208 protein-coding genes, 2 tRNA genes, 2 rRNA genes, 2 pseudogenes and 2 riboswitches (2 of these 216 cut by a window edge) are annotated in these 226,429 nt (G+C 70.6%); of the genes and pseudogenes, 129 read left to right on the top strand and 85 right to left on the bottom strand.

Annotated features, from left to right (window positions below; all coding sequences use genetic code 11):
- The 3 genes from MRBLWS13_RS05705 to MRBLWS13_RS05695 all read right to left on the bottom strand — a co-directional run.
- A protein-coding gene (locus tag MRBLWS13_RS05705) for an MFS transporter (protein WP_349428057.1) crosses the window boundary here: on the bottom strand, nt 1-97 show its 5' end (the start). 1,190 nt of this gene lie to the left of the window's left edge; the window shows 97 of its 1,287 coding nt (coding positions 1-97); it begins with the start codon at nt 95-97; its stop codon lies beyond the left edge, outside the window.
- Nucleotides 94-681 carry a helix-turn-helix domain-containing protein gene (locus MRBLWS13_RS05700; RefSeq protein WP_349428056.1) on the bottom strand — a complete coding sequence of 196 codons (588 nt, stop codon included), beginning with the start codon at nt 679-681 and terminating at the stop codon, nt 94-96. Before MRBLWS13_RS05700 ends, MRBLWS13_RS05705 begins: the two co-directional genes overlap by 4 nt.
- A 61-nt stretch (nt 682-742) precedes the next feature.
- Complete coding sequence (locus tag MRBLWS13_RS05695) at nt 743-1,567, bottom strand: IclR family transcriptional regulator (RefSeq protein ID WP_349428055.1); 825 nt, start codon at nt 1,565-1,567, stop codon at nt 743-745.
- 61 nt (nt 1,568-1,628) lie between these two features.
- On the opposite strand from MRBLWS13_RS05695, the gene hutH reads away from it, so the two are divergent.
- The 3 genes from hutH to hutI are packed head-to-tail and all read left to right on the top strand — an operon-like array spanning nt 1,629 to nt 6,130.
- Nucleotides 1,629-3,215 (top strand): histidine ammonia-lyase, encoded by a 1,587-nt coding sequence (gene hutH / locus MRBLWS13_RS05690; protein WP_349428054.1) that lies wholly within the window; start codon nt 1,629-1,631, stop codon nt 3,213-3,215.
- Nucleotide 3,216: 1 nt separating this feature from the next.
- Nucleotides 3,217-4,911, top strand: coding sequence for a urocanate hydratase (hutU, locus tag MRBLWS13_RS05685; RefSeq protein ID WP_349428053.1), 1,695 nt, complete (start codon nt 3,217-3,219; stop codon nt 4,909-4,911).
- A 25-nt stretch (nt 4,912-4,936) separates the two neighbouring features.
- Nucleotides 4,937-6,130: an imidazolonepropionase gene (gene hutI, locus MRBLWS13_RS05680; RefSeq protein ID WP_349428052.1), complete on the top strand. Its 1,194-nt coding sequence runs from the start codon at nt 4,937-4,939 to the stop codon at nt 6,128-6,130.
- 133 nt (nt 6,131-6,263) lie between these two features.
- Here the strand turns inward: hutI and MRBLWS13_RS05675 are convergent, their stop codons facing one another.
- The 6 genes from MRBLWS13_RS05675 to MRBLWS13_RS05650 all read right to left on the bottom strand — a co-directional run bounded on the left by MRBLWS13_RS05675 (nt 6,264) and on the right by MRBLWS13_RS05650 (nt 11,143).
- Nucleotides 6,264-6,734 (bottom strand): histidine phosphatase family protein, encoded by a 471-nt coding sequence (locus MRBLWS13_RS05675; RefSeq protein ID WP_349428051.1) that lies wholly within the window; start codon nt 6,732-6,734, stop codon nt 6,264-6,266.
- On the bottom strand, nt 6,731-7,627 hold the full coding sequence (locus tag MRBLWS13_RS05670) for an agmatinase family protein (protein ID WP_349428050.1): 897 nt from the start codon (nt 7,625-7,627) through the stop codon (nt 6,731-6,733). Before MRBLWS13_RS05670 ends, MRBLWS13_RS05675 begins: the two co-directional genes overlap by 4 nt.
- Nucleotides 7,628-7,648: 21 nt before the next feature.
- Nucleotides 7,649-7,999 (bottom strand): gamma-glutamylcyclotransferase family protein, encoded by a 351-nt coding sequence (locus MRBLWS13_RS05665; RefSeq protein WP_349428049.1) that lies wholly within the window; start codon nt 7,997-7,999, stop codon nt 7,649-7,651.
- 121 nt (nt 8,000-8,120) lie between these two features.
- Nucleotides 8,121-9,392: a DUF445 domain-containing protein gene (locus MRBLWS13_RS05660; protein ID WP_349428048.1), complete on the bottom strand. Its 1,272-nt coding sequence runs from the start codon at nt 9,390-9,392 to the stop codon at nt 8,121-8,123.
- A 20-nt stretch (nt 9,393-9,412) separates the two neighbouring features.
- Nucleotides 9,413-9,829 carry a hypothetical protein gene (locus MRBLWS13_RS05655; RefSeq protein ID WP_349428047.1) on the bottom strand — a complete coding sequence of 139 codons (417 nt, stop codon included), beginning with the start codon at nt 9,827-9,829 and terminating at the stop codon, nt 9,413-9,415.
- A gap of 111 nt (nt 9,830-9,940) precedes the next feature.
- On the bottom strand, nt 9,941-11,143 hold the full coding sequence (locus MRBLWS13_RS05650) for an acyl-CoA dehydrogenase family protein (protein WP_349428046.1): 1,203 nt from the start codon (nt 11,141-11,143) through the stop codon (nt 9,941-9,943).
- Here MRBLWS13_RS05650 and MRBLWS13_RS05645 point away from each other — a divergent pair.
- Nucleotides 11,142-12,149, top strand: a complete 1,008-nt coding sequence (locus MRBLWS13_RS05645) for a TIGR00341 family protein (RefSeq protein WP_349428045.1) — start codon at nt 11,142-11,144, stop codon at nt 12,147-12,149. The genes MRBLWS13_RS05650 and MRBLWS13_RS05645 overlap by 2 nt on opposite strands.
- A 33-nt stretch (nt 12,150-12,182) precedes the next feature.
- Here the strand turns inward: MRBLWS13_RS05645 and MRBLWS13_RS05640 are convergent, their stop codons facing one another.
- Nucleotides 12,183-12,941: an alpha/beta hydrolase gene (locus MRBLWS13_RS05640; protein ID WP_349428044.1), complete on the bottom strand. Its 759-nt coding sequence runs from the start codon at nt 12,939-12,941 to the stop codon at nt 12,183-12,185.
- A 65-nt stretch (nt 12,942-13,006) separates the two neighbouring features.
- On the opposite strand from MRBLWS13_RS05640, the gene MRBLWS13_RS05635 reads away from it, so the two are divergent.
- Complete coding sequence (locus MRBLWS13_RS05635) at nt 13,007-13,411, top strand: pilus assembly protein CpaE (protein WP_349428043.1); 405 nt, start codon at nt 13,007-13,009, stop codon at nt 13,409-13,411.
- A gap of 16 nt (nt 13,412-13,427) precedes the next feature.
- Here MRBLWS13_RS05635 and MRBLWS13_RS05630 read toward each other — a convergent pair whose 3' ends face one another.
- The gene (locus tag MRBLWS13_RS05630) at nt 13,428-14,636 is read right to left on the bottom strand and encodes an MFS transporter (protein WP_349428042.1); all 1,209 of its coding nucleotides are present in this window, start codon (nt 14,634-14,636) and stop codon (nt 13,428-13,430) included.
- Between the two features lie 370 nt (nt 14,637-15,006).
- Between MRBLWS13_RS05630 and nrdH the strand changes: the two genes are divergently transcribed.
- From nrdH to MRBLWS13_RS05605, 5 genes are all read left to right on the top strand, one after another.
- Nucleotides 15,007-15,240: a glutaredoxin-like protein NrdH gene (gene nrdH, locus MRBLWS13_RS05625; protein WP_194413491.1), complete on the top strand. Its 234-nt coding sequence runs from the start codon at nt 15,007-15,009 to the stop codon at nt 15,238-15,240.
- A 69-nt stretch (nt 15,241-15,309) separates the two neighbouring features.
- Nucleotides 15,310-15,741, top strand: a complete 432-nt coding sequence (gene nrdI, locus MRBLWS13_RS05620; RefSeq protein ID WP_349428041.1) for a class Ib ribonucleoside-diphosphate reductase assembly flavoprotein NrdI — start codon at nt 15,310-15,312, stop codon at nt 15,739-15,741.
- Nucleotides 15,726-17,879, top strand: coding sequence for a class 1b ribonucleoside-diphosphate reductase subunit alpha (gene nrdE / locus MRBLWS13_RS05615; protein WP_349428040.1), 2,154 nt, complete (start codon nt 15,726-15,728; stop codon nt 17,877-17,879). The genes nrdI and nrdE overlap by 16 nt, the downstream gene beginning before the upstream one ends.
- A 36-nt stretch (nt 17,880-17,915) precedes the next feature.
- On the top strand, nt 17,916-18,893 hold the full coding sequence (gene nrdF, locus MRBLWS13_RS05610; RefSeq protein WP_349428039.1) for a class 1b ribonucleoside-diphosphate reductase subunit beta: 978 nt from the start codon (nt 17,916-17,918) through the stop codon (nt 18,891-18,893).
- Nucleotides 18,894-19,284: 391 nt separating this feature from the next.
- Nucleotides 19,285-19,974 (top strand): hypothetical protein, encoded by a 690-nt coding sequence (locus MRBLWS13_RS05605; protein WP_349428038.1) that lies wholly within the window; start codon nt 19,285-19,287, stop codon nt 19,972-19,974.
- 23 nt (nt 19,975-19,997) lie between these two features.
- Here the strand turns inward: MRBLWS13_RS05605 and MRBLWS13_RS05600 are convergent, their stop codons facing one another.
- Entirely contained in the window at nt 19,998-21,107 is a 1,110-nt protein-coding gene (locus MRBLWS13_RS05600) for a methyltransferase (RefSeq protein ID WP_349428037.1), read from the bottom strand.
- 83 nt (nt 21,108-21,190) lie between these two features.
- On the opposite strand from MRBLWS13_RS05600, the gene MRBLWS13_RS05595 reads away from it, so the two are divergent.
- Nucleotides 21,191-21,622 (top strand): helix-turn-helix domain-containing protein, encoded by a 432-nt coding sequence (locus tag MRBLWS13_RS05595; protein ID WP_349428036.1) that lies wholly within the window; start codon nt 21,191-21,193, stop codon nt 21,620-21,622.
- Between the two features lie 41 nt (nt 21,623-21,663).
- Nucleotides 21,664-22,128 carry a DUF3817 domain-containing protein gene (locus MRBLWS13_RS05590; protein ID WP_349428035.1) on the top strand — a complete coding sequence of 155 codons (465 nt, stop codon included), beginning with the start codon at nt 21,664-21,666 and terminating at the stop codon, nt 22,126-22,128.
- A gap of 28 nt (nt 22,129-22,156) precedes the next feature.
- Here MRBLWS13_RS05590 and MRBLWS13_RS05585 read toward each other — a convergent pair whose 3' ends face one another.
- Nucleotides 22,157-22,528, bottom strand: a complete 372-nt coding sequence (locus MRBLWS13_RS05585; protein WP_349428034.1) for a GNAT family N-acetyltransferase — start codon at nt 22,526-22,528, stop codon at nt 22,157-22,159.
- Nucleotides 22,529-22,720: 192 nt separating this feature from the next.
- On the opposite strand from MRBLWS13_RS05585, the gene MRBLWS13_RS05580 reads away from it, so the two are divergent.
- Nucleotides 22,721-25,282 (top strand): ATP-dependent Clp protease ATP-binding subunit, encoded by a 2,562-nt coding sequence (locus tag MRBLWS13_RS05580; RefSeq protein WP_349428033.1) that lies wholly within the window; start codon nt 22,721-22,723, stop codon nt 25,280-25,282.
- A gap of 98 nt (nt 25,283-25,380) precedes the next feature.
- Here MRBLWS13_RS05580 and MRBLWS13_RS05575 read toward each other — a convergent pair whose 3' ends face one another.
- Nucleotides 25,381-26,100 (bottom strand): DUF72 domain-containing protein, encoded by a 720-nt coding sequence (locus tag MRBLWS13_RS05575; protein WP_349428032.1) that lies wholly within the window; start codon nt 26,098-26,100, stop codon nt 25,381-25,383.
- Between the two features lie 113 nt (nt 26,101-26,213).
- Between MRBLWS13_RS05575 and MRBLWS13_RS05570 the strand changes: the two genes are divergently transcribed.
- The 5 genes and pseudogenes from MRBLWS13_RS05570 to MRBLWS13_RS05550 all read left to right on the top strand — a co-directional run bounded on the left by MRBLWS13_RS05570 (nt 26,214) and on the right by MRBLWS13_RS05550 (nt 30,826).
- Nucleotides 26,214-27,089, top strand: coding sequence for an LLM class flavin-dependent oxidoreductase (locus MRBLWS13_RS05570; protein WP_349428031.1), 876 nt, complete (start codon nt 26,214-26,216; stop codon nt 27,087-27,089).
- Nucleotides 27,086-27,850, top strand: coding sequence for an LLM class flavin-dependent oxidoreductase (locus MRBLWS13_RS05565; protein WP_349428030.1), 765 nt, complete (start codon nt 27,086-27,088; stop codon nt 27,848-27,850). The genes MRBLWS13_RS05570 and MRBLWS13_RS05565 overlap by 4 nt, the downstream gene beginning before the upstream one ends.
- A pseudogene (locus tag MRBLWS13_RS05560) lies at nt 27,847-28,249 on the top strand (hypothetical protein). Before MRBLWS13_RS05565 ends, MRBLWS13_RS05560 begins: the two are co-directional and overlap by 4 nt.
- On the top strand, nt 28,246-29,238 hold the full coding sequence (locus MRBLWS13_RS05555) for a DUF1731 domain-containing protein (protein ID WP_349428029.1): 993 nt from the start codon (nt 28,246-28,248) through the stop codon (nt 29,236-29,238). Before MRBLWS13_RS05560 ends, MRBLWS13_RS05555 begins: the two are co-directional and overlap by 4 nt.
- 52 nt (nt 29,239-29,290) lie before the next feature.
- Nucleotides 29,291-30,826 (top strand): ATP-dependent DNA ligase, encoded by a 1,536-nt coding sequence (locus tag MRBLWS13_RS05550; protein ID WP_349428028.1) that lies wholly within the window; start codon nt 29,291-29,293, stop codon nt 30,824-30,826.
- 18 nt (nt 30,827-30,844) lie between these two features.
- Here MRBLWS13_RS05550 and MRBLWS13_RS05545 read toward each other — a convergent pair whose 3' ends face one another.
- Nucleotides 30,845-31,501: a response regulator gene (locus MRBLWS13_RS05545; RefSeq protein WP_349428027.1), complete on the bottom strand. Its 657-nt coding sequence runs from the start codon at nt 31,499-31,501 to the stop codon at nt 30,845-30,847.
- Nucleotides 31,498-33,147: a sensor histidine kinase gene (locus tag MRBLWS13_RS05540; protein WP_349428026.1), complete on the bottom strand. Its 1,650-nt coding sequence runs from the start codon at nt 33,145-33,147 to the stop codon at nt 31,498-31,500. The genes MRBLWS13_RS05545 and MRBLWS13_RS05540 overlap by 4 nt, the downstream gene beginning before the upstream one ends.
- A 208-nt stretch (nt 33,148-33,355) precedes the next feature.
- Between MRBLWS13_RS05540 and MRBLWS13_RS05535 the strand changes: the two genes are divergently transcribed.
- The 3 genes from MRBLWS13_RS05535 to MRBLWS13_RS05525 are packed head-to-tail and all read left to right on the top strand — an operon-like array spanning nt 33,356 to nt 36,280.
- Nucleotides 33,356-34,888, top strand: a complete 1,533-nt coding sequence (locus tag MRBLWS13_RS05535) for a CitMHS family transporter (RefSeq protein WP_349428025.1) — start codon at nt 33,356-33,358, stop codon at nt 34,886-34,888.
- A gap of 58 nt (nt 34,889-34,946) precedes the next feature.
- Nucleotides 34,947-35,567, top strand: coding sequence for a hypothetical protein (locus tag MRBLWS13_RS05530; protein ID WP_349428024.1), 621 nt, complete (start codon nt 34,947-34,949; stop codon nt 35,565-35,567).
- Nucleotides 35,564-36,280, top strand: coding sequence for an NAD-dependent deacylase (locus MRBLWS13_RS05525; protein WP_349428023.1), 717 nt, complete (start codon nt 35,564-35,566; stop codon nt 36,278-36,280). The genes MRBLWS13_RS05530 and MRBLWS13_RS05525 overlap by 4 nt, the downstream gene beginning before the upstream one ends.
- Before the next feature lie 87 nt (nt 36,281-36,367).
- Here the strand turns inward: MRBLWS13_RS05525 and MRBLWS13_RS05520 are convergent, their stop codons facing one another.
- The 10 genes from MRBLWS13_RS05520 to MRBLWS13_RS05475 all read right to left on the bottom strand — a co-directional run bounded on the left by MRBLWS13_RS05520 (nt 36,368) and on the right by MRBLWS13_RS05475 (nt 48,212).
- A complete protein-coding gene (locus MRBLWS13_RS05520; protein ID WP_349428022.1) occupies nt 36,368-37,639 on the bottom strand; it encodes an ABC transporter permease in 1,272 nt (423 codons plus the stop codon).
- Entirely contained in the window at nt 37,636-38,463 is an 828-nt protein-coding gene (locus MRBLWS13_RS05515) for an ATP-binding cassette domain-containing protein (protein WP_349428021.1), read from the bottom strand. The genes MRBLWS13_RS05520 and MRBLWS13_RS05515 overlap by 4 nt, the downstream gene beginning before the upstream one ends.
- 94 nt (nt 38,464-38,557) lie before the next feature.
- A complete protein-coding gene (locus tag MRBLWS13_RS05510) occupies nt 38,558-39,637 on the bottom strand; it encodes a substrate-binding domain-containing protein (RefSeq protein WP_349428020.1) in 1,080 nt (359 codons plus the stop codon).
- A gap of 303 nt (nt 39,638-39,940) precedes the next feature.
- Nucleotides 39,941-41,188, bottom strand: a complete 1,248-nt coding sequence (locus MRBLWS13_RS05505; RefSeq protein ID WP_349428019.1) for a sugar ABC transporter permease — start codon at nt 41,186-41,188, stop codon at nt 39,941-39,943.
- Nucleotides 41,185-42,102 carry an ATP-binding cassette domain-containing protein gene (locus tag MRBLWS13_RS05500; protein ID WP_349428018.1) on the bottom strand — a complete coding sequence of 306 codons (918 nt, stop codon included), beginning with the start codon at nt 42,100-42,102 and terminating at the stop codon, nt 41,185-41,187. Before MRBLWS13_RS05500 ends, MRBLWS13_RS05505 begins: the two co-directional genes overlap by 4 nt.
- Before the next feature lie 59 nt (nt 42,103-42,161).
- Nucleotides 42,162-43,262 carry a substrate-binding domain-containing protein gene (locus tag MRBLWS13_RS05495; RefSeq protein WP_349428017.1) on the bottom strand — a complete coding sequence of 367 codons (1,101 nt, stop codon included), beginning with the start codon at nt 43,260-43,262 and terminating at the stop codon, nt 42,162-42,164.
- A 9-nt stretch (nt 43,263-43,271) separates the two neighbouring features.
- A complete protein-coding gene (locus MRBLWS13_RS05490) occupies nt 43,272-44,474 on the bottom strand; it encodes an ROK family transcriptional regulator (protein ID WP_349428016.1) in 1,203 nt (400 codons plus the stop codon).
- An 84-nt stretch (nt 44,475-44,558) separates the two neighbouring features.
- Nucleotides 44,559-45,788, bottom strand: a complete 1,230-nt coding sequence (locus MRBLWS13_RS05485; protein WP_349428015.1) for an NYN domain-containing protein — start codon at nt 45,786-45,788, stop codon at nt 44,559-44,561.
- A 1-nt stretch (nt 45,789) separates the two neighbouring features.
- The gene (locus MRBLWS13_RS05480) at nt 45,790-46,782 is read right to left on the bottom strand and encodes a Gfo/Idh/MocA family oxidoreductase (protein ID WP_349428014.1); all 993 of its coding nucleotides are present in this window, start codon (nt 46,780-46,782) and stop codon (nt 45,790-45,792) included.
- A gap of 41 nt (nt 46,783-46,823) precedes the next feature.
- Nucleotides 46,824-48,212, bottom strand: coding sequence for a PLP-dependent transferase (locus tag MRBLWS13_RS05475; RefSeq protein ID WP_349428013.1), 1,389 nt, complete (start codon nt 48,210-48,212; stop codon nt 46,824-46,826).
- Nucleotides 48,213-48,327: 115 nt separating this feature from the next.
- Between MRBLWS13_RS05475 and MRBLWS13_RS05470 the strand changes: the two genes are divergently transcribed.
- Nucleotides 48,328-49,179, top strand: a complete 852-nt coding sequence (locus MRBLWS13_RS05470; protein ID WP_349428012.1) for a sulfurtransferase — start codon at nt 48,328-48,330, stop codon at nt 49,177-49,179.
- A gap of 9 nt (nt 49,180-49,188) precedes the next feature.
- On the opposite strand, the gene MRBLWS13_RS05465 is transcribed toward MRBLWS13_RS05470, so the two are convergent.
- Nucleotides 49,189-50,130, bottom strand: coding sequence for an NADP-dependent oxidoreductase (locus MRBLWS13_RS05465; RefSeq protein ID WP_349428011.1), 942 nt, complete (start codon nt 50,128-50,130; stop codon nt 49,189-49,191).
- Between the two features lie 61 nt (nt 50,131-50,191).
- Nucleotides 50,192-54,205 (bottom strand): ATP-dependent RNA helicase HrpA, encoded by a 4,014-nt coding sequence (gene hrpA, locus MRBLWS13_RS05460; protein ID WP_349428010.1) that lies wholly within the window; start codon nt 54,203-54,205, stop codon nt 50,192-50,194.
- A 105-nt stretch (nt 54,206-54,310) separates the two neighbouring features.
- Between hrpA and MRBLWS13_RS05455 the strand changes: the two genes are divergently transcribed.
- The 8 genes from MRBLWS13_RS05455 to MRBLWS13_RS05420 all read left to right on the top strand — a co-directional run bounded on the left by MRBLWS13_RS05455 (nt 54,311) and on the right by MRBLWS13_RS05420 (nt 61,740).
- Complete coding sequence (locus MRBLWS13_RS05455; protein WP_349428009.1) at nt 54,311-55,132, top strand: CPBP family intramembrane glutamic endopeptidase; 822 nt, start codon at nt 54,311-54,313, stop codon at nt 55,130-55,132.
- The gene (locus MRBLWS13_RS05450) at nt 55,129-55,791 is read left to right on the top strand and encodes a hypothetical protein (protein ID WP_349428008.1); all 663 of its coding nucleotides are present in this window, start codon (nt 55,129-55,131) and stop codon (nt 55,789-55,791) included. Before MRBLWS13_RS05455 ends, MRBLWS13_RS05450 begins: the two co-directional genes overlap by 4 nt.
- On the top strand, nt 55,788-56,084 hold the full coding sequence (locus MRBLWS13_RS05445; RefSeq protein WP_194413531.1) for a transcriptional regulator: 297 nt from the start codon (nt 55,788-55,790) through the stop codon (nt 56,082-56,084). The genes MRBLWS13_RS05450 and MRBLWS13_RS05445 overlap by 4 nt, the downstream gene beginning before the upstream one ends.
- Nucleotides 56,081-57,016, top strand: coding sequence for an ABC transporter ATP-binding protein (locus MRBLWS13_RS05440; protein WP_349428007.1), 936 nt, complete (start codon nt 56,081-56,083; stop codon nt 57,014-57,016). The genes MRBLWS13_RS05445 and MRBLWS13_RS05440 overlap by 4 nt, the downstream gene beginning before the upstream one ends.
- The gene (locus MRBLWS13_RS05435) at nt 57,013-57,810 is read left to right on the top strand and encodes an ABC transporter permease (protein ID WP_349428006.1); all 798 of its coding nucleotides are present in this window, start codon (nt 57,013-57,015) and stop codon (nt 57,808-57,810) included. The genes MRBLWS13_RS05440 and MRBLWS13_RS05435 overlap by 4 nt, the downstream gene beginning before the upstream one ends.
- A gap of 609 nt (nt 57,811-58,419) precedes the next feature.
- Nucleotides 58,420-59,028 carry a metalloregulator ArsR/SmtB family transcription factor gene (locus tag MRBLWS13_RS05430; protein ID WP_349428005.1) on the top strand — a complete coding sequence of 203 codons (609 nt, stop codon included), beginning with the start codon at nt 58,420-58,422 and terminating at the stop codon, nt 59,026-59,028.
- Nucleotides 59,025-59,861 carry an aldo/keto reductase gene (locus tag MRBLWS13_RS05425; RefSeq protein ID WP_349428004.1) on the top strand — a complete coding sequence of 279 codons (837 nt, stop codon included), beginning with the start codon at nt 59,025-59,027 and terminating at the stop codon, nt 59,859-59,861. Before MRBLWS13_RS05430 ends, MRBLWS13_RS05425 begins: the two co-directional genes overlap by 4 nt.
- Before the next feature lie 28 nt (nt 59,862-59,889).
- Complete coding sequence (locus MRBLWS13_RS05420; RefSeq protein WP_349428003.1) at nt 59,890-61,740, top strand: DUF255 domain-containing protein; 1,851 nt, start codon at nt 59,890-59,892, stop codon at nt 61,738-61,740.
- A 13-nt stretch (nt 61,741-61,753) separates the two neighbouring features.
- Here the strand turns inward: MRBLWS13_RS05420 and MRBLWS13_RS05415 are convergent, their stop codons facing one another.
- Nucleotides 61,754-63,367 (bottom strand): glycosyltransferase family 39 protein, encoded by a 1,614-nt coding sequence (locus tag MRBLWS13_RS05415; RefSeq protein ID WP_349428002.1) that lies wholly within the window; start codon nt 63,365-63,367, stop codon nt 61,754-61,756.
- A gap of 22 nt (nt 63,368-63,389) precedes the next feature.
- Here MRBLWS13_RS05415 and rsmI point away from each other — a divergent pair, with 22 nt between their 5' ends.
- Nucleotides 63,390-64,208 carry a 16S rRNA (cytidine(1402)-2'-O)-methyltransferase gene (gene rsmI, locus MRBLWS13_RS05410; protein WP_349428001.1) on the top strand — a complete coding sequence of 273 codons (819 nt, stop codon included), beginning with the start codon at nt 63,390-63,392 and terminating at the stop codon, nt 64,206-64,208.
- A 64-nt stretch (nt 64,209-64,272) separates the two neighbouring features.
- On the opposite strand, the gene MRBLWS13_RS05405 is transcribed toward rsmI, so the two are convergent.
- The 5 genes from MRBLWS13_RS05405 to MRBLWS13_RS05385 form a co-directional block, all read right to left on the bottom strand.
- Entirely contained in the window at nt 64,273-64,737 is a 465-nt protein-coding gene (locus tag MRBLWS13_RS05405; RefSeq protein ID WP_349428000.1) for a glycosyl hydrolase 53 family protein, read from the bottom strand.
- A gap of 183 nt (nt 64,738-64,920) precedes the next feature.
- Nucleotides 64,921-65,832, bottom strand: a complete 912-nt coding sequence (locus tag MRBLWS13_RS05400) for a sugar ABC transporter permease (protein ID WP_349427999.1) — start codon at nt 65,830-65,832, stop codon at nt 64,921-64,923.
- Nucleotides 65,832-67,451: an ABC transporter permease subunit gene (locus MRBLWS13_RS05395; protein WP_349427998.1), complete on the bottom strand. Its 1,620-nt coding sequence runs from the start codon at nt 67,449-67,451 to the stop codon at nt 65,832-65,834. The genes MRBLWS13_RS05400 and MRBLWS13_RS05395 overlap by 1 nt, the downstream gene beginning before the upstream one ends.
- A 158-nt stretch (nt 67,452-67,609) precedes the next feature.
- Nucleotides 67,610-68,842, bottom strand: a complete 1,233-nt coding sequence (locus MRBLWS13_RS05390) for an extracellular solute-binding protein (protein WP_349427997.1) — start codon at nt 68,840-68,842, stop codon at nt 67,610-67,612.
- Between the two features lie 46 nt (nt 68,843-68,888).
- Nucleotides 68,889-70,907 (bottom strand): beta-galactosidase, encoded by a 2,019-nt coding sequence (locus MRBLWS13_RS05385; RefSeq protein WP_349427996.1) that lies wholly within the window; start codon nt 70,905-70,907, stop codon nt 68,889-68,891.
- A 204-nt stretch (nt 70,908-71,111) separates the two neighbouring features.
- On the opposite strand from MRBLWS13_RS05385, the gene MRBLWS13_RS05380 reads away from it, so the two are divergent.
- From MRBLWS13_RS05380 to MRBLWS13_RS05365, 4 genes are all read left to right on the top strand, one after another.
- Nucleotides 71,112-72,128: a LacI family DNA-binding transcriptional regulator gene (locus tag MRBLWS13_RS05380; protein ID WP_349427995.1), complete on the top strand. Its 1,017-nt coding sequence runs from the start codon at nt 71,112-71,114 to the stop codon at nt 72,126-72,128.
- Nucleotides 72,129-72,297: 169 nt separating this feature from the next.
- The gene (gene metG, locus MRBLWS13_RS05375) at nt 72,298-73,875 is read left to right on the top strand and encodes a methionine--tRNA ligase (protein ID WP_349427994.1); all 1,578 of its coding nucleotides are present in this window, start codon (nt 72,298-72,300) and stop codon (nt 73,873-73,875) included.
- Complete coding sequence (locus MRBLWS13_RS05370; protein ID WP_349427993.1) at nt 73,875-74,789, top strand: TatD family hydrolase; 915 nt, start codon at nt 73,875-73,877, stop codon at nt 74,787-74,789. Before metG ends, MRBLWS13_RS05370 begins: the two co-directional genes overlap by 1 nt.
- A gap of 19 nt (nt 74,790-74,808) precedes the next feature.
- Nucleotides 74,809-75,330, top strand: a complete 522-nt coding sequence (locus MRBLWS13_RS05365) for an NUDIX hydrolase (RefSeq protein ID WP_349427992.1) — start codon at nt 74,809-74,811, stop codon at nt 75,328-75,330.
- An 82-nt stretch (nt 75,331-75,412) separates the two neighbouring features.
- On the opposite strand, the gene MRBLWS13_RS05360 is transcribed toward MRBLWS13_RS05365, so the two are convergent.
- The gene (locus tag MRBLWS13_RS05360) at nt 75,413-76,717 is read right to left on the bottom strand and encodes an MFS transporter (protein WP_349427991.1); all 1,305 of its coding nucleotides are present in this window, start codon (nt 76,715-76,717) and stop codon (nt 75,413-75,415) included.
- Nucleotides 76,718-76,786: 69 nt separating this feature from the next.
- On the bottom strand, nt 76,787-78,250 hold the full coding sequence (locus MRBLWS13_RS05355) for a sugar porter family MFS transporter (protein ID WP_349427990.1): 1,464 nt from the start codon (nt 78,248-78,250) through the stop codon (nt 76,787-76,789).
- A gap of 169 nt (nt 78,251-78,419) precedes the next feature.
- Here MRBLWS13_RS05355 and rsmA point away from each other — a divergent pair, with 169 nt between their 5' ends.
- Both rsmA and MRBLWS13_RS05345 read left to right on the top strand, forming a co-directional pair.
- Nucleotides 78,420-79,280, top strand: coding sequence for a 16S rRNA (adenine(1518)-N(6)/adenine(1519)-N(6))-dimethyltransferase RsmA (rsmA, locus tag MRBLWS13_RS05350; RefSeq protein WP_349427989.1), 861 nt, complete (start codon nt 78,420-78,422; stop codon nt 79,278-79,280).
- A gap of 118 nt (nt 79,281-79,398) precedes the next feature.
- Nucleotides 79,399-80,319 (top strand): phosphodiesterase, encoded by a 921-nt coding sequence (locus MRBLWS13_RS05345; RefSeq protein ID WP_349427988.1) that lies wholly within the window; start codon nt 79,399-79,401, stop codon nt 80,317-80,319.
- On the opposite strand, the gene MRBLWS13_RS05340 is transcribed toward MRBLWS13_RS05345, so the two are convergent.
- Nucleotides 80,267-81,853 carry a stealth conserved region 3 domain-containing protein gene (locus tag MRBLWS13_RS05340; RefSeq protein WP_349427987.1) on the bottom strand — a complete coding sequence of 529 codons (1,587 nt, stop codon included), beginning with the start codon at nt 81,851-81,853 and terminating at the stop codon, nt 80,267-80,269. The genes MRBLWS13_RS05345 and MRBLWS13_RS05340 overlap by 53 nt on opposite strands.
- 192 nt (nt 81,854-82,045) lie before the next feature.
- Between MRBLWS13_RS05340 and MRBLWS13_RS05335 the strand changes: the two genes are divergently transcribed.
- The 4 genes from MRBLWS13_RS05335 (at nt 82,046) to MRBLWS13_RS05320 (ending at nt 87,343) form a co-directional block, all read left to right on the top strand.
- Complete coding sequence (locus MRBLWS13_RS05335; protein ID WP_349427986.1) at nt 82,046-83,113, top strand: aldo/keto reductase; 1,068 nt, start codon at nt 82,046-82,048, stop codon at nt 83,111-83,113.
- Nucleotides 83,110-84,033: a 4-(cytidine 5'-diphospho)-2-C-methyl-D-erythritol kinase gene (locus MRBLWS13_RS05330; RefSeq protein WP_349427985.1), complete on the top strand. Its 924-nt coding sequence runs from the start codon at nt 83,110-83,112 to the stop codon at nt 84,031-84,033. The genes MRBLWS13_RS05335 and MRBLWS13_RS05330 overlap by 4 nt, the downstream gene beginning before the upstream one ends.
- Before the next feature lie 65 nt (nt 84,034-84,098).
- The gene (locus MRBLWS13_RS05325) at nt 84,099-85,448 is read left to right on the top strand and encodes a GNAT family N-acetyltransferase (RefSeq protein ID WP_349427984.1); all 1,350 of its coding nucleotides are present in this window, start codon (nt 84,099-84,101) and stop codon (nt 85,446-85,448) included.
- A gap of 83 nt (nt 85,449-85,531) precedes the next feature.
- Nucleotides 85,532-87,343 carry an ABC-F family ATP-binding cassette domain-containing protein gene (locus MRBLWS13_RS05320; RefSeq protein WP_349427983.1) on the top strand — a complete coding sequence of 604 codons (1,812 nt, stop codon included), beginning with the start codon at nt 85,532-85,534 and terminating at the stop codon, nt 87,341-87,343.
- Nucleotides 87,344-87,353: 10 nt separating this feature from the next.
- On the opposite strand, the gene MRBLWS13_RS05315 is transcribed toward MRBLWS13_RS05320, so the two are convergent.
- Nucleotides 87,354-87,857: a MarR family transcriptional regulator gene (locus tag MRBLWS13_RS05315; RefSeq protein ID WP_349427982.1), complete on the bottom strand. Its 504-nt coding sequence runs from the start codon at nt 87,855-87,857 to the stop codon at nt 87,354-87,356.
- Between the two features lie 97 nt (nt 87,858-87,954).
- On the opposite strand from MRBLWS13_RS05315, the gene MRBLWS13_RS05310 reads away from it, so the two are divergent.
- From MRBLWS13_RS05310 to MRBLWS13_RS05275, 8 genes are all read left to right on the top strand, one after another.
- Nucleotides 87,955-88,026 (top strand) — tRNA-Gln (locus tag MRBLWS13_RS05310).
- Nucleotide 88,027: 1 nt separating this feature from the next.
- Nucleotides 88,028-89,497 (top strand): bifunctional UDP-N-acetylglucosamine diphosphorylase/glucosamine-1-phosphate N-acetyltransferase GlmU, encoded by a 1,470-nt coding sequence (gene glmU / locus MRBLWS13_RS05305; RefSeq protein ID WP_349427981.1) that lies wholly within the window; start codon nt 88,028-88,030, stop codon nt 89,495-89,497.
- Nucleotides 89,472-90,506 carry a ribose-phosphate diphosphokinase gene (locus MRBLWS13_RS05300; protein WP_349427980.1) on the top strand — a complete coding sequence of 345 codons (1,035 nt, stop codon included), beginning with the start codon at nt 89,472-89,474 and terminating at the stop codon, nt 90,504-90,506. The genes glmU and MRBLWS13_RS05300 overlap by 26 nt, the downstream gene beginning before the upstream one ends.
- 57 nt (nt 90,507-90,563) lie before the next feature.
- The gene (locus MRBLWS13_RS05295; RefSeq protein ID WP_349427979.1) at nt 90,564-93,380 is read left to right on the top strand and encodes an HAD-IC family P-type ATPase; all 2,817 of its coding nucleotides are present in this window, start codon (nt 90,564-90,566) and stop codon (nt 93,378-93,380) included.
- An 82-nt stretch (nt 93,381-93,462) separates the two neighbouring features.
- Nucleotides 93,463-93,921: an FMN-binding protein gene (locus tag MRBLWS13_RS05290; RefSeq protein WP_349427978.1), complete on the top strand. Its 459-nt coding sequence runs from the start codon at nt 93,463-93,465 to the stop codon at nt 93,919-93,921.
- A 3-nt stretch (nt 93,922-93,924) separates the two neighbouring features.
- Nucleotides 93,925-94,860 (top strand): FAD:protein FMN transferase, encoded by a 936-nt coding sequence (locus MRBLWS13_RS05285; RefSeq protein ID WP_349427977.1) that lies wholly within the window; start codon nt 93,925-93,927, stop codon nt 94,858-94,860.
- On the top strand, nt 94,857-95,411 hold the full coding sequence (locus MRBLWS13_RS05280) for an MOSC domain-containing protein (RefSeq protein WP_349427976.1): 555 nt from the start codon (nt 94,857-94,859) through the stop codon (nt 95,409-95,411). The genes MRBLWS13_RS05285 and MRBLWS13_RS05280 overlap by 4 nt, the downstream gene beginning before the upstream one ends.
- A 5-nt stretch (nt 95,412-95,416) precedes the next feature.
- Nucleotides 95,417-96,979, top strand: a complete 1,563-nt coding sequence (locus MRBLWS13_RS05275; protein ID WP_349427975.1) for a flavodoxin reductase — start codon at nt 95,417-95,419, stop codon at nt 96,977-96,979.
- Between the two features lie 151 nt (nt 96,980-97,130).
- On the opposite strand, the gene MRBLWS13_RS05270 is transcribed toward MRBLWS13_RS05275, so the two are convergent.
- Both MRBLWS13_RS05270 and MRBLWS13_RS05265 read right to left on the bottom strand, forming a co-directional pair.
- On the bottom strand, nt 97,131-98,525 hold the full coding sequence (locus MRBLWS13_RS05270; protein WP_349428995.1) for an ATP-binding protein: 1,395 nt from the start codon (nt 98,523-98,525) through the stop codon (nt 97,131-97,133).
- A gap of 200 nt (nt 98,526-98,725) precedes the next feature.
- Nucleotides 98,726-99,454 (bottom strand): response regulator transcription factor, encoded by a 729-nt coding sequence (locus MRBLWS13_RS05265; protein ID WP_308869607.1) that lies wholly within the window; start codon nt 99,452-99,454, stop codon nt 98,726-98,728.
- Between the two features lie 242 nt (nt 99,455-99,696).
- On the opposite strand from MRBLWS13_RS05265, the gene MRBLWS13_RS05260 reads away from it, so the two are divergent.
- Both MRBLWS13_RS05260 and MRBLWS13_RS05255 read left to right on the top strand, forming a co-directional pair.
- On the top strand, nt 99,697-101,169 hold the full coding sequence (locus tag MRBLWS13_RS05260; protein ID WP_349427974.1) for an ABC transporter permease: 1,473 nt from the start codon (nt 99,697-99,699) through the stop codon (nt 101,167-101,169).
- 65 nt (nt 101,170-101,234) lie between these two features.
- Complete coding sequence (locus tag MRBLWS13_RS05255) at nt 101,235-101,960, top strand: ABC transporter ATP-binding protein (RefSeq protein WP_349428994.1); 726 nt, start codon at nt 101,235-101,237, stop codon at nt 101,958-101,960.
- A 20-nt stretch (nt 101,961-101,980) separates the two neighbouring features.
- Here the strand turns inward: MRBLWS13_RS05255 and MRBLWS13_RS05250 are convergent, their stop codons facing one another.
- Complete coding sequence (locus tag MRBLWS13_RS05250) at nt 101,981-102,970, bottom strand: SDR family oxidoreductase (RefSeq protein WP_349427973.1); 990 nt, start codon at nt 102,968-102,970, stop codon at nt 101,981-101,983.
- Between MRBLWS13_RS05250 and MRBLWS13_RS05245 the strand changes: the two are divergent.
- A pseudogene (locus tag MRBLWS13_RS05245) lies at nt 102,960-103,508 on the top strand (FAD-binding protein); the annotation flags it as partial. The gene MRBLWS13_RS05250 and the pseudogene MRBLWS13_RS05245 sit on opposite strands and share 11 nt — an antisense overlap.
- 646 nt (nt 103,509-104,154) lie before the next feature.
- Complete coding sequence (locus MRBLWS13_RS05240; protein WP_349427972.1) at nt 104,155-104,415, top strand: BBE domain-containing protein; 261 nt, start codon at nt 104,155-104,157, stop codon at nt 104,413-104,415.
- A gap of 97 nt (nt 104,416-104,512) precedes the next feature.
- Here MRBLWS13_RS05240 and gndA read toward each other — a convergent pair whose 3' ends face one another.
- Nucleotides 104,513-105,916 carry an NADP-dependent phosphogluconate dehydrogenase gene (gene gndA / locus MRBLWS13_RS05235; protein ID WP_349428993.1) on the bottom strand — a complete coding sequence of 468 codons (1,404 nt, stop codon included), beginning with the start codon at nt 105,914-105,916 and terminating at the stop codon, nt 104,513-104,515.
- Nucleotides 105,917-106,335: 419 nt separating this feature from the next.
- Between gndA and MRBLWS13_RS05230 the strand changes: the two genes are divergently transcribed.
- Complete coding sequence (locus MRBLWS13_RS05230) at nt 106,336-106,818, top strand: gluconokinase (RefSeq protein WP_349428992.1); 483 nt, start codon at nt 106,336-106,338, stop codon at nt 106,816-106,818.
- Here MRBLWS13_RS05230 and MRBLWS13_RS05225 read toward each other — a convergent pair.
- Nucleotides 106,803-106,925 carry a hypothetical protein gene (locus MRBLWS13_RS05225; protein WP_284444971.1) on the bottom strand — a complete coding sequence of 41 codons (123 nt, stop codon included), beginning with the start codon at nt 106,923-106,925 and terminating at the stop codon, nt 106,803-106,805. The two genes, MRBLWS13_RS05230 and MRBLWS13_RS05225, sit on opposite strands and share 16 nt — an antisense overlap.
- A gap of 282 nt (nt 106,926-107,207) precedes the next feature.
- Between MRBLWS13_RS05225 and MRBLWS13_RS05220 the strand changes: the two genes are divergently transcribed.
- Nucleotides 107,208-107,843, top strand: coding sequence for a 50S ribosomal protein L25/general stress protein Ctc (locus tag MRBLWS13_RS05220; protein ID WP_349427971.1), 636 nt, complete (start codon nt 107,208-107,210; stop codon nt 107,841-107,843).
- Between the two features lie 180 nt (nt 107,844-108,023).
- Entirely contained in the window at nt 108,024-108,608 is a 585-nt protein-coding gene (gene pth, locus MRBLWS13_RS05215; RefSeq protein WP_349427970.1) for an aminoacyl-tRNA hydrolase, read from the top strand.
- A 301-nt stretch (nt 108,609-108,909) separates the two neighbouring features.
- Here pth and MRBLWS13_RS05210 read toward each other — a convergent pair whose 3' ends face one another.
- Nucleotides 108,910-109,587 (bottom strand): hypothetical protein, encoded by a 678-nt coding sequence (locus MRBLWS13_RS05210; RefSeq protein ID WP_349427969.1) that lies wholly within the window; start codon nt 109,585-109,587, stop codon nt 108,910-108,912.
- A 154-nt stretch (nt 109,588-109,741) separates the two neighbouring features.
- On the opposite strand from MRBLWS13_RS05210, the gene mfd reads away from it, so the two are divergent.
- Nucleotides 109,742-113,374 (top strand): transcription-repair coupling factor, encoded by a 3,633-nt coding sequence (gene mfd / locus MRBLWS13_RS05205; protein ID WP_349427968.1) that lies wholly within the window; start codon nt 109,742-109,744, stop codon nt 113,372-113,374.
- Between the two features lie 65 nt (nt 113,375-113,439).
- Here the strand turns inward: mfd and MRBLWS13_RS05200 are convergent, their stop codons facing one another.
- Nucleotides 113,440-114,393, bottom strand: coding sequence for a DUF1214 domain-containing protein (locus MRBLWS13_RS05200; protein WP_349427967.1), 954 nt, complete (start codon nt 114,391-114,393; stop codon nt 113,440-113,442).
- A 94-nt stretch (nt 114,394-114,487) separates the two neighbouring features.
- Here MRBLWS13_RS05200 and MRBLWS13_RS05195 point away from each other — a divergent pair, with 94 nt between their 5' ends.
- The 4 genes from MRBLWS13_RS05195 (at nt 114,488) to MRBLWS13_RS05180 (ending at nt 118,083) form a co-directional block, all read left to right on the top strand.
- Nucleotides 114,488-114,859, top strand: a complete 372-nt coding sequence (locus MRBLWS13_RS05195) for a VOC family protein (RefSeq protein ID WP_349427966.1) — start codon at nt 114,488-114,490, stop codon at nt 114,857-114,859.
- A gap of 106 nt (nt 114,860-114,965) precedes the next feature.
- Complete coding sequence (locus tag MRBLWS13_RS05190; protein ID WP_349427965.1) at nt 114,966-115,565, top strand: gamma carbonic anhydrase family protein; 600 nt, start codon at nt 114,966-114,968, stop codon at nt 115,563-115,565.
- Between the two features lie 84 nt (nt 115,566-115,649).
- The gene (locus MRBLWS13_RS05185; protein ID WP_349427964.1) at nt 115,650-117,335 is read left to right on the top strand and encodes an MFS transporter; all 1,686 of its coding nucleotides are present in this window, start codon (nt 115,650-115,652) and stop codon (nt 117,333-117,335) included.
- 40 nt (nt 117,336-117,375) lie between these two features.
- Nucleotides 117,376-118,083: a DUF2652 domain-containing protein gene (locus MRBLWS13_RS05180; protein WP_349427963.1), complete on the top strand. Its 708-nt coding sequence runs from the start codon at nt 117,376-117,378 to the stop codon at nt 118,081-118,083.
- Between the two features lie 79 nt (nt 118,084-118,162).
- Here MRBLWS13_RS05180 and MRBLWS13_RS05175 read toward each other — a convergent pair whose 3' ends face one another.
- Nucleotides 118,163-118,333 (bottom strand): hypothetical protein, encoded by a 171-nt coding sequence (locus tag MRBLWS13_RS05175; protein ID WP_349427962.1) that lies wholly within the window; start codon nt 118,331-118,333, stop codon nt 118,163-118,165.
- A 69-nt stretch (nt 118,334-118,402) separates the two neighbouring features.
- Complete coding sequence (locus tag MRBLWS13_RS05170) at nt 118,403-121,075, bottom strand: phosphoenolpyruvate carboxylase (RefSeq protein ID WP_349427961.1); 2,673 nt, start codon at nt 121,073-121,075, stop codon at nt 118,403-118,405.
- Nucleotides 121,076-121,263: 188 nt separating this feature from the next.
- On the opposite strand from MRBLWS13_RS05170, the gene MRBLWS13_RS05165 reads away from it, so the two are divergent.
- From MRBLWS13_RS05165 to hisS, 3 genes are all read left to right on the top strand, one after another.
- Nucleotides 121,264-122,424: a Na+/H+ antiporter NhaA gene (locus tag MRBLWS13_RS05165; protein ID WP_349427960.1), complete on the top strand. Its 1,161-nt coding sequence runs from the start codon at nt 121,264-121,266 to the stop codon at nt 122,422-122,424.
- Nucleotides 122,421-123,167 carry a MazG family protein gene (locus tag MRBLWS13_RS05160; RefSeq protein ID WP_349428991.1) on the top strand — a complete coding sequence of 249 codons (747 nt, stop codon included), beginning with the start codon at nt 122,421-122,423 and terminating at the stop codon, nt 123,165-123,167. Before MRBLWS13_RS05165 ends, MRBLWS13_RS05160 begins: the two co-directional genes overlap by 4 nt.
- A 155-nt stretch (nt 123,168-123,322) precedes the next feature.
- Nucleotides 123,323-124,618: a histidine--tRNA ligase gene (gene hisS / locus MRBLWS13_RS05155; protein ID WP_349428990.1), complete on the top strand. Its 1,296-nt coding sequence runs from the start codon at nt 123,323-123,325 to the stop codon at nt 124,616-124,618.
- A 16-nt stretch (nt 124,619-124,634) separates the two neighbouring features.
- Here hisS and MRBLWS13_RS05150 read toward each other — a convergent pair whose 3' ends face one another.
- Nucleotides 124,635-125,888: an amino acid permease gene (locus MRBLWS13_RS05150; protein ID WP_349427959.1), complete on the bottom strand. Its 1,254-nt coding sequence runs from the start codon at nt 125,886-125,888 to the stop codon at nt 124,635-124,637.
- Nucleotides 125,889-126,047: 159 nt separating this feature from the next.
- Between MRBLWS13_RS05150 and MRBLWS13_RS05145 the strand changes: the two genes are divergently transcribed.
- Nucleotides 126,048-126,866 (top strand): SGNH/GDSL hydrolase family protein, encoded by an 819-nt coding sequence (locus MRBLWS13_RS05145; RefSeq protein WP_349427958.1) that lies wholly within the window; start codon nt 126,048-126,050, stop codon nt 126,864-126,866.
- A gap of 128 nt (nt 126,867-126,994) precedes the next feature.
- On the opposite strand, the gene MRBLWS13_RS05140 is transcribed toward MRBLWS13_RS05145, so the two are convergent.
- A complete protein-coding gene (locus MRBLWS13_RS05140; protein ID WP_349427957.1) occupies nt 126,995-127,501 on the bottom strand; it encodes a VOC family protein in 507 nt (168 codons plus the stop codon).
- A 93-nt stretch (nt 127,502-127,594) separates the two neighbouring features.
- On the opposite strand from MRBLWS13_RS05140, the gene MRBLWS13_RS05135 reads away from it, so the two are divergent.
- Nucleotides 127,595-128,353, top strand: coding sequence for a helix-turn-helix domain-containing protein (locus MRBLWS13_RS05135; protein ID WP_349427956.1), 759 nt, complete (start codon nt 127,595-127,597; stop codon nt 128,351-128,353).
- Here MRBLWS13_RS05135 and MRBLWS13_RS05130 read toward each other — a convergent pair.
- Nucleotides 128,338-128,853 carry a DUF4442 domain-containing protein gene (locus tag MRBLWS13_RS05130; protein WP_349427955.1) on the bottom strand — a complete coding sequence of 172 codons (516 nt, stop codon included), beginning with the start codon at nt 128,851-128,853 and terminating at the stop codon, nt 128,338-128,340. The two genes, MRBLWS13_RS05135 and MRBLWS13_RS05130, sit on opposite strands and share 16 nt — an antisense overlap.
- Before the next feature lie 99 nt (nt 128,854-128,952).
- Here MRBLWS13_RS05130 and MRBLWS13_RS05125 point away from each other — a divergent pair, with 99 nt between their 5' ends.
- From MRBLWS13_RS05125 to MRBLWS13_RS05060, 14 genes are all read left to right on the top strand, one after another.
- Nucleotides 128,953-129,309 (top strand): GntR family transcriptional regulator, encoded by a 357-nt coding sequence (locus MRBLWS13_RS05125; protein WP_349427954.1) that lies wholly within the window; start codon nt 128,953-128,955, stop codon nt 129,307-129,309.
- Entirely contained in the window at nt 129,299-130,318 is a 1,020-nt protein-coding gene (locus MRBLWS13_RS05120) for a DUF1648 domain-containing protein (RefSeq protein ID WP_349427953.1), read from the top strand. The genes MRBLWS13_RS05125 and MRBLWS13_RS05120 overlap by 11 nt, the downstream gene beginning before the upstream one ends.
- Nucleotides 130,319-130,349: 31 nt before the next feature.
- The gene (locus MRBLWS13_RS05115) at nt 130,350-131,036 is read left to right on the top strand and encodes an O-methyltransferase (RefSeq protein WP_349427952.1); all 687 of its coding nucleotides are present in this window, start codon (nt 130,350-130,352) and stop codon (nt 131,034-131,036) included.
- A gap of 87 nt (nt 131,037-131,123) precedes the next feature.
- The gene (eno, locus tag MRBLWS13_RS05110; RefSeq protein ID WP_349427951.1) at nt 131,124-132,404 is read left to right on the top strand and encodes a phosphopyruvate hydratase; all 1,281 of its coding nucleotides are present in this window, start codon (nt 131,124-131,126) and stop codon (nt 132,402-132,404) included.
- Nucleotides 132,405-132,503: 99 nt separating this feature from the next.
- Nucleotides 132,504-132,992, top strand: a complete 489-nt coding sequence (locus MRBLWS13_RS05105; protein WP_349427950.1) for a septum formation initiator family protein — start codon at nt 132,504-132,506, stop codon at nt 132,990-132,992.
- Between the two features lie 93 nt (nt 132,993-133,085).
- Nucleotides 133,086-133,604 (top strand): DUF501 domain-containing protein, encoded by a 519-nt coding sequence (locus MRBLWS13_RS05100; RefSeq protein WP_349427949.1) that lies wholly within the window; start codon nt 133,086-133,088, stop codon nt 133,602-133,604.
- Nucleotides 133,601-134,878 (top strand): S8 family serine peptidase, encoded by a 1,278-nt coding sequence (locus MRBLWS13_RS05095; RefSeq protein WP_349427948.1) that lies wholly within the window; start codon nt 133,601-133,603, stop codon nt 134,876-134,878. Before MRBLWS13_RS05100 ends, MRBLWS13_RS05095 begins: the two co-directional genes overlap by 4 nt.
- 34 nt (nt 134,879-134,912) lie before the next feature.
- Nucleotides 134,913-136,349: an FAD-dependent oxidoreductase gene (locus tag MRBLWS13_RS05090; RefSeq protein WP_349428989.1), complete on the top strand. Its 1,437-nt coding sequence runs from the start codon at nt 134,913-134,915 to the stop codon at nt 136,347-136,349.
- Between the two features lie 72 nt (nt 136,350-136,421).
- Nucleotides 136,422-136,494: transfer RNA gene (locus tag MRBLWS13_RS05085), tRNA-Leu, on the top strand.
- Nucleotides 136,495-136,564: 70 nt separating this feature from the next.
- Nucleotides 136,565-136,744, top strand: coding sequence for a hypothetical protein (locus MRBLWS13_RS05080; protein ID WP_349427947.1), 180 nt, complete (start codon nt 136,565-136,567; stop codon nt 136,742-136,744).
- 108 nt (nt 136,745-136,852) lie between these two features.
- A complete protein-coding gene (locus tag MRBLWS13_RS05075; RefSeq protein ID WP_349427946.1) occupies nt 136,853-138,082 on the top strand; it encodes an alanine racemase in 1,230 nt (409 codons plus the stop codon).
- Entirely contained in the window at nt 138,079-139,392 is a 1,314-nt protein-coding gene (locus MRBLWS13_RS05070; RefSeq protein WP_349427945.1) for a D-arabinono-1,4-lactone oxidase, read from the top strand. Before MRBLWS13_RS05075 ends, MRBLWS13_RS05070 begins: the two co-directional genes overlap by 4 nt.
- 83 nt (nt 139,393-139,475) lie before the next feature.
- Complete coding sequence (locus MRBLWS13_RS05065) at nt 139,476-140,042, top strand: LemA family protein (protein WP_349427944.1); 567 nt, start codon at nt 139,476-139,478, stop codon at nt 140,040-140,042.
- A 141-nt stretch (nt 140,043-140,183) separates the two neighbouring features.
- Nucleotides 140,184-141,281: a crosslink repair DNA glycosylase YcaQ family protein gene (locus tag MRBLWS13_RS05060; protein ID WP_349427943.1), complete on the top strand. Its 1,098-nt coding sequence runs from the start codon at nt 140,184-140,186 to the stop codon at nt 141,279-141,281.
- 45 nt (nt 141,282-141,326) lie between these two features.
- On the opposite strand, the gene MRBLWS13_RS05055 is transcribed toward MRBLWS13_RS05060, so the two are convergent.
- Complete coding sequence (locus MRBLWS13_RS05055) at nt 141,327-142,655, bottom strand: crosslink repair DNA glycosylase YcaQ family protein (RefSeq protein WP_349427942.1); 1,329 nt, start codon at nt 142,653-142,655, stop codon at nt 141,327-141,329.
- 84 nt (nt 142,656-142,739) lie between these two features.
- Between MRBLWS13_RS05055 and MRBLWS13_RS05050 the strand changes: the two genes are divergently transcribed.
- Both MRBLWS13_RS05050 and ilvA read left to right on the top strand, forming a co-directional pair.
- Complete coding sequence (locus MRBLWS13_RS05050) at nt 142,740-143,945, top strand: AI-2E family transporter (protein WP_349427941.1); 1,206 nt, start codon at nt 142,740-142,742, stop codon at nt 143,943-143,945.
- Entirely contained in the window at nt 143,942-145,240 is a 1,299-nt protein-coding gene (ilvA, locus tag MRBLWS13_RS05045) for a threonine ammonia-lyase (RefSeq protein WP_349427940.1), read from the top strand. Before MRBLWS13_RS05050 ends, ilvA begins: the two co-directional genes overlap by 4 nt.
- Before the next feature lie 30 nt (nt 145,241-145,270).
- Here the strand turns inward: ilvA and greA are convergent, their stop codons facing one another.
- A complete protein-coding gene (gene greA, locus MRBLWS13_RS05040; RefSeq protein ID WP_349427939.1) occupies nt 145,271-145,762 on the bottom strand; it encodes a transcription elongation factor GreA in 492 nt (163 codons plus the stop codon).
- A 100-nt stretch (nt 145,763-145,862) separates the two neighbouring features.
- Nucleotides 145,863-146,255 carry a DUF4307 domain-containing protein gene (locus tag MRBLWS13_RS05035; protein ID WP_349427938.1) on the bottom strand — a complete coding sequence of 131 codons (393 nt, stop codon included), beginning with the start codon at nt 146,253-146,255 and terminating at the stop codon, nt 145,863-145,865.
- Nucleotides 146,256-146,371: 116 nt separating this feature from the next.
- Between MRBLWS13_RS05035 and MRBLWS13_RS05030 the strand changes: the two genes are divergently transcribed.
- Nucleotides 146,372-146,701, top strand: coding sequence for a hypothetical protein (locus MRBLWS13_RS05030; RefSeq protein ID WP_349427937.1), 330 nt, complete (start codon nt 146,372-146,374; stop codon nt 146,699-146,701).
- Nucleotides 146,702-146,733: 32 nt separating this feature from the next.
- On the opposite strand, the gene MRBLWS13_RS05025 is transcribed toward MRBLWS13_RS05030, so the two are convergent.
- Entirely contained in the window at nt 146,734-147,477 is a 744-nt protein-coding gene (locus MRBLWS13_RS05025) for a hemolysin III family protein (RefSeq protein WP_349427936.1), read from the bottom strand.
- A gap of 111 nt (nt 147,478-147,588) precedes the next feature.
- Here MRBLWS13_RS05025 and MRBLWS13_RS05020 point away from each other — a divergent pair, with 111 nt between their 5' ends.
- The 4 genes from MRBLWS13_RS05020 (at nt 147,589) to MRBLWS13_RS05005 (ending at nt 152,004) form a co-directional block, all read left to right on the top strand.
- A complete protein-coding gene (locus MRBLWS13_RS05020; RefSeq protein ID WP_349427935.1) occupies nt 147,589-148,374 on the top strand; it encodes an isoprenyl transferase in 786 nt (261 codons plus the stop codon).
- A 36-nt stretch (nt 148,375-148,410) separates the two neighbouring features.
- A complete protein-coding gene (locus MRBLWS13_RS05015; RefSeq protein ID WP_349427934.1) occupies nt 148,411-149,541 on the top strand; it encodes an aminotransferase class V-fold PLP-dependent enzyme in 1,131 nt (376 codons plus the stop codon).
- Between the two features lie 257 nt (nt 149,542-149,798).
- Complete coding sequence (locus MRBLWS13_RS05010; protein ID WP_349427933.1) at nt 149,799-151,154, top strand: PhoH family protein; 1,356 nt, start codon at nt 149,799-149,801, stop codon at nt 151,152-151,154.
- A gap of 169 nt (nt 151,155-151,323) precedes the next feature.
- Nucleotides 151,324-152,004 (top strand): hypothetical protein, encoded by a 681-nt coding sequence (locus MRBLWS13_RS05005; RefSeq protein WP_349427932.1) that lies wholly within the window; start codon nt 151,324-151,326, stop codon nt 152,002-152,004.
- A gap of 109 nt (nt 152,005-152,113) precedes the next feature.
- On the opposite strand, the gene MRBLWS13_RS05000 is transcribed toward MRBLWS13_RS05005, so the two are convergent.
- The 7 genes from MRBLWS13_RS05000 to xseA are packed head-to-tail and all read right to left on the bottom strand — an operon-like array spanning nt 152,114 to nt 158,663.
- Nucleotides 152,114-152,770 (bottom strand): response regulator transcription factor, encoded by a 657-nt coding sequence (locus MRBLWS13_RS05000; protein ID WP_349427931.1) that lies wholly within the window; start codon nt 152,768-152,770, stop codon nt 152,114-152,116.
- Nucleotides 152,767-154,272 carry a HAMP domain-containing sensor histidine kinase gene (locus MRBLWS13_RS04995; protein WP_349427930.1) on the bottom strand — a complete coding sequence of 502 codons (1,506 nt, stop codon included), beginning with the start codon at nt 154,270-154,272 and terminating at the stop codon, nt 152,767-152,769. The genes MRBLWS13_RS05000 and MRBLWS13_RS04995 overlap by 4 nt, the downstream gene beginning before the upstream one ends.
- 48 nt (nt 154,273-154,320) lie before the next feature.
- Complete coding sequence (locus tag MRBLWS13_RS04990; RefSeq protein ID WP_349427929.1) at nt 154,321-155,715, bottom strand: class II fumarate hydratase; 1,395 nt, start codon at nt 155,713-155,715, stop codon at nt 154,321-154,323.
- Nucleotides 155,716-155,760: 45 nt separating this feature from the next.
- Nucleotides 155,761-156,411 (bottom strand): carbonic anhydrase, encoded by a 651-nt coding sequence (locus MRBLWS13_RS04985; RefSeq protein ID WP_349427928.1) that lies wholly within the window; start codon nt 156,409-156,411, stop codon nt 155,761-155,763.
- Nucleotides 156,408-157,055, bottom strand: a complete 648-nt coding sequence (locus MRBLWS13_RS04980) for a DUF4245 family protein (RefSeq protein WP_349427927.1) — start codon at nt 157,053-157,055, stop codon at nt 156,408-156,410. Before MRBLWS13_RS04980 ends, MRBLWS13_RS04985 begins: the two co-directional genes overlap by 4 nt.
- The gene (locus tag MRBLWS13_RS04975; RefSeq protein WP_349427926.1) at nt 157,052-157,297 is read right to left on the bottom strand and encodes an exodeoxyribonuclease VII small subunit; all 246 of its coding nucleotides are present in this window, start codon (nt 157,295-157,297) and stop codon (nt 157,052-157,054) included. The genes MRBLWS13_RS04980 and MRBLWS13_RS04975 overlap by 4 nt, the downstream gene beginning before the upstream one ends.
- 10 nt (nt 157,298-157,307) lie before the next feature.
- Nucleotides 157,308-158,663 carry an exodeoxyribonuclease VII large subunit gene (xseA, locus tag MRBLWS13_RS04970; protein WP_349427925.1) on the bottom strand — a complete coding sequence of 452 codons (1,356 nt, stop codon included), beginning with the start codon at nt 158,661-158,663 and terminating at the stop codon, nt 157,308-157,310.
- A 157-nt stretch (nt 158,664-158,820) separates the two neighbouring features.
- Between xseA and MRBLWS13_RS04965 the strand changes: the two genes are divergently transcribed.
- From MRBLWS13_RS04965 to MRBLWS13_RS04950, 4 genes are all read left to right on the top strand, one after another.
- Nucleotides 158,821-159,861 carry a 4-hydroxy-3-methylbut-2-enyl diphosphate reductase gene (locus tag MRBLWS13_RS04965; protein ID WP_349428988.1) on the top strand — a complete coding sequence of 347 codons (1,041 nt, stop codon included), beginning with the start codon at nt 158,821-158,823 and terminating at the stop codon, nt 159,859-159,861.
- The gene (locus tag MRBLWS13_RS04960) at nt 159,858-160,460 is read left to right on the top strand and encodes a DUF6264 family protein (RefSeq protein ID WP_349427924.1); all 603 of its coding nucleotides are present in this window, start codon (nt 159,858-159,860) and stop codon (nt 160,458-160,460) included. The genes MRBLWS13_RS04965 and MRBLWS13_RS04960 overlap by 4 nt, the downstream gene beginning before the upstream one ends.
- Before the next feature lie 134 nt (nt 160,461-160,594).
- Nucleotides 160,595-161,134, top strand: a complete 540-nt coding sequence (locus MRBLWS13_RS04955; protein ID WP_349427923.1) for a sigma-70 family RNA polymerase sigma factor — start codon at nt 160,595-160,597, stop codon at nt 161,132-161,134.
- Nucleotides 161,131-161,832, top strand: a complete 702-nt coding sequence (locus MRBLWS13_RS04950; RefSeq protein WP_349427922.1) for a hypothetical protein — start codon at nt 161,131-161,133, stop codon at nt 161,830-161,832. The genes MRBLWS13_RS04955 and MRBLWS13_RS04950 overlap by 4 nt, the downstream gene beginning before the upstream one ends.
- 115 nt (nt 161,833-161,947) lie before the next feature.
- Here the strand turns inward: MRBLWS13_RS04950 and fbaA are convergent, their stop codons facing one another.
- Nucleotides 161,948-162,979: a class II fructose-bisphosphate aldolase gene (fbaA, locus tag MRBLWS13_RS04945; RefSeq protein ID WP_349427921.1), complete on the bottom strand. Its 1,032-nt coding sequence runs from the start codon at nt 162,977-162,979 to the stop codon at nt 161,948-161,950.
- A 228-nt stretch (nt 162,980-163,207) separates the two neighbouring features.
- Between fbaA and glpX the strand changes: the two genes are divergently transcribed.
- A complete protein-coding gene (glpX, locus tag MRBLWS13_RS04940; RefSeq protein ID WP_308869542.1) occupies nt 163,208-164,197 on the top strand; it encodes a class II fructose-bisphosphatase in 990 nt (329 codons plus the stop codon).
- A gap of 143 nt (nt 164,198-164,340) precedes the next feature.
- Nucleotides 164,341-164,553, top strand: a complete 213-nt coding sequence (locus MRBLWS13_RS04935; RefSeq protein WP_349427920.1) for a UDP-N-acetylmuramyl pentapeptide phosphotransferase — start codon at nt 164,341-164,343, stop codon at nt 164,551-164,553.
- A gap of 48 nt (nt 164,554-164,601) precedes the next feature.
- Here MRBLWS13_RS04935 and MRBLWS13_RS04930 read toward each other — a convergent pair whose 3' ends face one another.
- Both MRBLWS13_RS04930 and MRBLWS13_RS04925 read right to left on the bottom strand, forming a co-directional pair.
- Nucleotides 164,602-165,924 (bottom strand): DNA recombination protein RmuC, encoded by a 1,323-nt coding sequence (locus tag MRBLWS13_RS04930; RefSeq protein ID WP_349427919.1) that lies wholly within the window; start codon nt 165,922-165,924, stop codon nt 164,602-164,604.
- 75 nt (nt 165,925-165,999) lie between these two features.
- The gene (locus MRBLWS13_RS04925; protein ID WP_349427918.1) at nt 166,000-166,602 is read right to left on the bottom strand and encodes a 3'-5' exonuclease; all 603 of its coding nucleotides are present in this window, start codon (nt 166,600-166,602) and stop codon (nt 166,000-166,002) included.
- 75 nt (nt 166,603-166,677) lie between these two features.
- On the opposite strand from MRBLWS13_RS04925, the gene MRBLWS13_RS04920 reads away from it, so the two are divergent.
- On the top strand, nt 166,678-167,436 hold the full coding sequence (locus tag MRBLWS13_RS04920; protein ID WP_349427917.1) for a class I SAM-dependent methyltransferase: 759 nt from the start codon (nt 166,678-166,680) through the stop codon (nt 167,434-167,436).
- Nucleotides 167,437-167,481: 45 nt separating this feature from the next.
- On the opposite strand, the gene MRBLWS13_RS04915 is transcribed toward MRBLWS13_RS04920, so the two are convergent.
- The gene (locus MRBLWS13_RS04915; protein ID WP_349427916.1) at nt 167,482-168,138 is read right to left on the bottom strand and encodes an SAM-dependent methyltransferase; all 657 of its coding nucleotides are present in this window, start codon (nt 168,136-168,138) and stop codon (nt 167,482-167,484) included.
- Nucleotides 168,139-168,267: 129 nt separating this feature from the next.
- Here MRBLWS13_RS04915 and ychF point away from each other — a divergent pair, with 129 nt between their 5' ends.
- Together ychF and MRBLWS13_RS04905 are read left to right on the top strand one after the other, a co-directional pair.
- Nucleotides 168,268-169,341, top strand: coding sequence for a redox-regulated ATPase YchF (gene ychF, locus MRBLWS13_RS04910; RefSeq protein WP_349427915.1), 1,074 nt, complete (start codon nt 168,268-168,270; stop codon nt 169,339-169,341).
- Between the two features lie 67 nt (nt 169,342-169,408).
- Nucleotides 169,409-170,098: an alpha/beta hydrolase gene (locus MRBLWS13_RS04905; protein WP_349427914.1), complete on the top strand. Its 690-nt coding sequence runs from the start codon at nt 169,409-169,411 to the stop codon at nt 170,096-170,098.
- 71 nt (nt 170,099-170,169) lie between these two features.
- On the opposite strand, the gene MRBLWS13_RS04900 is transcribed toward MRBLWS13_RS04905, so the two are convergent.
- On the bottom strand, nt 170,170-170,520 hold the full coding sequence (locus MRBLWS13_RS04900) for a LysR family transcriptional regulator (RefSeq protein WP_349427913.1): 351 nt from the start codon (nt 170,518-170,520) through the stop codon (nt 170,170-170,172).
- 211 nt (nt 170,521-170,731) lie between these two features.
- On the opposite strand from MRBLWS13_RS04900, the gene MRBLWS13_RS04895 reads away from it, so the two are divergent.
- Nucleotides 170,732-171,037, top strand: a complete 306-nt coding sequence (locus MRBLWS13_RS04895) for an NIPSNAP family protein (protein WP_349427912.1) — start codon at nt 170,732-170,734, stop codon at nt 171,035-171,037.
- A 16-nt stretch (nt 171,038-171,053) separates the two neighbouring features.
- Here MRBLWS13_RS04895 and MRBLWS13_RS04890 read toward each other — a convergent pair whose 3' ends face one another.
- Nucleotides 171,054-172,427: an NAD(P)-binding protein gene (locus tag MRBLWS13_RS04890; protein ID WP_349427911.1), complete on the bottom strand. Its 1,374-nt coding sequence runs from the start codon at nt 172,425-172,427 to the stop codon at nt 171,054-171,056.
- Between the two features lie 116 nt (nt 172,428-172,543).
- Between MRBLWS13_RS04890 and MRBLWS13_RS04885 the strand changes: the two genes are divergently transcribed.
- Together MRBLWS13_RS04885 and MRBLWS13_RS04880 are read left to right on the top strand one after the other, a co-directional pair.
- Nucleotides 172,544-173,245 carry a phosphatase PAP2 family protein gene (locus tag MRBLWS13_RS04885; RefSeq protein WP_349427910.1) on the top strand — a complete coding sequence of 234 codons (702 nt, stop codon included), beginning with the start codon at nt 172,544-172,546 and terminating at the stop codon, nt 173,243-173,245.
- Between the two features lie 64 nt (nt 173,246-173,309).
- Nucleotides 173,310-174,110 carry a DUF1206 domain-containing protein gene (locus MRBLWS13_RS04880; protein WP_349427909.1) on the top strand — a complete coding sequence of 267 codons (801 nt, stop codon included), beginning with the start codon at nt 173,310-173,312 and terminating at the stop codon, nt 174,108-174,110.
- 28 nt (nt 174,111-174,138) lie between these two features.
- Here the strand turns inward: MRBLWS13_RS04880 and MRBLWS13_RS04875 are convergent, their stop codons facing one another.
- The 3 genes from MRBLWS13_RS04875 to MRBLWS13_RS04865 all read right to left on the bottom strand — a co-directional run bounded on the left by MRBLWS13_RS04875 (nt 174,139) and on the right by MRBLWS13_RS04865 (nt 176,367).
- Nucleotides 174,139-174,921 carry a patatin-like phospholipase family protein gene (locus MRBLWS13_RS04875; protein WP_349427908.1) on the bottom strand — a complete coding sequence of 261 codons (783 nt, stop codon included), beginning with the start codon at nt 174,919-174,921 and terminating at the stop codon, nt 174,139-174,141.
- A gap of 96 nt (nt 174,922-175,017) precedes the next feature.
- Nucleotides 175,018-175,800 carry an EI24 domain-containing protein gene (locus MRBLWS13_RS04870; RefSeq protein ID WP_349427907.1) on the bottom strand — a complete coding sequence of 261 codons (783 nt, stop codon included), beginning with the start codon at nt 175,798-175,800 and terminating at the stop codon, nt 175,018-175,020.
- Between the two features lie 90 nt (nt 175,801-175,890).
- The gene (locus MRBLWS13_RS04865) at nt 175,891-176,367 is read right to left on the bottom strand and encodes a MarR family winged helix-turn-helix transcriptional regulator (protein WP_349427906.1); all 477 of its coding nucleotides are present in this window, start codon (nt 176,365-176,367) and stop codon (nt 175,891-175,893) included.
- 157 nt (nt 176,368-176,524) lie between these two features.
- Here MRBLWS13_RS04865 and MRBLWS13_RS04860 point away from each other — a divergent pair, with 157 nt between their 5' ends.
- The 6 genes from MRBLWS13_RS04860 (at nt 176,525) to MRBLWS13_RS04835 (ending at nt 179,099) form a co-directional block, all read left to right on the top strand.
- A complete protein-coding gene (locus MRBLWS13_RS04860; RefSeq protein WP_349427905.1) occupies nt 176,525-176,893 on the top strand; it encodes a hypothetical protein in 369 nt (122 codons plus the stop codon).
- Between the two features lie 119 nt (nt 176,894-177,012).
- On the top strand, nt 177,013-177,204 hold the full coding sequence (locus MRBLWS13_RS04855; protein WP_349427904.1) for a hypothetical protein: 192 nt from the start codon (nt 177,013-177,015) through the stop codon (nt 177,202-177,204).
- Complete coding sequence (locus MRBLWS13_RS04850; RefSeq protein ID WP_349427903.1) at nt 177,197-177,508, top strand: hypothetical protein; 312 nt, start codon at nt 177,197-177,199, stop codon at nt 177,506-177,508. The genes MRBLWS13_RS04855 and MRBLWS13_RS04850 overlap by 8 nt, the downstream gene beginning before the upstream one ends.
- Before the next feature lie 39 nt (nt 177,509-177,547).
- On the top strand, nt 177,548-178,381 hold the full coding sequence (locus tag MRBLWS13_RS04845; RefSeq protein ID WP_349427902.1) for a DNA-formamidopyrimidine glycosylase family protein: 834 nt from the start codon (nt 177,548-177,550) through the stop codon (nt 178,379-178,381).
- Nucleotides 178,382-178,433: 52 nt separating this feature from the next.
- Nucleotides 178,434-178,556, top strand: coding sequence for a hypothetical protein (locus MRBLWS13_RS04840; RefSeq protein ID WP_349427901.1), 123 nt, complete (start codon nt 178,434-178,436; stop codon nt 178,554-178,556).
- 33 nt (nt 178,557-178,589) lie between these two features.
- Complete coding sequence (locus MRBLWS13_RS04835; protein ID WP_349427900.1) at nt 178,590-179,099, top strand: hypothetical protein; 510 nt, start codon at nt 178,590-178,592, stop codon at nt 179,097-179,099.
- Here the strand turns inward: MRBLWS13_RS04835 and MRBLWS13_RS04830 are convergent.
- From MRBLWS13_RS04830 to MRBLWS13_RS04820, 3 genes are all read right to left on the bottom strand, one after another.
- Complete coding sequence (locus MRBLWS13_RS04830; RefSeq protein ID WP_349427899.1) at nt 179,086-179,682, bottom strand: carboxymuconolactone decarboxylase family protein; 597 nt, start codon at nt 179,680-179,682, stop codon at nt 179,086-179,088. The two genes, MRBLWS13_RS04835 and MRBLWS13_RS04830, sit on opposite strands and share 14 nt — an antisense overlap.
- A gap of 107 nt (nt 179,683-179,789) precedes the next feature.
- The gene (locus tag MRBLWS13_RS04825; RefSeq protein ID WP_349427898.1) at nt 179,790-181,322 is read right to left on the bottom strand and encodes a DHA2 family efflux MFS transporter permease subunit; all 1,533 of its coding nucleotides are present in this window, start codon (nt 181,320-181,322) and stop codon (nt 179,790-179,792) included.
- A 133-nt stretch (nt 181,323-181,455) separates the two neighbouring features.
- Nucleotides 181,456-181,665 (bottom strand): hypothetical protein, encoded by a 210-nt coding sequence (locus MRBLWS13_RS04820; protein ID WP_308869513.1) that lies wholly within the window; start codon nt 181,663-181,665, stop codon nt 181,456-181,458.
- Nucleotides 181,666-181,712: 47 nt separating this feature from the next.
- On the opposite strand from MRBLWS13_RS04820, the gene MRBLWS13_RS04815 reads away from it, so the two are divergent.
- On the top strand, nt 181,713-183,731 hold the full coding sequence (locus MRBLWS13_RS04815) for an ABC transporter ATP-binding protein (protein ID WP_349428987.1): 2,019 nt from the start codon (nt 181,713-181,715) through the stop codon (nt 183,729-183,731).
- Nucleotides 183,732-183,752: 21 nt separating this feature from the next.
- Here MRBLWS13_RS04815 and MRBLWS13_RS04810 read toward each other — a convergent pair whose 3' ends face one another.
- The 6 genes from MRBLWS13_RS04810 to MRBLWS13_RS04785 all read right to left on the bottom strand — a co-directional run bounded on the left by MRBLWS13_RS04810 (nt 183,753) and on the right by MRBLWS13_RS04785 (nt 190,854).
- Nucleotides 183,753-184,706: a glycosyltransferase family 2 protein gene (locus tag MRBLWS13_RS04810; RefSeq protein ID WP_349427897.1), complete on the bottom strand. Its 954-nt coding sequence runs from the start codon at nt 184,704-184,706 to the stop codon at nt 183,753-183,755.
- Between the two features lie 302 nt (nt 184,707-185,008).
- Nucleotides 185,009-186,172, bottom strand: coding sequence for a cysteine desulfurase family protein (locus MRBLWS13_RS04805; protein ID WP_349428986.1), 1,164 nt, complete (start codon nt 186,170-186,172; stop codon nt 185,009-185,011).
- Between the two features lie 25 nt (nt 186,173-186,197).
- Nucleotides 186,198-187,055, bottom strand: coding sequence for a carboxylating nicotinate-nucleotide diphosphorylase (nadC, locus tag MRBLWS13_RS04800; protein WP_349427896.1), 858 nt, complete (start codon nt 187,053-187,055; stop codon nt 186,198-186,200).
- On the bottom strand, nt 187,049-188,776 hold the full coding sequence (nadB, locus tag MRBLWS13_RS04795) for an L-aspartate oxidase (protein WP_349427895.1): 1,728 nt from the start codon (nt 188,774-188,776) through the stop codon (nt 187,049-187,051). Before nadB ends, nadC begins: the two co-directional genes overlap by 7 nt.
- Nucleotides 188,773-190,125 carry a quinolinate synthase NadA gene (gene nadA / locus MRBLWS13_RS04790; RefSeq protein WP_349427894.1) on the bottom strand — a complete coding sequence of 451 codons (1,353 nt, stop codon included), beginning with the start codon at nt 190,123-190,125 and terminating at the stop codon, nt 188,773-188,775. Before nadA ends, nadB begins: the two co-directional genes overlap by 4 nt.
- Nucleotides 190,126-190,149: 24 nt before the next feature.
- Complete coding sequence (locus MRBLWS13_RS04785) at nt 190,150-190,854, bottom strand: NUDIX domain-containing protein (RefSeq protein ID WP_349427893.1); 705 nt, start codon at nt 190,852-190,854, stop codon at nt 190,150-190,152.
- Between the two features lie 258 nt (nt 190,855-191,112).
- Here MRBLWS13_RS04785 and MRBLWS13_RS04780 point away from each other — a divergent pair, with 258 nt between their 5' ends.
- From MRBLWS13_RS04780 to gcvP, 9 genes are all read left to right on the top strand, one after another.
- A complete protein-coding gene (locus MRBLWS13_RS04780) occupies nt 191,113-192,789 on the top strand; it encodes an ABC transporter substrate-binding protein (protein ID WP_349427892.1) in 1,677 nt (558 codons plus the stop codon).
- 43 nt (nt 192,790-192,832) lie between these two features.
- Nucleotides 192,833-193,828 (top strand): ABC transporter permease, encoded by a 996-nt coding sequence (locus tag MRBLWS13_RS04775; RefSeq protein ID WP_349427891.1) that lies wholly within the window; start codon nt 192,833-192,835, stop codon nt 193,826-193,828.
- 103 nt (nt 193,829-193,931) lie between these two features.
- Nucleotides 193,932-194,912, top strand: coding sequence for an ABC transporter permease (locus MRBLWS13_RS04770; protein WP_349428985.1), 981 nt, complete (start codon nt 193,932-193,934; stop codon nt 194,910-194,912).
- Nucleotides 194,909-195,808 (top strand): ABC transporter ATP-binding protein, encoded by a 900-nt coding sequence (locus MRBLWS13_RS04765; protein WP_349427890.1) that lies wholly within the window; start codon nt 194,909-194,911, stop codon nt 195,806-195,808. The genes MRBLWS13_RS04770 and MRBLWS13_RS04765 overlap by 4 nt, the downstream gene beginning before the upstream one ends.
- Complete coding sequence (locus MRBLWS13_RS04760; protein WP_349427889.1) at nt 195,805-196,671, top strand: ATP-binding cassette domain-containing protein; 867 nt, start codon at nt 195,805-195,807, stop codon at nt 196,669-196,671. The genes MRBLWS13_RS04765 and MRBLWS13_RS04760 overlap by 4 nt, the downstream gene beginning before the upstream one ends.
- A gap of 113 nt (nt 196,672-196,784) precedes the next feature.
- Nucleotides 196,785-197,957 carry a MarP family serine protease gene (locus tag MRBLWS13_RS04755; RefSeq protein ID WP_349427888.1) on the top strand — a complete coding sequence of 391 codons (1,173 nt, stop codon included), beginning with the start codon at nt 196,785-196,787 and terminating at the stop codon, nt 197,955-197,957.
- Nucleotides 197,958-197,999: 42 nt separating this feature from the next.
- A riboswitch (glycine riboswitch) is annotated at nt 198,000-198,097 on the top strand.
- A riboswitch (glycine riboswitch) is annotated at nt 198,098-198,203 on the top strand.
- A 45-nt stretch (nt 198,204-198,248) separates the two neighbouring features.
- A complete protein-coding gene (gcvT, locus tag MRBLWS13_RS04750; protein ID WP_349427887.1) occupies nt 198,249-199,382 on the top strand; it encodes a glycine cleavage system aminomethyltransferase GcvT in 1,134 nt (377 codons plus the stop codon).
- Nucleotides 199,379-199,762: a glycine cleavage system protein GcvH gene (gcvH, locus tag MRBLWS13_RS04745; protein WP_349427886.1), complete on the top strand. Its 384-nt coding sequence runs from the start codon at nt 199,379-199,381 to the stop codon at nt 199,760-199,762. The genes gcvT and gcvH overlap by 4 nt, the downstream gene beginning before the upstream one ends.
- Nucleotides 199,759-202,668: an aminomethyl-transferring glycine dehydrogenase gene (gcvP, locus tag MRBLWS13_RS04740; protein WP_349427885.1), complete on the top strand. Its 2,910-nt coding sequence runs from the start codon at nt 199,759-199,761 to the stop codon at nt 202,666-202,668. The genes gcvH and gcvP overlap by 4 nt, the downstream gene beginning before the upstream one ends.
- A gap of 376 nt (nt 202,669-203,044) precedes the next feature.
- Here gcvP and MRBLWS13_RS04735 read toward each other — a convergent pair whose 3' ends face one another.
- Nucleotides 203,045-204,034: a hypothetical protein gene (locus MRBLWS13_RS04735; RefSeq protein ID WP_349427884.1), complete on the bottom strand. Its 990-nt coding sequence runs from the start codon at nt 204,032-204,034 to the stop codon at nt 203,045-203,047.
- Nucleotides 204,035-204,303: 269 nt separating this feature from the next.
- Nucleotides 204,304-205,173: a CPBP family intramembrane glutamic endopeptidase gene (locus tag MRBLWS13_RS04730; RefSeq protein ID WP_349427883.1), complete on the bottom strand. Its 870-nt coding sequence runs from the start codon at nt 205,171-205,173 to the stop codon at nt 204,304-204,306.
- Between the two features lie 162 nt (nt 205,174-205,335).
- On the opposite strand from MRBLWS13_RS04730, the gene MRBLWS13_RS04725 reads away from it, so the two are divergent.
- From MRBLWS13_RS04725 to MRBLWS13_RS04715, 3 genes are all read left to right on the top strand, one after another.
- Nucleotides 205,336-207,111, top strand: a complete 1,776-nt coding sequence (locus MRBLWS13_RS04725) for an ABC transporter family substrate-binding protein (protein ID WP_349427882.1) — start codon at nt 205,336-205,338, stop codon at nt 207,109-207,111.
- A 159-nt stretch (nt 207,112-207,270) separates the two neighbouring features.
- On the top strand, nt 207,271-208,806 hold the full coding sequence (locus MRBLWS13_RS04720; protein WP_349427881.1) for an ABC transporter permease: 1,536 nt from the start codon (nt 207,271-207,273) through the stop codon (nt 208,804-208,806).
- Nucleotides 208,806-209,960 (top strand): ABC transporter permease, encoded by a 1,155-nt coding sequence (locus MRBLWS13_RS04715; protein ID WP_349427880.1) that lies wholly within the window; start codon nt 208,806-208,808, stop codon nt 209,958-209,960. The genes MRBLWS13_RS04720 and MRBLWS13_RS04715 overlap by 1 nt, the downstream gene beginning before the upstream one ends.
- Nucleotides 209,961-209,974: 14 nt before the next feature.
- On the opposite strand, the gene MRBLWS13_RS04710 is transcribed toward MRBLWS13_RS04715, so the two are convergent.
- Nucleotides 209,975-210,580, bottom strand: coding sequence for a PH domain-containing protein (locus MRBLWS13_RS04710; protein WP_349427879.1), 606 nt, complete (start codon nt 210,578-210,580; stop codon nt 209,975-209,977).
- 38 nt (nt 210,581-210,618) lie between these two features.
- Here MRBLWS13_RS04710 and MRBLWS13_RS04705 point away from each other — a divergent pair, with 38 nt between their 5' ends.
- Both MRBLWS13_RS04705 and typA read left to right on the top strand, forming a co-directional pair.
- Nucleotides 210,619-212,379 (top strand): ABC transporter ATP-binding protein, encoded by a 1,761-nt coding sequence (locus MRBLWS13_RS04705; protein ID WP_349427878.1) that lies wholly within the window; start codon nt 210,619-210,621, stop codon nt 212,377-212,379.
- A gap of 90 nt (nt 212,380-212,469) precedes the next feature.
- On the top strand, nt 212,470-214,380 hold the full coding sequence (gene typA / locus MRBLWS13_RS04700) for a translational GTPase TypA (RefSeq protein ID WP_349427877.1): 1,911 nt from the start codon (nt 212,470-212,472) through the stop codon (nt 214,378-214,380).
- A 284-nt stretch (nt 214,381-214,664) separates the two neighbouring features.
- Here typA and MRBLWS13_RS04695 read toward each other — a convergent pair whose 3' ends face one another.
- A complete protein-coding gene (locus tag MRBLWS13_RS04695) occupies nt 214,665-214,961 on the bottom strand; it encodes a hypothetical protein (protein WP_349427876.1) in 297 nt (98 codons plus the stop codon).
- A 349-nt stretch (nt 214,962-215,310) separates the two neighbouring features.
- Here MRBLWS13_RS04695 and MRBLWS13_RS04690 point away from each other — a divergent pair, with 349 nt between their 5' ends.
- The 6 genes from MRBLWS13_RS04690 to MRBLWS13_RS04665 all read left to right on the top strand — a co-directional run bounded on the left by MRBLWS13_RS04690 (nt 215,311) and on the right by MRBLWS13_RS04665 (nt 219,907).
- On the top strand, nt 215,311-216,030 hold the full coding sequence (locus MRBLWS13_RS04690) for an AzlC family ABC transporter permease (protein ID WP_349428984.1): 720 nt from the start codon (nt 215,311-215,313) through the stop codon (nt 216,028-216,030).
- The gene (locus MRBLWS13_RS04685) at nt 216,027-216,341 is read left to right on the top strand and encodes an AzlD domain-containing protein (RefSeq protein ID WP_349427875.1); all 315 of its coding nucleotides are present in this window, start codon (nt 216,027-216,029) and stop codon (nt 216,339-216,341) included. The genes MRBLWS13_RS04690 and MRBLWS13_RS04685 overlap by 4 nt, the downstream gene beginning before the upstream one ends.
- A gap of 65 nt (nt 216,342-216,406) precedes the next feature.
- Entirely contained in the window at nt 216,407-216,772 is a 366-nt protein-coding gene (locus tag MRBLWS13_RS04680) for a DUF6113 family protein (protein WP_349427874.1), read from the top strand.
- Nucleotides 216,773-216,946: 174 nt separating this feature from the next.
- A complete protein-coding gene (gene fdxA, locus MRBLWS13_RS04675) occupies nt 216,947-217,267 on the top strand; it encodes a ferredoxin (protein ID WP_349427873.1) in 321 nt (106 codons plus the stop codon).
- A gap of 1 nt (nt 217,268) precedes the next feature.
- The gene (gene dapC, locus MRBLWS13_RS04670; RefSeq protein ID WP_349427872.1) at nt 217,269-218,420 is read left to right on the top strand and encodes a succinyldiaminopimelate transaminase; all 1,152 of its coding nucleotides are present in this window, start codon (nt 217,269-217,271) and stop codon (nt 218,418-218,420) included.
- 188 nt (nt 218,421-218,608) lie between these two features.
- Complete coding sequence (locus tag MRBLWS13_RS04665) at nt 218,609-219,907, top strand: citrate synthase (protein ID WP_349427871.1); 1,299 nt, start codon at nt 218,609-218,611, stop codon at nt 219,905-219,907.
- A 100-nt stretch (nt 219,908-220,007) separates the two neighbouring features.
- Here MRBLWS13_RS04665 and MRBLWS13_RS04660 read toward each other — a convergent pair whose 3' ends face one another.
- Nucleotides 220,008-221,453: an MFS transporter gene (locus MRBLWS13_RS04660; RefSeq protein ID WP_349427870.1), complete on the bottom strand. Its 1,446-nt coding sequence runs from the start codon at nt 221,451-221,453 to the stop codon at nt 220,008-220,010.
- Between the two features lie 183 nt (nt 221,454-221,636).
- Here MRBLWS13_RS04660 and MRBLWS13_RS04655 point away from each other — a divergent pair, with 183 nt between their 5' ends.
- On the top strand, nt 221,637-222,206 hold the full coding sequence (locus MRBLWS13_RS04655) for a helix-turn-helix domain-containing protein (protein ID WP_349427869.1): 570 nt from the start codon (nt 221,637-221,639) through the stop codon (nt 222,204-222,206).
- Nucleotides 222,207-222,260: 54 nt separating this feature from the next.
- Here MRBLWS13_RS04655 and dapD read toward each other — a convergent pair whose 3' ends face one another.
- A complete protein-coding gene (gene dapD, locus MRBLWS13_RS04650) occupies nt 222,261-223,217 on the bottom strand; it encodes a 2,3,4,5-tetrahydropyridine-2,6-dicarboxylate N-succinyltransferase (RefSeq protein WP_349427868.1) in 957 nt (318 codons plus the stop codon).
- A gap of 565 nt (nt 223,218-223,782) precedes the next feature.
- On the opposite strand from dapD, the gene MRBLWS13_RS04645 reads away from it, so the two are divergent.
- Together MRBLWS13_RS04645 and MRBLWS13_RS04640 are read left to right on the top strand one after the other, a co-directional pair.
- A 16S ribosomal RNA gene (locus MRBLWS13_RS04645) occupies nt 223,783-225,305 on the top strand.
- Between the two features lie 451 nt (nt 225,306-225,756).
- Nucleotides 225,757-226,429 (top strand): 23S ribosomal RNA (locus MRBLWS13_RS04640); it runs 2,432 nt beyond the window's last position.
- Together the 16S and 23S rRNA genes form the textbook arrangement of a ribosomal RNA operon.

Raw genomic sequence — 226,429 nt, 5'->3', positions numbered from 1 at the left:
GCGCGATGAACAGCAGCCAGTCGCCGGTGTCGGAGATGAGCCCGGCCGCCCAGAGTCGGCGGAACGCGGGAATCGCGAAGGCGGTGCGGGAGGTCATTTCGCGGCCTCGCCGAACGTCGGGCGCGGGAACGCCAGCAGCGAGAGGTTCGCGATGGCGGCGTCTTCGGGAGCGTCCTGCCGCGTCGCCGCGATGTAGGGACGGACGATGGCGTCGATGCGCTCGACGATGGACCGCAGCTCGTCCGGGCTGACCTGCAGACCGTACTGGGCGTGGGCGTCGACATCTCGCCACGGACCCTCGATGCGGTCGCGGCGCCGCACATGCTCGCGGGCCAGCTGGTAGTCGAGCTGGACGGAGGCCTCGAGCATCGCCGTCGCGCTGGCGACGACCGACGGGTCGTCGGAGTCGAGATCGAGGCTCAGGCCGGTGATGGTCGCACGCCACGGGCGCTCGCGGCCGTCGTCGGACTCGACCGGCTCGACCAGGCCGTGCTTGGCCAACACGCGGAGGTGATAGCTGCAGTTCGAAGGGTTGTCGTCGACCGCTCGCGCGCACTCCGAGGCGGTCGCCGCACCGTGCGACATCAGGAAGCTCAGCAGGTCGAGGCGCACCGGGTGGGCGAGGGCGTCGAGGGCCGCCGGGTCGGTGATCGTGCGTCTGATCTCGGGTTCGGCCATCATCGTCCAATCTGAAAGGTCGTTTCAGATTATGCGCTCCGATGGAGAGATCTGCAAGAGCCTTTCAGAGTTTTGGTCTCGCGGGCCGTGCGCCGCGGATCCGCCGGACGAGTTCCGTCGCCATGGGGGCGACGAGAGCGGCGAACGCCGCCGGGTCGCGCTTGCCCTCGGCGGGATAGGTGACCGCGATCGCCGCGATCGGCCAGCCGACGTGGTCGAGTACGGCGACGCCGACCGACCCGAGCCCGAGCGTCACCTCGCCGTCCTCGATGGCCCAGCCCTGTACCCGCACTTCGCGCAGCAGCTCGCGCAGCTCGCTCGGCCGACGGGGGCCGCGGCCGGTGCGATCGGCGAAGGCCGCGGCATCCGGGAAGAGTGCCCGCACCTGCTCGCGAGGAAGCGCCGCGAGCATCGCCCGGCCCGTCGCGGTGAGGTGCGCGGGCAGACGGACGCCGACGTCCGTCACAAGCGCGGGCCTACGCGGTGCGCGCTCCTCGACGATGTACAGCACGTCGCGGCCGTGCATCACGGCGAGGTGCGCGCTCTCGCCGGCGCGATCGACGAGATCGGCGAGCACCGGGCGTCCGAGACGGGCGAGCGGCTCCTGCCGCGAGTACCCTCCGGCGAGCTCGAACGCGGCAAGGCCCAGGCCCCATCGCCGCTCCTCCGGGAGGTGCACCACGAAATGGTGCTCCTGCAGAGTGGCGAGCAGGTGATAGACGCTCGAGCGCGGGATGCCGAGCGCCGTCGCGATCACGCTCGCCGGCGCCGGTCCGCGCTGACGTGCGAGGAACGTCAGGATCCGCAGCGTCTGGTCGGCGGCGGGCACCTGCGGGCGTGCGGGGGCAGCCGGCTGCCGGTCGGACGAGGAATCGTGGCTGTCTGGCATGACAGACACAGGATGGCACGGTCTGCTGTCGCGCGGCAGTCCCGCGGTGTGGAATCGGAGCATGACCACCGTCACGCCCCCTCCCGCGAGCGACACCGGTGCCTTCACCCGCGGTGCGGTCACCGTCGGCGCGGCGCCCCTCAACCCCGCGGACGTCGTCGCCGTCGCCCGGCACGGCGCGCACGTCGCCCTGTCGCCCGAAGCACTCGAGCGCGTCGTCGCCGCTCGCGCCCTCGTGGAAGGACTCGCCGACGACCCCGAGCCGCACTACGGCATCTCGACAGGCTTCGGCGCGCTCGCCACCACTTTCATCGCCGCCGAGCGCCGCGTGCAGCTGCAGGCGAGCCTGATCCGTTCGCACGCCGCCGGCACCGGACCCGAGGTCGAGCGCGAGGTCGTGCGCGCCCTCATGCTGCTGCGGCTGCAGACCCTCTCCACCGGCCACACCGGCGTGCGCCCGGTCGTCGTCGAGACCTACGCGGGCATGCTCAACGCCGGCATCACCCCGATCGTCCGCGAGTACGGCTCGCTCGGCTGCTCGGGGGACCTCGCCCCGCTGTCCCACGTGGCACTCGCCGCGATGGGCGAGGGGCGCGTCCGCAACGCCGACGGCGACGAGGTCGACGCCGCAGACGCCCTCGCCTCGGCATCCCTCACACCACTGGTGCTCCGTGAGAAGGAGGGGCTCGCGCTCATCAACGGCACAGACGGCATGCTCGGGATGCTGCTGCTCGCGCTGCACGACATCTCGGTGCTGTTCGACACCGCCGACGTCGCTGCGGCCATGTCGGTCGAAGCGCAGCTGGGCACGGACGCGGTGTTCGCCGCCGACCTGCAGGCGCTGCGCCCACAGGTGGGCCAAGCGGTGTCGGCAGCGAACCTGCGTGCCGTCCTCGCCGGCTCGCCGATCGTGGCGTCGCACCGCGACCGGGCCGTCTGCACGCGTGTGCAGGATGCGTATTCGCTGCGGTGCTCGCCGCAGGTGCACGGCGCCGCGCGCGACACCGCCGACCACGCGCTGATGATCGCCACGCGAGAGCTCGCCGCCGCGGTCGACAACCCCGTCATCACCGACGACGGGCGCGTCGAGTCCAACGGCAACTTCCACGGGGCGCCCGTGGCGTACGTGCTCGACTTCCTCGCGATCGCCGTCGCCGACGTCGCCTCGATCTCGGAGCGCCGCACCGACCGCGCCCTCGACCCGGCCCGCAGCAACGGGCTCCCGCCGTTCCTCGCGCACGAGGTGGGCGTCGACTCGGGGTTCATGATCGCCCAGTATGCGGCGGCGGGCATCGTCTCGGAGCTGAAGCGACTCGCGGTGCCGGCATCCGTCGATTCCATCCCCTCGTCAGCGATGCAGGAGGACCACGTGTCGATGGGGTGGGCCGCCGCCCGCAAGCTGCGCCGGGCGATCGACGGACTCTCGCGCGTCCTCGCGATCGAGGTGCTGACGGCAGCGCGCGCCCTCGACCTGCGCGCACCGCTGCGGCCCGCCGCCGCCACCGGCGCCGTCCGCGACCTGGTGCGCACCGTCGCCGGGGGTCCTGGGCCCGACCGGTTCCTGTCGCCCGAGATCGAGGCGGCGACCACGCTCGTCGCGTCGGGAGCCGTCGCACGGGCCGCCTACCAGACCACCACGAAGGAGTGAGATGTCCGATTCGACAGGTTCGACGACCGGCGTGAAGGCCCCCGCAGTGCGCGCACCGCGCGGCCCAGAACGCACCGCCAAGAGCTGGGGCGCCGAGGCCGCCAAGCGCATGCTCATGAACAACCTCGACCCGGAGGTCGCCGAGCACCCCGAAGATCTCGTCGTCTACGGCGGGACCGGCCGCGCGGCGCGCAGCTGGGCGGCGTTCGACGCGATCGTGCGCACGCTCGACGAGCTCGAGCCGGATGAGACGCTGCTGGTGCAGTCCGGCAAGCCCGTAGGCGTCTTCCGCACGCACGAGTGGGCGCCGCGCGTGCTCATAGCCAACTCGAACCTCGTGGGCGACTGGGCGACGTGGCCCGAGTTCCGGCGGCTCGAAGCGCTCGGCCTCACGATGTACGGCCAGATGACGGCCGGCTCGTGGATCTACATCGGCACGCAGGGCATCCTGCAGGGCACGTACGAGACGTTCGCCGCGGTCGCGCGGTCGCTCGGCCGCGACGATCTCGCCGGCACGCTGACACTGACGGGCGGCGCGGGAGGGATGGGCGGCGCGCAGCCGCTCGCCGTGACGCTCAACGGGGGAGCGGTGCTCATCGTCGACGTCGACGAGTCGCGCCTCGCCCGCCGTGTCGAGCACGGCTACCTCGACGAGTACACGACCGACCTCGACGCCGCGCTTGCACGGGTCGTCGCGGCGAAGGCTGCGGGCGAGGCGGTCTCGGTCGGCGTCGTCGGCAACGCCGCAGAGGTCTTCGGCGACATCCTGCTCTGCCAGCGCGCGGGCGAGGTCACCGTCGACATCGTCACCGATCAGACCAGCGCACACGACCCGCTCGCGTACCTGCCGGTGGGGATCGCGTTCGAGGACTGGAAGGCGGAGGCCGCCCGCGATCCCGAGGCATTCACCGCCCGCGCCCGCGGCAGCATGGCGAAGCACGTCGCCGCGATGGTCGGATTCCAGGATGCCGGCGCCGAGGTCTTCGACTACGGCAACTCGATCCGCGCCGAGGCGCAGCTCGGCGGGTTCGAGCGTGCCTTCGACTTCCCGGGCTTCGTGCCGGCGTACATCCGCCCGCAGTTCGCAGAGGGGCGCGGACCGTTCCGCTGGGTCGCCCTCTCGGGAGACCCCGAGGACATCCGCAAGACCGATGAGGCGGTCAAGGCGCTCTTCCCCGACAACGCCGGGCTCGTGCGCTGGCTCGACAAGGCGAGCGACGCCGTGCACTTCGAAGGGCTGCCGGCGCGCATCTGCTGGCTCGGCTACCAGGAGCGCCACCTCGCAGGCCTCAAGTTCAACGAGATGGTGGCCTCAGGCGAGCTGTCGGCCCCGATCGTCATCGGCCGCGACCACCTCGACGCCGGTTCCGTGGCGAGTCCGTACCGTGAGACCGAGGCCATGGCCGACGGGTCCGACGCGATCGCCGACTGGCCGCTGCTCAACGCGCTCCTCAACACCGCGTCGGGTGCGGCCTGGGTGTCGATCCACCACGGCGGCGGCGTCGGCATCGGCCGCAGCATCCATGCCGGGCAGGTCACGGTCGCCGACGGAACCGCGCTCGCCGCCGAGAAGCTCGCCCGTGTGCTCACGAACGATCCGGGCACCGGCGTCATGCGCCACGTGGACGCCGGCTACGAGCGTGCAAGGGAGGTCGCGCGCGAGCGCGGGCTCCAGGTGCCGATGCTCGATGCGTAGCCCTGGACATGGACGGACGGACGCCGTGGGTACGACGCTGATCACGAACATCGCGGAGCTGACGACGAACGTCGAGCGCGACGGCGACCCGTGCGGCACGCTGCACGACGCGGCAGTGGTGATCGAGAGCGACCGGATCGCATGGGTGGGCGTCGGGACCGAGGCCCACGACGTCGCGTCGCGCTTCGCTCGCTCGGAGACCGGGGAGTCGGTCGTGGATGCCGGAGGCCGAGCGGTCATCCCGGGCTTCGTCGACAGCCACACGCACCTGGTCTTCGGCGGGGATCGTGCCGACGAGTTCGAGGCGCGCATGACCGGCACGCCGTATGCCGCAGGGGGCATACGGCGCACGGTGGCGGCGACGCGGGCGGCGACGGACGATGAGCTGCGCGCCCGCCTCGCCGGGTTCGTGACCGAACTCCATGGCCAGGGCACGACGACCTTCGAGATCAAGACGGGCTACGGGCTCACCGTCGCCGATGAGGAGCGGCTGGCGCGCCTGGCCGCAGAGGTCACCCGGGAGGTCACCTTCCTCGGCGCCCACATCGTGCCCGTCGAGTACGCCGACCGCCGCGACGCCTATGTCGACCTCGTGTGCGACGAGATGCTCCGCGCCTGCGCGCCGCACACCCGGTGGGTGGACGTGTTCTGCGAGCGCGGCGCCTTCAGCCCGGAGGAGTCGCGGCGGATCCTCGCGGCCGGCGTCGCGCACGGCCTCGAGCCGCGCGTGCACGGCAACCAGCTCGGACCCGGCGAGGGCGTGCGCCTGGCGGTCTCGATGGGCGCGGCATCCGTCGACCACTGCACGTATCTCGACGACGACGATGTGACCGCGCTGGCCGGCTCGGACACGGTAGCCACGCTCCTGCCCGGCGTGGAGTTCTCGACGCGACAGCCCTACCCGGACGCGCGACGGCTGATCGACGCCGGAGTGACGGTGGCGCTCGCCAGCGACTGCAACCCCGGCTCGAGCTTCACGAGCTCGATGCCGCTCATGGTGGCCCTCGCCGTCCGCGAGATGGGCATGACGCCGTCCGAGGCGGTCTGGGCCGCGACCGCGGGCGGCGCTCGGGCCCTGCGCCGTGACGACGTCGGCGCGCTCGCCCCCGGCATGCGCGCCGACCTCGTGATGCTCGACGCGCCGACGCGCGTGCACCTCGCCTACCGTCCCGGTGTGCCGCTCGTGCACGCCGTGTGGACGGGTGGCGCGCGGCTGTGAGACGACCGCTCGCCTGTCACGATCTGGGGGGCGCAGCGACAAATCGTGACAGGCGGGCGGACGGCTGTCGAGTCGTCAGCGCTCGGCGAACTCCGCGCCGTACCTCGTGTGGAGCAGGCGCGGCGGACCCTGGTCAGCGGGGGGCGTCGAACGTCCAGTTGTCGGGATCGACGACGGCCGCGACATCCCAGTCGTCCTGCGCCCAGATGAAGGTCGCGACAGCGCACGTCGGCATGTGGGCGATGTCGTCGTCCGAGAGGCGCGCGGTCAGTGCGCTCATTCCGGGGTCGTGCGCGACGACCATGACCGCCGGAGCACGGGTCGCCGCGGCCGACTCGAGGATCTTCGACGCCGGGGCGCCGTACAGCTCGGGGTCGAGTGAGACCGCCGCACCCAGCTCGGCGGCGAAGGCCTCGGCCGTCGTCCGCGCCCGCAGTGCCGTGCTCGACAGGATGATGTCGGGTCTGAACCCGCTCGCCGCGAGCCGGGCCGCCATGCGCGGCGCGTCCCGCATGCCGCGGTCGTTCAGCGGACGGTCGTGATCGTCGAGGCTGGAGTCCCCCCAGTCCGATTTGGCATGCCGCACCAGCACGAGACGGATCATGACGCCACCTTTCGCAGGGCCTTTCCGGCGAGGAGTTCGAGCACGCACAGCGCCGCCAGCCGCACCGTGCGCCCGTCCGGCGCATCCGCCGTCGCATCGACCTCGGCGATGTCGGCGCTGTGCACGCGCGCATCCGAGGCGACGGTGCGCACCAGCGCACGCAGCTCCCACGCGGCGAGCCCGCCGGGAACGGATGCCGGGCACCCGGGCGCGACGGAGCGGTCGCACACGTCGACGTCGATGTCGAGATGCACGCCGCCGCCCTCGGCGCCCGCCATCTCCAGCGCCTCGGCGACGACGTCGGCCGCGCCCCGTTGTCGCAGATCGTCCATCGTCACGACGGTGATCCCGAGGTCGGCCGCGCGCTGCGCGTACGCCACGGAGTTCGCGAAGTCGGCGATGCCGAGCTGGACGACGCGCCGGGGGTCGAGGCCGTCCTCCACGAGCCGCCGCACCGGCGACCCGTTGGAGACCCCGTCGCGCAGGTCGAAATGCGCATCGATGGTGATGAGTCCGCCGGCCGCAGCGCCCTGCGTGACCGCGTACGTGATCGAGTTGTCGCCGCCGAGCGCGACGACGAGGTCGGCGCGCTCCCGCAGCGCCGCCACCGCGGAGCGGACGGATGCCTCGCCCGCGGGCCCGTCGGGCTCGTCGACGTCGCCGGCGTCGGCGACGCGCAGCACCTCGCCGAGGTCCAGCGGGGGCGGACCGAGGAGCGTCGGACTGTACCGGTGCAGAGCCTCTCGGATCGCGCCGGGCGTGGCGTGCGCGCCGGTCGGGGAGAGCGAGGTGCGGAACGCAGGGACACCGAGGATCGCGGCATCCCAGCCGCCGTCGTCGATGGCAGGCCACGCGCCGGCGCGGGGCCAGAGTGGGTCATGGGCGAGCGTCACGCCTCGACGCTACCGGTCCGGTCAGGCCGCGACGTAGACCCACGCGGAACGACCGCTCGCGAGCACGACCGCGATACGGCGGTACAGCGCCACCTCGTACTCGTCCGACGCGTCGAGCTCGTCCTCGGTGACGACGAGAGCCTTGCCCACGACCTTGTCGAGCGGGTTGCCGGTCTCGCGGACGATGGGGTGCACCGACAGGCCCGAGAGGTCTACCACCCGGGTGTCCTCGATCTCGGCGTAGTCCACGGTGTAGCCCGGGAGCGCGTCGTCCTCGCTCTCGACCAGGCGCCCGAACGTGTCGAGCTGGACGTCGGGGTGCTGCAGGGTCCCGTAGCTGAACAGGTACTCGAGGGGCTCATCCACCGACACGGCATCAGGCTAACGCGCGGCGTCGCCGCGCTCCCGGGTCTTCACGCAGTGTTTACACGCGACCGCGCACGCCGGTCAGCCCCGCAGAGCGTGCGCGATCAGCCCAGCACGGCGTGCGCGATCAGCCCAGCACCGCGTGCGCGATGGAGAAGATCGCGAGGCCCGCCAGCGCCCCCACGATCGTGCCGTTGAGACGGATGTACTGCAGGTCGCGTCCGACCATGAGCTCGATCTTCTCCGTCGTCTCGGCGGGGTCCCATCGTTCCACGGTGTCGGTGATGATCGACGCGATGTCATGGCGATAGCGGTCGACGAGGAAGACGGCGGCATCGGTGACCCAGGAGTCCACGCGGCGCTGGAGGGAGGCATCCGTCATCAGCCGCCCGCCGATCTCGACCAGCGCCTCGACGCTGCGCCGTCGGAGCCCGCTCCCGGGGTCGGCGAGGGAGCGCAGCAGCCCGGCCTTCGCGGTGGTCCACACCTCGCCGGCCAGGTCGCGCACGCGAGGGCTGTCGAAGACCGCGAGCTTCGCATCCTCGAAGCGCCCGATCGTCGCCGGGTCGTGCTGCAGGTTCGCCGCGAGGCGGTTGAGGTAGGCGTCGATCGCGACGCGCGCGGGATGGCTCGGGTCGGCGCGTACGGCGGCCACGAACTTGACGGCTTCGTTGTAGACGGTGTCGTCGACGAACCGGTGCGCGATCGAGGGCACCCATCCCGGCAGGCGCCGCGAGATGACGCCGGAGAAGGATGCCTGGTTGGCGGCGAGCCACGCCGCGATGCTGTCGGCGGCGAGATCGACGGCGCCGCGGTGCGCGCCGGCCTCGACGATGCGGCCGAGCCACTCGCCGAGCGGCGGCCCCCACTCCGGCGTGATGAGGTGCTCGCGGGCGAGCTCCTCGATGACGTCGCGCACGTCGTCGTCGCTCAGCGCCCGCAGGACGCTGCTCGCCATGACGGACCCCTCGGCCGCGACCCGCTCCGCGTGCGCCGGCGAGCTCAGCCACTCGCCGAGCCGGGCGGCGATCGCGGTCTGATCGAGCTTGGTGCGCACCACCTCGGCGCGGAGGAACTCGGTCTCGACGAACTCGCCGAGCGTGCGGCCGATCTCGTCTTTGCGGCTGGGGATGATCGCGGTGTGCGGGATGGGGATGCCGAGCGGATGCCGGAACAGTGCCGTCACCGCGAACCAGTCGGCCAGCGCACCGACCATGCCGCCCTCGGCGGCTGCGCGGACGTACGCGAGCGCGGGGACGTCCTGCTGGAAGGCGAACGAGAACGCGAACAGCACCGCCATGAACACCAGCGCGCCGAGGGCGACGCCCTTCATGGTGCGCAGACCCCGGCGGCGGTCCTGGTCGGCCGGGCTCAGCAGATGGGTCGGGGTCCGCGCCATGGGGTCATCCTCGCACGCGCTCAGCGCGCGGGCGCCTTACGCATCGAGGCTTGCGGCGAGCTCGTCGCACCAGGTATGGGCGAGGAGATTCGACCGGATGCCGTAATCCAGCGTCGCGCGCTGAAGGCGAACACGTCGGCGAACTCTGCGGGGATCTCTGCCGCGTCGACGCCGCGTGCGACGGCGTCGAGCTCGGCGAGGTGGGACTCCACGCGGGCACGGATCGCGCCGACCACCTGCCGGCGTTCGCTCCGCTCGTCGAGGAGGCCGACGAAGAACGTGCGCGCGAGCGCGATGGTCTCGATGTCTCCGCCGGTGACCGGGGAGAGCATCCACTCCCGCCAGGCGCGGCGCCCGGCATCGGTCACCGTGTACGGCTTGCTGCCGCGGGCGTCGGCGGCGGCATCCGAGACCGTCACGGTGCCCGAGCGCGGCATCCGCATCGTCCTGAACTTCCACTCCACCCGCGAGATGCTGCGGAGCTTCCGCGTGCACATCCGCCTCATGCAGCTGCTGACGCGGGCGCTGCCCGGCTGAGGGGGATCGGCTCAGTCCTCGAGCGGCCCCAGCCACGCGGTCGCGACCGTCGCATGCGCGGATTCGGGGTCGGACGGGTGGAAGAGGCCCGCGAGGACATCGCGGTAGAGCCGGCTCAGCTCGTTGGCGGAGAAGTACGACGAGCCGCCACCGACAAGCATCGCATCGTCGACGATCGACTTCGCGGCCGTGACCGCACGATGCTTGACGCCCGCGAGCAGCGAGAACCACCGCGCCCCGTGGTCGGCGAGCTCGTCGACGTCGCGCGCGAGCGCCTCGATCTGCGACGGCAGCGCGTCGTACGCGAGCGCCATGCCGGCGATGCGCCGGCGGATGTCGGGATCCTGGCTGTACGCCTTGCCGGTGCGCTGGGAGGTGCGCTTGCCGGCGGCCGCCACCGCGAGGTCGAGCGCCCGCCGCGCGACGCCGGTATACACGGATGCGAGCAGCAGCTCGAAGACGCTGAAGATGCCGAAGACCAGCGGGTCGGCGTTGGGTCCCGGGGCGAGCCGGCGGACCACCCGGTCGGCCGGTGCCACGGCATCCCGCAGCTCGGTCGTCCGGGACTGCGTGCCGCGCATGCCGAGCGTGTCCCAGTCGTCGCGCACCACCACGCGGCCGACCTCGACCTCCGAGCGCGGCACGAACGCGTAGACCATGCGCGGCGCGTCCTCCGACGAGGTGTCGAGGCCGTGCAGCCCCAGCTGCGTCCACACCGGGGCGAGCGAGGTGAAGATCTTGGTGCCGGTGAACGAGTACCCGCCATCGGGCAGGGGAGCGGCATCCGTCCCGCTGCCGAACAGCACGAGGTCGTTGCCGGCCTCGCTGATCCCGAAGGCGAACACCTCGCCGGCCGCCGCACCCTCCTGCACGAACCGCAGCGCGTCGATGCCACGATCCGCGAGCACCTTCGCGACCCCGGTCCACACCAGATGCATGTTGATCGCGAGTGCCGTCGCCGGCGCCGCGCTCGCGAGGCGCTGCTGGAGCACGGATGCCTCGGCGAGGCCCAGCCCCGCACCGCCGAGATCTTCGGGCACGAGGATCGCGAGGTAGCCGGCATCCTTCAGATCCACCAGATCGTCGTCGGGGAAGGTGTTCTCGCGGTCGTGCACCGCCGCCCGGGCGCGGAAGCGCTCGAGGAGTTCGTCCGGAAGGAGGTCGGCGGCATCGTTGGGGGTCACCCCGCCATTCTTACGCCATGATGTGCGCATGGCGACGCTCTCAGAGATGATGCAGGCGCTCATCCCCGCCACGCAGCGGCAGACGGCGGCGGAGGTCACCGAGGCGCTCGACCTGGGGTCCGGGGACCGCGCGGGCAAGCGCAGCGGATTCCTCATCATGCTGACGCTCGCCGGGATCATCGCGATCGCGGGCGTGCTGACCGACTCCACGGCGACGGTGATCGGCGCCATGATCATCGCGCCGCTGGGCACGCCGATACTCGGCATCGGCCTCGGCATCGTCCGAGGGCACCTCAGCCTCGTGGTGCGGTCGATCCTCTGGGTGCTCCTCGGGGTCGCCATCGTGATCGTGCTGGGACTCGCGTTCTCGGTCTTCGTCTCCACGCCGGAGAGTCTGGAGACCAACTCCCAGGTCGTGGGCCGCACGTCACCGAGCTTCATGGATCTGGTGGCGGCGCTCGCCACCGGCTTCGCGGGCGGCTTCGCCATGTGCCGCAAGGACCTGAGCGCCATCCTCCCGGGAGTGGCGATCGCGATCTCTCTCGTTCCGCCGCTCGGCGTGGTCGGCGTCTGTGCGGGCCAGGGTCTCTGGACGGACGCCGTCGGTGCGCTGTGGCTCTTCCTCTCCAACGTCGTCGCACTCGTCATCGCCGGGAGCATCGTCTTCACCCTCGCCGGGTACGCGCGCGATCCCGGATCCTCGCGCGTCGCCAATCGCCGCCGCGCCTACACCATCGTCACACTGCTGGCCGTCGTCATCACGATCCCGCTGGTCGTCAACTCGGTCGTCTCGGTGGCGCTCGCGCGCTGGTCGGTCGGGATCCAGAGCGCCGCGACGCAATGGCTCGCCGACGACGAGGGCGCCCGCGTCTACGGCGTCGACTGGTCGGGCGCGACCGCGACGATCGAGGTCACCACCGAGGACGGCGAGACCCCGCCGCTCGACGAGCTCCAGAAGGCGGTTGCCGCAGTGGTCCCGTCGTTCGTGGGTGTCGTGGTCGACGTCGGGCAGGGCGTCGAGATCCCCGTCCAGTAGCCGGCCGCGCGACGGGCTGCGGGGCGCCCGGGGTCAGCCGAGCGCGGCGCGCAGCGCCTCGATCGTCGCCTCGGGCCGATCGCGATGGGGCGAGTGTCCCGCATCCGCCACCACCGAGACGGTGAACACCGGGTTGCGGGCGACGGCGGCCTCGGCGGGCTTGCCGCGGAAGATCGAGTAGACGTGCGGATCGGACGCGATGACGTGGGTGGGCACCGAGACACGGAGGGCGGCATCCGTCACGTCCCACTGCACGTTCTGCGCACTCGTCTGCTCGACCGCCCAGCGGCTGGCCTGCTGGGCCGACAGCGCCTTCAGCTCGATGTCCTGCGGGTGCCAGTACGGGTGCTCCTCGCGCACGGCCTCTTCGGACGGGTCGTCGAACGCCCGGGTCTGGCTGTTGCGCACGATGTCGCGGTCGCGATCGGTGAGCATGATCGCCGGGTCGATGAGGATGAGCCGGCGCGTCCACGACGGATCCTCGGCGGCGGCGAGCACGGATGCGGCACCGCCGAGCGAGTGCCCGATCACGAGGTCCCACGGCCGGTCGGCGCCCGCCCTGGTGCCGACCACGTCGGCCCCGTACGCGGCCAGCGTGTAGTCGAGCGCGCGCGGCGCCATGCCGTGTCCACGCAGGTCGACGGCATCCGCCCGCCAGCCGGCGTCCGCCAGTGCGACGCCGTAGCGCCACATCAGCGCGCCGTTCGAGCCGAGGCCGTGGATGAGCAGTGCGCGGCGCTCGGCCGGGGGCGAGCCCCAGGACAGGCGGGGGAGGATGACGCGACTGGGCATACGCTCAGCCTAGGAGCGCGGCCCCGGCCGTCCCGACGCACGGCAGGATAGATGCGGGGGTTGGCGTGATCTCGACGGAAATGGCTGTGGCGCTGCGCGAAACAGGGCTGGTGTGGCACCCGCGCTCGGGCGACCGGTTCCAGCTCGATGAGCCCGAGTTCGAGGCCGACGTCTTCACGGTCAGCGAGATGACCATCGAGCCGCGCGAGTACCCGACCGGCCGCATCCTCGCTTTCAACGGCACCACCGAGTGGGCGCTGGACTCCGTCGCGCTCGAGGACGCGCTGTGGCTGCCGCACGAGCACCAGCTGCGCGAGCTGCTGCGCGGCGCCTTCCGGGGTCTGCGGCGCCTGCCCGACACGCATGAGGTCGAGATCGTGCTCGGCGGCGAGCGCCTGGCGTTCGAGCATCCCGAGCCCGCGGACGCCTATGCCCTGGCGCTGCTGGAGATGCTGCGGCGCCTCGCGTGAGATCCGGCGGGGGACCTCAGCCGATCGTCGCGATCGGCTCGGTATCGGGGATCGGGCTCGCGCCCCGCACCCGCAGGTCGGGCAGGCCACGCGCGAACACGATCGCGACGACCAGCCCGAGCGCGCAGAACGCCGCTGCGGCGGTGTAGGCTGCCGTCACCCCGCCCGGACCGTCGATGAGAAGCCCCGCCACGGCCGAGCCGGCGGCGGCGCCGATGAGCTGGCCGGTGCCCACCCACCCGAACGCCTCGGCGGTGTCGCTGAACTTGACGCTGGCGATCGTGACCGCCGAGAGCACGGCCAGCGCCGGCGCGATGCCGATGCCGGCCAGGAACAGGGTGCTGCCGATCCACCACACGTTGATCCACAGCGCGGTCAGCGCCAGACCGATGGTGACCACGGTGAGTCGCCGGGCCATCGCCCAGCTGCCCATCGGCAGGTGCCCGAACGCGAGGCCGCCGGCGAGGCTGCCGATCGCGAACACGGCGAGCACGAGCCCCGCCTCGAGGCCGCCGTGGTCGAAGGTCGCCACCACGCTCGCCTCCACGGCGGCGAACGAGCCGACGAGCAGGAAGCCGATGACCGTCGCCAGCAGGATGGGCGGACGCGTCAGCACGGTGCCGAAGGAGCGCTTGCTGCGCGGGATGCGCACCCGGCCGACCTCGGGGGAGAGGATGAACCACGCCCCGCCGCCCACCAGGAACACCACGACGAGCACGAGGCCGGTGACGGTCCCCGCCTGCGTTGCGACGAAGGTGATGAGCACCGGGGCGAGGATCCAGATGACCTCCTGCAGCGACGCGTCCAGCGAGTACAGCGCCGTGAGCTGCGTCGAGTTGACCATCTTCGCGTAAATGGTGCGGACCGCCGCGACGATGGGCGGCGTCGCCGCGCCGGCGATGAACCCCAGCACGATGTAGACCGGCACGGGCACGACGAGGAACGCGATCGCCAGCAGGGAGGCCGCCGACACGGCCGTCGTGAGCGTGAGCACACGGCGCATGCCCCAGCGGCCCATCCACCGGCTCGTGACCGGGCCCGCGAGCGCCTGTCCGATCGACACCGCCGCCAGCACGATGCCCGCCGCGCCGTAGGAGCCGGTGATCCCCTCGATGTGCAGGAGGATCACGAGACTGATCATCCCGTTCGGGAAGCGCGCGGTCAGCTGCGCCGCGATGATGCGGGCGACCCCGGGGGTGCGCAGAAGATCCCGGTAGCCGGCCACCTGTCAACGTTACGACACGCGCCGACGCGCACGACACGATCGCGACACTCCCGCGACACGCCGGAGGACTTCTCCACAGGCCGATCCGATGTCGGAGCCCGGATCTACGGTCTGGCTGTGGAGAGATGCCGCCAGGCTCGCGAAAGCACCGTGATCCTGGCCTTTTCCACCGCTCCAGGCTGTGGATGAATCCGTGGAGAACCTGTGTTGTACGTGGGGAGAACGGTGGAAAATCACACGGATGTAACTACTAGCCCTTGTGGTGCTATCGGATGTCGGTACCCATATGTAGTATTGGACTCCCGGTGGGGGGACTACCGGGAAGAGCACCGGATGCCACCGGGGGAAGCACTGAGGAGACGGAATCGACATGGCGATCACGGTTTACACGAAGCCCGCGTGCGTGCAGTGCACGGCGACGTATCGAGCACTGGATTCCAAGGGGATCGAGTACGAAATCCATGACCTCTCGCAGGACCCTTCGGCCCTCGAGCAGGTCAAGGCGCTGGGGTACCTCCAGGCGCCGGTCGTCATCACCGATGAGGACCACTGGTCGGGCTTTCGTCCCGACAAGATCGACGAACTCGCAGCGCGGCTGGCGTAGTTCGACGCAGCCCACCCGTTTCGACGGAGCTCAACGACCGCCGTCGGGTGTGTCCGAGCAAGGGGCATCATGGGCGTCGTAGCAACTGAGACACCGCTGCTGGTCTACTTCTCGAGCGTGTCGGGCAACACCGCACGCTTCATCGAGAAGCTCGGAGCGCGAGCGCTCCGGATCCCGCTGCATGCGACGGATCCGGAGCTCGTGGTCGACGAGCCGTACGTCCTCGTGACTCCCACCTATGGCGGAGGCCAAGGGCGGGGCCTCGAGAAGGGCGCCGTTCCCAAGCAGGTGATCCGGTTCCTCAATGACGAACGGAACCGGCGCCACATCCGCGGGGTCATCTCCGCGGGGAACACCAACTTCGGCGAGCACTTCTGTCTCGCCGGCGACATCATCAGCCGCAAGTGCAACGTGCCGCACTTGTATCGGCTCGAGGTATTCGGCACGCCTGAAGATGTGGAACGCGTGAACGCGGGATTGGAACGATGGTGGGAACTCTGACGCAGACCGACTTCAAGACGGAGGCACGCTTCGAGGGCATGGATTATCACGCCCTCAACGCGATGCTGAACCTCTATGACGCCGATGGAAAGATCCAGTTCGACGCCGACAAGCGCGCTGCGCGGGAGTACTTCCTGCAGCACGTGAACCAGAACACGGTGTTCTTCCACTCGCTCAAGGAGCGCCTGGACTACCTGGTCGAGAAGGAGTATTACGAGCCCGAGGTGCTCGCCAAGTACCCGTTCGAGTTCATCCAGAAGATCAACGACCACGCCTACGGCAAGAAGTTCCGCTTCGAGACGTTCCTGGGCGCGTTCAAGTACTACACGAGCTACACGCTGAAGACGTTCGACGGCAAGCGGTACCTCGAGCGCTTCGAGGACCGCGTGGTCATGACCGCCCTCGGCCTCGCCGACGGCGACCAGACGCTCGCGCTCGAACTCGTCGACGAGATCGTCTCGGGCCGGTTCCAGCCGGCGACGCCGACGTTCCTCAACACGGGCAAGGCCCAGCGCGGCGAGCTCGTCTCGTGCTTCCTGCTGCGCATCGAAGACAACATGGAGTCGATCGCCCGCGGCATCAACTCGGCGCTCCAGCTGTCCAAGCGCGGCGGCGGCGTGGCGCTGCTGCTGTCGAACATCCGCGAGTCGGGTGCGCCGATCAAGCAGATCGAGAACCAGTCCAGCGGCATCATCCCCGTGATGAAGCTGCTCGAAGACTCGTTCTCGTACGCCAACCAGCTGGGCGCGCGTCAGGGCGCGGGCGCGGTGTACCTCAACGCGCACCACCCTGACATCCTGCGCTTCCTCGACACCAAGCGCGAGAACGCCGACGAGAAGATCCGCATCAAGACGCTCTCGCTCGGCGTCGTCATCCCCGACGTCACGTTCGAGCTCGCCAAGAACGGCGAGGACATGTACCTCTTCTCGCCGTACGACGTGGAGCGCGTCTACGGCGTGCCGTTCGGCGACATCTCGGTCACCGAGAAGTACCGCGAGATGGTCGACGACCCGCGCATCAAGAAGACCAAGATCAACGCGCGCGAGTTCTTCCAGACCCTCGCCGAGATCCAGTTCGAGTCGGGCTACCCGTACATCATGTTCGAGGACACGGTGAACAAGGCCAACCCGATCAAGGGCCGGATCAACATGTCCAACCTCTGCTCGGAGATCCTCCAGGTCAACACCCCGACCACGTACAACGAGGACCTCTCGTATGCCGAGATCGGCAAGGACATCTCGTGCAACCTCGGGTCGATGAACATCGCGCTCGCCATGGATGGCCGCAACCTCGGCCGCACCGTCGAGACGGCGATCCGTGCGCTGACCGCGGTGAGCGACCAGAGCCACATCACCTCGGTGCGCTCCATCGAGGACGGCAACGACCGCTCGCACGCCATCGGCCTCGGTCAGATGAACCTGCACGGCTACCTCGCCCGCGAGCACGTCCACTACGGCTCGGAAGAGGGCCTGGACTTCACGAACATCTACTTCTACACGGTCGTCTTCCACGCGCTGCGGGCCTCGAACCTCATAGCGATCGAGCGCGGCGAGGTGTTCGACGGGTTCTGGGACTCGACGTACGCGTCGGGCGAGTTCTTCGACAAGTACACCGACCAGGCGTGGGTTCCCCAGACCGAGAAGGTGAAGGAGCTGTTCGCCGGCATCCCGATCCCGACCCAGGAGGACTGGACGGCGCTGAAGGCCTCGATCCAGCAGCACGGCATCTACAACCAGAACCTGCAGGCGGTGCCGCCGACCGGCTCGATCTCGTACATCAACAACTCGACGAGCTCCATCCACCCGATCGCGTCGAAGATCGAGATCCGCAAGGAAGGCAAGCTCGGTCGCGTCTACTACCCGGCTCCGTTCATGACGAACGAGAACCTGGACTACTACGAGGACGCGTACGAGATCGGCTACGAGAAGGTCATCGACACCTACGCGGCCGCGACGCAGCACGTGGACCAGGGCCTGTCGCTCACGCTGTTCTTCAAGGACACCGTGACCACTCGCGACATCAACAAGGCGCAGATCTACGCGTGGAAGAAGGGCATCAAGACCATCTACTACATCCGTCTGCGGCAGATGGCCCTCGAAGGCACCGAGCTCGACATGTGCGTGAGCTGCACGCTGTAGCCCTGCGACATCCTCAGGGACCGAAAGAAGAATGAAATGACTCCCGAACCGCTCAAGCTGCTCTCGCACGTGCAGGCGATCAACTGGAACCGCATCGAGGACGACAAGGACCTCGAGGTCTGGAATCGCCTCGTGAACAACTTCTGGCTGCCCGAGAAGGTGCCGCTGTCGAACGACATCCAGTCGTGGAACACGCTCACCCCCGACGAGCAGACCCTGACGATGCGCGTGTTCACGGGGCTCACGCTCCTCGACACGATCCAGGGCACCGTCGGCGCCGTCTCGCTGATCCCCGATGCGATCACCCCGCACGAGGAGGCCGTCTACACGAACATCGCGTTCATGGAGTCGGTGCACGCCAAGTCGTACTCGTCGATCTTCTCCACGCTGTGCTCGACGAAGGAGATCGACGAGGCCTTCCGCTGGTCGGTCGAGAACCCGAACCTTCAGAAGAAGGCTCAGATCGTCATGGAGTATTACCGCGGCGACGAGCCCCTCAAGCGCAAGGTCGCCTCGACCCTGCTCGAGAGCTTCCTGTTCTACTCGGGCTTCTACCTGCCGATGCACTGGTCGAGCCGCGCCAAGCTCACCAACACTGCCGACCTGATCCGCCTCATCATCCGCGACGAGGCCGTGCACGGGTACTACATCGGCTACAAGTTCCAGAAGGGACTCGAGAAGGTCGACGAGGCCACGCGCAACGACATCAAGGACTACACGTTCTCGCTGCTCTACGAGCTCTACGACAACGAGATCCAGTACACGCAGGACCTCTACGACGGCGTCGGGCTCACCGAGGACGTCAAGAAGTTCCTGCACTACAACGCCAACAAGGCCCTCATGAACCTGGGCTACGAGGCGATGTTCCCCTCGACGGTCACCGACGTGAACCCGGCGATCCTGTCGGCCCTGTCGCCGAACGCCGACGAGAACCACGACTTCTTCTCGGGGTCGGGCTCGTCGTACGTCATCGGCAAGGCCGAGGCCACCGAAGACGAGGACTGGGACTTCTGACGCAGTTCTGAAGTCAACCGGGAGGACGGATGCCGCGGATCGCGGCATCCGTCCTCTCCTTTGTGGCCGGCTCGGCGTCGGTGAGAATGGCGCGCGAAGTCGCGTAATAGACGGCCGTCGATGCTGTCTCTTGAGTGGGGGATGCGCCGGAGCCCCGGTCCGGCACCCCGGCCGTGGGTCCCGAGCTCGCGGCTACCGGGGGTGCCGGCATTCTCGCGTCGGCCCCCCGGTCAATTCCCCGAGCAGCTGCTCCCCGCCACGGAACTCTTCGTGTGAGGCCAATTCCGCCGGAACAGGTGACACCGGGCGCCCGCGTTCCTACAGTTATGACAGCTAGCCCGGTGATGGGGATCGGCTGCAGGCCGTGCGCGCGATGGAAGGGGAACGTGCCGTGGACGATGATGCGGGTTCGACAGAGGCCCCTGCCCCCGCAGTCGCGGCCGCGCCGGCGGTGGTTCCGGTGACGCGCAGCACGCTCGTGTGGTTCGGAATCGGCTTCGTGCTGCTGTCGTTCTTCGCCGCGTTCCTCGGGTCCTGGCTGGCACGATCGGTGGATACCGCCGCGCCCGCGCCCGCGCCGTCCGCCTCGGTGACAGCCGCCCCCGAGTATGAGGAGGCGCTCGCCGAGATCCTCCCTGCCGGTTCGGCCGTTCGGGCGGGTTCCGGAGCGCCCGAGGCGGGCAAGGGGTACGAGGGCGACGTCTACATCGACATCCTCACGGCCGACGTCTATCTGTTCCAGGACGACTGGATCTTTGTCGGCAACATCCGAGACTCGGCCGCCGAGAACCTCACCGGCGAGCAGGGACCCGCCGGTGAACAGGGACCTGCCGGTGAGCAGGGGGCGCCGGGCGCGGAAGGTGCCCAGGGGCCGAGCGGAGCGCCGGGAGCGCCGGGAGCGCCGGGGACTCAGGTCACCCTGGGCACCGCGGCACCTGACGACGAGGACTGCACCGCAGACGGCGACGTGTTCATCGACACGGCCGCCGTGCAGTTCTACGAGTGCTCTGGCGACACCTGGGTGCTGTTCGGCCCGACGCCCGATGCGACACCGGAGCCCTCGCCCGAGCCGAGTGAGTAACCGTCAGCGGTGCGTCGATAATTTCACCGGCGCGTCGACACCGTCACCGTGAACTTGGTGTTGCGGGCGACCTGCCGTGTCGGTCCGACCACGCGTTCCAGCGCGGGCCGGTAGCCCAGGCCCGAGTTCCACACGGTCCACAGCTCGCCGCCGGGCCGCAGCACGCGCGCCGCGTCGGCGAACATGCGCGGGGCGATGCCCTCGTGCACCGCGCCGCCGGAGTGGAAGGGCGGGTTGAGTGCGACGAACGATGCACTGGCGTCCGGCTGTGCCCCGAGCATGTCGTCGCGGATGACCTCCACGCGATCCCCGACGCCGTTCGCCTCCGCCGTGGCGACCGCCGATGCGACGGCGGCGGCCGATTGATCGGAGGCGATGACGCGCAGGCCGGGGTTCCGCAGCGCCAGCGCGGCCGCGACCACTCCCGTGCCGCACGCGAAGTCGATCACCGTCCCACCGTCGTCGGACACGGCGGGGAGCTGCTCGAGCAGGAATCTGGTGCCGATATCCATGGAGGTGCCCGCGAACGCGCCGCCGAACGCGCAGACGACGATGTCGTCGTGCCGCTCCCGACCCGGCGACGGGTCGCGGCCGTCGTGGGGCTCGCGCGCCGTCAGCACGCGCGACTTCTGGCGCGCGTGGCTGACGTCGAGCCGCGCGAAGCTCTCGCGCAGCACGTCGTTCATGGCGAGCGTCATGTGCTTCACGCGCCCGCCGGCGAAGACGACGACGTCGGGCGCCGCGTGCGCAGCGATGAGGCCCGCGATGTCGCGCAGCGCCTCGAGCGATCGCGGCAGACGCACCAGCACGACCCGCGCGTCGCGGACCACGCCGGGCGCGAGCGACAGTGACGCGAAGGTGCCGCCGAACCCGAATCGCTCGGCGTTCGCGGCGAGGGCCCGCTCGCCGGTGAGCGGGTCCTGGTGGACACGGATGCCGCGCCCGCCGTCCCCCGCCGCGGCCAGGGTGAGCGCGCCGTAGCCGTCACCGATCACCGCGAGGTCGCCGTCACCGAGGCCGGCCCGGGCGGACGCCGATTCATCGAGGAGCAGCCGGTCCGCGGCATCCGTCGCCACGAGGCCCGGAGCCTCGACGTCGGGCCATCGGCGCAGTCCGTCGAGCGAGAACGTCACCGTACCCACGCTAGCGGGCCTCGCCTCGTTCGCGCGGTCGGCGAATGCGCCCCGTCGCGCGACAGCGGGGCTAGCATTCAACGGTGCCAGACCGTGCGTTCAGTCCCGTCATCTCGCTGCTGACTGTGGCCGCCGTGTGGGATGCGCGCCTGGGGGCAGAACTGCGCGACCTGGGCCTCACCACGCGCAAGTACGCGCTGCTCGCGCACATCGAGGCGACGCCGGGCATCTCGTTCAGCGAGCTCGCCCGTCGATCGCAGATCACGGTGCAGTCCGCGCACACCGCCGTGCAGACCCTCGTCGCCGACGGACTCGTCGCCGATGCGACGAAGCACGCGGGTTCGGCGTCCGACCTGCGGGTCACCGCGCGGGGGAGCGACGTGCTGGAGTCGGCGCAGCAGCGGCTCGCGGCGCTCGACGGCGCGCTCGGCGAGGGCGCCCCCGCCCTCGCGACAGCCCTGGAAGGGCTGCACGAGCAGCCTTTCGGTGCGGAGGCAGGACCATCGGACGGGTGAACCTTCAGGTTCGCTGAAGACCTTTCAGTTAGGCTGAAGGTGTGTTCCGAACTCCTTACACCCTCTTCCGCGCGCTCGCGATCGCCGAGGCGATCTCGTGGACCCTGCTCATCGTCGGCCTCCTCCTCCGCGCCACCACCGGCTGGGCGCTCGGCGTCACGATCGGCGGCGGCATCCACGGGTTCGTCTTCCTGTCGTACGGCGCAACGGCGATCCTCGTCGCGCTGAACAACCGGTGGCGCGCATGGCCGACCGTGATCGCGCTCGTCAGCGCCGTCATCCCGTATGCCACGATCCCGGCCGAGGTATGGCTGCAGCGCACCGGCCGGCTGGCGGGATCGTGGCGGCTCGAGCCGTCCGACGACCCGCGCGACGGCGCCTGGTACGACCGCCTCATGCGGTGGTTCCTGCGGCGCCCCTGGGTGCTCGCCGCGTTGATCGCTGTCGCCGTCGTCGCGCTCTTCGTGGTGCTGCTGATCGTCGGCCCGCCCGGAGGTCGCGACTGACGCAGCCGGCGCTCGGGCGGCGGATGGCTCAGTCGCGCGGCGGGAGCTGCTGCAGCGTCCAGGTGTTGCCGTCCGGGTCGTCGAACTGCACGAACCGGCCCCACCCCTGCTCATCGACGCCTCGTGCCTCCACGTCGAGGCCGCGCAGGTGCGCCAGGGCCTCGTCCGCATCGGGGACGACGACCTGGATCGTGTTCTGGCGGCCCGGCTCGAGATCGTTGCCGAGGCCGGTGCCGAACGCGATGGAGCAGGCCGACCCGGGCGGCGTCATCTGCACGAAGCGGAGGCCCTCGAAGGGGACCTGGTCGTGGTCGGCGTGGAATCCGATTCGCTCGTAGAATTCCTTCGCCCTGTCGACGTCGGTGACGGGCACGAAGATGAGCTCGATCTTCCAGTCCATGGTTCTCTCCTCCGGGATGCGGTTCCCCCGACCGACGAGGCTACGCCGACCCACCGACGCCGGCACGGGCTCAGGCCGGAGTCATGTCCGAAACAGGAGGGAATACTCGCGGGCAGGTGCCGTTGAACTTGACAATGCGTGTATCAAGTTCAAAACTTGATGCTCGATCACTCAAGTTTCAGGAGAGACGGAATGCCCGAAGACTTCACGCCCCAGGCCGGCGACGACGGGAGCTCGTTCGACGAGTTCCTGGCACGCTACCTCGCGGGGGAGCGCGCGCGTGCCGAGCGGTCGATCGACCTGAGCCGCTACCTCGGCGCTCGCACCCAGGAACTGCTCCAGCGTGCCGGCAAGTACGCGCTGGACCGCGGCCAGCAGGAACTCGACGCCCTGCACGTCCTGCGGATCCTCGTCGCCGAGGCCCCGGCCCGTGACGCGGTGCGCCGCGTCGGCGCCGACCCCGACGAGATCTCGCGCGCGACCGAGGAGCGGCTGCCCGCAGCCTCCGTCGCGGCGGACATCGACGGCGCCGTGGTCACGGCGTCCGTGCAGCGTGCGCTGTTCCACGCATTCCAGGTCGCCCGTTCGTCGGGCTCGACGTACGTGGACCCCGAGCACCTCTTCTTCGCGCTCGTGCTCGCGCAGGACACGCCCGCCGGCCAGGTGCTGGCACGTGCCGGCGTGACCGCCGAGGCGCTGATGCAGGGTGCCCGCGAGACGGTGACGCCGGGCGCGGCCGCCGCGGCGGAGGCGGGAACGGATGCCGCGGCATCCGACACCCCCCTGCTCGACACCTACGGCACCGACCTCACCGCCCGCGCGGTCGCCGGTGACCTCGACCCGGTCATCGGGCGCGCCGACGAGATCGAGCAGACCATCGAGATCCTCAGCCGCCGCACCAAGAACAACCCGGTGCTGGTCGGCGAGGCCGGCGTCGGCAAGACCGCGATCGTCGAGGGACTCGCGCAGGCGATCGTGGACGGGGGCGTGCCCGAGCAGCTGCTCGGCAAGCGGGTCGTCGCGCTCGACCTTCCCGCGATGCTGGCCGGAACCCGCTACCGCGGCGACTTCGAGGAGCGCCTCACGAAGACGATGGACGAGATCGCCGCCCACAAGGGCGAGCTGATCGTCTTCATCGACGAGGTGCACACCGTGGTCGGCGCCGGCGGCGCCGGCGACGGCGGCATGGACGCCGGCAACATCCTCAAGCCCCGCCTCGCCCGCGGCGAGCTGCACCTCGTGGGTGCGACGACGCTCAAGGAGTACCGCGTCATCGAGAAGGACCCCGCGCTCGAGCGCCGCTTCCAGCCGGTGCGCGTGGGCGAGCCGTCCGTCGAGGACGCCGTGCTCATCCTGCGGGGCCTGAAGCCCGCGTACGAGGAGCACCACGGTATCGCGTACACCGACGAGGCCCTCCGCGCCGCCGTCGAGCTCAGCGATCGCTACCTCACCGAGCGGGTGCTGCCCGACAAGGCCATCGACCTCATCGATCAGGCCGGTGCGCGGCTGCGTCTGCGCCTCGGTGCGAAGGTGGACGTGAGCGGCCTGATCGAGCGTCTCGCGACCCTCGAGGCCGACAAGAACGCCGCGGTCTCGGCCGAGCACTACGAGGAGGCGTCGCGGATCCGCGACCAGATCGCCGAGGTGCAGGCCAAGCTCGACCAGGCCACGGCGTCCGGCGTCGCCGCCGCACGTGTCGACGCGGTCGTCGGCGAGCCGGAGATCGCGGCCGTCATCAGCCGGGCCACCGGCATCCCGGTCAACCGTCTCACCGAGACCGAGCGCGAGCGGCTGGCGTCCCTCGAGGACGAGTTGCACGACCGCGTGATCGGGCAGGACGACGCCGTGGTCGCCGTCGCGAAGGCCGTGCGCCGCAACAGGACCGGCATGGGAGACGCACGCCGCCCGGTGGGCTCGTTCCTCTTCCTCGGCCCGACCGGCGTCGGGAAGACGGAGCTCGCCAAGGCGCTCGCCGCGAGCCTGTTCGACGACGAGAGCGCCGTGATCCGCTTCGACATGAGCGAGTTCGGCGAGCGGCACACCGTGTCGCGCCTGGTCGGCGCCCCTCCTGGATATGTCGGCTACGACGAGGCCGGCCAGCTCACCGAGCGCGTGCGGCGCAACCCGTACTCGATCGTGCTGTTCGACGAGATCGAGAAGGCGCACCCCGACGTGTTCAACCTGCTGCTGCAGGTGCTCGACGACGGCCGGCTCACCGACGGCCAGGGGCGCACGGTCGACTTCCGCAACACCGTGGTGGTCATAACTTCGAACCTGGGCTCGGAGTTCCTTGCCTCGCGGGGCGGTGCCATCGGCTTCCTTCCCGATGGGGGAGGGGAGACCGGGTTCGGCTCGGAGAAGGACCTGCGCGATCGCGTGTTCGGCAAGCTCCGCGAGGCGATGCGGCCCGAGTTCCTCAACCGCATCGACGAGATCGTGCTGTTCCGCAAGCTCGACAAGCCGCAGCTGCAGAGCATCGTGCGACTGCTGCTCGGCGCGTCCGAGGCGCGGCTGGCCAAGCGCGAGGTCGACTTCGTCGTCACCGACGGCGCCGTCACCTGGCTCGCCGAGCACGGCTACGAGCCCGAGTACGGCGCCCGGCCGCTGCGTCGCCTGATCCAGCGCGAGGTGGACGACCGCATCGCCGACCTGTTCGTGACGGGTGCGCTCGTCGACGGCGGGGTCGTGACGGTGGATGCCGTGGGCGACCGGCTGTCGGTGGTCGCGGGCGAGTCGTTCGCGGTCGCCGCGTGAGCTGAGCACCTCCTCGGCGAGAGGCGCCGTGCTTCGGGCACGGCGCCTCTCGCCATGTCCAGGGCGGTCGCGCCGAAGGACGCCGCCCCGGCGAAGCGTCAGGTCCCCAGCATCCGTTTCAGGGTGCAGGCGTTGCGGACGGCGTTCCCTTCCCCGTCGTTGTTGAAGTAGGCGTGCACCTCGTGCCCGGCGGATTCCCATTCCCGGATGCGCTCGGCCCACCAGGCGAGGTCCTCGTCGGAGTACGAGCCGCCGTACAGGTGATCCGGGTCGGGCCCGTGCAGGCGCACGTACACGAGGTGGGCGGTGGCGCGGAGGATGCACGGCAGCCGCGCCCCGCTCATGACGCAGTAGGCAGCGCCGTGGCGCTCGAGCATCCCGAACACCGCCTCGTCCGACCACGACGGATGCCGGAACTCGATCGCCGGCCGGGTCCACTCGGGCAGGGCGCTCAGGAAGTGGTCCAGGCGCGCGTCGTCCCGCTCCATGCCCGGATGCAGCTGGACGATCAGGGGCCCGCGGCGACCGCGGAGCTCATGCAGCCCGCGGGTCACGCGCTCGATCCAGACCTCGGGTTCGCGCAGCCGCCGCGCGTGCGTCAGGCCGCGGGGCGCCTTGACGGCCATCTCGAATCCCTCCGGCAGCCGCTCCCGCCATGCCGCGAACCTCGCATCGGCCGGCCAGCGGTAGAAGCTGCCGTTGAGCTCGACCGCATCGAACGCCGCGGTGTACTGCGAGAGCCAGTCGCGCTGAGGGCCCTGGTAGAGCACGCCCCGCCAATGCGAGTAGACCCATCCCGACGTCCCGATGCGTGCCATCGCTCCAGCGTGCCGGGCGAGAACGGCCTCGGGCACGGGGGTTGCATCAGCGGGCCGGCCGCGTTAGCCGCCCTTGAGATGCGCGTGCCGGCGACCGCTGACAGAGTGGGTGCATGACCCGCATCGGCGCGATCTTCAACCCGTACACCCACGCTCCCGACGAGTTCCGCGACGCCGTCCTCGCCGCCGAGTCGTCGGGTCTTCCGGAGCTGTGGATCTGGGAGGACTGCTTCCGGCAGTCCGCGTTCGCGACGGTGGGCGCGGCACTCGCCTGGACCGAGGCCCTGCGGATCGGGATCGGCATCGCGCCCATGCCGCTGCGCAACGTCGCGGCGACCGCCATGGAGCTCGCCACCGTCGAGCGGCTCTTCCCCGGCCGACTGCTGCCGGGGGTCGGGCACGGCGTGCTGGACTGGATGGGGCAGGTCGGCGCGCGGGTCGCATCGCCCCTGACGCTCATGCGCGAGTACGTGCCGGCGCTGCGGAGCCTGCTGGCCGGCGACGAGGTCACCGCGGCAGGGCGCTACGTGACGCTCGACGGCGTGCGGCTCGACTACGCGCCGACGACCCCGCCCCGCGTCTACGCGGCGGCGGAAGGCCCCAAGACCCTCCGGCTGAGCGGCGAAGTGGCCGACGGGACGGTTCTCGACAGCGGCCACACCGCAGAGGAGTACGCGACGGCGACCGCGTCGATCCGCGAGGCGCGCGTACTTGCCGGGCGCGGCGGCCATCACGACGTGGTCGCCTACGTCGTCACGGCGTTCGGCGCGGAATCCGAAGCCTGCGCGATCGCCGACGTGGGGGACAAGCCCGACCCCGCCCAGCGCGCGCTCTGGGGCGACCCCGCAGAGGTCGCCGCCGGCGCGCAGCGGTTCTTCGACGCCGGTGTCGACGACCTCGTGCTCCTGCCCTCCTCCCGCGGCGACATCGCCGAGTTCTACCGGGCAGCCGCCGAGGTCGCCCGCCTGGTCGGGACGGACGCCGCGTGACGGCGCAGCTCTCGCTCGGGATCGCGGCCGCGGCCGGCCCGGCCCTCGCAGAGCGGATCGCACCCGCCGCGGAAGCGGCCGGCTTCCACGGCCTCTGGGTGAACGACACGCCCGGGCACGACGCCCTGGCCGTTCTCGCCGCGGCAGCTGCCGTCACCGAGCACCTCGTGCTCGCCACCGGCGTGATCCCCGTCGACCGCCGCACGCCCGGCGACATCGCGGCCGCGGCGTCCGGTCTGCCCACCGCCCGCCTGGTGCTCGGCATCGGCTCCGGTCAGGTGCGCACCGGCGCGGTGGAGCTGGTGACGGATGCCGCGACCGAGCTGCGCACGCGCACCGACGCGCGCGTCGTCGTCGGAGCGCTCGGCCCGAGGATGCGGCGGGCCGGGGCTGCGGCATCCGACGGCGTCCTGCTGAGTTGGCTGACCCCGGCGGCCGCGACCGCGCAGGCCGCACAGGCGCACGCGATCGCCCCCGGAACCCATGTCGCGCTGTACGTGCGGACGGCCGCCGACGCCGCCGCGGTCGCCGCACTCGACGAGGAGACCTCGCGCTACGCCGCATACCCGGCGTACGCCGCCAACTTCGCCCGCCTGGGCATCGCCGCCGCCGACACCGTCATCCGCCCGACCGACCTGGGAGACCGCGTCGGCGCGTACCGCGTCGGCGTCGACGAAGTCGTGCTGCGCGCGATCACACCGACGGGCAGCGCGGACGACCACCTGCGGTTTATCGACGCGGTCGCCGAGGCCGTCGCGTGACGCGGGTCGTCGCCCGCTGGGCGCTCGCCGCGCTCCTCGTCGTCGCGGGCGCCTCGCATCTGACCTGGGGGGCGCCGCGGCTACCGGATCGTCGTGCCGGACTGGGCGACGCGCCTGCTGCACACCGACAAAGACACAATCGTGCTCGCCTCCGGCGTCGTCGAGCTGATGCTCGGCGGCGCGCTCGTCGCGCTCCCCGCCGAACGCCGCCGGATCGGCTGGGCCGTGGCGGCGTTCTTCGTGGCGGTGTTTCCGGGGAACGTCCATCAGTGGCGCACGGGTCGCCCGGCCCCGATGCTGCGCACCGACCGCTCCCGCTTCGTGCGACTGCTGCTGCAGCCGCTGCTCGTGGTCTGGGCGCTCTGGAGCAGCGAGCCCGCGGCGGGCAGGCGCGGATGAGCCGGCCGGTCGCCGTCATCGCGGGCGCGTCGGGGTTCGTCGGCCGGGCGCTCGCGCGTGCGTTCGCCGACGACGGCTACGACGTGCGCACCATCGGCCGTGCCGGCGCCGACGCGTCCTGGACCGACAGAGACGGAATCCGCGCGCTCGTCGATGGCGCGGCGATCGTGGTGAACCTCGCCGGGAAATCGGTGAACTGCCGCTACACCGACGCGAACCGCGACGAGATCCTGCGGTCGCGCGTGCAGACGACGCGGACACTGCGCACCGCGATCGGCGACGCAGGCACGCCGCCACCGCTGTGGCTCAACGCGAGCACCGCGACCATCTACCGTTACGCGCTCGACCGGCCGCAGACGGAGCAGGACGGCGAAGTGGGCGCCGGCTTCTCGGTGGACGTCGCACGCGGGTGGGAGGACGAGTTCTTCGCGGGGAGCCTCCCCTCCACGCGGCGCGTCGCGCTGCGCATGGCGATCGTCCTCGGCGACGGGCCCGCGACGCGCAGCCTGGTGCGGCTGGCCCGTCTCGGACTCGGCGGGCCCCAGTACGACGGCTGGTGGTTCCCGCATCGGCGCTATCGCGGAATCGGCGCGCATCCCACCGGCGACGGTCGCGCGCCCCACCACCGTTCCCGCGGCCGTCAGCGTTTCAGCTGGATCCACCTCGACGACGTCGTCGGGGCGGTGAGGTTCGTGCGGGACGACCCGAGGATCTCCGGGCCGGTCAATCTCGCGGCACCGGGCACCTCCGACAACCGCGGGCTCATGGCGGCGCTCCGCCGCGTCGTGGGCGCGCCTATCGGGCTGCCCGCCTGGCGCTTCATGCTGGAACCCGCGATGTGGGTGCTGAGAACCGAGCCGGAGCTCGTGCTCAAGAGCAGGTGGGCGGCTCCCGAGACTCTGACCGGGGCGGGCTACGAGTTCACGTACCCCCACCTGGAGCCGGCCCTGCGCGACGTCGTGGGGTCTCTCAGCGGGCGGCGGCACTGAGGCCGCGCGGCGCCACCGTGTGCGTGTCGGGGCCGGATGGGAGAATGCGGGAATGCTGCTCCACGAGCTCGTGACGGCGACGGATGCCGTGGCCTCGACGTCGTCGCGACTGGCCAAGGTCGCCGCGCTGTCCGACGCCCTACACCTGCTCGATCCCGACGAGGTCGGGCCGGCCATCGGGTTCCTGACCGCGAGCCCCCGCCAGGGTCGCCTCGGCGTCGGATGGCGGAGCCTGTCGAACCTGGCGGTGACGCACGCCGACGAGCCGACGCTCACCGTGGGCGACGTCGATGCGGCGCTCGATCGTCTCGCGGGGGCGGACGGCCCCGGTTCGGTCGCCGCGCGTGCTGCCGCGCTCGACGCACTGGCCCGTTCGGCCACGGCGGAGGAGTGGGACTTCCTCGCCCGCGTCATGCTCGGCGAACTGCGCACCGGGGCGCTCGAGGGGGTGCTGCTCGACGCCGTCGCGAAGGCGTCGGAACGCGACGCCGCCACCGTCCGCCGGGCCGCGATGCTATCGGGCGACCTCGGCGCCACGGCGCGCGTCGCTCTCACCGGCACGCCAGACGAGCTCGCCGCGATCGGGCTCGAGGTGGGGCGCGGCGTGCTGCCGATGCTCGCCTCGACCGCGGGCTCGGCGACCGAGGCGCTCGAGACGCTCGGAGGAGCGGCATCCATCGAATACAAGCTCGACGGGGCGCGGATCCAGGTGCACCGCGACGGCGAGGACGTGCGCGTGTTCACCCGGAGCCTCGCCGACATCACCCACCGTGTGCCCGAGATCGTCCAGGCCGTGCGGGACCTCCCGGCCGACCGGGTGATCCTCGACGGCGAGACACTGTCACTCGACGAGGACGGCGGGCCGCGCCCGTTCCAGGACACCATGGCCCGCTTCGGGTCGCTGGGCGCCGACGATGCAGCCGCGGTGGTGCTCCGCCCGTGGTTCTTCGACATCCTGCACCTCGACGGCCGCGACCTCATCGACGAGCCGCTGTCGACGCGCCTCGCGCTCCTCGACAGCGCCGTCGGCGACGCCCGCATGCCCGGCATCGTCACCGAGGACGCGACGCGCGCCGAGGAGTTCTCCCGCGAGGCCCTCGCCGCCGGGCACGAGGGCGTGATGGTGAAGGCGCTCGACGCGCCCTATGCTGCCGGGCGACGCGGCAAGAGCTGGCTCAAGGTCAAGCCCGTGCTCACCTACGACCTCGTCGTGCTCGCCGTCGAGTGGGGCTCGGGCCGGCGCACCGGCCAGCTCTCGAATCTGCACCTCGGTGCACGCGATCCCGAGGGGGCGTTCGGCGAGCCCGGGGGCTTCGTGATGGTGGGCAAGACCTTCAAGGGACTGACCGACGCGACCCTGCGCTGGCAGACCGAGTACTTCCCGACCATCGAGAGCCATCGCTCCTCGTACGCCGTGCACGTGCGGCCCGAGACCGTCGTCGAGATCGCCATCGACGGCGTGCAGCGCTCCACGCGCTACCCCGGCGGCGTCGCCTTGCGCTTCGCACGGGTGAAGGGCTACCGCCCCGACAAGCGCGCCGACGAAGCCGACACGATCGAGAGCCTGCGCGGACTGCTGCGGGGCTGAGCGGGAGCGGCACCGAGGTCAGCGGCGTACGGCGAGGTACCGGTGCTCGGGCCTGCCGGTCGTCCCGTAGCGCAGGCGCACCTCGACCAGTCCGCGGCTGGCGAGGCCTGCGAGGTGCCGCTGGGCCGTCGCCCGCGAGATGCCGACGCGGTCGGCGATCTGCGCGGCGGACGCCTCGTCGTCGCCGAGCCCCTCGAGGATCAGCTGCTCGGTCGCCGAGCGCGCCACGGTCGCCGGCTCCGAACCGCCGTGCACGATCGCGAGGGCGCGGTCGATCTGCTCCTGCTCCAAGGGTCGGTCGGTGACCAGCAGGTTCCGCATCCGCGCGTAGCGATCGAGCCGCTCGGCGAGCACCCGGGCGTCGAAGGGCTTCGTCAGGTAGGCGAGCGCCCCCGCCTGCAGGGCGCGGCGCACCGTGGCGGCATCGGTCGCGGCCGACAGCACGAATGCGTCGATGCCGGCCGCGGCGACGAACTCGACGCCGTCGCCGTCGGGAAGGAACGCGTCGACGAGCAGCAGATCGGGGGCGTGCACCCGCACCGCCTGCCGTGCCGCGCCGAGCGATTGCACGGCCTCGAGGGCGGTGAACCCGGTGCGCGACGCGACGATGTCGCGGTGCAGGCCGGCGACGCGGAAGTCGTCGTCGACGACCAGCACGCGGATGGGACGGTTCATGCGTTCCTCTCCTCGGGGTTCCCGTCAGCAGGGCGGAGCGCCCCAGGCAGGCGGGCGCCGAACACGGCGCCCGCCGCCGCGCCGCCGGGATCGATCAGCCAGACGTCGCCGCCGCGGCGGCGCGCGAGGTCGCGGGAGAGCGGGAGCCCGAAGCCGTGCCCGTGCACGGTGTCATTCCTGCTCGCCTCGGTCTCGCGCGCGGCGACGCGCGCGAACGGGTCCGCCCCCGGCGGTCGGATGCCGCCGCCGGAGTCGGCCACCGTGATCACCAGTTCGTCGCCGTCTCCCAGCAGCGCGACCTCGACCCAGCCGGGCCGTGGGCCGCCCACAGCCGCGGTGACCGCGTTGCCGACCAGGTTGCCGAGCACCGCCGCGACGTCCTCCGCCGCGGCCACCTCGCTCAGCAGCAGGGTGTCCTCCGAGATGCGGACCGTGACGCCCCGCTCGCGCGCCGTCGCGGCGGTCGCGCCGAGAAGCGACGTCAGGAACGCGTCGGGGACGCGCTCGAGCCCCGCGACGCCGAAGTCCACGGTGCCGCGCTCGGTCAGATCGCCGAGGAATGCGCGGGCCTCGTCGACGCGTTCGGCGTCGATCAAGCCGGACGCGACGTGCAGGCGGTTGGCGAACTCGTGCCGCTGCACGCGCAGCGCCTCGGTCATGGCGCGCACCGTCTCGAGCCGGCCGGCGAGGGCTTCGACGTCGGTGCGGTCCCGCACGACCACGATCTGGCCCAGTGCCCGCGCGTCCCGCTGCACCGGTCGGGTGTCGAGGTACAACACGCGGTCGCCGACGACGGCCTCGACGCCGGAGGCCCCGTCCCGCACGGCGGCGCGCACCGTGTCAGGCAGCGCGAGCTCGTCGAAGCGGCGCCCGAGCGGTGCGTCGATCCCCAGCATCCGTTCGGCCGCCTCATTGCACACCCGCACGACGCCGTCGGGATCGAGTGCGACGACGCCGTCGCCGACCCCCTCGAGCACCGCCGCCTGGTTCTGCACGAGGGTCACGAGATCCTCCGGCTGGAGCCCGAGGGTGAGTCGTTCGAACCGTCGTCGGAGCACCAGCGTGGCCGCCGCGGCGAGAGCCAGCCCGCCGATCGCGGCGATCGCGATCGTCGCGACGAGCGCGGGGAGGTCGTCGAAGACGCTCGCACGCTCGAACCCGACACTGACCTCGCCGACGGGATCGCCGCCGTCCTCCGCGTAGACGGGCACCTTGGCGCGGGCGGACTCGCCGAGCGTGCCCACCTCCCAGTCGACGACCTCATTGCCCTCGAGCACCTCGGCGAACGGAGTCGAGACGACCTGGCCGAGAAGCTCCTCCGTCGGGTGGGCGAGACGGATGCCGTGGTCGTCGGTGATGACGACGAACAGCGCGTCCGTGCGATCCGCGACGTCGGCCGCGATCTGCTGGAGCGCGCCCGTGCGGAGCTGGGCGGCATCCGGCGTTCCCGGGTCGGCGGAGAACTCCGCGACCAGCGCCTTCACGTCGGGGTCCTCCGCGACCGTGCGGGCGATGTTGAGGGCGGCGGACTCCGACTCGGCACGGAGCTGGCGCACGCCCAGCCACCCGAAGACGAGCGCGCACACGGCGACGACGGCGGTCACGGTCGCCAGCTGCATCAGCAGCAGCCGCGTCGCGAAGCGCATCCCACCTCCCGGAGCCGATGAGGGCTGGGGCCGGTGAGAGGCACCGGCCGTGCACGCACGTGAGCACAATGCGCAGAAGACACGCTACGCGCACAACCTGCACGAATGCGACTTAGCGCGCGACGCGTCGCGGCGGCGCCTAGCCTCGCGGAAACGCACCGCCACCGGTGCGACGCCACCACCCGCACGACACGACGAAGGAGTCGAGATGAACGCGGCAGTTCCGTTCCTGTTCCACGCCGCCGAGGCCGACGAAGGCTACGCCACCGCCTTCGTCCCGTCCGACGGCGTGCTCGTCGCCCTGGGCTTCACGATGGTGCTCGTCTTCATGGCGCTCATCATGACGCGCAGGCTGACCCCGATGGTCGCGCTCATCATCGTGCCGACCGTCTTCGGGCTGTTCGCCGGCGCCGGCCTGGGACTCGGCGACATGATCCTCGACGCGATCGGCAGCATGGCCCCGACGGCAGCCCTGCTGATGTTCGCCATCATGTACTTCGGCATCATGATCGACGTCGGCCTGTTCGATCCGCTCATCCGCGCGATCACGCGCCTGCTCGGCGACGATCCGGCCAAGGTCGTGCTGGGCACCGCCGTGCTGGCGGGCGCGGTGTCGCTCGACGGCGACGGGTCGACGACCTTCATCATCACCACCTCCGCGATGCTGCCGATCTACCTGCGCCTCGGCATGAGCCCCGTCGTGCTCACCTGCGTCGCGGGCCTCATGAACGGCACGCTGAACATCGTGCCGTGGGGTGGCCCCACCGTGCGGGCGGCGACTGCGCTGGGCCTGCAGCCCACCGACATCTTCGTGCCGATGCTGCCCTCGCTCGCCGCCGGCATCGTCATCTCGCTGGCCTTCGCCTGGTTCCTCGGACTGTCGGAGCGCAAGCGCATCGGCAGCATCGACGAGTCGCGCCTCGACGGCGGGGGAGTGCTCGCCGGATCCCGCATCTTCCGCGGCGCCGACACGAAGCCGGGCGCCCGTGCGACGCTGCGCACCGGCAACATCGTGACGCTCGCCGGCGGACGGGGTAGCCTGCCCGTCGCCACCGCGGTCGTCGACCGGGAAGACACCGCGATGGCCGACACCATGCTCGACCCGAACCGTTCGACGCTGCGGCCGAAGCTCATCTGGTTCAACCTGGCGCTCACCCTCGCGGTGATGGTGCTGCTGGTGCTCGACATCTTCCCCCTCGCCTACGTCTTCATGGTCGGCGCAGCGATCGCGCTGTTCGTGAACTTCCCGAAGCTCAAGAGCCAGGCCGACGAGATCGTCGCCCACGCGCCGAGCATCGTGGGCGTCGTCTCGATGGTCCTGGCGGCCGGCGTGCTGGTCGGCGTGCTGAACGGCACCGGCATGGTCGACGCGATGGCGACGTGGATCACGACCGTGATCCCGGCCTCGCTCGGACCCTTCCTGGCCGTCATCACCGGCATCCTGTCGATCCCGTTCACGTTCTTCATGTCGAACGACGCGTTCTACTACGGCATCCTGCCCGTGCTGGCGCAGAGCGCCGAGCACTTCGGGATCGCGCCGGTCGAGATTGCCCGCGCCTCGATCACCGGCCAGCCGGTGCACCTGCAGAGCCCGCTCGTGCCGGCGATCCTGCTGCTCGTCTCACTGGCCAGCGTCAACCTCGGCGACCACCACAAGAAGGTGCTCTGGCGGGCGTGCGTCGTGTCGCTCGCGATGCTCGCCGTCGGCGTGCTGGTGGGCGCGATCCCGCTCATGGCCTGAGCGGACCGGCTGCCGGCTGGTTCTCCCCGGCGGCGTCCACGGCTCGTAGGCTTTGGCCATGACCAGAGCAGCCGCACCCGACGCCGCCTACGAGCACCGCAGCTTCGGGGCACCCGGCGCGGAGCGCGCCGTGTTCCTGCTCCGCGGGGGCGTCTCGGCGCTGTCGGATCCGCTGCCCGACGCCACGACACGACGCGACGCGCGGGTCGTGGCGATCGGGCTCACGGTGGACGACATCGACGACCCGGTGGCCTATCGCGGGACGACGCCCGCGGAGGCCACCGCCCGGCGGATCGCGCAGTTCGTCACCGAGGAGCGCGGCGATCGGCCCGTCGGCCTCGTGGGTGTCGCCACCGCCGGCGAGGTGGCCATCCAGGTCGCCGCCATCCTCGGCGCCGACGTCGACCGGCTCGCCCTCCTGGCGGTGCCGCGTCCCGAGTCCGAGCTCGGCCGCCACGAGGTCGCGGAGCTGCTGGAGAGGATTCCGGCCAAGACGCTGCTGATGAACGCGCGGGAGGACCCGGATGCCGCGAACGCCGCAGCACGCTGGTTCGCCGAGAGGCTCGCCTCCGCCCGCGTCGAGATGGTGCCGCAGACGTCGGACCCCGAGTCTCGCCTGGTCCTGGGCGAGGTCTGGGAGCGCGTGCTGTCGCACGTCGCCCCCGGAACCATCCGATGACCCGGATCGTCGTCCTGACCGGCGCCGGCATCTCCGCGGAGAGCGGTGTTCCCACGTTTCGCGGCGCGGACGGCTTGTGGGAGGGGCACCTCATCGAGGACGTCGCCACACCGGAGGCATACGAGCGCGACCCCGACACCGTCCTCGCCTTCTACGATGCGCGCCGCCGGGCGCTCGGAACCGTCGTGCCCAACGCCGCCCATCGCGCACTCGCACGACTGGAAGGTGCGATCGGCGGCGACCTGCTCGTCGTCACGCAGAACGTCGACGACCTGCACGAGCGCGCCGGCAGCTGCAACCTCGTCCACATGCACGGGGAGCTGCGCCGGGCGCTGTGCCTCGCGTGCGGCTCCCGGCCTGCGTGGCACGAAGACCTCATCGATCGCCCGGCCTGTCCCGAATGCGAAGAGCGGATGCTGCGCCCCGACGTTGTCTGGTTCGGCGAGATGCCGTACGACCTCGACCGCATCGAGAACGCCGTCGTCGCCGCCGACGTCTTCGTGTCGATCGGCACGTCGGGCGCGGTGTACCCGGCCGCCGGCTATGTGGCGCTCGCGGCCGCCTTCGGAGCGCGCACCGTCGAGCTCAATCTCGAGCCGAGCGACGCGGCCGTGCCGTTCGATGACGCCCGGGCGGGTCGTGCGAGCGAGCTGGTGCCCGCCTGGGTGGAGGAGGTGCTGACGACACGTCGCGCGGGCGTCGAGCGCAGCTGAGCGCGTCGCGCAAGGTCGAGGGCGCCGCGCCGCACGAAGGCGCCGGGCGGATTGCTCCGCCCGGCGCCTTCGTATCGGGTGCTGCGGCTATGCCCTGCCGCCGCCAGACCGCACGCGCGACAGCGCGTCCACGGTCGCGGCGAGGATCAGCACGCCGCCGGTCACCAGCAGGTTGACACCCGCGGGCAGGTTGAGCAGGCCCAGGCCGTTCGTGATCGTCGCGATGACGAGCGCGCCGATCGCAGCGTGCATGAGGCGCCCCTTGCCGCCGAACAGGCTGACACCGCCGACGACCGCCGCAGCGACGCCAGACAGCACGATGTCGCGGCCGACGGTGGCGTCGACGGAGCCGACGCGCGCGACGCTCAGCAGCGCCGAGAACACCGCGAGGCTCGAGCAGATCACGAACGCCCACCACTTGATCCACCGCACCTTGACGCCGGAACGGCGCGCGGCTTCGGCGTTGCCGCCGATGGCGTAGATGTAGCGGCCGAACTTGGTGCGGTCTAGCAGGAACGTGCCGAGCCAGAGGATCGTCAGCACGACCGGCACGACGATGGGGACCCCGGCCACCTCGACCACGGACTGGCCGCGGTTCTGGTTGAGGACGAAGACCACCGCGCCGCCGATCACGGCGATCGCCGCGAGCTTGATCCACACCATCGACAGGGCACGGTTCGGAACACCGGCACGCGTGCGGCGCGCCCGGTCCCAGAACGACGTTCCCCCCGAGATCGCGAGCATGATCACGAGCATCGCCCATCCGCCCCACACGGGCAGATTCCCGTTCTGGAGGGCGATGAGCTCGGGAACCTCGAGGCGGAACAGGCCGCCGGGGCCGATGATGACGAGCGCGAGGCCCTGGAACCCGAGGAACAACCCCAACGTGACGACGAACGACGGAATGCCCACCCTCGCCACGAAGAAGCCGATGAAGGCCCCCGTGAGGAACCCGAAGCCGAAGCCGATCAGGAGCGCGAGCGGCCAGGGGATGCCGAACTGGGCGTTCAGCACGACGAACAGCGCCATGCCGACACCGCCGGTCACACCGGCGGACAGGTCGATCTCGCCGAGGAGCAGCACGAACACGAGCGCCATGCCGAGCACGACGAGCGTCGCCGCCTGGTTCAGCAGGTTGGCGAAATTGCGCTCGGTGAGGAAGAACGGGCTCATGATCGAGAACAGCGCGCCGAGCACAATGAGGCCGCCGAGCGCGGGGAGAGCGCCCATGTCGCCGCCGCGCACACGCTGCCACCATGCCCGGAGCTGGTCGCCGACGCCGCCCTCCACGCCGCTGCCGATCAGGTCGCTCGCGATGGGATCGGGAGCGGCCTCGGTCCGGGTGGCATTGCTGCTCATTCCGCGCCTCCTTCGGTGCGAACGGTCGACGTATCGAGGATCGTGACACCGGCGGGCGCCTTGGTTCCGGTGATGTAGCCCACGACGTCGTCGCGGGTCGTCGAGGACGCCGGGATCTGGGCGACCATCTGACCGAGGTACAGGACGGCGATGTCGTCGGCGACCTCGAAGACGTCCACCAGATTGTGACTGATGAGGATCACGGCGACGCCCTGCTCCGACAGGCGCTTCACCAGGTTCAGCACCTGCTCGGTCTGGGCGACGCCGAGGGCGGCCGTCGGCTCGTCGAGGATGACCACTCGGGCCTTCTTCAGCACGGCACGAGCGATCGCCACGGTCTGCCGCTGGCCACCGGACAGGCTCGAGACCTTCTGGCGGACGGACTTCACGGTGCGCACCGAGAGGGAGCGCAGCGTGTCGGACGCCTCCTTCTCCATGCGGCCCTCGTCGAAGGTGCCGAACGTCAGCTCCTCGCGGCCGAGGAACATGTTCTGGACGATGTCGAGGTTGTCGCACAGGGCCAGGTCCTGGTAGACGACCTCGATGCCCAGGTGCCCCGCGTCGCGGGGCGCGTGCAGGTCGCGGTGCACGCCGTCGATGAGGACTTCGCCCTCGTCGTACGGCTGCACGCCGGCCAGACCCTTGATGAGCGTGGACTTGCCGGCGCCGTTGTCGCCGACGAGGGCGGTGACCTTGCCGGGGTGGACTTTGAGGTCCACGCCCTTCAGGACGCTGACGGGGCCGAAGGACTTCTTGACCCCGACCAGCTGGATGATCGGCTCTGCGCCGACCGGGGCGGGAGTGGTGGTGGATGTATCTGACATGCTCGCTTCCTTGGGAGTGCCCGTGGTCCGGCGAGAAGGGGCGTCACGCCGATCGGCGCGACGCCCCCTCGCGGGTTCAGCCGTAGCCGATCCGCTACTCGGCGGTGACCCCATACTGCTCGCAGGCGGCCATCACGTCAGGGGTGCAGACATCGTCGTACTCGGCGTCGCCGGCCGCGATGACGTCCTTGACCTGGTCGGGACCGACCAGGATCGGCGTGACCTGGATGTAGGGCGTGCCGTCCTCGAGCTCGGCGTCGGCCTCGGGAGTCTCGCCCTTCAGGAGCGCGACGGCCGTGTCGACGGCAGCAGTGGCCTCGTCCTTGACCGGCTTGTAGACCGTGGCGGTCTGCCAGCCGAGCAGGATGTTCTGCAGGCCCGCGACGTTCGCGTCCTGGCCCGACACCGCAACGCCCGTGAGGTTGTTGTCCTGCAGGACCTTGATGACGCCCGCGGCGTTGGTGTCGTTCGCGGCCCACACGCCGTCGACCTGGCCGCCGAGGCCCGTCAGCGCCTGCTCGAAGTTGGTCTGCGACTTGGCCTGGTCCCAGATCCCCGGGGGCTCGGCTGCCGGCGTGATGCCAGCGGCCTCCATCACCTCGACGGCGCCGTCGTGGAACATCGCCGCGTTGCCGTCGGTCGGGTCGCCGCCCATGTAGACGACGACAGCGGTCGCCGGATCCTTGCCCGCGGCTTCGAGGCCGTCGAGGACGGTCTGGCCCTCGAGACGGCCGACCTCGGTGTTGTCGAACGACACGTAGTAGTCGGCGCCCTCGAACGGGCGGTCGTAGGCGATCACGGGGATGCCCTCGGCCTTCGCCTTGGTCGCGACGGCCTCCGCAGCGCCCTGATAGTCGACGAGCAGCATGACGCCGCAGCCCTGTGTGAGCTGCTGGTCGGCGATCGTCGAGTACTTGTTGACGTCGGCCTGCGCGTTCTGGATGTCGACGTCGAAGCCGGCCCCCTCCAGCCCTTCCTGGAGGTACTTGCGGTCGAAGTTCTCCCAGCGCGGCGAGGACGCCGCATCAGGCAGGATCACACAGGCACGGTCCGCGGCTTCGCCGCCGCCATCCCCGCCGTCCCCGCTGTCGCCGTTGCCGCCGGCACAGCCGGCCAGCATCACCGCGGCCGCGCCCGTGAGGGCGGCCACGGCGAGGATCGAAGACTTCTTCATCATTCGCCTTTCGTCGTTGAAGCGAGCGCGTTCCAGGAGCGTCCCTGGTTTCTTCACGCTGATGCGATCATCGATGACCGGCGTTCTTGGCGTCAAGTCTTGAACGTAACGCTTTGACAACGCACCTGACTTTGGAGCGGGGATGCGGCAAGCTCAGGACGATAGAGAGCGCTTACCGTGCAGAGTGCGTCGATTCACGCTGCAGAAGAGGCATAATGCGCCCTGGTCGCAACCGGTCGCCCGAAGCCATCATCGGGAGTGTTCGCCAAGTGAAGCCAGTGCGGCACGGGCATTGCGCGAGGCTCAGGCGCGCCCGGTGGCGGCACGTGTGCGGCGCGAGAGCGAGTCGACGATCACCGCGAGCACGAGCACGACGCCGGTGACCATGAACTGCACCGACGAGTCGAGGTTCATGAGGGTCAGCCCCGACGAGATCGACTGGATCACCACGATGCCGACGAGAGCCGAGAACGCGGATCCTCGGCCACCGAAGAGGCTCGTGCCGCCGATGACGGCCGCGGCGATCGCGTTGAGGTTCACGTCGCCGGTGCCCGAGCTCTGGTTCGCCGACGCCAGCCGCGCGGCGGCGAGGATGCCTCCCACGGCGGCCAAGGCCGAGCACATCGCGAACACCGACAGGTAGATGCGGTCGACACGGATGCCGGCGCGCCGGGCGGCCTCGACCGATCCGCCGACCGCGTAGACGGCCCGCCCCCAGCGGGTGCGGGTCAGGACGAAGTTCATGGCGACGATGAGCGCGAGGAAGAAAAGGAACATCACGCCGACGCCGCGATACAGGTTCAGGTACCACGTCGCCACGAGCAGGAAGGCGAGCAGGACGCCGCTGCGCACCGCGATCTCTGTGTAGCTCTGGCTCACCAGGTTCGCCGCCGCGCGCCGTCTCGCGCGCCTGAGGAGCGACCACGCGAACGCTGCCACGGCCAGCGCGGCCACGACGTACGACGCCCAGGCTGGGAGGAACATCTGCTGGGCGAACTGGACGAGCCACGAGTCGAACGGGATCGCGATGGATCCCGTCTCGCCGAGCACCCACAGCTGCAGTCCGAGGAAGCCGAGGAGGCCGGCCAGCGTGATGACGAAGCTGGGCAGCCCGAAACGCGTGAACAGGTAGCCGTACAGCAGACCCACCAGGCACCCGACGGCGATCGCGGCCACCAGCGACAGGACCAGGTTCCACTGCAGCTGCACGAACGTCACGGCGAGCACCGCCGCCGCGAGCCCCGACACAGACCCCACCGAGAGGTCGATCTCGCCCACGAGCAGCACCAGCACCACACCGAGTGCGATCGTGCCGATGGCGGCGCACTGCATCGTGAGGTTCACCAGGTTCTCGCTGGAGAGGAAGACCGGGTTCAGCAGCTGGAAGACGGTCCAGATGACCGCGATCCCGAGGACGACGGGGAGCGCGCCGAGGTCCCCGCCCCGGATGCGGGTCACGAAGCCCTCCAAGGCGAGGCGGATGCCGCTGCCGCTCAGGAGCCGTTCGCCGCCGGTCGGCTCGGTCAGGCGCTCGTCGCCGCGGGCGCTCATCGGCTCCCGTCCCCGCGGGGTCGGGAGGTGCGGCGCGACCCGCCGCGCGGCATGCGGATGACCGTGCCGCCGGAGGTCTGCTCGGAGGGCTCGTCGCGCGCGGCGGCGGGCGCGGCATCCGTCCGCTCCGGCACGCGCCGCGGTGCCGCGGAGTGGTCGACCGCGCCGGTGATCGCCGCGATGAGGGTCTCGCTGGTGACGTCCGCGACGTTGTACACGCCGTTGTTGCGACCGAGGCGCAGCACGACCACGCGGTCGGCGACCGCCATCACGTCGGCCATGTTGTGACTGATGAGGATGACCCCGTGCCCGCGCTCGCGGAGACGCTCGATGAGGTTCAGCACCTCGGCCGTCTGCGCGACGCCGAGTGCCGCCGTCGGTTCGTCGAGGATGACGACGCGCGGCTCGCCGATGAGCGAGCGGGCGATGGCGACGGTCTGGCGTTGCCCGCCAGACAGCGACGCCACCGGCACGCGCACGGACGGGATCTTGGCCGACAGCTCGCGCAGCAGCGTCCAGGTGCGCTGCTCCATGTCGACCTCGTCGAGCGTGGCGCCGTCGCGCAGCTCGCGCCCGAGCCACAGATTCGCGACGACGTCGAGGTTGTCGCACAGCGCGAGGTCCTGGAAGATCGTCTCGATCCCGAGCTGCTGGGCGTCGGCGGGGGAGTCGATGCCGACCTCTTCGCCGTCGAACTCGATCGATCCGCTGTCGGGAGGGTGCACACCCGCCAGTACCTTGACGAGGGTCGACTTGCCGGCGCCGTTGTCGCCCACAAGCGCCACGACCTCGCCCTCGTTCACCCAGAAATCCACGTCGGTGAGCGCCTTGACGGCGCCGAACCGCTTGCCGATGCCGCGCATCGTGAGCACGCGTTCACGCGGCCGCCCGGTCCGCGGGTGCGTCATCGACATCCTCGCCCTGTCCTCATCGTCGTTCCCAGCCCCCGCCGTCCCCTGCCAGAGTCAGGACCCTACCCGATGCCGGCAGCTTCGCACGCATCCGCGTAGGCGGGGGTGCAGATGTCGTCGACGCTCCAGAATCCGTCGGCGACCACAGTGTCCATGATGTCGTCGATCGTCACCCCCACGGGGTCGAGCAGCGTGGCCGGAGTCCCCTCGATCTCCAGCGGCGCCGTCACCTCCTCGCCGTGCAGCAGCTTGACCGCGATCTCGGCGGCGAGCTCCGCCTGCGGCTTGATCGCCTTGTACACCGTCATGTACTGGTCGCCGGTGAGGATCCGCTGGATCGCCGACAGCTCGGCATCCTGACCGGTCACGATCGGAAGCGGATCGACGTTCGCAACGCGCAGTGCCGCGATCGCACCGCCGGCGGTGGCGTCGTTTGCGGCGTAGACCCCGGCGATCGCGCCGCCGTGCTGCGCGATCTGCCCCGACACCCATTCCTGCGCCTTCTCGGGGTTCCAGCCCGGGGTGTCGTACTCGGCCAGCACGCGCAGGCCGCTGTCGTCGATGATGCTGTGGGCGCCCCGCTTGAACAGCGCCGCGTTGCTGTCTGTCGGCGAGCCGTTCACCATGAGGATGCCGCTGCCGTCCTCGGTCGCCCGCATCCCTTCGACGAACGCGGTCGCCTGCAGGACGCCGACCTTCTCGTTGTCGAACGAGATGTAGTACGCCAGGTCGCCACCGGCGATCAGGCGGTCGTACGAGATGACGGGCACGCCCTTGGCATTGGCCGAGTTCACGATGCTGACGGCGGCGTTCGCGTCGACCGGGTCCAGCACCAGCACTCCCGCGCCCGAGGTGAGGGCGGACTCCGCCTGCTGCTGCTGCTTCGCGGCATCCTGATCGGCATTGGCGTACAGCACGTCGTAGTCGCCGAGCTCTGCCACGCGCGCTTCGAACAGGGGCCGGTCGAAGGTCTCGTAGCGGGCGGTCTTCGCATCGGGCAGGAGCAGTGCGATGGTGTCGTCGGTCGGCGTGCCCTCCCCGGCACCGGGATCTCCCGTGCAGGCGGACAGCATCCCGGCGGCGACGAGGAGGATGCCGGCGGCCGCCGCCGCGCGATGCCCGACCGAGCGCCGCCGCGGCCGATCGTGTCGGGTGCGGGACATCGGACGAGCCTATGCCGTGATGGGTAGCGTCGACGCCGCCGGGAGCTGGGCGCTGACGGTGACGTGGTCGAGGGCGATCGCGATGGCCCCGCGCGTCTCCGCCCACTCGCCGAAGGAGGCGCCGACGATCTCGGGCAGGCCGTCGGCTGAGGGGAGGGCGGTGCGCTCGAGCGAGTGCCGCATCGGCGCCATGAGGATCTCGCCCGCCTGACCCAGCTCGCCTCCCACGACGATGACCTCGGGATCGAAGAGGTTGCAGAGGCTCGCCGCCGCGATGCCGATGTGGCGCCCGGCATCGGCGATGACGCGCCGTGCCGCGCCGTCGCCCGCTTCGGCGGCCTGGAGCAGGTCACCCAGGCGGTGCATGCCCTCGCTCGAGGGGAACAGCGACAGCAGCGCGGGCCCGCCCGCGTAGGTCTCGAGGCAGCCGCGGTTGCTGCAGCGGCAGATGGGGCCGTTCTCGTCGAGCGTGACGTGGCCGATCTGGCCCGCCTTGCCGTTGACGCCACGGAACAGGTCGCCACCGACCACGAGTCCGGCGCTGATCGTGTGGCCGACGCGGATGAAGACCGACGACGCGGCGGCGCGGCCGTTGCCCTCGCGGGCCTCGGCGAGACCGCCGAGGTTCGCCTCGCTGTCGACGTAGACGGGGCGGCCGATGCGCGCCGCGAGGCTCTCGGCGACGTCGACGCCCTCCCAGCCCCGCAGCAGGCCCGGGGTGGACACCATGCCGGTCCGCGGGTCTATGGGGGCGGGCAGCGCGAGGCCCACGGCGAGGAGATCGGTGAGCGACCCGCCGAGCGACTCCATCATGTCGCCGAGCAGCAGTGCGAGGCGGTCGAGCTCGGAGTCATGGCGGTGGTCGAGGGGGAGGGGGAGCGAGGACTGCGTGACGATGGTGCGTGCGGTGTCGGCGATCGCGATGTGCAGCTGCCTCGAGCTGTAGTGGACGCCCGCGACGAGACCGAGCCGGCGGGCGAGCGACACCAGGGTCGCGCGGCGACCGCTGCTCGTCGTGAAGGATGTGTGGAGCAGGCCCGAAGCGGTCAGCTCCTTGACGATGTTCGAGACCGTGGCGGGGGAGAGCCCGGTGCTGCCGGCCAGCTCGATCTGCGTGAGGCGGCCGTGGCGCTTGAGGGACTCGACGACGCGCGCGCGATTGGCCTCGCGCAGCGAGGTCTGCGAGCCCGGCGGAGCTTGACGGCGTGCCACAGCTCACACTGTATCCCACCTGCGATTTCCCAGATCGGCCGCGGGATCGCCGGTAGGAAGACGAACGCGGCCCGCGCGAGGGGGCTACTCGCGCAGACGCACCAGTCGCTCGTGCCCGGTCTCCTCGAGCTCGGCGATCGACTCGCGCGCCTTCACGAAGTCGTTGAACGACCGGTAGCCCAGCGCCTTCTCGCTGAACGACGGGTCCATCCGACGCATGTGCGTCTTGACCGCCGAGCTGTGCAGCCACTCGGAGTCGTCGTTCTTGTCGTGGCCGAGGCGCAGGGCGCGCTCCAGCAGGCGGGTGGCCGTCTCCTGCGGGTCCTCGGCAGGTTCCTCGATCGGCTGCACCGGCTCGGGAGCGGGTGGCTCGAGGCTCGCGGCGACGGTCTTCGACGACGCGCGACGGTTCCCGCGCTTCGGCGGCGCCGTCGTCTCGAGCGCCTCGTTGAGCGCAGCCTCGATCTCGACCGTCGAACGGGCCTCGGCGGTCGCATCGGCGGCCGCAGCCGGTGCGTCCGCCGTGACGGCATCCGTCGGCGTGACGGCCTCCGTCGACACGGCGGCCTCCGTCGGCACGGACTTCGCCGCTCCGCGACGGCCTCCCGACCGCGCGGCCGTGCCGCCGGTCGCCGCGCTCGCCGCCGTCTCCTTCGTCTTGGTCGCACGGCCGGGGGCCGCCTTGGACGGTGCCTTCTCGGCGGCCTTGTCCGGCGTCTTGGCGGCCCTCGCGGGTTCGCGGGTGACACGGGGGACCCCGGGCAGCGAGTCGTAGGCCTCGAACTCGTCGCACGCGGCCGCCAGCGACTTCGCCGTGGACCCGGCCACACCGACTCCGACCACGTAGCGGCCGAGTCGCTTGCACCGCTGCGCGAGCGGGACGTAGTCCGAGTCGCCGGCGACGATCACGACGTGCGTGAGGTCGGGGAGCCGGAACATGTCCTCGACGGCGTCCACCGCGAGACGGATGTCCGCTCCGTTCTTGGCGTATGCGGCGGCGGGGAAGAGCTGCACGAGATCGACCGCACGGGCGACGAGCTGCGAACGGTAGATCGCGTTGACGGGGGCCGACCAGTCGGCGTATGCGCGGGTGAGCACGAGCGTGCCGAAGGAGGCCGCGAAGTCGATGATCGCACCGACGTCGATGGTGGCCGCGGCGAGCCGCTCGGCGATCTCGGGATCGTTGGGGTTGTCGGCGATGCGCTGGCGGTCGCGCGAGTACGAGTTGCGGCCGTGGACGCGGTCGTACCAGGACATCACGATGTTGTCGAAATCGAGGTACACCGCGACGCGGGGATTCTGCAGGTCGGGCATGTCACTCCTCACCGGGGTAGCGCACGCCCACGAGCGTGCGGATCTCATCGAGCGTGGCCATGATCGCGACGGTCTCGTCGATCGGCAGGATGTCGGAATCGGTGCGGCCCTCCGCCAGGTACCGCCCCGCTGCCAGCGCCTGGTACTGCATACCGCGCCCCTCGATGTCGGAGCGGAACTCCTCGCGCACCGTGCCGTCGGGCCCCACCAGGCGGAATGAGGTCGCCGTGTACCAGACGCGGTCGATGTCGATGCGGGCATCTGTGCCGATCACCGACGCGGTGTTCGGACCCGCGCCACGGGACGCCGACAGGGTTGTCGACAGTGCGCCGTCGGCGTGCGCCATGATCGTCGCGACCTCCGTGTCGGATCCGGCGTCGCCGATGCGCGCGGACGCGACGATGGACAGCGGCTCGCCGAGCATGTCCCACGCGAACGAGACCGGATAGATGCCGAGGTCGAGCAGCGCGCCGCCGCCCAGCTCGAGCGCGTTGATGCGGTGCGCGGGGTCGGACGTCAGCAGCTGGGTGTGATCGGCGGTGACCGCGCGGATCTCGCCGAGCGCGCCCGAGGCCACCAGCTCGCGGATGCGGACCATGTGCGGCAGATACCGCGTCCACATGGCCTCCATGGCGAGGAGCCCGCGGTCGGCGGCGGCGTCGCGGACCGCTGCCGCTTCGTCGGCGTTCAGCGTGAACGGCTTCTCGACGAGCACGTGCTTTCCCGCCTCCAGCGCCAACAGGGCGTTGGAGGCGTGCATCGGATGCGGCGTCGCGATGTAGACGATGTCGACATCGGGATCGGCGACCAGGTCCGCGTACGAGCCGTGGGCGTGGGGGATGGAGAAGTCGGCGGCGAACGCCTCAGCGGTCTCGCGGCGACGGGATCCGACGGCGATGACGTCGAGGCCGGCGGTGCGCAGATCGCTGGTGAACGCGCGTGCGATGCCGCCCGGTCCGAGGATGCCCCAGCGGGGTGAGGACGGTGAGGTCATGACACGAGGCTAGTGGCGCCACGGCGCACTCGCCGGGTCGACTAGCGCGGGACGCTCTCCGCCAGCCGGGGACGGCCGGCCGTCTCGCCGATCCGCTCGAGCGCGCGGGCCAGGTCGTCGACGATGTCGCGGGCGTCCTCGAGGCCGATCGACAGGCGCACGGTGGTCGGACCGATGTGCGCCTCCGAGAGCTGGGTGCGCGACATGTGGCTGTGGGTCATCGAGGCAGGGTGGGCGACGAGGCTGCGCGCGTCGCCGATGTTGGCGACGAGCCGGATCACCTGCAGGCGCGAGATGAACTCCTCGACGAGGCGGAAGTCGCCCTCGTCGTCGCCGGTCGTGGGCAGGTCGAACGCGAATACCGAGCTCACCCCGTGCGGCAGATACGCCTGAGCCTGGGTGTGCCACGGGCTGGTCTCGAGCCCCGGGTGGTGCACGCGCGCGACCGCCGGGTGCGTGTCGAGGAACCGCGCGACCGCGAGTGCGCTCTCGGTGTGGCGCTGCATGCGGAGATCGAGCGTCTCGAGACCCTGCAGCAGCTGGAAGGCGTTGAACGCCGACAGCGACGGCCCCAGGTCGTGCACGTACTTGGTCTTGACCAGGGCGATGTACGGCGATCCGGTCTCGCCGAAGCGCTCGACGAGGCTGCCGTCCGGGACGCGACGGTAGGTCTGCGTCAGCTGCGGCCAGCGCTCGGGGTCGGCGGTGAAATCGAACGTGCCGAGGTCGACGACGACGCCGCCCAGCGACGTGCCGTGCCCGCCGAGGAACTTCGTCGCGGAATGGACGACGATGTCGGCGCCGAAGTCCTTGGCGCGCTGCAGGTACGGCGTCGCGACGGTGTTGTCGATCACGAGCGGCACGCCCGCGTCACGGGCGACGGCCGCGACGGCGCCGAGGTCGAGCACCTGCGCGATGGGGTTCGAGATCGACTCGGCGAAGAGCGCCCGGGTGGTGGGGCGCACCGCGGCCGACCACGCGTCGACGTCGTCCTGGTCGACGAAGGTGACTTCGATGCCCCAGTCGGCGAACGTGTCCTGCAGCAGATCGACGGTGCCGCCGTACAACTGTCGTGCCGCGACGATGTGCTCGCCCTGCTTGGCGAGGGCGAGCAGAGCCACCGCGACGGCCGCCTGACCCGAGGCGACACCTGCGGCGCCGATGCCACCCTCGAGTTCGGCGACGCGGCGCTCGAACACGAGCACGGTGGGGTTGGCGGCGCGGCTGTAGATGTTGCCGTCCTTGCGCAGCGCGAAGAGGTCACGTGCCTCAGCGAGCGAGGGGAACTCGAAGCCGTTCGACTGGTGGATGGCCGGAACGGCGGTGTTCTCGACCACGCCGGAGTCGAACCCGGCCTGCACCTGGGCCGTCGCGAACGAGCGAGGGGCCGCCGGGCGAGGCGGCAGATCGTTGTCGGTGGCACGAGGCATGCTGACCATTGTCGAGCCGCGGGGGCCGCCCCCGTGCGTCGTGTGTCGAACTGTTGCGCCGGCGGAGCCAAGCCTGCCGGACGGCGGTAGCCCGCGCGCGGGCGAGAATGGACGGGTGGCGCAGCTGATCACCCCCGCAGAACTCGACTGCCTTGTCCGCTCCGGCACCGTCCGCGTGCTCGACGTCCGCTACCGGCTCGACCGCCCGGACGGCAGCGCCGACCACCTCGACGGCCACGTGCCCTGCGCGGTCTACGTCGACATGGAGACCGAGCTCTCCTGGCACGGCCGTCCCGAGGACGGCCGCCACCCGCTGCCGGCGACCGCGGATCTGGAGGCGGCCGTGCGCCGCTGGGGCATCCACGACAACGACACGGTCGTGGTCTACGACGACGACCGCGCACTCGGCGCCTCGCGCGCGTGGTGGCTGCTGACCCGCTCGGGCGTCGCCGATGTGCGCCTCCTCGACGGCGGACTGCGTGCATGGGTCGCCGCCGGCCTGCCGCTGGAGAGCGGCCCCGTGGTGCCCGAGCCGGGAGACGTGTCGCTCACGCCCATCGCCGAGCCGGTGCTCTCGATCGACGAGGCGGCGGCGTTCGCCGCCTCCGGCGTGCTCATCGACGTGCGCGCCGCAGAGCGCTACCGCGGCGAGGTCGAGCCTGTCGACCCGATCGCGGGCCACATCCCGGGCGCGGCGAACCTCCCGACCGGTGCCTACATGGACGGCGAGCGGTTCCGGGATGCCGAGAGCCTGCGTGAGCTGTTCGCCAGCGTCGGCATCGCCGAGGGCGTCACTGCGGCGGCGTACTGCGGTTCGGGCGTCACCGCCGCGCAGGCGGTGTTCGCCGCCGAGCTCGCGGGGCTGCGGCTCGGCATCTACCCGGGCTCGTGGAGCCAGTGGTCGAACACTCCTGGGCGGCCGATCGCCACCGGCGCCGCGCCGGCCGAGGTCACCGCCAGCGTGTGACGGCCGGCGTCAGGGCACCAGGGTGATCTTGCCGTCGACGCCCGCCTCGATCGCGCGATGCGCGTCGGCGGCGTCGACCAGGGCGAACGACGGTCCGAGCTCCACCGAGAAGCGCCCCGCGGCCATCAGGGTGACCGCCACCGGCACCGCCTCGGTGCGCCACGCCTGCTGCTGCGCGGTGAGCGGCAGGGGAGACCCGCCCGAGAACGCACGGATGCCGAGGCCCCCGGCATCCCGCCCCCGTACCAGCGTCACGATCCGCTGTCGATCGGGCACCAGTTCGACGGACGTCTGCAGCGCCTCGTCGGTGCCGGCCGCGTCGATCGCGGCCGTCACGCCGTGCGGCGCGACCTCGCGCACCCGGTCGGCGAGCCCGTCGCCGTAGCTGACGGGGATGGCGCCGAGCGCGCTCACGCGGTCGAAGCGGCGCTCGGACGACGTCGCGATCACGGTGGCGCCCCACAGCACCGCGAACTGGATGACCGCCTGGCCGACGGCACCGGATCCGCCGTGGACCAGGAGCGTGTCGCCGCTTCCGACACCGAGCGATCGCAGCGCCTGATACGCGGTGCCGACCGGGATGCCGAGTGCCGCGCCCTCCGCGGCGCTCACCTGTGGCGGCCGCGCGAACACTCGGTCTGCGGCGACCACCACCTCGGTCGCGTACGCACCGGAGGCGCCCGCGAAGACCACCGGGTCGCCGGCGCGGAACCCGTCCACCTCGTCGCCGACGGCGATCACGACGCCGGCGCCGTCGCCGCCGACCCGACGCGGCTCGGTGATCTCGCCCGACGGGCGCGCACCGGAACGCAGCTTCGCATCGATCGGGTTCACGCCCGCCGCCGTGACGCGGATCGCGACCTCCCCGGCGCCCGGCGCCCGGTCGGGCACGGGGATCTCATGCAGCACCTCGGGACCGCCGAACTCGGTGTACGCGATCGCAGTGGTCATGGCGGGGGCAACTCCTGTCGTCGAGGCGGGTGTTCGCGCACGGGCTCTGCTCGTCGAGCGGCTAGCCGCGCAGGGCCCGCTGCAGCCGCTGCAGCGACACGGGCTCCGCCGTGCCGAGGGACTGCGCGAACAGGCTCACACGGTACTCCTCGAGAAGCCAGCGTGCGTGCACGAGTGCCACGGGGGCGTCATCGGGCGGCGGGATGGTGCCGCCGGCCTCGGCGAACACTGTCGCGGCGCGCTCGAACTCCGTCATCCGCTGCCGGTCACGGCCGGGATTGTCTGCCAGCGTGCGCACGCGGTCCAGCGCGCCGCGGAGGTACCGCGGGAGGTGTGCGAGGCGCGCTGTGCCGGTGCGCGACACGAAACCGGGGAACACCAGGCCTGCGAGCTGGCCCTTCACGTCGTTCAGGGCGCCGAGGAGTGTCAGCGAGTTGCCGTCGCGCATCGCCTTCTCGACCTCGCGCGCGGCGGTGAGGATCCGCGCGGCCAGCGACACGGTCTGGAACAGCTCGTCCACGACGGCTCCCGAGAGCGCGTCGCGCACCGCTTCGAAGCCCGCGCGCGTGCGCACCAGAGCGTCGGGGGCGGTGCGGGCGATCACGGCATCCGCGACCGCCACGCGGCAGTCCTCGATCAGCGCCTTCGCCGAGGGATAGGGGGATGCCGCGAGGGCGAGCTTCTCGGCGGAGGTGAGGTGCTCGAGCACGTACGCCGTGGGCGAGGCGACGGACAGCAGCACGAGCCGTCGCACGCCCGCCCGCGTCGCGCGGGCCGCTGCCTCGGGGGTGGTCTCGATGCGCAGCGCGACCGAGGCGTTCTCGTCGACGATGGCGGGGTAGCCGCGCACGACGCCGCCGGCGACCTTCGTGTCGACGACCTCGGGGAGGTCGCCGAACGTCCAGTCGGTGAGACCGGTCTGCTCGACGAACGTGGACTCGGAGCGCGCTGCGCCGCCCGGCGTGCCCGTCGATCGGGGCCCCGATCCTGCCGCTCGCGCGGGTCCGGACGCGGGTGTCGATGCGCTCAGCGAGCGGGAGACCGAGGCCCGCGCACGGTCGGCGAGACGCGCCTGCAGCGCGGTGAGGTCGCGGTCCGAGCCGACGGCGCGCCCGCGCTCGTCGACAGCGCGGAACGAGACCTGCAGGTGGCCGGGAACTCGCTCCATCTCGAAGTCCGCGGCGGTCACCGGCTGACTCGCGACCCGCTGGATGCGCGCGGAGAGCGCCTCGCGCAACCCCACCGGCGGCAGTCCGGCGTGCGCCTCGGGGCCCTGCCCCGCGAGATCGGCCGAGAAAGTGGCCGCCCAGTCCGCGGCGGGCACGACGTGGCGGCGGATGGACTTGGGCAGCGACCGCAGCAGCGCCGTGATGAGCTCGTCGCGCATGCCCGGCACCTGCCAGTCGAACCCGTCCGGCCGCAGCTGGGCCAGCAGTGCGAGCGGCACGACCGCCGTCACACCGTCGTCGGGGGCACCCGGTTCGAAGCGATACGCGAGCGAGAGCACCTGGTCGCCCTGCGTCCACCGCGCCGGGAAGTCCCGCTCGTCGCCGCGGGACGCCTCGTCGACCAGGTCCGCCTCGGTCATGTCGAGCAGGCGCGGCGTGCGGACTGAGGCCTCCCGCCACCAGGCCTCGAAGGAGCGCGCGTCGAAGACGTCACGGGGGATCCGCGCGTCGTAGAAGCGGTAGACGGCCTCGTCGCCTACCAGGATGTCGCGGCGCCGCTCGCGCTCCTCGATCTTCTCGAGGCGGCGGCGCAGCTCGAGGTTGCGCCGCTCGAAGGCGGTCAGCCTCTTGTCGCCCTTCGACGAACTCAGGGACCCAGGGGGGTCCCACTCACCCTCGACCAGCGCGTGGCGCAGGAACAGCTCGCGCGCGAACGGCCGGTCGAACCGGGCGAGCTGCACGCGCCGCTTCGGCACGATCTCGAGCCCGAACAGCGTGACCTTCTCATAGGCGGATGCCGCCCCCGACGCCTTTGACCAGTGCGGCTCGCTCAGCGACCGCTTGGCGAGGTCGCCCGCGAGCGGCTCGGCCCACTCCGGATCGATCGCCGCGACCGTGCGCGCGAACAGCCGGCTGGTCTCGACGACCTCGGCGGCCATCACAGCGCTCGGGCGCTTCTTCTTGAGGCCGGAGCCCGGGAAGATCGCGAAGCGCGTGCCGCGCGAGCCCACGTACTCGGCGCCGCGGCGCTGCTCGGCGCGCTCCGAGCGCTCGCCCGATCGGCCCCGTACCGCGGTGCCCGTCGTGCGCTCGTCGAGGATCCCGAGCTGCGACAGCAGGCCCGAGAGGATCGCCTTGTGGACCTCGTCGGCGTCGGCGGCGCCTGTCTCGTCTCGCTTCGCTCGCTCAACGACCGAGGAGCGGGGTGCGTTCACGAGAGTGCTCAGCTGCCGATGCACATCGGCCCACTCCCGCACGCGCACATAGTTGAGGTGCTCGGCGCGGCACAGCCGCCGGAACGCGCTCGAGCCGAGCTCGGACTGCTTCTCCCGCAGGTGGTTCCACAGGTTGAGGAGGCTGAGGAAGTCGCTGGACGGGTCGGTGAACCGCGCGTGCAGGCGATCCGCCTCCTCCCGACGGTCCTCGGGCCGCTCCCGCACGTCCTGGATCGACAGCCCCGCGACGATCGCCAGCACGTCGCGCAGGACGCCGGTGCGGCGGGCCTCGACCAGCATGCGGGCGAAGCGTGGGTCGATCGGCAGCCGCGCGATCTCGCGCCCGAGGTCGGTGAGCGTCGGGTGGCGTCTCGTCTCGCTCGTTCCTCGCTCGCTCAACGACCGATCCGTCACGGCGCCGAGTTCGACGAGCAGGTCGAACGCCGCCTTCACCCCACGGGAGTCGGGTGGGGTGAGGAACGGGAACGACGAGATGTCGCCGAACCCGAGCGACAGCATCTGCAGGATCACCGAGGCCAGGCTCGTGCGCAGGATCTCGGGCTCGGTGAACTCGGGACGGGTGTCGAAGTCCTCCTCCGAGTAGAGCCGGATCGCGATGCCGTCGCTGGTGCGCCCCGCGCGGCCGGAGCGCTGCTGCGCGGATGCCTGCGACACGGCTTCGATGGGCAGACGCTGCACCTTGCTGCGGTTGCTGTACCGCGAGATGCGGGCCGAACCGGTGTCGACGACATACCGGATGCCCGGCACCGTGAGGCTCGTCTCGGCCACGTTCGTCGCGAGGATCACGCGGCGACGGACGCCGGCGACATGCGACCTCTCGAACACCCGGTGCTGCTCGGCCGCCGACAGCCGCCCGTACAGTGGCAGGACTTCGGTGGGCGCGGCATCCTTCGCGTACATCCCGCGCACGGCGTCCGCGGCGTCGCGGATCTCGGCCTCGCCGGGCAGGAACACCAGGACGTCGCCCGCGGGCTCGCGGTCGAGCTCGCGCAGCGCCGAGGTGATGCCGTCGACGTCGTCGGGCGTGTCGTCTCGCTCGTTCCTCGCTCGCTCGACGACCGGCGCCGGCGGACGGTATCGGATCTCGACGGGGTAGGTGCGTCCCGATACCTCGATGATGGGCGCGGGCGTGCCGTCGGCCTTCGCGAAGTGCTCGGCGAAGCTCAGCGGATCGATCGTCGCGCTGGTGATGACGACCTTGAGATCGGGGCGCTTCGGCAGGATCCGTCGCAGGTAGCCCAGCAGGAAGTCGACGTTGAGCGAGCGCTCGTGCGCCTCGTCGACGATGATCATGTCGTACCGGCGCAGCAGCCGATCGCGGTGGATCTCGTTGAGCAGGATGCCGTCGGTCAGGAGCGCGATCCGCGTGTCCTCCGACACCTTGTCGGTGAATCTCACCTTGTAGCCGACGGTGGAGCCGAGGGGCACCTGGAGCTCCTCGGCGATGCGCTCGGCGATGGTCCGGGCCGCGATCCGGCGCGGCTGCGTGTGGGCGATGCGCGTGCGGCCCAGCTCCAGCGCGATCTTCGGCAGCTGCGTCGTCTTGCCGGAGCCGGTGGCGCCCGCGATGATGACGACCTGATGGTCGCGGATCGTGCGCGCGATCTCGTCCCGCGCGGCGCTGACGGGGAGCTCCGGTGGGTACGCGATGACGGGTTCGGGCACGGACATAGCCTTCGATCGTATCCCGTGTGGCGGCGTGCTCCGCCTGCAGGGTCGTCGAGTCGAGCCGCGCAGGGTCTTGATCGGCAAACAACTTTGCAGTACAAAGTTCTCATGACCACCTCGTCGCGCACTCTCGCGCCGCCGCCCCCGTCCGGGCGACGCTCCGATCGCGGCGCGCTCGCCTGGGGCATCGGGCTGCCGGCTCTGCGCGTGCTGCTCGTCGCCGCGGCCTGCACGCTCGCATGGCTGCTGCTGACCGCGTGGGCGGGGCCCGCGGTCTTCCCGCCGCCGCCTCTCGTGGCCGCTGTGGCGATGCTGCCGGTCAACGTCGTGTGTCTGCTGGTGGTGGTGCGCCGCCTCCGAGCCTCCGGCACGAGCGCCGCGGCGCTGATCGGCTACCGGCGCGGGCGCCTCGGCCGCGACATCCTGTGGGGTCTGCTGTGGTTGGCCGTGCTGTACGTGCCGTTCGTGCTGACCATCATGCTCGTCATGTGGGCGCTGCACGGCGCCGGCATGTTCACGGCGTTCGAGACCGTCTTCTTCGATCCGGAAGCGATTCCGCCGCTGTCTCCGGGTGTCGCGGCGGTGCTCGCGGTCGTCGCCGTCCTGACGTTCGCGCCGTTGAACGCGCCGACGGAGGAGCTCGTCTATCGAGGGTCGGCGCAGCGGGATCTCGGGAGCCGGATGCCGCTGCCCGCCGCGATCCTCATCTCGGCGGCGTTCTTCGGCCTGCAGCACGTCTGGTACGCGCCCACGCCCGACGCCGTCGTCGTCTACGCCAGCGCCTTCTTCGTCTGGGGAATCGGCTCCGGCATCATCGCGTGGCGCCAAGGGCGGCTGCTGCCGTTGATCATCGCCCACGGTCTGGTGAACCTGCTGTCGACGCTTCCTGCGCTCGCCGTGCCTTTCTTCCTCGCGGACGGATTCCGATGAACATCCCCGGCACCACTGACCCTTCCGATCCGGCCGACGACGACGCGCCCCGCGACGCCGCCGCGATGCTGGATCTCGTCCGCAGCCAGCAGGACCGCGTCACCCGGCAGCTCGCGGCCGAGGTGCCGCTCATCCTGCTCGTGTGGGGGATCGCCTGGTTCGTGGGGTTCGGGCTGCTGTGGCTCATCGACGGGGCTGAGCCCGCCGTCAGTGTGCCGCTGCCGGTGGCGGTCACCGTCTTCATCGTGCTGATGGCCGGGGCTCTCGGCGCGACGGCGATCCTCGGCATCCGCAGCGGTCGCGGCATCCGGGCATCTGCGGAAGCGGCGTTCACCGGGGCGGTGTACGGCTGGAGCTGGACGATCGCGTTCGTCGCGATGTTCGTCTTCGGCACCGCGCTCGTCCAGAACGGGATGGCGCCCGATCTCGCGAACATCTACTACCCGACCGCGTCGACGCTGCTGGTGGGGCTCCTCTACTTCGTCGGCGGCGGGATCTGGCACGCGAAGCCGCTGCTGTGGCTCGGCGGCTGGATCGTGGTCGTCGCCCTGGTCGCGCCGTTCTTCGGGTATCCGACGCACTACCTCGTCTTCTCGATCGCGGGCGGCGGCGTCTTCCTCGTCGGCGCCCTCGTCGCCTGGCTGTGGATCCGCCGATGACCGAGCTCGATCCCGTGATCCACGCCGCTGCGCGCCTTCGGATCACCGCGACGCTCGCGACGCTGGACCCCGGCGAGAGCATCGCGTTCCCGCGCCTGCAGGAACTGCTCGACATGACCGCAGGAAACCTCTCGACGCACGTCCGCAAGCTCGAAGACGCCGGCTACGTCGCGGTCGAGAAGACGCATCGCGGGCGCACACCCGTCACCTATCTCGCGCTGACGAAGCAGGGCCGCCGCGCGTTCGAGGACTACACCGACGCCCTGCGCTCCGTACTAGGGGAACGGCCATGACCATCGCTGAGTTCGTGCACGTCACACGTCGTTACGGTGACCTCGTCGCCGTCGACGACGTCACCCTCGGGATCGATCCCGGTGTCATCGTCGGGCTGCTCGGTCCGAACGGGGCGGGGAAGACCACCCTCCTCTCCCTCCTGCAGGGCCTGCGCCGGCCGACGTCCGGACGGGTGACGATGTTCGGCGGCGATCCGTCCGATCCCCGCAACCGCCGGCTGCTCGGGACGACGCCGCAGGAGACGGCGCTGCCCGACACGCTGCGCGTCGGCGAGGTGATCGACTACGTCGGCGGCCACTTCGCCGATCGGGCGCCGACAGCGGAGCTGGCGGCGGAGTTCGGCCTCGACGAGGTGCTGCGGCGACAGTGCGGGTCGCTCTCGGGCGGTCAGAAGCGGCGTGTCGCGGTCGCCCTCGCCTTCGTCGGGCGACCTCGTCTGGTGCTGCTGGATGAGCCGACCACGGGTCTCGACGTCGATGCCCGCCGCACGCTGTGGGCAGCCATCCGGCGCCAGCATGAGGCGGGCGCGACGGTAGTCGTCACGAGCCATTACCTCGAAGAGATCGAGGCACTCGCCCAGCGTGTCGTGGTGATGGGGGAGGGCCGCGTGCTCGCCGACGACACCGTCGCGAGTGTTGTGGGCCGCGTCGGCGTGAGTCGGGTGGAGCTCACGATCTACGATGCCGATGGGGTCGCCGCGCTTCCCGGCGTCGTGCGCCATCAGCAGGCGGACGGCATCGAGGTGCTGACAGTGAGGGATGCCGATGCCTTCATCCGCGCGCTGGTGCAGAGCGGCGCCGACTTCCGCGATATTGCCGTGCGCGGCGCGACGCTCGAAGAGGCGTTCCTCGCTCTCACGGAAGCCGCCGGCTCGGCCATGGCGCACTCCGCGCCGGGATCGCCGACCTCCTCACGGAAGGACCTGTCATGACCACCGCACGTGTGCCCGCGGCATCCGTGCCGGCATCCGTCCCCTCGACGATGCGGCTGACGGCGCTGCATGCGAAGTACGGGCTCATCGAGACGTTCCGCGTGCCCATCGCCGTCATCGGAACCGTCGTGTTCCCTGCGCTCGCGCTGCTCTTCTTCGTCGTACCGCAGCGGGTGGTCGCCGAGGACCCGCTGTACGCGACGCAGGCGGTGATCTCGCTCTGCGTGTTCGCGGTGATGTCGAACGCGCTGTTCTCGTTCGGCCTGACGATCTCGGAGAACCGCGAGAAGCCGTGGGATCCGTACCTTCGCACGCTGCCCGCACCCGGCATCGCACGGGTGCTGGCGCAGATCCTCTCGACCGGTGCCCTCGGACTCGTGGCGATCCTGCCAGTGGTGCTCGTGGGAGGCTTCTTCACCGCTGCCGCGGCGCCGCCGGTCCGCATTCTGGCGGGCATTCTCACGCTCGCGATATCGGCGGTGCCGTTCATGCTGATCGGCACCGCGATCGGCTATGCGCTGCCGTTCAAGGCGGCGATCGCCGTCATCCAGATCGTCATGTTCTCGCTCGCGTTCATCGGCGGGCTGTTCCTCCCGCCGATCCTCTTCGCCGACTGGTTGAACGAGATCTCGAAGTTCACCCCGTCGCGCCAGGCCCGCGAGTTCGTCATCTGGGCCGTCGAAGGTGGACCCCTCGAGTGGTGGGTGTGGGTCGGCATCCTGGTCTGGACCGCTGTGATGCTCCTCGTCTCGCTCGCGCTCTACCGGCGCGACGAGGGCAAGCGCTACCGCTGAGGAGCCGGGACCGGCCCTCCGTTGAGCCGTTCGGGCGGTCCATGCCGTTCGGGCTGCGATGCCGTTCCAGCAGCCGTGCCATTGCGGGGCGCGATGGTGGCCGAAGTGTCGGGAACCGAATCTTCCGTGCGCCGTCGCCAGGTCCACCGGAACGAACCTTCCGAAAACCCCGATGAACTTCCGGTTCACGCGGGTCGACAAACTTCGCGTCCAATGGCGTCGGGCTTGAGGTCCACGCGGATCCCCGGAACACGCTGTCGGCGACGGTCCGGGCTGACGCATGAGCGACGGCGTCGCAATGGCCTCATTTCCGAGGCGTCGTCGACACACGCGGCGGATACGCGGGTCGCCGTCAACCCTCGTCTCCCGGGCCCCTGTCCCTCGAGTTGTCGGCGGAGACCCGGCCGGGGGTGGCGTGTGTGAACCGGAAGTTCATCGATGCAGTGTGAACCGGAAGTTCATCGGCGAAAAGAGGAGGTGTCGCCCGATGGGGCGCTGTGCTGACCGCGAGCGTCGGCCGCTTCCTCCCCAGCAGGCGCGCGGACCATCCTTCGCACCGATCGAGCGCTTGCGATGAACGATACGACGCGTCCGGCTTAGCGTCGGTGCATGGACCCCTTCGAAGCCCTCGCAGAACCCGTGCGGCGACGGATCATCGAGATACTGGCGAGCGGCGAGCATACGTCGGGTCAGTTGGCCGATGTCATCGGGTTCGAGTTCCGCATCAGCCGCACCGCCGTGTCGAAGCACCTGCGGCTGCTGCGCAACGCTGAGTACGTCGACGTGCGGGCGGACGAGAACTGGCGCTGGTACCGGCTGAAACCCTCGGGCTTCGCGACGCTGGAGAACGCGGTGGCCGACCTGAAGCTGAAGATGGCGAGCGCGATCGGGTGGGATGCCGACGCCGGTCAACAGCGCGACCCGCTGGCGGTGCTCCCGGTCTACCCCGCCGTCCCCTTCCGCGGACCGGGAAGGGCGCTCAAGCGCGGTCATCGCGGTCGGCAGACGGCATGCGAGCCGCACGCATCTCCGGACGACATCCCTCCGGTGCCGCCGATGATCGACCTCTTTCCACCGCCCGCATTGCGCGCGGCCGACGCAGCCGGTGACGACGAAGAAGACGACGACCTCGAGGCTGGCGACGTCGAGCACCTCGGCGGCGCTCACGTCGGCCACACCGACCCCGCCGACCTGCGCCCGCCTAGGCTGGGAGCATGACAGTTCCCACCGTGACCCTCAACGACGGCAACACCATCCCGCAGCTCGGCTACGGCGTCTTCAAGGTGCCGCCGGCCGATACCGAGCGGACCGTCACCGAGGCGCTCGAGGTCGGCTACCGTCACATCGACACGGCCGCGATCTACGGCAACGAAGAGGGCGTGGGCGCGGCGATCGCGGCGAGCGGCATCGCGCGCGACGAGCTGTTCATCACGACGAAGCTGTGGAACGACCGCCACGACGGCGACGAGCCGAACGCGGCGATCGCCGAGAGCCTCGACAGACTCGGCCTGGAGCAGGTCGACCTCTACCTCGTCCACTGGCCGACTCCCGCCCGCGACAACTACCTGCACGCGTGGGAGAAGCTCATCGAGCTGCGAAGCGCCGGGCTCACCCGCAGCATCGGCGTCTCGAACCACCTCGTGCCGCACCTCGAGAAGATCGTCTCGGCCACGGGTGTGGCGCCGGTGGTGAACCAGATCGAGCTGCACCCCGCCTATCAGCAGCGCGACGTCACCGGCTGGGCGGCGGCGCACGACGTGAGGATCGAGTCGTGGGGCCCGCTCGGACAGGGCAAATACGACCTGTTCGGCGCCGCGCCGGTGGCGGCCGCCGCCGAGGCGCACGGCAGGACTCCGGCGCAGGCCGTGCTCCGCTGGCACCTGCAGAAGGGCTTCATCGTCTTCCCGAAGTCGGTGCGCCGGGAGCGCCTCGAGGAGAACCTCGACGTCTTCGGCTTCGAGCTCACCGCCGACGAGATGGCGGCGATCGACGCGATGGACCCCGGCGACGGCACCGGCCGCGTCAGCGCGCACCCCGACGAGCTGAACTGACCGCTCGCGAGCGGGAGGAGCGGATGCCGTGAACCCACGCCTCGCGGATGCGACGAGCCCGTACCTGAGAGCCCACGCGGGCAACCCGGTCGCGTGGTTCCCGTGGGGGGAGGAGGCGTTCGCCGAGGCTCGGCGGCGCGACGTGCCGGTCATGGTGTCGATCGGCTACTCGACGTGCCACTGGTGCCATGTGATGGCGCGGGAGTCCTTCGAGGATGCCGCGACCGCCGCAGACCTCGACGCCGGCTTCGTGTCGATCAAGGTCGACCGCGAGGAGCACCCCGAGGTCGACGCGGCGTACATGGCAGCGGCATCCGCGTTCAGCCCGAGCCTCGGGTGGCCGCTCACGGTGTTCGCCACACCCGACGGACGCCCGTTCTACGCCGGCACGTACTTCCCGCCCGAGCCCCGAGCGGGGATCCCCGCCTTCCGGCAGGTGCTCGCCGCCGTACAGGAGGCATGGACCGAACGACGCGCTCAGATCGACGAGACCGCGGATGCCGTCGCCGGCGCTCTCGCGGAGGTGCGGGCGGAAGCGCCGGCCACCGACGCCGTCGTTCCCACCGTCGAGGATCTCGCGCGCGCCGCGCACGCACTCGCCGCCCGCGAGGATCCGCGTCACGGCGGATTCGGCGATCCCGCCTCGAACGCGCCCAAGTTCCCTGTGGCGACGGCGCTGCGGTTCCTGCAGACCCGTGTCGTGCGCGAGCAGGCGGTTGCAGCCTCCGGCGTCGCCGATCGGGCGCTCGCCGCCATGGCCTCGTCGCCGCTGCGCGACCCCGTCGAAGGCGGGTTCTTCCGCTACGCCACGCGCCCCGACTGGACCGTGCCCCACTACGAGCGCATGCTGACCGACAACGCCCAGCTCCTCGACGTGGCGATGGAGGCGTCACCCGCCCGGCACGATGTCGCGCGCGGCGTCGCCGGATTCCTCGTCGACGTGCTGCAGCAGCCGAGCGGCGGGTTCGGCGCCGCACAGGACTCCGAGTCCTGGATCGACGGTGCGCGCAGCGAGGGGGGCTACTACGCCCGCGACGCCGCCGGCCGCGCCCCGCTCGAGCCGCCCGCAGTGGACGGCAAGGTGGTCAGCGGCTGGAACGGCCTGGCGATCGGCGCTCTCGCCCGCGCCGGCGTCCGCCTCGGCGAGGCGTCCTGGATCGAGGCGGCACGCTGGGCCGCCGACGCCGTCCTCGAATCCAACGTCACCGCCGACGGCCGGCTGCTGCGGGCATCGCTCGACGAAGTGCCGTCGCGCGCCCACGCGACCGTCGCCGACCACGGCCAGCTCGCGTCCGGGCTCCTGGCCTTGGCGGTCGGCACCGGCGAGATCGCCTACGCGGTGCGCGCCCGCGAGCTCGTCGACGCCTGCGTGCAACCCGACGGTCGCATCATGGTGCCCGGCGGGGGAGACCCGGTGCTCACCCGGCAGGGGATCGGAGCACCGGATGCCGCCTCCGACGCCGATGAGCCCTCCGGTGCCGCAGCGCTCGCGGAGGCCGCCGCGGTGCTCTGGGTGCTGGGCGCGGGAGAACAGTACCGATCCGTCGCCGAGCGTCTGGTCGCGACGCATGCGTCGGCCGCGCTCGCCCAGCCGCTCGCATACGGCGCCCTGCTCCGAGTCGCCACCACTCTCGCCGCGGCGCCGCGGCAGCTCGTGGTCGTGACGGACGACACCGGAGCGGCGATCGCGAGCGCGGCTCGCGGCATCCGTGCCGACGTCGTGAGCATCGTGTCGCCCGCGCAGGCGACCGCCTGGGCCGACGCCGGCTTCGGGCTGTTCGCCGACAAGGCCGTGCGCGACGGGCTGCCGACCGCCTACGACTGCCGCGACTTCGCGTGCCGGCTGCCGGTCACCGATCCGGCCGGGCTGCAGCTCTGAGCGGCGCGAAGGGTCAGATCCAGCTGCTCAGCCACATGTGCAGGTGCCAGAAGTCGTACGGCACGTTCGCCGCCGCGATGATCGGGTACCAGAACGCCGACAGCGCCACAGCGACCCCGAGGAACACGAGCACCAGGCGCTGGCCGGTGAGCCGGCGGTACGAGCCGGCCCTCGGCGGCCCGGAGATGTCCTTGAGTGCGAAGGTGAGCGCCAGGAGCATGAACGGCAGGATGAGCACCGTGTAGAACTGGAACACCGTGCGCTCGGGCAGGAACAGCCAGGGCACGTAGGTGACGACCACACCGGTGAGCACGAGCGCGTAGCGCCAGTCGCGCACGACCACGAAGCGGTACACCAGGTACAGGACCGCAGCCACTCCGGCGTACCAGACGAGCGGATTCGGCATCGTCGAGATCACTTCGACGCAGCCGTTCGAGGCGCCGCAGCCGTTCACGCCGAGCGCATCGTGGTGGTAGTAGACACCGGTCGGGCGCATCAGCAGCGGCCACTGCCACGCCGGGCTCGCATAGGCATGACCCGAGGTGATGCCCGCCGTGGAGGTATACATCGCGACGTGATAGAGCCACAGGCTCTCGAGCGGATTGCTTCCGGCGTGGCGGTCGTATCCGCCGTCGGTGACCAGCCAGCCGGTCCACGACGCGACGTACACGAGCACGGCGACAGGGACGAACAGCAGGAAGGTCACGAGACCCTGGCGCACGGCATCCGTCGGCCAGAAGAGCACGCCCGCGCGGCGACGCGCGAGCGCATCTGTCACCACGAGGTAGACGCCGAGCCCGGCGAGCACCCACGCGCCGGACCACTTCACGGCGCTCGCCACGCCGAGCGCCGCACCCGCCGCGATGACCCACGGCCGGTTCCACAGCACGGGTCCCAACGACGGAGCCTCGTCGCCGTCGAACCGCGCCGCCACGGACTCGGCGATCCGCGTCATCGTGCGCTCCCGATCGCGCAGCAGGAAGAGGACGGCGAGCAGCACGAAGAACGTCAGGGAGGTATCGAGCAGCGCGACGCGGCTCATCGAGATCGCGAGGCCGTCCACCGCCATGAGCAGGCCCGCCACCACCGCGAATGTGGTCGATCGCGTCAGGCGCTTGGCTATCAGCATCAGCAGGAGCACGCAGGCGATGCCGAGGAGCGCGGTCGTGATCCGCCACCCCCACCCCGACTCGGGGCCGAGCACCTTCATGCCCAGCGCGATGATCCACTTGCCGAGCGGCGGGTGCACGACGAACGACGGGTCCGTCGAGAAGACATCGACATCGCCCGACAGGAACCGCTCGTTGGCGCCGCCCGGCCAGGATCCCTCGTACCCGAGGTTGAGCAGAGTCCACGCGTCCTTGACGTAGTACGTCTCGTCGAACTGGTTCATCAGGTCGTGCGCGGCGGCGAGGTTCCACAGCCGCAGGACGGCGGCGATGACGAGCACGATCGCCGGTCCGAGCCAGGCGTAGAGGCGCCGGGCGCGCGCATCCCGGCTCAGGCGGCGTGCAAAGCGGTCGTACAGGCTCGGACGTGCCGGCGGAATGAGGGGCGCGGCGGACTGGTCGGCACTGTGCTGGTCGACACTGGGCTGGTCGACCGCGGGCCGTGGGGCATCCGTCACCCGGCAAGTTTAGGCTGAGGGCGTGATCATCCTCGCGGCGACCCCCATCGGAAACCTCGGGGACGCGTCCCGCCGCCTCGTCGAGGCCCTCTCCGAGGCGACCGTCGTCGCCGCCGAGGACACCCGCACGACGCAGCGGCTGCTGGCCGCGCTCGGCATCTCGAACAGACCGCGCCTGATCGCCCTGCACGACCACAACGAGAAGGAACGCGCTCCGGAGCTCGTGGAGCTCGCTCGGGAACAGGACGTGCTCGTGCTGAGCGACGCCGGCATGCCCACGGTGAGCGACCCCGGCTACGGGCTCGTGGCGGCGGCCGCCGACGCGGGCGTCCTCGTGACAGTGATCCCGGGGCCGAGCGCGGTCGTGACCGCGCTCGCGGTATCGGGGCTGCCGACCGACCGCTTCACCTTCGAGGGATTCGTGGCGCGCAAGCCGGGAGAACGAGCGGCGGGCTTCCGCTCGCTCGCCTCGGAGCCGCGCACCATGGTCTTCTTCGAGGCGCCCTCGCGGGCGGCGGCCACGCTCGCCGACATGGCGACCGCCTTCGGCGCGGATCGGCGTGCGGCCGTCTGCCGCGAGCTCACGAAGCTGCACGAGGAGGTAGCGCGCGGACCGCTGGCCGACCTCGTCGCGTGGGCCGAGGCCGGCGTGCGGGGAGAGCTCGTGATCGTCGTCGAGGGGGCGCCAGCGCGCGCCGTCGCCTTCTCCGACGCGGTGACCCAGGTCCTCGAGCTCGTCCGCGAGGGCACACGCCTCAAGGCCGCCGCGGCCGAGGTGTCCGGCTTGACCAGACACTCCAGCCGCGAGCTGTATCAGGCAGCCCTCTCGATGCGCGGATAGCGCGCCTAGGGCTTCCGCTTCTTCAGCTGGTGCACCGCCTTCTCGACGAGCTTCGTGGTCGCCTTCACATCGACGGCCGTCGCCTTCGAACCGGCGAGCACGACCTCGCCCACCGCGACCGCGTCGTCGAGTCGGGCTTCTTGTCGTAGGTCGTGGCGATGTCCGACAGCACGGCGGTGAGGGTGAGAGCCTCCCACGCCTTCGGCGCGAGCTGATGCGCGAGGTCGGCCCAGAAGTCCGAATAGTGGAAGTCCACCCGCACGTCCGAGCCTGCGGCGGTCGCACGCTCCCCGATCTCGACGGCGCGGTCGACGTCGACGTTGCCGCCGCCGTAGCCGCGGCCCGTCGCGTCGTAGGGGTCGTTCCAGACGCGGACGCGCACCGAGTTCACGCCGTCGGCGGCGAGCATCTCGAAGAGGTCGGCGGGCTGCCCTGCGGCATCCCGGAACACCACCCCGCTCTCTTCGAGCGAGAGCACGGTGGAGACGTCGACGCCCATTGCGAAGTCGTCGGCGAGACCGTCGACCATGTCGGCGAAGATGCCGGCGTCGACCGGCTCGTCGGCCTCATCGGCGGCTGCCGGGGCCGCGAGCGCGAAGCCGGCGATGAGGGTGACGGATGCCGCGGCCGCGGCGAGGACCGCACGGGGTGGCGGCGGAAGAGGGTGGACATGAACATCTCCGATCGACGATGATCAGGGACCCGGGTGGGGTCAGCCCTTGACGGAGCCGGCGGTGAGCCCGCCGACGATGTAGCGCTGCAGCGACAGGAACAGGACGAGCACGGGAATGGCGGCGATGACGGCGCCGGCCGCGAACAGGCCCCAGTTGGAGGCGAGCTGGTTGGAGACCCACTGGTACATGCCGACGGCGAGCGTCCAGTTCTCCTCCGAGACGAGGACGATCTTGGCGATGATGTAGTCGCCGAACGCCGCGATGAAGGCCAGCAGCGCCACGACCGCGAGGATCGGCGTCACGAGCGGGATGATGAGCCGCCAGAAGATCTGCGCGTGCGTCGCGCCATCGATCTTCGCGGACTCATCGATCTCGATCGGCACCGTGTTGAAGAAGCCGTACATCAGGAACGTGTTCACGCCGAGCGCACCGCCCAGGTATACGCAGATGAGCGCGATCTTCGAGTTGAGTCCGAGCACGGGAACCACCTCGCCGAGGGCCAGCAGCATGAGGAAGATCGCGACGAACGCGAGCGCCTGCGGGAACATCTGGATGATGAGGAGGCCGGTGAGCCCGGCCCGGCGCCCTGAGAAGCGGAAGCGCGAGAACGCGTAGGCCGCTGCGGCGCCCATCAGCACCGCTCCCACCGCGGCGATGCCGCCGATCAGCAGGGTGTTGCCCGCCCACGTCCAGAACCGGGTCTCGCCGAGTGCGGCGTAGTTGGACACGTCGATCACGCTGAAGAGGGCGTTGCTGGCGGCGAGCGTGCCGTACGGGTTCAGCGACGCCGACAGCACGTACACGAGCGGGAAGATCGCGTAGAAGATCACGACGACGGCGAGGAGATACTTCCAGCCGACCTCGAGCAGCCAGCGCCGCCGGCGGGCGGCACGGCGATCTTCGGGGGCACGGGTGGCCCGTCCCGCAGCGACCTCGGTGGTGGTGGTCATCACTGGAACTCCTCGAGCTTGCGGGTCTGGCGGAACGCGATCGCCGAGATGCCCCCGACGACGGCGAACACGAGGATGGACAGCGCGCTCGCGAGGCCGTAGTCGGCTGCGCCGCCCGAGACCCCCGAGATGTCGTAGATCGCGGAGATGAGGATGTCGGTGGCGCCGAGCGCGTACGGCGCGCCGGGTATCGCCGGGCCGCCGTTGTTGAACATGTAGATGACCGTGAAGTTGTTGAAGCTGAACGCGAACGACGAGATCAGCAGGGGCGCGGTCGCGACGAGCACCAGCGGCAGGATGATGGACCGGAGCTGTCGGGTCCGGCCCGCGCCGTCGATGGATGCCGCCTCCAGCGTGTCCTGCGGAAGCGCCTGCAGCGCGCCGGTGCACACCAGGAAGTAGTACGGGTAGGTGAGCCACAGGTTCACCCAGACCACGGCGGCGCGGGCGAGCCATGGATCGCCCAGCCAGTTGATGTTGGCGCCGAAGAAGAACAGGTCGTTGATCACGCCGAACTCGGCGTTGAACATGCCGCGGAACAGCAGCGCCGACATGAACGCGGGGAACGCGTAGGGGAGGATGTACAGCGTTCGCAGGAACCGCCGGCCCTTCAGGCGCGCGTCGTTGTAGATGAGCGCGAGCAGGAGCCCCAGCGCGAACGGCAGCACGACCGAGAGCGTCGCGAACGCGAAGGTCCACACGGTGACCGATAGCAGCGTCTGCGCGAGCGCGGGATCGGTGAACAGGCGGAAGAAGTTCTCGAACCCGACGTTCACGTACCAGCCGGTGGGAAGCGCCGAGCCGTCCTCGGCGACGAACGAGCCCTGGTCGTTCGCGGTGTAGACCGTGCCGGTGGTCGTGTCGGTGATCGTCTGGGCACCGGCATCCCACACCAGCGTCGACTCGTAGACGGCGCCCGACGAACCGTCGCGCGTGCGGATCGAGCCGTCGTTGGGGTCTTCCGACACCGCGACGCGCAGGCCGGCGATCTGCTCCTGCAGTTCGGCGTCGGTGATGACCGTGGTGCGCGGCACGACGTCCCAGCCAGGGACCTCCGTGGGGACGCCGCCGCTGCCCACTTCGGCATCCCGGGCCTCTTCCAGCGGCTGCTCGGCCGACCCGACGAGCACGTCGCCGTTCTCGTCGACGACCGCGAAGCCGAGCTCGCCGACCCGCTCGACCACCGAGAGCGGGTAGGTCGGCGAGTCCTCGATGCGACGCTCGCCCTGGATGAGCGCCGCCTCGACGGCCTGCTCCTGCGTGCCGGCGTGGCCCGTGCCGTAGTTCGTGAAGGCGATGTACGCGGTGTACCCGAAGATGAACACCTGGAACACGAGCAGGAACACCAGCCCCGGCAGCAGGTACTTGAGCGGCAGCGACCGTCTGGTGAAGTAGACGACGTCGGCCGCGAGCAGCAGCACGAGCGTCGCCGAGAACACGACCCACGACTCGACGCGGAACGCGCTCAGCAGCGTCATCACCCCGAATGCGTTGACGAGCGCCATCAGCGCGAGCTTCGCGAGGAAGCCCCAGCCGGGGCCCCGCCAGCGGCGCGCGTGCGATTCGCGCGGCGCGGGCTCTGCCGGCGCCCGTGGGGTGGTGGGTGCGTCCACCGTCATTCGTCTGCTCCTGTCACGGTCCCCGTCGACCTGGGGCAATCGGGGTGCGGATGTGTGGGGTCGAGATGGTGGGGTCCGGGAGGCGGGGAGAGGCACTCACCCGCCTCCCGGAGTCGATCGGCCGCAGGCGGTCCTGCGGCCCGTTCAGGCGACCGAGGTCAGCCGGCGACCGCGGCCTGGACGTCGGCGACCATCGTGTTCCACGTCGACACGGGGTCGGCGCCGTCGATGATCTGCGACTGTGCGGCGTTCCAGAGGTCCCACACCGAGCCCATCTCGGGGATGCTCGGCATCGGCACGCCGTTCTGCGCCGACGCGAGGAACCCCGCGATGATCGGGTCGGAGGAGACCTCGGTGGCCAGGGTCGACCACGCCGGGATGCGCGGGTCCGCCTCGTAGAGGGCGCGCTGCGCCTCCTCGGTGCCGAGGTAGTTCACGAGGAACTCCTGCGCGAGCAGCGCGTTCTTCGACTGCGAGCTCAGGTAGAAGCCCTGCACGCCCACGAACGGCGCCGCCGTCTCGCCGCCCGCCGTGGGGATCGGGTTCACCGCGATGTTCTCGACGTCGGGATAGGCGCTGATCGCCCAGGGGCCCTGGATCGTGTACGGCGCCTTGCCGGTGTTGAACAGCTCGTTGTTGATGTCGTAGTCGACCGTCGTCGAGACGTAGCCGGTGCCGGCCGAGCCGTTGGCGCCGAGCCACGTGGCGAAGCCCTCGCCCGCCACGCCGCCCATGCCGACCTCGGCCGTGTACGAGCCGGAGTCGTCCTGCACGAAGACCGGGGCGCCGAACGACGTCTGGAAGCCGTACATCGTGTAGCCGTCGCCGGTCTCGCCGTTGGTGTTGATCACGAACGGACGCTCGGCGCCGGACGCGAGGCCCTTCTGGATCATGTCGTCCCACGTCGCAGGGGCCTCGGCGCCGACGAGGTCGACGTTCTGCACCAGCGCGATGGTCTCGAGCGAGTACGGGAGGGCATAGAGCTGTCCGTCGTAGGTCATGGCCTCGAGGGCGACCGGCTCGAACTCCGACGCCTTGTCGCCGAGGTCGATCGTGTCGACGACGCCCGCGGCGACGAGCGCGCCCAGCCAGTCGTGCGCGCCGACGGTGATGTCGGGGCCCTCGCCGGTGGGGACCTGCGCGATGAAGTCGTTGCGGAGGTCCTCGAAGTTCTTCTGCACGAGTGTGACGGTGGCGCCGGTCTCCTCTTCGAAGGCGGCCGCGGCGTCGGCGATGGACTGCTCGCGCTCCTCGTCGGTCCAGATGACGAGCTCGGCGCCACTGCCGTCGGACTCGCTGTCGCCGTTGTCGGACGAGCCGCCGCCGGCGCAGCCGGCGAGGACGACCGCTGCGGTGAGCGCCAGCGCTCCGAGTGCGATCTGCTTTCGCATGGTTTCCCTTTCGGTGGTGGGTGGTGTTGCAGGTTTCGGGTTCGGGTCAGGAGGTGCGGTCCGTGCGGACGACTGCGATGCCGCCGGCGGTCACGACGAACTCCCCGTCGACCGCCCGGCCGGTGAGGAGCTCGACGCCCGAGGCGGCGAGCGTGACGTCGTCGTCCCGGTGGTTGATCGCGACCGTGTAGTCGGCCGCGTCTCCGCGGCGCACGACGACCTCGAGCCCCTCGGGGTGCACCGACGGCGCCACGCCGGCGTCGGCGTACACGTCGTTCATCACGGTGCGCAGGCCCGCGGCATCCAAGCGGGTGCTGATGTACCAGCCGTGTCCGGTGCCGTGCGAGTGGCGGGTGATCGCGGGCTTGCGGGCACCGGGGCCGTCGAGGTACGTCGCCCTTACGTCCGCCCCGCTCGGCACCAGGTCCTCCTGCCAGGCGTCGGCGAGGAGTGTGGCGGGTGCGGCACCCGTCCACTGCACCGCGTGGCGGGCACCCTCGCGCAGGGGCAGGAACTCCTCCACGACCACGCCCAGCGCATCGCGCAGCGGCGCGACGAAACCGCCCGGGTGGACGGCGTCGTTCTCGTCGACGATCGCGGAGAAGAAGGAGACGACGAGCGTGCCGCCGGCTTCGACGTACCGCGTCAGGTTGGCGGCATCGGCGGCACTCAGCAGGTACTGCGCGGGGGCGAGAACGAGCTTGTAGCCGGACAGGTCCTGACCGGGCAGCGCGAAGTCGACGGTGATGCCGTCGCGCCAGATCCGCTCGTAGAACGCGCGGATCTGCTCGGCGTGCGAGACGTCCACCGACGGGCGCCACTCGAGGTCCTGCGCCCAGAAGGACTCGAAGTCCCACAGGATCGCGACCTCCGCCTGCACCCGCGAGCCGCGCACCTCGTCGAGGCGTCCCAGCGCGTCGCCGAGCTCGACCACCTCGCGCCACACGCGGGAGGTGGTGCCGGCGTGGGGGATCATCGCCGAGTGGAACTTCTCGGCGCCCGAGCGCGAGGCGCGCCACTGGAAGAAGAGGATCGCATCGGCGCCGCGCGCGAGGTGCGTGAGCGAGTTGCGGGCCATCTCGCCGGGACGCTTGGCGATGTTGCGCGGCTGCCAGTTCACCGCCGACGTCGAGTGCTCCATGAGGATCCACGGCTTGCCGTCGCCGACGGAGCGCGACAGGTCGGCCGCGATCGCGAGCCCGACCTCCCCCTCCGGGTCGGCCGCCCACAGGTAGTGGTCGTCCGACACGATGTCGACCTCGCGGGCCCAAGCCCACATGTCGGTCGTCCAGCTCTGGTTGGCCATGAAGTTGGTCGTGATCGGCTGCGGGGCATGGGCGCGGATGGCATCGCGCTCGGCGACGAAGCAGGCGCGGAGCTGGTGGTCGGTGAAGCGGGCGAAGTCCAGGCGCTGCGCCGGATTCACGACCGAGGGCGCCGCCGCGGGGGCGCCGATGTGGTGCCACTCGCCGTAGCGCTGGCCCCAGAACGTCGTGCCCCACGCCGCGTTGAGCGCGTCGAGGGTGCCGTACCTGTCGCGGAGCCACCCCCGGAAAGCGCGGACCGACTGGTCGGAGTAGTCCTCGCCGACCGGCACGCCGTACTCGTTGTGCACGTGCCACAGGACCACGGCGGGGTGCGAGCCGTAGCGCTCGGCGAGCGCCGACGCGATGCGCACGATCGCCTCGCGGTAGGCCGGTGAGGAGTGCGAAGCCATGCCGCGCGCACCGAAGCCCATCGTGACCCCGTCGCGCGTGACGACGCGGGCATCGGGGTGATCGGCGAAGAACCACGCCGGGGGAGAGGCGGTGGGGGTGCCGAGGTCGACAGAGATGCCGTTGTCGTGCAGCAGGTCGAGCAGCTCGTCGAGCCACGCGAAGTCGAAGACGCCCTCGCTCGTCTCGATCAGAGCCCAGGCGAAGATCCCGACGCTCACCATGTTGACGCCGGCCTCGCGCATCAAGGCGACGTCTTCGCGCCACACCTCCCGGGGCCACTGTTCGGGTGTGTAGTCGCCGCCATAGGCGATTCCCCGGATCTCGGGCCAGCGGTCGGGCGAAGTCATGGACGCTCCATCGGGTCGATGCGGGTGTGATCCGCAAGTCATGGCGGGCACGGTCGGAGTGCGACTGTGACCGGTCACAGTTCTACCTGAGCGTGTGTCCGGATGCGGGCGCAGGGCGTCAACCGTTACCCAACTGTGACCGGTCACAGTCGAGGTCGTGTCGGCGCGATGTTCGCGGCCCGGCGGGGAGTAGAGTCGCTCGTCGTGGACGAGACGACGACCGTGCGGCGCAAACCGACGATCCGCGATGTGGCCGCGGCGGCCGGCGTCTCTCGCGGCACGGTGTCACGGGTCATCAACGGCGGGCACTGGGTGTCGCCCGACGCGCGCGTGGCCGTCGAGGAGGCGATCCGGCGCACCGGCTACACCGCCAACCACGCGGCGCGCAGCCTCGCAACCGGTCGTGCCGGGTCGCTCGCGTTCCTGCTCACCGAGCCGCAGCACCTGCTGTTCGACGATCCGACCTTCGCGCTCCTGCTCCGCGGCGCCGCCGAGGCGCTCGCCCAGCGGTCGATGACACTGGTGCTGCTGGTCGCCGGCACACCGGCCGAGCGCGCCAACGTCACGCACTTCGTCAGTGCCGGTCACGTCGACGGCGTGCTGCTCATCTCGTCTCACGAAGCCGATCCGCTCGTGGAGGAGCTGCTCGAAGCCGGCGTGCCCACCGTATGCTGCGGCATCCCGCTCGGCCACGAAGCCCAGGTGCCGACGGTGTCGGTCGACGAGATCGGTTCGGCGCGCGAGATGACGCGATACCTCCGGGGGCGCGGTCATCGCCGCATCGCGATGATCGCCGGCCCTCACGACACGCCGGGCGGCAGGTTCCGGCTCGTGGGCTTCGAGGAGGAGATGGGCGCGGACTTCGACCCCGCGCTCGTCGAGGAGGGCGACTACAGCCAGGAGTCCGGGGCCGTCGCGATGGCGCGCCTGCTGGAGCGGACGCGCGACATCGACGCCGTCTTCGCCGGGAGCGACCTGATGGCCGCCGGCGCCGTCGCGACGCTGCGCAAGGCGGGGCTGCGCGTGCCCGACGACATCGCGGTCGCGGGATTCGACGACTCGGGTCTCGCCGCCACCCATGAGCCCGCGCTCACCACGATGCGCCAGCCATGGGACCGCATCAGCGACGGGATGGTGTCGCTGCTCCTGGAGGTCATCGCCGGGGCTCACCCGGAGCCCATCACGCTGCCGACGACCCTCATCGTGCGCGACAGCGCCTGAGTGCTGCGTTCCGGGGCCTGAGTGCTGCGTTCCGGGCCTGAGCGCTGCGCTCCGGGCCTCAGCGCGGCCTTCCAGGCCCGAGTATTACGTTCGGGTCCGTTTCGCCGCGCGCGTGGCGGCGTCCGGTCACGGCGGCGGACGCGCCATCCGCGCTGGCTAGACTCGTCGGGTGACTTCCGGCCCCTCGTCCTTCTACATCACGACGCCGATCTACTATCCGAGCGACGTGCCCCACATCGGCCACGGCTACACCACCGTGGCGGTCGACACCCTCGCGCGCTGGCACCGCCAGGCGGGCGACGACACCTGGATGCTGACCGGCACCGACGAGCACGGACAGAAGATGATGCGGGCGGCCGCCGCGAACGGCGCGACGCCGCAGGAATGGGTCGACCGTCTCGTGGGCGAGTCGTGGTTCCCGCTGCTGAAGACGCTGGACGTCGCCAATGACGACTTCATCCGCACGACGCAGCCGCGCCATGAGGAGCGCGTCCGCGCGTTCGTGCAGGCGATCTACGACCGCGGCTACATCTACGCCGGCGAGTTCGAGGCGCTCTACTGCGTGGGCTGCGAGGAGTTCAAGACGGAGTCCGAGATCGTCGACGGCGCCGGGCCCTTCGAGGGTCTCAAGGTCTGCGCGATCCACTCCAAGCCGCTCGAGCTGCTGCAGGAGAAGAACTACTTCTTCAAGCTGAGCGAGTTCCAGGACAAGCTCCTCGAGCTCTACTCCGGCGGCGACTTCATCCGGCCGGAGTCGGCGCGCAACGAGGTCGTCTCGTTCGTCAGGAACGGCCTGAAGGACCTCTCGATCTCACGGTCGACGTTCGACTGGGGCATCAAGGTGCCGTGGGACGAATCGCACGTGATCTACGTGTGGGTCGACGCGCTGCTCAACTACGCGACGGCCGTCGGCTACGGCAGCGACCCCGTGGAGTTCGCGCGACGCTGGCCCGCCTACCACGTCGTCGGCAAGGACATCCTGCGCTTCCACGCCGTCATCTGGCCCGCGATGCTGATGGCCGCCGGCGTCGACGTGCCCAAGGGCGTCTTCGCGCACGGCTGGCTGCTCGTCGGTGGCGAGAAGATGTCGAAGTCGAAGCTCACCGGCATCGCCCCGACCGAGATCACCGACGTGTTCGGCTCGGACGCCTACCGGTTCTACTTCCTGTCGGCGATCGCGTTCGGGCAGGACGGATCGTTCTCGTGGGAGGACCTCTCGGCCCGCTACCAGGCGGAGCTCGCGAACGGCTTCGGCAACCTCGCGTCGCGCACCACCGCCATGGTCGAGCGCTACTTCGAAGGAATCGTGCCGCCGCCCTCGTCGTACACCGAGGCCGACCTGCACATCCAGACGACGGTGGCGGATGCCGCGGCTCGCGCCGACGATGCGATCGAGCGATTCCGCATCGACGAGGCGATCAGCTCGGTCTGGACGATCGTCGACGCGCTCAACCTGTACATCACCGAGAACGAGCCGTGGGCGCTCGCCAAGGACGACTCCCAGCGGGAGCGCCTCGGCACCGTGCTGTACACGGCGGCGGAGGGCCTCCGTGCGCTGGCGGTGCTGCTGTCGCCGGTCATGCCGGAGTCGACCGAGAAGCTCTGGATCGCGCTCGGCGCCGCAGAGTCGATCGGCCGCCTGCAGGACCAGCCGATCCGCGAGGCGGGCGGATGGGGCGTGCTGAAGCCCGGCACGTCGGTCAACGGCCTGGCGCCGCTCTTCCCGCGCGTCGAGCAGTCGGTCTGATGGCGACACCCCCCGTCCCGTACCCGGCGGAGGGCTCGGACCCCTCGCAGTACGTCCGCACCCGCGAGAAGGGCTCGCGCGACGTCACGTACCCCGTGGCGCCGGAGCCCCTCGCGGTGCCGGTCTACGACAACCACGCCCACCTCGAGATCGAGGACGGCGAGGTCGGTCTGTCGCTCGACGAGCAGCTGCAGCGGGCGGCGGCGGTCGGCGTCGTCGGCGTCGTGCAGGCGGGCGGCGACATCGACTCGAGCCGGTGGTCGGCGTGGGCCGCGGCATCCCATCCCCGCGTACTGGCGGCCGTCGCCATCCACCCCAACGAGGCGCCCGCGTACAAGACGGCCGGCCGCCTCGACGAGGCGATCGCGGTGATCGACGAGCTGGCGGCGCAGCCGCGCGTGCGTGCGATCGGCGAGACCGGCCTCGACTTCTTCCGCACCGGCGAGGACGGGCGGCCCGCGCAGTTCGAGAGCTTCGAAGCGCACATCGCGCTCGCGAAGAAGCATGGCGTCGCGATGCAGATCCACGACCGCGACGCCCACGACGCCGTGCTCGAGACCCTGGATCGGGTGGGTCCGCCGGAGCGGACCGTCTTCCACTGCTTCTCGGGCGACGCCGCGATGGCCCGCCTCGCGGGCGAGCGCGGCTACTGGCTGTCGTTCGCCGGCAACGTCACCTTCAACAATGCGCAGAACCTCCGCGACGCGCTCGCGGTGATCCCGCGCGAGCGGATCCTGGTCGAGACGGATGCCCCGTTCCTTACTCCGACGCCGCATCGCGGTCGTCCGAACGCGCCGTACCTCGTCCCGGTGACGGTGCGCTTCATGGCCGCCGAACTCGGCGTCGACGTCGACGAGCTGTGCGCACAGCTCGCGGCGAACACGCTCGAGGTCTACGGAGCCTTCGAGGACTGACGGGAATTCAAGGAGCGCCGTGGACGGCGAGCTGTGGGATGTGACGGATGCCGACGGCATCCCCACCGGACGCACGCACCGTCGCGGCGACCCGGACTTCCCGGCGGGGATGTTCCACATCGTGGCGTCGGTGTGCGTCGTGCGCGGCGACGGGCTCGTGCTCATGACGCGCCGCGCGGCCATCAAGGACTTCCCGCTGGACTGGGAGTTCCCGGCGGGCAGCGCCCTCACCGGCGAGACGAGCGCCCAGGCCGCGGTGCGTGAGCTCGCCGAAGAGGCCGGGGTCCGGGTCGGCGCCGACGACGTGGTGCTGGTCGGCCGGCTCACCGAGCGGACGGCCCTGTTCGACGTCTATGTCACGGCCGTCGCGGGCGACCCGGCCCTGACGCTCGACCCGGAAGAGGTGTGCGAGAGCGCGTGGGTCCCGTTCGCGGAGGCGCTCCGCCGCGCAGCGGCGGGCGAGATGGCAGCGCCATGGGTGCCGCGGCTGGAGCGGTTCGGCACACGTCTGGCCGAGCTCGTGGAGTCGCGAGGCGCGTAGCCGGCTGATCCACCGGGCGGCGGCTCAGGTGTCGATCCGATACCGCACGGGTGTCTGCCGATGGGCCTTGCCGCTGCACCCGTCAGTCGGGCAACGGCATCCCGCCGGCACCCGGCTCTTGCGAGGGGCGCACATCGCCTTCCGTGCCGTCGCCGAGCACGGGCTTGGCGGCGGCGATGTGCGAGATCGAGCGCCACACCAGCAGCAGAGTGATCGCCGATCCCGCGAAGGCGAACCACCACGGGGCGGTGAGTCCGAACAGCTGGGCCAGGATGCCGCCGATGAACTGCCCGATCACGAGACCGCCGAAGACGCCCACCATGTTGACCGAGGCGATCCGGCCCTGCAGCTCCATCGGCACGAGTCGCTGGCGCACGGTGGTCGAGATCGTGCCCCACACGAACGCGTACACCCCGAAGCCGAACATGATGACGAACGCGACGGGCGGGGACGTCGTGAGGGCGAAACCCAGGTGCATGAGCACCTCGAGCGACAGGCACACGCGCATCAGCGTCGAGAACGACACGTGCTTCTCGAGCCAGCCGAAGCTCGCGATGCCCACGAGGCCACCGAGCGCGGATGCGGTGGTGAGCGCACCGTAGCCGACGGGGCCCATGCCGAGGTGCTCGGTGGCGTAGAGCACCAGGACGCCCCACGGCGCGGCCCAGGTGACGTTGAACACCAGGATGATGATCACGAGGGTGCGCACCGGCGCATTGTGACGCAGCCACCGGAGGCCCTCGCGGATCGCGTGCACCTTGGTGCCCGGTGCGGAACCGGGCTGATCCGGCACGGGTGTGCGGGCGATGCGCGAGATGAGCAGCACGGCGAGTGACACGCAGATCACCTGCAGCAGAAACGGCCAGAACGATCCGAGCGCGAAGAGGAAGGCTCCCAGCGGCGGACCGGCGAGCTGGTTGGCCACGAGGTAGCCGGCCTGCATCCGGGCGTTGCCGATGCCGAGGTCGGCGGGCTTCACCAGCATCGGCAGCAGCGTGCTGCCGGCGGAATCGGCGAACACCTCGGCCGTGCCGTAGAGGAACGCTGTCGCGAGCACCAGCCACACCGTCGCCTGGCCGGTGACGAGGAAGACGACCAGGGCGAGGACGACCACCGCGCGCAGTCCGTTGGCCAGCATGACGAGGCGGCGGCGGTCGTGGTGGTCGGCGACGGCCCCTGCGAGCAGCCCGAACAGCAGCCACGGCAGGAACTGCATCATGGCGCCCGCGGCGACGAGGAACGGCGACGAGGTCAGCGACGCGATCAGCAGGGGCGCGGCGGCGAGTGCGATGCCGTCGCCGAGATTGCTCGTCCACGACGACGCGAGCAGCCAGCGGAAGTCTGTCCCGAGGCGGCGCGGCGCGATGATCTCCCCGAGCGAAGGCATCCCGCCATCCTATGAGGGCGGCGGTCGCACGACGCGCCGGCGGACCCGGATGCCGATACGGGCGCGACGTCAGCTCGTGGGCGTGGCCGCGCCCTTATGCGTGAACAGCGTCTCGGTCTGCTCGATGTCCATGCCCTTGGTCTCGGGAATGCGCAGGAGCACGTAGAAGAACGAGAGCGCCGCGAAGAGGGCGTACATGCCGTATGTGAGCGGCAGCGACCACGACGACATCGCGGGGAACGAGATCGTGATGAGGAAGTTCGCGATCCACTGCGCGCCGGCGGCGACGCCGAGAGCCTTGCCGCGGATGCGGCTGGGGAAGATCTCGCCGAGCAGCACCCAGACGAGGGGGCCCCACGAGGCGCCGAATCCGACGACGAAGACGTTCGCCGCGATGAGCGCGATCGGTCCCCACGGTGCGGGCAGCGTGACCGCACCCTCGGCGTCGGTCTCGGAGAACACGAACGAGATCGCCATCAGCCCGAGCGAGAGCGCCATCATCACGGAGCCCGTGAGCAGGATCGGCTTGCGCCCCACGCGGTCGACCAGGAAGATCGCGATGAGCGTCACGAGCACGTTCGTGATCGAGGTCACGACGCTGATAGTGAACGAGTCGCTCTCGTCGAACCCGACCGACTGCCAGAGGCTCGTCGAGTAATAGAAGATCACGTTGATGCCGACGAACTGCTGGAACACCGACAGGATGATGCCGACCCAGACGATCCGCTGCAGGCCCAGCACCGGACCCCGCAGCGAGACGCCGGCATTCTTGCGGTCCGTCTCGATCGCGGTCTGCAGATCGCGCATGGTGTGGTCGAGGTCTGCGGCCGGGACGAGCCGCGAGAAGATCTCCTTCGCCTCGTCGTAGCGGCCCTTCGCGATCAGGTAGCGAGGGGACTCCGGCAGCGTGAACGACAGGATGCCGTACACCGCCGACGGGATCACGCCGACGAGGAACATCCACCGCCACGCCTCGAGTCCGAACCACAGCACGTTGTCGGCACCACCCGCGGTGTTCGCCAGCAGTGCGTCCGACAGGAGGGCGGCGAAGATGCCGATCGTGATCGCGAGTTGCTGCAGCGACGCGAGCCCGCCGCGGATCTGGCGAGGCGCGATCTCGGCGATGTATGCGGGAGCGATCACCGACGCGATGCCGATGCCGAGACCGCCGATGACGCGCCACAGCGCGAGGTCCCAGGCCGAGAACGCGAGGCCGGCGCCGATAGAGCTGACGAAGAACATGATCGCGCCGAGGAACATGACCCGCAGGCGCCCCCAACGGTCCGACAGGGTGCCGGCGATGATCGCTCCCACGGCACAGCCGAGAAGGGCGATGGCGACGACGAAGCCCGTGATGACGTCGTTGAGCGCGAAGTCCTTCGAGATCGAGTCGACGGCGCCGTTGATGACCGACGAGTCGAAGCCGAACAGGAAGCCGCCGACGGCGGCGGCGACCGAGAGGCCGATCGCCCGTCGCCCGTAGGGGCTGCGGAGAGAGAACGCGTCTGCGGGGATCGATCCGGTCGAACTCATGGTCGTACGCTAGCGGCCGACCGCCCCGAGGGCGAGGCAATCGACGGCTCGTCGGCGAACCGAGCGCTACGGCTCCCGCCGGCGCCGCAGGACGGATGCCGGCACGCGTGGCGCCGGCGACCAAGGACTCTCGGCCGGCCCCCGCCGCGACGATGGGTACAGTGAACGCATGCCCGTGACACTCCTCGGTGCGGCCGAGATCCGCGCGCTGGCCGCCGACCTCGACGTGACGCCGACCAAGAAGCTCGGGCAGAACTTCGTCGTGGACGCCAACACGGTGCGCAAGATCGTGAGCGTCGCCGAGGTGGCTCCGGGCGACCGTGTGGTCGAGGTGGGGCCGGGGCTCGGGTCGCTGACTCTCGCGATCCTCGAGGCGGGCGCGTCCGTCACCGCCGTCGAGATCGATCACCGACTCGCCGAGCGCCTGCCGGCGACGGCGGCCGCGCACGGCGTCGCAGACGGCGCCCTCACCGTTGTGGACGCGGACGCGCTGCGTGTCACCGAGCTTCCGGGCGACCCCGCCGTGCTCGTGGCGAACCTGCCCTACAACGTCAGCGTGCCGGTCCTGCTGCACTTCCTCGAGAACTTCCCCGGCCTCGAACGCGGTGTGGTCATGGTGCAGGCCGAGGTGGGGGAGCGCCTCGCCGCCCCGCCCGGATCGAAGGTGTACGGCGCCCCGAGCGTCAAGGCCGCCTGGTACGGACCCTGGCGTCTGGCCGGCACCGTCTCGCGCCTGGTGTTCTGGCCCGTCCCGAACGTCGACAGCGTGCTCGTCGGATTCCGTCGAGACCCCGAGCCCCGGGGTGACGAGGCCCTCCGCCGGAGGACGTTCGGCATCGTCGACGCGGCTTTCCAGCAGCGGCGGAAGATGCTGCGTCAGGCCACGTCGGGCGTTCTCGGGGGCACCGCGGCCGCGGCGTCGGCGGTGCTGGAGAGCGCGGGAGTGGCGCCGACCGCACGCGGCGAGGACCTCTCCATCGACGATTTCGTGCGCATCGCGCGGGCTGCCGGAGACGCCGTCGTCGTGTGAGTTTCGTGATTGTTCACCGTGTGGTGACCGGACGGCCCGAAACATGCCGGTAACATTTCTGCGTCCGCCGTCCCGTTCCACGGGCAGCTCGCCTCGCGGCGGACCGGAGTGAATCGACATGCGACCCGCCGAATATCCGGCCCCTGAACGCATCTTGCTGCACATCAGCGACACCCACCTGCGCGCGGCGTCGACGCCACGCCTGTTCGACGCCCTGGACGGTGCGGCCCAGCTGGCCCGCGCGCTGGGTGTCATCGAGGACTCGGGCATCCGACCCGACGCGGTCGTCTTCACGGGCGACCTCGTCGACCTGGGGGAGCGCGGCGCCTACGCCGACCTCCGCGCCCTCGTCGAGCCGTTCGCCGCGCGCATCGGCGCACGGGTGCTGTGGGTGATGGGCAACCACGACGATCGTGCGGCATTCCGCGCCGAGCTGCTCGGCGAGGCATCGGATCTCCGCCCCGTCGACCGCGTCGACGAGCTCGACGGCCTCCGCGTCGTCACCCTCGATACGAGCGTCCCCGGGCACCACCACGGCGAACTGCGCGACGAGCAGCTCGCGTGGCTCGCCGACGTGCTGGCCACGCCGGCGCCGCTCGGCACGATCCTCGCCATGCACCACCCTCCCGTTCCGGCGGTGCTGCCGCTCGCGGCGAGCGTCGAGCTGCGCGACCAGGCGCGCCTGGCGGCGGTGCTGCGCGGCAGCGACGTCCGCGCCGTCATCGCCGGCCATCTGCACTACTCGACCTTCGCGACCTTCGCCGGCATCCCCGTGTCGGTGGCGTCATCCACCTGCTACGCGCAGGACCTGACGGTCCCCGTCGGCGGCACCCGGCCGCAGGACGGCGCGCAGGCGTTCAATCTCGTCCACGTCTACGACGACACCGTCGTGCACTCGGTCGTGCCCGTCGACGCGCCGCGCACCCTCGAGTACATCGACGCCGACGAGGCGCAGCGCCGGCTGCGCCTGGCCGACGTCGCGCCCCTCAGCGCCGCGCCGAGGGATGCGCCGACCGAGCCGATTCCTCTGCTGCGCTGAGCTCAGCGCGCTCCCACGGCGCCCGCACCGGGAACATGCGCTCCAGCGCATCCCGCAGGCTCCGCACGCGCACATCCTCGGGGACCTCGGCGTTGCCGCCGTCGTTGAGGCAGAACATGTCGACATCAGTGCGCTCGGCCAGGCGCTGCATGCGGCGAAGACCCGACGCCATCGTGGTCTGCGCGTAGCGCACGCGCGGCTCGCGCGTGGCGACGGCGCGCCCGGTCATGAGCGCGTAGTAGTGGTAGAGGCTGTTCGTGACCGAGATATCGGTGGCCGAGCGGAAGCGGGATGCCGCCGTCCGGGCGAAGTCGTCGGGGAAGGCCTCCTCGAGCTCGGCCATCACGCTCTTGCGCAGCGGCGTCGCGCAGTGGTCGAGGTCGCGCACGATGGTGCGCCCGAACCGCTCGCCGAGGAGGGCGCGGTTGACGCGGAGTCCGTTGTCGTGTCCGCTGCGGTGCGGCGCCGGGGCACCGGCCCCGATCCGCACCTCGCACTCGACGAACTTCGTCACCCCCGCGGGCGTGAAGAAGAGCTCCGGCTCCAGCAGGCGCCCGAAGAACATGTCGTCGTTCGAGTACAGGAAGTGCTCGGCCAGTCCCGGGATCCGGTGCAGCTGCGCCTCGACGGCGTGCGAGTTGTGGGTCGGCAGCACCGACGGGTCGGCGAAGAACTCCTCGCTGCGGACGATCGTCACCTTCGGGTGGTCGAGCAGCCACGACGGCGCGGGCGAGTCGGTCGCGATGAAGATCCGCCGCACCCAGGGCGCGTACATGTGGACGCTGCGCAGCGCGTAGCGCAGCTCGTCCACGTGCCGGAAGCGCGCGGGGCTGTCGTCGCCGTCGCCGACGACGTACTCGGCCATCTGGGCGGCGCGCATGCGCTGGAACGCGCTCGATGAGCCGTCCACCCACGAGAAGACGAGGTCGACCTCCTCGGTGAACTCGTGGGGCTGCGGATCGAACATGCCGTCGATCGTTCGCCAGGAGCGCCCGTAGCGCTCGACGGTCGTGTACGCGAGGTCGTCGGCGGGCGTGAGCTTGCGGGTGAGTGCGTTGTCGCGCGGCGCCTCGACGAGGTCGTCGGTGAAGCGCCAGAGCTCGAGGTGGGCGCCGAGCGCGGCGGTGTAGCGAAGGGTGCCGTTGCGGCTGATCCGGGGACGGTAGACGCGCACGGCCGTCGGTGCCGCGGCGAGGGGCTGGGCGTCTGAGGCGAGCACCGGCGGACGCCCCTTCGCCTTGAGGTACAGCGGCTCCGTCTCGCAGAGGCCGTCGAGCGCAGCCAGGGCGGCGTCGCGATCGGCGAGGTCGATCGCCAGCGCGGGGACCGCGCGATCGTGGCGGATCAGCGTCACGGTGATGCCGGCCGCCTCCAGGGCGCCGGCGACGAGCAGCAGATCCGACGTGCGGGCCTCGACCGGCGTGACATCGTCGTGCACGAGATGCAGGATGCCGCGGTCGACGGCGATATCCGCGCGCTCCAGCAGTCCCGTCCACGTACGGGCGGGCTGCGGCAGAGCCGAGAGTGCGGCCATATTTCCTCCTTCGCTGGCGACGACGTGTCGCCGTCCGGTGTGGTCACCCTAGGCATCATCCGTTACGAAGACGTTTCCTCTTGCATCCCTTGACATGCCGGCACTGCGTGTGCCCTGCTCGAAGACACCCGGGGGAGTACACGCCGGCGGCTGTCACCTGCGCACCGGACGCCGCGCCGATAGCCTGGACCGGTGACCGAAGACGCGCGCTACCTGTCCCGTGGAGGCGACCTCCACCGCCCCTACGCCGCCGCCCACGACCGCTACGATCTCGCGGAATACCGCCGCGTCGGCACGTCGGGCCTCACCCTTCCGCCCGTCTCTCTCGGCCTGTGGTGGAACTTCGGCGACAACATCCCGTTCGACAACCAGCGGGCGCTGCTGCGCCACGCCTTCGATCGCGGCATCACCCACTTCGATCTGGCCAACAACTACGGTCCGCCGTACGGCAGCGCCGAGACGAACTTCGGTCGCATGATGCGCGAGGACTTCGCCCCGTACCGCGACGAGCTCATCATCTCGTCGAAGGCCGGCTACGACATGTGGCACGGGCCCTACGGGAACGGCGGCGCGCGCAAGTACCTGCTGGCCAGCGCGGAGCAGTCCCTGCGGCGCATGAACGTCGACTACGTCGACATCTTCTACTCGCACCGCGTCGACCCCGACGTGCCGGTCGAAGAAACCGTGGGGGCGCTCGACACGCTGGTGCGTCAGGGGAAGGCCCTCTACGTGGGCATCTCGTCGTACAGCGCCGAGCGGACGGCGGTGGCGGCATCCGTGGCCCGCTCGCTCGGCACCCCGCTGGTCATCCACCAGCCGTCGTACTCGATCCTCAACCGCTGGGTCGAAGACGGCCTGACGGGCGTCCTGACGCAGGAGGGCATGGGCGCGATCGCGTTCACTCCGCTCGCCCAGGGCCTGCTCACCGACAAGTACCTCGGCGACGGTTCCGCCGAGCGCGCGCAGCAGCGCGCGTCGCTTCCGGGCGGCTCGCTCAGCGAGAAGGGCCTCACCACCCTCCGCTCGCTCGACGTCATCGCGAAGGAGCGCGGGCAGACGCTCGCGCAGATGGCGATCCAGTGGGTGCTGCGCGACCCCGTGGTCGCATCCGCGCTGATCGGCGCATCGCGTCCGGCGCAGCTCGACGAGAACCTCAAGGCGCTCGAGGGTCCGGCGTTCGACACCGAGGAGCTCGAGCGCATCGACGCGCTGTCGGACGGCATCGACGTGGACCTCTGGGCGGAATCGGCGAACCGGTGACGCAGGCCCTCGCCCCCGACGGCGTCCGGGTGCGGGCGCCGGGCAAGCTGAACCTCTTCTTCGAGGTCGGCGGCGTGCACGACGACGGCTACCACGACGTCGCGTCGGCGTACCAGGCGGTCTCGCTCTACGAGGACGTGTGGGCCTCGTCGTCCGACGAGTTCACCGTGGCGATCTCAGGCACGGTCGACGTGTCGGGCGTGCCGGCCGACGACCGCAACCTCGCGGTGCGCGCGGCGCGGCTCGTGGCTCAGCGCATCGGGTACTCCGGCGGCGTGCACCTCGACATCGTCAAGCACGTGCCCGTCGCCGGCGGCATGGGCGGCGGATCCGCGGATGCCGCAGCCGCCCTCGTCGCCTGCGACGCGCTGTGGGGGGCCGAGCTCGGCAGCGCCGAACTGCACAAGCTGGCGTCCCGGCTGGGCGCCGACGTTCCCTTCGCCATCATGGGAGGAACGGCGATCGGAACCGGCCGCGGCGACCAGCTCAGCCCTGCCCTCGCGAAGGGCCGGTTCGACTGGGTGCTGGTGCCGTCGAACGCGGGCCTGTCGACCCCCGAGGTGTACGCGCACCTCGACGAGCTGCGCGCGCGCCCCGACATCGCGGCGACCGGTGCGCCGGCCGTGGATCCGGCGGTGCTGCAGGCGCTGCGCGCCGGCGATCCGGTCGCCCTCGCCGAACACACCCGCAACGACCTGCAGATCGCGGCGCTCTCGCTGCTCCCGCAGCTGCGGGAGGTGCTCGAACTGGGCGAGGAGTCCGGAGCGCTCGCGGGGCTGGTGTCGGGGTCCGGCCCTACCCTGGCATTCCTGGCCGTCGATCCGGAGTCCGCACTCGAACTGCAGATCACGCTGTCGGCCGCGGGGTACGAGGCGCTTCACGTGCACGGCCCTGTGGCCGGTGCGCGTGTGGTCACCTAGACCCCCGGCCTGAGTCCCGCACGCCGACCTGAGCCCGCCTCTGCGGGTGTGGAGAGGAAGATCCCATGAACACGCTTGATCGCACGCGCGGTGCCGACGAGTCCGACCGCGCGGCCTTCCGGGCCGGACCCGTCGACGAGCAGTCTCGCGCACGCCTCGCCGCGAACGGCCTCGACTACCGCCGGCTCGAGGTCGACGGCGACGGGTTCGTCGGCTGGCTGCAGAGCGTGGTGCGGGGCTTCCAGGACGGCGAACGCACCGACGAGCAGGTTGCGGCCACGCGCGACCGCAGCGGCTACCGACGGCTCACGGGGGTCTACGACCCCGCCGGACCGATGGCCGATGCGCCGGTCGCGACCATCGCGTCCTGGCTCGGCGAGCTCACCGTGCCCGGCGGCGCGGCGATCCCGTCGTGCGCGATCTCGGCTGTGACGGTGGCGCCCACCCACCGTCGGCGCGGCGTCGCCCGGTCCATGCTCGAGGGGGAGCTGCGGGCCGCTCACGGCGCCGGCATCCCGATGGCGATGCTCACGGTGAGCGAGTCACCGCTCTACGGCCGCTACGGATTCGCCCCCGCCGCTGCGAGCGCGTCGTGGCGGATCGAGACCAAGCGCGCCGCGTGGATCGGCCCGCAGCCCGCCGGGCGCATCGACTTCGTCACCCGCGAGCGCGTGCGGGAACTGCTGCCGTCGCTGCACGAGCGTGTGCGCCACCGCTTCCCGGGCGAGATCGACGTTCCCGGTGGTCACTGGGACGGGTTCGCCGGCACGAGTCCAGCCGCGGAGAAGGCGGGCGAGAAGCGCGCCGTGCAGTACACGGATGCCGAGGGCGAGGTGCGAGGCGCCGCGGTGTACGCCGTGCGCGAGAACCACGACGACTTCACCAAGGCGACGGTCACCGTCCACTACCTCCTGGCCGAGACGGACGACGCGTATGCCGCGCTGTGGCGGTTCCTGCTGGAGCTGGACCTGGTGGCCGAGGTCCACGCGGGCGAGCTGTCGATCGACGAGCCGCTGCTGTGGATGATCGCCGATCAGCGTGCGGCGAAGGTCGCGATCCGCGATCACCAGTACGTGCGGATCATCGACGTGGTCGCATGCCTCGAGACCCGTCGCTACGGCGCGGCGGGAACGCTCGTGCTCGACGTGTCAGACCCGATCGGGCTCTCGAGCGGGCGATATCTGCTCCAGGTCGACGCTGACGGCGTCGGACGGGTGACGACGCTCGCCGACGGCGAGTCGCCCGACGGAGCGGTGGCGGTCGCGCTCGGCATCACGGAGCTGTCGGCCACCTACCTCGGAGCCGTTTCGCCGGCGACGCTCGCCGCGGCGGGACGTGTGAAGACGACGGATGCCGTGGCCGCTGCTCGCGTGCTGGGCTGGCACACTGCGCCCCGGCTGAGCATCTGGTACTGACCCCGCCAGAACGCCCACTGACCCGGACTCCTGGACGCCCGGCGCGCGGCCGGGCCCCGCACCTCGCCTAGCCTGGAGGGGACATGGCACATCTTCTGGGGGCCGAGGCCCTGCACCTGGAGTTCCCGACGAAGGTCGTCTTCGACCGGGTCTCGCTCGGCATCGACGAGGGCGACCGCATCGGCGTCGTCGGCCGCAACGGCGACGGCAAGTCGAGCCTGCTGGCGATGCTGGCCGGCCGGCTCGAGCCCGACGGCGGCCGGGTGACGGTGCGCGGCGGCGTGCGCGTCGGCGTGCTCGACCAGGCGGACACGCTGGACGACACGCTCACGGTGCGCCAGACGGTCGTCGGCGATCGCCCCGACCACGAGTGGGCCGGCGACGCCCGCGCGCGCGACGTGATCGCCGGGCTGCTCGGCGACCTGCCCTGGGACGGACCCGTGGCGGGCCTGTCGGGCGGCCAGCGGCGGCGCGTCTCGCTCGCGACGCTGCTCGTGGGTGACCACGACGTGCTCTTCCTCGACGAGCCCACCAACCACCTCGACGTCGAGGCCATCTCGTGGCTCGCCGCGCACATCAAGGGCCGATGGCCGGCGAATCAGGGCGGGCTCCTGGTCGTGACCCACGATCGCTGGTTCCTCGACGAGGTGTGCAACACCACGTGGGAGGTGCACGACCGAATCGTCGAGCCGTTCGAGGGCGGCTATGCGGCGTACATCCTGCAGCGCGTGGAGCGCGACCGCCAGTCGGCGGTGATCGAGCAGCGGCGCCAGAACCTGGCTCGCAAAGAGCTCGCGTGGCTGCGCCGCGGCGCTCCGGCCCGCACGTCCAAGCCGAAGTTCCGCATCGACGCCGCCAACGTCCTCATCGCCGACGTGCCGGAGATCCGCGACGCGACCGAGCTGCGCTCCCTCGCCGTCTCGCGCCTCGGCAAGGATGTCGTCGACCTCCTCGACGCGGCCGTCGCCTACGACGGCCGCGAGGTGCTGCATCCGGTCGAGTGGCGGATCGCGCCCGGCGAGCGCATTGGGATCCTCGGCGTCAACGGCGCCGGCAAGTCGACCCTGCTGGGCCTGGTGTCGGGCGATGTCGAGCCCACGTCGGGGCGTGTCAAACGCGGCAAGACGGTGAAGGTCGCCACGCTCACGCAGCGCCTCGACGAACTCGAGGAGCATCTCAACGATCCGGTGCGCGTCGTCATCTCTCGCCTGCGCACGACCTACACGTTCGGCGCCGGCTCCAAGGCGCAGGAGCTCACTCCCGGCCAGCTGCTCGAGAGCATGGGCTTCCAGAGCGCGCAGCTCTCGACGCCGGTGAAGGACCTGTCCGGCGGTCAGAAGCGGCGGCTGCAGCTGCTGCTGATCCTGCTCGAGCAGCCGAACGTGCTCATCCTCGACGAGCCCACGAACGACCTCGACACCGACATGCTGGCCGCCATCGAGGATCTGCTCGACTCCTGGCCGGGCACGCTCCTCGTCGTGTCGCACGACCGGTACTTCATCGAGCGCGTCACCGACCAGCAGTACGCGATCCTCGACGGCCATCTGCGCCACCTCCCGGGAGGCGTCGACGAGTACCTGCGGCTGCGCGCCCGGGCACTGAGCGAGCGCGACGACACGAAACGCGGCGCCGCAACGGATGCCGCAGGCCCCGCGTCTACGTCCCCCTCGCTGTCGGGCGCCGACCTGCGCGCCGCGCAGAAGGAGGTATCTGCGCTCGAGCGTCGGCTCGAGAAGCTCGAGTCGCAGATCGGTGCCGCCCGCGTCGCGCTCGCCGACCACGACCAGGCGGACTATGTGGGCCTCGGAGCGGAGATGGCGCGCATCGGCGAACTCGAGAAGAAGCGCGACGGCGTCGAGGAGCGCTGGTTCGAGCTCACCGAGCAGATCGGCTGACCTCGGCGATCTAGTCGTGGGCGTCGAAGCCGAGGCTGAGCTTGCGCAGCAGCCCGGCGAGCCGGTCCCGGTCGCCGCGCGAGAGGGCGTCGAGCAGCAGGGCCTCGGCGTCGACGAGACGCGTGATGGCGGCATCCACCCGGATCTTCCCCTCGTCTGTCAAGGTGACCAGGACGCTCCGGCCGTCGTCGGGATCGGACTCGCGGCGCACCAGCCGTCGGCCGACGAGGCGATCGATGCGGTTGGTCATCGTGCCGCTCGAGACGAGCGTCTGCTGAAGCAGCTGCTTGGGACTGAGCTGGAACGGCTCTCCCGCGCGGCGGAGAGCGGACAGCACGTCCCACTCCCAGGGCTCGAGCTCGCTCCGACGGAAGGCGTCGCGCCGCGCGCGGTCGAGGTGCCGCGAGAGACGGTCGACGCGCGAGAGCACGCCGAGCGGTGAGAAGTCGAGGTCGGGGCGCTGCGTCGTCCAGGCCTCGACGATGCGGTCCACTTCGTCGCTCTGCGCCGTCATGCCCTCATTATCGCGGGGCCGGTGCTTCCGCAGGCTCAGCGACCGGAGGAGGTCTGGCAGACTTGACGGGCGGCATCCGGAGTCCTGGTCGCCGCGTTCCGCCGTGGTGTAACGGCAGCACGACAGCCTTTGGAGCTGTGAGGTTCAGGTTCGAATCCTGGCGGCGGAGCATGACCGACACCCCTGACAACGCTCTGGCCGTCATCGTCCTCGCCGCCGGACAGGGCACCCGCATGAAGTCGTCGCTGCCGAAGGTGCTGCACCGCATCGGCGGTCGCCCCCTCGTCGGGCACGTCCTCGCCTCCGCCGCCGCCCTGACGCCGGCGCGCACCCTCGTCGTCGTGCGCCATGAGCGCGACCAGGTGGCCGCGGCGGTCGCCGACCTGGCACCCGAGGCGCGGGTCGTCGACCAGGACGAGGTCCCCGGCACCGGCCGCGCCGTCGAGGTCGCGCTCGCCCAGCTCGAGGGCTTCGCCGGCGATGTGCTCGTGCTCTCGGGCGACTGCCCGCTGGCAGATGCCGGGACCCTGACCGCGTTCCTTGCGGCGCACCGCACGACCGATGCGGAAGTGACCGTCATGACCGCCGTCGTCGACGACCCGAACGGGTACGGACGCGTGATCCGCGACGCCGACGGAGACGTCGCCCGCATCGTGGAGCAGAAGGACGCCGACGACGCCGAGGTCGCGGTCCGCGAGATCAACGCGGGCATGTACGTCTTCCGCGTCGACGCGCTGCGCACCCACCTGCCGGCGATCGGCATCGACAACGCTCAGGCGGAGAAGTACCTCACCGACGTCGCGGGGCTCGTCCGGCGAGCCGGCGGCAGGGTCGCGGCATCCGTCGTCGACGACGTCACGGTCACGTACGGCGTGAACGACCGCGCCCAGCTCTCGGAGGTCGGGCGTCTGCTCAACGCGCGCACGGTGCGCCGCTGGCAGCTCGAGGGGGCGACGATCCTCGACCCGGCGACCACCTGGATCGACGTCGACGCGAAGCTCGCCCCCGACGTGACGGTGCTTCCCAACACGCACATCCTCGGCGCCACCGTGATCGACACCGGCGCGATCGTCGGACCCGACACGAGCCTCGTCGACTGCGAGGTCGGAGAGGGCGCCACCGTCCGGCGCGCCGACGCGACGCTCGCCGTGATCGGCGCCCACGCGACCGTCGGCCCGTTCGCATACGTCCGCCCCGGCACGTACCTGGGCGACAAGGGCAAGATCGGCACCTTCGTCGAGACGAAGAACTCGACCATCGGCGAGGGCAGCAAGGTGCCGCACCTGTCGTACATCGGCGACACCACGGTCGGCCGCGGCGTCAACCTCGGCGCCGGCGCGATCACCGCCAACTACGACGACCTGGCCAAGCACCGCACCGAGATCGGCGACGAAGTGCACGCCGGCTCGCATAACGTCTTCGTGGCGCCCGTTAGGATCGGAGACGGCGCGAAGACGGGGGCGGGGGCGGTCATCCGCAAGGATGTGCCCGCCGGTGCTCTCGCTCTCAGCGTCGCCCCTCAGCGCAACGTCGAGGGGTGGGTCGAGAAGAACAGACCGGGTACTCACGCGGCGGATGTCGCCGCCAAGGCCCGCAGCGCACAGAAGGCGGACGATGGCGCGCAAGAAGAAGACCGTTGAACTCGACCGGGCGAATGACATCGCCCCGGGCCTCGTGGCCAAGACGAAGAAGCGGCTCGTCATCGCGCGCGGGAGCTCGCACCCCGAGCTCGCGGCGCAGGTCGCCGAGCAGCTGAGCACGGAGCTCGTCCCCACCGAGTACCGCACGTTCGCGTCGGGTGAGATCCTGACGCGGTTCGAGGTCTCGATCCGCGGCTGCGACCTGTTCCTCATCCAGAGCTTCGGGCCGCCGGTCAACGAGTGGATGATGGAGACCCTCATCATGCTCGACGCCGCGAAGCGCGCGTCGGCCAAGCGCATCACCGTCGTCGCGCCGTACTTCCCGTACTCGCGTCAGGACAAGAAGGGCCGGGGCCGCGAGCCCATCAGCGCCCGCCTCGTCGCCGACCTGTTCAAGACCGCCGGCGCCGACCGCGTCATGAGCGTCGACCTGCACGCCGCGCAGATCCAGGGCTTCTTCGACGGTCCCGTGGACCACCTGTTCGCCAAGCCCGTGCTGCTGGAGTACTTCGAGAACACGCTCAGCGAGACGGACCGCGCCCGCCTCACCGTCGTCTCACCCGACACCGGACGCGTGCGCGTGGCGGACCAGTGGTCCGACAGCCTGGGCGCTCCGCTGGCGATCATCCACAAGCGCCGCGACCCCAACGTCGCCAACCAGGTCACCGTCAACGAGATCGTCGGCGCGGTCGACGGACGCGTCTGTCTGCTCGTCGACGACATGATCGACACGGGTGGCACGATCGTGAAGGCCGCCGAGGCGCTCAAGGCCAACGGCGCGACCAAGGTCATCGTCGCCGCGACGCACGCGATCTTCAGCGATCCCGCCGCCGAACGCCTGCAGAGCCCGGCGATCGACGAGGTCGTCGTGACCGACACGGTGCCGATCCCCGACGAGAAGCGGTTCCCGAGCCTTACGATTCTGCCAATCGCACCGCTGCTCGCACGCGCGATCCACGAAGTGTTCGAGGACGGCTCCGTCACCAGCATGTTCGACGGGGCGGCCTGACGCCGGCACAGGGTCGGACCCCCGACTCCGCGGCGGCGACGGAAGGATGACGAATCCATGACGCAGCCGCTGAGCTCCGCACCGTTGACCGAAGCGCGCCTCACCGTGGCGCGTCCCTGGGCGCTGGCCACCGGCGAGGTGCTGGCGCATCTCAAGGCCGACGCCGGGGGACTGCGCACAGCCGACGCGGCGGCGCGCCTGGAGATCGCCGGACCCAACCGCCTCCCCGAGCCTGCGCGCAAGCCGGCGGTGCTGCGGTTCCTGGCGCACTTCAACGACACCCTGATCTACATCCTGCTGGGCGCCGCGGTCATCAAGGCGCTCATGGGGGACTGGCTCGACTTCTGGGTGATCATGGTCGTCGCGATCATCAACGCGGTGATCGGCTATATCCAGGAGGGGCGCGCCGAGAAGGCGCTCGCCGGCATCCGCGGCATGCTGTCGGCCGACGCCAGTGCGCGCCGCGACGACGGCTGGGTGACGGTGCCCGCCGCCGACCTGGTGCCGGGCGATGTCGTGCGGCTCATGCCCGGCGACAAGGTGCCCGCCGACCTGCGGCTGCTCCAGGCCTTCCAGCTGCGCATCGATGAGGCCGCGCTCACGGGGGAGTCCGTCCCGTCGTCGAAGACCACCGACCCGTCGGTCCCGGAGGCGGGGGTGGGCGACCGCGGATCGATGGCGTTCTCCGGCACCATCGTCAGCGCCGGGCAGGGCCGGGGCGTCGTCACCGCCACCGGATCCGACACCGAGCTCGGCCGCATCCAGAGCCTCGCCGACGAGGCTGAGTCGCTGGCCACGCCGCTCACCCGCCAGCTCGACGGGTTCGGCCGCGTGCTCACCGTCGTGATCCTGGCGATGGCGGCGATCATGATGATGATCGGGCGCTTCCTGCACGGGATGCCGTACCCCGAGCTCATCTCGGCGGCCATCGGGTTCGCCGTCGCGGCGATCCCCGAGGGGCTGCCGGCGCTGGTGACCATCACGCTCGCGATCGGCGTGCAGCAGATGGCCCGCCACAACGCCATCACGCGCAAGCTCCCCGCGGTCGAGGCGCTCGGCTCGGTGACCACGGTGTGCTCCGACAAGACGGGCACGCTCACCCGCAACGAGATGACCGTGCGGCACATCGTCACACCGCTAGGCGAGTACAGCGTCACCGGGCTGGGCTACGTGCCCGAGGGCGAGATCGTCCGCGCGGGTGCGGCTGCTCGCGCGACTTCGCGCCCCGACGCCGCTGCTGCCGAGGACGCGGGGGTACCTGCCGACCGCGGCGATCTCGCGGCGCTCCTGGCGATCGCGACGCTCTGCAACGACGCCCACATCGTCCGCGGCGACGACGGCGAGTGGGGTCTCGTCGGAGAGCCGACGGAGGGTGCGCTCAAGGTCGTCGCGATGAAGGGCGGTGTCGGGAGCGCGGGCGGACGCCGGGTCGCAGTCATCCCGTTCGACTCCGCCAACAAGCTGATGGCGACGCTCAACGAGGGCGCCCGATCCGGGGGTGCGGCCGGCGAGGTCTCACGGGCGATCCTCGTCAAGGGCGCGCCCGACCGCCTGCTCGAGCGCTCGCTCACCCAGCGCGGCGCCGACGGGTCCGAGCCGCTCGACCTGGTGCGCTGGAACGCGGCGATCGAGGCGCTGAGCTCGCAGGGCCTGCGCGTGCTCGCGGCGGCGCGCAAGCCGGTGCGACCGACGACCGACGAGTTCGCGCTCGACGACCTCATCGACCTCGAGTTCATCGGCCTCTGGGGGATCGTGGACCCGCCCCGGCCGGAGGCCGTCGAGGCGATCGCGGACTGCCACACCGCCGGCATCCGCGTGAAGATGATCACGGGCGACCACGCCGGCACCGCCCTCGCCATCGCGCACGAGATGGGGCTCGCGGGCTCCGACGCCGAGGTGCTCACGGGCGCGGAGCTCGAGGCGCTCACTCAGGAGCAGCTGCGCGAGGTCGTGCGCGACGTCGACGTGTACGCGCGCACGAGCCCCGAGCACAAGATCCGCATCGTGCGGGCGCTGCAGTCGCACGGCGAGGTCGTCGCGATGACCGGTGACGGGGTCAACGACGCTCCTGCGCTGACGCGGGCCGACGTCGGCATCGCGATGGGCATCAAGGGCACCGAGGCGACCAAGGAGGCCGCCGAGTTCGTGCTGGCCGACGACAACTTCGCGACGATCCGCAGCGCGATCGCCGAGGGACGTCGCATCTACGACAACCTGCGCAAGTCGATCGTGTTCCTGCTGCCGACCAACGGAGCCCAGTCGCTCGTGATCCTCGTCGCCGTCGTGTTCGGGCTCGCGCTGCCGATCACGAGCGTGCAGGTGCTGTGGGTCAACATGGTGACCGCGGTGACACTCTCGCTCGCGCTCGCGTACGAGCCGGCCGAGCGCGGCATCATGCGCCGCCCCCCGCGCGCCACCGGCGGACCGATCATCGATCGCCGCGAGCTCGGGTTCGTGCTGGTCGTGTCGCTCCTCATCGGCGGCGCCGCGATGGGCGTCTTCTACGGCGTCGTCGCGACCGGAGCCGACATCGAGGTGGCCCGCACCGAGGCCGTGCTCATGCTCGCGCTCGGACAGCTCGCGTATCTGCTCAACTGCCGGTTCCTCGGGCGCTCGAGCCTCACCCTCGACGTGCTGCGGGGCAACCGCGTGGTGTGGTGGTCCGCGATCGCCCTCATCGTGCTGCAGTTGATCTACACCTACGTGCCGTTCATGAACGTGCTGTTCGACTCGCGGCCGCTGGACGCGGCATCCTGGATCCTCCCGATCGTGGTGTCCATCGGCATCTTCCTCGCCGTCGAGGTGCTCAAGGCTGTGCTGCGCGCACGAGGCACGTCATCGACGACCCCGGACACCCTCAAAGGCGGCTCATAGGAGCGGTTGGCAGGATCCTTTCCAGACGCTTCCGCGTCACCGCTCGCACGACACGAGCCCGACACGAGCCAGGAGGACCGTCATGATCCGCACCGCACTCGCTTCCCGCCCCGTTCGCGCCGGAGCGGCGCTGACCGCCGTCGCCGGCATCGCGCTCCTCGCCGGCTGCGCGCCGGAGGCCTCGGAGGCCGAAGAACCGGCGACCACCGACACCTCGGACAGCACCGACAGCGGCTCGAGCGGCGCGTACGCCGACGGCACGTACACGGCGGACGGCTCGTACGCGACGCCCGAATCGGTCGAGACGATCACCGTCACGGTGACCCTCGAGGACGACGTGATCACGGCGGTCGAGGTGACCGGCGACCCGCAGAAGCGCGAGTCGGAGCAGTACCAGGGCGAGTTCATCGGCGGCATCGCCGATGTCGTCGTCGGGCAGGACATCGACGACATCCAGGTCAGTCGCGTCGCGGGGTCGTCGCTCACCAGCGGCGGGTTCAACGAGGCCATCGAGACGATCAAGTCCGAGGCGGCGAACTAGGCCGTGCACACCGCGCCGGACTCCTGGCGCTTCGGCGCCATCGGCACGACATGGGAGATCGTCACCGAGCGTGGCCTGCCGGCGGCGGCGCGCGACGAGGTGACCTCGCGCATCGACGAGTTCGACCGCGAGTGGTCGCGATTCCGGGCGGACTCGCTCGTGAGCGCGCTGGCGCGGACGGCCGGTGCCGTCCCCGCGCCGGCGGATGCGGTGCCGATGCTCGACGCCCTCGCCGCCCTCTCGGACGCGACGGCGGGGGCCGTCAACCCGCTCGTCGGTGGATCCCTCGACGCGCGCGGCTACGACGCCGCCTACTCGCTGCGTGATCGCGGGGCGACGCCGGCGCCTGCCGGATGGCGGGAGCTGCTGAGCTGGCACGACGGGAGCCTCGCGCTCGTCGAGCCGGCCACGATCGACGTCGGTGCCCTCGGGAAGGGCCGCCTCGTGGACCTGGTCCTCGGCATCCTCAGGAGCACCGAGTCGGGCGACATCACGGTCGACGCCGGCGGCGACCTGGCTGTGCGGGGGCGTCCGCAGCGCATCGGGCTCGAGCACCCGTTCGATCCGCGTCGTGCCATCGGCGTGTGGGAGGTGACGGATGCCGCGCTCTGCGCGTCCGCCGTCAACCGGCGCGCGTGGCCCTCGGCGACGGGCACCGCACTGCACCACGTGCTCGACGCGCGCACCGGGCAGCCGGTGCGGACGATCGCCGCGACGTGGGCCGTGGCGGCCGATGCGATGGCCGCGGATGCCGTCGCGACGGCCCTGTTCTTCAACGGCGGCCCCCGCCTCGCCCACGAGTGGGGCGTCGAATGGGTGCGCATGACGACGGACGGCCGCGTCGAGTGGTCTCCGGGATGCCGCGCCGAGCTGTTCGTGCGAACGGATGTCGGACTCGGGATCGCGCCGGCTTCGCGACCGAATAGCCTGGAACAGTGACCGAACCCCTCTCCGGACACGTCATCGCGGTCGCCCGCGACGACGCGCATCGCTTCAGCAAGCCGACGCGCGAGAGCATCACCCTGATCGCCGGCATCGGCGTCGAGGGCGACGCCCACGCCGGCACCACCGTGCAGCACCTGTCCCGCGTCCGGCGCGATCCCACGACGCCCAACCTGCGCCAGGTGCACCTGATCCACGCCGAGCTGTTCGACGACATGGCCGAGCGCGGCCACGAGGTGCACCCGGGCGCCCTGGGCGAGAACGTGACCACCGCCGGCATCGACCTGCTCGGGCTGCCGCGCGGCACGCGACTCGCACTGGGCGATGACGCGGTGATCGAGATCACGGGCCTCCGCAACCCCTGCGTCCAGATCGACGGCGTCTCGGAGGGACTGATGAAGGAGCTGGTCCACCTCGACGACACGGGCGCCACCGTGCGCCTGGCGGGCGTCATGTCGGTCGTGCTCGAGGGCGGCGTCGTGCGCCCGGGCGACGGCATTCGCGTCATCCCGCCCGCAGGCGGCCACGAGCCCCTGCAGCCGGTGTGACCCGGATGGGCACTCTCACCGCCATCTGGAATCGCGCCTTCGCGGTGCTCGGCCGCGTGTCGATGTACCGCCTGGTGTATCTCGCGCTCGCGACGCTGGCCGTCGTGGCCCTGCTGCTCTCGTTCTTCGGCCTCGTCGGCCCCGATCCGCTGCAGCTGATCGTGACGCTCGCGGTGCTCTCGGCGGTGTGCGTGGGGGTGGATGCCGCCGCCCAGCGCGTGCTCAACCTGCCGTGGCGCCTCGAGTCGTCGCTCATCACGGCGCACATCCTGCTGTTCGTGCTGCGCCCGACGCTCGAGCTCGTGGGGCTGCTGGGGATCGTGATCGCCGCCGCGGTCGCCTCGCTCTCGAAGTATCTGCTCGCGTGGCGCGGACGCCACATCTTCAACCCTGCGGCGGTGGGCGCGACGGTGCTGACGCTGCTGAGCCTGGCATGGCCCGATCTCGGCGCGTCGTCCTGGTGGGTGGGGACGCCGGCGCTCGCCGCGCCCGTCATCCTGCTCGGGCTCGCGGTGCTGGTGCGCACCGAGAAGCTGCGGGTCGTCGCCGTGTTCCTGGTGTTCGCGGTCGCGGTCGCGGTCTTCCGCACCGCCGCGCAGTACCAGGCCGCGGGCGTCGAGATCGACGTGCTCAACCTGCTGTGGCCGATCCTCTGGTCGTCGCCGTTCCTCTTCCTCGGAGCTTTCATGCTGTCCGAGCCGCTCACGCTGCCGCCACGCCGCTGGCAGCAGCTGACCGTCGCCACGGTGGTCGGCGTGCTGGCCGGGTGGCCCATCCCGATCGGCGACATCACCCTGGGGCAGGAGCGGGCGCTCCTCGTCGGCAACCTCGTGGCGTTCGCGTTCGCCGTGCGCACCGCCGTGCGCCTCACCCTCGTCGCACGCGCCGAGCCCACGCCGAGCGTGCAGGAGCTCACCTTCCGCGTGCATGACCGGCTCGCGTTCCTTCCGGGCCAGTACCTCGAGCTCGAGGTGCCGCACCGCCACCCGGACGCCCGTGGCACGCGTCGCGAGTTCAGCATCGCGTCGGCGCCCGAGGACCTGCCGCTGCTGAAGGTGGCGTTCAAGGACGGCAAGACCACCAAGCCGCTGAGCTCGTACAAGAAGGCGCTCGCCGAGGTTCAGCCCGGCGACGCGCTCGCGATCACCGGCGTCTGGGGCGACTTCCTGCTGCCCAAGCGCGACGCGGCGCCGATCCTGATGGTGGCGGCCGGCATCGGTGTCACGCCGTTCGTGTCGCAGCTGCGCCACGCGCAGGCCGCTGCCCTCGACCGCGACATCGTCCTGGTCTACGTGGCGTCGGATTCCTCGGAGCTGGCGTACCGCGACGAGATCGCGGCATCAGGTGCGCGCGTCATCCTGTTCACCCGCGACCGGCCGGCCGATCTGCCGGACCACTGGGTGTGGGCGCAGGGCGTGCGCCTCGAAGCCGACGGGCTCGTGCGCGTCGTGCCCGACATCGGGTCGCGTCACGCGTACATCTCGGGTCCGGCGGCGCTCATCGCCGATCTGGCGCCGGCGCTCGAGCGCGCCCGCTCGATCACGACGGACGCCTTCAGCGGCTACTGAGCCGTCCCTCGGCCCCGGCCTGTGGCCGTGAGACCTCATCTGACGGCCGAGACATCGGGTGAACCCCGCGGTCTCGGCCGTCAGATGAGGTCTCGACGTCGTGGGGCGGCGGGTCGTCGCACGCGCAGGACGGCACAGGGCGGCGCGGGGGTCAGGCCGGGCCGGCGGAGCGAGCGGGCAGGCGCACCTCGAACGTCGTGTCGCCGGGCGTGCTGTCGACACGGATGCTGCCGCCGTGGGCGTCGACGATGGCACGGGCGATCGAGAGGCCGAGGCCGGTGCCGCCGGTCTGGCGCGCCCGCGAGCGGTCGGCGCGCGCGAAGCGCTCGAACAGCTCGTCCTTGATCGACGGATCGATGCCCGGGCCGTTGTCGTGCACCCGCAGGACGGCGGTGTCGCCCTCGCGGACGACGCTCACGGTGACCGTCGTCCCGGGCGGGGTGTGCGTCCGCGCATTCGCGAGGAGATTCGCGGCGACCTGGTGCAGGCGTCCGGTGTCGCCGGCGATGAGCACGGGATCGTCGCCGACCTCGAGCACCCACTCGTGATCGGGGCCGGTGGGTGTCGCGTCGCCGACCGCGTCGATCGCGACGCGCGTGAGATCGACGGTGCCGTAGACGAGCTCCTGGCCCTCGTCGAGGCGCGCCAGCAGCAGCAGGTCCTCGACGAGCGAGGTCATGCGCAGCGACTGGGCCTGGATGCGCTCGAGCGAAGCTTCCGTGGTCTCGATGGTCGCCGCACCCTGCCCGCGACTGAGTGCCTTCAGCGACAGCTCGCTGTAGCCGCGGATCGACGAGAGCGGTGTGCGCAGCTCGTGGCTCGCGTCCGCGACGAACGCGCGCATGCGCTCCTCGTTGCGCTGGCGAGCGGAAAGCGACTCGTCCACGTGGTCGAGGAGCGTGTTCAGCGCTTCGCCCACACGGCCGACCTCGGTGCGCGGGTCGGCCTGCCGTATGGGCACGCGCTCAGCGATCGACACCTCGCCCTGGTCGAGTTGCTGCGTCGACACGCGGGCCGCCGTGTCGGCGACCGCGCGCAGCGGAGCCAGACCCGCGCGGATGGTCCACGCGGTGGCGACGGCGAGGAGGAGCAGGCCGCCGACAGTGAGGAGCGCGATCGTGGTCAGCATGCGCGTGATCGTCGCGGCGACGTCATCGCGGGACAACCCGACGACCACGACGGATTGCGCGCCGACGGCGTGGCCTTCGACGCGGAAGGTTCCGAGATCGTCGATGGTGACGACCAGCGGGCCTTCGCTGCGCAGACCAGCTGCGAGTTGTTCGATCTGGTCTTCCGTCAGGCTGGTGACCGTCCCGTCGGCCTCCGTCACCGCAGCAGTGGGCGCCGACGGCGGAGTCTCGATCGCCAGGAGGAAACCGGCCTGCTGCGGCTGCTGCTCGAGGATCTGCTCAGCGCTGAGACCGGCCGCGATGGGCTGGCGCACAACGGCGGACGTGCGTTCTGCCGTCGATCGCAACTCGTTGCTGAGTCCCTCTTCGAGCACCTGGCCGAGGATCGCGCTGGTCGCGACAGCGACCAGCACCATGATGAACGACGTGATGCCCACGACCGTGACGATGAGCTTGCGCTGCAGCGTCCACGGCGCGCGGCGGGGGAGTCGTTCGTCGGCGGGGGAGTCGGGGCCGGCCCCGGCGGGGGGTGCGGATTCATCGACGGATGCCGAGGCGACCGCGGCGGCATCCGTCCCCGGCTTCGTCCCGCTGTGCTCCGACCCGGTCCCGTCGGTCACTGGGGCGCCTTGATCATGTAGCCGACGCCGCGGACGGTGTGGATGAGCGGCTCGCGGCCGGCGTCGATCTTCTTGCGCAGGTACGAGATGTAGAGCTCGACGACGCTGGAGCGCCCGCCGAAGTCGTAGTTCCACACGCGGTCGAGGATCTGCGCCTTCGACACGACGCGGCGCTGGTTGCGCATGAGGTAGCGGAGCAGCTCGAACTCGGTCGCGGTGAGCTCGATCTCCTCGCCCGAGCGCTCGACCTCGTGGCTGTCCTCGTTCAGGGTGAGGTCGCCCACGCGGAGGATCGGCTCCGCCCCCGCGGCGTGAGCGGTGCCGGCGCGGCGCATGAGGCCGCGCAGGCGCGCCACGACCTCCTCGAGGCTGAACGGCTTCGTGACGTAGTCGTCACCGCCCGCGGTGAGGCCGGCGACGCGATCGCTCACGGCATCCTTCGCGGTGAGGAACAGCACCGGAACGTCGTCGCCCGCCTGCCGCAGGCGCTGCAGCACGGCCATGCCGTCGAGGTCGGGCATCATGATGTCGAGCACCATGGCGTCGGGCTCGAACTCGCGTGCGGACTGCAGCGCCTCGAAGCCCGAGCCGGCCGTCCGCACCTCCCACCCCTCCATGCGCAGCGCCATCGACAGCAGGTCGGTGAGCATCTGCTCGTCGTCCACCACGAGCACGCGGAGGTTCGAGCCGTCGGGACGCAGCAGGGCGGGTGCGGGGTTGGTCATGCGTCCATTGTGGATGCGTTCCTATGTGGTTCCTATGGCGCGCGCTATGCGCCGGCTGTGAAAACCGGTCGTCTCCGCGAGACCCCAGTGGCGGGACGAGACCGAGGGGAAACCCCACGGTCTCGTCCTGCTGCTGGGGTCTCGCGGTTCATAAGGTCGCCATAGGCGCCGCTGGGGGTGCGCATCACGGCCCTTCGTAGCGTCTCCTCGACGGCGGCATTCCGCCCGCCAGGAGGAGACCCATGTACATGACCTATCTGCGGCGGGAGCTGGCCGGCCGCAAGAAGCAAACGATCATCGTGGCCGCCGGCCTCGCGATCGCCATCGCGCTCGTGATGATCGTGAACTCGCTCGCCGCCGGCGTGAGCACCGCGCAGGCGCAGGCGCTCGAGTCGGTGTACGGCGTGGGCACGGACCTCACCGTCACGGGTGCCCAGGCCGAGCCCGGGCAGGGCGGCGCGCGGTTCGACTTCGGCGAGGACGGCGGCGAGACCGCCGACGACGGCACGACCGAGCTCAGCCAGTCGCGGCTGGTGACCGAGCCGATGCGTTCGACCCTCGACGCCACGACGCTCGACACGGTGGCCGCCGTCGACGGCGTGGAGTCGGCATCCGCCGCCCTCAGCCTCACGAACATGACCTTCTCGGGCGAGCTGCCGCAGCGGCCCGACGGCTCAGGCGACGACGCGACCCAGGCGCAGCCTCCGCAGCAGACCGAGGGCGAGGGCGGCGGCTTCGGCGGCGGCTCGTTCGGCGTCGACTCGTTCACCGTGCTCGGCATCGACCCGGCGGCCGACGCCGTGGGCCCGCTTTCCGCGGTGGAGCTCAGCGACGGACGCGGCCTCGAGGCGTCCGACCAGGGTGCGTACGTCGCCGTGCTCGATGCGACCTACGCCACGACCGCGGACCTCGCAGTCGGCGACACCATCGACGTCGGCGGCCAGGACTTCGAGATCGTCGGCCTCGTGGCCTCGACGTCCGACGAGGCCGACACCGCGTCGAACGCCTACATCCCGCTCGACGTCGCCCAGGAGCTCTCGGGGGCAGGCGACGTGATCTCGACGGTGTATGTGCAGGCAGAGTCCTCCGACGCGATCTCGTCGGTGCAGACAGCGCTCCAGGAGGAGCTGCCCGACGCCACCGTGAGCTCGCAGTCCGATCTCGCCAAGACGGTGTCGGGGTCGCTCTCGAGCGCGTCGTCGCTCATCACGAGCCTCGGCACGTGGCTGTCGCTCATCGTGCTCGCCGTCGCACTCGTCCTCGCGGTGCTGTTCACGATCTCGGGCGTCTCGCGCCGCACGCGCGAGTTCGGCACGCTCAAGGCGATCGGCTGGTCCAACGGCCGCGTCGTCGGCCAGGTGGCGGGCGAATCGGTCGTGCAGGGCCTCATCGGCGGTGTCGTCGGTCTCGTGATCGGCTTCGCCGGCATCCTCGCCATCAATATCATCGCCCCGACCATCTCGACGGCGCCCTCGACCCAGAGCTTCGGGCCCGGCGGCGACGGCGCGCAGATGCCCGGCGGAGGCCCCGGCACGTTCGGGAACGCCGTCATGCAGCAGACCGGCGCCGACATCGTGCTGCAGGCACCGGTCACGCTCTGGGTCGTCGTCGCGGCGGTCGGCATCGCCGTGCTCGGCGGACTGGTCGCCGGCGCCTTCGGCGGCTGGCGCGCTGCGCGGCTGAGCCCCGCCGAAGCCCTGCGATCCGTGGGCTGAGGCATCCCGTGTCCGGCACCATCCCCATCGCACCCGATTCCACCTCCACGAAGGGAGAGCACGTCATGACCATGATCGACACGGAGGCCGCCTCGGCTCCGGATGCCGCAGCCGCGGCGCAGTACCGGCTCGAGGGCGTCACCCGCACCTACACCCAGAAGGGCCGCGTCGTGAAGGCACTCGCCGGCGTCGACCTCACGATCGACGCGGGAGACTTCGTCACGATCCAGGGGCCAACCGGCGGCGGCAAATCGACGCTGCTGCAGCTGCTGGGCGCGCTCGACCGCCCGAGCAGCGGCTCCGTGCATCTCGGCGAGATCGACATCGCGACCGCGAGTAACCGCGAGCTCGGCCGCATCCGCGCGCATGAGATCGGGTTCGTGTTCCAGGGGTTCAACCTCATCCCGACGCTCACGGCGCATGAGAACGTCGACATGGCGCTGGAGCCGCTGGGGCTCTCTCAGGACGAGCGCGCCACGCGGGTCACCGAGGCCCTCGCGCACGTCGGCCTGGCCGAGCGCGCGGACCACCGGCCCGGCGAGCTGTCGGGAGGTCAGCAGCAGCGGGTCGCGATCGCGCGGGCGATCGTCAAGCGCCCGCGCGTGCTCCTCGCCGACGAGCCCACCGGCAACCTCGACGAGAGCATGCGCGACGAGATCCTCTCGGTGCTGCAGGCGCTCAACGACGAGGGGCTCACGCTCATCGTCGTCACGCACGACTCGGCCGTCGCGCGCCGCGCGCGGCGCCGGCTGCGGCTCGACAAGGGGACGGTGCGCGACATCACGCGCTGACGGGCGGCTTCCTCCGCAGATCAGCCCGCCGAGCGGGCATGGGCCGCGATGCGATCGAAGAGCGCGTCGCGGCCCTCGTCGATCCGCTGCTCCTCCGGGTGCGCGTCGTAATAGGCGAGGATACGGCGGGCGCCCTCGTCGAAGGTCACCGTCGTGCGGAACTCGGGCACCAGTTGCGTCACCTTCGACGAGTCGAACAGCATGGAGTGGGCCTTGTCGCCGATGAGCGTGGGCCCGAGGTCCGGCGCGAACGCCGCGATCGTGTCGGAGGCGACGTGCACGAGGTCGGGGGAGTCGACGCCTGCGGCGTCGGCCAGCCAGCCGTAGATCTGGTTCCAGGTCGGTGCGTGCGTGCCGGTGATCGTGAATGCCTCGCCGATCGCCGCCGGATTGCCGAGCAGCCCGGTGAACGCGACGGCGAAGTCGTCGGAGTGCGTGATCGTCCACAGGCTCGTGCCGTCGCCGTGGACGATGACGGGACGGCCGGCGCGCATGCGTGCGATGTCGGTCCAGCCGCCGAGGGTTGGCAGCAGCCGCTCGTCGTAGGTGTGCGACGGCCGCACGATGGTCACCGGCAGGCCGTGCTCGCGATGTGCGGCGACGAGGACGTCCTCGCAGGCGATCTTGTCGCGCGAGTACTGCCAGAACGGGTTGCGCAGCGGCGTCGACTCGGTCACCGGCACCCTGCGCGGCGGCTTCTCGTACGCGGAGGCCGAGCTGATGAAGACGTACTGCCCGGTGCGTCCCTCGAAAAGCTCGAGGTCGGTCGTGATGTGCTCGGGCGTGAAGGCCAGGAACTCGGCGACGGCGTCGAACCGGCAGTCGCCGAGGGCGGCGCGCACTGAGCTCGGATCGCGCACATTCGCCTCGATCGACTCGACCTGCGGCGGCAGCGGACGTCGTGCACTGCCGCGGTTGAGGACCGCGACCTCGTGCCCGAGAGCCACGGAGCGGCGAACGCACGCCGTGCTGATCGTTCCGGTACCGCCGATGTAGAGGATGCTCGTCACCCGCGCGAGCCTACGCCCGGACGCGGGCGTCCCGGCGGAAGGCGCTCCCTCGCTGACGGCGAACACCTCCCCGATGTCGGCGGCGGGCCCTAGCGTTGCGATCATGAGCAACGACGACCTCAGCGCTGGTTTCGTCGGCACCGTCATCCGTCCGGGCGATTCCGAATGGGATTCCGCCCGACGTTTCCACTCCGGCATCGGCGAGCCCGCTGCGGTGATCCGCGCCGCCAGTGTCGATGACGTGCGGGGCGCCGTCCGCTACGCCTCCGCCGAGCGGCTCGAGATCATGATCCGCGGCGGCGGCCACAGCGCCTGGGGCGGCGTGCCCGGCGGCCTCACCCTCGACATCTCCGCGCTCGACGCCGTCGAGGTCGAAGGCACCCGCGTGCGCGTGGGCGGCGGTGCACTGTGGGGCGCGGTCGCCCACACGCTCGCCGAACGCGGCCTGGGGCTCAGCTCCGGCGACACGGCATCGGTCGGCGTCGGCGGTCTCACCCTCGGCGGCGGCATCGGCTGGATGGTGCGGGCCTGGGGACTGGCCGCCGACCAGCTCGTGGGTGCGCAGCTCGTCACCGCCCGCGGCGAGGTGGTCGAGGTGACCGAGACCTCTCATCCGGAGCTCTTGTGGGCGCTCCGCGGCGGCGGCGGCAACTTCGGCGTCGTGACGCGGTTCGACTTCGAGGCGCACCCTCTCGACGGCGTCGTCCACGCCGTCTACGGACTCGAGGGCGATGCGCGCCCCGTCCTGCGCGTACTGCGTGAGGTCATGGCGGACGCCCCGCGCGATCTCACCGGCACCTACATGGACGTCCCAGCGATGGACCCGAATGCGCCGGCGGGCGCCTCTATCACGGCGGTCTGGGTCGGCACCGACGAGGATGCCGCGCGTCGCGCGCTGGCGCCCGTGGCGAGTGCGCCCGGGGTCACCGAGCGGGACTTCGGGGTGCTGGACTATCCCGACGTGCTGATGGAGGCCCCCGAGTTCGACCCCGAGCAGCCGATGCCGGGGTTCGTCGGCGGCAACACACTGCTCGGCGTCCTCGACGACGAGGTGATCGATCGTCTCGCCGCCTTCCGGGAACAGCGTCCCGCCTCTGTCGTGATGCTGCGTTCGCTGGGCGGCGCGTACGCAGACGTGGCGCAGGACGACTCGGCCTTCCGCGCGGGACGCGACGTGGTTCGCGATGGCCGGCGCGTTCGACATCCCCGGCATGCTCGACGACGCGGGGCGTGCAGAGGCGAACGCCGCGTGGGAGGCCATCGAGGCCAAGGGGTCGGGCGTCTACGGCAACTTCACCGTCTCGACGGCCGACACGATCGTCCAGCGCATGTACCCGCCGGCGACCATGGCCCGCCTCGCCGCGATCAAGCGCGCGTGGGACCCGGGCAACGTGTTCTGCCGCAACCACAACGTGAAGCCCGTGCCCGACGGTCACGCCGGCTGAGACTCCGCGCCGCGCAGGCAGACACGGCGAGGGCGGACCCCCGTGGTGGGGATCCGCCCTCGCCGTGTGCGGGACGCGTCGGTCCGACGCGTCGCGGTCAGTGGGTGTCTTCGGCTTCGATCTCGGTGCGGTCGCCCGACCACAGCGTGTGGAAGGTGCCTTCCTTGTCGATGCGCTTGTAGGTGTGGGCGCCGAAGAAGTCGCGCTGGCCCTGGATGAGGGCGGCTGGGAGGCGCTCGGCGCGGAGTCCGTCGTAGTACGACAGCGACGACGAGAACGCGGGGGCGGGGATGCCGGCGCCCGCCGCCGTCGACACGATGCGGCGCCACGCGCCCTGCGCGCGGCCGAGGGCCTCGACGAAGTACGGCGCGGTGAGTAGCACTGCCAGGTCGGGCGTCTCGCCGTACGCGTCGGCGATGCGGTTGAGGAACTGGGCGCGGATGATGCAGCCGGCGCGCCAGATCTTCGACACGGCGCCGAGGTCGATCTGCCAGTCGTACTCGGCGGCGCCGGCGCGGATCTCGTCGAAGCCCTGCGAGTAGGCGACGATCTTCGACGCGTACAGCGCGAGGCGCACGTCCTCGATGAACGCGTCGGTGTCCTCGACGGCCAGGCCTTCCTCCGGACCGGGGAGCTCGCGCGAGACCTCGCGCTGCTCGGGGTGCGACGACAGCGATCGGGCGAACGTGGCCTCGGCGATGCCCGACACCGGGACGCCCAGCGACAGCGCGGTCTGCACGGTCCAGGCGCCGGTGCCCTTGGCGCCGGCCTGGTCGAGGATGACGTCGACGAGCGGCTTGCCAGTGGCGGCATCCACCTGGCGCAGCACTTCCGCGGTGATCTCGATGAGGTACGACTCCAGCTCGCCGCGGTTCCACTCGGCGAACACGTCGGCGATCTCGGCCGGCGTCTTGCCGGTGCCGCGCCGGATGAGGTCGTAGGCCTCGGCGATGAGCTGCATGTCGGCGTACTCGATGCCGTTGTGCACCATCTTCACGAAGTGCCCGGCGCCGTCGTGGCCGATGTGCGTGACGCACGGCTCGCCCTCGGCGACCGCCGCGATCGACTTCAGGATCGGGCCGAGTGTGATCCACGACTCGTCCGAGCCGCCGGGCATGATCGACGGGCCGAGGAGGGCGCCCTCCTCGCCGCCGGAGATGCCGGCGCCGACGAAGTTGATGCCGGTCTCGCGCACAGCCTTCTCACGGCGGATCGTGTCGGTGAACAGCGCGTTGCCGCCGTCGACGATGATGTCGCCCGGCTCGAACACCTCGACCAGCGCGTCGATGACGGCGTCGGTCGGCCGCCCGGCCTTGACCATGATGATCGCGGCGCGCGGCTTCTGCAGCGACGCGGCGAACTCCTCGTACGAGAACGCGGGCACGAAGCCGGCCTCGGGGTGCGTGGCGAGCAGCTCGTCGGTCTTCGACCGGCTGCGGTTGTGCACCGCGACGGTGTTGCCCTCACGGCTGGCGAGGTTGCGGGCGAGGTTGGACCCCATCACCGCGAGACCCACGACGCCGATGTTCGCCGTCGCCACACGATCGGCGTCGGGCCCCTGGGGCTCCGGGGTCTGGCGGGCCACATCCTCGGGTGCCGGTGCGGCCTCGTGTGCCGTCGTCGCCTCGTCAGGAGCCTGGTCCTGATCCGTCGAGATGTTGGTCTCGGCCTGATTGCCGCTCGCTGAAGGGTCGTTCGAAGACACACGCGCTCCTGAGGTTAGATCGTCTCTTTCAGCCTAGAGTCTGGCGCGTCCGTGTTACACCGCAGCGGCGGGATGCTCACACGCGGCCCCGGCAAGGTGTGACGCGTTGCCGGCCGTCGGCTACCGTGGCCGTCGTGACCGAGCCCTCGCATCCCGAGCCTGCCCCGCCGGGTGCCTCCGGTTCGCGCCCCGAGCCCGAGGGGCGCATCGTGGTGATGGGCCCGAGCGGTTCGGGCAAGTCCGCCGTGGGGCTGGCGCTGGCGCGGCGGCTCGGGCTGGCGTTCGTCGACGCCGACGACCTGCATCCTGCCGCCAATGTCGCGAAGATGGCAGCCGGCATCCCGCTCGACGACGAGGACCGGATGCCGTGGCTCGACGTCGTCGCCGCGACGCTGCACGATGCGCGCGGGGGAGCGGTGATGGCCTGCTCGGCGCTCGCCCGCCGCTATCGCGACCGCATCCGCGCGGGCGCCGCGGGAGTCGTCTTCGTGGAGCTGCGGGTGCCGCAGGACGAACTGGCCCGCCGCATGGGGTCACGCGAGCACTTCATGCCGTCGTCGCTGCTGGCCTCGCAGCTGCGCACCCTCGAGCATCTCGAGCCGGATGAACCGGGAGTCGTCGTCGCGGGGGATCCGCCGCTGACCGAGGTCGTGGATGCGGCGGTGGCGGCGCTCGAGCGGTATCAGTCCTTGCGGTAGCCCTGGCGCCCGAGGCTCCAGAACGCCAGCGCGGTCCCGAGGGCACCGACTGCGGCCATGGCGCCGATGAGCCAGAGAAGAGCGTGGCTCCAGAAGCCGTAGTCCATGGGGTCCTCCGTGGGGAGCGGGAAGCAGGTGCGTTCCTCATCGTAGCGGGGGCGCTGGTAGACTCGTGTCGAACTTCGGCGAGGGATGCCTCGCGCCTGTCGATTCCGGTGGGCTGCGGCATCCGTGATCGACGCAGTGATGCCGGCCCAACGGGCTTTCCTCACGCGCGTGCGTTCGAGTCGAAGACATCCCGAATACCCCGGGCCCGCCACCGCGCAGGCCGAGTCAGAACGGCCACGCGCCGCAGCTTACCGGGCCAGTGCGCCCACAAGGAGAACCCCATGTCGTCCGAGCCCGATACCAAGGTCCAGGCTGAGTTCCGCGAGAGCTTCGGCAAGGGCTTCGCCCGCCGCCTCCGCGCCGCCGGCAAGATCCCCGCCGTCATCTACGGTCACGGCACCGACCCCGTGCATGTCGCGCTGCCCGGCCACCAGGTCTCGCTGCTCATCCGCCGCGCCAACGCGGTGCTCGAGCTCGACCTCGACGGCAAGTCGCAGCTCACGCTCGTCAAGGACGTGCAGAAGGACCCGGTGCACCAGGTCATCGAGCACATCGACCTGCTCGTCGTGAAGAAGGGCGAGAAGGTCGAGATCGAGGTGCCGATCGTCGTCGTGGGCGAGTCCGCCCCCGGCACCATCGCGAACCTCGACAACACGACGGTCACCCTGCAGGCCGAGGCGACGCACATCCCCGAGCACATCGAGGTCGACGTCGAAGGCCTCGAGGACGGCACGCACATCACCGCCGCCGACCTGAAGCTGCCGAAGGGCTCGGTGCTGATCGCCGACGCCGAGCTGCTCATCGTCGCCATCTCGGTCCCGGCTGCGACGCTCGCCGCCGAGGACGAGATCGCCGAGGCTGATGCCGAGGTCGCCGCCGAGCAGGCCGAGGCCTCGGAAGAGTCCGCCTCCGAGTAATCCCTTTCACGAAGTCGAGGGGGTGCGGATGCCGCACCCCCTCGCTCCGTCTCACCGGGTGCCGATCGCACCCACCCGTTCACTTGCGCTGAACGTACGCGACACGCCGGGCGAGTCGTACGTTCAGCGCAAGTCGACCGATCTCGTCTGCGGCCGCGCCGCTCGGGCAGGATGGATGACATGGCAGAGTCGTGGCTGGTCGTCGGGCTGGGAAACCCCGGCCCCCGCTATGAGCCCACGCGGCACAACGTCGGACAGCTCGTCGTCGACGAGCTCGCCGGGCGGCGTGGCGAGTCCTTCAAGTCGCACAAGGCGAACGCGCGCGTCGTCGAGACCTGGCTGCGCCCCGGCGCGGCCAAGCTCATCCTGGCCAAGCCGAACACGTTCATGAACGTGTCGGGCGGTCCCGTCGCCGGGCTCGCCAAGTTCTACGGCATCGCCCCCGACCACGTGGTGGTCGTGCACGACGAGCTCGACATCCCGTTCGACACGATCAAGCTCAAGGTCGGCGGCGGGCACGGGGGCCACAACGGCGTGCGCGACGTCGCCAAGGCGCTCGGCACGGCGGATTTCCCGCGCGTCCGTGTCGGCATCGGCCGCCCCATGGGGCGGCAGGATCCCGCCGACTGGGTGCTCGACCCGTTCGGCGCCACCGAGCGCAAGAACCTGCCCATCCTCGTCGGCGACGGCGCCGACGCCGTCGAGCAGCTCGTCGCGGAGGGCCTTCTCGCCGCACAGCAGAAGCACCACGCCCCCCGCGTCTGAGGCGGGTGTCCGGACTCCGCCGTCCTCAATTGAGGAATCGTGCCGAGATGCGGGACCGTGGGCCCGAGTTGGCCCTCGGTTCGGCTCCGGTCCTCACTTGAGGAGCGGATGCCGGGATGCGGCGCGGCGCGTGGGGTGATAGCCGCGTCTGAGGCCTGTCCTCAATTGAGGAACCGAGCCGAGATGCGGGCGAGTACGTCGAGATCCGCCCTCGTTTCGGCTCTCGTCCTCAACTGAGGAACACGCGCGGTGAAGGCGGACGCACAGTGAAGGCGGACGCGGCTCGCGGCAGCCGGGCCGATCAGGCGCCGATGCCGGTGCCGGCGGTGAGTCCGGCAGTGAGGAAGCCCTGGACCACGGCGCCGAAGATGATCGGGCCCAGCGCGGCGACGATCACGGCGGCGATGCCTGCGCCACGGCCGCGAGGGGTGACGATCGCGACCACACCCTGCACCAGAGCCCAGATACCGAGCGCGGTCCCCACCCAGAACGAGAGTTCGCCCAGCAGCACCCAGTCGCGCACGGGAGCGAGGATCGACCAGTCGAAGTCGGTGTCGAGGGCCCCCGCGGTGATCTGACGGCCGGCGCCGAGTCCGATGCGATAGCTCGCGATCGCCCCCACCAGACTCGCGCCGACGGTCGCGACGAGTGCGAGCGCGAGGGCGACGACACCGAGGACGCCGCTGCGCCTGGCCGGCGGGGCGCCGTACACCGGGGCGGATGCCGCGACCGGCGCCGCCGCGTAACCCGCGGGTGGGGCATACCCCGGCGGTGAGGCGTAAACCCCGGCAGGCGGCGCGGACCATCCCGCCGGAACCCCGGGCTGCGCGCCGGGCGCACCGGCGCCAGCCGCACCGGCGCCACCCACACCCGCGTCGGCGCCAGCGGGCGGTCCGAACGGGGCGAGCGCGGGTGGAGCCCACGCGCCGGGCGGAACGGGCGGGTTCTGAGGCGCATCGGGCGCGGCGGGCTGGCTCACAGGCTCATCCTAGGAGGGTCGCTCGACACCCGTCGGCGTCGGTGGGGCGCCGTCGCACGCTCGTTCCGCGAGGCGGCCCCGTGTCGGCGGCGCGCCGTCGCACGCTCGTTCCGCGAGGCGGCCCCGTGTCGGTGGCGGGCCGTAGACTCGTGCGGTGACAGTTCCCGGGATCGTCCGCGCCCTCGAGCAGGCTGAGCCGTTTCGGGACGCGGTGGCCGCGGCGTCCGTCGATGCCGACTTCTCGCTCGTCGAGGGGCTCGACGCCCCGCTCCTCGCCGCCCTGATCGAGCGCCGCCGTGCCGCGGGCAAGCCGCCGCTGGTCCTGCTGATCGCGCCGACGGGTCGCCGGGCGGAATCGCTGGGTCCGGCGCTGGGCGCACTGCTGCCCGGTGCCGAGGTGCTCCACTTCCCCGCGTGGGAGACCCTTCCGCACGAGCGGCTGAGCCCGAGCGCCGAGACTGTCGGCGCCCGGCTCGACATCCTCACGCGCATCGCGCGCTGGGAGGCCGCCACACCGCTCGTGATCACGGCATCGGTGCGCGGCGCCATCCAGCCGCTCGCGGCCGGGCTCACCGATGTGCCGCCCGTCGAGCTCGTCGTCGGCGCCCGCGGGCACGACCTCGGCGAGGTGTCGGCCCGCCTCGTCGAGCTCGCCTACCATCGCGTCGACATGGTCTCGCGTCGCGGCGAGTTCGCGGTGCGCGGCGGCATTCTCGACGTCTTCCCGCCGACGGCTGCGCACCCGTACCGCGTCGAGTTCTTCGGCGACGAGGTGGACGAGATGCGCGCGTTCTCCGTCGCCGATCAGCGTTCGCTGCCCGGCGAGGTACGGGACGTCACCCTGCTCCCCAGTCGTGAGCTGCTGCTCACCGAGCCCGTACGCGGCCGGGCACGGCAGCTGAAGGGCGAGTTCCCGGGCCTGGCCGGCATGCTGGAGAAGATGGCCGAGGGTATCCCGGTCGAGGGCATGGAGTCCCTGCTGCCGGCCGTCGTCGACAGGCTCGTGACCGTGGTGGACTACCTCCCCGAGGGCTCGGCCGTCGCCCTCGTCGACCCGGAGCGCGCGGTCGCCCGTGCGATCACGCTCGGTGAGACGAACCGGGAGTTCCTCGAGGCGGCGTGGAGTGCGGCCACCGCAGGCGCGAGCACCCCGATCGACCTCGGCGCCGGCGACTTCCTCACGCTGCCCGCCATCCGCGCCGCGGCCCGCACGCGCGGCGGGGTCTGGTGGAGCCTCAGCTCGTTCGACTCAGGAGAGGCGGATGCCGCCGCCGAGGGTCTCATCGACGACGACATCGACGTCGCGCTCGAGGCCGCCGCCGCGATCCGCGTGCCGGGATCGGCGGTGCCGTCCTTCCAGGGGAACGTGGAGGGCGCGACGGAGCACGTCGGCGCACTCCTCGCGGACGGCTGGCGCGTCGTGGTCGCGGCATCCGGGACCGGGCTCGTGGAGCGTGCGCGCGACGTGCTCGCCGAGCGGGGCATCGCCGCGCGCAGGGTCGAAGAGGTGCTGCATGCGCCCGAGCCCGGCGTGGCCCACCTCGTGCTGAGCACGCTGGAGCGCGGGTTCGAGGCGGCGGAGGCGAAGCTCGCCGTGCTCACCGAGTCGGAGTTCTACGGCCGCACCATCGGCGGCGACTCCCGCGTCGTGAAGAAGCTCGCGTCGCGACGCAAGGCAGTCGTCGACCCGCTGCAGCTCAAGGCCGGCGACTACGTCGTGCACGCGACGCACGGCATCGGCAAGTTCGTCGAGCTCACGCAGCGCGAGGTCTCCAGCGGTGGGCGCAATGCGATCAAGAGCGTGCGCGAGTACCTGGTGCTGGAGTACGCGCCGTCCAAGCGCGGTTATCCGGGCGACAAGCTCTTCGTGCCCACCGACCAGCTCGACCTGCTCTCGCGCTACGTCGGCGGCGAGGCGCCGACACTGTCGAAGATGGGCGGCAGCGACTGGGCGCAGGCCAAGAGCAAGGCCCGCCGCGCCGTGCGCGACATCGCCGTCGAACTCGTCAAGCTGTACTCGGCGCGCATGGCGTCGAAGGGCCACGCCTTCGGTCCCGACACGCCCTGGCAGCGCGAGCTCGAAGAGGCGTTCCCGTTCGCCGAGACCCCCGACCAGCTGCAGACGATCGACGAGATCAAGGCCGACATGGAGAAGCCGATCCCGATGGACCGGCTTCTGTCGGGCGACGTCGGCTTCGGCAAGACCGAGGTGGCGGTGCGTGCCGCATTCAAGGCCATCCAGGACGGCAAGCAGGTCGCGATGCTCGTGCCGACGACGCTCCTGGTCAAGCAGCACCTCGAGACGTTCACCGAGCGCTTCGCCGGCTTCCCGGTCAAGGTCAAGGCGCTCTCGCGCTTCCAGACCGACAAGCAGGCGCGCGAGGTGCTGGCCGGCCTCACCGACGGCACCGTCGACATGGTCATCGGCACGCACCGCATCCTCACCGAGAAGGTGATCTTCAAGGACCTGGGCCTCATGATCATCGACGAGGAGCAGCGCTTCGGCGTCGAGCACAAGGACCAGCTCAAGAAGCTCAAGACCAACGTCGACATTCTCGCCATGAGCGCGACCCCCATCCCGCGCACTCTCGAGATGGCGGTCACCGGCATCCGCGAGATGTCGACGCTGCAGACACCGCCCGAGGACCGGCATCCGATCCTGTCGTACGTCGGTCCGCGCAACGACAAGCAGATCGCCGCCGCCATCCGCCGCGAACTGCTGCGCGAGGGTCAGGTGTTCTATGTGCACAACCGCGTGCAGTCGATCCAGCGCGTCGCGGCGGAGCTCGCCGAGCTCGTTCCCGAGGCGCGCATCGCCGTCGCCCACGGACAGATGGGGGAGCACGCCCTCGAGGAGGTCGTGGACGCGTTCTGGGAGCGCCGCTCGGACGTGCTGGTCTGCACGACGATCGTGGAGACGGGCCTCGACATCTCGAACGCGAACACGATCATCATCGACCGCGCCGACAAGTACGGACTCAGCCAGCTGCACCAGCTGCGCGGACGGGTTGGCCGCGCTCGTGAGCGCGCGTATGCGTACTTTTTCTACGACGACATGAAGCCGCTCAGCGAGACGGCCGCCGACCGGCTCGAGACGATCGCGGTCAACAACGACCTCGGATCGGGCATGCAGGTCGCGCTGAAGGACCTCGAGCTCCGCGGCGCGGGCAACCTGCTCGGCGCCGAGCAGGCCGGCCATATCGCCGGCGTGGGCTTCGACCTGTACCTGCGCATGATCGGCGAGGCGGTCGCCACGTTCCGCGGCGAGGAGACCGAGGGGCCGGCCGAGCTGCGCCTGGAGCTGCCCGTTCAGGCCCGGATCCCGGAGTCGTACATCGACAGCGAGCGGCTGCGTCTCGAGGCGTATCAGAAGCTCTCGGCCGCGGCATCCGTCACCGCGCAGCCGGACGCGATCGACCTGGTGGTCGAGGAGCTCACCGACCGGTACGGCGAGCCGCCGGCCGAGGTCGAGGGTCTGCTCGCGGTCGCGCGGCTGCGGCGCCGCGCCGGGCAGGCAGGGCTCGCGGACGTCGTGGCGATGGGTCCGAACCTGCGCATCGCGCCGGCGAACCTGCCGGACTCGATGCGCGTGCGCCTGCAGCGACTGCACCCCAAGGCGAAGCTCGTCGCAGGCGGCGAGGCGATGGTCGTGCCGCTTCCCTCGGCCGGTGGTGCGCCGCTCGGCGACGACGAGCTGATCGCCTGGGTCGCGCAGCTGATCGAGCAGCTCTGGCCGCCGAGGAAGTCGGACGCGGATGTTGCAGCCGAGGCGGCCGTCAACGCCTGATCGCCGGCGTGCGTCACTCGCCCGTCAGCCGGCGGGTGGGACGCGGGGCGGCTGACGGACTCAGCTCAGGATGCCGTGCCTGCGCCGTCGAGGGTCGGGAACGCCCACGTGCCGTCGGCGACCTCGGCGCGCGGTCGGTACAGCCGCACGAGGTAGTTCCAGCCCTCCGCCACCGGGATGGCGTTCGGGGTACCGGGCGGGAAGTCCCCGAACCGCACGGTGGTGGAGCCGTCCGCGTTGCGAACGCCCGTGATGTTGTTGACCGTGTACATGTTCCGGTCGTTCGGCTCGAAGAAGCCCTCGGCGTTGTAGACCGAGATCGACCAGAATCCGTCGACCGGGACGTCGCCGACCGTGAGCTCGTAGCGGCCGACGGGAAGGCGCGGGTCCACGCCGATGTATGACGCCTCGCTCGACGGCAGACCGCCCCAGCCGGCCGCGGTGCCGATCAGGTGTCGGACGGGGTCGACCTCGTCCTTCGATCCGAAGGTGCGATCGAACGCGGTCAGGTTCCGGGCGAGGACGAGCAGAGCCTCGCGGGTCTCGTCGAGCGACGCGACGTCGTAGTCGGGGTACGCGAATTCGACCGACGAGGCCGCGGTGAGGGTGATCGCGTCCTGGATGGCGGCGACTTCGGCCAGGTCGCTCGGATCGGCCGGGTCGACGAGCGTCCGCACCGCCACGGTGACATATCGGGTGCCGAAGGTATCGCTCGCGAGCTCGTAGGATCCCGCGTCGTGGAAGATCGCGTCGACATAGTGGTCCTGGTCGACCACCATCGCCGACAGGTAGCGGTCTCCGTGCTCGGGAAGAGTCAGCGTTGCGCCGGCGGCGAGATCCACCACCGCGAAGCTGTACAGCGTGTCGCGGTTCAACCGGATCACCGTCTGGTTGTCGATCGCTGCGGGCTCGCGGTTGTGCACGAAGCGGTTGACACCGCCGGCTTGGGCTTGAAGATCGCGGAACATCCGATCCGTCTCGGCGCGGGCGAAGTCATCGACGTTCACGTGAAGGGTCACGAGCTCGATCCTGGCACAGTGTGCGACGCGCGCCCGCGGCGCGACGCCCGCCCACGGCGCGACGCAACGGGCTCGCGTACGAGAGAGTGGGGGGATGGTGGCCGATCTTCGCATCGAGATCTTCCCCGACGACCTCGACGGGGCCGTCGACTTCTACACCCGTGTGCTCGGATTCTCCCTCGTGCGCGACGAGCGGCACCTCGAGTGGGCCTACGTCGCTCTGGAGCTCGGTCGCGTGCGCGTCGGGGCGGCAAGGCGCCCCTCGGTCGACGCCGCGCCGCGCCGCCCGCCGGTCGGCGTGGAACTCGTGCTCGAGACGGACGATCTGGATGCCGCCCGCCGGCGGATCGCCGACGAGGGCTGGCCCGTCGACGACGACGTGCAGGCGCAGCCGTGGGGCCTTCGCGATTTCCGCGTGCTGGATCCGAGCGGCTACTACTGGCGTCTGACCGAGCACCCGAGGTGACGCCCGCGCCGGCGACCGGGTGCGGTGCGGATGTGCCGCACTACGCTGTGAACCGACCGCGACGGCCCCGACGACGGGCGGGCCGGCACGGGATCGAGGAGGCATGATGCGTTTCGAGCACCTCGGGGCCCAGCCCCGCATCCACCCCGACGCTGTCGTCGCGGCGACCGCGGTGATCAGCGGCGACGTCGAGATCGGCGCCGACTGCCAGATCCTGCACGGCGCGGTGATCACCGCCGAAGGCGGCGCGATCACGCTGGGCGAGAACGTCATCGTGATGGAGAACGCCCTCATCCGGGCGACGGCCACGAACCCGGTGCACATCTCAGACCACGTGCTCGTCGGGCCGATGGCCAGCGTCTCGGGCGCCGTCGTCGAGGAGGAGGTGTTCCTCGCGACGGGCACGCGCGTGTTCAACGGGGCACGGCTCGGAGCCCGCAGCGAAGTGCGCATCAACGCGGTCGTGCACCTGCGCACGACGCTCCCGCCGGAGACCACTGTGCCGATCGGGTGGGTGGCAGTGGGCGACCCGGTGCAGATCCTTCCGCCCGACCGCCACGAGGAGATCTGGGCCGCGCAGCGCGAGCTCGACTTCCCCGGCTACGTCTTCGGACTGGACCGCGACACCCCCGACCTCATGGTGCAGCTCACCGAGCGCTACGGTCGCAGCCTCGCCCGTCACGTGGACGACCGCCGCCTGGACTGACATCCCCGTGCATCGGCCGCGTACGCGGGCGGCGAGATCGACGTGGCTCTGGCCTTCCCACGGCTCAGGCCGTAGGGTCGCGACATGGGGCGTCTGGGGACCCGTTCGAGGCTCGATCAGGCCGTGGGGGCCTTCTCGAGCAACTGGCGCAACCCCAATCTGCGGCGCGCGCAGCTGAGCTTCCTCGGGGCGTGGACTGCGGAGTGGGCGTTCACGGTGGCGCTCGGCATCGTCGCCTACAACGCCGGCGGGGCGCTCGCCCTGGGCGCGGTGGGCCTGCTGCGCATGCTGCCCTCCGCGCTGCTGGCGCCGATCCTGTCGCCGTTCGCCGACCGCGGGCGGCGTGAGCGCGTGCTCGTCGTCGTATCGGTGGTGCGGGGCGCCGCCACCGCGGTAGCGGCGGTCGTCGTGGCCGTATCGGGCCCGATCGCGGTCGTCTACGCGCTCGCGGTCGTCTCGACCATCGCGGCGACCATGTTCCGACCGGCGCATTCCGCGCTCCTGCCCACGCTGTGCCGCACCGGGCACGAGCTGGCCAGCGCCAACGTCGTGCGAGGGCTGCTGGACTCCGTCGCGACGCTCGTCGGGCCGCTCGTCGCCGCGATCCTGCTGGCCTTCACCGATGTCTCCGTCGTGTTCGCCGTCGCGGCGCTCGCGTCGTTCTGGGCGGCGCTGCTGCTCTTCCGCGTGCGCTACGACGCGCCGCCGAGGCCGGCGGCACCGCGGCGCGACCTGCTGAGGGAGGCGGCCGAGGGGCTCGCCGCGGTGTGGCGGAGCCACGATCTGCAGCTCATCCTCGGCCTGGCGGCTGCCCAATCGATCACGCGGGGTGCGCTCACGGTCTTCTCGGTCGTGGTCGCCATCGAGCTGCTCGGCATGGGCGAGCCGGGCGCTGGATCGCTGATGGCATCGGTCGGAGTGGGAGCGGTCCTCGGCTCGCTCGCCGCCTCACTGCTCGTCGGGACCCGCCGACTGGGCGCGTGGTTCGCCGTCGGCGTTGCGCTGTGGGGTCTGCCGCTCGCCCTCGTCGGCGTCTTCCCTGCCCAGACTGCGGCGCTCCTCCTGCTCGCCTTCGTCGGGGTCGGCAACGCATTGATCGACCTCGCCGGGTTCACGCTGATCGGCAGACTGACCCCGGACGCCCTGATGGCGCGGGTCTTCGGTGTGCTCGAGAGCCTGGTCGCCGTCTCCATCGGCGTCGGCGCGATCATCGCGTCGGTGATGATCGCGTGGCTCGGCGTCGAGGGTGCGCTCATCGCGATCGGCATGCTGTGCCCGGTGCTCGCACTGGCATCGTGGTGGCGGCTGCGCGGCCTCGATCGGTCCGTCGGTGCGCTGGACGCCGAGGTCGGCCTCCTCCAGCGGGTGCCGATGCTCCAGCCGCTCCCGCTGCCCGCGATCGAACAGCTTGCGCGCGGGCTGGAACCGGTCGAGGTGGCACAGGGCAGCGCCGTGTTCACTCAGGGCGACGTCGGCGACCACTACTACGTGATCGAGAGCGGCCGGGCCGACGTGCTGGGCGACGGTCGCGTGATCGCGACCCTGGGCGAGGGTGAGGGCTTCGGCGAGATCGCACTGCTCCGCCGGACGCCGCGGACGGCGACGGTGGTCGCACGCACGCCGCTCGAGCTGAAAGCGCTCGCCGCGGACCGGTTCACCGCCGTCGTGCTCGGCTACGCGCCCAGCGCGCAGGCGGCCGCCACGACGGTGGAGGAGCAGCTGGATCGCTACGCGCCGGACGACCTGCTCGAGGGGCCTCCGGCATCGTGAGAGCCGCTGTGATGAACGACCGACGAAGGGGACTGGGCACATGGGGACAGAGCGAACGGCCCTGCTGATCGCTGATATCGGCGGCTACACCGAGTACATGGGCTCGCACCGCATGACTCTCGCGCACGCCGAGGTCAACACCGCGCGGATGTTGGAGAGCATCGTCCGTGCGGCGAGCGGGTTCGAACTCGTCGAGATCGAGGGCGACGCGGCCTTCCTCTCTCGGCGGGCCGTGACGCGGGATCCCGACACGATCCTCGCGGACATCCTGCAGCTGGCTGTCGTCATGCACCGCGCCTTCCATCTCGAGCGCGAGTACGTGGTGCAGAACCTCTGCCCGTGCGGGGGATGCCGCCAAGCGCGGAACCTGACCCTGAAGTTCGTGGCGCACGTCGGCGATGTCGCGACCCAGCGGGTGGGCGGCCGCTCCAAGCTCGTCGGCATCGATGTGATCCTGGTGCACCGCCTGCTGAAGAACTCCGTCGGCATCCCCGAGTACGTCCTGCTGACGGACGAACTCTGCCGCTCCGACGCGGCATCGCTTCCCGAGTCCGCGAACGAGCTCGCGCCGGACCTCGAGGGCATCGGCATCGTCCGCGCCTACTTCGTCGACGTCGCCGATCTGGACCACGTCGACGCGGTGCCGCCGGCTCCGACCCTGCGGTCCCGCCTCGGCAGCACCTTCTCGGCCGTGGGCCGCGGGCTTCCCTACATGCTGGGCGCGAGGAAACCGCGTCGCACGCGATAGCGAGCGGGCGCCGATGCACGCTCATCAGGCATCGGTCGTCCCGGCCGCGCGGCCGACGGCCCCGCGGCATCCGCCTTCGTCAGTCCCAGAGCAGGCCGCAGTCGCGGCAGCCGAACTCGAGGCGGTCGACCCAGCCGTCGTCGAAGGCGTCTCGACGATCCCACTCGATCCGGAACCACTTCGGCTCGGTCGCCCGCACATCGAGCGACCCGCACCGGGGGCAGACTTCGGCGACGACGATCCGTGCCATGGGCGCTACGGTACGCCCAGCCGTCGGCGATCCGGGGTGCGACGCGCGTGTCGCCGCACTCGGCGCGGGTCAGCCCGTGTTCTGCAGGCCGGCGGCGACGCCCGACACCGACAGCAGCAGGAGTCGCTGGAGCTCGGGGTCGACCGGGGCTCCCTCGGGAGCCGCGCGGAGCGCGCGCAGGGCGCGCAGCTGGAGGAGCGAGAGCGCATCGACGTAGGGGCTTCGCATCTTGACCGCCCGCTGCAGAACCGGCTTGTTGCCGAGCAGCTCCGTGCCGCCCGTGATGCGGACGACCCAGTCCCGCGTGACCCGCATCTCTTCGCGCACCAGCGCGGCCAGATCGTCACGGTCACCGAGCTCGAGGTAGTGCAGTGCGATGCGATCGTCGGTCTTCGCGAGGCTCATGGCGACGTTGTCGATGAGCGTGCGGAACAGCGGCCAGTCCTGGTACGCCTGCTGCAGCAGCGGCTCGTCGCCGACGGCGTCGAGTGCGGTGCCGAGCCCGAACCATCCGGCGAGGTTGATACGCGCCTGCGTCCACGCGAACACCCAGGGGATGGCCCGCAGGTCCTCGAGGGACTCGACCGACAGTCCCCGGCGGGCCGGGCGCGAGCCCAGCGCCAGCAGGCCGATCTCCTCCATCGGTGTGACGCGGGCGAACCACGGCGCGAAGCCGGGAGCCTTCACCAGTGAGAAGAAGCGCTCGCGGGATGCCGCGTCCAGCGTCGCTGCGACGCCCGCGTACTTGTCTGCCGCCGCGCGGTTGCGCTCCTCGTTCGACGGCGACGAGGCGAGCAGGATCGCGGCTGCGACCTGGTCGATGTGCCGCATCGCGATCGCCGGGTCGCCGTAGCGCGCGAAGATCACCTCGCCCTGCTCGGTGAGCTTGAACCGGCCGTCGACCGAGTGCGGGGGCTGCGCCATGATCGCGGAGTTGGCCGGACCGCCGCCGCGGCCCAGCGCCCCGCCGCGACCGTGGAACAGTGTCAGCTCGATCCGGTTCTCGTCCGCCCAGGCAGCGATCTTCGCCTGCGCCTCGTAGAGGGCGAGGTTCGCGGCGACGGGGCCGACGTCCTTCGACGAGTCGGAGTAGCCGAGCATGACCTCCAGGCGCCGGCCGGTGGCCTCCAGCCGCGCTGCGAACTCCGGGTGCTCGACGATCTCGGCGAGGATGCGGGGCGCGGCCTGCAGGTCGGCGAAGGTCTCGAAGAGCGGGATGACGTCGAGGACAGGGGGCGTGCCGTCGGGGCCGACCGCGTACGCGGCGAGCTTGTGGACGGCGGCGAGGTCCTCTGCCGACTGCGTGAACGACACGATGTAGCGTCCGGCCGCGCGCGGGCCGTAGCGCTCCTGCAGGAACCCGACCGTGCGGATGACGTCGAGCACCTCCTCGGCCAGCTCGCTGCGCGCCGCCCCGGACTCGAGCTCGGCGAGCACCTTGGCGTGCACGGCCGAGTGCTGCCGCACCTCGAGCTCGGTGAGGTGGAACCCGTACGTCTCGACCTGCCACAGCAGCTGCTGCAGGTGCCCGTACGCCTGGCGCGGCGCGCCGGCCTGCACGAGGGAGTCCTGCACGACGCGGAGATCGGCCAGCAGGTGCTCGGGGTCGGCGTACGCGAGGTCGGCGTTGCGGGCGCGCGTCGCCTCGATCTTGCGGGCGATCAGCAGCACGATGCGGCGATGCGGCTCGTCGGGGGAACGCTTGGCGATGTCTTTCGCGGCGTCCTCATCGGCGGCCTTGAGGCGCTGCCAGAGCGCCAGCAGCGCGTCGCTCGGCGGCGTTGTCGTCGCGTCCAGCGTCAGCGTGCGGCCGATGCGGCTCGCGGTGCGTGCGAGGCCCAGCAGCACGTGCTCGCTCGCGATCGCAGACGCCTTCCGGGTGACGGATGCCGTGACGAACGGGTTGCCGTCGCGGTCGCCGCCGACCCACGAGCCGACACGCACGAAGGGGCGCACCACCGGGGCGCGGCCGCCCGCGGCCGGTCCCTGCAGCGCGTCGTCGACGCGGCGGTAGACGTGGGGGACGGCCGTGTAGAGCGTGTCGTCGAAGACGGCCATCACGGCGCGCACCTCGTCGGTCGGAGCGGGCTTCTCGGGGCGCAGCGGCGCCGTGCGCCACAGCGTGTCGATCTCCTCGAGCATGCGGCGCTGTGCCCGTCGCTCGTCGGCCCCGCCGCGCAGCGACGCGTCATGCTGCTCGAGGAGCGTGGCGAGACGGCGGATGCTGGTCGACACCGCGCGGCGGCGCGCCTCGGTGGGGTGCGCGGTGAAGACGGGGTGGAATCGCATGTTCTGCAGACGCCGCAGCGCCGTGTCGTCGCCGACCTCGGCGGCCAGGCGCACGAAGGCCGCGGCGACCGAGTCGGTCGCCTGCTCGCGCTCGGGACGTCCGTCGCGCTCGCGCAGGATGCGCACGCGCTGGTGCTCCTCGGCGAGGTTCACGAGGTGGAAGTACGCGGTGAACGCCCGGGCGACCTCGTCGGCGCGGGCGATCGTGAAGGAGTCCGCGATCGCGGCGGCGCGGGCGAAGGCCTCGGGCGTCTCATCGGTGTAGGCCTGGATGGTCGCGGTACGCAGGCGCTCGACATCCTCGTACAGTCCCGGGGATCCGCTCTCGCGCAGCACCTGACCGAGCAGGGTTCCCAGCATGCGCACGTCGCTGCGCATCTGCTCGGGGATCGCCTGCTCCGCCTCGTACCGCCCGACGAGGTCGATCGCTTCGGTCTGGGTGAGTTCACGCATCTGTCCAGGCTAACGGCGCGCTGTCGCCGCGCCGTCACGGCGGACGTTGTGTGACGACGGTCCTGCCGGCCTCCCGCCGAAGAACATCGGATCGTTACACTGCCCCTGGAGAGCCGGGTTCGTCGATGGCTCAGGACGGGGTCGACGCGCGACCCCTGCTCACCCCGCGATCCTGTCACGGAGGCTCGATGCCGCTTCTTCGATCCGCCCGCTTTCCCGCCGTCATCCTGCTGGTCGCCGCCGGTCTCGGGCTCTTCGTCGCCAACTCGACGCTGTGGCCCGCCGTCGACGCGGCGATGCACGCCGAGCTCGGCATCCCGGGTGTCTTCGAGCTCACGCTGTCGCACTGGATCAAGGACGGCCTGCTGGCGATCTTCTTCTTCGTCGTCGCCGTCGAGCTGCAGTACGAGCTCACCAGCGGGCAGCTCAACTCCGGCCGCAAGGCGATGCAGCCTGCGATCGCCGCAGCGGGCGGCGTCCTGGTGCCGATCGCGATCTACGCGGCGATGGCGTGGGGGTCGGATGCGACGGCGGGCTGGCCGATCCCGACCGCGACCGACATCGCTTTCGCCCTCGGCGTGCTGGCGGTGTTCGGCAAGGGGCTGCCGCCCGCGCTGCGCGTGTTCCTGCTCGCGCTCGCGATCCTCGACGACATCGTCGGTATCATCTTCATCGCGGTGCTCTTCACCGACGGCGTGAACATCGCCGCGCTGGCCGGAGCCGCGGTCGCGGTCGTCGCGTTCGGCATCCTGAGCAGGCAGCTCGACACCCGCGGGCGCGTGCCGATCGCCGTCCTGCTGGTGCTGCTCGCGATCACGACCTGGGTGCTCGTGTACCTGTCGGGCGTGCACGCGACGATCGCCGGTGTCGTCCTGGGGCTCGCGATGGCGCAGCAGCCCGCGCTCCGGGTGCGGCACGCGCTCGAGCCGTGGGTGAACGTCGTCGTGCTGCCGGTCTTCGCCTTCTCCGCAGCGCTCGTGGTCATCCCCGCGGTACCCCTCTCGCAGCTGTCGCCGGCGTTCTGGGGTGTGCTGGTGGCACTGCCCGTCGGCAAGATCGTCGGCATCGCGGCCTTCGGCTGGCTGTCGCTGCGGGTCGCGCACCGGGGGAGTGCGCCGCCGCTCGCGTTCGCCGACCTCGTCGCCGCCGGAGCGCTCGGCGGCATCGGCTTCACCGTGTCGCTGCTGCTGTCGGAGCTCGCTTTCACGGATGCCGCGGCGCTGCGCGATCAGGCGACGCTCGGCGTGCTCGCCGGTTCCGTGATCTCGCTCCTGCTGGCAGCCGGCCTCGTATCCTGGCGGGCATGGCACTACCGGCAGCGGGCGACGACCGCATCCGCGACGACATGACCGACGCTCGCCCGCACGATGCGGCGGACCCGCTCCGCGAGGCGGCTGACGTCATGCGCGCCGTCCGCGACCGCTGCGTCTGGACGCAGCAGATCGACCATCGCGCGCTCGTGCCGTACCTGGTGGAGGAGAGCGCCGAGCTCATCGACGCCGTCGAGGAGGGTTCGCGCGATGAGCTGCGCGAAGAGCTCGGCGATCTGCTCTGGCAGGTGCTGTTCCACGCCGAGATCGCCTCACGCGATGCGGACTCCCCGTTCGACATCGACGATGTCGCCCGGGGGCTGACCGACAAGATGGTGCGACGACACCCGCACGTGTTCGGCGACGCCGTCGCGAACACCCCCGAAGAGGTGCTGGTGCACTGGAATGCCGCGAAGGCCGCCGAGAAGAGCGCGCGGACGAGCGTGCTCGACGGCGTGAGCGAGCGGATGCCGAGCCTCGCCCTCGCCCAGAAGCTCCTGTCGAAGGCCGCTCAGGCGGGCGCACCCCGCCCCGATCCCGCGAGACCCCACGCGGTGGACGAGACCGTGGGGATCTCCCAGGGTCTCGTCCCGCCGTTGTCGTCTCGCCCGGGGGGCGCGTCGGTGGACGGCGACCCTCGCTCGGAGTCGGAACTCGGCGATGCGCTGCTGGCGCTGGTCGCGACGGCACGCGCGAACGGCTGGGACGCCGAGCGCGCGCTCCGCGAACGGCTGCGGGCCCTCGAGCGCGACATCCGCGCCGCCGAGGCGATCGGTCGTTGAGCGAGCGAGGAACGAGCGGGACGAAACGCGCTGAGGTGGCGTTCGTCGTGCGGGGGAGGCGTTTCGTCTCGCTTCGCTCGCTCAACGACCTGCGAATGGGCTCGTAGCGCATCTGAAAAGATGGCTCCGTGGCATCCGTCAACCCGCCGCGCGGCATGCGCGACTTCCTCCCCGCTGAAAAGGCCCGTCGCGAGCGCGTGCTCGCCGTCATCCGCGAGCGCTACCGCGCGCACGGGTTCGACGAGATCGAGACGCCGGTGGTCGAGGAGTACGCGCGGCTGCACGCGGGCATCGGCGGCGATAACGAGAAGCTCGCCTACAACGTGCTCAAGCGCGGCCTCGACGCCGACGCCATCCGCGCCGCGGCCGACGACCCCGCGAGCCTGACCGACCTCGGCCTGCGCTACGACCTGACCGTGCCGCTCGCCCGGTTCTACGCCACCAACCGCGGCCAGCTGCCGTCGGTGTTCCGCTCCATCCAGATCGCACCCGTCTGGCGGGCCGAGCGGCCGCAGAAGGGCCGCTACCGCCAGTTCGTGCAGTGCGACATCGACATCATCGGAGACGGCTCGGCGCGCGCCGAGGCCGAGCTCGTCGTCGCGACGCTCGACACCCTCGACGCCCTCGGGCTCGAAGGCGGCAGTGTGCGGATCAACGACCGCCGCGTGCTCGACTGGATGCTCGACAGCTTCGGCTTCGGCGCCGAGGAGCGCCCCGGCGTGCTGATCACGATCGACAAGCTCGACAAGATCGGGCCCGAGGGGATCGTCGCCGAGCTGCGCGAGCGGGCCCTTCGACAGGCTCAGGGACCGGAGTCGGCGGCGATCGACGCGTTCGAGGCGTTCCTGCGCCGCCCGGTGACCCTCGAGTACCACCCGTACGGCGAGCGCCAGATCCGCAAGGCGCTGCCGGCGGACGCCCCCGACGAGATCGTGGCGCACCTCGTCGGCATCGGCGAGGCGGCGGCCGCGGCGCGGGCCGCCACGGCGGGCGACGAGCTCGACGGCGACATCCCGCTCGTGTTCGATCCCTTCCTGGTGCGCGGCATGGGGTATTACACCGGCACCATCTTCGAGCTGGCCCATCCCTCGGTCGACTACTCGCTCGGCGGCGGCGGCCGCTACGACGGCATGATCGGCCGGTTCCTCGGGCAGGAGGTGCCCGCGGTCGGCTTCTCCATCGGATTCGAGCGGATCGTCGACCTCGTCGCGGAGCGCACGGATGCCGCAGCACCGGCCGTCGTGCTGGTCCACGACCGCGACGTGCCGGAAGCCCGCCTCCTCGCGCTCAAGGCCGGGCTCGTGCGACAGGGTTCGCGGGTGCGGCTGGAGCAGCGGACGAAGAACCTCAAGGCGCTGCTCGAGCGCGCAGCGTCCGACGGCTACACGGCGTTCGCGACCGTGACGGCGGGCACGACGGCCGACGATCTCGAGGTCAAACCGCTCGCCTGAGCCACGTGGCGCGCGATCAGTCGCGCCGCGCGACGCGGAGGCGGATCGCCCGGTACAGCACGCCCGCGGCGACCACGATCACGCCCCCAACAACGGACTGCCAGGGCAGCGTCGCCGCCAGGACGAGGCATCCGATCGCGCCGATGATCTGCAGAGCCATCGGGTAGCGCCGCGCGCCGGGCGCCTGGCGGAAGGCGGCGACGTTGGCGACGAAGTAGTACAGGAGCACGCCGAACGACGAGAAGCCGATCGCTCCCCGCAGGTCGACGAGGGCGACCAATGCCACCGCCACCAACGCCGCGGCCACCTCTGCGCGGTGCGGAACGCCCCACCGCGGATGAACCCGGTCGAGGAGGCGAGGTAGATCGCCCTCGCGCGACATCGCGAACGCTGTGCGACTCACCCCCGCGATGAGTGCGAGCAGCGCGCCGAGCGAGGCGGCCGCGGCGCCGACGCGCACGACCACGTCGATCCAGTCCCATCCCGATCGCGCGGCGGCGTCGGCCACCGGCTCCGTCGACACGGCGACGCCGGCCGGGCCCAGCGCGCTCAGCACCGCGACGGCCACGACCGCGTATACCGCGAGTGCGACCAGGAACGCGATCACGATCGCGCGCGGGATCACCCGCCGGGGATCGCGCACCTCCTCGCCCATGGTGGCGATGCGCGCGTAGCCGGCGAAGGCGAAGAACAGCAGGCCGGCGGACTGCAGGATGCCGTAGCCGCCCCCCTCCCATACCGTCTCGGCCGAGAACCAGCCCGGGGCGGCATCCGCCGAGAAGGCGGCCGTCACGGCGGCGGCCAGCGCACCCAGCGAGATGACGACGATCACGCGGGCGGCGCCGGCCGTGCGGGTCACGCCGAACCAGTTGACCGCCGTCAGGGCGACCACGGCCACGATCGCGACGGGACGCTCCCATCCGGCGGGGGCGACGTAGGCGGCGAACGTCAGCGCCATGGCTGCGCAGCTGGCGATCTTGCCGACGACGAAACCCCATCCCGCGACGAACCCCCACCACGGGCCGAGCTCGGCGCGACCATAGGCGTACGTCCCGCCCGAGGTCGGGTGCGCGGCCGCGAGCTGCGCCGACGAGGTGGCATTGCCGAATGCCACGATCGCGGCGATCGCCAGACCGATCAGCAGGCCCGTGCCGGCCGCATCCGCCGCCGGCGCCCACACGGCGAACACGCCGGCGCCGATCATCGAGCCCAGGCCGATGAAGACGGCGTCGCCGAGGCCGAGCCGGCGCTGCAGGGAGGAGGACGTCACGCGCGAACTCTAGCGCTCTCGCGCGAACGCGGATCCGGGCGTGCACGGCCCGCTCCGACCGGCCAGGATGGCCGAAGTCGGCGCGTCCTGACCCGCGTCGCCCCCGGTGCGTCACCGGGATGACGGCATCCGTTCATCCGGGTGCTGTGGCATGACGCCATGCCACGCACGCACGACGCCGACCCGGGCGCCGTCGTCGCCGCGTTCGCCGGCGCCGCCCTCGGGGCAGGGGTCGTGCTGCTCGGAGGCCGCGCGATGCTGTCGCGACAGGCGGCAGTCGCCCGCCGTCGCATCGGCAAGCCGCTGGGGGAGGAGGCGCTCGACGCCGACCGCATCTGGGCGCGGCGCTTCGACGGCGAGCCGGTCGAACTCGTCGTGCTCGGCGACTCGATCGCCGCAGGACTGGGCGCCGAGCGCCGCAAGGACACGCTGGGTGCCCGGCTCGCGAAAGGGCTCGCGCGCAAGCTCGGCCGTCCGGTGCGGCTGCGGACGGCCGCGATCGTCGGCGCTGAGTCGTCGGTGCTCGCCGAGCAGGTCGACGGGCTCCCTGCCGGCTACGCGCCCGATGCGGCGGTCATCGTCGTCGGCGGCAACGACATCACCCACCGCGTCCCCGTGCCCACCTCGATCGCGCACCTGGAAGACGCGATCCTGCGGCTGCGCGCTCGGGGCGCCGCGGTAGTGGTCGGGACCTGCCCCGACCTGGGGGCGCTGCGACCGGTGCCGCAGCCGCTGCGCGCGCTCGGCTCGCGCCTGTCCCGCCAGCTCGCGGACGCCCAGGCAGATGCGGCATCCCGGTGCGGTGCGCGACCGGTGTCGCTGAGGCGCGCGGTGGGTCCGTTCTTCGTCACCCAGCCCGACGAGATGTTCAGCCTCGACAGATTCCATCCGAGCGCATTGGGGTACCGGCGCACCGCCGAGGCGCTGCTTCCGGCTGTCCTGGCGGAGCTCGCGTCGGTCGGCGCGGGCCAGGACTGACCCCCCATCGACAGGTCAACCGCGCCTCCGCAGGACGTTTTCGCGAACAGATCTCCTGTGGAAGCCCGGTTGACCTGTCGAGGCCTTGCCGGAGCAGCGGGATCACGCGCGGTCCGGGCCCCGCGGCCTCAGCCGGTGCTGACGGACGCCGCCCATTCGGCGACGCGGGCAGCGCTCTCCTCTTCGGAGAGGTCCTCGACGCGCGTCATGATCGACCAGCGCACGCCGAACGGATCGCGCACGCTCGCATAGCGGTCCCCCGACACGAACGTCGAGGGCTCCTCGCGCACCGTCGCGCCGGCGGCCACCGCGCGGGCCGTGACGGCATCGACGTCGGGCACGTAGATGCCGATCGAGTAGCAGTCCTCGTCGCCGTCAGGCGGTGCGACCAGCCCGTAGGCGGGGGACGGCTCGCCCAGCTGCAGGATGCCGAGCCCGAAGTCGAGCCCGGCGTGCACGACCGCGCCGTCGAACTCGGTGACGTCGGTCACGCGCGCGCCGAAGACGTCGCGATAGAACTCGAGCGCCTGCTTCGCCCCGCGGATCGCGAGGAAGGGGGTGAGGGTCGTCGCCCCGTGCGGGCGGCCGTTGGTGGTGTGGGCACCGGTCACGCCGGTGGTGTTCTCCGTGGTCATGTCCCCATGCTCACGCGGGGCGGATGCCGCGGGCTTGGAGATTCGCGACACCCTCGGCGGCACCGTGTCGGCGCGCCGCACTAGCGTGAGCCTGTGACGGATCCGACGCGCGGTGTGCTGTACCCCGAGCGCCTGCCGCGCTTCACGCGGCTCGCGCCGCCGGCGGCGGCATCCGATCTGGTGGAATGGTTCTGGTTCCCGGAATGGGGCCTGCCCGACGGCGTCGAATCGCGCCAGCCGATCCTCGGCTATCCGGCGGCGAATCTCGCCGTGGAGCCGTGCGGCGTCACGCTGTGGGGCGCCACGACGCGGACGTCCGAGCGAGTGCTCCGGGGGAGCGGCTGGGCCGCGGGCGCCGTGCTGAAGCCCGCCGCCTTCATGCGGCTGCACGATGCGCCGAGCGAACTGGTCGACGCGCACACCGTGCTGGACGAGCCGGAACTCGAGCGGACCGTGTCTGCGGCGATGCCCGATCTCGGGGCCGCGGCCGCGGTCGTGTCGCGGTGGCTGAGCGAGCGCGTCGGTCCGCTGACGCCCGAGGGTCGCCTCGCGAACGCGATGGCGGAGCTCCTGACGTCGGATGCGGAGGTCCACCGCGTCGACGATGCCGCGGAGCGTCTCAAGGTCTCGGTGCGCACGCTGCAGCGACTCGCCCACCGCACGGTCGGAGTGTCGCCGGCCGCGATGATCCGACGCCGGCGGCTGCAGGAGGCGGCGCAGCGCGTGCGCGACGATCCGGATGCCGCTCTGGCCGACATCGCGGCGGAGCTCGGCTACGCCGACCAGGCGCACCTCGCGAACGACTTCCGCGCGGTGCTGGGTTTCACCGCTTCGGACTACCGCGCGCGCTGAGGCGCATCCTCGCTCTGCACGTGGTGCGGCGCGATCTTCGTCGCGGTGACCCGCTTCTTCTCGCGGACGTAGACCTCGCGCCGCACGCGGGCGACGACCTCGCCCTCGGCATCCGTGATGTCGGTCTCGAACCACTCCAGCACCTTGGCGCCGCCGTGGGCGCGCTCGCGGAGCTCTTCGGCCTTCTCGCGCGGCACCTCGAACCGGGCCGTGAGCACGCCGCGACCGGGCTTCACGAACTCGATCTCGCCGCGGGTGTCCCAGACGACGTAGTCGCGGCCGAGCTGATGCATCACGAGCATGAAGTAGTACGGGTCGGTCATCGCCGACATCGACCCGCCGAACGCCGTCTTTACGTAGTTGCGGGTGAAGACGTTGACGTGCAGTTCGACGGTGGCGCTCGTCCAGTCGTCGGCGAACCTCCGCACGCGGATGCCGCTGAACAGGTTGGGGATCCACAGGCTCATGCCGAGAGCGAGGCGTCGGGGGGTCACACGCATGTTCTTCAGGATGACCGAGGCGGGTGAGCGCGGAGAAGTCGATTGGCGGGTCTCCACAAATGTGTTCTTGAGTTGTTCTAGTGATACTAGAATTGACGCATGCTCCTCCGCATCGATCCTGAGAGTGACGCCCCGCTGTTCGCGCAGATCGCCGCCTCGGTGCGGGCGGATGCCGCAGCCGGGCGCGTGCGGCCCGGCGACCGGCTTCCGGCGGCACGCGACATCGCCGCCGCCCTCGGGGTCAACGTGCACACCGTGCTGCACGCCTATCAGGACCTGCGCGACGAAGGCCTCATCGAGCTCCGCCGCGGTCGCGGCGCCGTCGTGACCTCCCAGGCCAGCACGCTCGAGGACCTCCGCCACGACATCCACGACCTCGTCGCGCGGGCGCGCGCGGCGGGACTCTCATCCGACGCCCTCGCCGCCCTTGTGAAGGAGATCGCCCGTGACCGTTGATGGCACAGCCCCGTCCCGCCCCGCCCTGCGCCGATTCATGCTGGTCGCCGTGTGGCTCCCCGTCGCGCTCGTCGTGCTCGCCGTCGCCGTGCAGCTGCTGCTGCTGCCGCAGGTGCCCGCCACGATCGCCGTCCACTGGAACGCCTCCGGCGAGGCGGACCGGTTCGCACCCGCGTGGACGCAGCCGATCGCGACCGTCGTCTTCGGCCTCGGCGTGCCGGTGCTCATCGCCCTCACGTCCCGCCCGGGTCTCCGTCGGGGCGATCACGGACCCACCTACAGCCTGATGGGCGCCACGGCCGCCGCGGTGTCGGCGATGGTGAGCGTGGCGCTGACATGGACGCTCGCGATGCAGGCGGGGCTCGACGGCTCCGCCGACGCGCCCGCGGTGTGGCCCGCCCTCGTCGCGTCGCTCGCCGCGGCGGCCGTCGTCGGCGTGGCGGCGTGGTTCCTCCAGCCTCGTGAGGAGTGGGCGGATGCCGCGATCCCGCCGGCGAGGCCGCTCGCCCTCTCGTCGCACGAGCAGGCGCTGTGGATGCGGACGACCAGCATCGCCCGCGGCGCCGCGATCGCCATCTTCGCGGGGGTGCTCGTCATCGCCGTATCGGCCGCGGTGGCGGGGGTGACCGGCGCGGATCCGCTGCTGGTGTGGCTCCTCGTGGGAACCGCGGTGCTGCTCCTGGCGCTCGCGGCCACCACGCTCGCCTTCCACGTCCGCGTCGACGACGGCGGTCTGCACGTCGAGTCGGTGCTCGGCATCCCGCGATTCCACGTGCCGCTGGCCGACATCGAATCGGCCGCGCGCGTCGACGTGGATCCGATGGGCGAGTTCGGCGGCTGGGGTCTGCGTCTGTCGACCGGGAGGCGCTTCGGCGTGGTGCTGCGCGCCGGGGCGGCGATCGAGGTGCTCCGCCGCAGCGGCAAGCGGTTCGTCGTCACCGTGGACGACGCGGCGACGGGCGCCGCGCTTCTCGAGGCGCTGGCGAACCGGGCGGCTGCGAGGCCTTGACGCCCGGTCCGCGGCCGGATTGGCTGAGGGCATGGCGGCACCCACACCTGACACCTGGCCCACCCCCGAGAAGTGGTCCCGCGTCGACGAGTACCTGACGGAGCTGCTCGTCGGCCACGATCCCGACCTCGAGCGCGCGGTCGCGGACCAGCAGAACGCGGGACTCCCGGCGATCGAGGTCGCACCGGTCAACGGCAAGCTGCTGCACCTCATGGCGCGGATCTCGGGAGCGCGCCGGGTGCTCGAGGTGGGCACGCTCGCCGCCTACTCGACGATCTGGCTGGCCCGCGGCATCCCCGGCGACGGACGCGTCGTGACGATCGAAGCGGAGCCCCGCAACGCGGAGCTGGCGCGCGCGAACCTCGATCGCGCCGGGGTCGGCGAGAAGGTCGAGATCAGGCTCGGTCGTGGCGCCGACGTCCTGCCCACCCTTGAAGGCGACGAGCCGTTCGACCTGGTCTTCATCGACGCCGACAAGGAATCGAACACGATCTACCTCGACTGGGCGGCGCGACTGGGCCGGCCGGGCACCGTCGTGATGGTCGACAACACCGTGCGCGGCGGCGAGGTCGCCAATCCCGCGACCGAGAATCCGCAGATCATCGGTGTGCAGCGCGGTCTCGAGATGCTCGGCCGCGACCCCCGCTTCGATGCCACGGCCATCCAGACGCTCGACGCGAAGGGCTACGACGGCATCGCGATCGCGCTGGTCGTCTGACCGTCGTCACAAGCCGGCAGCGGGTCAGTAGGCTGAGGGGCGGACCGACGACGCTCCAGCGAATCACCCTAAGCAAGGAGAACCCCTGTGGCACAGATCGAGGCTGTAGGCGCCCGCGAGATCCTCGACTCGCGTGGAAACCCGACCGTCGAGGTGGAGGTGCTGCTGGACGACGGTATCGTCCAGCGCGCGGCCGTGCCGTCCGGCGCGTCGACCGGAGCCTTCGAGGCGTACGAGCTGCGTGACGGCGACAAGACCCGCTACAGCGGCAAGGGCGTTCTGAAGGCCGTCGCCGCCGTCATCGACGAGCTCGGCCCCGCGATCGAAGGCGTCGAGGCGAGCGAGCAGCGCGTCATCGACGAGATCCTCATCGCCACGGACGGCACCGAGAACAAGTCGCGCACCGGCGCCAACGCGATCCTGGGCATCTCGCTCGCGGTCGCCAAGGCCGCCGCCGACTCGGCCGACCTTCCGCTGTTCCGCTACCTCGGCGGACCGAACGCGCACGTCCTGCCCGTGCCGCTGTTCAACGTCATCAACGGCGGCGAGCACGCCGACAACGGCATCGACTTCCAGGAGTACTTCCTCGCGCCGATCGGCGCCGACACGTACGCCGAGTCGCTGCGCTGGGGCACCGAGGTGTACCACGTCCTCAAGGGCGAGCTGAAGGCCGCGGGCTTCGCGACCGGACTCGGCGACGAGGGCGGGTTCGCCCCCGACCTTCCCAGCAACCGCGAGGGCCTCGACTTCCTGATCCAGGCGATCGAGAAGGCAGGCTTCACCCCCGGCACCGACATCGGCGTCGGCCTCGACGTCGCGGCGACCGAGTTCTTCAAGGACGGCGTCTACACCGTCGAGGGCAAGGCATGGTCGGCCGAGCAGCTGACCGACTACTACGCCGACCTCGTCGCGAACTACCCCGTCGTCACGATCGAGGACGCCCTCGCGGAGGACGACTGGGACGCATGGAAGGCTCTCACCGACAAGATCGGCACGAAGGTGCAGCTCGTCGGCGACGACCTCTTCGTCACCAACCCCGAGCGCCTCCAGCGTGGCATCGACCTCGGCGTCGCCAACGCGCTGCTGGTGAAGGTCAACCAGATCGGCACGCTGTCCGAGACGCTGGACGCCATCGCTCTGGCCACCCAGAACGGCTACCGTTCGATGCTCTCGCACCGCTCGGGCGAGACCGAGGACACCACGATCGCCGACCTCGCGGTCGCCGTCAACGCGGGTCAGATCAAGACCGGCGCGCCCGCCCGCAGCGAGCGCGTGGCGAAATACAATCAGCTTCTGCGCATCGAAGAGGAGCTCGGTGAGGCCGCGGTGTTCGCGGGCCGCGGAGCTTTCCCCCGGTTCAAGGGCTGATGCGCTGACAGCCTGAAGTCGACGTGAGGGGGAGCCGTGGCCAAGACGACGGCTCCCCCTTCTCGTCCCTCGGGTGCGACCGCACCTCGTCGGCGGCCCGTGAGCGCGCGACGCCCCGTCGATGTACGTGGCTGGCTCGGCGGCATCCGCCTCTCGGGCTTCATGGTGATCATGATGGGCCTGGTCGTGCTCGCCGCCTTCGTGCTCGTTCCCACCATCGGCACCTATGTCGACCAGCGTCAGCAGGTGGCCGCGCTCGAGGCGGCCGTGCAGCTCAGCCGTGACGAGGTGGCCGACCTCGAGTCCCAGCGCGAGCGCTGGCAGGACCCCGCCTACATCACCACCCAGGCGCGCGAGCGGCTGTACTACGTCAAGCCCGGCGAGGTCGTCTACCTCGTCGACGACGACCTGCCGCCCGAACTCGCGCCCCAGGAGCAGGAGCCGGTGAGCGACGAGCTCGAGGCTGCCGACGCGGACTGGATGTCGAAGCTCGTCCGCTCGGTGACCGAGGCAGGGCTCGCCCAGACCGTGGCGCCGGTGACCATCGGCGTGCCCGACCCCGAACCCTCGCCCACGCCGACGCCCTGACCGCCCGGGACCGCCGCGACCGCTCAGCGGCGTCGCGGTCCAGCACCGTCCCAGGTGGCGTCGGTACTCTGGGCCCGACCAAGGAGCTGCTCTGTGACGACCCCGCCATACCCCCCTGTCAGCGATGCCGACATGGCCGTGCTTCGCGAACAGCTCGGTCGCCCGGCTCGCGGAGTCGTGGGGATCGCGGCGCGCTGCGTGTGCGGCAACCCCACCGTGGTGGCCACGTCGCCGCGGCTTCCCGACGGCTCGCCGTTCCCCACGTTCTACTACCTGACGCACCCGGCCGCGACCGCCGCGATGTCGGTCCTCGAGGCAGACCACGTCATGCGAGAGCTCTCCGACGTGCTGGCCGCCGACGAGGAGGTCGCCGCGGCGTACCGGCTCGCGCATGAGGCGTACCTGCGGGACCGCTCCGCATTCGGCGAGGTGGAGGAGATCGCCGGCATCTCGGCCGGGGGCATGCCGACGCGCGTCAAGTGCCTCCACGCGCTCGCGGGCCACGCCCTCGCCGCGGGGCCCGGGATCAATCCGATCGGTGACCGCGCGCTCGCGCTGTCGTCGTGGTCGCCCGAGCGCTGCGTGTGCGCGCAGCCGGGATCGGGCGGATGATCCGCCGCGCCCTCGCCGCCGTCGCGTCGGCGGCCGTCGCCGCGACGCTGGTCGCAGTGGGGCCCATGGCCGCCCAGGCGGCTCCCGCCGAGGAAGACCCGATCCGTGCCGCAGAGTACTGGCTGGACGACTACGGCGTAGAGAAGGCGTGGGAGACCACACGCGGCGCCGGCGTGAAGATCGCCATCATCGACACCGGCATCGGCCGCGGCCCGGTCGAGTTCGACGGTGCCGTCGCCGGCGGCACGGATGTCTCGGGGGTCGGCTCGTCCGACGGGCGCACGCCCCTGGGTGCAGTCGACGCCGATCACGGCAGCTGGGTCGCGTCGCTCGCGGCCGGCCGGGGCACCGGCCCCGCCACCGGCATGATCGGCGTCGCGCCCGAGGCGCAGCTGCTGTCGGTATCGGTCGCCTTCGGCTCGTCCGCGCAGCGGCCTTTCGCCGACCAGATCGCCGACGCGATCCGCTGGTCGGTCGACAACGGCGCCGACGTCATCAACATGTCGCTCACCACGAACGTCCCAGATTGGCCCGAGAGCTGGGACGACGCCTTCCTCTACGCCTTCGACCACGACGTCGTCGTCGTGGTCGCCGCCGGCAACCGGGGGAGCGGCACGACCCGTGTGGGTGCGCCGGCGACCATCCCCGGCGTGCTCACCGTGGGTGGTGTGGACCGCTCCGGGAAGGCCAGTGTCGACGCGTCCACACAGGGCATCACCATCGGCGTCTCGGCTCCCAGCGAGGAGCTCGTCGGCGTGTCGGCCGACTCGACGCTGGTCTCGTGGGACGGCACGAGCGGCGCCGCCCCGATCGTCGCCGGCATCGCGGCGCTGGTCCGCGCCGCGCACCCCGACCTCGATGCCGCGAACGTCATCAACCGCATCGTCAAGACCGCCCGTCCCGCCGCGGGTGCGACCGCCGTGCCCGATGTGCTGTACGGCTATGGACTGGTGGATGCCGCCGCCGCCGTGACGGCCGGCCTCCCCACGGTGACCGCCAACCCGATGGGCAGCCTCGAGGACTGGGTGCGGCTGTATCGCCGGGCCCCCGTCGCGCCCATGCCGGAGGAGGCGGCGCCGAGCGTCGAGGTTCCGGCGCTCCCCGACGCGGATGCCGCGACGCGCGTCTCCTCGCCGCTGCTGCCGGACCGGGACACCGTGGTGTACGGCAGCCTGCCGCTCCTGTTGGTCACAGCGACGGCTATACTGGTGGCGCTCGGCGTCACCGCTGCTGTCCGACGCATCCGATTGGCGTCCCGCGCGCCGAGCCGCTGACACAGGAGGAGTACTCCAAACCGTGACCAACACCGTGCCCAAGATCCTCATCGTCGGTGGCGGATACGCAGGCTTCTACACGGCCTGGAAGCTCGAGAAGCATCTGCGCAAGGGCGAGGCGGAAGTGACGATCGTCGATCCGCTGCCCTACATGACCTACCAGCCGTTCCTCCCGGAGGTCGCGGCCGGCTCGATCGAGGCGCGCCACTCCGTCGTGGCCCTGCGCCGCCACCTCAAGCGCACCAACGTCGTGGCTGCCAAGGTGACCGGCATCAACCACGCCGGCAAGGTCGCCACGATCACCCCGATCGCCGGCGAGCCGTACGAGTTCGAGTACGACCAGATCGTCGTCACCGCCGGCGCGGTCTCGCGCACCTTCCCGATCCCGGGAATCGCCGACAACGCCATTGGGCTGAAGACGATCGAAGAGGCCGTCGCCATCCGCGACAGGCTGATGTCGAACTTCGACAAGGCGTCGACGCTTCCTCCCGGTCCCGACCGCGATCGCCTCCTCACCGTCGTGGTGGTCGGCGGCGGGTTCGCCGGCATCGAGGTGTTCGCCGAGCTTCGTTCGCTCGCCTCGTCGCTGGTCAAGAGCTACCCGCAGATCACGTTCGACGACACGCACTTCCACCTCATCGAGGCGATGAGCCGCATCATGCCCGAGGTGTCGCTGAAGACGAGCGAGTGGGTGCTCAAGAACCTCGCCCAGCGCGGCGCATCGGTCCACCTCGACACGCAGGTCACCGGTGCCGTGGGCGGCAACATCGAGCTCTCCACGGGCGAGACCATCCCCAGCGACCTCATCATCTGGACCGCCGGCGTCATGGCGAACCCCACGGTGGTGCGCGGCGGCGACCTCCCCGTCGAAGAGCGCGGTCGCATCCGCACCCGCGCCGACCTGCGGGTGGGCAGCGAGGACGAGATCGTCGAGGGTGCCTGGGCGGCCGGCGACGTGTCGGCCGTGCCCGACCTCACCGGTGGCGGCGTGGGCGGCTACTGCGTGCCCAACGCCCAGCACGCAGTGCGCCAGGCGAAGCTCCTCGCGAAGAACCTCGTGGGCGTGCTGCGCGGCGAGCTGCCGCGCGAGTACTACCACAAGAACCTCGGCGCCGTCGCGGGCCTCGGCCTCTGGGTCGGTGTGTTCCAGTCGGGCAAGCTCGCGCTCAAGGGACCCATCGCGTGGCTCGCGCACCGCGGCTACCACGGCCTGGCGATGCCGTCGTGGGAGCGCAAGTGGCGCGTGCTGTGGGGCTGGTGGAACAACTTCTGGCTCGGCCGCGACATGGTGAACCTGTCGACGGTGCAGAACCCTCGTTACGTGTTCGAAGAGTTCGCAGCGCGTCCGCGTCCGCCGCAGCCGGTCGAGGCGCCGGTCGAGACCGCCGCCGTGGCTGCGCCGGCCAAGAAGGCCCCTGCGCGCAAGCCCGCTGCGAAGGCCGCCGACGCCGAGAAGGTCGCCGCGAAGTAGGTTCGCAGGATGCCGCAGGCCCGTCTGAGAAGATGAGCCTGCGGCATTCGCGTTCCCGGCGGAACGTGGTGGGCCCCCGTAGCCCAACGGCAGAGGCAGGCGACTTAAAATCGCTCGAGTGTGGGTTCGAATCCCACCGGGGGCACCGGCTCCGCGCCCTCGCGCGGCCCGAGAAGACCCGTTAGCCTGGGCAAGAGCGGCGAAGGGTCCCCGACATGATCGAGAACAGCACGGGCGGTCGGAGCGCGCACGAGCAGAGCGCGCGCGAGCAGAAGGTGCCGAAGAGCGGCTGGTGGTGGAAGCTCACCGCGCTGTTTCTCGGGGCCCCGCCGATCGCGGTGTACGGGGCCGAGGACGAGGTCGAGCAGGAGCGCGCCGCGAGGGCGAAGGACTGACCCCCTCGTCGGCTGTCGCACACCTGCGAATGCTGACGCGATCCGGTCATCGAGCGCATCCGCGGCACCATAGGCTGGTGCGATGCGCACGCACCCGAAGCGAGCCGTATGAGTCTCGATCTGCTGTCCACACCCACGGCGAAGAAGCCCTGGGCCCATCCCGCGTCCTACTGGGGCGCGATGACCCAAGCCCTCGCCGAGATCAGCGGCCCCGTCGCCGCCATCAACGCCGCGGCCCTGCGCTACAACGCCCTCGATCTGGTCGTGCGGGCGGGAGGCGTCCCCATCCGCGTGGCGAGCAAGTCGGTGCGGGTCCGCGAGGTCCTCGACGCGGTGCTGGCGTTGCCGGGCTACGCGGGCGTCCTCGCCTTCACCCTTCCCGAGGCGCTGTGGCTCGCTGAGACCATGGACGACATCGTCCTCGGCTACCCGACGGTCGACCGCGCGGCGATCGCCGCCCTCGCAGCCGACGAGACCGCCGCCGCACGCATCACCCTGATGGTCGACGACCTCGCCCAGCTCGACCTGGTCGACGCCATCGCCGCGCCGAGCGCGCGGCCTGAGATCCGGATCGCCATCGACGCGGACGCTTCGTGGCGTGCGCCCGCGCTCGGTCACATCGGCGTGCTGCGCTCGCCCGTGCACGAGGCGGCGGAGGTGGCCGCGCTGGCGCGTTCGATCGCCGCACGCCCCGGCTTCCGGCTCGTCGGCCTGATGATGTATGAGGCCCAGATCGCCGGTCAGGGCGATGCGACGGGGTCGGGTGATGCCGTCATCCGGTGGATGCAGCGCCGCTCGGCCGCTGAACTGCTCGACCGCCGCGCCGCCATCGTCGCCGCCCTGCGCGACATCGCGCCCCTCGAGTTCGTCAACGGCGGAGGGACCGGGTCGCTCGAGCTGACGGCATCCGATCAGTCCGTGACCGAGGTGACCGCCGGAAGCGGACTGCTCGCCGGCCACCTCTTCGACGGCTACCGCGCCTTCGACCCGGCGCCGGCGGCGGCCTTCGGGCTGGAGGTCGTGCGCAAGCCGGCCCCCGACGTGGCCACCGTGCTCGGCGGCGGGTGGATCGCTTCGGGGCCCGCTCTCGAATCGCGCCAGCCGCGTGCCGTCTGGCCGGCGCAGCTGCGCATGGCGCCCCGTGAGGGCGCCGGCGAGGTGCAGACACCGCTGCGCGGGGACGCGGCACGCGACCTGCGGATCGGCGACCGCCTCTGGTTCCGCCACTCGAAGAGCGGAGAGCTCGCCGAGCGCGTCGCCGCGTACCACCTCGTCGACGGCGACGAGCGCGTCGGCGAGCTGCCGACGTACCGCGGCGAGGGGAAGGCGTTCCTGTGACCCGCCCCGGCGGCGTCTGGCGCAACTGGGCGCGGACGGAGTCGGTGCGACCGCAGCGCCTGGAGTTCCCGCCGACGGTGGCGGCGGTGCAACGAGCGGTGGTCGCCGCGGCGGCCCAGCACATACCCGTCAAGGCGGTGGGGGCCGGCCACAGCTTCACCGGCATCGCCGTGGCACCGGGAGCGCTCCTCGAGCTGCGCGATCTCAGCGGCCTCGTGTCGGTCGATGCGGATCGCGGCCGGGTGACCCTGCTCGCCGGCACGCGTCTGCACCGGATCCCGGCGCTCCTGGCTCCCTTCGGCCTGGCGATGGAGAACCTCGGCGACATCGACAGGCAGTCGATCGCGGGAGCGATCTCCACGGGCACGCACGGCACCGGCGCCCGCTTCGGCGGCATCGCGGCGCAGGTGGTCGGCGCGACGCTGGTCACGGCGTCCGGCGACCTGCTCGCCGTGAACGAGGACGAGAACCCCGAGCTGGTCCCCGCCGTCGCTCTGGGGCTCGGCGCGCTCGGCATCCTGGTCGATGTCACGCTGCAGTGCGTTCCCGCGTACGTCCTGCACGCGGTGGAGCAGCCGGAGCCACTCGATGACGTGCTGGCGGCGCTCGATGACCGGGTGGCGGCCGCCGACCACTTCGAGTTCTACTGGTTCCCGCACACCGACCGCGCGATGACGAAGACCAACACGCGCCTGCCCGACGGCGCGCCCCGGCATCCGCTCTCACCGGTGGGTAGGTGGATCGACGACACGCTCGTCGGGAGCGGCCTGCACCAGGTGGCGTGCTCGACGGGCCGGGCGATCCCCGCACTCGTGCCCACGATCAACCGCGTGTCGGCGAAGGTGTGGGGCGACCGGGAGTTCACGGATGCCTCGGCCCGCGTGTTCGCGACCAGCAGGTCGGTACGGTTCCGCGAGATGGAGTACGCCCTGCCGGTGGCGAACGTGCGGCCGGCGTTCGAGGCGCTCCGCGCGCTCGTGGACGAGCGGGGATGGCGCATCGGCTTCCCCGTCGAGGTGCGCTTCGCCGCGGCCGACGACCGCTGGATGTCGACGGCCCACGGCCGCGCCTCGGGATACATCGCGGTGCACCGGTACTGGCGCGAGGACCCCACGGAGTACTTCGAGGCGGTCGAGGAGATCATGCTCGGCTTCGAGGGGCGACCGCACTGGGGGAAGATGCACACGCTCGGGGCGGAGACGTTCCGCGAGCGGTATCCACGCTTCGACGACTTCGTCGCCCTCCGTGATCGCCTCGACCCCGAGCGGCTGTTGCGCAACCCGTACCTGGATCGCGTCCTCGGTGGGTAACGGCTGAGAGTACCGGGATCGGCCTCATGCCGCGGGGGCCCGCGTCGGTAGGATGAGGTCACTACCGAACGGAGCCTCGGCACATGGAATGGCTGATCCCAGTCCTTATCGTGGTGGCGCTCGCCGTCATCGTCGGCATCTATCTCTGGGCGACGTACAACTCGCTCGTCCAGCTGAACGTGCGCGTCGATGAGGCGTGGAGCGACATCACCGTCCAGCTCAAGCGTCGAGCGGATCTGCTGCCGAACCTCATCGAGGCCGTCAAGGGGTATGCCACGCACGAGAAGGCCGTTTTCGAGCGCGTGACGCAGGCGCGCGCCGACACGCTGTCGGCGACCGGACCCGCCGAGGCCGGCGCCGCCGAGGGACGCATGCAGCAGGCGCTGAAGTCCCTGTTCGCCGTCGCGGAGGCGTATCCGCAGCTGCAGGCGAGTCAGAACTTCCTCCAGCTGCAGCAGTCGATCGTCGACACCGAGGACAAGGTCCAGGCCTCGCGCCGTTTCTACAACGGCGGCGTGCGCGAGTTGAACACCAAGATCAAGGTGTTCCCGAACAACATGTTCGCCCGCAACCTGGGGTTCCACGAGCGGGAGTTCTTCGAGGTGATCGACGGCGCCGCCATCTCGGAGCCGCCCCGCGTGCAGTTCTGAGTCGGTATGGGTCGATGCGACGAAGGAGCGTTGACGCGTTTCGACTCGAGGCTGAGCGAGCGAAGCGAGTCGAAACCTCATCAGACGGATGTCGAAACCCCACCACACGCGGATGTCGCCGCCCGGCGGTAGCGTCGGGGCGTGACTGTCCGGCTGACGCGTAAGGAGGCCCGCCGCATCGCGGCGCGCGGCCAGCTCCTGACCGCTCATCGCCCCGCGGGCATCGTCGAAACCATTGATGCGCTCACCATCGTGAACATCGAGCCGACGGCGGCGATCGCACCCAGCGCCGACCTGATCCTGTGGAGCCGGCTCGGGTGGCCCTACCAGCCGGCGGACCTCGTGCGCCTCGTCGAAGAGGACCGCGCCGTATTCGAGTGGGGCGGCTTCTACCGGGCGATGTCCGACCTTCCGCTGCTGCTTCCCGAGATGCGGCACCGGCCGCACTCGGCCCAGGCGCGGGAGTGGCTGGCCGCCAACGACGTGTTCCGTCGTGAGGTGCTGGCCCGGCTGCGGGCCGAGGGACCGCTTCGGGCTGCCGACATCCCCGACGCCGCCCAGGTGTCGTGGCGCTCGTCGGGGTGGACGAACAACCGCAACTCGATGCAGCTCCTCGAGATCCTCGTGATGTGCGGAGACGTGGCCATCTCGTCGAGGGATGCCGCCGGCCGGCTGTTCGACGTCGCCGACAGGGTCTACCCGCCCGATGTGGTGGCGCTCACCGACGAGGAGGCTGCGCGCGAGCGCGCGGAGCGCCGCCTCGCGTCGCTCGGCATCGCGCGGGCGAAGGGCATCGCGCAGCCGCTGGAGCCGGTGGACGTCGGCGAGATCGGCGAGGAGGCCGTGGTCGATCGGACGGACGGCGTCTGGCGCGTCGACCTCGAGGCGCTCGACGGGCTCGCTGATTTCGCGCCGCGCACCGCGCTGCTGTCGCCCTTCGACCGGCTGGTGTTCGACCGTCGCCGGCTGGAAGAGATCTTCGGGTACGAGTACCTGCTCGAGATGTACAAGCCCGCCGCCCAGCGCCGGTGGGGCTACTTCGCGCTGCCGATCTTGCACGGCGATCGGTTCGTCGGCAAGCTCGACGCCAAGAGCGATCGCAAGGCCGGCGTTCTGCGGGTGCACGCGGTGCACGAGGACGAGCCGTTCACCGACGAGATCCGGCAGGCGGTGGATGCCGAGATCCGCGACCTCGCCCGCTGGCTCGGCCTAGAGGTGGTGGGTTCCCCCGCCGCGTGAGTCCGACCACTGGCACGCCCGCCGTTCTCAGCGGGTGCGCCTTCGTCAGCTCGCGAGCTCTTCGACGGCATCAGTGCCAGGCCCCGCGGTCGCGGGCTCGTCGGCACCCGGCTCCTCGGGGGAGAGGGCGACGGGTTCAGCCGGCCCGGCGTCATGTCGGCCGGCCTCCGGCATCACGCGGGCGAGGTCGTCGACGGCGTCGCCCCAGCGCGAGATCGAGACGGACTCCAGACCCTGCCAGGCGGCCGCGAGACGGAGCTCCGCGGCGAGGCGGGGTGCGGCATCCGCCGGGCGTCCGTGCTCCCACCACGCCGCCTGCACGCGCAGGGTCGAGGCGGCACGATCGGCTTTGAGGTCGACGCGGCCGACGATGTCGTCGTCGATGAGGACGGGAAGCGAGTAGTAGCCGAATCGGCGCTGGGCCGCCGGCGTGTAGATCTCGATGCGGTACTCGAAGTCGAAGAGGCGCTCGGCGCGGTCCCGGAACCACACCACGGGGTCGAACGGCGTGAGGATCGCGGTGGCGTCGATGCGGCGCGGCACGACCGCCTCTCGGTGCAGCCACGCCCTGGCCGGTCGCCTGCCGGTGGTCCACCCCTCGACGGTGACGGGCTGCAGCTCACCGGCCTCGCTGAGATCGTCGAGCGCCGCCGTGATGGCCTTGCGGTCGGCGATCCGCCAGTAGTCCGCGATGTCGGCGGCGGTCGCCACACCGTAGGCCCGTGCCGCGCGCCGCACGAGCTCGTGCACGGCGTCGTCGCGGGCGACCGGGGCATCGAGCACGTCGTGCGGGATCACGTGCTCCGCCAGGCCGTACCGGCGCTCGAACCCGCGTCGGCCAGCGATCGCGACCTCGCCGAACAGCCAGAGGTGCTCGAGCGCCTGCTTCACGACGTCCCAGTCCCACCACGGGCCGCGGGCGCCCTTCTTGGCGTCGTGCTCGATCTGCGCCGGACGCAGCGGCCCCCGGTCGGCGAGCTCGGCGCGCACCCAGTCGAGGATCTCGCGATGGGTGTCGGACCAGCTGCCGGCGCCGCCGTACTTGGCGCGCATCGCCTGCATGCGGAAGTCGAACAGCCCCCAGTCGGCGGCGGGGATGAAGGAGGCCATATGCGCCCAGTACTCGACGTACGGCGAGCGCCGGGCGAACAGCAGCCGGTCGAGGGCAGCGGGGTCGTACGCACCGAGGCGTGAGAAGAGCGGCATGTAGTGCGACCGGGCGAAGACGTTGACGGAGTCGATCTGCAGTGTCGCCATCCGCGCCAGCGCGCCGTTCAGCTGCCGCGTCCCCGCGGCGGAGGGGCGAGGGCGCGCGAACCCCTGTGCGGCGAGCGCGACGCGCCGCGCTTCTGCGGCGCTGAGCGAGGACTTCACGCGCGTCAGCTTAGCCAGCGGCTCCGACATCGGCCCCGCCGTCTTCATGACCGTCGCGGAATGCGACGCGCCTAGACTGGGCGAATGAGCACTGGGCGTACGAGCGGCTCCGAAGACAAGCCCCGCAGCTCGCTCTTCGATGCCGTCCGCGACCGCAGCCGCGTGGTCTCCACCGAGACCTCCGCCGCGGTGCCGCGTGGTCTCCGGGTCGCCACCGCCTACTCCTGGCGGGTCATCGTCGTCGCCGCCGCCATCGGCATCGGCGTCTGGCTCGTCATCCAGCTGAAGCTGCTGGTGATCCCGCTTCTGATCGCCATCCTCATCACCGCCCTGCTGTGGCCCGCGTTCGCGTGGATGCTGCGCCGGAGGATGCCTCGCTGGCTCGCCATCGTCATCTCGGTCGTCAGCACCCTCGCGATCGTGACGGGACTGCTCTGGCTCGTGGTCTGGCAGATCATGCGGCAGTGGGACTCCGTGCAGGCCAGCACGGTGGCCGCCATCGACCAGTTCCGGCAGTATCTCATCGACGGGCCGCTGCACCTGAGCCCCGAGCAGATCGACGACCTGCTGGATCAGGGCTGGGTCTTCGTCCAGCAGCAGGCCGAGCTCCTCTGGTCAGGTGCGCTGGCGATCGGATCCACGATCGGTCACGTCGTCACCGGCGCCGTGCTCGCGTTCTTCATCCTGCTGTGCCTGCTCGCCGACGGCGCCGGCATCTGGCGGTGGACGCTGCGGCTGTTCCCCAAGAAGGCGCGGCCGGCGGCGGACGGCGCAGGACGCGCCGGCTGGGTCACCGTCGTCAACTACGCCCGCACGCAGCTGCTGGTCGCGACGATCGACGCGATCGGCATCGGCCTCGGTGCCGCCCTCCTCGGTGTCCCGCTCGCGATCCCCGTTGCCGTGCTCGTCTTCCTCGGCGCATTCGTGCCGATCGTCGGTGCCGTCGTCACCGGCACCGTGGCCGTGTTCCTCGCGCTCGTCTACAACGGTCCGTGGATCGCGCTCTGGATGCTCGTCGTCGTGCTGGGCGTGCAGCAGCTCGAGGGCCACGTCCTCCAGCCGCTGCTGATGGGGTCCGCCGTCAAGGTGCACCCGCTCGCGGTCGTGCTCGTGGTGGCCGGCGGCGCGATGATCGCCGGCATCCCGGGCGCCCTGTTCGCCGTCCCGCTCGCGGCGTTCGTCAACGTCGTCGCCGTCTATCTCGCCGAACGCGCCTGGGAGACCGGAGCCAAACCCTCCGGCGACCTCATCTGGAGCACCGTTCCGCGGCAGAGGAGAGTCCGTTCGTGACCACCGCCATGTCTTCCGCCGGCCACGCCCGACCCGCGGCCGCCGCCGCCGACGCCGGCTCGGCGGCGTTCGCGGTGCCGACCCTCGCGGACTTCGAGGACGCCAGGGCCACGCTGGAGGGCGTCATCGCCCACACTCCGCTCGACGAGTCGCAGCACCTGTCCGACGTCCTGGGCGTGCCGGTCCATCTGAAGCTCGAGAACCTGCAGCGGACCGGCTCGTTCAAGATCCGCGGTGCGACGTATCGCCTGTCGCGGCTGACGGCCGAGGAGCGTGCGCGCGGCGTCGTCGCCGCCTCGGCCGGCAACCACGCGCAGGGTGTGGCCCTCGCGGCCAAGGCGCTCGGCATCCGCGCGACGATCTTCATGCCGCTCGGCGTGCCCGTGCCCAAACTGCTCGCCACGCGCGGCTACGGCGCCGACGTCGTGCTGGAGGGCGCCACCGTCGAGACGCCGCTGCGACTGGCCGCCGAGTTCGCCGAGCGGACCGGCGCCGTCTTCATCCACCCGTTCGACCACCACGACGTCATCGCCGGCCAGGGCACACTGGGCCTCGAGCTCATGGACGAGCTGCCCGACCTCGACACCATCGTGCTCGGCATCGGCGGGGGAGGGCTCATCGCCGGCGTCGCCGCGGCCGTGAAGGCTCGCGCGGCCGCCGAGGGACGGACCATCCGGGTGGTCGGCGTACAGGCGGCGAACTCCGCCGCGTATCCGCCCTCCCTCGCCGCGGGGCATCCGCTCGAGATCCCGACGTTGCCCACCATCGCCGACGGCATCGCAGTGGCGCGGCCGGGCGACCTGCCGTTCGAGATCATCCGCGACCTCGTCGACGAGGTGGTCACGGTCACCGAGGACGACATCGCCCGTGCCCTCCTCGTGCTGCTCGAGCGCGCCAAGCAGGTCGTCGAGCCCGCGGGCGCCGTCGGCGTGGCAGCGATCCTCGCGGGCAAGGTCGTGGCGAACGGCCCGACTGTGACGGTGCTGTCCGGAGGCAACATCGACCCCCTGCTGCTGCAGCGCGTCGTCGCGCACGGGCTGGCGGCATCCGGCCGGTACATGACTCTGCGCATCCCGCTTCCGGATCGCCCCGGTCAGCTCGCGCAGGTGTCGGAGCTGCTGGCGATCGCCGGGGCGAACGTCATCGAGGTGCTGCACACGCGCCACGGGCAGGGGCTGCAGATCAGCGAGGTGATCCTGCAGCTGAGCGTCGAGACGCGCGGCGAGGAGCACCGCGCGCACGTCATCTCGGTGCTCGAGGACGCCGGCTACGCGCCGACGGTCGTCCCCGACTAGCCCGCGGGATGCGCTCGCCGGGGCCGGCTGCTACTGACCGTTGTAGGTCTCGACTTTGACGATCTCGACGGCGATCTCACGCCCGTTCGGCGCGGTATACGAGGTCTTCTCGCCCTCCTTGCGGCCGAGGATCGCCTCGCCCAGAGGAGAGGCCTCGCTGTACACATCGAGCTCGGAACCGACCGCGATCTCGCGATTGCCGAGGAGGAAGACTTCTTCGCCTCCGGCGACGATCGCGGTGATGACGGTGCCGGGCTCGACCACGCCGGTGCTCTCGGGAGCTTCGCTGACGGTGGCGGTCTTCAGCAGGTGCTGAAGGGTGCGAATGCGCGCCTCCTGCTTGCCCTGCTCGTCCTTGGCGGCGTGATAGCCGCCGTTCTCCTTGAGGTCGCCTTCTTCGCGCGCGGCCTCGATGCGCTTGGCGATCTCCTCGCGGCCGGTCGTCGAGAGGTGCTCGAGCTCGGCGGCCAGGCGGTCGTACGCGTCCTGGGTGAGGAAGGTCACGGGGGCGTCGGTGGACACGGCTGACTCCTTCGTTGGGCCCGGCGCGCGGGACGGCACGGGCATAAACCGAACGCCCTGGCTCACGGCCAGGGCGCGATTCGACTGATGTCCCGTCAGACTACGTCACCCAGCAGGAGTTGACAAAACCTGTCGTAGCCAGGGCAGTGGTGGGGATGACCTCGCGGAAGGCCCGCGCATGCAGGTCGGAGGCGGGCAGCTCGACGACCCTCCAGCCGACCACTCCGTGCTCTTCGTCCTGCGCCTCGATCGCGCACGCGACCGCCGATCCCTGGGGAGCGGTGATCTGGAATCCGAGCGTCACGGAGTGCTCGTCCACGACCTCGAACGAGGTCGTGTCTGAGTCGACCGCGTCCAGCGCGTTCTGCACCGTGAACCAGCCGAACAGGGCGACGACTCCGACCGCGACCAGGATGCCGGCGCCGATGGCCCAGCGACGCCCAGGCGAACGCTGACGGCCGTAGCGCTCGTCGAGCATGTCCTGCGTGGTCACGCCGCTCCCTGACGTCTCATCGGGCCGGATCGGAAAGATTAGGCTGGAACTCCAGGCTATGCGCTCGCGCGCACCCCCGACGACACCGCCCGCCCCGCGGGCAGAGCGAGGACCATATGCAGCACGCGATCGTCGCCTTCCTGAGCGCCGCGGCGACTCCGACGCCGACGCCCTCGCCCTCCGAGGTGGACCCCGACATCGTGACGCCGGGCGTCGTGGGCTTCGTCGTCACCGCGTTCATCGCGATCGCGGTGATCCTGCTGGTGTGGGACATGATGCGCCGCATCCGGCGAGGCCGCGTGCGCGCCGACATCCAGGAGGAGCTGGACGCCGAGGCGCAGGCGGCCCGGGCGACCGAGGCCACCGAGGTCGACGACGAGAGGATCGACCCCGCGGATGACGAGACCCGTGGCGACGACGCCGGCGGGCCCGCTCCGAAGCGCTGAGCACGCTGAGCGCGCGGCGGCACCGGGACGGGTCAGCCCGGGAGCCCCAGCGATGGTGACAGCGGGTCGAGGGCGATCAGCAGGCACGCCGTCCAGTGGCAGAGGAACGCCAGCACCGTGCACACGTGGAAGATCTCGTGGAAGCCGAAGTGGCCGGGCCACGGGTTGGGCCGCTTGAGCGCGTAGACGATGGCGCCACCGGTGTAGAGGAGCCCTCCGACGGCGACGAGGATCATCATCGCGGCGTTGGCCTCGAACAGATCGACGAGATACATCACCGCCGCCCACCCCAGCGCGAGGTAGAGCGCGACATAGAGCCAGCGCGGAGCATGGATCCAGAAGACCCGGAACAGGATGCCGAGCAGCGCCCCGCTCCACACCAGCACGAGCAGCAGCGCGCCCTTCTGGGGCGGGAGCGCGAGCGTCGCGATCGGGGTGTAGGTGCCGGCGATCAGCAGCAGGATGTTGGCATGGTCGATCCGCTTGAGGATCGCCTTGGTCCTCGGGTTCCAGTCGAACCGGTGATACAGCGCCGAGTTGCCGAACAGCAGCAGCGACGTGGCCATGAACACCGCGCACGCCCACTTGGCCGGCGCGCCCTGCGCGAGCACGATCAGCACGATGCCGGCAACGATGGCGATGGGGAAGGTGGCCGCATGGATCCAGCCGCGCCAGGAGGGCTTGATCTCGGGCGTGGCCGCGTCGACGGCGGCGGCATCCATCAGCGGCAGCACGGGAACCTCGGGGGCCCGGGGGGCACTGCGACGGCGGCTCATCACCTCAGCGTAGACGGCGCCGCATGCCGGCCGGGGAACATAGCCGGGCCCCTGGATGCCGGGGCGCCGGCCGCGCTAGGGTCCGTGGCGGGCGAGGGGTAGCGTAGGTCTGTGGCGCGCGGCGAGACGAACGAGGGCAGAGGGCCTCTCTACCGCCTCTACATCAACCGCCTCCGTCGCCGGCTCGATCCCGCAGCCGTGCCGCACCACCTCGCGATGATGATCGACGGCAATCGCCGCTGGGCGAGGCAGCTCGGCTACGACTCCGCTGCTCACGGCCACCGTGCCGGGGCGGCGAAGATGAAGGAGTTCCTGCGCTGGTGCGACGACGTGGGCATCCGCGTGGTGTCGCTCTACCTGCTCTCGAACGACAACCTCCGCAAGCGCGACTCCCGGGAGCTCTCGGATCTCATCGAGATCATCGCCGAGCTCGCCGACGAGCTCTCGCACGAGCGCGACTGGCGCGTGAAGCACGTGGGTCGCGCCGTCGCACTGCCGGGCGACCTCGCCCGGGTGCTCGCCGACGTCGAAGCCCGCACCAAGGACAACACCGGCATGCACGTCAACCTCGCGGTGGGCTACGGCGGACGCGGCGAGATCGTCGACGCGGTGCGCAGCATCATCGCGCAGCACGACGAGCAGGGCGGATCCCTCGAGGAGCTCGCGGCGAGCCTCACTCCCGAGCAGATCGGGGAGCACCTCTACACCGGCGGCCAGCCCGATCCCGATCTCGTGATCCGCACGTCGGGCGAGCAGCGGCTGAGCGACTTCCTGCTGTGGCAGTCGGCCCACTCGGAGTTCTACTTCGTCGAAGCGCTCGGGCCCGACCTCCGCGAAGTGGACTTCCTGCGCGCCATCCGCGACTTCACCTCGCGGGAGCGCCGCTTCGGCAGCTGAGCACTTCGTCACACCGGCGATCGCCGCTCTGCCAGAATGATCCGCGTGACCGATCTGGATTCTTATCTGGCGTCGTTCGATGGGGAACCCGGGTATCTGGACTGGGCGGCGTTCGGGCCGCTCTCGCCTGCGGTCCGCAGCGAGGCGCAGGGTGACACCGAGCTGCTCGGCTCGGGCCGGCGCACGAGCATCGAGCTCGTCGCCGACCACGTGCGCGAGGCCCGGGAGCTCGTCGCCGAACTGATCGGGACGGATGCCGAGCAGGTGGTGCTGCAGCCGTCCACCACGTACGGGTTGATGCACGCCGTCTACGGCCTGGCCGGGGGGCTCATGCTGGGCCGGGGCGAGTTCCCCAGCCTCACCGTCGCGGCCACGCGTGCCTCCGAGGCGTTCGGTTCGCTCCAGCTGCAGTGGGTGGAACCAGCCGACGGGTTCATGACACCCGATGCGGTGCGCTCGGCGCTCTCGGACGACACCCGCGCTGTCGCGGTCAGCCTCGTCGACTTCCGCACCGGCTACCGCACCGACCTGTCCGCACTGCGCGAGGTCATCGGCGATCGCCTGCTCATCGTTGACGCCATCCAGGGTTTCGGCATGGTCGACGCCGACTACCTCGCCGCCGACGTCGTCTGCGGCCACGGCTACAAGTGGCTGCGCGCGGGCCGGGGGACCGGCTTCTCCTGGTTCGGCGCGCGTGCGCTCGAGCGGATCGCCCCCGTGCTCTCGGGCTTCCGCGGCGTCGACGGCGACCTGCCCGTCGACGCCGTGCCCGCGCCGTCCGCCTCCGCCCAGGCCTTCTCGGTCTCGGGACCCGACACACTCGCTGCGGCTCGCCTGGCGACCGCGCTGCGCGAGGTCGCCGACGTGGGCGTCGCGCAGATCGAAGCGGAGCTGTCGGCGCGCGCAGCCGACGTCATGTTCGCCGCAGACCGCTACGAGGTGCCGGTGGTCACACCGCGCGACCCCGAGCGCCGGGCGGGCATCGTGACGCTCGAGCCCGCACCGCAGGACGCCGCGCCGCTCGCCGCGTCCCTGGCGAACCACGGGCTCACCGTGACCGCCCGTGCCGGCCGCATCCGCGTCGCGCCGCACGTCGGCACCGCCGCCGACACCCTGCGGCTGTTCGGCGATGCGCTCGCCGCGTTCTCGGCCGCGCGGGTGTGGTGACGCGCCCGCGAGGGGACGCTCCGCCGGCGAGGCGGGGCGGGAGCGACCGGCCGCACGATCGCGGCATCCGTTCACCGGATCGTCACATTGTTCCCGCGTGTCGGGCGCGCGCAATGTCGAAGGTCGGTCGTAGCGTGAGGCCATCGGGCAAGGAGCCCGGTCGAGTCGGCCTCACGGATCGCGACTTCACGATCCACGACTCGGTACCCTGGTCGACTCGTGACTGCCGGGTGAACCACCCGGGGCGGGAGTGGGTTGTGACCACACGAGCACCACACGAGCAGCGCAGTCAGGATCTCGAGCAGATCGCAGAGCCCGATCAGGATCTGCGCACCTATGTTCTCGACACATCAGTGCTGCTCAGCGATCCACGGGCGTTCTTCCGTTTCGCCGAGCACAGCGTCGTCATCCCCGTGGTGGTGATCACGGAGCTCGAGGGCAAGCGGCACGACCCCGAGATCGGCTACTTCGCCCGGCAGGCGCTGCGCCATCTCGACGAGCTGCGCGTCGAACACGGCCGGCTCGACTTCCCGGTCCCCGTCGGTCTGGGCGGCACGCTGCGCGTCGAGCTCAACAACACCGACTCGTCGGTGCTGCCCTCGGGCATGCGCCTCGGCGACAACGACAGCCGCATCCTCGCCATCGCGATGAACCTCGCCCAGGACGGCCAGGAGGTCACGGTCGTCTCGAAAGACCTGCCCATGCGGGTCAAGGCGGCGTCGCTCGGCATCACGGCGGAGGAGTACCTCGCGGAGCAGGCCGTCGACTCGGGCTGGACCGGCATCTCCGAGATCGACGTGTCGGGCGACGACATCAGCGATCTCTACGAGAGCGAGGTCGCCGTCAGCGAGGACGTGAGAGGACTTCCGGTGAACACCGGGCTGATCGTCCACTCCGAGCGCGGCTCCGCACTCGGGCGCGTGATCGACGACGGCGAGTTCCGCCTGGTCCGGGGTGATCGAGAGGTCTTCGGACTGCACGGCCGCTCGGCCGAGCAGCGCATCGCCATCGACCTGCTTCTCGACCCCGACGTCGGCATCGTGTCGCTGGGCGGGCGAGCCGGCACCGGCAAGTCGGCGCTCGCGCTGTGCGCGGCGCTCGAGGCGGTGCTGGAGCGACAGCAGCAGCGCAAGATCATCGTGTTCCGGCCGCTGTTCGCCGTCGGCGGGCAGGAACTCGGGTATCTGCCGGGCGACCAGCAGGAGAAGATGAACCCCTGGGGTCAGGCGGTCTTCGACACCCTCGGCTCGGTCGTGTCGGGCAATGTGCTCGACGAGGTGATCGAGCGGGGCCTTTTGGAGGTGCTGCCGCTCACGCACATCCGCGGCCGCTCGCTGCATGACGCCTTCGTGATCGTGGACGAGGCGCAGTCCCTCGAGCGCAATGTGCTGCTCACGGTGCTGAGCCGGATCGGGCAGGGCTCGCGAGTCGTTCTCACCCACGACGTCGGCCAGCGCGACAATCTGCGCGTCGGTCGTCACGACGGTGTGGCCTCGGTCATCGAGACGCTGAAGGGTCACTCGCTGTTCGGTCACGTCACGCTGGTGCGCTCCGAGCGCTCCGCCATCGCCGCCCTCGTCACCGACCTTCTGGAGGCGGGCGAGCTCGCCTAGGTGACACGCAGCTGCACTGACGGCGCTGACGGGCCGGGATGCCGACATCCCGGCTGTCGGCGCCGTCGGCGCATGAGAAGAGTCTCATCGCCTGTGGCACTTGTGCGGCGATCGGTCTGTCACCATGGATGGAGGGGAATTCGATCCGCGTATGGGAGGCAGCAGAGTCGTGGAAGCACGCACGGGGCTCGTGATCGGCGGCGTGACCGCCGTCGCTGCGAGCATCGCCGTCGTGACCGCGGTCGCTCTCGCGAACACCATGGCGCTGGCCGATTCGCCCGGTACGAGCTTGGCCTCCGAGCGCGTCATCGTTCCCTCCGCGACCTCCCCGTCGCCGTCCGCCTCCGCGGCCGTCACACCGGAGGCACCTGTGCCTCCGGTCAACGCCGAAGTGGTGGAGGCACCCGCTCCGCAGGTCGTCGATCAGCCGTTGGCGCCCGACGGCTCGCGGGCCACCACAAACGCACCTATCGCGACCGAGCCCGCGGCGCCCGCCGACATCGAGACCGTCATCGCCGCGGCGAAGGCGGCCGGGTCGTGGGAGGAGCTCCGCTCGTGGGCGAACGCGCAAGGGTGGACCACCGCGCGGATCGACGCGCTGGTGTCGCGCCTCGAGCGTGGGACGGCCGAGAAGACCGAGACGGCCGAGCGTCCGGTCCGGACGCAGTCCGACGGTCAGCAGAACCTGGTCGCGCCCGTGGAGCAGCAGAAGCAGAAGTCCTCAGCCGATCGCACATCGAACGGCCCGGATCGTCCCGCACATGCGGGCGGAAACGTCGGGAACGGCAACGGCGCCGATCACGACGCGAAGAAAGACCAGTCGCGCAATTCCCCAGACAAGCGCGACTGACAACGGTCGGATCCCCCAGTCCGGCCTTTCACAGCCCCCGGTGTCCCCCAGCACCGGGGGCTTCTTCGCGCGCGGGGGAGCCGGCCGGACCACGGACGCCCGCGCCGCCTCACTCCCAGCGGTAGCCGGCGCCGCGGACCGTGACGATGTGGTCGGACCCGAGCTTTCCGCGCAGATACCGCACGTACACGTCGACGACGTTGGAGCCCGGATCGAAGTCCAGCCCCCACACGCGGCTCAGCAGCTGCTCGCGGCTGAGCACGCGGCCGGGGTTGCGCAGGAACTGCTCGGCCAGCGCGAACTCGCGTGCGGACAGGTCGATCTCGCGTCCGGCGACCGTTGCTCGCCGCGCGAGGATGTCCAGGACGACGTCGCCGTGCGAGATCGACACGCCGGGCTGCGGGACGCTCTCGCGCAGCCGGGAACGGACGCGCGCCAGAAGCTCTTCGAAGGTGAACGGCTTGGGGACGTAGTCGTTCGCCCCGGCATCCAGTCCGGTCACCGTGTCACGCGTGCTGGATCGCGCGGTCAGCATGATCACCGGCACCGCCGAACCGCGGGCGCGCAGTTCGCGAAGCACCTCGAACCCGTCCATCGTGGGCAGGCCCACGTCCAGCAGCACGAGATCGGCGTCGCCGCGCAGCGCCGATTCGAGTCCCTCGGGGCCGTCCTCGACGACGAGCGTCTCGTAGCCGGCGGCTTCGAGCCCGCGGCTGACGAACGCCGCGATCCGCGGCTCGTCCTCGACGATGAGGATCCTGGTCATCCCGCGGCCTCCCGTTGCAGTACGACATCTCCGGCACGAACGGGCACCGGCAGCTCGGCCTCCGTGGGAGGCAGGTGGATGGTGAAGGTCGCGCCGCCGCCCGGCGTGTCGGTGACGACGCAATGCCCGCCGTGACCCTTGGCGATCGCGTCGACGATCGCGAGGCCGAGACCCGAGCCGCCGACGGATCGCTTGACGTGGGCGCGGTCGAAGCGGCGGAAGATCCGCGTCCGCTGGTCCGCGGGGATGCCCGGCCCGTGATCGCGCACCCACAGTCGGGCGCCCTCCAGGTCGCGCGCGCTGCCGATCTCGATCGGGCTGCCCAGGGGCGTGTACTTCGCGGCGTTGTCGGCGAGCTGGAGCCATGCCTGCAGCAGACGGTCCTGATCGCCGGTCGTCTCGCCGTCGGCGACCGCCTCGATCGTCCAGTCGTGGCCGGGGATCACGCCGACGAGCTCGCCGACGCGGGCGGTCAACCACGCCAGGTCGACGGCGGCGAGGTTCGTCGAGTCCGTCTCGGCCGTCGCGAGCAGGTCGATGTCTTCGACGAGCCGCGTCAGGCGGTCGAGCTCGGCGATGCCGATGTCACGCGCGGAGGCCACGTCGGCGGCATCCTGCGGGTTCATCAGCTCGAGGTGGCCGCGCACGATCGTGATGGGCGTCTTGAGCTCGTGGCGCACATCGTCGAGGAGCTGGCGCTGATCGTCGACAGAGTCCTCGAGCCGGTCGAGCATCGAGTTGACGGTGCGCGACAGGTCGGAGATGTCGTCATTGCCGTGGGGCTCGAGCCGCCGCGACAGGTCGCTGATGGAGATCGCGTCGGCGGTCTCGCGGAGGTGACGGATCGGCGAGAGCAGCCGACCGGTGACGAACCAGCCGACGATGCCGACCGCGAACAGCACGGCCACGGCCGCGATCACGTACGTCGTCATCGCGAAAGTCACCGGCTGCAGCTCGGCTCCGAGGTTGACGGCACGCACGTAGAGTCCCTCGCGCGGGTCGCCGTCCATGCGGACCGGGATCGCGATGTAGCGCAGCGACCCCTGATCGGTGACCGCCGTCCCCATCTCTGTGCTGCCGCCGGCCGTCTCTGCGACGACGCGGTCGATGAGCTCCTGGTTCCGCGAGATGTCGAAGCCCGACAGCGTCGACGGCACCCAGCGCGGTAAACCGTCGATGAGCGCGAGTGAGGCCTCGTTGCGGGCGGGTACCAGGCGCGCGACGACGGCGTTCAGGTAGTCGTCGATCGAATCGAACTCGTCCTTGTCGAGCTCGTCCGTGGCTTCGGAGGCGCCGGAGGGCGTCCCTGCGGCGGTGTCGTCCGCCACGGCATCCAGCGACGACACCTGGGCCTTGAGCCGCTCGTTGACGCTCGTGAGGGCCTGCTCGCGCTGTACGAGAAAGGTGACGCTGCCCACGATCGCCAGGCCGACGCATGCGACGGCAAGGATCGCGGCAAGGATCCTGACGCGCGCGGGGACCGGGCGGGACGTTCGGGCCATGTCCCGATTATCCCGCCGACGAGGGTGTAGCGGCATGGGGCGGGCGGATCAGCCCGGGTGCGTCATCGAGAGGAGGTCCAGCTTCTCGTCCAGCTGCTCGAGCGTGAGCTCTCCGCGCTCCACGTAGCCGAGGTCGATCACGGCCTCGCGCACCGTGATGCCCTTCGCGACCGAGTGCTTGGCGATCTTCGCCGCCGCCTCGTAGCCGATCAGCTTGTTGAGCGGCGTGACGATAGAGGGCGACATCCCGGCGTACGCCGCAGCACGCTCGACGTTCGCCTCGAGACCGTCGATGGTCTTGTCGGCGAGCACTCGCGACGTGTTGGCGAGGAGCTCGATGGACTCGAGCACCGCGCTGCCCATGATCGGGATCGCGACGTTCAGCTCGAAGGCACCCGACGCGCCCGCCCACGCGACGGTCGCGTCGTTGCCGATGACACGCGCGCACACCATGAGCGTCGCCTCGGGGATCACCGGGTTCACCTTGCCGGGCATGATCGACGAGCCCGGCTGCAGGTCGGGGATGTGCAGTTCGCCGAGGCCGGTGTTCGGGCCGGAGCCCATCCAGCGCAGGTCGTTGTTGATCTTGGTGAGCGACACCGCGATGGTGCGCAGGGCGCCGGACGCCTCGACGAGGCCGTCGCGGTTGGCCTGGGCCTCGAAGTGGTCCTTGGCCTCGGTGATCGGCAGCTCGGTGTCGGCGACGATCAGCTCGATGACCCGCTGTGGGAAGCCCAGCGGAGTGTTGATGCCGGTGCCGACGGCGGTGCCGCCGAGCGGCACCTCGGCGACGCGGGGGAGGACGGCCTGCACACGCTCGATGCTGAGGCGGATCTGGCGCGCGTAGCCGCCGAATTCCTGGCCGAGGGTGACCGGCGTCGCATCCATGAGGTGCGTGCGACCCGACTTGACGACCGTCTTCCACAGCTCGGCCTTCGCCTCGAGGGCGACCGCCAGGTGGTCGAGGGCCGGGATCAGGTCGTCGATGAGCTCCTGCGTCACCGCGATGTGCACCGAGGTGGGGAACACGTCGTTGGACGACTGCGAGGCGTTGACGTGGTCGTTCGGGTGAACCGTCGCGCCGAGCGCCTGCGTCGCGAGGGTGGCCAGCACCTCGTTCATGTTCATGTTCGACGAGGTGCCGCTGCCGGTCTGGTAGACGTCGATCGGGAACTGGTCGGCGAACTCTCCCGCGATGATGCGGTCGGCCGCGCCGGCGATGGCGTCGGCGATCGCGCCGTCGAGGGTGCCGAGCTCCCTGTTCGCCAAGGCCGCGGCCTTCTTGATGCGTGCGAGCGCCACGATCTGGGCGGGCTCCAGCCGGTCGCCCGAGATCGGGAAGTTCTCGACGGCTCGCTGGGTCTGGGCGGCGTAGAGCGCGTTCTTGGGCACACGCACCTCGCCCATGGTGTCGTGCTCGATGCGGTACTCGATGTCGGTCACGTCGTTGTTCCTCATGTGTCGGTACGGGATGGGGGGAAGGCCGTGTCAGGCTTGGTCGGGGATGCCGACCATCACGTCGGGGACCGCGGTGCCCTCGGCGAGGCGGTAGTTGGCGCCGACGATCGCGAGGTGGCCCTCGGCGACGGCGGTGCTGATGAGCTCGGATGCGTGCAGCAGTTCACCCACGGTGTCGCGGAGGTGCTCGCGCCCGACCTCGTCGGCGTCGATCTCGGCGGGGTAGACGCCGTCGACGGCGGACGCGCGCTGGACGCGGCGCACGGCGGGGACGATCGGCGAGATCAGGCGCCAGATGTGCGGCGGCAGCGGGTCGGCGTCGGGGTCGGTGATGTCGATCGCCGCGCGCACCGCGCCGCAGGCGTCGTGTCCGAGCACCACGATGAGCGGCACCTCGAGCACCGCCACGGCGTACTCGAGACTTCCGACGACCGAGTCGGAGATGACCTGGCCCGCGTTGCGCACGACGAACAGGTCGCCGAGGCCCTTGTCGAAGATGATCTCGGCCGCCAGTCGTGAATCCGCGCAGCCGAACAGGGCGGCGCGAGGACGCTGGCCGTCCGCGAGGTCATGGCGGGTATCGACGTCCTGGCGGGGATGCCGGGGCTCCCCGGCCACGAAGCGCGCGTTGCCGCGCTGCATCTCCTGCCAGGCCCTCGCGGGCGTGGGCTGGTCGGTCACTCGGCCTCCTCGCGCAATGCGGTGATCTGATCGGTGACGGAACGCGCCGTCTCTTCCAGCGCCATCTCGCTCGCCGCGCCGTAGATGAGCACCGTGTCGGCGCCGGCGTCGGTGGCGAGGGCGACAGTGATGTTCTCCGTGCGATCGGGGTCGAGGTCGTAGCGCTCCCACGTGAGGCCGTCGATGGTCACGGTGTCCTGCGGGGCCGAGCCCGAGAGGACGCGGGCGGCCCACGACTCGTCGGCGTCGAAGCCCTGCGCCACGCGCAGGAACCCGCGCTCGTCCTCGCCGGCCGGGGCGTAGACGACGGTGAAGGCGCGGACCGGGCCGTTGCCCTCGATGCGCGCGTTGTTCACGACCCAGCCGTCCGACAGCTCGGGCGTGATGACGGTGCGGTCCTCCGACGCCGCGATGTCGGCGGCGACTGCCGAGACGTCGATCGGCTCGCGCTCGGGGGGAGTGCCGCGGGGGACGGCGAAGACGATGACGACGACGACGGCGAGGGTCGCGAGCAGCGCGGCGATGAGATTGCGCACGTTCTGGCTCGAGCGGTAGACGCGCGACGACTCCGCCTTGCGGTCGGCGGTCTCCTCGGGTGTCTCGGGGCGGCCGAGCTCGGCGACGATGCGGGGTCCGCGCGTCATCGCGTCTCCTCGCCGTCGGCGCGGTCGACCGTCGACCGGGCGGCCTCGAGACGCCGCTTGGCGCCGAGCAGCCACTCCTCGCAGCGTGCGGCGAGGGCTTCCCCGCGCTCCCAGAGGGCGAGGGAGTGCTCGAGGGTGGGAGCTCCCTGCTCGAGTTCGGCGACGACGCGGACGAGTTCATCCCGCGCCTGCTCGAACGAGAGGGTCGCGACGTCCTCGAGGGCGCCGCTCGTCTCAGTCATGGCCTCCATCTTAGTTCGCGGCAGAGGGGGCGCCGTGCCCCGCCGGGTCGGGCTCGGCAGGGTCTGCCGGCGCCGTGCCGACGGAGACGGGCGGATGTTCGGCGATCTCCCCGTCCGAGTGCGCGGCGAACGATCCGCGCCCCACAGTGACCACGACGGCGGTGGATGCCGGAGCCTGCGCCGCGTCCCGCACGATCACGCCGTCGGCCAAGTGCGCGATGGCGTAGCCGCGGGCGAGCGTCGACGCGGGGGACAGTGCGCGCAGTGTCGCGCGCAGCTCGGCGGTGCGCCGCTCGTGCAGCTGGAGCGAGCGGTCCACGCGGTCCCGGCCTCGTGCTGCGAGCAGCTCGACCTCGTGCGCGCGGGTGGTCAGCAGCGTCTCTGGCGCACGCAGCACCGGTCGTGACCGGAGCTGCTCGAGCTGGGCGATGTCGTGCGAGATGCGCTGAGCCAGGCGCGTGTTCATGCGCGCGCGCAGCTGACCGACGATGGCGCGCTGCTCGGCGACGTCCGGAACGATGCGCTTCGCGGCGTCCGTCGGCGTGGAGGCGCGGAGGTCGGCGACGTCGTCCAGGAGCGGGTGATCGTTCTCGTGGCCGATCGCGCTCACGACGGGGGTGGATGCCGCAGCCACCGCCCGCAGCAGGCGCTCGTCGCTGAATCCGAGCAGGGTCTGCGGGTCGCCGCCGCCGCGGGCGATGATGATGACGTCGACATCGGGTGCGGCGTCGAGCGCCTTCAGCGCCGCGATGGTCTCGGGCACGCACCGGTCGCCCTGCACGGCGGCGTACTTCGTCTGGAACCGCACCTGCGGCCAGCGCAGCTCGGCGTTGCGGTGGACGTCCTTCTCGGCATCCGAGTTCTCGCCGGTGATGAGTCCGATCAGACGCGGGAGGAACGGAAGGGCCTTCTTGCGCGACGGGTCGAACAGCCCCTCCGAGCGCAGCTGCACCCGCAGCCGCTCGAGACGCTCGAGCTGGTCGCCGAGCCCGACGTGGCGCATCGCCGACACGCCGAAGCCGAAGTCCCCGTTCTTCACGAAGTAGTCGGCCTTCACGCAGGCGATCACGTGGTCGCCGACCTTGAGGTCGCCCGGCAGCCGGTCGCGCGTCGACGACCAGATGCGGAACGAGATGGTGGCGTCGGTGACGAGATCCTTCAGCCGCCCGAACACATTGCCGCCACGCTGGTTCCAGCCGGTGATCTCGCCCTCGACCCACACCGAGCCCCACGTCTGGACGAATCCGCGGATCGTGTCGTTGAGGCGGGCCACGGATGTCGGCGCCTGCGGCGAGGAGTCGCGCGGCCGCACCGAGTCGGCGGGCGGCGGCTCGCCGGGGACGGCGGCGGGCTGGAAGGTCGTCATGCGGTCCTTTCGTGCCCGAGACGGGCTGCTCTCGCCCGCGAACCCTCGGGCGTCGCGGGCGGTCTCGCGGAGGCCCCGCTCAGGAGGCCGCCCGTAGAATCGAGGGGTGAGCATCAGCACCGCGGGGCAGACCCGAGCGAGTCAGGCCCCTGTGAGCATGCCCGTCCCGCGCATCCCGCGGCGGCGCGAACCGCTCCAGGATATCGCCGGCACCGGACAGAAGCGGGTGCTCCTGGCCTCCCCGCGCGGCTATTGCGCCGGCGTGGACCGCGCGGTCATCGCGGTGGAGAAGGCGCTGGAGCGCTTCGGCGCCCCCGTCTACGTGCGCAAGCAGATCGTGCACAACATCCACGTCGTCACCGAGCTCGAGGCCGCCGGTGCGATCTTCGTCGAGGAGGTCGACGAGGTTCCCGAGGGCGCCCACGTCGTCTTCAGCGCGCACGGGGTGTCGCCGGCGGTCGTGAATGCGGCATCCGATCGGGGCCTCCGCGCCATCGACGCCACCTGCCCGCTCGTCACCAAGGTGCACCGCGAGGCCGTGCGCTTCGCCCGCGATGACTACGAGATCCTCCTGATCGGCCACGTCGGCCACGAAGAGGTCGAGGGCACGGCAGGCGAGGCACCCGATCACGTCACGATCGTGAACTCGCCGGACGAGGCCGACACCATCGAGGTGCGCGACCCGTCGAGGGTCGTGTGGCTGTCGCAGACGACGCTGTCGGTCGACGAGACCATGGAGACCGTGCGGCGCCTGCGTGCGCGGTTCCCGGAGCTCCAGGATCCGCCGTCGGACGACATCTGCTACGCCACTCAGAACCGTCAGGTCGCGATCAAGAAGGTCGCCAAGGATGCCGACCTCGTGATCGTCGTCGGTTCGGCGAACTCGTCGAACAGCGTGCGGCTCGTCGAGGTCGCGCTCGAGTACGGCGCCAAGGCCGCCTACCGCGTCGACTACGCCGACGAGGTCGAGCAGGCCTGGCTCGAGGGCGTCGAGACGGTCGGGGTCACCAGCGGTGCCTCGGTGCCCGAGGTGCTCGTGCAGCAGGTGCTCGACGACCTCGCCGCCGCGGGCTACCGCGACGTCGAGGAGGTCCGCACGGCGGAGGAGGACCTGCAGTTCTCGCTGCCCAAGGAGCTCCGGACGGATGCCGCCGGCAAGCGCGACGACCGTGCCCTCGGCGGCCGGAGCCGCGCATGAGCGACACGTCCGCCGACACCGAGCCCGACCCGCCGGTGCGGCCGGCCGCACCGCGTGCGGACTCGTCGCGGCCCAGGCCCCAGTTCGGCGAGTACGCCACGCCCGAGGAGCAGCGCGCGCGCATCCAGGAGCCCGCGCCGTGGCAACAGGAGCCGGTGGCGCCGGTCATGACGGACGCGCCCGCCCCTGGCATCCCCGCGTCGCCCGCGCCCGCCGAACGTCGTCCTCGTCCGGTGGACCGCATCGTGACGTTCGCGCTGCTCGCGTACGGCCTGGTCAACGTCGTCTCGTCGGTGCCCGCCTTCCTCGACTACGGCGCGTACGCCGAGACGCTGCTCTCCATGCTGGGCGTCGACGTGCAGATCACGGATCCGGCCGCGGGAAGGGCGTGGGGGATCGCCGCCGTCATCGTCCTCGCGGTCGGCTGGTGCGCGACGGCCGTGGTCTCGTGGTGGAGCGTGCGCCGAGGACGGCTGACCTGGTGGATCCCGCTCGTGGGCGGCATCCTGTTCACGTTCGTCTCCGGCACGCTCATGGCCGTGCCCCTGATGAACGATCCGGCTGTGTGGCAGGCGCTCGTGGAGAGCGCGGGCGGCTGATCCCCGGGGTCACGCGGCCCACCGGTCTGCCACGATGCCGCATCGCAGGTCCATACTCGTGATGACGGCGGGGGCGTGGCGGCTCACCTGAACCTGCGGGTGCCACGTCTCGTGTCCTCTGCGGGAGGTGATGGATGCCGCACGACAGCGTGGAGAGTCGTGACAGCGCCGCCGGCCGCGATGCGCAGCGGCTTGCTGCTCTGTACGACGCCCACGCCGCACCGGTCTGGCGCTACGTCGTGCATCTGACCGGCGATCGCGCCGGCGCCGACGACATCGTGCAGGAGACGCTGCTGCGGGCGTGGCGAACGCCCAGGATCCTCGAGCAGGATCCCTCGACCACGCGCTCGTGGATGTTCACGGTGGCCCGTCACCTCGTCATCGACGAGGCGCGCAGCGCGCGGCGCCGCCGTGAGATCGGCGTCGCGGAGGTGCCCGAGCGCGCCGCGCCCGACGCGACCGACGCGCTGTTCGAGGCGATCCTCGTCGAGGAGGCGCTCGCCGCACTCACGACGGAGCACCGCGCCGTCGTCGTCCGCGCGTACTATCGCGGGCTCTCCGTCGCCGAGATGGCGGACGAACTCGACATCCCGCCCGGCACCGTCAAGTCGCGCCTGCACTACGGGCTGCGTGCTCTCCGGCTCACCCTTCAGGAGAAGGGGGTGACGCGATGAGCACCGACCACGTCCGCTTCGCCGACTGGGATGCCGCGTACATGGTGCGCGCGCTCAGCTCCGACGATCGCCGGCTGTACGAGGCGCACCTCGACGAGTGCCGCCTCTGCCGCGACGCGATCGCCGACCTCGCACCCGCGCTGGGCCTCCTGGCGCGCGTGGGAGTGGACCGGGCAGAGTCGCTCCTCGACCCACCGGGCGACAGCGGCCCCGACCCGGCGGCCCGCTCCCGGATGGTGGCACGGGGCACGCGCAGCGCACGCCGTCGGAGGATGTTCGCCTGGGGCGGCGGGATCGCCGCCGCCGCGGTGCTCGCCGTGGTGGTCGCCTTCGCCGTCACGACCTCGGTCGTGCCGGCGGCGGTGCCGGAAGAGGTCGTCGCGCTCCAGCCGGTCACCGACGTGCCGCTGAGCGCGACCGTGGAGCTGACCGACGTCGCGTGGGGCACGCGGATCTCGATGGTCTGCGACTACCCGCCCAGCGACGATCCCTATGCCAACGATCAGGAATGGCCGTACGTGCTCGTCGTCACGTCGGCCGACGGCGCCACCAGCGAGCTGTCGAGCTGGCGCGCCGGGCCTGGATCGACCGCGCATCTGGATGCCGGCACCGCCCTCGACCGTGCCGACATCGCCTCGATCGAGGTGCGCGCGGTCTCGGACGGCCGCGTCCTGCTGCGCGGCGAGCCGGGGGAGTGAGCCGCCGTCGCCGGTGACGGGGTGAGACGACGGATGCCCCGACGCCGAGTCCTTCGCAGGACCGGTGCCGAGGCATCCGAGGTGTTCGGGGCGCGTGGCTCCCGAACGGAAGCCGTCAGGCGGCGAGGCTCTTGCCGGCGGAACCCAGCTGCTGTGTCGCCTCGACCACGCGTGCGGCCATCGCCGACTCGGCGATCTTGCCCCAGGCGCGCGGGTCGTAGGCCTTCTTGTTGCCCACCTCGCCGTCGACCTTCAGCACGCCGTCGTAGTTCTTGAACATGAAGCCGGCGACGGACCGCGTGAAGGCGTACTGCGTGTCGGTGTCGATGTTCATCTTCACGACGCCGTTCGCGACCGCGGTGGCGATCTCTTCGTCGGTCGAGCCGCTGCCGCCGTGGAAGACGAGGTCGAGCGGCTTGGGACCGGTGCCGAACTGCGCGGCGATTCCCTCCTGGATCTCGCCGAGGAGCTCGGGGCGCAGCTTCACGTTGCCGGGCTTGTAGACGCCGTGCACGTTGCCGAAGGTGAGGGCGGCGATCCAGCGGCCCTGTTCACCGAGGCCGAGTGCTTCGACGACCTGCGAGACGTCAGCGGTCGTCGTGTAGAGGGCCTCGTTCGAGCCCTCGTGCTGGACGCCGTCCTCTTCGCCGCCGACGACGCCGATCTCGACCTCGAGGATGGCGTTGATCGCCTTGAGGCGGGGGAGGAGCTCCTTCGCGATCTCGATGTTCTCGGCGAGCGGAACAGCCGAGCCATCCCACATGTGCGACTGGAAGATGGGGTTGCCGCCGTCGGCGACGACCTGCTCCGAGGCCTTGATGAGGGGCAGCACGAAGTCCTCGAGCGCCGGCTTCGGGCAGTGGTCGGTGTGGAGGGCGACGGTGATCGGGTAGCTCTTGGCGACCTCGTGGACGTAGGCGGCGAAGGCGAGTGCGCCGGTCGCGCGGGCCTTCACGGTGTGGCCGGCGAAGTAGTCGGCGCCGCCCGTGGTCACCTGCAGGATGCCGTCGGAGCCTGCTTCGGTGAGGCCCTGCAGGACGGCGTTGACCGACTGCGAGCTGGCGGCGTTGATGGCGGGATACGCGAAGCCACCGGCCTTCGCGCGGTCCAGCATGTCGGCGTACTGTTCCGGGGTGGCGACGGGCATGGGTGCTCCTAGATCTTCACGGGTCTGAAGGGGTGTCGGCTCAGGGCCGTTGATCCCTGCGGGCGTAACGCAAACTCTACCCAAGCCCCGGAGAGCGCACGGATGCCGGTGGCCCCCGCTGCCGTGGGAAACACCCGTCCCTGCGATATCGCAAAGAAACGCGATTCCTTCGCTTGCCGTTGAGTGAAATTCCCGTGAATCGGGCGAGAGGCTGGCTAGGCTGACCGCATGGTCAGCCTTACCGCGGATATGAGTCCTCTCCACCCCGATCGCAACCTCGCACTGGAACTCGTGCGGGCGACGGAAGCGGCGGCGATCCGCGCGGTGCCGTTCATCGGCCGCGGCGCCAAGGAGGCGGCCGACGGCGCGGCGGTCGACGCGATGCGTGCCTTCTTCACCACGGTGAACTTCGACGGGACGATCGTCATCGGCGAGGGCGAGAAGGACGAAGCGCCCATGCTCTACAACGGCGAGCGCGTCGGCAACGGCCGCGGTCCGCAGGCCGACGTCGCGGTCGACCCGATCGACGGCACCTCGCTGACGGCCGCGGGGCGCAACAACGCCCTCTCGGTGATCGCGGTCTCGGACCACGGCACCATGCTCGACGCCTCCAGCGTCTTCTACATGGACAAGCTCGTCACCGGACCCGCCGGTGTGGGCGTCGTCGACATCCGCCTGCCGATCGGCGAGAACATCCGCCTGCTCGCGAAGGCCCTCGACAAGCCCGTCGACGAGCTGGTGGTGTCGGTGCTGCACCGCCCGCGTCACGAGCGCCTCATCGAGGAGATCCGCGAGGCAGGGGCGGGCACGCGCCTGATGAGCGACGGCGACGTCGCCGGCGGCATCAACGCCGCCCGTCACAACGCCCGCACCGACATGTGCGTCGGTGTCGGAGGAAGCCCGGAGGGCATCGTCACTGCGTGCGCGATCAAGGCGCTCGGCGGGCACATCCAGGGCCGACTGTGGCCGCGCGACGACGACGAGAAGCAGCGGGGCGTCGACGCCGGTCTGCAGCTCGACGGCTACGTCTACGAGGCGGACGAACTCGTCAAGGGGAACAACACGATCTTCGTGGCGACCGGAGTCACCGACGGCGCCTTGGTCGCGGGCGTCCGCCGCGAAGGCGGATACGTCTACACCGAGAGCGTCGTGCTCCGAGGCGCGTCCGGCACGCTCCGCCGCATCTCGTCGGAGCACCTCGTATCGAAGTGGTTGTGACGCCTCACGCGATGCCGGTGTGACAGGTGCGGCAGATGATGCGCCTGTGACTGTTTCGTGACCGCCGTCGCGGAGCGACTCTGGCAGAATCGACTGTGGTGTCGATGGCGACACGACGGTGTTCCCGAAGCGAGGAGTTGACGATGTCTGTGCAGTCCGCCGATCCGTCGTCGCCCCAGACGGGCGCACACGCGGTGGTCGCCAACGCGATCGATCCGGCACGCCGACCCGATGTACTGCTGCGGGTGCGGCGCGACGAAGGTCACGAGATCAGCGCCTGGTGGATGGTCGGCGCGTTCGTCGGCGTCTCGGCCGCGGTCATCGTGCTGCTGAGCTTCGTCCCCGGCGGCGCCTGAGTCCGCAGCCCGCGGCCGCGCCGCAGAGCGCAAGCGGCAGCTCGCGCCTCATTCGTTCGGCGCCGCGATGCGCGCGCGCACCTCGCCCAGTTCCGCGGTCACTGCGGCATCCGTGGTCGCCGGCGGAGGGTCGTCGATGCCGGCGAGCGTCTCGTCGAGCAGCTCCGTCGCCGTGAGCCGGCGCGGCGTCTTGTCGATCGTGGCCGGTTCGCTCACCGCGTCGAGCTTGGTCGCGTCGATACCGGGGAATTTGCGCGCGCTCACCAGCACGCGCGTCTCGAGCGATCCCGCGAAACGGTTGTAGCTGTCGACGGTCCGCTCGATCGCGCGGCGCAAGTCGTCGGCGTGCGAGGCGAGCGACCCCAGCCGCTCGTACAGCTGGTTGCCGAGGTCGAAGAGGACCCGCGCCTCCTGCGTCACATCCTGCTGGGTCCACGTGTACGCGACGGTCTTGAGGACGGCCCAGAGGTTCACCGGCGAGGCCAGCGCGACGCGCTTGCCGAACGCGTAGTCGAGCAGCGAGGCGTCCTCTTCGAGCGCGGCCGCGAGCAGCGACTCGCTGGGAAGGAAGCACACCACGAACTCGGGGCTGGAGGACAGGCCGGCCCAATAGGTCTTGCGGGCCAGCGCGTCGACGTGGGCGCGCACCGCCTTGACGTGCTTGTCGAGCAGGGTGCGACGTCGTGCCGCCTCGGCGCCCTGGGCCGTCAGCGGGATCGCACTCGCCTCGAGGAAGGCGTCGAGCGGCACCTTGGCGTCGACGGCGATGGCCTTGTCGCCGGGGAGGCGGATGACCATGTCGGGGCGGCCGGCTCCGGCATCCGTCGTGATCGAGGTCTGCAGATCGAAGTCGACGTGCCGGGTGAGCCCGGCGGCCTCGACGACCCGCCGCAGCTGCGTCTCGCCCCAGACGCCGCGCGTGCTGCCGGAGCGCAGAGCGATCGCGAGCGACTCGGTGGTCGCGCGCAGTGCCTCGTCGGACTCGTGCGCGCGCCGCAGCTGCTCGGCGAGCGTGCCGAACTGGAGGTGCCGATCCCGTTCGAGGTCGTCGACCTTGGTGTGCATCGCGGCCAGCGTCTCTTGCACGGGAGCGAGGGCGCGCAGCACCGACTGCTCGCGCCGTTCGCGCTCCTCGCGCGCGGCCTGGTCGTGGCGGGCCTGGCTCGCGAGTTCACGGTAGAGCAGCTGCTGGTGCTCGAGCTGGGCCTGGACCCCCTGTCGTGCCGCCTCTGAGCCCGCGAGGCGTGCCGTGAGATCGGCCTGCTCGCGGGCCGCGCGCGACGCTCCGCGTGCGAGTCCCGCCGCCCACCCCGCCACGGCGCCCACGACGATGCAGGCGATCACCACCACACCGATCACGACTGCGTCCATGTCTCCAGAGTGGGGGATGCCTCCGACATGGCGGCCGTGCCGCGCGGCGGCGCGGCCGACGGGGACGAGACGGCCCTAGGCGACGGCGAACGAGATCGCGGGTGCGGCGGCGATCGCGATCTGCGACACACGCACGCCGACGGCCTCTGTGAGGGCTTCGATGTCAGTCGCGCCCACCCGGCGTGCGGCGTCGATCATCACGTGGGCGCAGGCCAGCGCGTCGGCGGTCGCGTTGTGATGGGGGAAGTCGGCGAAGCCGGCCTCTGCGGCGACGAACGGCAGCCGGTACGACTCGAGCCGGTACACCTTGCGCGCGACCTGGAGGCTGCACGCGTAGCGGTAGGCCGGGCAGTCGTCGCCCGTCGCGTCGCACGCGCGCTTGAGCACGGCCATGTCGAAGCCCGCGTTGTGCGCGACGAGGATGTCGTCGCCGGCGAAGGCGACGATGTCGGCGAGCTGCCGGCTCCAGGTGGCGGCGTCGGCGACGTCCTCGGGCTGGATGCCGTGGATGCGCACGTTCAGCTCGAAGAACACGTCGTGCCCCGCCGGCGGACGGATGAGCCAGCCGGTCTTCTCGACGATCCGGCCGTCGCGCACCCGCACGAGACCGACCGCGCAGGCTGACGCGTTGCTGGAGTTCGCCGTCTCGAAGTCGATCGCGGTGAAATCCAGTGGCACGTCCCCAGACTCACCCGGCCTGGGCCGCACCGGCGGAAGGCGCGCCGCACGAGGGCGTCGTCGTAGGGTCGGAGCATGGCCAGTCGCGAGGAGATGTCGCTGTCGTTCGGGTCCGCCGCCGGAGTCTACGAGTCAGGCAGGCCGGACTACCCGCGCGAGGCGGTGGACTGGATGCTGGCGCCCGTGCGCGAGCCCGGACGCGCGCTCCGCGTCGCCGACGTGGGCGCGGGCACCGGCAAGCTGACCCGCACCATGGTTGAGGCCGGTGCCGAGGTCGTCGCGATCGATCCCGACCCCGACATGCTCGCCGCGCTGCGCGCACACGTGCACGGCGTCCCCACCTTCGTGGGAACGGGCGAGCGGATGCCGCTTCCCGACGCGTCCGTCGACGCGGTGCTGCTCGGACAGGCGTGGCACTGGGTCGAGCCCGTCGCCGCCTCGGCGGAGGTCGGGCGCGTACTGCGCGCCGGTGGAGTCCTCGGGCTCGTCTGGAACATCCGCGACGAGTCCGACCCGTGGGTGGGGCGGCTCACCGCCGCCATGCATGGCAGCCACGCCGAGGAGATGCTGTCGGGCGAGGGCCCGCAGGTCGCCGCGCCCTTCGACGTACTCGAGGCGCGGTCGTGGCACTGGACCCGCTCACTCACGCGGGCGGCACTGCTGGACATGGTGGCATCGCGAAGCTACGTCATCACCGCCTCCGACGCCGACCGGAGCGCGATCCTCACCGCAGTGGGCCTGCTGTTCGACGAGCGCCGCATCACGGACGCCACCGGCACCGAGGTCGTCGACCTGCCGTACGTCACGCACGCGTACCGCGGCATCCGTCGCTGAGGCATCGCGCCGGGCGCGGCGCTCGAAGCGTCGACGCGCAGGCCGCTAGGTGCGCACCGCGCCGACGACGTGCCACGGACCGCTGCGGCCGCGGTACCGCGGTTCGAAGCCGCGTCGGCGCAGCACGTCGACCATCGCATCCGGGGCGTGGGCGAAGGCGCGGTACGGATTCCCCGTGAGCGCGTACACGGCGTTGATCGTGCGAGCCGCCAGACGGGCGAAGAGGCTGTGCGTCGGGTGGCTGAACACCACGGCGCGCCTTCCGCGTCCGGCCGCGGCGCCGAGCAGCCGTTCGTAGTCCGGGTAGCAGCAGACGACACGATGCAGCACCACGATGTCGGCCGGCTCGACGGCCTCGGGGGCGCCGGCGAGGTCGACCCCCAGCGTCCTCGTCACGCGAGCGCGCAACCCCGCCTCGTCGAGGAGTCGCGCGGCTTCGGGCTCGTACGCGGACGAGAGCTCGACATTGGTGGTGTGCGACGCGCCCCGCTTGAGCGCCTCGAGCTGGATATCGCCGATGCCACCGCCGATCTCGAGCAGCGACGCACCGTCGAGACCCAGCGAGTCGGCGAACTCGAGCACCAGCCGCGCGCTCGGCGTGAGCCCCTCGCGCCGGTACCGCTGCGCGAGGCGGCGCGCGAACCGGGCGTTGAACTCGCGATCGAATCCGTCCGGTGCGTGCGGCGCACAGCACTCGTCCACGGGTTCAGTATCGCGGCGCGCCGGTGCTCGGGCAACGGCCTGATGCGGTGGCGCATCGACCCCGACTGACGCCCGGCAGGAGCGCAGCGGCGCGGGCCTCCCGCACGCGTCAACGTAGACTGGATGCCCGTGGCTCTCACCATCGGAATCGTCGGTCTCCCGAACGTCGGCAAGTCGACCCTCTTCAACGCCCTGACCAAGAACCAGGTGCTCGCGGCGAACTACCCGTTCGCGACGATCGAGCCCAACATCGGCGTCGTCAACCTGCCCGACCCGCGACTCGACACGCTGGCGGAGATCTTCCACTCCGAGCGCATCCTGCCCGCCGCGGTGTCGTTCGTCGACATCGCCGGCATCGTGCGCGGCGCTTCGGAAGGCGAGGGGCTGGGCAACAAGTTCCTCGCGAACATCCGGGAGGCGGACGCGATCGCCCAGGTGGTGCGCGGCTTCGACGACGACGACGTCGTCCACGTCGAGGGCGCGGTCAACCCCAAGAGCGACATGGAGACGATCAACGCCGAGCTGCAGCTCGCCGACCTCGAGACGCTCGACCGCGCGATCACGCGGTACGAGAAGGAGGTCAAGGGCCGCAAGCTCGACCCGTCGGTGCTCGCCACCGCCGTCGAGGCGAAGGACGCCCTCGAGCGCGGCGTGCTGCTGTCGGCGTCGGGCATCGACCTCGCGCCGATCAAGGAGCTGGGCCTCTTGACGGCGAAGCCGTTCATCTTCGTCTTCAACGTCGACGAGGCGGTGCTGACGGATGCCGCGCGCAAGGCCGAGCTCGAGGCCCTGGTCGCGCCGGCCCATGCCGTGTTCCTGGACGCGAAGATCGAGTCCGAGCTCATCGATCTCGACCCCGAGGACGCCGCCGAGCTGCTCGCCTCGACCGGCCAGGACGAGTCCGGTCTCGACCAGCTCGCCCGCATCGGCTTCGACACGCTCGGGCTGCAGACCTACCTCACGGCGGGCCCGAAAGAAGCCCGGGCCTGGACGATCGGCAAGGGCTGGAAGGCACCGCAGGCCGCCGGCGTGATCCACACCGACTTCGAGAAGGGCTTCATCAAGGCCGAGGTCATCTCGTTCGACGATCTCGTGGCGACCGGATCGATCGTCGAGGCGCGTGCGAAGGGCAAGGCCCGTCTCGAGGGCAAGGACTACGTCATGCAGGACGGCGACGTCGTCGAGTTCCGGTTCAACGTCTGACGCCCCCACCGCGTCCGGCCGGGCGCGGGCTACTCCCCAAACGTGCACGCGAGAGGACCCAGAAACCTTGGCTGAAACCCAGATCTTCGAGCCCGACGGCCGCGCGATCCCGTACGTCGACGAACGAGCCGACGGCCCGGCGCTCGTGCTCATCCCCGGGCGCGGCTTGAACATCAGCTACCTCGGCCCGCTGACGCATGCCCTCGCGGAAGAGGACTTCCACGTCGTCCGCATCGGCCCCCGTCATCCGCGTGCTGCCGCCGACCAGGTGGTCTCGATGCACGACCTGGCGCAGGACGTCGTCGACGTGATGGAGCACCTCGGACTGGCGAGCGCCTGGGTCGGCGGTCACGCCTTCGGCGGCTCCGTCGCGCGGGCGGTGTCGCTCGATCATCCGGGACGCGTCAACGGCGTGCTGCTGCTCGGGGTCGAGGGTGCGGTGGCGACCGATGAGCTGAGCTCGGACGTGTCGGAGATCCCGGCGCAGGCGCGCGACGCCGAGGTCGAGTCGATGCAGCGGGCGGCGCTGGAGGCGACGCCCGAGCTCGAATGGTCCTCTCTGGCGCCGGCCGTGCCGGTGCTGGTCGTGCAGGGCACCGAGGACCGCATGACCCCTCCGTCGAACGGCGAAGAGCTGCAGGCGTCCGCGCCCGATCGGGTGAGCGTCACGCGCGTCGAGGGAGCCGGGCACCTGTTCCCGGTGACCCACGTCGGTGCGACCGCGTGGCCCATCGAGGACTACCTCGACTGGGACTGAGCCGTTCCGCAGCGCGCTCGCGCCGGCAGACGGCGGCGCGGCCGCAGTCGTGGTTCCGCCAGAGCGTCGTGCTAGCGGCCCTGACGCTTCTTGAACGGCTTCGGCTGCCCCTTCACGGCCGGAGCCCGACCCTTGCCCTTCGAGGCCTTCGCCTTGCCGCCGGCGGGCACCTTCGGCTTCGGCGCGGCGGCGGGGGCCTCGGCGATCCGGCGCTTCGCCTCCTCGAGCAGCAGCACCCCCGCCGGCGTCAGGGTCCAGGTGGGCTTGCTGCGGGTGACGAGCGGGTGGCCGACCTCCGCCTCGAGCTTGTCGATCGACGAGTACAGAGACGCGAGCGGGATGCCGAGGCGATCGGCAGCACGCGGGAAGTGCAGGTCTTCGGCGACGACGGTGACGAACCGTTCCAGGTGAGTGATGTTCACAGCGAGCCTTCCGTTGCCTGCGCCTTCAGGATACGGGGGTGCCGGCATCCGGACCGCCGCCGGGCGGACGTCCGACTGCTGCCAAACGTGCACGTGATCCGGCCAGCAGTGCGGCAGGCGGCGCGGATCCGCGGGCGGCCGCGCGGAGGTCGGCGACAATCGGAGACGACCCGCTCGCAGCCCCGCCGGCTCGACCGATGAAAGGAGCACCATGATCACCATCCACCTGCGCTACGAGATCGACCCCGACAAGCTCGAGGAGTTCACGCAGTACGGCCGCGAGTGGATCCGGCTGGTCAACGGGCTCGGCGGCACCCACCACGGCTACTTCCTGCCCAGCGAGGGGGACAGCGACGAGGCCTTCGCGCTGTTCACGTTCCCGTCGATGGCGGACTACGAGGCCTATCGCATCGCCTCCCGCACCGATCCGGAATGCCTGGCGGCCTTCCAGTTCGCGCGCGACACGCAGTGCATCCGCCGCTACGAGCGACGCTTCCAGACCCCGGTCTTCGGCTGACCGCCGGGCGGTGGCCTCACCTCACGCTCGCGAGCGCCGCGAGACGTGCCCGTCCGGCGGCGATGTTCTGCTTCAGGCGGTCGCGCGCCGCGAGGACGGACGGATCGCCGGCGAGGTCGGCAGGGATGCGGGCAGGGTTGAGCGTCGTGGCGTTCGACCACTCCCGCAGGTCGGTCTCCCTCGTCATCGCGAGCGACGCATCGCCGCCGATCACCTGCATCGTCGTCCAGTCCGTGGGCGTGTTCGCGTACGGCGACGGCCTGCACACGCGGTTCTTCTCGTCGTCGTCGTCGCGCGTGGCCTCGACGTAGCCGGCGAGCGCGGCCCCGAAGCACGGGAACCCCACCCGGACCGGCTGCGGGGTGATCGCCTCCGCGGTCCAGATCGACCGCAGACCCGGGTACTTGAGGCCCTCGGCCGCGCAGTGCACCACGAGCGTGTCGGCGGGGACCCGCACGTCGCCGTCGGCGAAGCGCAGGCGTCCTGGACCGATGGCGCGCAGGTGACCGCGGCGGACGACGTCGTCGATCGTCCGGACGAGGTCGAGCTCCCACGTCGCGAGAGTGGGGGTCTTGGCCATCGTCGGCGTCACCGTCGCGTCGATGCGGAGCATGATCCCGGCATCCTCCATCCGGAGGAACACGTCGTCGGGGCTGGTGGCTTCCGCCGCGGCGGCCATCGTGTCGGCGGCCATGCCCAGGAAGACCGCGGGATCCGGCTGCACGACGGCGCGGTTGAGCAGCCACGCATCGCGCGGTCGCACCCAGGTGATCTCGTTCGGTGACACGCCGTTCTGCAGCAGCCACACGCACGTGTCGGTGGCGGTCTTGCCCGCCCCGACGATGACGTAGCGCTCGGGGGCATGCGAGATCCGGACCAGGTCGTTCACGGCGATGACGTGGGCGCCATCCGCGACGGCGAACGGCGGGGGCGTGAGGAAGGGGATGTCGGGCGACAGGTACGCGGCATCCACCACCCGAGCCCGGGGCGCGCGGAATCGCCGTCCGCTCAGCAGCGATGCGAACCTGCGCTCTCCCAGGTACTCGGAGCGCCCGTGGAACACGACCTGCCCGGTCCCCGTGAGACGGGTCAGGACGCGGGCGTAGTACTCCGTGACCTCGGCTGCGCGCGCTCGTTCGTGCAGCCCGCGCTCGGGGCCATCGGACTGCACACGTCCGCCGCCCAGCAGTGTCGATGCGACCCCGTAGAAGGCCGAGGCCTGATGCAGCCGCACGAACCCGTAGGCATCGAGCCAGTGGCCGCCCGCGCCGTGGCGACGGTCGACGATCGCCACCGAGACGTCGGCGTGGGCGGTGAGGGCATCCACGAACGCCATTCCCATCGCTCCCGCGCCGACCACCAGGTAGTCGACGTCGACGATCTCCTCCATGCGCTCATCAGAGCAGTGGAGGTGATCGGCGTCAATGGGCGGTCCCCGCGCTACACCGGCCGGGGCCCAGGGGCAAGAGCGACGGCGAAGTCGCCTGACGCACCGACAATGGGCAGGTGAGCGACGACGAGGGTCAGGGGACGGCGGCGCCATACGCGTCCACGTCCGTCGAGCGTCTTCCGCACCCGGAACCCCACCGGGCCGTCGTCCTCGTCGTGGGGGTGGTCGCGACGGTCGCCTTCGTGGTGCTGCGCTTCGTCGTGGCGCTCGGGGGGCACGAACCGCTCCCGGCCGACCTGTGGTGGCACGACGTCATGCTGGCGACCCTCGGTGAGGTCGGCATCATCGCGGCATGGGTGCCCGCCGTCGTCGGCGGCACGATCGGAGTCATCGTGATCGGCATCCTCCTCGTGGCGATCTTCGTGTGGCAGAGAAGACGATGGGATGCCGTGACGCTCGCGAGCGCCATCATCGTGGTCGTCGCGATCGGCGCGCCCATGGCCGCCGTCATCGCGCGCGTGCGGCCCGAGGACTCGCTCGCCGAGAGCGTCGCCACGTCGTTCCCCTCCGGTCATACCGCCGTCGCGACGACGATCGCGGTCACCCTCGGGCTGCTGCTGCGGCGCTGGTACGTATGGCTCCTCGGCGCGTTCTGGGTGCTCTACATGATGTGGAGCCGGACCTATCTGCACGCGCACTGGCTGAGCGACGTCATCGCCGGAATGCTGGAGGGCGCCGCTGTGGCGACGCTGGTGTGGAGTGCCGTCCAGGCCTACCGGATCCGCCGGGCGACACCATCCACGCGCGTGGCGGTGTGATGCCTGGATCCCGCCCGATTGCAACCCCCTCCGCCGGGTGCCGGCACCTGGATACGCTTCGGCCATGACCACGGCCAAGAACGCGGCGCGCACCGCGACGGAATCGCCCGTCTTCCGCACGATCGCCCGCATCGGCTACGTCGTGCTCGGCGTGCTGCACATCGTGATCGGCGTCATCGCGATCTCGGTCGCGATGGGCGGCGGGGGCGAGGCGGACCAGGGTGGGGCGATGCAGACGATCCGGGATTCTCCTGCCGGCACGGTGCTCCTCTGGGCGATCGTGGTCGGGCTCGTGGCGCTCGCCGCGTGGCAGATCGCGGAGGCCTTTCTTGCGCGGGACGCCGACGCCAAGAAGAAGTGGGGTCATCGGGTGAAGTTCGCCGGCACCGCGGTGGTCTACCTCGCGATCGCCTTCACTGCGCTCGTGTACGCGCTGGGCGGCCAGTCCGACTCCTCGCAGTCGTCGCAGAGCCTCAGCGCGCAGCTGATGGCCAGTACCGGCGGCCTGATCCTGCTCGTGCTGATCGGACTCATCGTGCTCGCCATCGGCATCGCCTTCGTCGTCCGCGGGTTCACCCGGGCCTTCGAGAAGAACCTGGACCTTCCGGCCGGTGCCGTCCGCACGGGGATCGTGACGTTCGGCGTCGTGGGCTATGTCGCGAAGGGCGTCGCGGTCGCCGTCACCGGAGTGCTCTTCGTCGTCGCGGCGTTCACCCATGACCCCGAGAAGGCCGGGGGACTGGATGGCGCCCTCCATACGCTTGCCGAGCTGCCGTTCGGGCCGCTGATCCTCTGGGTGGTCGCGGCGGGGCTGATCATCTACGGCCTGTTCTGCTTCGCGCGTGCCCGCTATGCGCGGATGTGAGCGACTCCGCCGCAGCGCCCTCTCGCTCTCAGCCGCTCTCCGGCCGCCCGTCCTCTGACGCCGCGACGCTCGGGCGGCCCCACTGCGCGTCATCCAGCGCCGATGTCGCGGCACGGCGCCCCTCGGCGATGAGGCGCGGCACGTCGGACATCGTCCACTGCGCCATGCCCTCCATCTCAGGCTGGACGAGCACGACCGACGGGTCCTCGACGAGTTCCGTCGTGCGGGTGACGGTGCGCATCATTCGCACGTTCTCCCACTTCGCGTGCAGTCGCACCACGATGACGCGGGACGCGCCGAGCGCGCGGGCGGCCGCGACCGGCACGTTGTCGATCATCCCGCCGTCGGCCAGCAGCTCGCGGCCCCGCCGTACCGGCGGGAGCAGGCCCGGGACGGCGACCGTCGCCCGCAGCGCGAGGCTCAGCGGACCGCTGTCGAGGATCACGCCGCGCCGGGTGCGGAGGTCGGTGGCGAACGCCGCGAAGCGACGCGGCAGATTCTCGATGAGGGGGTCCGCGCCGAGTGTGCGCGAGACGGAGTCGACGATGGCGGTCGTGTCGAGCAGGCCCCACCGCGGAGCCAGTGACCAGCGTGCGATCGCGCCCCAGCGGAATCCCCGTGCGGCGCGGTCGAGGGCGTCCAGCTCGACGCCGGCGCCGTAGGCGGCGCCGACCAGGGCGCCCGAGCTGGTTCCCGTGACGATCCCCGGCTGGATGCCTCGCTCGGCCAGGACCTGCAGGACGCCCACGTGCGCGGCGCCGAAAGCGCCGCCGCCGCCGAGCACGAGCCCGAGATCAGGGTCGTCGCCCACGTGGTCCTCCACTCGTCGTGCGCAGCCAAGCTAGCACCGCGCAGATGGGTGGCGACTGTGGATGCGCGCGATCTCGCGGTGGCCTTCGATCCGCGATCAGACGGGACGGATGCCGAGCTCGTTGTCCGAGCCGCGCGGCGCCGCCTGCGAGGGGCTCGGGTCGAGCATCGATCGCGCCAGCAGCGCCGCACCCGCCACGGCGGCCGGCATCGTGGCCACGGCGCCGAGCGGCACCAGGAACGTCAGCTGGGTGGCCACGCCGAAGCCCAGGACGCGAGCCCGGTGGCGGCGCATCAGCTGGCGTCGCGCAGGCCGGGTCATGCCCCGCGCCGTGAACGCCCGCGACGTCAGCTCATCGGCCACCAGCCATCCGGTGAGGGTCACGCCGAACACGGCGCTCAGCGCTCCGCCCGCCACCGGCACGAGCCCGATGAGCGCGGCGAGCAGGGCGACCCCCAGCCCGCGGCCGATGAGCGACAGCCCGTCGGCGACCGAGCGCCAGAATCCGTAGCGGGCATCGGGAGGGGCGGCTCCGGCATCCGTCTCCACGGCCCTCCAGATGCGCTCGTAGAACGGGTCGCCGACGAGCAGCGTGACGGCGGTGAACGTGACGACGACCAGCACGAGCGCCGCCCCGAGAAGCGCCGTGCCGACGGCGATGCGGAAGACCGTCGCCCACAGGCTGGGCCAGCCGTCGGCGAAGGGCGTCATGGCGTCCGTGAGCCCGGGCAGCGAGGCGCTGAGTGCGATCAGGCCCGCCAGGAACAGGGCGCCGACGATCGCGGCGGGCAACAGCCCCAGCATCATGAGGCCGGGACGGCGCCGCCACGTGGCGAAGCCACGGCCCAGGAGGGCCACCCCTCTGACGAAGTCGCGCATCGGCCTCAGCCTACGGTCGAATCCCGGCCGCCCTCGCGGCGAAGCCCTCGATGCCTTGTGCGGGGCCGACAGGTATCGGCGGCCGGGCGATCAGTGCGAGGGCGCGGTCGCGTGCGTGACGGATGCGAGCACGTCCTCGAGGAACGTCGCGACGATCCGCGCGTCGCCGGATGTGAGTTTCGCAGCGATCGAGCGCAGCCGCATCGTGAGCGGATCCAGGTGGTCGAGGTCGATGTCACTGTCGAGCGGCCGCACGAGCTTCTTGCGGCGGTCATGAGGGTGACCGTGCACGACCACGAGTCCGCGTGCCACCAGGCGATCGATGAGAGCAGTCCCGGAGGCGGGCGACAGATGCAGCGCGCGCGCGATCCTTCCGGGCGTGACCTCTTCGGAATCTCGGCGCTCGAGCAGATACCGCATCGCGGCGCGATCGGTCTCGGTCATCCCGCTCTGCTGTTCGCGCTGGCGATTGAGCTTCGCCTCGGCAAGACGGAGATGCTCGAGGATGCCGGCGACATCAGGTCGGCTGCCCTCCGTCGATGCGGATGCCCCCGTGTGATTCACCACGACCTGGCCCCTCTCTGCCCTGTGCGTCACCGCGGCGCAGGGAACCTATTGCACCATGAAATTCACGTGAATGAAACACTCGATGGCAGAACTCTCATCGTCGAATAGTTCGATGACGAACTATTATGGAGCGCAGGCCTTCGGAAGGAACAGCACCATGGCTGAACTGATCTACGGTGCCGAGGGCGATCCGGTCCACATGCCGGAGCATCTCCTCGCACACGTCAAACTCGTCGTCGCTACCAAGCTGCGCCGCAACGAGAGCTTCATGCTGACCTGGCGACACCCCGACGGCAGTGGCCGTTCGTCAGTGTGGCTGGAGCCGTCCATCCCGCTGCGCTTCGTGTTCGAGACGATCGAAGAACCGGCGATCGATCACGCTCTCCTCGCGAGCCTGGCGGCCGCCGCCAGTTCCAACGGCGGACTCGTCCTCGACCTCGCGGACGTCCGTCTGCTCGGGGCGTCGGGCGACGGCCCGCCCCCGCAGCCGCGGGAGCGACCGGAGGTGGCCCAGCCCGCCGCCTGACCGCGTTCGCCTCGTCGGACTGCCTTCGGAAAGGGCACGCGGACGGCTCGCAGGTCCGCTGTCAACCCCTTTGCCCTGGATGCCGCGAGGCCGCATCCTCAGAGCGCAGGAGGTTGACGATGCCCGAACCCATCGCCGACGAGGACGTCGTGCAGAGGCCCACGCCGGACGAGCCATCGGCGCCGGAATCGTCCCGCGCAACCGGGCCGAGCGAGCGCTCGGCGCGCGGCGACGCCGCCGAGCGGCGCCGAGAGCGCCCCTGGCTCGAGCACCCCTGGTGGGGACCCATGCCGGCGGACAGGCATGAGTGAGAGCGCAGAGGCGAACATGCGCGACGACGTCCACCAGCTCGTGCTGACCCCTCTCGCCGATCGCGCGTGGCGGCTGCGCGACCAGGCGATCGACCGCGGCGATCCGTCCAGCCTGGTCGCCTATGTGGAGTTGCGCGAGGACGGCATCTACGAAGCCGTCTGGGTGTCGGTCGGCTGCGGCACCGCCCGGTTCGCGTCGCTGGAGATGCTCTTCCTCGCCGCCGTGCAGATGCTGGAGCAGTGCCGCAGTCTCGGCGCGCTCAAGCCCGATCCGATCCCGCACCGCCCGCCCGCGCACGCGTGAGGCCATCGTCGTGTCGGCGGCCGGTGGCAGGATGGGGCCATGCCTGAGTCGCCAGAGGTCGAGGCTCTCGCGCGGTTCCTCGCCGACGAGGCATCCGGTCGTGAGATCCGCGCCGTCGATGTGCTGGAGTTCCGCACGGTCAAGACGCGCAACGCGCCGCCCGCCGGCATCGCCGGACGCACCATCACCGGTGCGGTGCGTCATGGCAAGCATGTCGAACTCCTCCTCGATGAGAAGAGTCTCGTGGTGTCGCTCGGCCGTCACGGGTGGATGCGCTGGCTCCGCACAGACTCAGGGGGCGCCGACCTGCCGGCCGAGGCGCCGCCGGCCCTCGCCACGCTCGACCTGTCGGGCGACGTCTCGCTGCAGGTGACGGATGCCGGATCCTGGGTGTCGCTCGGCCTGTTCGTTGTCGACCGCGCCGACGAGGTCCCCGCGATCGCGAAGCTCGGCCCCGATCCGGCTGATCCCGCCTTCACCCGCGCCCAGTTCGACGCTGCACTCGGCGGGCGCCGGAAGCAGGTCAAGGCCATCCTCCAGGAGCAGGAGTCGCTCGCGGGCATCGGCAACGCCTACTCCGACGAGATCCTCCATCTCGCCCGCCAGTCGCCGGTGACGCACGCCGCGGCCCTCGACGGAGCGGCGACCGATCGCCTGTTCGAGGCGACGGTGACGACGGTCCGAGATGCCATCGCCGCTCGGAGCGGAGTGCCGATCGACCAGTTGAAGGCGCAGAAGGTCGCCGCGATGCGCGTGCACGGGCGCAGCGGTGACGCATGCCCGGTCTGCGGCGACACGATCCTCGATCTCACGTTCTCCGGCACGCCCGCGCAGTACTGCCCCACCTGTCAGAACGGCGGAGCGCCGCTCTGACATCGCGCGCGGAGCGTCCTCGTGGTCCGCGGACCTGGGTAGCATGGACGGCATGACGACTTCGCAGCAGCCTGCCCCTGTCACGCTCGCGCCGATTCCCGACGACAAGAACCTCCTCACCGTCGTCGACTCCGCGGGCTCGTGCTGCGGCGGCGGCAGCTGCAGCATCGACTGACCTGACGCTCCCGAACACCGCGACGCGCCGTCGATGACCGACGAACAGCTCCAGATCACGCCGCGCGTGGGTCGCATCCTCATGTCGGAGGAGGCGATCTACGGACTGATCCTGGTCTCGGGCATGATCGTCGTCAGCGGATCCTCGACCGGCACGGCCGTCGACGCCCTGATCACCGTCGGTGTCACGGTGGTCGTGTTCTTCGCCGCCCACGTCTTCGCCGGCACGCTCGGTCGCCTGGCCGCCACGGACGGGAAGGCCGGGCTGCGCGCAAGCCTTCGCGCCTCCGCCCATCAATCGGGCGGCATGCTCCTCGCCGCGGTGCCTCCGCTCATCATCCTGCTCCTCGGAGCGACACGGGTGATCGACGACAGCCTCGCCCTCTGGGTGGCGCTCATCGTCAACACCGTGCTCCTCGGAGCACTGGGGTGGATCGCCGTGGCGCGCTGGAGCACACACTGGCTGCCGCGCATCGTCAGCGCCGTGGTCACCGCCGCGTTCGGCGGAGTGCTCATCCTGCTGAAGGCGGTCATCCACCACTGAGGCGCGCCGCCTCGCCCGGTGATCGCAACGCCGCGATGAGCTCCGAGGTGAGCCCCGGCACGTCGTCGACCGGAACGGCCAGAGCGAGCAGCGCCCGGCTGAAGAAGTTGCGCGCGGCCGCGGCGAGAGTGATGTCGACGATCTCGCGGTCCGTGAACCCCACCTCGCGCAGGCGGCCGGAGTCGGCGTCTGTCATGGCCGCGGCATCCGTCGACAGCTTCTCGGAGTAGGCGACCACGGCACGGTCTCGCTCGTCGAGGTCGGCCCCGACGCCGTCGCGGGCGAGCTGCGCCAGCTGGTCCTCGTCGAACAGGCCGGCACGCAGACTCCTGCGCCCGTGCGCGAGGAGGCAGTGCTCCGAGCCGATCGCGCGCGCCGCGCCGAGCGTAGCGAGTTCGTAGGTGCGCAGGCCGATCGACGGCACGATCGCCCGTATCAGGGTCTCGAAGGCCTGGTGGGCCTCGGGGTTCACCGCCATCGCCCGGGTGTATGCGAAGACGAAGCCGTCGCCGCTCAGGTCGCTGTCGTACATGTCGGCGACATGGCCTGCGGCGCCGTCGAGGTCTGGGGTGCTGACGATCATTGTCGTGCCTTCCCGTCGGATTCGGGCGCAACCAGAATGGCGGACGCCCCACCCCCTGTCGAGGGGTGGGGCGTCTGCCTGATACCGGGAACGGCGCGGCTGCGCGATCAGTGCCCCATGGGCGCGCCCATCGGCTGGTCGGCCGGCTTGCGGATGAGGAATGCGCCGACGAGCAGCGGCAGCGACAGGAATGCGGCGGTGAGGAACGCGGCGTGCGTTCCGGCCGCACCCGCGGCGATCTCATCGGCGCCCGACGATGTCGCGCCGGCGGTCGCTGCGGCCATCACGCCGAACATCAGCGCGATGCCGGCGGCACCCGCGACCTGCTGCACGGTGCCGACGACCGCCGAGCCGTACGAGTAGAACTTCGGCTGCAGCGACGCGAGCGACGCCGTGAAGAGCGGCGTGAACGACAGCGCCAGGCCGATCGACAGCACCGTCTGCGCCACCGCGACCAGCCACACCGGCGTCGCGGAGCCGAAGCTCGTGTAGAACCACAGCATCGCGCTCGTGATCACGGCGCCGGGCACCAGCAGCACCGTCGTGCCCCAGCGGTCGTAGATGCGACCGATGAACGGGCCGGCGAGACCCATCGCGATCGCTCCCGGCAGCACCACGAGGCCCGTGGTGAGCGGGTCGACCTGCAACACGTCCTGGACGTAGAGCGGAACCACGGTGATGGCGCCGAAGAACGCCATCGACATGATCGCCATCTGGCCGATCGACAGCGAGAAGTTCGCGCTGCGGAACACGCGCAGGTCGAGCAGCGCGTCGTCCTTGCGCTGCAGCACGAGCTGGCGCCAGCCGAACAGGCCCAGCGCGACGACGCCCACCGACAGCGACACGACGAGCGTCGTGGTCGAGGCGGCGCTCGCGGCCGCGGCATCCGCTCCGGTGCCGTGACCACCGGCGCCCAGCTGGCTGAGGCCGAAGACCAGGCCACCGAAGCCGAGCGCCGAGAGGATAACCGAGAGGATGTCGATGCGCGCGTGCGTCGTCTCGCCGAGGTTGTGGATCCAGCGCGCACCGACGACGAGGGCGACGATCGCGATGGGCAGCACGATGCCGAAGATCCAGCGCCACTCGAAGTTGTTGAGGATGGCGCCCGCGAGGGTCGGGCCGATCGCCGGAGCGAGCGAGATCACGATGCTGACGCGGCCCATCATGCGGCCGCGGATGGCGGCCGGCACGACGGTCATGAGGGTCGTCATGAGCAGCGGCATCATGATGGCGGTGCCGGACGCCTGCACGACGCGCGCGACGAGCAGCATCGGGAAGCCCGGCGACAGGAACGCGAGGAGCGTTCCCGTCGAGAACAGCCCCATCGCGGCGACGAACATCGTTCGCGTGGTGAATCGGCGCAGCAGGAAGCCGGTGATCGGGATGACCACGGCCATGGTCAGCATGAAGGCGGTCGTCAGCCACTGCGCGGCCAGCGCCGTGATGCCGAGGTCGGTGATGAGGTGCGGGATCGCGACGCCCATCGTGGTCTCGTTGAGGATCGCGACGAACGCGGCGGCGAGGAGCAGCCAGATGACGCGGCTCTCACGGGGACCGAGCTTGGGTGTGGTGCCCGGCGCGGTGGCTCGGGGGACAGCGGCGATGCTGCCCGTTCCGGGGGTCGTATCGATGGCGGCCATAGGTCGTCTCCTCGAGGCTCGGATGGACAGCGAAGTGCCACCCGAGGATGGCAAGCTCTCACCATAACCTCAGGTTCCGACATCCCATTCCCGATTCAGGGAACGTCGGCCGGCGTCGGGGCGACCGTGCGGATCAGCTGCCGGAGCGCCGCGGCTCCGTGTCGTCCCACCGCTCCGAGCCGATCGCGTCGGTCGGCTCGGCCTCGGGTTCGCGGTCCTCGAGGTTCTTCGGGAGCGGGTTGACGATCTCCTCGTGCGGGATGGCCTTGAGGGCGTCGATCTCCTCGCGCAGCTCGGCGAGGTCGCTGCCGTCGTGTTCGGGGGCGTCGGGAGTCGAGGTCATGGCACGAGCCTAGCGTCGGCGGCGCTCATTAGGCTGGCCATGTGAGCATGCGCGGCGGTGGGGGCGGAGGCGGGGGCGGGCACCCCGGCTTCCGGCCGGTCGACACCGACGCGCAGCGGCGGGCGAACGCCGAGGCGCCGGAGATCCCCGATCTGGGCAAGCGGGTCGTCGGGCTCTTCCGGCCGTACAAGTGGTCGATCGTCATCACCGGCTTCCTGGTCGTCGCGGGGGCGGGGATCGCCGTCATCCCGCCGCTGCTGGTGCAGCGGGTGTTCGACGACGCGCTGTTCCCGCTGGACGGATCGGCGCCCGACCTCGGGCTGCTGTGGAAGCTCGTGGTCGCCATGATCGCGCTGTTCCTGCTCTCGGCGGGGCTCGGGGTGGTCCAGACCTGGCTCACGTCCACCGTCGGCAACCGCGTCACGGGCGATCTGCGCGTGAAGCTGTTCGACCACCTGCAGTCGATGGAGCTCGGCTTCTTCACCCGCACCAAGACCGGCGTCATCCAGTCGCGCCTGCAGAACGACGTGGGCGGCGTCTCCGGCGTGCTGACGAACACCGTGACGAGCATCCTCGGCAACACCGTCACGGTCGTCGCCTCGCTCGTCGCCATGATCCTCATCGACTGGCGGCTGACCATCATCGCCGTCGTCCTCATGCCCGTCCTGGTGCTCGTGCAGCGCCGCGTCGGCCAGGTGCGGGCGCGCATCGCCGGCGAGACGCAGGAGTCGCTGTCGGAGTTGACGGCGATCACGCAGGAGACGCTGAGCGTCTCGGGCATCCTGCTGTCGAAGTCGTTCAACCGGCAGCGCACCGAGGCGACGCGCTACGCCGACGAGAACCTCAACCAGGTGCGCCTGCAGGTGCGGCGCGCGATGAGCGGCCAGGGCTTCTTCGCGGTCGTGCAGGTCATCATGGCGAGTGTCCCCGCGATCATCTACCTCGTCTCGGGGTATCTGATCGGCGGCGGGAGCGATGCCATCACCGCCGGCACGATCGTGGCGTTCACCACCGTGCAGGCGCGGCTGCTCATGCCGCTCATGGGCCTGATGCGCGTCTCGCTCGACCTGCAGACCTCGTCGGCGCTGTTCGCGCGCATCTTCGAGTACCTCGACCTCGTGCCGGCGATCCGCGACGACCCCGACGCCATCGACGTCGCGGAGGCGCCGGGCCCGCTCGGCCGCATCGAGTTCCGCGACGTCGTGTTCCGCTACCCGGATGCCGCCGCCGACAGCCGCGCGACGCTGCGCGGCGTCTCCTTCGTGGCGGAGCCCGGCCAGCACGTCGCCTTCGTGGGCCCGTCGGGCGCCGGCAAGACGACCGTCCTGTATCTGACGCCGCGCCTGTACGAGGCATCCGCCGGGTCCGTGCTCTTCGCCGGAGAGGACGTGCGCCGCCTCCAGCAGGAGTCGATCGTCGACAACGTGGGCATCGTCTCGCAGGAGACCTACTTGTTCCACGCCACCATCCGCGAGAACCTCCGCTACGCGAAGCCGGACGCAACGGATGCCGAGCTCGAGGAGGCCTGCCGCGCGGCCAACATCCATCACGTCATCGAGCGATTCGAGAACGGCTACGACACGGTCGTCGGCGAGCGCGGCTACCGGCTGTCGGGCGGCGAGAAGCAGCGCATCGCCATTGCGCGCGTGCTGCTGAAGGATCCGCCCGTGCTGCTCCTCGACGAGGCCACGTCGGCGCTCGACACCGTGTCGGAACGCGTCGTGCAGGAGGCGCTCGACGCCGCGGCCCGCGGCCGCACCACGCTGTCGATCGCCCACAGGCTGTCGACGGTGATCGCCGCCGACGTGATCCACGTGGTCGAGGCGGGGCGCATCGTCGAGTCGGGCACGCATGCGTCGCTGCTCGCCGCCGGCGGGCTCTACACCGAACTCGCGGCGCAACAGCTCGCGACCACCAAGATCCTCGAGGCGGAGGACGCCGAGCCTCCGGCGGACCACGCCGACCGCCGGGCCGACATCCCTCCGGACCTCGCCGTGGTCACGCCCGACGAGGTGCTCGCGTCCGGCCGGGCCGTCATCCGCGACGCGGACTGGGAGGAGGACTGAGGCCGGGTCCTCAGGCCGAGGTCACCACAGACGGGCTGCGGCGACGGCGGTCGCGGCCGGTTGCGGCAGTTCCGCACCGTCCGTGCGCGCCCAGAGCGCGCGTGCGAAGGCGCCGAGGTCGCGCCGATAGGCGTCGTCGACGTGGTCGCGCGCCAGGTCGACGAGGGGCGGCAGATCCATCGTGAGAATGAGCCGCACACGGGATGCCGCCGCCCGCGTCTGGCCGGCGGCATCCAGCACCGCGATGCCACCCGTCAGTGCGTCGAGGTAGTCGCGGAGCACCGGCAGCTCGCCCTTGTGCTGCGTGATGGACGAGCCGTCCGCCCGCTCGCGCCACTCGACGACGACGTCGGGGATGACGTCGAAGGCGCGCGCACGCGTGTACATCTGCTGCGCGACGACCTGGTCCTCGTAGGCCTTGCCGACGGGGAACCGCAGCCCGGTGCGGTGCCAGAGGTCGGTGCGGCTCACCTTCGACCACGCCACGATGTTGCCGGATGCCTCGGGGTGCTCGTCGAGCGTCGTCCCGAGACGCGTCGGGTCGGTGGCGGCCGCGACCCACGGCTGCACCATGCCGGCGGTGTAGGAGCCCGCGGTGTCGGGGCGCAGCCGCACGTACGCCCCGAGCGCGAAGTCGCTGCCGCTGGCGGTGAGGGTGCCGACGAGCCGCTCGAGCGCACGAGGGGTCAGGCGGTCGTCGGCGTCGAGGAAGCCGACGAACGGCGTGCGCACCAGCTCGAGCCCGCTGTTGCGGGCGGCGCCGAGGCCGCGCTGCGCCGGGTGGTGCACCACGCGGAACCGGTCGTCGTCCGCGGCCGCGGCGTCGAACAGGGCGCCGGTCTCATCGGTCGACGCGTCGTCGACGAGGATCGCCGTCCAGTCGGTCCGCGTCTGGGCACGGAGCGAGTCCAGCGCCTCGCCGGCGTAGGCCGCCACGTCGTAGCCGGGCACGATCACGGTCACGGCGGGGGTCACGTCCTGATCCTACGGTCGCCCGGGGGCACTGGGACCCGTCGTGCGGGCATTCGCGCCGCGGGGTGCGGAGGGATGCGGCGGTTCGAGGGCCGTCGGACCCTCTGCATTTCGCCATTGAACTTCCGGTTCACACAGCCTGCATCGTGTGTGTGAACCGGAAGTTCAATGGGGTGTGAGGGATGGTGTGTGCTGGGTCGATGGCGCAACTCCAGGCATCTCCTCTCTGATGCCGGCTCGGAGACCGTCGAATCCCATCTCAGGCCGGCTCGGAGGCCGTCGAACCAGCCTCGCGGGCGACCAGGTCACGGGCCGGCCACCGCGGCGACGGATGCCTCGACCGCGTCGGCGACGGCGTCCAGCGGTGCGTTCAGCCAGCGGGGGAACGTGAACCGCACGGCGGTCTGCGCGAGCTCGGGCCCGATGCCCATGGCGAGGAGCACGTGCGACGGCTCGTCGCTGCCCGCCGCGCACGCGGAACCGCTGGACGAGACGACGCCCCGCCGCTCCAGCTCGAGCAGGACGGCCTCTCCGCTGGTGCCGGCGAAGGTGAAGCTCGCGGTGCCGGCGAGCCGGTGCACGGGGTCGCCGGTAAGCCGCGCGGACGGCACGAGCTCGAGCACGCGGGCGATGAAGCGGTCGCGGATCGCGCCGACGCGGGCCGATGCCTCGACGCGCTCCGCTTCGGCGAGCTCCAGCGCGGCGGCGAACCCGACAGCGCCGGCGACGTCCTCCGTGCCACTGCGCCGGCCGCGCTCCTGGCCGCCGCCGTGCAGCAGCGGCTCGAGCGGGATCCGGCCGCGGATGCCGAGCACCCCGGTGCCCTTCGGTGCGCCGAGCTTGTGGCCGGCGAGGGATATCGCGTCGTAGCCGAGCTCCGCCGCCGACAGCGTCAGCCATCCGGCCGCCTGCACGGCGTCGAGGTGCAGCGGCACCCGTCGCTCGCGGAGGGCGGCCGCGAGGCCCGCGGCATCCTGGACCGTCCCGACCTCGTTGTTGGCGTACCCGAGGCTCACGAGAACCGTGTCGTCGCGCAGGCTCCGCGCCAGAGCATCCGCCGACACCCGGCCGTGCTCGTCGACGGGCGTGTACGTCGCCGCGAAGCCGTGCACCCTCTCGAGGTACGCGACCGACTCGAGCACCGACTCGTGCTCGATCGGCGTCGTGACCACGTGCGCGCGGCGCACGGCGCCCGCCGCACCGTCGCGGCGCAGGGCGGCCGCGATGGAGATGCCCTTGATCGCGAGGTTGTTGGCCTCGGTGCCGCCGGAGGTGAACACGACGTCGCCGGCGCGGAGTCCGAGCACCCGGGCGACGCGCGCGCGGGCGTCGGCCAGCGCATCGGCGGCCGCCTCGCCCACGGTGTGGTGGCTCGACGGGTTGCCGTACCAGCGGGTGAGATAGGGCATCATCGCCTCGAGCACCTCCGGGCGCACCGGGGTCGTGGCCGCATTGTCGAGGTAGAGCATGCTCATCGGGTGCCGGTCTCGTGGTTCAGGGGGCGTCGATCCGCACGTCGAGCCCCAGATCGAGCGCGCGGGCGGAGTGGGTCAGGGCGCCGACCGAGATCACGTCGACGCCCGTCTCGGCGATGGCGCGCACCGTCTCGAGCGACACGCCGCCCGACGCTTCGACCGTCGCGCGACCCGCGACCTGGGCGACGCCGGCGCGCAGGTCGTCCAGCGAGAAGTTGTCGAGCATGATCGTGCCGATCCCAGCGGCGAGCACGGGCTCGATCTGCTCGAGCCGGTCGACCTCGACCTCGATGTGCGTGGTGTGGGGGAGGAGGTCCTTCGCGGCGAGCAGCGCCGCCGTCGGCGAGACGCCCTTCTGGGCCAGCACTGCCAGGTGGTTGTCCTTCGCCATGACGGCGTCCGACAGCGAGTGACGGTGGTTGCGACCGCCGCCGTCGCGCACGGCCTTGCGCTCGAAGGCGCGCAGGCCCGGTGTGGTCTTGCGCGTGTCTGCGATGCGGGCGTCGGTGTGGGCCACCTCGCCGACGTAGGTGCCGGTGAGCGTCGCGATGCCCGACATCCGCTGGACGAAGTTGAGCCCGATGCGCTCGGCCGTGAGCACTCCGCGGGCGGCTCCGGTCACGACCGCGAGCACCGCGCCCGCCTCGAACCACTCGCCGTCCTCGACGACGAGCTGGACGTCGATGGCGGGATCGGTCAGGCGGAACGCGGCCTCGAACACCTCGCCCCCCGAGAACACGCCGCGTTCCCGCGACACCAGGTCGGCGCGGGCGACCGCGTTCTCGGGGATGAGCGCCTCGCTCGTGAGGTCGCCCCACGGCGCGTCCTCTTCGAGCGCGGCCGCGACCGTGCGGTCGATGATCGCCCGGGTCAGCATGCGACCGCCTCCTCGGCGACCGGAAGTGCCGAAATCCTGCGAAGTGCGGCGACCGACGTGACGGGAGCGGCCGTGACCGCTGCCGCGTGCGGATCCAGCGGAGTTGCGGCCGCAGGGTCGTCGGAGCGGAAGTGGGCACCGACGGACTCCCGGCGGGCGCGGGCCGCGGCGACGACCTGCGTGGCGAGGAGCAGCAGGTTCTCGTCCTCGAAGTCGTGCTCGGCAACCGGGGTGCGCAGTTGCGCGCGCCAGTGGGCGATGAGGGATGCCGCGTCCCCGAGTCCCTCCTCGTCGCGCACGAGGCCGGCGTGCTCCCACATGAGCTGCTGCAGCGCTCGCCGTGTGAACGGCGCCGCGGCAGAGCGAGCGCCGATGGTCTCGCTGCGTGCGTCGAACGGGGTGGTGTCCCCGTCGTCGAGCGAGGAGCGCGGCGACGAGACGACACGCCTCGGGCCGCTCCACGTCGCGGACGCCGCGTCGGCGGCGATCACGTCGCCGGCACGCGCGCCGAACACCGCGCCCTCGAGCAGCGAGTTCGACGCGAGGCGGTTCGCCCCGTGCACGCCGGTGCGGGCGACCTCGCCCACGGCGTAGAGACCCGGCAGGGACGTGCGGCCGAACAGGTCGGTGGCGATGCCGCCCATCAGATAGTGGGCGGCCGGCGTCACCGGGATCGGCTCGCGCGCCCAGTCGAGACCCCGCTCGCGCACGGCGCGGTCGATCGTCGGGAAGCGCCGCGCGAGGAACGCCGCGCGCTCGCCGGCGTCCGAGGAGTGGATGTGCGTCGCGTCGAGGAGCACCGGGCGTCCGCCCTGCGCCTCCATCTGCCCTGCGATCGCCCGGGCGACGACGTCACGAGGCGCCAGCTCGCCGTCGGGGTGGGCATCGAAGACGAACCGGCGCCCGTGCTCGTCGACCAGCGTCGCACCCTCGCCGCGCACGGCCTCCGACACCAGGAACGACTCGCCCACGGCCAGTACCGTCGGATGGAACTGGAAGAACTCGAGGTCGGCGACCTCGGCTCCCGCGCGGATCGCCGCGGCGATGCCGTCGCCCGTCGCCACCTCGGGGTTGGTCGAGTGCGCGTACAGCTCGCCGGCGCCGCCCGTCGCCAGCACGACCGCGTCCGCGTGGAGCGTCGCGCGGCGGCCGGGGGCGGCATCCGTCTCACCGATGAGCAGCTCCACCCCGGTGACCCGTCGAGCCCCCGCGGCGGGCGCGGCGACGTCGTCGAGCACGAGGCCCACCAGGAAGGCGTGCTCGATCACGGTCACGTCGCTCGCGCGCAGCCCGGCGACCAGCGCCTTCTCGATCGCCGTGCCGGTGGCGTCGCCGCCCGCGTGCAGGATGCGCGGATACGAGTGCGCGGCCTCGAGGCCCTTCACGAACCCGCCGGCGGTGTCGCGGTCGAACGCGACGCCGAGCGCGATGAGCTCGCGGATGCGGGCCGGGCCCTCGTCGACGAGCACCCGCACGGCGTCGGCGTCGCTGAGCCCGGCCCCTGCCACGAGCGTGTCGCGCACGTGGTCCTCGACCCGGTCGTCGTCGAACATGACGCCGGCGATCCCGCCCTGCGCGTAGCGGGTGTTGGCGTGCTCGAGCACGTCTTTGGTGACGAGCGTCACGCGGCAGCCGTGCTCGACGGCGTGCAGCGCGGTCAGCAGTCCGGCGATCCCCGAGCCGACGACGATCGCGCGGGGCTCTGCCGCGGGCACGGTCATGACGCGTTCTCCCAGGCGGCCGCGGGCGCTGCCGGGGGCTTGGCCGCCAGCATCCGCTCCAGTGCCAGGCGCGCCGGGTCGGCGACGTCCTGCGGCACGGTGATGCGGTTGCGCACCTCGCCGTCGACGAGCCCCTCGAGCACCCACGCGAGGTACCCCGGGTGGATGCGGTACATCGTCGAGCACGGGCACACCACCGGGTCGAGGCAGAAGATCTCGTGCTGGGGGTGCTCGGCCGCGAGGCGCTGCACGAGGTTCACCTCGGTGCCGATCGCGAACACGCTGGGCTCGGTGGCTGCCTCGATCGCCTTGCGGATGTAGTCGGTCGAGCCGGACTCGTCGGCGGCGTCCACAACGTCCATCGGGCACTCGGGGTGCACGATGACCCGCACGCCGGGGTGCTCGGCCCGCGCCTTCTCGATCTGCTCGACCGAGAAGCGGCGGTGCACCGAGCAGAAGCCGTGCCACAGGATGACGCGAGCGTCCTCGATGGCGTCGACGGATGCCCCGCCCAGCGGCTTGCGCGGATTCCACATCGGCATCTGCTCGAGCGGCACGCCCATCGCCTTCGCGGTGTTGCGGCCGAGGTGCTGGTCGGGGAAGAAGAGCACGCGGCGGCCGCGCTGGAACGCCCACTCGAGCACGGTCCGCGCGTTGGACGACGTGCAGACGATGCCGCCGTGCCGGCCGACGAAGCCCTTGATCGCGGCAGAGGAGTTCATGTAGGTGACCGGGATGACGGGCACGAGGCCGTCCGCGTCCACGGCATCCATGTCGCCGTACACCTCGGCGAGCTGCTCCCAGCAGTCCTCGACCTGGTCGATGTCTGCCATGTCGGCCATCGAGCAGCCGGCGGCGAGGTTCGGCAGGATCACGGCCTGCTCGGGGCGCGACAGCAGATCGGCGGTCTCGGCCATGAAGTGGACGCCGCAGAACACGATGGCCTCGGCATCCGGGTGCTCCAGCGCCGCGTTCGCGAGCTGGAACGAGTCACCCACGTAGTCGGCGTGCACGATGACCTCTTCGCGCTGGTAGAAGTGGCCGAGCACCACGACCCGGTCGCCGAGGGTGGCCTTGGCGATGCGGATGCGTTCGGCGAGCTCCGGCTCGGACGCCTCGCGGTACGCGCGGGGCAGCTCGCCCTGGCGCGGGGACCCCGTGGGGATGACGTCGCCCATCGACGAGCCCGGACCGTAGCCGGGGCGCGTGTCGAAGTCCCACGGGCCGGCGGCGAGATCGGTGTTGCAGGTCTCGCCGGTCGACGCGCCCGCGATGATCGCCTGGATCGCGTGATCGACGGAGGCATCGAGCTCGGGTCGAGGGTTGAGGGTGATGCTGACGGCAGGCATGTCGGGCGCTCCGTTCGGGTGGGGTCAGTCGCGGGCGTCGAGCGGGCCGCGGTCGGCGAGCTCGACATCCTGGTTGTAGCGGTACAGGCGCGCCGGGCGGTGGCTGCCGGTGCGGAAGCGGTCGGTGGGGATGAGGGTGCCGGAGTTCTCCACCTGGCGGCGGAAGTTCGCCGGGTCCAGCCGCCGGCCGAGGATCGCCTCGTACACCTCTCGCAGATCCGCCAGCGTGAACTCGTCGGCGAGGAGGCCGTGTGCGATGCGGCTGTAGCCGACCTTGTTGCGCAGGCGCCACAGCGCGTACTCGACGATCTCGTTGTGATCGAAGGCGAGCGAGGGCAGTGACGCGGCGTCGAACCACGAGACGTTCTCGACGGTGCTGTCGGTGATCTCGTCCCCGCGCAGCAGCGCCCAGTACACGATCGAGACGACGCGGGTGGGAGAGCGATCGACGGCGCCGAACGCGTACAGCTGCTCGAGATAGCTCGGCGCGAGTCCGGTCGTCTCGCCGAGGGTGCGGGACGCCGCAGCGGCGAGCCCCTCCGTCGCGTCGAGCCAGCCGCCCGGAAGCGCCCACTGCCCCTCGTGCGGATCCCGCGTGCGGCGCACGAGCGGGAGCACGACCTGGACCGCGTCGCTGCCGGGCAGGCGGCGCAGCGTGAAGATCACGGTCGACACCGCCACGCGGATCGCGTCGGCGGGGGAGAGGGCGTTAGGAGCTGTTCTGGTCATAGTGACTCTAACTGTCGGAATCGATCATAGTGTCATGACGACCAGAAGCCAAACCGGGACCGTAACCGACGCGTGCGACTCGGCCTTCGCGTGAACCGTTGCGAAGACGTGACGCGCCGACGGGCTCGGAGGGATGCGAAGCGGCGGGAATGTTTGTTAGGTTTACGTTCAAACATTTGTTAGGGCTCAGTACTTAATGAATGCCCCGGGTGCCCTCGCACTCCTCCCTGCAATGCCGCACGAGAGAAAGAACCAACGATGATTCGAAACGCGAAGCGCCGAGCGGCGCTCATCGCCGTAGCCGGGACAGCTATCCTCGGCATCGGCCTGTCGGGCTGCGCCGGTGGTGGCGGCGACGACAGCGGTGATTCCGAAGGACGCACCCTCAGGGTCTGGGCCGGCAGCCAGACTCCCATCGAGGCCAACTTCAACCCCTTCTCGCCGAGCGTGCTGCACGCCGCACTCGGTCCGATCTACGAGCCGCTGTTCTTCTACAACAAGACGGCCGACGAGGCGCCTGCACCGATGCTCGGCGAGAGCTTCGAGTACAACGAGGGCGGCACCGTCATCACGGTGAAGCTCAAGGACGGCGTGAAGTGGAACGACGGCGAGGACTTCACCGCCGACGACGCCGCGTTCACGTTCAACTACGAGCCGAACCACCGCGACGGTCTCGTCTCGGCCGAGGCGACCGACGACACGACCGTCGTGCTCACCTACGAGACGCCCCAGTTCACCAACGAGTTCCAGATCCTCGGGACCACCTGGATGCTGCCCGAGCACATCTGGTCGGAGGTCGAGGACTACACCACCTTCACCGACGAGGAGCCGGTCGGCACCGGTCCGTACGTCGTCGACAAGGTGACGGATGCCTCTTACACCGTCGTCGCGAACGACGAGTTCCGCGACGAGGGCGTGCCCGCGATCAAGAAGGTGCAGTACATCGGCATCGACGCGAACCAGTCGGCGCAGGACCTGCTCACCGCCGGCGAGCTCGACTGGACCGGGATGTTCGTGCCGAACCCCGACTCGGTGACCTCCAACGGCGTGATCAGCATGCTGAACACGCCGCAGGACCCGACGGTGCTGTACACCTGCTCCAACGCGGACCTCGGCTGCACCGGTCCGCAGACCGACGTGGCCGTCCGCCAGGCGCTCAACGTCGCGATCGACCGCGGCACGATCAAGGAGAAGGCGTTCGTCGGCCTGACCGGCGACATCTCGCCCACCTTCGCGCTGCTGCCGCGTGACCAGAAGTGGGTCGCCGACCCGGCGAACGAGGTCAGCCCGCAGTCGCCCGACTCGGCGGCCGCCGGTGAGATCCTCGAGGCCGCCGGCTACGCGAAGGGCGGCGACGGCTTCTACGCGAAGGACGGCGCGCCGCTCGAGCTGAGCCTCGTCTCGGTCGACGGCTGGACCGACTACAACGACGCCGCGAAGCTCATCTCTGAGCAGGCTGCCGAGGCCGGCATCAAGGTCAACGCCTCGACGGTGCAGTGGCAGGAGTTCTCGGACGCCCGCCAGACCGGTCAGTACCAGCTCATCATGGGTGGCGTCATCGGCACCTCGGTCGCCGACCCCTTCCAGATCTACAAGGACTGGTTCATCGGTGAGTCGACGTCGCAGGTCGGTCAGGAGGTTCCCGCCGGTCGCTGGAACTTCAGCCGCTACGACAACGCGATCGTGAACGAGGCCGTCGCCGCGGCCGCCGCCACGAATGACGAGGCTGTCAAGCAGGAGGCGTACGCCGCTGTGCAGGCCGAGATCGTGCGCGACCTGCCCTACATCCCGCTGGTCATCAACGCCACCCAGACGTTCTTCAACACGAAGGACTTCACGGGCTGGCCGACCGAGGACGACCTGTACGCCTTCCCGCCCGCCTGGGGCTCGGTCGCGTCCGGCTACGTCCTCCAGCACCTGGAGCCGGTGAAGTAATGCAGAACCGGGCAGAAGCCGCGGCACGGAGGAGCGGGCCGCAATGAAGTTCTATGCGCGGCGGATCGCGTTCTACGTGGTGACACTGTGGGCGACGATCTCCCTCAACTTCCTCCTGCCGAGGCTTCTGCCCGGTGACCCCGCCGACATCCTCCTCGCGAAGATGCAGCGGGCGGGCGGCGAGCTCACCGAGACCACCGTCCGCAACATCAAGGCCCTGCTCGGCGGCGACTCGTCGTCGATGTGGGAGCAGTACGTCGCGTACTGGGGCCGGATGCTCCAGGGCGACCTGGGCGTCTCGGTCACGAAGTACCCGACCCCGGTGACCGAGCTCATCGCCGCCGCCCTGCCATGGACGGTGATCCTGGTGGGCCTCGCCACCGTGATCTCGTTCGTGCTCGGCGTCGGGATCGGCGCCTGGGTGGGCTGGCGGCGAGGCACCTGGGTGGACCACCTCGTGCCCTTCACGACCGTGCTGCAGTCGATCCCGTACTTCTGGCTGGCACTGGTGCTGGTCGCGATCTTCTCGGTCGCGCTCGGCGTCTTCCCGATCTTCGGCGGATACGACGTGTGGGCGTTCCCCGACGGCCCGGAGTGGAGCTGGGAGTTCATCGGCAGCGCGATCTATCACGGGTTCCTCCCGGCCCTCACGATCGTGCTGAGCTCGGTCGGCGGCTGGCTGCTCGGCATGCGCAACATGATGGTGTCGACCGTGTCGGAGGACTACATCGTCACGGCCGAGGCCAAGGGACTGAAGCCGATGCGCATCCTCCGCACATATGCCACGCGCAACGCGGCGATCCCGTCCATCGCGGGCTTCAGCATCTCGCTCGGCTTCGTCGTGGCCGGCTCCATCGTGATGGAACAAGTGTTCACCTACCCCGGGATCGGCAAGCTCATGATCCAGTCCGTGCAGAACAGCGACTACGCGCTGATGCAGGGCGTGTTCCTCGTGATCACGGTCGCGGTGCTCGCGGCGAACTTCATCATGGACATCGTCTACGGATTCATCGACCCGAGAGCGCGTCACAATGTCTGAGAGGGTCGAAGTGACCGAACCGCCGACCGTCGATCTCGAGCGCGCCCCCGAGACGCTCTCCGACCGCACCATCGACCCCGCCATCGTCGCTCCCGGCGCGCTCATGACGCCGCCCGTCGATGCCGAGGTCTTCGCGGCCCGAGACGAGGCATCCGCCGCTCGGCGCGGCATCCGCCAGCTGCTCCCGCGGATGTCGCTCAAGCTCGCCCTCGGCCTCCTCATCGTCGTCGGGATCGTGCTGTTCGGCATCCTGGGGCCGCTGTTCTGCCAGGATCCGATGGACTCCGACAACCCGGCGCTGTCGCCGCCGAGCCCGGAACACCTCCTCGGCACGACCAAGCTCGGCTACGACGTCCTGGCCCAGCTCGCGTGGGGCACACGAGGGTCGCTCATGGTGGGCATCACCGCGGGCCTCATCGCGCTCGTCCTGTCGATCGTCTTCGGCATCATCGCCGGCTACAAGGGCGGCTGGTGGGACGAGATCCTGTCGCTGTTCACCAACATCATGCTCGTCATCCCCGGCCTTCCCCTCGTCATGGTGATCGCCACCTATATCCCGGGGCGGAGCTGGATGCTGGTGGCCGTCGTGCTCGGCATCACCGGGTGGGCGGGCTCGGCGGTGGTCCTCCGGGCGCAGGCGCGCTCGCTGCGGTCACGCGACTACGTCGCCGCCAGCCGTGTGGCGGGGGAGAAGACGGTGCGCATCATCCGCGTCGAGATCCTGCCCAACCTGCTGCCCCTCCTGGCAGCGCAATTCCTCTTCGCGATCATCTTCGCCATCCTCGGCGAAGCCGGTCTGTCGTACCTCGGACTCGGACCCACCGGATCGATCACGTGGGGCACGATGCTCAACGACGCGCAGACGGGTCAGGCGCTCGGAACCGGCGCCTGGTGGTGGTTCGTCCCGCCCGGCCTCATGATCGCGCTGCTCGGCGCCGGGCTGTCGCTGATCAACTTCTCGATCGACGAGATCATCAACCCGAAGCTCCGGCTCGCCCCGGAGAACGCGCGGCGCGTGCGCCGGGCCAAGCGCGCCGGACGCGGTGTCGAGTCGATCCGCACCACGAACGGAGTCGAGGCATGAACCGCGATGCCGTCCTCACGGCGAGGAACGTGTCGATCGAGTACGAGGTCGACCCGCCGGTGAAGGCGGTGCGCGACGTGTCGCTCACATTGCACCGAGGGGAGATCCTGGGACTCGCCGGCGAATCGGGCTGCGGCAAGTCCACCCTCGCGTACGGGGTCAACCGGCTTCTGAAGCCGCCGGCGCTGATGACGTCCGGCGAGATCGTGTTCCACGACCGCTCCGGCGAGGACATCGACGTCGTGGGGCTCGCCGACGAGGAGCTGCGCCGCTTCCGGTGGGACAAGGTGTCGATGGTCTTCCAGGGCGCGATGAACTCGCTCAACCCGGTCATCAACGTCCGTGCCCAGCTGTTCGACGTGTTCACGACGCACCGGCCGGAGATGTCCAAGCGCGAGAAGCAGCAGCGCAGCGAGGAGCTCCTGGAGCTCGTGGGCGTCGACCCGAAGCGCCTGTCGAGCTTCCCGCACGAGCTGTCGGGCGGCATGCGGCAGCGCGTCATGATCGCGATCGCGCTCGCGCTCGACCCGCAGGTCATGATCATGGACGAGCCGACCACCGCGCTCGATGTGGTGGTGCAGCGCGGCATCATCCGCGAGATCATGCGCCTGCGCGAGCGGCTCGGGTTCGCCGTGATCTTCATCACGCACGACCTGCCCATGCTGATCGAGATCAGCGACCGCATCGCCGTCATGCTGCAGGGCGGGATCGTCGAGCTCGGCACCGCCACCGAGATCTACCGCGACCCGCAGCACGAGTACACCAGGAAGCTGCTGTCGAGCTTCCCGAGCCTGCGCGGCGACCGGGGCGACTTCGTGCGCACCGGCACGCAGCCGGTCTCGGCGACGCTGGGCTCGGCCGCGGGCGCCGGCCCGCTCGAAGGAGGACCCGCATGAGCGCCCAGCCAGCCACCGCGCGCGGACAGCGCACTCTCGACGCCCGCAACCTCGTCAAGGACTTCCGGCTCCGCAGCGGACTGAGCTTCTCCACCCTGCACGCGGTGAAGGACGTCTCGTTCACGCTCGAGGCAGGCCGCACGATCGCGCTGGTGGGGGAGTCCGGTTCGGGCAAGTCCACGATCGCGAAGATGCTCGCCCGCCTCGAGACTCCGACGAGCGGGCAGATCCTGCTGGACGGCAAGCCGGCCGGCAACCGCAGCCGCGAGGTCGCGGCCTACCGCGGCGACGTGCAGATGGTGTTCCAGGACCCGTTCGCGTCGCTGAACCCGTTCCACTCGATCGAGCATCACCTGGAGCGCCCGCTGCGCATCCACAATCCCGGGATGGGCAAGGCGGAGGTGCGCCGGCGCGTGCTCGAGCTGCTCGACCGCGTGCGCCTCACACCGACCGACAAGATGGCCGAGCGCCGCCCGCACGAGCTGTCGGGCGGTCAGCGCCAGCGCGTCGCGATCGCGAGGGCGCTCGCGCCCGGGGCGCAGTTCATCATCGCCGACGAGCCGGTGTCGATGCTCGACGTGTCGATCCGTCTCGGCGTGCTCAACCTGCTCGCGCAGTTGCAGCGCGAGGACCATCTGGGCGTGCTCTACATCACCCACGACCTCGCGACCGCCCGGCACTTCTCCGACGACATCCTGGTGATGTATCGCGGTGACATCGTCGAGCGCGGGCCCGCCGATACGGTCATCCTCGACCCGCAGCACGACTACACGCGGACGCTGCTGGGTGCCGCTCCCGACCCCGAGAACCAGGGGATGCTGCGCGACGAGGTGCGCCGGGAGCTGGCGGCGAGGCGGCCCTGACGCATCGCTCCACCTCCGCTTCCCCGACACGCCGGGGAACGGGGGTCGGGGTCGTTCTCCCAGGCAGGGTGCGTAGCCTGTCGAGACGGGTCCTGACGGCGGAAGGAGTGGGGATGATCGTCGTCGACGTGCTGATCGTCCTCCTCCTCGTGGCCGCCTGCATCGGCGGTGTCCAGCGCGGCTTCTTCGCCAGCATCGGCACGCTCGCCGGGCTCGCCGCGGGCGCGTTCGCGGCCTACTGGCTGACGCCGCTGGTGAGCACATGGGTGCCCTCGCCCGTCTGGCGCGGCCCCGCCGTGATCGCCACCGCGATCGGACTCGTCTTCGCCGGCGCCGCGATCGGCGCCGCCATCGGCTCGGCGCTGCGCTCCGGCGCGGACCGGCTCAAGCTCCGCGGCATCGAGCGCTTCCTCGGCGGCATCGCCTCCGTGCTCGCCGCCATCCTCGCCCTCGCGTTCGTCGCTCCGGCGATCGCCGGCGCCGGCATCCCCATCGTGTCGTCCGCCGTCGCCTCGTCGAGCATCCTGCGCGGGATCGAGGCGGCCACGCCCGACCCCGTCGCCGCGGCGCTGGCGCAGCTGCGCGGCGCGGTATTGGAGGACAGCCTGCCGGGCCTCGGCCAGCTGCTCGGCCCCGCGACGGTGGATCCCGCGCCCCCGGTGGCGCTGGACGATCCGGAGCTGCAGCGGGCCGCGGCATCCGTCGCCCGCGTGTCGGGCAACGCGTACGCCTGCGGGCGCGGATCGGCCGGCAGCGGATTCGTCATCGCGGAGGACCGTGTCGTCACGAACGCCCACGTCGTCGCCGGCGTCGACACCCCGATCGTCGAGCTGCCGGGCGTGGCGGCACGCGAGGGACGCGTCGTGTACTTCGATCCGGTCGACGACCTCGCGGTGATCGCGGTGGACGACCTGGGTGCCGACGTCCTGCCGTTCTCGCCGACGCTCGCGCCCGGTGACGCGGCCGCGGTGCAGGGCTATCCCTACGGCGGCCCGTTCACGATGGTCCCGGCCGGTGTGGAGTCGGTGGGCAGCGCGAACGTGCCCGACGTCTACGACGGGTCGTGGAACCCGCGGGAGATCTACGCCCTCGATGCCGTTGTGCGGCCCGGCAACTCGGGCGGTCCGCTGCTCACCGACGAGGGAGCCGTGGCCGGTGTGGTCTTCGCCCGCGCGGAGAACGACGAGAACCTCGGCTACGCGATGACGATGGCCGAGCTCGACCCGGTGGCGGCGCGCGCACCGTCGCTCTCGAACACCGTGTCGACCGGTTCCTGCGTCGGCTGACCACCACGACCGCTATGCTTGCTGCGCAAGTCAATACGGCCCATCACCCGGGCGGGAGAGCCTCGGCAGCGCGATCGCCGAGCACCGAAGGAGCAAGCCTCCCCGCCAATCTCTCAGGTACCGCGTACCGTTCGGGCAGGCCGACTCTGGAAAGCGATTTCGAGCGAAGCTCGCAGATCCGCCGACGGTGAAAGCAGGATGTCCCGCATCCAGCGAAGCTCTCAGGCCCATGACAGAGGGGGAGTTCACAGACGTCGATCGGCGTCTGCCCGTCCGCGACCGGGAGAACTCATGACAGAACTCCGTACGACTGCCTTGCATGACCGCCACGAGGCGCTCGGCGCCTCCTTCACCGACTTCGGCGGCTGGCTCATGCCGGTGCGCTACAGCTCCGACCTCGCGGAGCACCACGCGGTGCGCACGGCCGCAGGCCTCTTCGACATCTCGCATATGGCCGAGTTCCTGGTAGAAGGACCGGAGGCGGGGGCGTTCCTGGACTACGCGCTCGCCGGACGACTGTCGGCGATGACCGACGACCAGGCGAAGTACAGCCTGGTGCTGGATGCCGACGGCGGGATCATCGACGACGTCATCGTCTATCGCCACAACCCCGAGCGCCTCATGGTCGTGGCGAACGCGGGTAACCGCGCAGCCGTCGCGGAGGCGTTCGCAGAGCGCTCGCAGTCGTTCGATGTCGACATCGACGACGCGACCGACCACATCGCGCTCGTCGCGGTGCAGGGCCCGGCATCGCAGGAGATCCTCCAGGCGACCCCCGGGATCGTCGACCTCTCGGCTGCGCTCGGCGACCTCAAGTACTACCGCATGGCGCACGCGCGGTTCGCAGCGCCGGGCGAGGAGCCCGTGCCGATGCATGTCGGCCGCACCGGCTACACCGGCGAGGACGGGTTCGAGCTGTACATCAGAGCGTCCTCCGCACCGGCCCTCTGGGACGCCCTGTTGGCCGCCGGCGAACCGCTCGGACTGGTTCCCGCAGGCCTCGCCGCGCGCGACACGCTGCGCCTGGAGGCCGGGATGCCGCTCTACGGCCACGAGCTCTCGCGCGACATCGTGCCCGCCCAGGCCGGCCTCGGCCGCGTCGTGGCGGTCGACAAGGACGATTTCGTCGGCAAGTCCGGCCTCGCGGCGGTCGTGACGCCCGATGCTCCCGTGCTCGTCGGCCTCGCCTGTGAGGGCCGGCGCGCGGGTCGTGCCGGCTACGCCGTGTTCGACGCGACCGACGCGGAGACCCCGGTCGGCGAGATCACCAGCGGTGCGCTCAGCCCGACCCTCGGGCATCCCATCGCCATGGCCTTCGTCCCGCCGGCCGCGAGCGCGCCCGGCACCACGCTCTTCATCGACGTGCGGGGCACCCGCATCCCCGCGACCGTGACCGACCTGCCCTTCTACCGGAGGAACAAATGACCGACCTCACCGCCCTCAAGTACACGGCCGAGCACGAGTGGATCGCCCTCGACGGAGACGTCGCGACCGTCGGCATCACCGCGTACGCGGCCGACAAGCTCGGCGACGTCGTGTTCGTCGAGCTGCCCGCCGTGGGCAGCACGGTGACCGCGGCCACCGTCGTCGGCGAGATCGAATCCACCAAGTCCGTCGGCGAGCTCTACGCGCCGCTGACCGGCGAGGTCCTCGAGATCAACGAGGCGGTGGTGGACGACCCGTCGCTCGTGAACGCCGATCCGTTCGGCGCCGGCTGGCTCGTCAAGCTGACTGTCGACCCGGCGGCGGTCGCCGACCTGCTCGACCGCGACGCGTACATCTCGCTCACGGGCGGCGCCGAATGACGGGTCTGTTCGTCGATCGTCATATCGGGACGGATGCCGCGGCCCAGCGCATGATGCTCGACGCCCTGGGCTACGACAGCGTCGACGCGCTCGTGCAGGCGGCGGTGCCGGCATCCATCCATGCAAAGGCGCGCCCGACGAGCGACATCCCGCCGGCGGCGACGGAGGCCGAGGCGCTCGCCGAGCTGCGGATGCTGGCCTCGCAGAACCGCGCGGCCCGGCCGATGATCGGCCTCGGCTACGCCGACACGATCACCCCGTCGGTGATCGCGCGCAACGTTCTCGAGAACCCGTCCTGGTACACCGCGTACACGCCGTACCAGCCCGAGATCTCGCAGGGGCGCCTGGAGGCGCTCATCAACTTCCAGACGATGGTGACCGACCTCACGGGCCTCGCGACCGCGAACGCGTCGATGCTCGACGAGTCGACCGCGGTCGTCGAGGGCATGCTCGTCGCGCGCCGGGGCTCGAAGTCGCCGTCGAACGTCTTCGTCGTCGACACCGACACGATGCCGCAGACGAAGGCGCTCCTCGCCCATCGCGCGGCGGCGGTCGGCATCGAGCTCGTGGAGCTCGACCTCGCCCACGGCGCGCTGCTCGAGAACGCGGTTGGTGAGCCCCTCCAGCCGTTCGGCGTGCTGATCCAGTACCCGGGCGCCTCGGGCAACGTGTGGGACCCGGCAGGCGTCGTCGACGCGGCGCACCTGACGGGCGCGCTCGTCGTCGTGGCCGCCGACCTGCTCGCACTCACCCTGCTGCGCTCGCCCGGTTCGTTCGGGGCCGACGTCGCGGTGGGGACGACGCAGCGCTTCGGCGTGCCCCTGGGCTTCGGCGGCCCTCACGCCGGCTACATGGCGGTGCGCCAGGGTCTGGAGCGCCAGCTGCCCGGCCGCCTCGTGGGCGTCTCGCAGGATGCCGCGGGACACCCCGCGTACCGCCTGGCGCTGCAGACCCGCGAGCAGCACATCCGCCGCGAGAAGGCGACGTCGAACATCTGCACGTCGCAGGTGCTGCTGGCCGTCATGGCCTCCATGTACGCGGTGTACCACGGCCCCGACGGACTGCGCGCGATCGCAACCGACGTGGCGAAGAAGACCGAGGCGCTCGCCGCCAGGCTGCGCTCGTACGGCCTGTCGCTGCGCTCCGACGCGTTCTTCGACACCATCCGGGTCGCGACACCGGGTGCATCACGACGGGTGATCGAGCGCGCCCGCTCGCGCGGCTACCAGCTGTTCTGGGCGGACGACGCGACGGTCGGGGTGTCGGTCGACGAGACCACCACCGCCGATGATCTCGCTGCCGTGGCGTGGGCCTTCGGACTGCCCGAGGACGAGTTCCTCGGAGCGGGCGAGCAGGGAGAGCGCAGGCTTCCGTACGCGGATGCCGAGCCCCTCGCCGGCGTGCCCTCGGGGCTGCACCGCGTCGAGGAGTTCCTCACGCACCCGGTGTTCAACACGCACCGGTCCGAGACGGCGATGATGCGCTACCTCAAGCAGCTCTCCGACCGGGACTACGCGCTGGACCGCGGCATGATCCCGCTGGGCTCGTGCACCATGAAGCTCAACGCCGCCACCGAGATGGCGGCGGTGTCGTGGCCGGAGTTCTCGCGCGTGCACCCGTTCGCGCCCGAGGCCGACGTGCACGGCTACCTCGCGCTCATCGAGCAGCTCGAGGTGTGGCTCGCCGAGGTCACCGGGTACGACGCGGTGTCGCTGCAGCCCAACGCCGGCTCGCAGGGCGAGCTCGCGGGGCTCATGGCGATCCGCGGCTACCACCGCGCCAACGGCGACCAGGAACGCACGGTGTGCCTCATCCCGTCCTCGGCGCACGGCACCAATGCCGCCTCGGCCGTCCTGGCCGGCATGCGCGTCGTCGTGGTCGCGTGCGACGACGCCGGCAACGTCGACCTCGACGACCTGCGGGCGAAGATCGCAGCGCACGCCGACGAGCTCGCGGCGCTGATGATCACTTACCCGTCGACGCACGGCGTGTACGAGCACGACGTGCTCGAGATCACGCAGGCCGTGCACGACGCGGGCGGCCAGGTGTACATCGACGGCGCGAACCTCAACGCGCTCCTCGGCTACGCCCGGTTCGGCGATCTGGGCGGCGACGTCTCGCACCTCAACCTGCACAAGACGTTCGCGATCCCGCACGGCGGCGGCGGTCCGGGCGTCGGCCCGGTCGCGGCCAAGGCGCACCTGGCTCCCTACCTGCCGAGCCACCCGTTCTCGCAGCGCAGGGACCACGCGGGCGGCGTCTTCGACGGCGGACCGATCTCGGCCGCGCCGCACGGCTCCGCCGGCATCCTGCCGATCTCGTGGGCGTACGTGCGGATGATGGGCGCCGAGGGGCTGCGCGACGCGACCGCCGCTGCCGTGCTCGCGGCGAACTACATCGCCGTGCGCCTGCGCGAGCACTACCCGGTGCTCTACACCGGCGAGGACGGCCTCGTCGCGCACGAGTGCATCCTCGACCTGCGGCCGCTGCGCGAGGCGACCGGGATCACGGTCGACGACGTCGCCAAGCGGCTCATCGACTACGGCTTCCACGCTCCGACGATGTCGTTCCCAGTCGCAGGCACGCTCATGGTCGAGCCGACCGAGTCGGAGGACCTCGGCGAGATCGAGCGCTTCATCGAGGCCATGATCGCGATAAAGGCCGAAGCCGACCGGGTCGCCGCGGGGGAGTGGCCCGCCGACGACAACCCGCTGGTGAACGCCCCCCACACGGCCGAGTCGGTCGTGGCCGGCGAGTGGAGCCATCCGTACTCGCGCGAGACCGCCGTGTACCCCGTGCACACGCTCGTCCGCACCAAGTACTGGCCGCCGGTGCGCCGCATCGACCAGGCCTACGGCGACCGCAACCTCGTGTGCGCGTGCCCGCCGATCGAGGCCTTCGCCTGACACGACGCCTGAGCGACGGGATGCCGGTGCCCCCGGCATCCCGCTCGTTCCCGTCTCCGGGCGGCGCGCCGTCGGCCGGTGGTCGAGCGCCCAGGGCCCTGGCCTCATTTCCGCGAGACCCCATCGGGCGGACGAGACCCTGGGTGAACCCCACGGTCTCGTCCGCCCACTGTTGTCTCGCGGAGGCGGGGGGCTCGCGCGGACCCGCCTGGTGCGGGTGATGGCCCGCGGCGCGGCCGATGCGGCGGCGCGGCGTGGCCGATGCGGCGGCGCGGCGTGGCCGATGCGGCAGCGCGGCGAGACCCCAGCGGGCGGACGAGACCCTGGGTGAACCCCGCGGTCTCGTCCGCCCACTGTTGTCTCGCGGAGGAGGGGGCTAACGCGGGTCGGTCGGGTGCGGGGCGCGTCCGACCAGTACACGGCGCATGGACATCAACGCGGCGGAGTTCTCGGGAGCGGTGGCACGGAGTCCGGCGCCGTGGAGGAGAGTACGCAGCGGTGTGAACGTCGTCGTATCCTGCCATCCCCAGTGGGCGACGGCTCGCAGATGCCCGCGAAGTCGGGCATCTCGCGATCGCTGCTGCTTCAGGAGCGTGGCCGCATCGCCGAACCGGCCGTCGAACTTGAAGTCCCCGTCAGCCTCCCCAGCGAGGGATGCCTCTTCCCACACGAAGTCGACGCGGTCCACCTCGTCCGGTTGGGTGACGAAAGTCTTCTGGAGCTCGGGCGCGGAAAAGCCCAGCCACTCGATCACGCCGCGGCTCACGGATTCGAACGCTGTCTCCGCGAGCGAGGTGGCGCGCGACAGCGGCCATCGTGCGATGTCACGGCCACGGCTGGACGAACGCGTCGCGTTGATGCGCGCCAACTCCTCGCGCGAGACCGTGTCGTCGCGTCGCAGCATCGCATCCGCCACCGCGAGCCCGATGGCGGGATGGCGCGCGCGAGCCACGTCGACGGCTGCCTCCGCCGGAGCGGAGACGGCGATCCCGCTGATCAGCACGAGTGCGCGGTGGTCCGTTGTGGTGTGGGTGCGCACACCCGAGACCAGCCTGGATGCGCCCGTCGCCGGTGCGAGGACATGGACGACGCCGGGGTTGCCGAAGACCGGACCGCCGTGCAGCGCGACAGCAGACTCGTGGGAGGGGACGAGATCGGGATGCAGCAGAAGCGCAGCGTGCACCTGCGCCAGGTACCTCGTCCACGGCGGCAGCGATCGCCACTCCTCCGCTGGTGCGTACACCCCGCGCCGAACCTTGACCAGGTCGTTCCGGGCCACCGCGCGTTCGGGATGAGGGACGTCGTCGACGCGCAACAGCGAGATCGGCGATGGCTGGAGTGTCAGCGCGGACGTGAGCAGCGGCATCCGTCGACTCTGTCGGGCCGCGGCAGCCGCGGCGAAGATCTCCGAGCCGTTCGTGGACGAACCCCGAAACCTCCGGTCTGTGGAGGAGCCGCGCGCCGGCCGGTGTTCCTGCGCACAGCGCCCCACGCTGCGCGCCCGGCGCGGTTTGACGAGACCCCAGTGGGCCGACGAGACCCTGGGTGAACCCCACGGTCTCGTCCACCCACTGGGGTCTCGCCGAGAAAGGGCGGCGCGCACCCCTCGCCGAGACAGGGCGGCGCGCTGACCGGCTACGCCGCGGCGGACGCGGACGGCGTCGGAGTCGGGGTCGGCGACGGCGTCGGGATCGGGGCGAAGACGCCGGGCCACAGCGCCGCGGCGAGGGGGTAGCCGACGAAGGCGACGATGTCGAGCAGGGTGTGCGCGACGACGAGGGGCATGACGCGCCCCCACCGGCGGTAGCACCAGCCGAACACCAGGCCCATGACAAAGTTGCCGACGATCGCTCCGATGCCCTGGTAGGCGTGGTACGCGCCGCGCAGGGCCGCGGTGGTCAGGATGATCGACCAGTCGTTCCAGCCGAGCCGGCGCAGCCGGTCGAACAGGTAGCCGATGAAGATGACCTCCTCGGTCAGCCCCGCGCGCAGCGCCGACAGCACGAGCAGCGGCACCGTCCACCACGCCGCGTCGAGGGGCGAGGCCACGACCGCGACCGTGATCCCCAGAGCTCGTCCGGCTGCGTAGAGCGCCAGCCCCGGCAGGCCGATGACGGCGGCGAGCAGGATGCCGCGGCCGAGGTCGCCGGCGAATCGAGTGAAGTCGAGGCCGATGCGCCGCAGCGCGTTGCTCCCGGGCTCCCACAGCAGGTACACCACGAGCGCGACGAGGGCGAGCGCGAAGAAGACGGAGAGCAGCTGGTAGGTCACGTCCCAGAACGCCTGCACATCGCGTGACGGATTCACCTGGGTCTGCTGCTGACCCAGGGGGACCGGTGCGAGGAGCTTGCGAACGAGCGAGAGGACCGAGTAGAGCGCCGACTGACCGACCGTGATCGCCAGGACGATCCAGACCTCCCAGGTCAGGCGGCGGCGCTCGAACGCATCGGGGGCAGCAAGCGTAGTGGAATCCCTCCGGTCCGTGGGTCGGTTCGGCGGCGTCATCTTGTCAGATTGTCACACTCCGCGTCGATTGAGTTAAGGCTCTGTAACGTTTTCCCCGATCGTTTTGACCATCTCACCACCGATGCTTATCGTTTTCCCATCCGCGCGCCCGTCCGGTTCTCTCCGTACTCGCGCGCATTACCCTGCACAGGAGGAGACACAGTGTCTGACAAGACGACGTGGCGCATGCGCGCACTCGGAGTCGCGGCGGGCGTCGGCGTGACCGCATTGGTCCTTGCCGGCTGCTCGACGACCCCGCCGGAGTCGGAGGAGCCCACGGCCACCGACACCGCGGTGACCGTTGCTGAGACGAACGAGTTCACGGGTACGAACTCGAACAGCGACAACGGCAACCTCGACATCAACGGCAAGATCGACTACCTCACCAAGTCCACGTTCTACTACGTCAGCGACAGCTACGAGGTCGTTCCGGACGAGTCGTTCGGCACGATGGAGGTCGTCAGCGAGGACCCCCTCCAGGTCAAGTACACCCTCAACGACGGGCTCGAGTGGTCCGACGGTGAGCCCATCACCACCGACGACCTCGTCTTCGGATGGGCTGCCACGTCGGGCGTCTTCGACGACGCCACGCTCGACCCGGAGTCGGGTGAGGCCGTGAGCGGCACGAAGTACTTCGCGTACGCGGGCAGCACGGAGGGTCTCAAGACCTCCACGATCACCGAGGTCGCCGACGACAAGCTCTCGCTCACGCTCGAGTACGACGAGCCCTTCGTCGACTGGAACATCCAGGACCTCATGGACCAGCCGGTCCACGTCGTCTCCGAGAAGGCGGGCGTCGACCAGGCCGAGCTCATCGACACGATCCTGACGAGCCCGCGCGGTGACGTTGCTGCTCCGGCGCCGGTCAACGAGACGCTCAAGGCTGCTGCCGACTTCTGGAACTCGGGCTTCGACATGACGTCGCTGCCGGAGGACCCGTCGCTGTACCTGGCGAGCGGCCCGTGGATCATCGACTCGTACGAGCCCACGCAGTCGATGACGCTCAAGCTCAACGAGAGCTACACGGGTGACCTCAAGCCGCAGTTCTCGGAGCTCGTCATCCGCTTCATCGGTGACGCGCAGGCCCAGGTCACGGCCCTCCAGAACGGCGAGGTCGACATCATCGCCCCGCAGGCGAGCGGTGACACGCTGACCGCGCTCGAGGCGATCGACGGTGCCACGGTGATCCAGGGCGACCAGCTCGCGTACGACCACCTCGACCTGACGTTCGCCGGCCCGCTGGCCGAGCAGAACGTCCGTGAGGCCTTCCTCAAGACGATCCCGCGTCAGCAGCTCGTCGACACGCTGATCAAGCCGATCAACCCCGAGGCCGAGGTCCTCAACTCGCAGCTGTTCATCCCGGCGCAGTCGTCCTACGAGGACGCTGTCTCGAGCAACGGCTCCGACGCGTACGCCGAGGTCGACATCGAGGGTGCCAAGGAGCTCCTCGCCGGTGCGACCCCGACGATCCGCCTCATGTACAACATCAACAACCCGAACCGCGTTGCCGCGTTCGAGGCCATCCAGGCCTCGGCTGCTGAGGCCGGCTTCGTGATCGAGGATGTGGGCCGTGAGGACTGGAGCGCGCAGCTCGGTTCGGACATCTACGACGCGGTCATCTTCGGCTGGATCTCGCCCGGTGTCGGCAACGGCACCGTCCCGCAGATCTTCGCCAGCTTCGGTGGCAGCAACTTCAACAAGTACGCCAACGACACGGTCGACGAGATCGCCCGTGAGATCCCGGTGACGCTCGACACCGACACCATCGATGAGCTCACGGTCCAGGCCGACGCCGAGCTGTTCGGCGACGCCTACGGTCTGCCGCTGTGGCAGAGCCCGGGCCTGGAGGCGCACGCAGACAACATCGAGGGCCTCACCTACATGGGCAACCAGACCGGTGTGTTCTGGAACTTCTGGGAGTGGACGGTCGCCGAGTAATTCGGTGATCAGCTGAAACACCACGCCATGGGGCGTCGGGTTCTTGCAGCCCGGCGCCCCGTGCGTGTGTCTTCCCGTCCACTGCGGGTGACCGCGACGTCAGGCCTCTGCTGCCGCCGTCGCCCGCCTGCTACCTTTTCTGCATGAAGGGCCAGCCCAGTGCTTAGCTTCGTCCTGCGGCGCATCGGGGTCTCGATCCTGATCCTCATCGCCGCATCCTTCTTGATGTACACCCTCGTGGCTCTGGCAAGAGACCCGCTCGAGGATCTGTACGCCTCCAACAGCCCGAACCGCGACGCGCTCATCGCACAGCGCATCGACTGGCTGAACCTCGACCAGCCCATTCCCGTCCGCTGGTTCAACTGGCTTCTCGGCGCCGCACGCTGCGTCATCCCGTTCGGCGGATGCGATCTCGGCGTCACGATCCAGAACCAGCCGGTCGACGTCCTTCTCGCTCGCGCCATGGGTGCGACGCTCCAGCTCGTGACCGCCTCGACGATCCTCGCGATCGTCCTCGGCATCCTGGTCGGCATCGTCTCGGCGCTGCGTCAGTACAGCGCGATCGACTACTCGTTCACGTTCGCCAGCTTCCTGTTCTACTCGCTGCCCTCGTTCGTGATGGGTGTTCTCCTCAAGGTCTTCCTGGCCCTCGGCTTCAACAACTGGCTGGACAGCCCGGTGTTCACATGGCCGTGGATCATCGCGTTGAGCCTCATATCGGGCGTCTTCTGGCAGGCGATCATCGGCGGGAACAGGCAGCGTCGCCTGGTCGTCTTCGCCGCATCAGTCGTCACCACGGGCGCCATGCTCTACGGCATGAGCGTCACGGCGTGGTTCCTCTACCCGTCGCTCGGCCCCGTCCTCACGCCGCTGCTGATCGCCGCGTTCGGTGCCGCGATGGTGCTGATCATCGCCGGACCCCGCGCGCGCTACGCCTGGCGTACGGCGGGTGCGACCGTCATCGTGCTGGTGGCCGCGTTCTTCGTGCTGCAGCCCTTCCTCGACTCGTTCAACGGCTGGGGCGTCTTCGCGCTCTTCGTCGCCTCGGCGCTCGTCGGCGTGGCGGCGGGCTGGTTCCTGGGTGAGTACGACAAGGGCCAGGCGATGCGCATCGGCGCCCTCACCGGCATCCTGGGAATGGGCGTCATCGTCCTCAACCAGTTCATGGGGCGCTGGAACGACTACGTCAACAACCCGAAGGTGAACGGCCGCCCGATCGCCACGATCGGCTCGGAGACACCGAACCTGCAGGGCGACTGGTGGATCCAGAGCATCGACACGTTCACCCACCTGCTGCTGCCGACGATCAGCCTCATGCTCATCTCGTTCGCGGCGTACACGCGCTACGCGCGCGGCGGCATGCTCGAGACGCTGAACCAGGACTACATCCGCACGGCGCGCGCGAAGGGTCTGCCGGAGCGCACCGTCATCGTCCGCCACGCGTTCCGCAACTCGCTGATCCCGATCACCACGATCGTCGCGGCCGATGTGGGCGCGCTCATCGGTGGCGCGATCATCACCGAGCGGATCTTCGCGTTCAGCGGCATGGGTGCTCTCTTCAACCAGGGTCTCTCGCATGCCGACCCCAACCCGGTCATGGCGTACTTCGTCGTCATCGCCGTGTTCGCCATCACGTTCAACTTCCTCGCCGACCTCGCCTACTCGGCAATCGACCCGAGAGTGAGGGTCAAGTAATGTCCATCCCGATCGATCCGTCCCTCGAACCGCCCAGCCAGGTCGCCGAAGGCGGCGTGCACGTCCAGACCGCCGACGAGCGCGGCGTCAGCCAGGGGCGACTGACCTTCCGTCGGTTCATCGCCCACAAGCCCGCCGTGATCAGCGCGATCCTCTTCATCCTGATCGTCGGATTCGCCGTCACCGCGACCGGCATCGGCCCGATCCCGGGCTGGTGGAAGTGGAACTATGAGCAGCTGATCCCGATCACCGACGGCGGCAAGCCGACGCTGACGCTCTTCCCGTTCTCGCTGGGCGACCACCCGTTCGGTCAGAACACGGTCGGCAAGGACTACTTCGCGATGGTCATGCGCGGCCTCGTGAACTCGTCGTACATCATGTTCATCATCGGCCTCATCGGCGCCTTCATCGGCGTCGTGGTCGGTGCGATCGCCGGTTACTATCGCGGGTGGGTCGACGCGGTGCTGATGCGCCTGACCGACATCGTCATCGTGATCCCGGTGATCGTCATCGGCGCCGTGGTCGGTTCGTCCGTCGGCAACCTGGGGCCTCTGTTCCTGGCCCTGTTCCTCGGCTTCTTCGTGTGGACGGGCATCGCGCGTCTGGTCCGGGCCGAGTTCCTGACGCTGCGTGAGCGCGAGTTCGTCGAGGCGGCGCGGGTCGCCGGGGCATCGGACGCGCGCATCATCTTCAAGCACATCCTGCCCAACGCGATCGGCGTCGTGATCGTGGCGACGACGCTGCTGATCGCCGCAGCCATCATCCTCGAGACGTCGCTCTCGTTCCTCGGCTACGGCGTCCGCGCTCCCGATGTCTCGCTCGGCTTGCTGATCGCGTCGAACGAGTCGGCGTTCCAGACCCGCCCGTGGCTGTTCTGGTGGCCGGCGGCTTTCATCGTGATCCTGTCGCTGCTGGTGAACTTCGTCGGCGACGGCCTGCGCGATGCGTTCGACCCGCGCCAGAAGCGCGTGGTCTTCCGCAAGGTGAAGGACCTCCCGGACGATGCGGTGCTCGTCAGCGGCACCACCGCCGATGTGCCCGAGGGTGCGATGGTCACCGCCGGCGGCGGAACGACCGTGTCGGGTGTGACGAGCGATCGCGGCGACGACGTCCTCGACGAGGAGATCTCGCCCGAACCGGATCGCCGCGCATGATGCTCGAGAAGCGGTCAGCCCGTGGCGATGATCAGCGCGACGGACGCCACCGCGAGCACGGCGGACGCCACCAGGTAGAGCAGGTGCCAGTGGCGCTTCACCGGCGTCTCGTCGGCGACGCCGAGCTCCACCTGACCGCCGTCCAGGCGGCGGCGCCACGTTTCGCGCACGACGAGGGCGGCATTGCCCGAGTCGGTGCCCAGGCGGTCGCTGGGACGCGCCTCGCCGCCGGCGGCGCTCGCCTCGCGGCGCGCCTTGGCGTTGCCCATCATCGTGGTGAAGAAGCCGGGCGCCGGCGCGGACCAGGCGGTGAAGCTGCCGGACGGCGTGTGCAGCGTCAGGGCGCGGGCCGTGTCGACATGCACGAGCGCCTCCCACGGCACATCGACGTCGTGACTGACGTTCTCGATGCGCACGCCGTGATCGGACACGACGACGCACGGGCGCCACAGGGCGGCCCAGCCGAGAAGCGCGGCCAGCGGAGCGCCGGCGTAGACCCACGTCAGCCGCGCGTCCGAGCTCCATACGGCGGTGATCACTGCGAGCGCCGCGAGACTCCAGACGATGACGGCAGCAATGCGGTTGAAACGGGAGTCGATGCGGATCGCAGGGTCGGTCACCTCCCCATTCTCTCTCTCGACCCCGCAAGGACCATCCAATGAACGCGTCCCCCCACACCGAATCCACCGGCGGCCCGCTGCTGCAGGTGAGCGGCCTGTCCGTGGACTTCGCTGTCGACAACTACTGGGTTCCCGCGGCGAAGAAGCTCGACTACTTCGTGGAGTCGGGCAAGGCCCTCGCGATCGTCGGCGAGTCCGGCTCGGGCAAGAGCGCGAGCTCCATGGCGATGCTCGGACTGCTGCCCTCGAACGCCCGCGTCACCGGCAGTGTCAAGCTCGGCGGCCGCGAGATCCTGGGCCTGCGCAAGGAAGAGCTGCGCCGCGTGCGCGGCCGTGAGATCGCGGTGATCTTCCAGGAGCCGATGACCGCGCTGAACCCCGTGTTCACGGTGGGCTTCCAGATCATCGAGACGCTCCGCATCCACAAGGGTATGACGCCGAGCGCAGCGCGCGCCCGGGCGCTCGAGCTCCTGGACATGGTGGAACTGCCCGATCCGCTGAAGGCGTTCAACTCCTACCCGCACCAGCTCTCGGGCGGACAGCGACAGCGTGCCATGATCGCGCAGTCGATCTCGTGCGATCCGCAGCTGCTCATCGCCGACGAGCCCACCACGGCGCTTGATGTGACGGTGCAGGCCGAGATCCTCGACCTCATGCGCGACCTGCGTCACCGTCTCGACTCGGCCATCCTCATCATCACGCACGACATGGGCGTGGTGGCCGACATCGCCGACGACATCGTGGTGATGCGCAAGGGCGAGATCGTCGAGCGTGGAACCGTCGATGCCGTGTTCAACCGTCCGCAGCATCCCTACACGCAGCAGCTGCTGGCGGCGGTGCCGCGCATCGGCGACGCGGCGGGGGAGTCGATCGACACGACGGCTGCGCTGGCCGGCGACACGTCGGTGATCCGACTGGCGGATGTGGCCGCGCGCGCGGACGAAGAGCGTCGCAAGGGCCTCGGCGCTCCGGTGCTCGACTTCCAGGACGTTGCCATCGAGTACCCCAAGCGCGGGCGCGTCCCGGCGTTCCGCGCCGTCGAGCACGCGACTTTCTCGATCTTCCCGGGTGAGGTCACCGGCCTCGTCGGCGAGTCCGGCTCGGGCAAGACGACGGTCGGCCGCGCCGCCATCGGCCTGCTGCCGATCGCGGAGGGGCGCGCCGAGGTCGTCGGGCACGACATCTCGAAGGCGGACCGCCGTCTGCTGCACACCGTGCACAAGGACGTCGGCATCGTCTTCCAGGACCCGTCCTCGTCGCTCAACCCTCGCCTGCCGATCGGCCAGTCGATCGGTGAGCCGATGCTGCTGGCGAACGTCGCGAAGGGCCGCCAGCTCGACGTGCGCGTGCAGGAGCTGCTCGACGCGGTCGAGCTGCCCCGCTCGTACCGCAACCGGTACCCGCACGAGCTGTCGGGCGGTCAGAAGCAGCGCGTCGGCATCGCGCGCGCTCTCGCGCTGCAGCCGAAGCTGCTGATCGCCGACGAGCCCACGTCGGCGCTGGACGTGTCGGTGCAGGCCACCGTGCTGCAGCTGCTGCGCGTGCTGCAGCAGGACCTGGGCTTCGCGTGCCTGTTCATCAGCCACGACCTCGCGGTCGTCGACTCGCTCGCTGACCGGATCATCGTGATGCATCACGGGCACATCGTCGAGCAGGGTGCGACCGGTCAGATCCTGCGGGCGCCGCAGGAGGACTACACGCGACGGCTCATTGCGGCCATCCCGGTGCCCGACCCCGACGAGCAGCGCGTGCGCCGCGAAGCGCGGGCGGCCCTGCTCGCAGCGGGCCTGGAGGGCTGACCACAGCGCCGAAAGGCGACACACAGGAGCGCCCAATAGAATGGGGATGCCGGCATTCCGGCATCCCCATTCTCTTTCAAGGATTCCCTCATGGCGCGCGCCCTCCGTCCGGACCTCCGCAACGTGGCTATCGTCGCTCACGTCGACCACGGCAAGACCACCCTCGTCGACGCGATGCTCCGTCAGACCGGCTCGTTCGGCTCGCACGAGCACATGGAAGAACGCGCGATGGACTCGAACGACCTCGAGCGCGAAAAGGGCATCACGATCCTCGCGAAGAACACGGCGATCACCTACAAGGGCGTCCACACCGACGTGCCCGTGACGATCAACGTGATCGACACCCCGGGCCACGCCGACTTCGGCGGCGAGGTCGAGCGCGGCCTCTCGATGGTCGACGGCGTCGTGCTGCTGGTGGACGCGAGCGAGGGCCCGCTGCCCCAGACCCGCTTCGTGCTGCGCAAGGCGCTCGAGGCGAAGCTGCCGGTGATCCTCCTGGTCAACAAGACCGACCGTCCCGATGCGCGCATCGCCGAGGTCGAGGAAGAGGCGCACGACCTGCTGCTCGGCCTGGCGTCGGACCTCCACGACGACGTGCCCGACCTCGACGTCGACGCGCTCCTCGATGTGCCCGTGGTCTACGCGTCGGGTCGTGCCGGCGCGGCATCGCGCAACCGTCCCGCGAACGGCGAGCTGCCCGACAACGCCGACCTCGAGCCGCTCTTCGGCGCGATCCTCGAGCACGTGCCGGCGCCGTCCTACGACGATGAGGCCCCGCTGCAGGCGTGGGTGACGAACCTCGACTCCAGCCCGTTCCTCGGCCGCCTCGCACTCCTGCGCGTCTTCAACGGCACGCTGAAGAAGGGCCAGACGGTCGCCTGGGTGCGCCACGACGGCACGCACTCGAACGCGCGCATCACCGAGCTGCTGAAGACCCGCGCGCTCGAGCGCTACCCGGCGGAAGAGGCCGGCCCGGGCGACATCGTCGCCATCGCCGGCATCGAGGAGATCACGATCGGCGAGACGATCGCCGATCCCGAGGACGTCCGGCCGCTGCCCGCCATCCACGTCGACGACCCCGCGATCTCGATGACGATCGGCACGAACACTTCGCCGCTGGTCGGCAAGGTGAAGGGTCACAAGCTCACCGCCCGCATGGTGAAGGATCGCCTCGACCGCGAGCTCATCGGCAACGTGTCGCTGAAGGTGCTCGACATCGGTCGCCCCGACGCGTGGGAGGTGCAGGGTCGCGGCGAGCTGGCCCTCGCGATCCTCGTCGAGAACATGCGGCGCGAGGGCTTCGAGCTCACGGTGGGCAAGCCCCAGGTGGTCACGAAGAAGGTCGACGGCAAGACCTACGAGCCGTTCGAGCACCTCACGATCGACTCGCCCGAGGAGTACCTCGGCGCGATCACGCAGCTTCTCGCGTCGCGCAAGGGCCGCATGGAGACGATGACGAACCACGGCACCGGCTGGGTGCGCATGGAGTTCATCGTGCCCTCGCGCGGTCTCATCGGCTTCCGCACCGAGTTCCTCACCACGACGCGCGGCACCGGCATCGCCAACGCGATCTCGCACGGCTACGAGCCGTGGGCGGGTCACATCGTCACGCGTCAGAACGGCTCGATCGTGGCCGACCGCTCGGGAGTGGTGACGCCCTTCGCGATCATCGCCCTGCAGGAGCGCATGTCGTTCTTCGTGCAGCCGACCGAAGAGGTCTACGAGGGCATGGTCATCGGCGAGAACTCGCGCAATGACGACATGGACGTGAACATCACCAAGGAGAAGAAGCTCACCAACATGCGCTCCTCCACGGCCGACACGTTCGAGTCGATGACCCCGCCGCGTCAGCTCTCGCTCGAGGAGAGCCTGGAGTTTGCGCGCGACGACGAATGCGTCGAGGTGACGCCCGAGAAGGTGCGCATCCGCAAGGTCGTCCTCGACGCGACCGAGCGCGGCCGCGCCACGGCACGCCTGAAGCGCCAGGACGCCAACGCCTAAGCAGTGACGGATGCCGCGGCCGGCGATGTCGAACGCGGCGTGCTGAGCGGCGGGCGAGGCGCCGTCGATCCCCTGCGCGTCGATCAGCACGCCGTTCTCGTACAGCTTCACGACCGTCGCGTTCTGCCCCCACCACAGGTCGGGGAACACCCGGTAGTCGCCGTCGCGCAGCCCGGTGTCGCGGCCGTTGTCGTCCGACACGGTGAACCCGGACGGGTCGACGCCCGGACCGAACGCGGCGATGTAGTCGTCCATGTCGAACGGGGCTCCGGTGCCCGCGACCGTCACCTGCGAGGCGATCTCGTCGCAGGGATGCGGCTGCCGTCGGCGCGGAGCCACGGATCGAGCTCGCCGGTGACATAGACGATGCGGGGCACCTGGTTGTAGCGCGCATCGTTCTGCGAGCCGCCGGGTACTCCCGCGAGGGCATCGCGGAGCTTCTGCCAGTCGTCCACGACGTACACCTGGGAGGAGTCCGCCGCACCCCCGCCGCTGACGGGCTCGGCCACGCGCGGGACGCGTTCGGGCGCCGTCGGTCCCGACCACGAGGCCCAGCCGTCGCCCGCGGCGATGAGCGGCACCGCGGCGAGGGCGAGGGCGGTCGCGAGGCCGGCGGCTCTGGTGAGTGGTCGCCGGGGCGTTCGGCTGCGGAGGGCGCGCGCGGGGCAGCGTCGTTCTCATGGGACTCCTTCGTCGGGAAGCAGAATCCGTGATGAGAACGGGTGGTGGCACCCACAAGCGAGGAAGCATTTTCTGCGTGTGCGACCAGCATGGTCCGGGCGGCCGGAAAACGCAGTCCCATTGAGTGGATGCCGCACTCCGAGGTGGCCAGTCGCCTCGAGGCGGACCGGAGTGACGCCGCGCAGCCGTCGGTAGCATGACGACGTGACTCTCGACCCCCACTTCGACGACGCGCACAGCGCCGGAGAGGTGAAGCTGGCCGTTCGTCAGGGGCTGGGTGTGGCTCTCGCGACGAGTGCCTACGGCATCTCGTTCGGCGCGCTGGCGGTCGCCGCAGGACTCGACGTGTGGCAGACCTGCGTGCTGAGCCTCGTGATGTTCACGGGCGGGTCCCAGTTCGCGTTCGTCGGGATAGTCGGCGCCGGGGGACTGGCGGCCGCACCCGCCGCGATCGCCTCCGCGGCCCTTCTCGGGGTGCGCAACGTCGCGTACGGCATCCGCATGTCCCCGGTGATCGGTCCGGGGTTCTGGCGCCGCGCCGCCGCTGCGCAGTTCACGATCGACGAGTCCACCGCCGTCTCGCTCGCACAGCGCACTGCGCGCGCCCGCACCCTCGGGTTCTGGGTCACGGGCATCGGCATCTACGTCGGCTGGAATCTGTTTACGCTCGCCGGCGCCCTGCTCGGCGACGTGCTCGGTGACCCACGGGCGTACGGACTGGATGCCGCTGCGGCGGCCGCCTTCCTCGCCCTGCTGTGGCCGCGGCTCCGGGCCCGGCAGCCGATCGTCGTCGGAGTCGCCGCTGCCGTCATCGCGACGGTGCTGACGCCCGTGCTCATGCCCGGGCTGCCCGTGATCGTCGCGGCGGCCGTCGCAATCCTCGTGGGCTGGACCAACTGGCTCGGCAGGGATGACGCAGCGGATGCCGCCGAGCCGGACGACGTGGCGGAGCGCGAGGGGCTGCCGTGACCATGTGGACAGCGGTGCTCGTCGCCGCGATCGTGTGCGTGGCGCTCAAGACGGTCGGCTATCTCATCCCCGCCCGCTGGGTGGAGGCACCCACTCCGCTGCGGATCGCCGATCTGCTGACGGTCGCACTCCTGGCCGCCCTTGTCGCCGTGCAGACGCTCGGCGCGGGTCAGGCGATCGTGGTCGACGCCCGCGTGCCCGCCGTGCTCGTCGCCGCGGGGCTGCTCCTCCTGCGTGCGCCGTTCCTCGTGGTGGTGATCGCCGCAGCCCTCGTCGCGGCGCTGCTGCGCCTGTGGGGCTGGGCGGCGTAGACCGTCTCCGTCGCGCGACCAGGCGGGGGAACCGCCCTCATGGACGAGGTCGGTACGATCGAGTCATGCGTCCCTCCGTCCCCGCCCGCATCGGCAGCTGGATCGTCGCGCTGCTCGTCGGGCTGGTGTACGGGGTCGCCGGAACCGTCGCCCACGCGTACACGATCGGCTGGTTCCCGCTCGGGCTCATCCTGGCGGTGATCGGATCGGCAGCGCTGCTGGTGGCGGTGCGGTTCCTCACCTCCGACAGGTGGGCGACGCTCGCGACCGGCGGCGGCATGATGATCTCCACGCTGGTGTTCTCGGGGAGCGGACCCGGAGGCTCGGTGGTGGTGCCGCAGACCGGCCTCGCCGTGGTCTGGACGTTCGCGGTGCCGATCCTCGTGGCCCTCGCCGTCGCCTGGCCCGATCGCTCCCGCGCCGCCGCCTGAGCCGAGGACGGGCCTCAGCGCGGAAGCGAGCTTCGGTACGGGGTCGGCCCAAGTCGGATGCGGGGCGTGGCATGGGGCCGGCCCAGGTCGGATGCCGAGCGGGGCGTGGGGCCGGCCCCGGTCGGATGCGGAGCGGGGCGTGGGGCCTGCCCCGGTCGGACGTAGACTGAGCGGGTGACGTACGTGATCGCCCTTCCCTGCGTGGACGTCAAGGACCGCGCCTGCATCGACGAGTGTCCCGTGGACTGCATCTACGAGGGCGACCGGTCGCTGTACATCCACCCCGACGAGTGCGTCGACTGCGGCGCCTGCGAGCCGGTGTGTCCCGTCGAGGCGATCTACTACGAAGACGACCTGCCCGACGAATGGCAGGACTACTACACCGCCAATGTCGAGTTCTTCGACGACATCGGCTCCCCGGGCGGCGCGGCCAAGGTGGGTGTGATCCACAAGGACCACCCGGTCATCGAGGCGCTCCCGCCGCAGGAACACTGACGTGGCGGTAGCCGACCTCGCGGACTACCCCTGGGACGCCGTCGCGCCGTACGCGCAGAAGGCGCGCTCGCACCCCGACGGCATCGTCGACCTCTCGATCGGGTCGCCCGTGGACCCGACGCCCTCGGTCGTCGCCGACGCGCTGCGTGCGGCGACCGACGCGCACGCCTACCCGCAGACCGTCGGCACGGCGTCGCTGCGCGCAGCAATCGCCGAGTGGTACGACCGCCGCCGCGGAGTTGCGGGCCTCACGCCCGCCAACGTCCTTCCCACCGTCGGCTCGAAGGAGCTGGTCGCGCTGCTGCCGTTGCTGCTCGGCCTCGGCCCCGGCGACATCGTGGTCCATCCCCGCGCCGCCTACCCCACGTACGAGGTGGGGGCGCGCCTCGTCGGCGCCACGCCGGTCGCGTCCGACGACCCGGCGGAGTGGCCGGAGGGAACGCGCCTGGTGTGGGTGAACTCGCCCGGGAATCCGGACGGCCGCGTGCTCGACGTCGACGCCCTGCGTGCTGCGGTCGCACGAGCGCGGGAGCTGGGCGCCGTGCTCGCGTCCGACGAGTGCTATGCCGAGCTCGGCTGGGACGCCCCCTGGGATCGCGAGCCGGTGCCGTCGGTGCTCGATCCCCGGGTCATCGCCGGCGACCTGCGCGGCATCCTGTCGGTGTACTCGCTCAGCAAGCAGTCGAACCTCGCCGGGTACCGGGCGGCATTCCTCGCCGGCGATCCCTCCGTCGTCGCTCGTCTGCTCACGGCACGCAAGCATCTCGGCCTCATGCTGCCGCTGCCGGTGCAGGCGGCGATGGTCGCCGCCCTCACGGATGACGTCCACGTCGCGGCGCAGAAGGAGCTCTACCGTCGCCGGCGCGAGATCCTGCGGCCCGCCGTCGAAGCGGCCGGCTTCCGCATCGACGCGAGCGAGGCGGGCCTGTACCTGTGGGCGACCGAGGGCCGTGATGCGTGGGAGAGCATCGACCGACTCGCCGACCTCGGCATCCTCGCGGGTCCCGGCCATTTCTACGGCGTGCACTTCCCGCAGCACATCCGGCTGTCGCTCACCGCGACCGACGACCGCATCGCCGCGGCCGCCGAGCGCCTGCGCGCGTCGGCGTCCATTCACCGCAGCGACAACGTGCGCACCGTCGCCCCTGGCTGAGGATTCCTCCATCGGATGCCGCGTCCCTTTGGCTGTGTCAGCAGTAGGCGCAGCGGCGGACTAGGCTGTAAGAACGCGGCGACGCGGCATCCCCCGTCCCGCCCCTCCGTTCTGACGCAGACCGCCCCACGGTGTCGCTCAGGACCGGACGACACCCCCGGTACGACCAGAAATCGCGAGGAGGCGCCGTGAGCGACGCGGGCACCCAGCAGGAGAAGGCCACCCTCACGATCGGTGATACGTCCGCCGAGTTCCCGCTCCTGCGGGGCACCGACGGCTCGCCGAGCGTGGACCTCTCCACCCTCACCCGCCAGACCGGCTACACGGCTCTCGACTACGGTTTCGTGAACACCGCGGCGACCAAGTCGGCGATCACCTACATCGACGGCGACCAGGGCGTGCTGCGCTATCGCGGCTACCCGATCGAGCAGCTGGCGAAGAACAGCACCTACCTCGAGGTGGCGTGGCTGCTCATCTACGGCGAGCTCCCCTCCGCCGACGAGCTGGGGGAGTTCGACGAGAAGATCCGTCGGCACACGCTGCTGCACGAAGACCTGAAGCGATTCTTCTCCGCGCTTCCGCACACCGCGCACCCCATGTCGGTGCTCTCCTCGGCGGTGTCGGCGCTCTCGACGTACTACGAGCACCAGTCCGACCCCAACAACCCCGAGCACGTCGAGCTCAACACGATCCGCATGCTGGCGAAGCTGCCCGTCATCGCGGCGTACGCGCACAAGAAGAGCATCGGCCAGGCGTTCCTGTACCCCGATAACTCGCTCGGCTTCGTCGACAACTTCCTCAAGCTGAACTTCGGCGTGCTGTCCGAGGTCTACGAGGTCGACCCGGTGATGTCCCGTGCGCTCGAGCGACTGCTGATCCTTCACGAGGACCACGAGCAGAACGCCTCGACGTCGACGGTGCGCCTGGTCGGCTCGACCGGCGCGAACCAGTTCTCGTCGATCTCGGCCGGCATCAACGCGCTCTACGGGCCGCTGCACGGCGGCGCGAACGAAGCCGTGCTCGACATGCTCGGGCGCATCCGCGACTCCGGTGAGAGCGTCCAGCGCTTCGTCGAGCGCGTGAAGAACAAGGAAGACGGCGTGAAGCTCATGGGCTTCGGACACCGCGTCTACAAGAACTACGACCCGCGCGCCAAGCTCGTGAAGGAGTCGGCCGACGAGGTGCTGAACGCTCTCGGCGTCAGCGACCCGCTGCTCGATCTCGCCAAGGAGCTCGAAGAGATCGCTCTCAACGACGCGTACTTCCAGGACCGCCGGCTGTATCCGAACGTCGACTTCTACACCGGCGTGATCTACAAGGCGATGGGGTTCCCGACCCGGATGTTCACGGTGCTGTTCGCCATCGGGCGCCTGCCCGGCTGGCTCGCGCAGTGGCGCGAGGCCGCCGGCGACCCGCAGACCAAGATCGGCCGCCCGCAGCAGCTGTACGTCGGCGCCGAGGAGCGGAGCTACCCGGGTCTGTCCTGACCCGGCCTGCGTCGACGAGCGCTCCACCGCGTGATCGACGGCAGAACGAGGATGCCGCGCCCCGAGGGGCACGGCATCCGTCATTCGAGTCGCCCGGCGGTCAGGCGATCTCGGCGAGGGCGGCGGGCACGTCTGCTCTCTCCTCGTCGGAGGGCGTGGTCGCGGCATCCGTCGATCGACGCGGCCGGACGAGCAGCACGATGACCGCAGCGACCACGGCGCCGGCGGCGAGGGTCAGCCACGCGACGGCGTATCCGTCGACGGCGGGGGATCCGCCGGGGGCGACCGAGCCGAACACGATCGCTGTCGTGAAGGCCGAGCCGATCGCCGATCCGATGGTGCGGAGGTTGGCGTTGACGCCGGTCGCGATACCGGTGCGGTCCGCCGGCACGCTCTCGACGATGATGCTCGCGGTGGAGGCATAGGCGAGCCCGATGCCGAGCCCGAACACGCCGCCCGCGATGGCGAGGGTCAGGACCGTCTCGTGGTCGAAAACGGCGAACACCACGCCACCCGCCATGAGCAGCGCGCCGAGCGCCATCATGAGTCGGAGCGGGATGACGCGTGCGATCGCTCCCGTGGCGAAGCCGACGCTCGACATGCCGATGAGGAGCGGGAGCAGCGCGAGTCCTGCCGCTTGCACCCCGAGCCCGAGGCCCCATCCTGAGTCGGCGGGCGTCTCGAGGAACTGGGGCAGGTAGCCCCAGAATCCGAAGGCGGCAGCGCCGATGAGGAGTGCGGCGGTGTTGACCGGCCAGATGGCGCGCGTCGCCATCAGGCGCAGATCCACGAGAGGGTTGTCGGAGCGCAGCTCCGCGACGACCCAGGCGACGACGAGCACCGTCGCCGCAGCGAACATGCCGAGTGTGAGCGGGGAGGTCCAGCCCCAGCGGGCTCCCGAGCTGAGCGGAACCAGCAGCGCGATGAGCCAGCCCGAGAGCAGGACTGCCGAGACGACGTTGACGCTTCCCGTGGCGCGCAGCCCCGCCGGCGGCACGAGCATCGCGGTCAGCGCGATCCCGGCCACGGCGGCGACGAACGGCACCGCGAAGATGCCCTGCCAGCCCAGCAGCTCGGCGAGAGGACCGGCGAGGACGCTGCCCGCCGCGCCGCCGATGCCGATGATCGCACTCGTGGCGCCGATCGCGCCGGTGAGCTGGTGGCGGGGCATCACATCGCGCAGCAGGCCGAAGGCGAGCGGGAAGAGCGCGCCGCCGATTCCCTGCAGGACGCGGGCAAGGATCAGGATCTGCAGGTTCGGCGCGAACGATGCAACGATGTCGCCGATAGCGACCACGCCCAGGACGGCGAGGAACGTGTTGCGGCGGCCGCGCAGGTCGCCGATCCGGCCGAGGAGGGGAGTGGCCACAGCGGCGGCGATGAGCCACGAGGTGTTGGTCCAGGATGCCGCATCCGCCGTCACGCCGAAGTCGGCGGCGATCAACGGGATGACGGGAATGACGAGGTTCTGCAGCAGCGCGAGCGAGGCGACGCTGAGAGCGATCGCCGCGAACGCTGCGCGAGGAGTGAAGGGGATGGCGGGCATCGACGGGCCTTCCGATGGGTGCGGATCCGATGAATGCGGAGTAGAGTGGAGGTAGGTCTCCGAACGGAGGAAGCCTCCGCTTAGAGATTAGCGGAGGGCCCCTCCGTTTCGCAACCACCACTTCGTACGGATATGCAACCGTCTCGGCGGTCGCAGTCAGCAGCACCACGGGAGGTCGTCGGAATGTCGGTCGTCGAGCGGGTATCCGCGCTGGATGCGCGCCGTCCCCAGCGGGCCGACGCCGCGCGCAACTTCGACGCCCTGGTCGCCGCCGGGCGCGAGGCGTTCGCCGAGGAGGGCTCGGCCGCGTCCCTGGAAGACATCGCGCGTCGCGCCGGGGTCGGCATCGGCACGCTCTACCGCAACTTCCCGACCCGCGACGACCTGATCGAGACGCTCTACCTCGGCGAAGTCGATGCGCTCGCGCGCGCCGCCGATGAGGTCGCCGACCTCGAGCCCTGGGATGCGCTGCGCGCCTGGCTCGACCGCTTCGTGACGTACGTCGGCACGAAGCACGCGCTGCTGGACGGACTGAACCGCCGGTCTCCGGTGCTCGCCGAGTGTCGGACGATCATGCTGTCGGCCGGTGAGCCGCTGCTTGAGCGCGCACAGACGGCCGGCGACGTCGATCCCGACATCTCCATCGGCGACGTCGTCAAGCTCGTTTCAGGGGTCGCAGCCGTCGCCTCGTTCGACGACGAGGCTCAGCGCCAGCGCGTGCTCAACCTGGCGATCAACGCGATCCGCCGCTGATCTCGTACGACCGGCCTCACCTCCCACGTCGGCGATGCGGCCGGCCGGCTGATGTCAGGCGTGCAGCGCCTCGTTGAGTGTCACGCCGACGCCCGCACGCCGGACCGCCTCGACGGCACCCGTCAGCGAGTTGCGACGGAACAGCAGCCCGGCCACCCCCGACAGCTGGGCGCCCTTGACCGTCGTGGGCGAGCCGTCCGCGCGACCCGGCTCGTCCGCAAGCACCACCTTGGTGCCGGCGGTGACGTAGAGGCCCGCCTCGACCACGCAGTCGTCGCCCAGTGAGATGCCGATGCCGGCGTTCGCGCCGAGCAGCGTCCGCGCACCGACCGAGACCCTGTGCGTTCCCCCGCCGGACAGGGTGCCCATGATCGACGCGCCGCCGCCGATGTCGCTGCCGTCGCCGACGACGACGCCCTGCGAGATGCGGCCCTCGACCATACTCTGTCCGAGCGTGCCGGCGTTGAAGTTGACGAACCCTTCGTGCATGACCGTCGTGCCCGGTGAGAGGTAGGCGCCCAGGCGCACGCGCGAGGCGTCGGCGATCCGCACGCCCGGGGGCGTGACGTAGTCGAGCAGGCGCGGAAACTTGTCGAGACCCTGCACCTGGATCCCGTCGCGCGCGAGATAAGGGCGAAGCCTGGTCAGCGTGTCGGGATGAATCGGACCGGCGGTGGTCCAGGCGACGTTCGGCAGGTGCGCGAACACACCGTCGAGATTCACCTCATTGGGACGCACGAGCAGATGCGAGAGCGCGTGAAGACGGAGATACGCGTCCGGTGTCGACGAGGGCGGGGCGTCGAGGTCCGCCTCGACCGCGACGACGTCGACGGAGACGGCGCGACGGGGGTCGGCCACCGCGAGGTGGTCGAGCTGATCCGGCGCCAGCTGCGGATCGAACCCGAGCGGGATCCGTCCCGCGGAGGGGGAGGGGAACCACGTGTCGAGCACGGTTCCGTCTTCGGCGGTCGTCGCGAGGCCCACGCCCCACACCCATCGTTCTTCGGTCATGCCTCCACGCTAGCGCGGCCGGCCCGGCCCGGTTCCCGCGTGTTTCCGCGGATGCGGGGGTGCGACACGCCCGGGGTGTGGGCTGGATTCGACGGGTGGCCAGGTCGCACGTAAAGTATTACTTGTTCGCCCCAAAGGGTAGAGCGGAAGGCCGGAAGGCCTGGCTCCCCTCAAGCAGTGAACCACCCCATCTGAACTGCTCCTGGTGAGTATGCCGGTTTCGGATTAGGATGGGTTTCTTCCACTCTCGTGTGCGTCGGTCGGCGGTGTGGTGGGGTCTTGTGCCTCGCTGCGTCGGTTTGACAGGCGAAACGGCGTGTGTAAGATAGTGAAGTTGCCCAGCGGCGAAGGTTGAGAGACCGGAACGTTGGTGCGTCCGATCTTTGAGAACTCAACAGCGTGCACTTGTCAAATGCCAATTTTTGTATCCTCGCTGACCATTTGTTTGGTTGGTGGGGGTCCTTTTTGGATCAATTCATGGATGTCAGTTTGATATTCGTTTTTGGTCATGGTTGAACTCGCTGCTTCTTGTCCCTTTTTCCGGGGTGGGTTGCAGTATTCATTTTTTATGGAGAGTTTGATCCTGGCTCAGGATGAACGCTGGCGGCGTGCTTAACACATGCAAGTCGAACGGTGAAGCCCCGCTTGCGGGGTGGATCAGTGGCGAACGGGTGAGTAACACGTGAGCAACCTGCCCCTGACTCTGGGATAAGCGCTGGAAACGGCGTCTAATACTGGATACGAACCGCAGCCGCATGGCTCGTGGTTGGAAAGATTTTTTGGTTGGGGATGGGCTCGCGGCCTATCAGCTTGTTGGTGAGGTAATGGCTCACCAAGGCGTCGACGGGTAGCCGGCCTGAGAGGGTGACCGGCCACACTGGGACTGAGACACGGCCCAGACTCCTACGGGAGGCAGCAGTGGGGAATATTGCACAATGGGCGAAAGCCTGATGCAGCAACGCCGCGTGAGGGACGACGGCCTTCGGGTTGTAAACCTCTTTTAGCAAGGAAGAAGCGAAAGTGACGGTACTTGCAGAAAAAGCGCCGGCTAACTACGTGCCAGCAGCCGCGGTAATACGTAGGGCGCAAGCGTTATCCGGAATTATTGGGCGTAAAGAGCTCGTAGGCGGTTTGTCGCGTCTGCTGTGAAATCCCGAGGCTCAACCTCGGGCCTGCAGTGGGTACGGGCAGACTAGAGTGCGGTAGGGGAGATTGGAATTCCTGGTGTAGCGGTGGAATGCGCAGATATCAGGAGGAACACCGATGGCGAAGGCAGATCTCTGGGCCGTAACTGACGCTGAGGAGCGAAAGGGTGGGGAGCAAACAGGCTTAGATACCCTGGTAGTCCACCCCGTAAACGTTGGGAACTAGTTGTGGGGTCCTTTCCACGGATTCCGTGACGCAGCTAACGCATTAAGTTCCCCGCCTGGGGAGTACGGCCGCAAGGCTAAAACTCAAAGGAATTGACGGGGACCCGCACAAGCGGCGGAGCATGCGGATTAATTCGATGCAACGCGAAGAACCTTACCAAGGCTTGACATACACGAGAACACCCTAGAAATAGGGGACTCTTTGGACACTCGTGAACAGGTGGTGCATGGTTGTCGTCAGCTCGTGTCGTGAGATGTTGGGTTAAGTCCCGCAACGAGCGCAACCCTCGTTCTATGTTGCCAGCACGTAATGGTGGGAACTCATGGGATACTGCCGGGGTCAACTCGGAGGAAGGTGGGGATGACGTCAAATCATCATGCCCCTTATGTCTTGGGCTTCACGCATGCTACAATGGCCGGTACAAAGGGCTGCAATACCGTGAGGTGGAGCGAATCCCAAAAAGCCGGTCCCAGTTCGGATTGAGGTCTGCAACTCGACCTCATGAAGTCGGAGTCGCTAGTAATCGCAGATCAGCAACGCTGCGGTGAATACGTTCCCGGGTCTTGTACACACCGCCCGTCAAGTCATGAAAGTCGGTAACACCTGAAGCCGGTGGCCCAACCCTTGTGGAGGGAGCCGTCGAAGGTGGGATCGGTAATTAGGACTAAGTCGTAACAAGGTAGCCGTACCGGAAGGTGCGGCTGGATCACCTCCTTTCTAAGGAGCACCTGAATCCTCTTCGGGGGGTTCCAGGACCCAGTACCACACCGACTGTGTGTGGCTGGGGCTCAGGGTGGAACATTTGACATGGCATCAGCGCAGCTGGTTCCTACTAGTACGCCGCGTCTCTTCGGGGGTGTGGTTGGAGGGTGGGGGTTGGTGAGCGGGGTGCCTGCACGCTGTTGGGTCCTGAGGGACCGGACGCTGCTGCTTCGATCTTTCCTTTTGGGGAGGGTTGTGGTGGTGGGTTTGACTCTCTGGGCTTCCTGGTTGCCGGCTGTTGCCGGTGGGTGGGGGGTACCGCCCGTACTTTGAGAACTACACAGTGGACGCGAGCATCTTTTGGATCGGCCTTCGGGCTGGTTCATATTGATGATCTTAAAGATCATTAGTCAATTTCAGCCTGGACTTTATTGTCTGGGTTCGATTCTTGATGAAACTCATGTGATTTCAAGTCTTTAAGAGCAAACGGTGGATGCCTTGGCATCTGGAGCCGAAGAAGGACGTAGCAATCTGCGATAAGCCTCGGGGAACTGATAAGCAAGTTTTGATCCGAGGGTGTCCGAATGGGGAAACCCCGCCAGGGCGCGTGCGTACCTGGTGACTCCCGCCTGAATATATAGGGCGGGTAGAGGGAACGTGGGGAAGTGAAACATCTCAGTACCCACAGGAAGAGAAAACAACAGTGATTCCGTGAGTAGTGGCGAGCGAAATCGGATCAGGCTAAACCTTATGTGTGTGATATCCGGCAGGAGTTGCATGTGAGGGGTCGTGGGACTTTCCGGATCATTCTGCCGAGTGGTCGACGTGACAGAAGCGTATAGACGAACCGTCTTGAAAGGCGGGCCAGAGTGGGTGCCAGCCCCGTAGTCGAAATGCGTGTTCTGACGTGGAGAGTATCCCAAGTATCACGGGGCCCGAGAAATCCCGTGTGAATCTGTCAGGACCACCTGATAAGCCTAAATACTCCCAGATGACCGATAGCGGACAAGTACCGTGAGGGAAAGGTGAAAAGTACCCCGGGAGGGGAGTGAAATAGTACCTGAAACCGTTTGCTTACAAACCGTTGGAGCCTCCTTAGTAGGGGTGACAGCGTGCCTTTTGAAGAATGAGCCTGCGAG

The sequence above is a fragment of the Microbacterium sp. LWS13-1.2 genome, from assembly GCF_040144835.1.
Lineage (GTDB): Bacteria > Actinomycetota > Actinomycetes > Actinomycetales > Microbacteriaceae > Microbacterium.
Note: the sequence above shows the minus strand (reverse complement) of the source record. Positions and strands in the feature narration are given on the sequence as shown.

Bases quoted from the DNA above. Each gene is read 5' to 3' on its own strand.
- MRBLWS13_RS05700 (WP_349428056.1), bottom strand. From the start codon at position 681: ATGATGGCCGAACCCGAGATCAGACGCACGATCACCGACCCGGCGGCC.
- MRBLWS13_RS05695 (WP_349428055.1), bottom strand. From the start codon at position 1,567: ATGCCAGACAGCCACGATTCCTCGTCCGACCGGCAGCCGGCTGCCCCC.
- hutH (WP_349428054.1), top strand. From the start codon at position 1,629: ATGACCACCGTCACGCCCCCTCCCGCGAGCGACACCGGTGCCTTCACC.
- hutU (WP_349428053.1), top strand. From the start codon at position 3,217: ATGTCCGATTCGACAGGTTCGACGACCGGCGTGAAGGCCCCCGCAGTG.
- MRBLWS13_RS05675 (WP_349428051.1), bottom strand. From the start codon at position 6,734: ATGATCCGTCTCGTGCTGGTGCGGCATGCCAAATCGGACTGGGGGGAC.
- MRBLWS13_RS05660 (WP_349428048.1), bottom strand. From the start codon at position 9,392: ATGGCGCGGACCCCGACCCATCTGCTGAGCCCGGCCGACCAGGACCGC.
- MRBLWS13_RS05655 (WP_349428047.1), bottom strand. From the start codon at position 9,829: ATGCCGCGCTCGGGCACCGTGACGGTCTCGGATGCCGCCGCCGACGCC.
- MRBLWS13_RS05645 (WP_349428045.1), top strand. From the start codon at position 11,142: ATGGCGACGCTCTCAGAGATGATGCAGGCGCTCATCCCCGCCACGCAG.
- MRBLWS13_RS05650 (WP_349428046.1), bottom strand. From the start codon at position 11,143: ATGCGCACATCATGGCGTAAGAATGGCGGGGTGACCCCCAACGATGCC.
- MRBLWS13_RS05640 (WP_349428044.1), bottom strand. From the start codon at position 12,941: ATGCCCAGTCGCGTCATCCTCCCCCGCCTGTCCTGGGGCTCGCCCCCG.
- nrdH (WP_194413491.1), top strand. From the start codon at position 15,007: ATGGCGATCACGGTTTACACGAAGCCCGCGTGCGTGCAGTGCACGGCG.
- nrdI (WP_349428041.1), top strand. From the start codon at position 15,310: ATGGGCGTCGTAGCAACTGAGACACCGCTGCTGGTCTACTTCTCGAGC.
- nrdE (WP_349428040.1), top strand. From the start codon at position 15,726: ATGGTGGGAACTCTGACGCAGACCGACTTCAAGACGGAGGCACGCTTC.
- nrdF (WP_349428039.1), top strand. From the start codon at position 17,916: ATGACTCCCGAACCGCTCAAGCTGCTCTCGCACGTGCAGGCGATCAAC.
- MRBLWS13_RS05585 (WP_349428034.1), bottom strand. From the start codon at position 22,528: ATGGACTGGAAGATCGAGCTCATCTTCGTGCCCGTCACCGACGTCGAC.
- MRBLWS13_RS05580 (WP_349428033.1), top strand. From the start codon at position 22,721: ATGCCCGAAGACTTCACGCCCCAGGCCGGCGACGACGGGAGCTCGTTC.
- MRBLWS13_RS05575 (WP_349428032.1), bottom strand. From the start codon at position 26,100: ATGGCACGCATCGGGACGTCGGGATGGGTCTACTCGCATTGGCGGGGC.
- MRBLWS13_RS05570 (WP_349428031.1), top strand. From the start codon at position 26,214: ATGACCCGCATCGGCGCGATCTTCAACCCGTACACCCACGCTCCCGAC.
- MRBLWS13_RS05555 (WP_349428029.1), top strand. From the start codon at position 28,246: ATGAGCCGGCCGGTCGCCGTCATCGCGGGCGCGTCGGGGTTCGTCGGC.
- MRBLWS13_RS05550 (WP_349428028.1), top strand. From the start codon at position 29,291: ATGCTGCTCCACGAGCTCGTGACGGCGACGGATGCCGTGGCCTCGACG.
- MRBLWS13_RS05545 (WP_349428027.1), bottom strand. From the start codon at position 31,501: ATGAACCGTCCCATCCGCGTGCTGGTCGTCGACGACGACTTCCGCGTC.
- MRBLWS13_RS05540 (WP_349428026.1), bottom strand. From the start codon at position 33,147: ATGCGCTTCGCGACGCGGCTGCTGCTGATGCAGCTGGCGACCGTGACC.
- MRBLWS13_RS05535 (WP_349428025.1), top strand. From the start codon at position 33,356: ATGAACGCGGCAGTTCCGTTCCTGTTCCACGCCGCCGAGGCCGACGAA.
- MRBLWS13_RS05530 (WP_349428024.1), top strand. From the start codon at position 34,947: ATGACCAGAGCAGCCGCACCCGACGCCGCCTACGAGCACCGCAGCTTC.
- MRBLWS13_RS05525 (WP_349428023.1), top strand. From the start codon at position 35,564: ATGACCCGGATCGTCGTCCTGACCGGCGCCGGCATCTCCGCGGAGAGC.
- MRBLWS13_RS05520 (WP_349428022.1), bottom strand. From the start codon at position 37,639: ATGAGCAGCAATGCCACCCGGACCGAGGCCGCTCCCGATCCCATCGCG.
- MRBLWS13_RS05515 (WP_349428021.1), bottom strand. From the start codon at position 38,463: ATGTCAGATACATCCACCACCACTCCCGCCCCGGTCGGCGCAGAGCCG.
- MRBLWS13_RS05510 (WP_349428020.1), bottom strand. From the start codon at position 39,637: ATGAAGAAGTCTTCGATCCTCGCCGTGGCCGCCCTCACGGGCGCGGCC.
- MRBLWS13_RS05505 (WP_349428019.1), bottom strand. From the start codon at position 41,188: ATGAGCGCCCGCGGCGACGAGCGCCTGACCGAGCCGACCGGCGGCGAA.
- MRBLWS13_RS05500 (WP_349428018.1), bottom strand. From the start codon at position 42,102: ATGTCGATGACGCACCCGCGGACCGGGCGGCCGCGTGAACGCGTGCTC.
- MRBLWS13_RS05495 (WP_349428017.1), bottom strand. From the start codon at position 43,262: ATGTCCCGCACCCGACACGATCGGCCGCGGCGGCGCTCGGTCGGGCAT.
- MRBLWS13_RS05485 (WP_349428015.1), bottom strand. From the start codon at position 45,788: ATGCCCGACCTGCAGAATCCCCGCGTCGCGGTGTACCTCGATTTCGAC.
- MRBLWS13_RS05480 (WP_349428014.1), bottom strand. From the start codon at position 46,782: ATGACCTCACCGTCCTCACCCCGCTGGGGCATCCTCGGACCGGGCGGC.
- MRBLWS13_RS05475 (WP_349428013.1), bottom strand. From the start codon at position 48,212: ATGCCTCGTGCCACCGACAACGATCTGCCGCCTCGCCCGGCGGCCCCT.
- MRBLWS13_RS05465 (WP_349428011.1), bottom strand. From the start codon at position 50,130: ATGACCACTGCGATCGCGTACACCGAGTTCGGCGGTCCCGAGGTGCTG.
- hrpA (WP_349428010.1), bottom strand. From the start codon at position 54,205: ATGTCCGTGCCCGAACCCGTCATCGCGTACCCACCGGAGCTCCCCGTC.
- MRBLWS13_RS05455 (WP_349428009.1), top strand. From the start codon at position 54,311: ATGACCACCTCGTCGCGCACTCTCGCGCCGCCGCCCCCGTCCGGGCGA.
- MRBLWS13_RS05450 (WP_349428008.1), top strand. From the start codon at position 55,129: ATGAACATCCCCGGCACCACTGACCCTTCCGATCCGGCCGACGACGAC.
- MRBLWS13_RS05445 (WP_194413531.1), top strand. From the start codon at position 55,788: ATGACCGAGCTCGATCCCGTGATCCACGCCGCTGCGCGCCTTCGGATC.
- MRBLWS13_RS05440 (WP_349428007.1), top strand. From the start codon at position 56,081: ATGACCATCGCTGAGTTCGTGCACGTCACACGTCGTTACGGTGACCTC.
- MRBLWS13_RS05435 (WP_349428006.1), top strand. From the start codon at position 57,013: ATGACCACCGCACGTGTGCCCGCGGCATCCGTGCCGGCATCCGTCCCC.
- MRBLWS13_RS05430 (WP_349428005.1), top strand. From the start codon at position 58,420: ATGGACCCCTTCGAAGCCCTCGCAGAACCCGTGCGGCGACGGATCATC.
- MRBLWS13_RS05425 (WP_349428004.1), top strand. From the start codon at position 59,025: ATGACAGTTCCCACCGTGACCCTCAACGACGGCAACACCATCCCGCAG.
- MRBLWS13_RS05405 (WP_349428000.1), bottom strand. From the start codon at position 64,737: ATGGTCGACGGTCTCGCCGACGACTTCGCAATGGGCGTCGACGTCTCC.
- MRBLWS13_RS05400 (WP_349427999.1), bottom strand. From the start codon at position 65,832: ATGACCACCACCACCGAGGTCGCTGCGGGACGGGCCACCCGTGCCCCC.
- MRBLWS13_RS05395 (WP_349427998.1), bottom strand. From the start codon at position 67,451: ATGACGGTGGACGCACCCACCACCCCACGGGCGCCGGCAGAGCCCGCG.
- MRBLWS13_RS05390 (WP_349427997.1), bottom strand. From the start codon at position 68,842: ATGCGAAAGCAGATCGCACTCGGAGCGCTGGCGCTCACCGCAGCGGTC.
- MRBLWS13_RS05385 (WP_349427996.1), bottom strand. From the start codon at position 70,907: ATGACTTCGCCCGACCGCTGGCCCGAGATCCGGGGAATCGCCTATGGC.
- MRBLWS13_RS05370 (WP_349427993.1), top strand. From the start codon at position 73,875: ATGGCGACACCCCCCGTCCCGTACCCGGCGGAGGGCTCGGACCCCTCG.
- MRBLWS13_RS05360 (WP_349427991.1), bottom strand. From the start codon at position 76,717: ATGCCTTCGCTCGGGGAGATCATCGCGCCGCGCCGCCTCGGGACAGAC.
- MRBLWS13_RS05355 (WP_349427990.1), bottom strand. From the start codon at position 78,250: ATGAGTTCGACCGGATCGATCCCCGCAGACGCGTTCTCTCTCCGCAGC.
- rsmA (WP_349427989.1), top strand. From the start codon at position 78,420: ATGCCCGTGACACTCCTCGGTGCGGCCGAGATCCGCGCGCTGGCCGCC.
- MRBLWS13_RS05345 (WP_349427988.1), top strand. From the start codon at position 79,399: ATGCGACCCGCCGAATATCCGGCCCCTGAACGCATCTTGCTGCACATC.
- MRBLWS13_RS05340 (WP_349427987.1), bottom strand. From the start codon at position 81,853: ATGGCCGCACTCTCGGCTCTGCCGCAGCCCGCCCGTACGTGGACGGGA.
- MRBLWS13_RS05325 (WP_349427984.1), top strand. From the start codon at position 84,099: ATGAACACGCTTGATCGCACGCGCGGTGCCGACGAGTCCGACCGCGCG.
- MRBLWS13_RS05320 (WP_349427983.1), top strand. From the start codon at position 85,532: ATGGCACATCTTCTGGGGGCCGAGGCCCTGCACCTGGAGTTCCCGACG.
- MRBLWS13_RS05315 (WP_349427982.1), bottom strand. From the start codon at position 87,857: ATGACGGCGCAGAGCGACGAAGTGGACCGCATCGTCGAGGCCTGGACG.
- glmU (WP_349427981.1), top strand. From the start codon at position 88,028: ATGACCGACACCCCTGACAACGCTCTGGCCGTCATCGTCCTCGCCGCC.
- MRBLWS13_RS05300 (WP_349427980.1), top strand. From the start codon at position 89,472: ATGGCGCGCAAGAAGAAGACCGTTGAACTCGACCGGGCGAATGACATC.
- MRBLWS13_RS05295 (WP_349427979.1), top strand. From the start codon at position 90,564: ATGACGCAGCCGCTGAGCTCCGCACCGTTGACCGAAGCGCGCCTCACC.
- MRBLWS13_RS05290 (WP_349427978.1), top strand. From the start codon at position 93,463: ATGATCCGCACCGCACTCGCTTCCCGCCCCGTTCGCGCCGGAGCGGCG.
- MRBLWS13_RS05275 (WP_349427975.1), top strand. From the start codon at position 95,417: ATGGGCACTCTCACCGCCATCTGGAATCGCGCCTTCGCGGTGCTCGGC.
- MRBLWS13_RS05270 (WP_349428995.1), bottom strand. From the start codon at position 98,525: ATGGTGCTGGTCGCTGTCGCGACCAGCGCGATCCTCGGCCAGGTGCTC.
- MRBLWS13_RS05265 (WP_308869607.1), bottom strand. From the start codon at position 99,454: ATGACCAACCCCGCACCCGCCCTGCTGCGTCCCGACGGCTCGAACCTC.
- MRBLWS13_RS05260 (WP_349427974.1), top strand. From the start codon at position 99,697: ATGTACATGACCTATCTGCGGCGGGAGCTGGCCGGCCGCAAGAAGCAA.
- MRBLWS13_RS05255 (WP_349428994.1), top strand. From the start codon at position 101,235: ATGACCATGATCGACACGGAGGCCGCCTCGGCTCCGGATGCCGCAGCC.
- MRBLWS13_RS05240 (WP_349427972.1), top strand. From the start codon at position 104,155: ATGGCCGGCGCGTTCGACATCCCCGGCATGCTCGACGACGCGGGGCGT.
- gndA (WP_349428993.1), bottom strand. From the start codon at position 105,916: ATGGGGTCCAACCTCGCCCGCAACCTCGCCAGCCGTGAGGGCAACACC.
- MRBLWS13_RS05230 (WP_349428992.1), top strand. From the start codon at position 106,336: ATGGGCCCGAGCGGTTCGGGCAAGTCCGCCGTGGGGCTGGCGCTGGCG.
- MRBLWS13_RS05225 (WP_284444971.1), bottom strand. From the start codon at position 106,925: ATGGACTACGGCTTCTGGAGCCACGCTCTTCTCTGGCTCATCGGCGCC.
- MRBLWS13_RS05220 (WP_349427971.1), top strand. From the start codon at position 107,208: ATGTCGTCCGAGCCCGATACCAAGGTCCAGGCTGAGTTCCGCGAGAGC.
- pth (WP_349427970.1), top strand. From the start codon at position 108,024: ATGGCAGAGTCGTGGCTGGTCGTCGGGCTGGGAAACCCCGGCCCCCGC.
- MRBLWS13_RS05195 (WP_349427966.1), top strand. From the start codon at position 114,488: ATGGTGGCCGATCTTCGCATCGAGATCTTCCCCGACGACCTCGACGGG.
- MRBLWS13_RS05190 (WP_349427965.1), top strand. From the start codon at position 114,966: ATGCGTTTCGAGCACCTCGGGGCCCAGCCCCGCATCCACCCCGACGCT.
- MRBLWS13_RS05185 (WP_349427964.1), top strand. From the start codon at position 115,650: ATGGGGCGTCTGGGGACCCGTTCGAGGCTCGATCAGGCCGTGGGGGCC.
- MRBLWS13_RS05180 (WP_349427963.1), top strand. From the start codon at position 117,376: ATGGGGACAGAGCGAACGGCCCTGCTGATCGCTGATATCGGCGGCTAC.
- MRBLWS13_RS05175 (WP_349427962.1), bottom strand. From the start codon at position 118,333: ATGGCACGGATCGTCGTCGCCGAAGTCTGCCCCCGGTGCGGGTCGCTC.
- MRBLWS13_RS05170 (WP_349427961.1), bottom strand. From the start codon at position 121,075: ATGCGTGAACTCACCCAGACCGAAGCGATCGACCTCGTCGGGCGGTAC.
- MRBLWS13_RS05165 (WP_349427960.1), top strand. From the start codon at position 121,264: ATGCCGCTTCTTCGATCCGCCCGCTTTCCCGCCGTCATCCTGCTGGTC.
- MRBLWS13_RS05160 (WP_349428991.1), top strand. From the start codon at position 122,421: ATGACCGACGCTCGCCCGCACGATGCGGCGGACCCGCTCCGCGAGGCG.
- hisS (WP_349428990.1), top strand. From the start codon at position 123,323: ATGCGCGACTTCCTCCCCGCTGAAAAGGCCCGTCGCGAGCGCGTGCTC.
- MRBLWS13_RS05145 (WP_349427958.1), top strand. From the start codon at position 126,048: ATGCCACGCACGCACGACGCCGACCCGGGCGCCGTCGTCGCCGCGTTC.
- MRBLWS13_RS05140 (WP_349427957.1), bottom strand. From the start codon at position 127,501: ATGACCACGGAGAACACCACCGGCGTGACCGGTGCCCACACCACCAAC.
- MRBLWS13_RS05130 (WP_349427955.1), bottom strand. From the start codon at position 128,853: ATGCGTGTGACCCCCCGACGCCTCGCTCTCGGCATGAGCCTGTGGATC.
- MRBLWS13_RS05125 (WP_349427954.1), top strand. From the start codon at position 128,953: ATGCTCCTCCGCATCGATCCTGAGAGTGACGCCCCGCTGTTCGCGCAG.
- MRBLWS13_RS05115 (WP_349427952.1), top strand. From the start codon at position 130,350: ATGGCGGCACCCACACCTGACACCTGGCCCACCCCCGAGAAGTGGTCC.
- MRBLWS13_RS05095 (WP_349427948.1), top strand. From the start codon at position 133,601: ATGATCCGCCGCGCCCTCGCCGCCGTCGCGTCGGCGGCCGTCGCCGCG.
- MRBLWS13_RS05080 (WP_349427947.1), top strand. From the start codon at position 136,565: ATGATCGAGAACAGCACGGGCGGTCGGAGCGCGCACGAGCAGAGCGCG.
- MRBLWS13_RS05075 (WP_349427946.1), top strand. From the start codon at position 136,853: ATGAGTCTCGATCTGCTGTCCACACCCACGGCGAAGAAGCCCTGGGCC.
- MRBLWS13_RS05065 (WP_349427944.1), top strand. From the start codon at position 139,476: ATGGAATGGCTGATCCCAGTCCTTATCGTGGTGGCGCTCGCCGTCATC.
- MRBLWS13_RS05050 (WP_349427941.1), top strand. From the start codon at position 142,740: ATGAGCACTGGGCGTACGAGCGGCTCCGAAGACAAGCCCCGCAGCTCG.
- MRBLWS13_RS05030 (WP_349427937.1), top strand. From the start codon at position 146,372: ATGCAGCACGCGATCGTCGCCTTCCTGAGCGCCGCGGCGACTCCGACG.
- MRBLWS13_RS05025 (WP_349427936.1), bottom strand. From the start codon at position 147,477: ATGAGCCGCCGTCGCAGTGCCCCCCGGGCCCCCGAGGTTCCCGTGCTG.
- MRBLWS13_RS05015 (WP_349427934.1), top strand. From the start codon at position 148,411: ATGATCCGCGTGACCGATCTGGATTCTTATCTGGCGTCGTTCGATGGG.
- MRBLWS13_RS05000 (WP_349427931.1), bottom strand. From the start codon at position 152,770: ATGACCAGGATCCTCATCGTCGAGGACGAGCCGCGGATCGCGGCGTTC.
- MRBLWS13_RS04995 (WP_349427930.1), bottom strand. From the start codon at position 154,272: ATGGCCCGAACGTCCCGCCCGGTCCCCGCGCGCGTCAGGATCCTTGCC.
- MRBLWS13_RS04980 (WP_349427927.1), bottom strand. From the start codon at position 157,055: ATGACGCGCGGACCCCGCATCGTCGCCGAGCTCGGCCGCCCCGAGACA.
- MRBLWS13_RS04975 (WP_349427926.1), bottom strand. From the start codon at position 157,297: ATGACTGAGACGAGCGGCGCCCTCGAGGACGTCGCGACCCTCTCGTTC.
- xseA (WP_349427925.1), bottom strand. From the start codon at position 158,663: ATGACGACCTTCCAGCCCGCCGCCGTCCCCGGCGAGCCGCCGCCCGCC.
- MRBLWS13_RS04965 (WP_349428988.1), top strand. From the start codon at position 158,821: ATGCCCGTCCCGCGCATCCCGCGGCGGCGCGAACCGCTCCAGGATATC.
- MRBLWS13_RS04960 (WP_349427924.1), top strand. From the start codon at position 159,858: ATGAGCGACACGTCCGCCGACACCGAGCCCGACCCGCCGGTGCGGCCG.
- MRBLWS13_RS04955 (WP_349427923.1), top strand. From the start codon at position 160,595: ATGCCGCACGACAGCGTGGAGAGTCGTGACAGCGCCGCCGGCCGCGAT.
- MRBLWS13_RS04950 (WP_349427922.1), top strand. From the start codon at position 161,131: ATGAGCACCGACCACGTCCGCTTCGCCGACTGGGATGCCGCGTACATG.
- fbaA (WP_349427921.1), bottom strand. From the start codon at position 162,979: ATGCCCGTCGCCACCCCGGAACAGTACGCCGACATGCTGGACCGCGCG.
- glpX (WP_308869542.1), top strand. From the start codon at position 163,208: ATGGTCAGCCTTACCGCGGATATGAGTCCTCTCCACCCCGATCGCAAC.
- MRBLWS13_RS04935 (WP_349427920.1), top strand. From the start codon at position 164,341: ATGTCTGTGCAGTCCGCCGATCCGTCGTCGCCCCAGACGGGCGCACAC.
- MRBLWS13_RS04930 (WP_349427919.1), bottom strand. From the start codon at position 165,924: ATGGACGCAGTCGTGATCGGTGTGGTGGTGATCGCCTGCATCGTCGTG.
- MRBLWS13_RS04920 (WP_349427917.1), top strand. From the start codon at position 166,678: ATGGCCAGTCGCGAGGAGATGTCGCTGTCGTTCGGGTCCGCCGCCGGA.
- MRBLWS13_RS04895 (WP_349427912.1), top strand. From the start codon at position 170,732: ATGATCACCATCCACCTGCGCTACGAGATCGACCCCGACAAGCTCGAG.
- MRBLWS13_RS04890 (WP_349427911.1), bottom strand. From the start codon at position 172,427: ATGGAGGAGATCGTCGACGTCGACTACCTGGTGGTCGGCGCGGGAGCG.
- MRBLWS13_RS04880 (WP_349427909.1), top strand. From the start codon at position 173,310: ATGACCACGGCCAAGAACGCGGCGCGCACCGCGACGGAATCGCCCGTC.
- MRBLWS13_RS04870 (WP_349427907.1), bottom strand. From the start codon at position 175,800: ATGCGCGACTTCGTCAGAGGGGTGGCCCTCCTGGGCCGTGGCTTCGCC.
- MRBLWS13_RS04860 (WP_349427905.1), top strand. From the start codon at position 176,525: ATGGCTGAACTGATCTACGGTGCCGAGGGCGATCCGGTCCACATGCCG.
- MRBLWS13_RS04855 (WP_349427904.1), top strand. From the start codon at position 177,013: ATGCCCGAACCCATCGCCGACGAGGACGTCGTGCAGAGGCCCACGCCG.
- MRBLWS13_RS04850 (WP_349427903.1), top strand. From the start codon at position 177,197: ATGAGTGAGAGCGCAGAGGCGAACATGCGCGACGACGTCCACCAGCTC.
- MRBLWS13_RS04845 (WP_349427902.1), top strand. From the start codon at position 177,548: ATGCCTGAGTCGCCAGAGGTCGAGGCTCTCGCGCGGTTCCTCGCCGAC.
- MRBLWS13_RS04840 (WP_349427901.1), top strand. From the start codon at position 178,434: ATGACGACTTCGCAGCAGCCTGCCCCTGTCACGCTCGCGCCGATTCCC.
- MRBLWS13_RS04835 (WP_349427900.1), top strand. From the start codon at position 178,590: ATGACCGACGAACAGCTCCAGATCACGCCGCGCGTGGGTCGCATCCTC.
- MRBLWS13_RS04830 (WP_349427899.1), bottom strand. From the start codon at position 179,682: ATGATCGTCAGCACCCCAGACCTCGACGGCGCCGCAGGCCATGTCGCC.
- MRBLWS13_RS04825 (WP_349427898.1), bottom strand. From the start codon at position 181,322: ATGGCCGCCATCGATACGACCCCCGGAACGGGCAGCATCGCCGCTGTC.
- MRBLWS13_RS04820 (WP_308869513.1), bottom strand. From the start codon at position 181,665: ATGACCTCGACTCCCGACGCCCCCGAACACGACGGCAGCGACCTCGCC.
- MRBLWS13_RS04815 (WP_349428987.1), top strand. From the start codon at position 181,713: ATGCGCGGCGGTGGGGGCGGAGGCGGGGGCGGGCACCCCGGCTTCCGG.
- MRBLWS13_RS04805 (WP_349428986.1), bottom strand. From the start codon at position 186,172: ATGCTCTACCTCGACAATGCGGCCACGACCCCGGTGCGCCCGGAGGTG.
- nadC (WP_349427896.1), bottom strand. From the start codon at position 187,055: ATGCTGACCCGGGCGATCATCGACCGCACGGTCGCGGCCGCGCTCGAA.
- nadB (WP_349427895.1), bottom strand. From the start codon at position 188,776: ATGACCGTGCCCGCGGCAGAGCCCCGCGCGATCGTCGTCGGCTCGGGG.
- nadA (WP_349427894.1), bottom strand. From the start codon at position 190,125: ATGCCTGCCGTCAGCATCACCCTCAACCCTCGACCCGAGCTCGATGCC.
- MRBLWS13_RS04785 (WP_349427893.1), bottom strand. From the start codon at position 190,854: ATGACCAGAACAGCTCCTAACGCCCTCTCCCCCGCCGACGCGATCCGC.
- MRBLWS13_RS04780 (WP_349427892.1), top strand. From the start codon at position 191,113: ATGATTCGAAACGCGAAGCGCCGAGCGGCGCTCATCGCCGTAGCCGGG.
- MRBLWS13_RS04775 (WP_349427891.1), top strand. From the start codon at position 192,833: ATGAAGTTCTATGCGCGGCGGATCGCGTTCTACGTGGTGACACTGTGG.
- MRBLWS13_RS04770 (WP_349428985.1), top strand. From the start codon at position 193,932: ATGACGCCGCCCGTCGATGCCGAGGTCTTCGCGGCCCGAGACGAGGCA.
- MRBLWS13_RS04765 (WP_349427890.1), top strand. From the start codon at position 194,909: ATGAACCGCGATGCCGTCCTCACGGCGAGGAACGTGTCGATCGAGTAC.
- MRBLWS13_RS04760 (WP_349427889.1), top strand. From the start codon at position 195,805: ATGAGCGCCCAGCCAGCCACCGCGCGCGGACAGCGCACTCTCGACGCC.
- MRBLWS13_RS04755 (WP_349427888.1), top strand. From the start codon at position 196,785: ATGATCGTCGTCGACGTGCTGATCGTCCTCCTCCTCGTGGCCGCCTGC.
- gcvT (WP_349427887.1), top strand. From the start codon at position 198,249: ATGACAGAACTCCGTACGACTGCCTTGCATGACCGCCACGAGGCGCTC.
- gcvH (WP_349427886.1), top strand. From the start codon at position 199,379: ATGACCGACCTCACCGCCCTCAAGTACACGGCCGAGCACGAGTGGATC.
- gcvP (WP_349427885.1), top strand. From the start codon at position 199,759: ATGACGGGTCTGTTCGTCGATCGTCATATCGGGACGGATGCCGCGGCC.
- MRBLWS13_RS04735 (WP_349427884.1), bottom strand. From the start codon at position 204,034: ATGCCGCTGCTCACGTCCGCGCTGACACTCCAGCCATCGCCGATCTCG.
- MRBLWS13_RS04730 (WP_349427883.1), bottom strand. From the start codon at position 205,173: ATGACGCCGCCGAACCGACCCACGGACCGGAGGGATTCCACTACGCTT.
- MRBLWS13_RS04715 (WP_349427880.1), top strand. From the start codon at position 208,806: ATGTCCATCCCGATCGATCCGTCCCTCGAACCGCCCAGCCAGGTCGCC.
- MRBLWS13_RS04705 (WP_349427878.1), top strand. From the start codon at position 210,619: ATGAACGCGTCCCCCCACACCGAATCCACCGGCGGCCCGCTGCTGCAG.
- typA (WP_349427877.1), top strand. From the start codon at position 212,470: ATGGCGCGCGCCCTCCGTCCGGACCTCCGCAACGTGGCTATCGTCGCT.
- MRBLWS13_RS04680 (WP_349427874.1), top strand. From the start codon at position 216,407: ATGCGTCCCTCCGTCCCCGCCCGCATCGGCAGCTGGATCGTCGCGCTG.
- MRBLWS13_RS04660 (WP_349427870.1), bottom strand. From the start codon at position 221,453: ATGCCCGCCATCCCCTTCACTCCTCGCGCAGCGTTCGCGGCGATCGCT.
- MRBLWS13_RS04655 (WP_349427869.1), top strand. From the start codon at position 221,637: ATGTCGGTCGTCGAGCGGGTATCCGCGCTGGATGCGCGCCGTCCCCAG.
- dapD (WP_349427868.1), bottom strand. From the start codon at position 223,217: ATGACCGAAGAACGATGGGTGTGGGGCGTGGGCCTCGCGACGACCGCC.